Genomic DNA, 230,686 nt, shown 5'->3' on the forward strand with positions numbered 1-230,686 from the left:
GACATCGGCCAGGACCCCGAAGGCGGTGACGGTCAGCAGACCCTCAGCCGTGTTCTTGGGGTGGCCGTTCACATACTTGAACGCGTAGAGCCGACCATCGCTGGCGGGCATCAGTTCGATCACCCCGACGGACGAGTGCGTCGCGTGTCGCGGTGATTTCTCGAATTCAGGCCAGCGCCGGTAGTCGTCCTCGATCTCCGTCGCCAGCTCTTCAATGAAGCGGGCCGACCCGCGCCGATGAACGAGCTCGCGAACGCGCTCGATGCCGATGTAATCGACCATGGTTTCCGCCCCCAATCGCCATGCCCCCTGGAGTCGAGAGTGTTTAGCCCGGGGAAGGCAGAGTGAAGCCAGAAGACTGATCAGAAAGCGCGGTTACCTGAACAAAGTGCCAGGTCCGGCTGGCACTTTGGCTAGAATGAGGGCCGGCCAGCTGCCGAAATGAGGCTTCCGATGGACTCCGTCGACCGCCAGCTCATCAGTCTCCTGCGCGATGACGCGCGAACCCCGGTCGCCACTCTGGCCAAGCAACTAGGGGTCGCCAGGGGCACCGTCCAGAACCGGCTCGCCAAACTAGAGGCGGAAGGCATCATCGTCGGCTATACAGTTCGTCTCCGCCCGCAGGTCGAACAGCACCACATCCGGGCGTTCATGACGGTGGCGGTGGAGGGGAACCGGACGGAGGTCGTGCTGCGCGGATTGCGAGGCAATCCGAACGTCGTTGCGCTCCACACGACGAATGGTCGCTGGGACCTCGTTGCCGAACTGCGCACCGACAACCTGGAAGAATTCGATCGCGTGCTGCGCCAGATCGGCCTGATGGAAGGCATCGCGAGTACCGAGACCAGCTTGCTCCTGTCGACTCAGAAATAGCGACGGGGACCACTACGGGGAGGCTCGATGGCGGAAATGAAGACACAGCCGACGGGCGCGAGCGTCAACAAGTTCATCGCGGCTGTCGACAACGAACAGCGACGCAAGGATGCGAAAGTCGTCGTGAAGCTGATGCAGGAAGCGACGGGCGAGAAGGCGAAGATGTGGGGGCCGTCGATCGTCGGCTTCGGTCTTTCGAAACTCACTTACGCGGATGGTCGCGAAACGCAGTTCCTGCTCATAGGCTTCTCGCCGCGGAAGACCGATCTCGTGCTGTACATCGGCGCGCCGAAGTTCAGAACGCTGTTGAAGGGGCTCGGCAGGTTCAAGACAGGCAAGTCGTGCCTGTACATCAAGAAGCTCGAAGATGTCGATATCGATGTGCTGAAGGAGCTCATCGAGGCGGCGGTCGAGTCGCAGGCGAAGATGCGCGTTCGCGCGAGCTGATCTGCCTCAACCGCCCTTCGCCAGCTCAAACCCCTCATCGACCCACCCGGTCACGCCACCAATCATCAGCTTCACCGGTCGCCCGAGTCGCGCGAGCCGGACTGCGCCACGATGCGCGCCGTTGCAATGCGGGCCGGCGCAGTAGACGACGAAGACCGTTTCCGCCGGATACTTGTTCATCGTCGACTCGATGATCTTCCCGTGCGGCAGGTTGATCGCGCCGGGCACGTGGCCTTGTGCATAGAGCGTCGGACTGCGCACATCGAGGAGGACGAAGTCTGCGCGGCCGTTCGTCGTCGCGTCGTGGACGTCCCAGCAATCGGTTTCGAACCGGAAGGCCGACTCGAAATGGGCGAGTGCACTGGCGCTGTCCGCGGGGGCGATCTGGGTAACCGGGCTCATGGCGGCGAATCCTTGAAATGAGGGAACTGACGCGCATTTTCCGGGTTCGCATGCTTCCTGGCCCCTGGCGCGATCGTCATCCTGCGGTAATATCGCGCCATGAAGTCCCAAAACGCCAAACCGCACCTGGTTGTGGCGGTCGCCTACGATCGCTTGTGTACCTTCGAGTTCGGCTGCGTGGTCGAGCTGTTCGCGCTGCAGCGACCGGAACTGGGAGTGCAGTGGTACGACTTCGCGGTCTGCTCGGCGGAGCGAGGAAAGCTGAGGGCCGCAGGCGGCGTAACTGTTGCCGCGCCGCATTCGCTGCGAATCCTCGATCGCGCGGACACGATCGTCATTCCCGGCTGGCGCGACGCGGATGAACCACCGCCTCCCGCGTTGACGCGCAAGATCCGGGAAGCGTACGAGCGAGGTGCCCGGATCTGTTCGATCTGCTCAGGCGTGTTCGTGCTCGCGGCTGCCGGCATTCTGGACGGCAAAACAGTCACGACGCATTGGCGGTATTCGCAACGATTGGGAGAGCGGTTTCCAACGGTCAACGTGCAGCCGAATGCACTCTATGTGGATCAGGGGCAGGTAGTGACGTCAGCGGGCTCGGCTGCCGGTCTCGATATGCTCATTCACCTCGTGCGCCGCGACTACGGGCCGAAGGTTGCGAATCAGGTCGCGCAGCGACTGGTGATTCCGCCGCATCGCGATGGGGATCAAGCGCAGTACGTGCCTCGTCCCGTCGTCGAGGAAGACGCCAGCAGGCTCGCGCGATTGCTCGACTGGCTGCGCGCGCATCTCGATTCGCAACACTCGATCACGTCCCTGTCGAAGCGGGCGAGCATGAGCCCGCGAACACTGCTGCGACGATTTCAGGAATCGACGGGTCTTGCGCCGGGCGAATGGCTGGTGCGCGAGCGGGTCGCGCTCGCGCGGGAGATGCTGGAATCGGGCAAGGTGCCGATCGGGCGGATTTCGGAGCGGGCCGGATTCGGTTCGCAGGAATCGTTCCGGCGGCATTTCCGGCTGCGGGTGGGAGTGTCGCCCGCGGATTATCAAAGGAGGTTCAGCGCTAGGTCGTCCCCCAAACATCCCGCGCCACCTTCACAATCAACTCCATCTTCCGCTTCTGATCGTCTTCGGTGAGCGGATGCCCGGAGCCGGGCACTGAGCTGAAGCCGCACTGTGGCGAGAGTCCGAGCTGATCGATCGGGATGTGTTTCGCCGCATCGTCGATGCGGCGCTTCAGGTCGTCAGCGGATTCGAGCGTCGGGATCTTCGAGCTCACCAGTCCCAGCACGACGCGCTTTGACGGAGGAACGAAACGCAGCGGCCGGAAGTCGCCTGCGCGGTCCGTATCGAACTCGAGCAGGAAGGCATCGACGTTCAGTTCACCGAACACTTTCTCCGCGATCGCCTCGTAGCCGCCCTCGGCCATCCAGGCACCTTTCAGATTGCCGCGACACATATGGGTCGCCTTGGCCATGCCAGGTGGGCACGCAGAGAGCACTTCGTTGACCAGCTTCACGTACCGCGCCGTGAGTTGATCGGGATCTTCACCGCGCTGGCGAACGTCCGCACGCACGTGCTCATCGCAGTTGCAGGGCAGGGCGGTGTTGTCGAGCTGCAGGTACTCGCAGCCGATCGCTACCAGGTCGCGAATCTCGTCGTGATAGATCCGCACCAGATCCGCGTAGTAGGTCTCGGTATCCGGGTACGCCGCCGTATCGAAGCTCTGCGGACCCAGGAAGAAATGCATCACGTCGGGCGAAGGGATCGTCGTCTTGGCGATGCCGCTTTTCACCGTGCTTCTCAGGAAGCGGAACTCATCGGTCGCGATCCCGTGCTTGCGGCGCAATCGCTCCTTTGCATAAGGAGAGGGCAGGACGCCTTTCTCGCCCCGTTCGTCGCGAAAGCCGAGCGTGCCGTCACGCATGCCGAAACCTTGTACGGCATCGATGAAACCGGCCGACCATCCGCGCCGCCGGAACTCGCCGTCCGTAACACTGCTCATCCCGACGGATTCCTGCAGCGCGACCAGATCACGGATGCATTCGTCCTGCGTCTGATGCAACTGGTCGGGCGTGGTCGAGCCGCTCTTCAGGCCGCGGGCCGCCTGCAGGAGGCGCTCCGGCCGAAGAAAACTGCCGACGTGTTCGGCCCGGAAGGTCGGGCGTGTTCGGTTCGTCACGTGATCCCCCATCGCAAAGATTGCAAGTGTCCCTTACAATAACAGTTTCTCGCTGGTCATGCGGCGCGAAGGGCGTCTACCATTGCGCGATGCCAACATTGAACACGACGCCCGCCGCCGACGGCTTCCGCATGCCCGGCGAATTCGAACCCCATTCCGGCTGCTGGATGATCTGGCCCGAGCGCCCCGACAACTGGCGTCTCGGCGCGAAACCTGCGCAGCAAGCGTTTGCCGCTGTCGCGACCGCGATCGCGGTGGGCGAGCCCGTCACTGTTGCTGTCTCGCGTGCACAGTTCGTGAATGCGCGAACGATGCTTCCCGATGCGATTCGCGTCGTAGAGATGTCGACCAACGATGCCTGGGTGCGTGATACGGGGCCGACTTTTGTGGTCAACCGGCGCGGTGTCGTGCGGGGTGTCGACTGGGTCTTCAACGCCTGGGGTGGAATGAACGGCGGCTTGTTCTTTCCGTGGGACCAGGACGACCTCGTCGCCCGCAAGGTGCTCGAGATCGAAGGCTGCGATCGCTATCGCGCCCCGCTGATCCTCGAAGGCGGCGCGATCCACGTCGACGGCGAAGGCACGCTCATCACCACTGAAGAGTGCCTGCTGAATCCGAATCGCAACCCGCATCTCGACAAGGGCCAGATCGAAATCCTGCTGCACGAATATCTCGGGATCAGCAGCGTGATCTGGCTGACCAAGGGCGTCTTCGATGACGAGACCAACGGTCACGTCGACAATCTCTGCTGTTTCGCGCGGCCGGGCGAAGTGATCCTGACGTGGACCGACAACAAGCGCGATCCGCAGTACCGCATCTCGCAGGATGCTTTCGAGCGCCTGAGCGAAGCGCGCGATGCGAAGGGACGCAAGCTCAAGATCCACAAGCTGCAGCAGCCGGGGCCGCTGTATCGCACGCAGAAGGAGGCGGATGAGATCGATGCCATCGATGGCACCACGCATCGCAAGGTGCACGAACGCCTGGCAGGCTCCTACGTGAACTTCTATCTGGGCAACTCGGTCGTCGTCATGCCGTTGCTCGATGCGAAGCGCGATGCACAGGCTGCGCGACAATTGCAGAAGATTTTTCCGGAACGTCGGTTGATCGGAGTGCAGTCGCGAGAGATCCTGCTCGGCGGCGGCAATATTCACTGCATCACGCAACAAGTACCCGCAGGAAAGAAGAAGCGATGAGCACCCCCATGCTCGGCCGCAAGCCCATGACCAAGGAGCAGTACGAGCGTGTGCTGCCGCCGCTGCGCAATGCATTGCTCGCGGCCCAGAAGCGGATGCAGGACGAGAAATCGTTCGCGCTTGCGGTCGTCGTCACCGGCAGACCGACAGCAGGTCGCAGCGAAACGGTCAACGAATTCCTCGAATGGCTCGATCCGAAGCACATCCGCGTTCACGCGCTCGACAAGTTGCGCAAGGTGAGCCGGACCTGGCCGGTCATGTGGCGCTACTGGAATACGCTGCCGGCCCGGGGGCAGATCGCGTTCTATTTCATGGGCTGGTATGAGGACTACACTTCGCCTGCTCTGACCCAGCCGAAGAAATCACAGCGGCACTCCGAGCGAACGCTCGAACGCATCCGCCAGTTCGAGGCCCTGCTGACGCGCAACGGCGTTCGTGTGCTCAAGATGCATCTGACGATCGATGCGAAGCTCGAACGCGAGCGGATTCGCGAGCTGAGAAAGAGCAAGCTGACACGCTGGCGCGTAACGGGGGAGGAGCGTTGGCTCGCTCGACACCACGACCGCGCCACGAAAGTGACCCAGCAGGGGATCGAGGCGACCAGCCGGCCGGGCCTCGAATGGAATCTCATCGACGGCACCGACCCGCAAAGTCGCTCTTTCGCCGCAGGCACCGCACTGCTGGACGCGCTGGAAAAGGGAATCCGCAAATCGGCGGCGAACAAGGCCCCCAAGCCCAAGCCGGTCAGCTCCAAACGCAGGCCATTCCCGACCTCGCCGCCTGAGGGTCGGGTCGAGGACGATTTCTATGACGAAGAACTCGAACGGCTTCGTGGCCGATTCGCGTTGCTCGCACGACGCGGTAAGTTCGCGCGGCACGGCGCCGTGCTGGCTTTCGAAGGCATGGATGCGGCGGGCAAGGGCGGTGCGATCCGACGGCTGACGAGTGCACTCGATGCTCGCCAGTACAACGTCATACCAGTATCGGCACCGACACCCGAGGAGCTGTCTTATCCGTACCTATGGCGCTTCTGGCGTCACATTCCCCAGCGCGGCGAAATCTCGATCTTCGATCGCACCTGGTACGGCCGCGTGCTGGTGGAGCGTGTGCGTGGTTTCGCCGCCGCGGAAGACTGGCAGCGTGCGTACGGCGAGATCAACGAATTCGAGCAGGAGCTCACCGAGCACGGCCTCATCGTTCATAAGTTCTGGCTGAGCGTCAGCAAGGAAGAGCAGCTCAGGCGCTTCGAGGAGCGCGACAAGGACGAGCTCAAGAGCTACAAGGTGGATCCGCAGGATTGGGTCAATCGCAAGCTCTACGATCAGTATCAGCTCGCCGCGCATGAAATGATTGCGCGCACGGATACTGAGCATGCACCGTGGACCGTGGTCGAGGCGGATGACAAGAAGTATGCGAGGCTGAAAGTGCTGCGGACGGCGTGTGAGCAGATCGAGCAGAGGCTGGGCTAGCGCCCCGCCCGCCTGCTCATTCCCAGTACAAACACCACATCCGGCGACCCTTCCACCACGATGTCTTCGCTCACACCGAAGTCGAGCTGCCATCCGGACTGATACTTCCACGCGCCGCCGACAGTGAGAAGTACGGTGTCGCCAAGGTAGTCGAGCGTCGTGTCTTCGAACGCGGCGGAATGCGCATCGAACTGCACCTTCAGTTCGAGCCCGCGCCACACGTTCACGCCGAGGCCGGCGAGGCCGCTGATCACGAAGTCGCGCTGCTGCGCTGGGAGCAGATCGCCTTCGCCAAGCGCAGTGATCGAGAACTGGCCATAGGCTGACCAGACGTCACCGAATCGGCGTTCGCCCGCGAGCGTCAACGCGATGTCCGTTGCACCGCTGCCGGTCAGGTCGTCGCTGTCGCCTGTCGGCAGCTTGAGGCTCAGCCACGCAGCGACCGTGGCATCCGGCGTTGATATCCATCGGTAGCCCACATCGAGCGAGACGTCAGCAAGGCCTTCACGCGAGTCCGTGTAGTCGAACACGAGCGTCTCGTCGCGCTCGTAAGCGAGGCGGAACTGATCGCGAGGCATGTTGGGGCGCTCGCCTTCGGGCAGGCCGAAGAAGTCGTGCCAGCTGTCGATGAAGCTGTCGAGGTTGCCTGCGCCGGTGTAGCGATAGGGAAGCTGAAGCTGCACCGCCCAGCGATCGCTCACCGCGCGGCCGATCGTGACCCGCAGCTCGCGCGTCTCGGCATCGACGTACAGCGCTTCGTCGCTGGCCTCCTGGACGAAGGCAGAGTTACCCCAGTTGAATGCGCCGTCGATCCGCCACCGGCCGTCTGTTTCCCAGCCGGAAGCCATCGGCATGGGTATGCCGAAGCCGGCGAGCAACGGATTCTGATCGCGTGTGGGGAAGGGCGAGGCGAAGGCGGTGCCGCTCAGGAGTAGCAGGGCGGTTCCGCAAAGAGAAGATCGCTGGCGCGATGACGTCCGGCTAAAGCCGGACCCACAACCGGAAGAAGAGGTCAGAACCACACCGACACGAACGCCTGGATCACGTTCGCGCCGAACGAATAGAACGGTTCGGTGCCGGCGACCAGCGAGGTATCGCGGGCGTCGCGATAGTCTTCGTAGTCGAACTCCATGCGGTCGTAGTAGAGGTTCAGCGTGCCTTTCTTGATGAACTTCCAGCCGCCGCGGGCGAACTCGTAAGTCGCGCCGACGTGCAGGGTCTGGCTCGCGAACGTCGACAGTTCTTTGTCGCGACCCATGAAGTTCTGGTAGTCGACGCGGGGGAACAGGTCGGAGTAGAAGTCCGCGTTGCCCTGGTTGTAGTAGCGCAAGCTCGCTTCGAATGTCCAGCCCGTGCTCTTCCACGGATGGATGTAGCCGACCTCGTACGTGTTCGCGTCGATGCCCCACGTATCCGTGAAGAACCGGTAGCCGCCGAATACGGCTGCGCGCCACGGCAGGAAATAGCGTCCGTTGAGCGACGCCGCATTGCTCGTGCGCGTGCGGGGATAGATTTCCGTCGCGAGCCGGTAGTTCGTATCGTCTTCCGGATCGACGTAACGGAACGAGCGATACGGATTGTTGAGGTAACCCTCGTCCGTGATCACTTCGAGTCCGAGCGCCGCGATCGAATTGCGGGTGATGATCTGCGACACGCCGACGCGATAGCTCCAGCGATCGATGCCCTCGCGGAACGAAGGATCGACGATGCGAACGTCGGGATTGTCCGGATCCTCGATGGTGCGCTGGACGGTGTCGTCGCCCTTCGAGAATCCCATGCTGATCGTCGTCAGATCACCGAAGAGATCCTGGCTGATGTTGAAGCTCGCGGTGTTGGCTTCGTAATCGTTCTCTTCGCTGTTCGAGTAGTTGATGCTGTAGGTCGTCTTGCCGCGCAGGTAGTCGAAACCGAGCGTGTACTGATCGCGCTCTTCCTTGTATTCGCTGGCGCCGCTGACCTCGACGTCGATCGAGGCGCTCGTCACCATGTCCATGTAGTAGTTGGCGCTGACCGAATACTTCTCGGCCATCGTCTTGCGCACGAGCAGCGACGGCCCGTGAATCGTCACACCACCGCCTTCGTAGCGGTGATAGAGGAGGTCGGCGCGGTCTTCGGGTAGGACGCCGGCGAGGGAAGGTGCGGCGATCAGTGCAAGAAGCAGAAGGCCGAGGGCTCGGATCGCTGTGAACATCAGTTACATCCGCATCCGCCGCCACCGCCACCCAGCGCACCGCGCGCGCCCTCGCGGGCTTCGAACACGTGATCCATATACGAGGTGGAAATGGGATTGAGATCGAACGCCATCACCGGATCGGCGAGGTTCTGGCGCTCATACGGCTTCACCCACGGTTCGATGTTGCCGCAAGCGGAAAGGGCGAGCAGACACACAGCTGCGGCGATGAGCCGGATCGGTCGATTGCCGCAAGGCAGTTGTCTGTCGCCCATCGTCCTCACTCCTTCAGCAGAGCGCGAATCTGATTCAGATATTCCGCTTCGTCGCCGGGCTTGTAGCCGCGGTGCAGGTAACGCACGTTGCCCTTGCGATCGATGAACACGGTGCTCGGCATCGCGTTCACGTCATAGAGCTTGCTGACCTTGTTCTCCTTGTCGAACAGCACCGGGAACGTCACCGGCGTCTGGGCCAGCCACTTTTCCGCATCCTTGGTGTTCTCTTCGACGTTCACGCCGAGGAGCGTGAAGCCGAGCGAGCTGTAACGCTTGTGCATCTGATCGAGCAGCGGCATTTCCTGACGGCAGGGGCCGCACCAGCTCGCCCAGAAGTTGAGCATCACGACCTGACCTTTCAGCTTGTCGAGTGCCACGACGTCGCCAGTTCGCGACGGCAGGGCAAACGAAGGCGCGAGCGCCGAGCTTGCGCCGACGAGCGACGACACGGCGAGTGTCGCCGTAAGCGCTGTCGCGCGAATCCACGTGTTCAACTTGGAGCGCATGGTATCCGTAACCTCAAATGACACTGTCCCAGCGCTCATCCTCTCTCAGAAGAAGATCGACAAACCGAGATGCGCTTCCAGATTATTGACGATCTTTTTCTTGCCCAGCAGGTCGGTGTCGTAGACATGGTCCCGCACATCGAAATGCACGGCGATCCAGTCGGACGGCAGGATTCTGTAGCCGAAACCGCCGCTGACCGTAAATGCGTCATCACCTGCAAAGCGCGTGCTCCCGATGCCTGCGACCAGATAGAAGGCCGAGTTGTAAGCCCGATTCTTGCCGATGAAGACTTCGCCGGGCAAAGCGTTCCATCCTGCCGACAGTGCGTAGTAGGTGTAGTCGCGTTCGCTGTCCGTGAGGATCTCGGCTGCACCCGACAAAGTCTCGTAACTCGTGCGTCCCGCGCGTGACTGGCCGGCAGTGGCTTCCAGGAAGAAGTCCTCGGTCAGGTGATACGCGAAGCGGGCGCCGTACACCGCGTGACTCTCGAAGTCTTCGATGCTGAGAATGCCGCCGTAGAGACCGACTTCGAAGTCCTCGGTGTCGATCTGCGCACGCCGGATTTCGCGACGCTCGATCTGGGGATCGATGATCGGTTGTTCCGACGACGGACCGGTCTGCGCCTGCGGCGCAGCGACAGCTTCGGGCGCGGCATCGCCGCCGCGGCCGAACCACGCGCAGCCGGGCAGAACGCTCGCGAGCGCCAGCGTCAGAAAAAGAAGGCGAAGCCGATGTACTTCCATTCGTCCACTTCCTCGTTATCGTCGCGGCTCGTGAAGATGATGTCCTTGCGGTATTCCGAGCGCAGCATGAAACGGCGCGTGAGATAGAACTGCACGCCGCCGCCGACATAACCGATCTGGTCAGTGCGGTCCTCCGCCTGAACCAGCGTCGATTTGGGTTCAACATGAAGCACGCCCGTCCCGAGCGTGAAGTAAGGAGACACACGCCACTCGGGCACGAACACGTGCATCAGGCCGAGCGTGGCGCTGTAGCCGTTCGAGAATTCGCCGAGGATGTGGTTGACCGTGAGCTCGATCGAGAGGTTGTCGCTGAATGCGTAACCGCCGAAAGCCGAGATCAGGCTGGCGCCGCTGTAGTCGCCCGCCATGACGCCGCCCTGCCAGCGGCGACTCATATAGTTCTCCCGCGCCGGCTCCTGCAGATCGAGCGGTTCACCGGTGGGTTCGAGCGTCGCGATCATCTGCTCGCGCATGACCCAACCCTCGACGCCGCGTGATGTCCGGACCATGAACCAGTCCGTGCGACGCTTGACGATCTCCACTTCCTGGCCGCGCTCGGCGACGTGGAAAATGGGATAGCCGCGACCCGGACCCGTGTGCAGCTCGATGAACGGGTCGGCGATCAGGATCTTCGGGAGTGCCTCGTCTGCCTGCGCGACTGCTGCAAGAAACAGGACCGGAAGAATGAGCAGGCGCAACAGGCGGGGCATCAATCCTCCGGAGCGGCAAACGGATCGTTGTAGTACTGAGCGCCGATGTCGAGCCATTCGGACAGCAAGCGTAACTCACTTGGTGACATAAAGTCTTGATGGGTCGGCGTCCCCAAGGCGCTGAAGAAGCGTGTGGACGCACGGGCGCCACCTGCACTCATCGACGGATTCACAGTCACCGGCTCGAGGATCGGCAGGTTGGTCACGGGATCGATCCCTGTCTGGACCAGCCGCTCGACCAGGGCACCGCCGACGAGCTCCAACTCCGTATCGTTGAACAGCAGTTCGCGATACGACTTGAAGTGATCGGCCTCGTCATCCGACGGACCGTCGCTCAGGTCGAGCTGGCCGGCCGGAACCATGGCTGCCGCGGCTGCGTCGGCCAGCGAGTGACAGCTGTTGCACTTGTGATTGATGACGACACCGGCGCCATCGACGTCGGGCACGCCGTCTTCATCGGCATCGACGAAGCGGTCGACGCCCCACAGCGGATGAATGTGCCGCTCGTAGTTGATCGTCGTGCGACAGAGGCTGTTCCAGTTGGTCGTGCACTGCAGCGCCGTCGGCAGCGTAGTCGCGAGGGGTTCGCCTTCGCATGTGTGACGCTGCGTCGGATCGGCAGGATTCGACGGCACGTTCGTGCTGGTGCTGTAGCACATGCTGATCTTGCCCGGCGTGGTCATCGGGTCGAAGGTCGGCTGCCAGTAATCGTCGAATGCGATGTCGACGCTCGGGAAGCAAGCCTGCGTCGGGCCGCACATCGCGCGGCTGCGAGCCGTGGCCATCGTTTCGCCCGCATCGAACGCAGCGAGTGCCGGGTTCGTGCCGGGGAACGTGGCGCCTGTCGACGCTGCACCCGGGTTCGCGCTGTTCGTGAGGCCTTTGCGCCCGTGAACGGTCGGCGTCGCTGGAGGCGTGGCGGCCGGGTTGTGGCAGCCATTGCACTCGAGCGTTTCGCCCGGCATGACCTGCATCCAGTTCGAGTGACGCGCACCGAGCGCTCCACCCAGGCGACGGCCGTTCGCATCGAGCACGCTGACAGCGAACGCGACGTTGGCCGGGACTTTCACTTTGACCGAACCATCCGGCTCGATCGGCGCATAACCGAGGATCTCGCGCATGCCGAAGCGGCGACCGCTGGCGCCGAACGCGGTGTTAGGAACGTCGCGCGTGTCTTCATCCGGCTGCGATACGACCTTTTCGAGCCGCAGGAAGCGGGCAGGGCGATTCGCATATGCCGCGTTGCCCGGATTGCTCACGGCCGCGAGGCCGCCAGGAACACCGGGGACAGCGATCGTGCCGTCCATGTCATACACGCTGCGGATGTGCAGGATGCCCACGCCTTCGGCGAGGAGATCAGCGGGATAGTCGACGCCAGCGGTGCGATTCAGGATCACGGGCGGCAGCGCACGGGCCGAGCCAGCGACCACTTCCGTATAGATGAATCCTTCCTGGGGCGCGACGATCGGCTTCTGCGTGTTGTCGCGCACGTCATAGATGTAGATGCCGTAGAGCGGCGGCGCGTCTTCGATCAACGGGTCGTTGTTCTGGAAGCGCTCCAGGCGCGCTGACGTGCAAGGCACGATGCGGCCTTCTTCGAGCAGGCGGCACTGCGACCAGCTCACGAGCAGACGGTTCGTGCCGTCGAACAGCGGCGAAGCCGAGCGATAGCGACCGCCCGGCGACGGGCCCGGAATCGTGCGGACGTCGGTCGGCAGCGCGCGAGTCTGCGCAGGACCCGTCAGTCCGGCATTCGCAGGCGTCGAGCCGCGAGTGTTGTCGACGTAGTTCGCCGTATCGATGAGCACCAGGTCGCCGCCTTCCTGCGTGCCTTCGAACGGACGGACCAGCGAGAGCGTGCGGTTGTCCGCCATCGCGCGCGCCTGGAGGAACTGGATCACCGACGGCTGATTGGTCGTCGGATCGACCGTGCCGGTCGAGTGGCTGTGCGCGCCGTACAGGAGCTGGCGATCGCTGCCGTCAGGATTGACGGCGTACAGATCCATCTGGCTGCCGGCGAGCGCCTGTTCCCAATGCGTGTACAGGATGCGCCCGTCATTCATGACGGCCGGATCGAGATCGTGGCTCTGGTTGAACGTGATCTGGTTGATGTTCGCGCCGTCGGCGTCCATCACGTGCAGCGTGAACGCCGGCTGCTCTTCGCCCGCTTCGACCTGTGCGGCGAACTGCGGCTTGTTCTCGTCGAGCAGGATCGCGCGCGACTGACGCTGACGCGTCGAGGTGAACACGATACGACCGTCCGGCAGGTAGTGCGGCATGATGTCGTGGCCTTCTTCGGCCGTCGTGTCCGACGTGATGATGCGCCGCAGCTCTTTCAGCTTCGTGTCGTATTCCCAGATGTTCCAGGTCGGCTGGTCTTCCTCGTCCGCGTCCTCGATGAACTGCGCGCGCATCGAGAAGATGACCTTCGTGCCGTCGTAGTTGACGTCGACGTCGCGGATGTCGCCGAGGCCTTCGGTCTCAGCGGACGTCAGATTGATTTCGGGCGAAGAGGGCGACGCCTGATCGCGCATGTAGAGATCGGCGCCGATCTCGAAGCGGATCGGGAGGCGCGCGTCGTTCTCTTCGATATTGCCGTTTTCGTCAGGCTGCGGGACCGGACGCTTGACGTAGAACACCGGGAACTCGAGCGTCACCGGATCGCCGTTCTGGCCGTGGCCGATCGTGACGTCGTCGCCGCCGCTTCCACTGCTGCAAGCTGTCAGCACGGTCGCGACAACGGCAGCCAGCAGCGCGGCCGCGCCGCGCCGAAGTGAACCGCTTGCGTGCGATGCTTCAGTCATTGCCTCAAAACTCATTGGGCGTACCCCGCAATTCATCGAATCGTCCTTGGCCAGTAGGTTCTTTGGATTGCGGCGGTGGTGGTGAGAACAGCCGCAATCATCAACGCGACATATTCCGACGATCCGTTAACCGATTCACAGAAGGGATGCGGCATCGCCCGAATTGAAAAGCTTTCCGACACTGCAAGCATTCATTGCGTGACGTCGCTCACATTCGCACGTGTCATCGCAAAGGTTGAATGCGCCTCGAGCCGATTAACCAGGCGCGAGCGGATGCATTGTGGGTGGCGAGCCTACACGCGCGCGCGAAGCCCCCGGTACTGTCTCTGCCCCGCGACGTCTTGGCGTTGAGACAGTTACTTACGGTGTTTGACGGTGGATATAGTCCGCGCGCATGTCGGGGGACGGCCGACTTCTTGAGAGCAACGAGTCACTAATCAGGATCTGGCAAACGATCATGAACGCAACTCAGTGTGTGGATCGCAACGCGACGAAGCGCGGGCGTGCAACGCTCGCGAAAGCAGTCGCCTTCGCGCTCACTTTCGCATCGCTCATCGGTGTGCAGCACGAAGCTGCCGCGGGTGATCGCGAACAAGCGAAACGTATGTACGACCGCCTCACGGGCACACCGCCATCGCCGGCGCTGCTCGACACGCTCACGCAGCGCGTGACGAACGAGGGGCCCGTCGCAACGGCCATGTACATCATGGACAACACCCAGCCGCACTCGAGCCCGTTCTACAGCGTGACGCTGAAGAACTTCGCCACCCCGTGGACGAATCGCGATCAGACAGTGTTCGCAGCACTGAATGACTACACCGCGACTGTCATCGGCATGGTGCGCGACAACAAGGACTTCCGCGGCGTGCTCTCCGACGACATTCTTTATGTGGGCACCGGCACGTACTCGACGACCGACAACAACATGTACGCGAACATGGAGGCGAACAACGCTGACCTCCGTGTCGTGCTGCAGGAGCGCCAGCAGTCATCGCTGAACGGCCTGCCTACCACCGCGACCGCCGGCGTGATGACCTCACGCGCGGGCGCCGAAGCGTTTTTCATCGACGGCACGAACCGCGCGATGTTCCGCTTCACGATGATGAATCACCTCTGCCGTGACATGGAGCAGATCCATGACACGACACGTCCGCCGGATCGCATCCGCCAGGACGTGACGCGCAGCCCGGGCGGCGACAGCAGCGTCTTCCTCAACAACTGCGTCGGCTGCCACAACGTCATGGATTCGATGGCGCAGGCCTTCGCTTACTACGACTTCGATGAAAGCGTCAGCCGGCTCGTCTACACGCCGGGCCAGGTCCAGCCGAAGTACCTGATCAATTCAGACAACTTCAAGCCGGGCTACGTGACGCCGAACGACTCGTGGGAAAACCGCATGCGCCTGCCGGGTCAGAACACGCTGATCGGCTGGGCCGGGAGCCTCCCGGGTCGCGGCGAAGGCGCGAAGAGCATGGGCACGGAGCTCGCCTCCAGCGAAGCCTTCGCCCAGTGCCAGGTCGAGAAGGTCTTCCGCACGGTCTGCTTCCGCTCTCCGGTCGACGGGGCTGACCGCTCCAAGCGCGATCAGATCGTCGCCGCGTTCAAGGGCAATGGCTACAACATGAAGACAGTGTTCGCGGAAACCGCCGCGTACTGCGCCGGGAATTAAGGAGCGATGAGCATGAAGCGCGTTTTTAATACCGGCCTCGTCCGCTTCGCGGCGATCGCACTGCTCGGCGCATTTGCGCTCGGCGGTTGCAGCAGCGGCGCCGACACCGAACAGAACCCCGTGACCGACGGTCCGGGTTCGGGCCCCAACTACAACGGTCCGCCGCCGGCGACCGATGACATCCAGGCTTTCCGTATCGAGTTCTGGGAGAACATCCGCGGCACGAACCGCTGCGGCAACTGCCATACCGCGAACGGCCAGGCCCCGAGCTTCGCGCGCTCCGATGACGTCAACGCCGCCTACCAGGCAGCTCAGGCGATCGTCGATCGCACCACGCCGTCGCAGTCGCCTCTCGTATTGAAGGTGGCCGGCGGTCACAACTGCTGGCTCGCCGACGCGGGCTCGTGCGCCACGATTCTCACGCGCTGGATCACCGACTGGGTCGGCGCAACGGAAGGCGGCGGCAAGCAGATCGAGCTCGTTCCGCCGACGCCGAAGGATCCGGGCAGCAGCCGCCGGTTCCCGGCCAACGCCGCGGACGCCGGCTTCGGCCCGCTCCATGCGGTCCTGGTTCAGCACTGCGGCAACTGCCACACGTCTGAATCCGCAACGAAGCAGCAGCCGTACTTCGCCTCGTCGAACATCGAAGAGGCGTACATCGCCGCGATGCCGAAGATCAACCTCGATCGTCCGGCGGACTCGCGCTTCGTGATCCGCCTCGGCCGCGAGTCGCACAACTGCTGGGCCAGCGGCGGCTCGTGCCAGGACAACGCGAACACCGTGCAGGCGCTCATCCAGCAGATGGCGAATGCTGTGCAGCCCGCGCCGATCGATCCGAACCTCATCCTGAGCAAGGCGCTCACGTTGTACGAAGGCACGATCGCTGCCGGCGGCAACCGCTATGACAACAACGTCATCGCGATGTACGAGTTCAAGACCGGCTCGGGCAGCACCGTGTTCGACACCAGCGGTGTCGATCCCGCGGCCGACCTGACGCTCGCCGGTACCCGCGGCACCGACTTCGACTGGGTCGGCGGCTGGGGTGTCGTCTTCAAGTCGCCGATGGCGAAGGCCCAGGCCTCCACGACGACGAGCCGCAAGTTCCACCAGCTCATCAACGCGACGGGCGAGTACTCGATCGAAGCGTGGGTGATCCCGGGCAACGTGACCCAGGAAGATGCGCGCATCGTGACTTACTCGGGCAGCACGACGTCCCGTAACTTCACGATGGGCCAGACGCTCTATAACTACGACTTCTACGCCCGCAGCACGGCCACCGGTGCGAACGGCACCCCGCAGCTGTCGACGGACGACGCCGACGAGCGCCTGCAGGCAGCCCTGCAGCACGTCGTGCTGACGTTCGATCCGGTCGCGGGCCGCAAGATCTACGTGAACGGCGTGTTCACGGGCGACAACGACGGCGCCGGCGGCGGTACGCTCGGCGACTGGGACAACAGCTTCGCCTTCGCGCTCGGCAACGAAGTCAGCAACAACCGTCCGTGGGCCGGTGTGCTCCGCCTCGTCGCGGTTCACAACCGCGTCCTGACGCCTGCGCAGATCACGCAGAACTTCGAAGCCGGCGTCGGCGAGAAGTACTTCCTGCTCTTCGGCATCGAGCACATCACGAACATCCCGCGTTCGTACATCCTGTTTGAAGCCGCGCAGTACGACAGCTTCGGCTACCTCTTCACGAATCCGAAGTTCATCAGCCTCGACGCGAACGCCCGCCCGGGTGGCCTCGTGGTCAAGGGCATGCGCATCGGCGTGAATGCGGCTGAACCGCATGCGGGCCAGGCCTACCGCCTGCTCGACACCACTGTGCCCGATGCGGGCTACGATCCGGCCGCCGGCCACACGCTGTCCGCAGTCGGCACGATCATCGGTCTCGAACGCGGCCCGGCGCAGGACGAGTTCTACCTCTGCTTCGATCAGCTCGGCAGCCGACAGAACGTCTGCTCGAACTTTGCCGAAGCCGTCCCCCCGACGCTCGTGAACAGCGATCGTCCGTCGGACATCGGTGTGCGTACGTTCGACGGCATCAACGCCACGATGGCGGCGATGACCGGCGTCGATCCGAACACCGCCAGCGTGAAGGCAGCCTTCGACAGCGTCCGCCAGTCGCTGCCGGCAGTCGTCGACATCAACGCGTTCCTGTCCTCGCACCAGACGTCGATCGCGCAGCTCGCGATCACGTACTGCAGCGCGCTCGTCGACAACACTTCGGCCCGCAGCGCGTACTTCCCGGGCCTGAACTGGAGTGCCGACATCAGCGGCCAGCGTTCGCTGCTCATCAACCCGCTCGTGACCCGAGTGGTGGGCAACGCGGCAACGCAGCCGAACGCCGATACGGCGACGGAGCTGGATGCCCTGGTCACGAAGCTCTGCACGAGTGGCTCGTGCGGCAGCAACGCATCGACGCGTACACCCACCGTCGCCAAGGCAGTCTGCGGCGCCGCCGTCGGCAACGCCGCGATGCTGGTCCGCTAACCGAATCGAATGGAATGAAAGGTCGTTGAGGCAGCTATGTTCATCATCAAGTCTCAAAAGAAGCGCGCGCTGAAGCTGGATGAGCCGCTCAAGCACGGATCGCACAAGCGTCCCGTGACCCGGCGCGACTTCCTGGCGCAGGGATTCTTCACCGGTTCGGCAACTCTGCTCGCGCCGACGATGCTCGGCTCGGTGCTGAGCCAGCGTGCCCAGGCGGCACTCTCGCCGGACATGCAGAACGTCGCGACGCAGATCTGCCAGATCACGGCAGGCCGCGGCAAGATCCCCTTCATCTGCTTCGACCTCGCGGGCGGCGCCAACATCGTCGGCTCCAACGTGCTGGTCGGCAAGGAAGGAGGTCAGATGGACTTCCTGTCCACGCAGGGTTACGTGAAGCAGGGTCTCGCACCGACCATGCTGCCGAACAATGCGACGACCAACTTCGTCAACACCGAACTCGGCCTCGCTTTCCATTCGGACAGCGCGTTCCTGCGCGGCATTCTCGAGAAGACCTCGCCGGCCACTCGCGCCAACATCAACGGCGCCGTGATCGCAGCCCGTTCCGAGAACGACACCGGCAACAACCCGCACAACCCGATGTACGGCCTGGCGAAGGCCGGCCCGGGCAGCCTGGGCGTGAAGGGCGAACTGCTCACGCTGATCGGCTCGCAGAACTCGGAGTCGGGCGGCAACTCGATGGCCCCGGCCATGCTGATGGATCCGTCACTGCGTCCGACCAAGATCGACCGCACGAGCGACGTCACGGGCCTCGTCGACACCGGCGAACTCGCGAACCTCCTGAGCCCCGCCGACACGGTGGCGGTGATGGAATCGATGGCTCGCGTCAGCCAGTCGAAGCTCCAGCTCGTGAACACGCAGGTGACCGAAGACACCGAGATCAAGACCCGCGTGCGCTGCGGCTACGTGAAAACAGCCGACACGATCGACAAGTTCTCGAGCCCCGCCGCACTCAACCCCGCCGCCGACCCGGAAATCACCGGCGCGAACGGCGTGTTCGGCACCAGCTTCGCCAACGGCCGCTTCACCGACGGTGAGTTCGAAAAGACCGCCGCCGTCATGAAACTCGTCGTCGAAGGCTACGCCGGCGCCGGCACCATCTCGATGGGCGGCTTCGACTACCACACCGGCGAACGCGCCACCGGCGAAAACCGCGACCTCCGCGCCGGCCGCGCCATGGGCGCCGCCCTGGAATTCGCCGCCCGCCGCGGCAAGCCGCTGATGCTCTACGTGTTCAGCGACGGGTCGCTGTCATCGAACGGCCGGCTGGATATGTCGGCGGATGGGCGTGGCAAGGGTGAGTGGACGGGGGATAACCAGCAGGTGGCTGCGGCGTTCTTCCTGGTTTATAGCCCGGTGGGGAGGCCGACGTTGTTGAATGAGGCAGGCATCCCGCCGACACGTCGTCAGCAGCTAGGCTACTTCAACGCTAACGGGGATGTCGTCACTGCCAGCTCCCCTGCAGCCAACAACGTAAATCTTCTCGTGCAGACTGTGCTCCTCAATTACATGGCATTGCACGGTGAGAGAACGAGCTTCGCTAGCGCATTCCCGGGTCAGAGCTTGGGTGGTGCAGCTGACGCGATGATCGCGATGAATCCAATCGTGCAGGCGAATGGAAACGGAGGCTACACCCCCATTTAGCCGCTGAGTACTTGAGCCAAGCGTATCGAAAGGCCCGGTTCATCCGGGCCTTTCTTTTTTCGCGCTACATCGCGTGCGTTGACCATAATCCGTCTGCTGTTTGCGTGTCTGTCCGGAGCCGATAGACTTCGGCCGACCCGCGTTACAAACGTTCCTTTCGGGGACGTCAGGGAGAAGCAGAAATGTCGGACAAGGAGAGTACCGATCTTTTTTCGTTGGCCTACGGCGAACTGCGCAGGATTGCAGCAGCTCAGATTGCACGGATGCCCCCAGCAGGTTCAACGCTTCAACCGACCGCATTGGTGCATGAGGCATGGATACGTTTTGCCAACCAGGCATCTGACTGGGAGAGTCGCGCCCACCTTCTCTCAGCAGCAGCTGAAGCGATGCGTCATATCCTGATAGATCGAGCGCGCAAGCGACACTCCGCGCGTCATGGCGGCGGCCAGCAAAGAATCAGCGTCGATGAGATGGACATTCCGGTGAATCTGGACAATGACGATGCGGTTCTCGCGATCAACGACGCCATTGCCGATCTAGGAGTCGAGTACCCCGATGCGGCATTGCTTGCGAAGCTTCGGTGTTTTGGTGGCTTTGAAGTCAACGAGGCGGCCCAAGCGCTAGGCATCCCGAGGGCGACAGCCTTTAGACGATGGCGTTTCGCGCGCGCTTGGCTTCACGGGTATCTACGGAAGAGCACAGAAACTCCGCAAGAATAAAGAATAAGAGCCCTTCGCGAACCTCCAGGGAGTTGGAAGTGCAGAAGTCATCGGTTGTCATCGAGCAGGTTCTCGACGCGGCACAGATGCTGCCGCCGGCGGAACGTGACTCCTATCTAGGTCGTGTTTGCGCGGGAGATCGCGAGCTATCGACTACGGTCCGAAGACTGCTGAACTCCGTCGACGAGGTTGACCTGTTTCTAAGGGAAACATCGGAGTCGGCCCAGTTCCAGCAGTTCGTCGATGAGATCCCCGGCTTCAAAGTCGTTCGCCTCTTGGGAGAAGGAGGCGGCGGTTCTGTGCTGCTCGCTCAACAGTTGGTCCCCATCAAGAGGGACGTTGCGATCAAGGTCGTGAAGTTGGGCATGGATACGAAGGCGGTGGTGCGGCGCTTTGAAGCGGAACAACAGGCGCTGGGTCTGATGGATCACCCAAACATCGCCAGAGTTTTTGGTGCCGGTGCGACGGGAGATGGGCGACCGTACTTCGTCATGGAGTTAGTTAGAGGCATTCGCATTACGGATTACTGCAATCAATGTCGGCTGTCAGTGCCAGAGAGGCTGGCAGTGTTCTCGCAGGTCTGTCACGCGATCCAGCATGCACATCACAAGGGAATCATTCATCGCGACATCAAGCCTTCCAACGTGCTGGTGACTTTGCATGACGGTATGGCAGTGGCGAAAGTCATCGACTTCGGAATCGCAAAGGCGGTTCACGGCCGATTGCTGGAGGAGACTCTCCACACAAACGCGGAGCACGTTGTCGGGACGCCGGCATATATGAGCCCGGAGCAGCTAATTGCCGGAATTAGCCAGGTCGACACGCGCGCAGACGTCTACAGTTTGGGAGTCTTGCTGCACGAACTCCTTGTGGGATGCACTCCTCTTGATGAGGAGAGATTGGAATGCGCCGGCTCTGAGGTGATGCGACAGAGATTGCTTACTGAGGAGCCACTGACTCCATCGAAGCGCATCTTGGCCATGAGCTACGACGAGTCAGAGCGTGTTTGTCAGTGGAGGCAGACGGATGTCGCCCGGATCGTGCGCAGTCTGCGTGGCGATCTCGATTGGATCGTGATGCGCTGTCTCGAGAAGGAGCGCGCACGGCGCTATCAGTCGGCGAGCGAGTTGGTCCAAGACATTGACCGGTTCATTCTCAAGTCGCCCGTACTCGCTCGCCCGCCGAGTATGGGCTACGTGGTTTCAAAGTTTGTTCGTCGCCATAAGCTCGCTGTCGCGGCATCTTCATTCAGCATGTGTGCAGTGTTCGCAGGTGCGGCCTTGGCTTCTTATCACGCAATTCGTGCGGTTGAGGCACAGGGAGTTGCGCAGCAAGTTGTGGGCTTCCTACGGGATGATCTTCTCTCGCCGGCTTCGCCAGAGTTTGAGCCGGACAGAGACATCAAGATGAGAACTGTACTGGACCGCGCAGCCGCAAAGGTGGACACGCGATTCGTCGATCAACCGCTTGTGGAAGCGTTAGTTCGCAAGACACTCGGGCAGGCCTACGAAGCCTTGGGCGATGCAGGGCAGGCTGCTAGGCATTTGGAGCGATCGGTTGCACTCCGTGAGCAACTGTTTGGCCCTGACGATGCTTCATTGCTTGAGACGAAGAGTTTGTTGCTGGATGTGCTCGGCCAGCAGTCGAAGTATACAAGCGCTGCTGCACTGGGCTTGAGCGTGCTTGAAGCGCAGCGGCGAATCGTCGGACCAGACCATCCCGATGCGCTCCAGACTATGGTGCGACTGGGTCGGATCTACCGTCTAACTGCAAGATATGCAGAGGCCGAGGTTCTGCATCGAGAGGCGTATGCGTCGTACCGTCGCAGACTAGGAGAGGATAACCAGCAAACGATGGAAGCTCTACACGCCCTTGCGGCGACGCAGCTTTATCGGGGTAACTACAAAGAGGCCCAACCGTTGTTGGAGCGCGTCGTAGCATTCTCAGTTAGTTCGCTGGGTCGTCAGCATCCAGACACGATGAGTGCTCAAAGCAATTTGGCGGTTTCATACTCATATCAGGGAAAGCTTCCTCAGGCAGAAGCGATTCAACGAGAGCTGCTTGAAATACACGAGCGAGTTCTCGGAGTGGACCATCCGGAGACCCTCGTGACCCTGGAGAACTTAGCCAATACTTACGCAGAGCAAGGGAATCCGGAGGCCGCTTCATTGTTGCAACTCCGTGTGTTGGCCGCGTCGAGGAAAGTCAGGGGTGCAGAGCATCCATACACGCTGCTCACAATGGGTAGCCTGGCTGCCTCATACGAGGACATGGGACGTTTCAACGAAGCAGTGGCGCTTCGGAGCGAGGCAATATCCGTTGAGAGACGCACGCTCGGTGCTCGGCATCCGAGCACGCTGCTTTCGATGAACAACCTCGCATTCGACTATCGGATACTGGGGCGCCTACCTGAAGCCGAATCGCTACTCTTGCAAGCGACGCAGACTAGTCCCGAGGTTCTGGGGCCAGAGCACCCGGACACACTCGGCTTCCGACGAAGTCTCGCGGCCGTATACCAAGCTCAAGGCAGATTGTCAGAAGCGGCGGCGATTCTCTCAGACGTTGGTCCAACGACAAAACGAGTTCTGGGCATCAACCATCGCGATACGCTCGATTCCGCGCGAGAGCTTGCCGGCGTTTTGCTTTTGCAGCGAAAACCGAGCGAAGCAGAAGCGTTGCTCAGTGCTTCTATTCGAGAAACCCCTCTGACGGGATGGCGACTGGCTCTTGCTCGGAGTTACCTAGGTGAAGCCCTGCTGGATTTGAATCGTTTCGCAACTGCCGAGGAGCATTTATTGGCGGGGTATGCGGGTCTACTTGATTCCTCAAAGTTGATGCCGGCCCATCGGCGGCAGGAGATCGGCATGGCGGCTGCCCGTGTCGCGAGTCTATACAGACGCTGGAACAAGCCCGAAGCGGCTGCGCGATGGGAGCGGGCGATGAAAGACCACCCGATCGTCGCTTCTTCTTCGCAACCGTGAGACTCCCGACTCCCAAACTTCGTATCTAGTATCGGGAGCGCGAAAAGTCGGCACTCGCTGGCTGGGCCCGCGTTCCCAAGGCCAGTGCATGGCGAGAGATCGCTCATGAAATGGCTCCCAAGGATGGGTTTGGGGAGGGAGTTCCATGGACGGAACGGGGATCGGCCCGGCGCAAGTCGGGCCGTTCTTTCGCTCTGACGATGGGCCTACTCCGCCGCCGCCAGGTCATCTGGATCGAGGTACGGAATGCCACGTCGACGATGCCTTCGAGCCACTTGCGGAACCGATTGCCCGCCGCAGCGGCGATCGCGACGTAGAAGGCGATGTCGGCTTCGAGACCGCAGTCTTTGTCCGGAGCCAAGGCTTCCATGCACTCGATCGCGTTCCTGACAGCCGCGACTTCGAGAAACACTGCAACCACCCCCATTTCTCTCCGCACCCAGATCCAGCACGCACGTATACTGTTTATATCAACAGTATCGGGACAACCGCTCATGGACGCCGCCGTTTCCCTTGTTCCCACCGAACGCCCGCTCACCGACCTCGCCGCCGAAATCACCGAACTCACCGGCCACCTGAACGCCGCGAATCATCGCTGGCTCATGCTCATCGCCGAGTTCGATCGCCGCGAAGGATGGTCGGACTGGGCGACGCAGTCGTGTGCGCATTGGTTGAACTGGAAGTGCGGCGTCGATCTCGGCGCGGCGCGCGAGAAGGTTCGTGTGGCGCATGCGTTGCAGGAGTTGCCGAAGATTTCGGAGGCCATGCAGAAAGGTCAGCTCAGTTACTCGAAGGTCCGCGCGCTCACTCGCGTCGCAGACCGGAACACAGAGGAATACCTGCTGCAGATCGCCATGCACGGCACGGCAGGTCATGTCGAGAAACTGGTGCGGCATTTCCGTCGCGCCACCGAGGCGGAGGAACTGTCGCGTGAGGTTGCGCAACAGGTCAACCGATCCTGCACCTATCAGTGGGATGACGATGGCTCGCTGGTCTTGAAGGCACGTCTGCCGGCTGAGGCGGGTGCTCTGGTGCTGAAAGCGCTGGAAGCCGCGCTCGGCGAAATCCCGATCGAAGCAGATGATCCTGCTGCTGAGCCCGTGGACGTTTCCGCAGAAACGGAACGCTGCGCAGTCACGCCGGCTTTCAGGCTCTCACCGAGTGTTCGCCGTGCCGATGCGCTTGCGTTGGTTGCGGAAAGCTTCATCGCCAACGGACCGGCGGCCCTGACCGGCGGCGACAAGCATCAGATCGTCGTGCACGTTTCTGCGGAAACGTTGCGCGACAGGCAAGCTGGCCGATGTGAGATCGAAGACGGGGCCGGCGTTTCCGCTGAAACGTGTCGTCGCCTGGCCTGCGATTGCAGCCTCGTGCACATCCTTGAAGACGAGCGCGGATCCGTGCTCGATGTCGGCAGGAAGACACGATCCATTCCGCCCGCCTTGCGGCGCGCCCTGAATGCACGCGATCAGGGCTGCCGGTTCCCCGGCTGCTGCAACGGTAAGTATCTGGATGGCCATCACATCGAACATTGGGCCAACGGCGGCGCGACGAAGCTGAGCAACCTGGTCAGTCTCTGTCACTTCCATCACCGGCAGGTCCACGAAGGCGGCGTGCTTGTGCAGATTCTCGACGACGGTGCCCTGCGATTTTTCAAACCCGATGGCGAGTCGCTCGACAGCGTCGCGCCGGGTTACTCGCAGCCGTTAGGGGATTGGAGACAGCTGCCGGCTCATAACGAGCGCAGCCACATTCGTATCAACGCGAGTACTGCGGTGACGAAGTGGCAGGGCGAGTCGATGGACTATGGGCTGGGCGTGCAGGTGTTGATGGAGAGGGGGAGGCGGGAGCGGTTGAGGGATGGGCGAGGCGAAGCTTGCTGAACCGCGTCGGCAGCGGTGATACAGCGAATTACATGAAGCCCGTTCGCCTGTCCGACGTCCTCGAACTTCCCGTCGCCGGGCGACTGAAGCTCGTCGAGGCGTCAAAGAACGGATTCTGAAGACGACGTCCCCCCACTTTTCAGTAGCACGGTGATTTAGAGTCCGACCCCATGTGAGGAGGTTGGACGTGAAGAAGAAGCGATACACCGAGGAGCAGATCATCGGCTTTCTGCGCGAGGCCGATGCCGGCGTGCCGGTGAAGGATCTGTGCCGCAAGCACGGATTTTCGGAAGCCAGCTACTACCTGTGGCGCAGCAAGTTCGGCGGGATGGATGTGTCGGACGCGAAGCGGCTGAAGGCGCTGGAGGCGGAGAACGCGAAGCTGAAGAAGCTGCTGGCCGAGGCGATGCTGGAGAACGAGGTGCGCGTGAAGCGCTCCGAAAAAAGTGGTGAGCGCACCGGCCCGACGGGAGCTGGTGCGCTGGATGACACCGTGAACCACAAGCGGGTGGATCGGCTCTACGCGCTGGAGAAGCTGCAGATCAAGCGCCGGCGACGCAAGAAGGTGCCGGTGGCCGATCGCCAGCCGCTGATCCGACCCGAGGCGGCCAACGAAGTGTGGTCGATGGATTTCGTGTTCGATCGCGTCGCGGGTGGACGTGCCATCAAGAACCTGGTGATCGTGGACGATGCGACGCACGAAGCGGTGGCGATTGTGCCGGCCCACAGCATCAGCGGTCAGCAGGTCGTGCGCATTCTCGAACGGATCGGTGCCGATCGTGGTCTGCCGAGGATCATCCGCACAGACAATGGCAAGGAGTTCTGTGGCAAGGCGATGCTGACCTGGGCGCACGAGCGAGGCATCGCGCTACGACTCATCGAACCAGGCAAGCCGAATCAGAACGCGTATGTCGAATCGTTCAATGGCCGATTCCGCGACGAGTGCCTCAACGAACACTGGTTCACTTCTCTCGCGCACGCTCAGGTTGTGATCGAGACCTGGCGACGTGAGTACAACGAGGAACGACCGAAGAAGGCGCTCGGCGGGCTGACGCCGGCTGCCTACGCGAAGCAATTGGCAACGAAGACGGTTACAGTAACGCCGGACTCTAATTCAACCGCTACTGAAGGCGGGGGGACGTCGAAGAGGAGCTGATTTGCATCTCATCCTCCGCAAGGATGCGGAAGCCGATATCGCCGCTGCCTACGACTGGTACGAAGAGCGGCAGGAAGGCTCGGAAGGCAGTTCAGCCTTATTCTTCTCTCTAGCGTGCCTTAGCAGCTACCGCCGTCTTCTCCGCCTGCTCCGCCGCCACCAGATCAATCACTTCCTGAATCAGCTCCTGCATCCGCTTCCCGGCAAGCGATGCGTTCCCCTGTTCAATGGCTTCGAACACCGCGCGATGCGCGTCGACGTCGGCCTGTGGGACGCCCTTGGCACGGTTGGTCATCTGGATCGAGGTACGCAAGGCGGCATCGACGATGCCCTCGAGGCGCCTGTAGAAGCGGTTGCCGGTCGCATCGAGGATCGCGACGTGAAAGGCGATGTCGGCTTCGAGTGAATCCTCTTCACCGCGGGTCGAGGCTTCCATGCGCTCGATCGCGTGCCTGATGGGGGCGACGGTTTCCGGCGTGGCGCGCATTGCGGCGAGTCGTGAGGCTGTCGGTTCGATGGCGAGGCGGACTTCGCTGAACTGGGCCAGGAGCTCGAGCGAGAACTTGCGTTCGAGCAGCCAGCGCAGCACGTCGGGATCGAGGAGGTTCCACTGCGCTTCGGGCAGGATCGAGGTGCCGTGGCGCGGGCGGGAGGAGATCAGGCCCTTCGCCGTGAGCATCTTCACCGCTTCGCGCACGATGCTGCGGCTCGAGCCGAACTGCTTGCACAGTTCGGCTTCGATGGGGAAGGGATTGCGGGTGCTGTACTTGCCCGTGACGATGGCGACGCCAAGGCTGTTCACGATGCCCGTCGTGACATTGTGGCCCTGGCGGGTTTTCGTCATTACCAGAATCTCCAGTACAGGAAGGTCAGGATCACGATCACGAGGACGGCCGCGATATTGAAGCCTGTTGTCGTGGAGTAGTCGATGCCCTTCAGCTCGACGCGCAGCTCGGCCGTGCGGCGCGGGGAGGCGAGCGAGATGACGATGGCGAGGGCGAAGCAGATCAGGAACACGTAGCCGACGCGGTTCATGAACGGCATCAGCGGCATCGCGAGTTTGAAGACCAGCGACAGCACGGCCGAGGCGACGGCCGCGACGAGTGCGGCAGCGGCGGTGGTGCGTTCCCAGAACATGCCGAGCAGGAAGATCACGCAGATGCCTGGCGTGAAGAAGCCGGTGAACTCCTGGATGTACTGGAAGGCCTGGTCGAAGCTGCCGAGCAGCGGCCTCGCGCTCAGGATCGCGACGATGAGGCCGACGCTGGCGGCGATGCGGCCGATCTTGACCAGGTCGCGCTCGGAGGTCTGCGGCTTCATGGAGCGATACAGGTCCATCGTGAAGATCGTGGCGATCGAGTTGATCTTCGAACCGAGCGAGGCGATGACGGCGGCGACGAGTGCCGCGAACACGAGGCCGAGGATGCCGGTGGGCAGCAGGGCCATCAGGTGCGGATACGCTTCATCGGGACGGGCGAGATCCGGCGCGAGCACGAGGGCCGCGATGCCGGGGAGCACGATGATCACCGGCATGAGCAGCTTCAGGAACGCGGCAAGCACGATGCCCTTCTGCGCTTCCTGCACGCTCTTCGCCGCGAGTGCGCGCTGGATGATGTACTGGTTGAAGCCCCAGTAAGAGACGTTCATGACCCACAGGCCGCCGAGCAGCACCGACAGGCCTGGCAGGTCTTTGTAGTTCGGGTTGTCCTGCGACAGGATCATGTCGAACTTCTCGGGGAAGGTCGTGAACAGCGTGTTGAAGCCGGCCACGACACCCTGGCCTTCGGAGATGCGGTCGAGCGCGATGTAGCTGATCAGCAATCCACCCAGCACCAGCAGCGACACCTGGATCACGTCGGTGAGTGCGACGGCCTTCAATCCGCCGTACAGCGCGTATGCGCCGGCGAAGATGCCGATGGCGATGAGGGCGGTCTGAACGTCGATGCCCGTCACTGTGTGCACGGCCGTTGCGCCGAGCCAGAGGATCGAGGTGAGGTTCACGAAGACGTAGACGCCGAGCCAGAACACCGCCATCACGTTGCGTACGGCCGGGCTGTAACGTTTCTCGAGGAACTCGGGCATCGTGTAGATGCCGTTCTTCAGGAAGATCGGGAGGAAGTACTTGCCGACGATGATCAGCGTGAGCGCCGCCATCCATTCATAGGAAGCGATGCCGAGGCCGATGACGTAGCCGGAGCCCGACATGCCGATGATCTGTTCGGCGGAGATGTTTGCGGCGATCAGCGAGGTGCCGATGGCCCACCAGGGCAGCGAGCGGCTGGCGAGGAAGTAATCCTGCGCGTTCTTCTCGTGCGAGCCTTTCTCGCGCGAGACCCACTGGGCCAGGATGAAAATGCCCACCGCGTAAATGGCCACGATGGCGATGTCTAGCGTCGTCAGCGTCACGAACGTCCCCTCAAGTTATGGAGTTATGCGTTGCGGCCGGCGGCGGCGTTGTATCGTTCTACGACACGCCGGGCGCGCTGCGAGATCTCTTGCGTCGAATACGTCGGACGGAACAGCTCGGACCCGAATCCGAACCCTGCTGCCCCGGCCTGGAGCCACTCTGCGATGTCGTCGGCGCCAACCCCGCCGACAGGATAAACGCGAACGTGCTTCGGCAGCACGTCGTTCAATGCCTTGAGATGGCGAGCGCCATAAGTTGCCCCCGGAAAGAGCTTCAGGTGGCGGGCGCCGGCCTTGATCGCGCTGAAGGCCTCCGTTGCGGTGGCAATGCCGGGGAAGTCGACCATGCCGAGCTTCACAGCCGCGCGGATGACGTCCGGGTCGCTGTTGGGGGAGACGATCAGCCGGCCGCCGGCGTCATGCGTCTGTTGAACCTGTTCAATCGTGAGCACGGTTCCGGAGCCGCAAAGGCAGGTGTCGCGGAACTTGTCGCTCAGCAGCCGGATGCTCTCGAGCGGCTGCGGTGAGTTGAAGGGGACTTCGATCGCCCGGATACCGGCATCGAAGAGGGCGTTCCCGACTTCGATGGCGCGTTCAGGCTGCAATCCACGCAGGATCGCAACCAGTGGGACTTTCTCGAGCAGCGATTCAAGCGACATTGACCCGTCCCGTTCGCAGTGAGTGAAGCAGGGTGAGCCCCGCCAGCGATGCTTTCGATCCGTCGACCGCATTCATTGAGACGTTCAGCACGGCGCAGGCACGACGATAAAGTGCCGTCAGTTGCGCGCTTGCGAGGACGGTGATGCCGCCCACGTCCGCAAACGTGCGGCGTGCGGCGAGGATGTCCTGGCCGATGATCAATCCCGAGAGGAAGGCCGGCGCCTGCTCGCGAGTCAGTTCGCCGAGGACCTGGCGGCTGCGGCATTCGAACAGCAGTTGCGAGAGTGCGGCGTCGGGGAAGCGCTGCACGTGGGCGATCGCTGTTCCGAACGTTTCGCTTATATCGCCCGCCGGTGTGTCGGAGCGGACGAGGACGCTGTGATCGTTGATGACGGCGAAGAGCTCGCCGGTCACGGAGGTGAGGAACTCTTTCACCACGCCGTCCTCGAGCACGACCCACTTGGTATGAGTGCCTGGCAGGCAGAGCAGGTGATGGCCTTTCTGCAACTCTGGAGCCAGTCGCAGCGCGCCGAGAATCTGGGTCTCTTCGCCGCGCATGACATCGGGCGCATCGAAGCGATTGCGGCACGAGAGTCCGGGTGCGATGAAGATGTTGCGCGTGTTTACGCGAGTCATCGAGCCGGCGATTCGATCCGGTGGCGCGGGGCAGGGCACGTAAGGAACGTTGATCCAGCCGATGGTCGACCCGACCATGCCGCAGAGAATCGCAGGGAGCGATCCGTGTTCGCGGATCCACGGGGCCGTCAGCTCATCGAACACAGCTTCGAATCGCGACTGCGATTGCGCGGCGCCTGGCCCATTGGTCGTTGCCAGCGCGGTGCCATCGGCGTCGGCAAGCACGAGACGCAGGTTCGTCGTGCCCCAATCGCCGGCGATGAAAGCGGGTGCCCCCATGAGATCTCTTGGTTTGTCCGTCCGGAGTCGTGTTTCGTATAAATATGATAAATAGCCGGGCCGTGGCAAGCCAAGAGATGACCGACGCCCGCGGCTCGGGTTTTTCCCCATGCGTTCAGGGATTCCCTCATGACCTCCATTGTTATACCCAACATGGGAGGTTTCGGGCTAAATTGCTGCACCGGGCCACGTGCAAAACCTCAGCATTTTCAGGCTCGAACCCCGTTACCAGTCCAGGGAGTCTTCTGATGCGAGTCCTTTGTCTATTTGCGCTGGCGACCCTCGCCGCGTGTTCTTCGCAGTCGCCCAAAGATGCAGCGGCGCCTGCTGCCGTTCTCGCCGAATCCGCTGCTCCGGCTGCTACTGCCGCGCCGGCAGCTACGCCCGCCGCCGCGACTGCTGCAGTCAGCGATGACTTCGAAGAGTTCAAGCCACCCGCTGGTTACAAGCGCAAGGTCGAAGACGGTCGGATTCTTTACTGCACCAAGGTCGTGGTGCTCGGCTCGCGATTCCCGAAGGACGAATGCCGCACCCAGGCTGAACTGGAAGACATGGCAGTGCAGGGCGCCAGCATGCGCGGCGAGATGGGACAGAGAGGAGCGATTTGTTCGGGCGCCGCAGGCTGCGCGAGCAACTGATCGGCTATCGTCGTCATCCCCGCTTTCGCGGGGATGACCTCGCGCTTCTTCAGCGCATCATCACAGCGATCACGAGCAGGGCGAGCGTCAGGGCCTGGAAGCCCACGCGCGTCCACATCAACGGCGTGCTGAACTCGCGATCAGCAGAGCCGCCTCCCGACATCGCCAGCAGTCCCATGAACATCGTTGCGACCGTGGCACCGATCGCGAGGACGATGAGAATCGTCAGCATATCCATGATCGAAATCCCCCGAGCCGTTGTGTTGTCTACGGGCTGACTATAGCAACAAGCGCGGGACGGGGTGTGATCGATAATGATCGATAGTGATTGATAATGATCGTTGAAGCATGCTAAATCTCGGGCACCAGCCTGGGGGATACATGCAAAAAAAGCTTTCGCGCCGTCAGTTCATGGCGGTCAGCGCCTTGGCCGCCACCGCCGCCACCAGTCATTCCCGCGAAAGCGGGAATTCATCCTCATCTCTGACCCCCGCCAATCCCGGCCCCGGCGCCTGGTTCAACTGGCTGGACGGCGACGCGCCAAAAGTCGCGACCGGCCAGACCTGGGGCATGCCGTGGCCGCGCGGCAAACATCGCGCTTCAACCCGCTTCTCAGTACGCGACGCCTCAGGCTCGCGAGTCGCCGTTCAGACCTGGCCTATCGCGTACTGGCCTGATGGTTCACTCAAGTGGACTGCGCACGCGACTTCGGCAACAGCGTCGCTCGGCGCGGGGCCTTTCGAAGTTGTACCGCAGGCCGCGAAGAGCCCGGATTCCAGTTCGCTGAGTGTTCGTGAGACGGATGCTTCGATCGAGATCGATACCGGGGTGCTGCGTTGTCGATTGCGGCGCACGGGGAAGGTGTTCATCGAAACGATAGCGCGTGGCGATCGCAATGTTCTTCGCGATGCGCAGCTCGTGGTGCTGCGACAGGATCGTCCAGAGACTGATGCGCTCGGCGCCATCGCGCGCGAATCCTTCGATAGTGAGATCGAGCGCGTGACGGTCGAACAGCGCGGCCCGATTCGCGCTGTCGTGAAGATCGAAGGCAAGCACGCGAGCGCGAATGGTCGGCGCTGGCTGCCGTTTGTTGTCCGGCTCTACTTCTATGCGGGCAGCGACGCGGTGCGGGTCATTCATACGTTCATTTTCGATGGCGATGAGGCGAAGGACTTCATCAGCGGCGTCGGTCTGCGTTTCGCGGTGCCGATGAGCGACGTGCTGCACGATCGTCACGTTCGATTTGCCGGCGAAGGCGACGGCGTATTCGGTGAGGCAGTGCGCGGACTCACAGGTCTACGACGCGATCCCGGCGCTGCCGTGCGCGCGGCGCAGATTGCAGGGACCGCGACGCCAGCCGTCGAAGCATTTCCGCCCTACGTGGCGCAGCGTCTCGATCTGATTCCCTGTTTTGGTGACTGGACGCTGTTGCAGGCGAGCGCGGATTCCTTCTCGATTCGCAAGCGCACGGCGGAAGGTCATGCGTGGCTCGACAGCGATCGGGGTCGGCGCTCATCTGGACTTGGCTACGTCGGCGGTCCGAGCGGCGGCGTTGCCTTCGGCCTGCGCAATTTCTGGCAGAGTCATCCTGCACAGCTCGATATTCGTAACGCCGTGAGCGACGCAGCGCAGGTCACGATGTGGATGTGGGCGCCGCAGGCGGGCGCGATGGATTTGCGCTTCTATCACGACGGGCTTGGGCAGGACACATACGAGAAGCAGCTCGAAGCGCTGGAGATCACGTACGAAGACTACGAGCCCGGGTTCGGAACTGCGCAGGGCGTTGCGCGAACCAGCGAAGTCATGTTGTGGGCGCTCGCGGCAACGCCTGAGCGCAGGCGATTCGTCGAGTTGGCGGCAGCGCTTCGCCAGCCGGCCGCATTCGTCGCGAGTCCTCAGACGCTGTTCGAATCGGATGCGTTCGGCGGAACGTTCTCGCTGCCGGATCGCTCGACGCCGAAACGAGCGGTGATCGAGGAACGACTCGACTGGCAGTTCGACTTCTACGCGAAGCAGCAGGATCAGCACGGCTGGTACGGCTTCTGGAACTACGGCGATGTGATGCACACGTACGATGCCGATCGTCACGTATGGCGCTACGACATCGGCGGCTACGCGTGGGACAACTCCGAGCTGTCGACGGACATCTGGTTGTGGCTCTACTTCATGCGGACAGGTCGCGCGGATGTTTTCCGATTTGCCGAAGCGATGACGCGCCATACGGGCGAAGTCGACGTGCATCATCTCGGCCGCTTCGCGCCACTCGGTTCGCGTCACAACGTCATGCATTGGGGCTGCAGTGCGAAGCAGTTGCGCATCAGCACGGTGCTGAATCGCCGGTACTACTACTACCTCACGGCCGACGAGCGCGTCGGCGATCTCATGCGCGAGCAGATCGAGGCCGCGCAGGCATTGCGAGCGATTCAGCCCGGTCGCAAGTTGCCAGGCGAGCGTGCGAGCAAGCGGCCGCCGCCTGATGCAGATCATGCGTGGCTGGGTTTCGGGACGGACTGGGGCTCGATCGCGGGTGCATGGCTCACCGAATGGGAGCGCACCGGCGACGCGAAGATGAGCAACAGGCTTCTCGCCAGCATGCGCACGATCGGCGGTCAGCCGAAGGGATTCTTCACGGGCGCCCAGCGCCTGAATCTCAACACTGGCGCGTTCGACATCAGCAAGGAATCGAACGTGAGCATCTCGCATCTGAGTGCGGCATTCGGTTTGCCGGAAGTGTGCGCAGAGCTCGTGCAGCTACTCGATGTGCCCGAGTTCGAGCGAGCGTGGGTTCAGTACTGCGAGTTGTTCAATGCGCCTGCGGCAGAGAAGCAGAGGGCTCTCGGCGGAGGCGGCGATCCGCCGAATCTGGTGCAGGGCCATTCACGACTGACGGCGTTCGCTGCGCATCGCAGGAATGATCCTGCGTTGGCCCAACGTGCGTGGCGGGAGTTTCTCGGCGGATCGGCTGGCTATCCGGCTACACGCGAGTTTGAGTCGACTCGCATCGTAGGGCCTGCGGTGCTCAATCCGGTCGATGAAGCGGCATGGGTGTCGACGAATTCGACGGCGCAGTGGGGGCTCGCGGCGATCGAGTGTCTTGCGTTCGCGGGGGAGGGGCTCGAATAGCGCTTGCTCTGTCATCCTATGACCCGAACATCGTGCGCGCCAGCCGCGCGACCTGTTCTCCGATCGGAAAATACCAATCGCTGCGTCCGATCATGAGTCGCACCGGCCACGACGCGATGATCGCGATGCCGCCGACCACGTAGACAGGATGTACCACCCGGTGCCTGCGCCAGTCGTGCACGAGGCAGGCGGCGACGAACAGCCCTGCGCATAGCGGGATCAGAAGGTCCCGATGCGGCTGCAGGTCGACCATCCGCAGGATGCGCGCAGTCGCCGGGCTGATCGACGCGATGAAGCCCAGGATCATGAATCGCCGATGGAGCGCCGGCCGACGGCGGTAGGCGATACCGAGCGCGATGAACACCGCGAACAGCCCGATCGAGGTGAACCCGATGATGGAGAACTGCGGCGGCGCCAGTCCTGATGGACTGACGTGGTTCGAGATGGCCGTCTTGAAGACCGACAGCACGCCGACGGTCACGACGATGCCGGCAAACACCGCACTCGCGATTCCCAGCTTGCGGTGCAGGTCAACGCGATGGGCGGCGACCAGACCCACCTGTCCGAGAAAGAGTGCCATCCAGAGGGTGAACACGACGGCGTGTACATGCAGCAACGTCGTCAGCGGCGGCGGGGCGGTCAGGATGCGGAGGTAGTAGCTGGGTGCAAAGCCCACGACGACGAATGCTACGAGTGCCAGCACGATCAATAGGTGGAACCGGGGACGGCGGACGGCTGCCATGGAGCAACTCCTCTTGGGACGGACGTCCAAATTGGCCTTCGGAACACCCGTTAAGCCATTAGCGGGCGCTTGGATTGGCCTTACTTCTTTATTATTCGGCCAATGGAACGGGGAGCTCTGCAATTCGACGGCTGGACGGTGGATCGCGTCTCGGGCGAGATCTCGCGCGACGGCCACATGAATCGGCTGCCGCAGCAGCCCCTGCGCGTTCTGATCGAGCTCACCGACCGGGCGGGCGAGGTCGTCACGCGCGAACAACTCGTCAAAGCGCTGTGGCCGAACGGAGTCGTCGACTTCGACAACGGTCTCAATGTCGCAGTGCGCAAGTTGCGCGTCGCGCTCGGTGACGTCGGCGAAGAATCGCGGTACGTCGAGACTTTGCCGCGCGTCGGCTATCGGTTCATCGGCAAGCTGGGCGCGGCCGCGCCGCCAGTCGCGATCGAGTCGACGCAGGCTCGGTCCGGGCGCCGCATGTGGATTCTCGCGGCGTTCGCGTTGGTTGCGTTGACTGCATGTTTTCTCTGGTTTTTCTGGCGAAGCTCTGACGGAGCCCGCCACGTGCCGAGCGCCCGCGCGGAGGAGCTATACGTCGAGGGCATGCATCAACGCTCGCGGCGCGACGTCGACGCGACCGCGCTCGCACTTGCCAAGCTCGAAGAGGCGATCAAGGAAGATCCCGAATACGCTGAGGCGTGGGCGGGCTACAGTCGCACGCTCTCGGGCGCAGTCGTGCGCCAGCTGATGACGCCGATGGAGGGGCTGCCAAAGGCCCGCGCCGCCGCTGAGCGTGCGCTCACGCTCGATCCCGAGGTTGCAGATGCGCATGTGACCTTGCTTCACATCCATATGGACTTCGACAAGGACTTCGCCGCGGCGACAAAGGATCTGGAGCAGGCACGCCAGCTCGGCCTCAGCACCGCCAGCCTCTGGCACTACTCCGCGATGTGGCATGCCCAGCAAGGGCGGGTCGAGGAGGGGCTCGCGGACATGCGTCGTGCCCGGGGCATGGAACCGATGACCTTGCTGCTGTCATCCAATTACGCGCTGATCCTGTTCAACGCGCGCCGCTACGATGAGGTGATCGCACTACTTGCGCCGATTATCGAGGCCAATCCGGGGTTTGACACGGGTCGCAGCGTGCTCGCGCGAGCGTTCACGGCTACAGGTCGCTTTGACGAGGCACTTGCGCAGCTACAGGCACGCAAGGATATTGGTGCGTGGCAGGGCGATCTCGGCGTGCTCTACGCGAAGACGGGCCGGCGCGAAGATGCGCTGCGCGAAATCGCGCGGCTCGAGACGCTGCAGAGTCGCGGCTTCGGCGAGTCGTACGAACTGGCGACCATCTGGGCGACACTTGGGGAACTGGATTCGGGGTGTGAGTCGTTGGCACGCGCGCTGACCGACGGGTCGTTTCTCGTGAACTGGATGAGGCTCGACCCGCGCATGGATCCTCTGCGCGGGCGCAAGTGCTTCACGGATGTCGAGAAGAAGCTCTACGAATAGCCGGGCCCCCTCAGGCCGGCAGGCCAGATCGGAGAATTACGGACTTGCCTGCGCGAGGCGGCCGCTCTAGCTTCTGGCCACTTGCCCCGTGGGAGAAAAGCCATGAGCCAGAAGGCTGCTCATATTGCGCAAGTCATTCACCGAACTTGCGCCGGCTGCGGCCACGTAACTCACTACGACGGCTCCGCCCTGACACCGGAACAGCTTGGGGTGCTGCAATCGCTCAGCTGTGAAATGTGTGGCCATTCGGAAGCCGTCATCATGATGACGGATCACGAGCCAGCCGTATTGTTTACGTTTGCTCCGCTGCCTGCCGATTCGCGTTGACTGCTGGCCAAGGGGACGGGCGCCAGACACTGGCTCACATCCGCATGAGTGGTTGATGCGGTAGGTTTGTATCCCTACTTCAACGCATACACCCTGAACTTCTCCAGCCGCAGATGACTCTGTGTCGTGCGCAGCGCGAACCAGCCTTCGCGATAGGGTTCATCGTCGGTGAACTGAATCAGCCGTTCGTTGTTGCGCCAGTACTCGATCTGCGTCCCGCGCGCGATGACCGTGATCGTCTGCCAGCGATTCGCCTTGAGCAGTGTCTCGGGCGACGAGAGGTCGTGCTCGGGCAGCAGCGGGCGAGTCACCGGATCGCCGATGTAGCGGCGAAAGCGCGTCGTCGTGTTGCTGTTGCCGCCGAGGCCGACATAGTAGGTCAGCAGATTGTTGTAGTCGTCGAACTTGCCGCTGCGCTTGCGGGCGTACACGGGTGAGACGCCGTCGCGATTGCGCGCCATCCAGAAGCAGTTGAGATCGCTGACGCGATCGTTGCGGCCGCCGGCCGACACGGCCATGGCCTCGAAGACGATCGCCACCGGGCCGCGCAACGCAGGCTTGAACCACAACGTCGCGCCCGCGGGTACGTCGACGTTCAGCATGCCGATGTTCGCCGCAACGACGCCGGGCTTCTCGAGCTCGACATGCCACTGTCCCAGACCTTCGCGAAAATCATCCTTGAACAGCAACTGGCCGAACTGCGCCGAGGGGTGTTCCGGCGCGGATTCAGCCGCGACAGCCATTCGCGCGAAGCTCAGGACGATCGCCAGCAGTATTCGCGAAGCCATAGCCGATTCTAACGTCGGGCCGTAACATTCCTCCATGCCACGACGACCTGCCGCAAAACGTTCGACCCGTTCCCGCAAGCGCGGACGGCGTTGGGACAAGAAGTGGCTCAACCTGTGGCGCGGCGCTCCTTTCGAAGTGCAGCTCGTAACGGCCGTCGTCGCCATCGGCATCGTCTGGCTCGTGACGAACGTGTTGTATCAGGTCATCCGGAAGCCGTCAGAGCTCTTCTTCCCCGTCAGCGGCACGTTGTACAAGTCGCCTGGAGAAACCTGGGATTCGTATTCGACGATCTTCAAGCGTCATTCGACGGCGACGATCTCGGCGGAGTTTCTTGCCTCCCTGGCGCAGGTCGAAGGCTCGGGCAACCCGATCGTCCGCACTTACTGGCGCTGGTCGTGGACGCACAAGCCGTTCGAGGTCTACCGGCCCGCGTCGAGCGCGGTCGGGATGTACCAGATCACCGACGGAACGTTCGAGGAATCGCGCCAGTACTGCATTCATGACCATCGGGTCGTCGAGGACGGTCCCTGGAATGACTGGAAGTCCTGCTGGTTCAACTGGCTCTACATGCGCGTCGTTCCGAGCCACGCTGTCGAGTTGACATCGGCTTATCTCGATACGCGCGTCGCGATGGCTTTGCGGAAGGCGGGTATTCGCAACGCGACGGTGGCGCAGAAGCAGGATCTGGCAGCTGTGATTCACTTGTGCGGTGCTGGCGCAGGGGCCAGGCATGCAGCGCGTGGATTGCGCATCACGCCGGGTCAGCGCTGCGGCGATCACGATGTGCGCGGCTACGTATCGCGCGTGAATCGAATGAAGAGAGTCTTTGCCGGCTTCGGCTGAAGGGACAACAACAATGAGCAACTCGCCGCGGCAGATCCTGTTCGCCAGCCTGATCGGCACGACGATCGAGTACTTCGATTTCTATATCTACGCGACGGCGGCGGTGCTCGTCTTTCCGCACCTGTTCTTTCCCAACAGCGATCCCGCGTCGGCGACGCTGCAATCGTTCGGGACGTTCGCACTCGCGTTCTTTGCGCGTCCGATCGGTTCGGCGTTGTTCGGGCACTTCGGTGATCGCGTCGGGCGGAAGGCGACACTGGTCGCGGCGTTGCTGACGATGGGGCTCTCGACGGTCTTCATCGGCATGCTGCCGACGTACGAATCCATCGGGATCGCAGCGCCGCTGTTGTTGTCGCTGTGTCGTCTCGGACAGGGATTGGGTCTGGGTGGAGAGTGGGGCGGAGCTGTGCTGCTCGCGACCGAGAATGCGCCGCCGGGGAAGCGCGCCTGGTACGGCATGTTCCCGCAGCTCGGTGCACCGATCGGTTTCATCTGCTCGACAAGTGTGTTTCTGTTGCTCACGCATTTTCTCAGTGACGCAGAATTCTTCGCCTGGGGCTGGCGCGTGCCTTTCCTCGCGAGTGCGGTACTCGTCTTCGTCGGGCTGTATGTTCGTTTGCGTCTCACTGAGACGCCGGCGTTCCAGGCTGCCATCGATCGCAATGAACGAGTACGCCTGCCGATGCTGACGCTGCTGCAGCAACATCCGCGGGAACTGGTGCTGGGCACGTTCGCCGCAGCCGCGACGTTCGTCATCTTCTATCTGATGACCGTGTTCACGCTGAGCTGGGGAACGACAGCGCTCGGTTATTCGCGGCAGTCATTCCTGCTGCTGCAGATCGTCGGTGTGCTGTTCTTCGCGCTGACGATTCCGCTGTCGGCAGTGGTCGCCGACAGGGTCGGGCGGCGAACGATGCTCATCGCGGCGACGATCGGAATCATCCTGTTCGGGTTGACGTTCGAGCCGTTCTTCGGGCCGGGCAGCGCATGGCGCGTTGCGGCATTCCTTTCCATTGGCCTGGGATTGATGGGGTTGACGTACGGGCCGCTCGGCACAGCCCTGGCGGAGCGGTTTCCAACGTCGGTCCGCTATACCGGCGCGTCGGTCACCTTCAACCTGGCCGGCATCGTGGGCGCGTCGCTCGCTCCCTATGCCGCGACCTGGCTCGCGACGCATTACGGCCTGGCGTACGTCGGCTACTACCTCTCGGTCGCCGGGCTGGTCACGCTGGTGGCCCTGCTCCTGATGCGACCTGCCGCGCACGACTCGGGGATTCCCTGAGCCGGCGATTACGGCACACTCTGAAACTAATGGGTTTGGGCGCTCCTTTGGCACTTTGCTGCCGATGACAGAACAAGCGACGCGCACGCACCGTGCGGGCGCCGTCGCGGACAGGAGAATCAGATGTCGAAGATCATGAGAACGATGATGCTGGCCTTTGCGGTGCCCTTTGCGTTGCTTTGCGCAGCGCCTGGAGTGAACGCGGCTTCCGATCCGGACGCGCTGGCACGCGCGCTGGAGCAGGTGAACCGTCGCCTCGACCAGCTGGAACAGCAGAATCAGCAGCTGTCAGCCCGCGTGGACGAGCTGACGAAACAGAACGACTCGCTGCGGGCCGGGAATGCAAGCCAGCCAGCGGTCGCCCCGGCCGCCGCACCGGCACCTGCTGCTCAGGTCGCCAAGGCGGATCCGAAGGCCGTGCCCGCTGACGAATGGGCATCGCGCATCAGGTGGGGTGGCGACTTCCGCTTCCGCGAGGACTACACGGACAACAGTCTCAACCCGCACACCCGTGCTCGCGAAACGGTGCGTGCCCGCATGAGCGCGGCTATCACGATCAACGATCAGTTCAAGGGCGAAGTCGGTATCGGCACCGGCAATGATCCTCGTGGCGGCAGCCTGACGCTGGGCGAAGCTTCTTCGCGCAAGTACGTCGGTCTCGACCTGGCCTACATGAGCTGGCGTCCGATCGAAGAGGTCACGCTCACTGGCGGCAAGATGCGCGAACCCTATGTTCGCCCGGGCCGCAGCGCGTTCTTCGACAATGAAATCCGTCCGGAAGGCCTCGCGGTCAACTACCGCGACAGCCGCGGCATCTTCGGCAACGCGTTCAACTTCTGGCTCGAAGAGCGTGCCGCGATGGACGACTCGAAGCTGCGCGGCGGCCAGGTCGGCTGGGACGGTGCGCTCGGTGCCACCAAGGTCAAGTTCGGTGCGGGTTACTGGGATTATCACAACGTGCAGAACCGCTTCCCCGGTTTTGCGAACAGCCTCGTTTCCGAGTTCGGCAACACGATCTACGGGACGGGTGCGGGTGCGCGCTTCGCGTATGACTACGACATCGGCCAGCTCTTCGCCGAGGCGACGTTCCCGGTCGGCGGCATCCCGCTGAACCTGTTCGCTGACTACGGCCACAACTTCGAAGCCGACAACGGCCTCGACACCGCGTACTCGATCGGCTTCCTCCTCGGCAAGGCGAGCAGTCCCGGTAAGTGGGAAGCCGGCGTGTTCACGCAGAAGGTCGAGAAGGACGCGCTGTTCGCGCAGTGGACGGACTCCGATTACGGCAACGGCCTGACCGACAACGACGGCTACGCCTGGCGCGTCGCGTACATGGCCATGAAGAACGTGCTGCTCAACGTGACGTATTACGACACGCAGTTCGCCGTCGATGTGGGCAACGAAGCCGACTACGACCGCTGGCAGCTGGATTTCAACTTCACGTTCTGATTTGCACCGCCAAAAGGGGCCTCCGGGAGGCCCCGATTCCCCACTTCGGGCATACTTCGCCCCCCGACGAAGATGACCGAAGCAGGCCGATGAGTCAGGACAGTTCCCCCGTCAATACGCGCGAAGATCTGCGGCAGGCCGCGCTCGTCTATCACGAGACTCCAACCCCCGGAAAGCTGTCGGTCACCCCGACCAAGCAGATCACGAACCAGCGGGATCTGGCCCTGGCGTACTCGCCCGGAGTCGCGGCGGCGTGCGAGGAAATCGTCGCCGATCCGATCAATGCATTCCGTTACACCGCCCGCGGCAACCTCGTGGGAGTGATCACCAACGGCACGGCCGTCCTGGGTCTCGGTGCGATCGGTGGACTCGCCGCGAAGCCGGTGATGGAAGGCAAGGCGGTGCTGTTCAAGAAGTTCGCCGGCATCGACGTCTTCGACATCGAGATCAACGAGAACGATCCGGATCGTCTCGTCGACATCATCGCGGCGCTCGAGCCGACCTTCGGCGGCATCAATCTCGAAGACATCAAGGCGCCGGAATGCTTCACGGTCGAGCGCAAGCTGCGCGACCGGATGAAGATTCCGGTGTTCCATGACGACCAGCACGGCACGGCGATCATCGTGTCGGCGGCAGTGCTCAATGGTCTTGCCGTCGTCGGCAAACGCATCGACGAAGTGAAACTCGTCGTCAGCGGCGCCGGTGCAGCGGCACTCGCCTGCGTCGATCTGCTGGTCGATGTCGGATTGCCGGTTCGCAACATCTGGCTGACGGATCTCGCCGGCGTCGTCTATCAGGGCCGTGCCGAGCTGATGGACCCGGAGAAGGAACGCTTCGCACAGCCGACGCAGTTGCGCACGCTTTCAGAAGTCATTGCTGGCGCGGACGTATTCCTCGGGCTGTCGGCGGGCGGCGTGCTGAAGCCGGAAATGCTGACTCACATGAAGTCGCGTCCGCTGATCCTCGCGCTCGCGAATCCGACGCCGGAGATCCTGCCGGAGATCGCGAAGGCAGCGCGACCGGACGCGATCATCGCGACGGGTCGCAGCGACTATCCGAACCAGGTCAACAACGTTCTCTGCTTCCCTTACATCTTCCGCGGCGCGCTCGACGTCGGCGCGACGACGATTACACGCGCGATGGAAATCGCCGCCGTTCACGCGATCGCCGATCTCGCGCGTCAGGAACAGAGCGATATCGTTGCGAGCGCCTACGACACTGAAGAGCTGTCTTTCGGCCCTGACTACCTGATTCCGAAGCCGTTCGATCCGCGGCTCATCATCAAGATCGCGCCAGCGGTTGCGCGAGCGGCCGTGGAGAGCGGCGTGGCGACGCGTCCGATCACGGACATGGATGCGTACCTGTTGCGGCTGCAGCAATTTGTCTATCACAGCGGCACGTTCATGAAGCCCGTGTTCGCGGCCGCGCGCAAAGTGCCGCCGGAGCGCTCGCGCATCATCTATGCGGAAGGCGAAGAGGAGCGCGTGTTGCGCGCCGCGCAGATCGTGATCGATGAAGGCATCGCGCGACCGACGCTCATCGGTCGTCCCGCCATCATCGAGAACCGTATTCAGCGCTACGGCTTGCGCCTGAAGCCCGGCAAGGATTTCACGATCGTGAATCCCGAGCACGACGAGCGTTATCGCGAGTACTGGCAGGAGTACCGGCGCATCATGGCGCGTCGTGGCATCACGGCTCAGTACGCGAAGCTCGAGATGCGCCGTCGCACGACGCTGATCGCTTCGATGCTGCTGCGCATGGGCGAGGGCGACGGAATGATCTGCGGCACGATCAGCACGACCGTGCGCCATCTGCGTTACATCGACGATGTGATCGGTCGCGCGCCGGACGTCAGTGTGTATGCGGCGATGAACGCGCTGCTGCTGCCGAATCGGCAGATCTTCCTCGTCGACACGCACGTGAATCTCGATCCAACGGCTGAGCAGCTTGCCGAGATCACGCTGATGGCGGCAACGGCCGTTCGCCGCTTCGGCATCGAGCCCAAAGCAGCTCTGCTCTCGCATTCGAATTTCGGTACCAGCGATTCGCCCTCGGCGCAGAAGATGCGTCGCGTGCGTGAGTTGCTCGAAGCGCGCTCACCGGATTTCGAGTTTGACGGTGAAATGCACGGTGACAGCGCGCTGAACGAAACGCTGCGCAAGGCTGCATTGCCGGAGTCGACGCTGACCGGGTCGGCGAACCTGCTGGTCCTGCCGAATCTCGATTCCGCGAACATCGCCTACAACCTGCTCAAGACCGCGGCGGGCAACAACGTTGCGATTGGTCCGATCCTTTTGGGTTGCGCTGCGCCGGTGAACATCCTGACGGCATCGGCAACGGTACGCCGCATCGTGAACATGACGGCGCTGACCGTTGCGTCCGCCAACGCAGCTCGCGGATGAGCGAACAGAGTTTCTCGGAATCGATGGAACGCGGCCTCGCGGCACATCGCGAAGGCCGGATGGCTGATGCGCTCGTCGAGTATCGCGCCGCGCTCTCGATCAAGCCGCAGGATGCCGAAGCGCTGAGCCTGATGGGGCTGGCGCTGATGCATGGCGGACGAACCAACGAGGCACTGATCCTGCTCGGGCGTGCTGTCGATATCGAGCCGCGCACGGCGGGGTTCCGCGTGAATCTCGCCGAAGGTTTTGCGCGTGCGGGGCAGAACAGCCGGGCGTTGCAGGAGTTTCGTGCGGTTACCGAACTGCAACCCGACCACGTCCACGCATGGGATCGCAGCGGCGATCTTGCCGCTTTGCTCGGCGATCAGGCGGCAGCTGTCGACGGCTGGGGCCGGGCGTACCTGGTCGACTATCGCAGCATCGAGTCGGCTCTCAAGATTGCGCGTCTCGAGATTGCCCGCGGTCGCGTAGATGTGGCGTCGAACCTGATCGATTCCGTTCTGTCGCGCTCTCCCACGGAGCCGCGCACGCTCGCAATCAAGTGTCAGCTCCTCGAGAGCCGTCGGGATTGGCAGGCGCTCGCGGATGTCTCTGCGACCTGGACCCGGGCACGACCCGAAGACGCCGAGGGCTGGCGCAGCGCCGCGCGGGCGGCGTTCGAGCGCGGGCGTCATGTCGAAGCGGTCACGGCGTTCAAACGCTCGCTTGCGTTGAGTCAGCCGACGGCGGCCGACTGGTACGCGCTATCTGGCCTTTGCATGCACGCGATGGATCTGGCCTCTGCAGCGGAAGCGCTGGACAAGGCGGAAACGCTCGCGGCGCCCACGTCTGAAACGCTGGCCCGTCGGGCGATGCTGTTGATGTACGACGGCCAGTTCGCGAGGGCGGAGGAGCATTGTCGTCGCGCGCTGGCTCTCGATGCAGGCAACGTGTCGGCGATCACGACGCTGAGTCGCTTGCGCAGCGGGCGTATGTCCGATGCCGAACTGCAGATGGTGGCGAGCCTGAGCCGCCGGCCAGACCTGGATGCGGAGACGCGAATTGCGGCTTCGGTCGCCGTTGCGCACGCGCATGATGCGCGTGGTGAGATCGACGCGGCATTTCGCGCATACAGCGATACGCATGAGATCGCACTGAACCGGGACCAGGCTGTGGGACGCGCGTACGACCGTGTCTTCGTTGAGAAGCGCGCGGAGCGGATCATCGAACTGTCGAGAATCACGCTTCCATCCATGACGCCGCTCGACGGCGCGATGCGACCGATCTTCGTCGTGGGGATGCCGAGATCGGGCACGACGCTGATCGAAAGCGTCCTGTCCGTCCATTCGCGCGTCTTCGCAGTGGGCGAAAGATCGACGATGCAGCAGATCCTGCGTGCCTGTCTGGAGCTGGACGTCAGAGGTGCGGTGCCGGATGCGGAGATCCTGCGTTCCTGGATCCAGGCGTACCTCACCGGATTCCCGGTGACGGCGGCGAAGGATCATCTGACCGACAAGCATCCGCTCAACTTCGAGGCTGTCGGGATCATCGCCGCGCTTTTTCCGGAAGCGCGCATCGTTCACGTGCGTCGCAATCCGCTGGAGACAGGCCTGGCGATCTTCCGCCAGGAGTCAGAGAAGCCCTGGAGTTTCGCGCATCGCCTGGAAGACATTGGTCATTTCTACGGCGTCTATGCGCGGCTGGCCACGCACTGGGAGCAGCACCTGCCCGGGCGATTCGTGACCTTGCAGTACGAGCAGTTCGTCGCTGACTTCGAAACCGAGGCCCGGCGGCTCGTCGAAGGATGCGGGCTGGGATGGGAAACGGCTTGCCTGGATTTCCAGGATGTGTCCCGGCAGATCGCAACGGGCAGCGGCGTCGCGCGTTACGCTCAGTACCTCGATCCATTGGTTGGCGAGCTGAAGCGCGCCCGTGTGAATCTGGAAACAGGCGCGCTCGATCCTCTGCCTTAACTCGCCGGCTTCGAGAACTCCATCGTTCCATCGTCGACGCGCCCGAGTCGCAGCGCAAGGATGTCCAGCGCGTAGTTCTGATAGAGGCGCCACGGAGTCTTCGAGCCCTGCTTCGGAAACTTGTCGAGCGTTCGCTGCACGTAGCCCGAAGAGAAATCCACCCACGGCATCTCGGTGATCGACGGATCGTTGCGACGCGGCGTGCATTGGCGATAGCCGCGGCGATCCATGTAGTTCAGCAAGCGGCACACGTACAGGCAGGTGAGGTCGCACTTCAGCGTCCACGAGGCATTCGTGTACCCGAACGACGACGCCAGGTTCGGCAGGTCGCTGTACATCATTCCCTTGTAGCTCATCTTCTTCGACATATCGACGGCCGCGCCGTCGACCGTCATCTGCATGCCGCCGAGCACCACGAGATTCAGGCCAGTCGCGGTGACGATGACATCAGCGTCGAGATGCTTGCCGGATCGCAACTGGATGCCGTTCTCGGTGAACGACTCGATGTGATCGGTGACGACGGATGCGCTGCCGGCCTTGATGGACGCGAACAGATCGCTGTCGGGCACGAGACACAGGCGTTGATCCCACGGGTTGTAGCGCGGGGTGAAATGCGTCGCGATGTCGTACTCCGCTCCGAGCTCCTTCTCCACGCCTTTACGGATCAGCTTCTTCATCGCGTCCGGCGTGTGACGGGTCAGCTGATAGAACAGCATGCCCATCAGCACGTTCTTCCAGCGCACGAGTCCGTAGGCTATTTTCGACGGCAGGAAACGTCGCAGCCCATTCGCGATCGCATCTTCCGCCGGTCGCGCGATGACATAGGTGGGCGACCGTTGCAGCATCGTCACGTGCGCCGCCGTCTTTGCCATCTCAGGAACGAGCGTCACGGCTGTCGCGCCGCTGCCGATCACGATGACGCGCTTGCCCGCGTAGTCGATGTCCGGCGTCCACTTCTGCGGATGAACGATGCGGCCCTTGAAGCTGGCGGCGCCGGGAAAGTCAGGTGTGTAGCCGCTTGCGTAGCTGTAGTAGCCGCTGCACATGAACAGGAAGTTGCATGTGAAGCGCACGGTCTCGCCAGTCGCTTTCTCTGCTTCGACGGTCCATCGTGCATCCGGTGTCGACCAGGATGCGCGTTTGACCATGTGATTGAAGCGGATCTTGCTCTCGACGTCGTTCTCTCGCGCTGTCTCGCGGACGTAGCTCAGAATGGACGGTCCGTCGGCGATGGCCTTGGCGTGCGTCCACGGCTTGAACGAGTAGCCCAGCGTGTACATGTCCGAATCGGAGCGGATGCCGGGATAGCGGAACAGGTCCCATGTCCCGCCGATGCTGTCGCGTCCCTCGAGGATGACGTAGCTCTTGCCGGGAGATTCCGCGTGCAGGTGACAACCCGCACCGATCCCCGACAGGCCAGCGCCCACGATCACCACGTCAAAGTGTTCGATCGACATAAGCTGCGATTCCCCCGGTGCAGCATCTTACTGGTTCGAACGAGTGGGTGGCCAGCGACAGGGTGATTCGCGCATGATGGGTCATGCCGTCGATCGCCTTCCGCCGAACCCTCCTTGTCCTGGCCCTCTGCTTCAGTGCAGCGACGACCCTCCCGGTCCACGCAAAGCAGCCGCCACGCCCCGGCGATGAGGGTGTGTTCTACGGGCCGCTGATTTCAGTCGCGGACGGCGATTCATTCCGGGCCCGGATCCAGGGCGTCGGGATGGAGTTCCGGCTCTATGCCATCGATGCGCCTGAGCGCGATCAGGCCTACGCGAAGCAATCCAGGGAGGCGCTGCAATCGCTGCTCGGCAAGCACGAGCTGGTGATGGTGTTCATCGACATGGACCGCTACGGCCGCGTCATCGCCGACGTCTGGGCGAACGGAGTCCATGTGAATCGCGAGCTCGTTGCGCGCGGAGCAGCGCACTTCTATCCCGAGTACGCACGCGACAACACATTGTATGAAGTCGAGCAGGAAGCCCGCGACGCCAAGCGTGGTTTGTGGAGCCTTCCGCTCGCACAGCGCGAACCACCGTGGGTCTGGCGGGAAAGGAAGCGGAAATGACCCGCCCGCAACGAAATCTCCTGCTGATCCTGAGTCCACCCGCAGTGCTGTGGCTGGTGTTGCGCTCCATGCCGTGGGCCGTCGGGCGCTGGATAGGTGTCGCGTTCCTCGTCGTTGCGCTGGTGCTGATGTTCTTCGCGCGCGATTTCCTCATCGGACGCTATCGCATGAGGAAACGGAACTGGGAGCGCGCGATCGAGAGTTTCCAGCGCTTCGAGCGGCGACTCGAGTCGCCGACGTGGGCCACGCTGCTGCTGCCTTTCTACCTGAGCCTCTACTCATTCGACGGCATCGCTGTCGCCCGCAACAACGTCGCCGTCTCGCTCATGAACCTGCGGCGGCTGGAAGAAGCGGAAGGGTGGCTGCGATCCGCGTTGCGTCGCGATCCGCTGTACGCGCTCGCCTATGTGAATCTCGGGACGATCGCGGCATTGCGCAACGACGAACCCGGGGCGCGTCGCGAACTCAAGCGGGCAGTGGACCTCGGGTTCAGCGCTGCCGATGCCCAGCTGCTGATGCGCAAGGCGCTGGCCGAGGCGAACCAGGCCCCGGACAAGTAACCCGAGAAACGGCTCGAACAGATTTCTTCACCCTTCCGGCATGCAGATGCAGCCGGATGAGTTGTCCACGGTCGGGACAATTCCTCTATGCTCACGCCATTAGAACAACTTCATGTCAGGGGTCGACTTTGGCTACTACGACTGCTGCCTCGCCCATCGGCTCCGCGACCGAGGCTGTGAGCTACGGCACGCCGGCTTACCGGTTCTACGTGCTGTTCATGCTGACGCTGGTCTACACGCTCAATTTCATCGACCGGAATCTCGTGAACGTGATCGCGCAGCCGATCATCACCGAGTTCCATCTCTCCGACAGCCAGTACGGATTCCTGAACGGCCCGCCCTTCGCGATCTTCTATGCGGTGATGGGCATCCCCATCGCCATGGCGGCCGACCGGTACAACCGCGTCGTCATCATCGCGATCTGCATCTCGATCTGGTCCGTCATGACCGCGCTGTGCGGCTTCGCGACATCGTTCCTGTTCCTGCTCATGGCACGCATCGGCGTTGCAATCGGTGAGGCGGGCAGCACGCCGCCGTCGAACTCGATCCTGGCTGACTACTACAAGCCGCGCAACCGTGCGGCTGCACTCGCAGTCTTCGCGATGGGTGTGACGATCGGCTCGGCGCTCGCCAACTATTTCGGCGGACCGATTGCGCGCAACCTGAACGGGCCGGCATTGCAGAAGTTGTTCGAGGCGTGGGACTGGAGTTGGGCGCTCGGCGTCACTGACTGGTCGCAGGTCGCCGGCTGGCGCGCTGCTTTCGTCGTCATCGGTGCACCCGGCATCATCATCGGACTCATCACGCTGTTCACGGTGAAGGAGCCACCGCGCGGCTATTCGGATCCTCCAGGCACCGCGCCGCAGAAGCGGGCGGGCATGCTCGAAACACTGAAGGATCTCGCGGGCAAGCCCACGTTCTGGACGATGGCTCTCGGCGCGGCGACGGTCGGTCTCGTCGGATACGGGCTCGTCGGCTTTCAAGCGCCGATGGCTCAGCGCATTCACGGTGTCGATCCGGGCACGTTCGCGCTTCAGTTCGGCGGGCCGCTCGCGCTCGCGGCTGCCTTCGGTACTTTCATGGGCGGCATGATCGTCGACCGTGTGTCGCATAAATACCAGGCCGCCGTCGCTGTCGTGCCCGCGATTGGAATGATCGTCGCGATTCCTCTCTACTTCTACGCGTTCACGCGGCCGACGGAAGATCTTTACTCAGTCGCGCGTCCCGTGTGGTGTATCGCGATCCTCGCGCACTACATGTATCTCGGTTCGCAATACACGATCGGCCAGGGCGTAGTGCACCAGCGCTCACGCGCGTCGGCGATTGCGATCCTGCTGCTGCTCATCGCGCTGATCGGCAACGGCCTCGGACCGCAGATCGTCGGCTGGATGAGCGACATGTTCATGAGCATGGAGCTCGGCAAGGCCAGCTTCGGCGGCGTGCTGTCGACCGAGTTGTGCCGCAATGCCGCCGAAGTCGCGAAGCTGCCCCTGGAGCAGCAGGCTGTTTGCAAGGCGGCATACGGCGAAGGTCTGCGCACATCCATGATGGCCACCGTGCTGTTCCTGATCCCGGCAGCGGTGTTCTTCTATCTCTCGTCGCTGACGTTGAAGAAGGACATGGTCGCGAAGCACGTCTGAGGAGGAAGGGAGGAACGATGGCGAACGTGGAAGCGCTGGCTCAGTCCGGTGCATCGTCGAAGACGATTCCGGTTCAACAGAACTGGTCGCTGATCCGTCATGCGCTGGCGCTGCGTTATAACCTGCTGCCGCACGTCATCGAGCTCGAGAAGCGCTACGGCCGCGTCTGGTACACGCCAATGGGGCCGGCGGGAATGATCAGCCTGCTCGGGCCGGATGCGCTCGAGCTCGTCCTCAAGAATCGCGACGGCGCGTTTTCCAGTGCAAAGGGATGGGAGTTCTTCATCGGTCGCGTGTTTCCCGGCGCGATCATGGCGATGGATGGCGATCAGCATCGCTATCAGCGCCGCATCATGCAGGTTGCGTTCCGCCGCTCCGCGCTGCATGCGTACCTGCAACAGATGGCACCCGCCATCGATACCGGCATCGATGCCTGGCTCCCGCCGAACACTGAAGCGACACGACGTTTCTTCCCGCTGATCAAACAGCTGACGCTCGATCTTGCAGCTTCAGTGTTCATGGGCGTCGAATTGGGCGCGGATGCGACGCGGCTCAATCGCGCTTTCGTCGACACTGTCGCGGCTTCGATGGCGATCGTGCGCAAGCCGATCCCTGGTCTCGGTATGTGGCGCGGTGTGCGCGGCCGTCAGGTGCTGGTCGAACGCTTCCGTTCACTGATACCGGAGAAGCGCGCCCGGCACACCAGCGATTTCTTCAGCGAGTTCTGTCACGCCGAGAGCGAGCAGGGCGAGAAGTTCACGGACCAGGAAATCATCGATCACATGATCTTCCTGATGATGGCGGCGCACGACACGACGACCAGCACTCTGACGACGATGATGTATCTGCTGGCGCGTCATCCGCAGTGGCAGCATCGCCTGCGCGAGAGCGCGAAAGCGCTTGGCAAGGAGCATCTCGACTACGACGATCTCGACAAAGTCGATGAGCTCGGCTGGGTCATGCGCGAGGCGCTCAGGATGTATCCGCCGCTCACATCGATGCCGCGCGGTGTCGTTGCGGACGTGGAATTCCAGGGCTTCCGCATTCCCGCGGGCTCGATGGTCGGCATCTATCCGATCCACACGCACTACATGCCGGAGCTGTGGACCGATCCCTATCGGTTCGACCCGGAGCGCTTCAGTCCTTCGCGTCAGGAAGATCGTCGCCACTCATTTGCGTGGACGCCCTTCGGCGGTGGCGCGCACATGTGCATCGGTCAGCATTTCGCGACGCTGCAAGTGAAGGCGATCATGCATCGGCTCCTGCTCCGCTATCGCTGGAGTACGGCCGAAGGCTACGAGATGCCGTACCAGATGGTGCCGATCGCGAAGCCGCGAGATGGGCTGCCTCTGCGGTTCGGGCGTCTTTAACCGGCCCGCTGCAACCGCCGCTTGCTGAAGTCCGCGATCACCTCGCGAGCTGCATTGTGTCCCGGCGCGCCGGTCACTCCGCCTCCTGGGTGCGTTCCTGATCCGCACATGTACAAGCCGGGCAACGGGCCGCGATAGTTGCCGTGCCCGAGCGTCGGGCGTGCCGAGAACATTTGATCGAGGCTCAGCGCGCCGTGGAAGATATCGCCGCCGATGAGTCCGAACGTTCGTTCGAGATCGAGCGGGCTGTTGATCTGGCGACCCAGGACCGAGGCCTTGAAGTTCGGTGCGTGCGCGTTGACGGTGTCGATCATGAGGTCCGCGACGGTTTCGCGATGCGTGTCCCACGACTCGCCATTCGGCAACTGCGGCGCGACGTGCTGGCAGAAGAGGCTGGCGACGTGCTGGCCTTGCGGCGCAAGGCTGTCGTCGAGCGTCGAAGGAATGAGCACCTCGACGATAGGCTGCTTCGACCAGCCATGTGAGCGTGCATCGAAGTACGCGCGTTCCATATAAGCAAGGCTCGGAGCGATGATGATGCCCGCGGTGTGATGCGGCGCTCGCACTTTGCCAGGCAAGCAAGTGAAGTCAGGCAGTTCGGAGAGAGCGACATTCATCCGGAACGTTCCCGAACCGCAGCGGTAGCGCTCGATCTTGTCGCGGAACGGAGCGGGCAATACGGCCGGATCGATCAGCCGCTCATACAGCAGTTTGGGATTGAGATTCGAGACGACGGCGGAAGCATGGAAGGTTTCGCCCGATTCAGTGACGGCGCCGATCGCACGGCCTTCCTTCACGAGGATTTCCTTGACGCCTGAGCTGACGTGGATGTCGACGCCACGCGATGCGGCGCACTTTGCCATCGCCTGAGTGATGGCGCCCATGCCGCCGATCGCATGGCCCCACGCGCCCTTCTTGCCGTTCACTTCACCGAACACGTGATGCAGCAGAACGTACGCAGAGCCGGGCGAGTAGGGGCTCGCGTAGTTGCCGACGATGCCATCGAAACCGTACAGCGCCTTGATCGGGTCGCTCTCGAACCAGCGGTCGAGATAGTCGCCTGCTGAAGCCGAAAGCAGAGTGAGCAATTCCTGCCGCATCGACAGATCGAGCTTCTTCAGCCTCGCAGCGACATGTCCCGCGTGCATGATCTCCGGCAGCGCGGCGCCCCACGATCCAGACGTCACATTCGGCGGCGTCTCCAGAACCAGATCGCGCAGCACGTCAGCGATGACATCGAGATTCTCGCCGTAGGCATCCAGCTTCTGGGCATCGCGCCGCGAGAACTTCGCGACTTCGTCGAAGGTCCTGCCGCCACCGCTGCACAGGTAGCGACCGTCTTCGGTCGGCAGGAAGTTCGAGATTTCCCGTTCGACGACCTTCAGCCCGTGCTTGTGCAGTTCGAGATCGCGGATGACCTTCGGATTGAGCAGCGACACCGTGTAGGACGCCACGGAGTTGCGGAAGCCGGGATGGAATTCCTCCGTAACCGCTGCGCCGCCGACGACATGGCGCCGTTCGAGCACAGTGACTTTGAGACCTTTCGCCGCGAGGTAGGCGGAGCAGACCAGGCCATTGTGGCCGCCGCCGACGATCAGGACATCGCTAGATTGCGCCATGAGGCTTCCGGGGGTGACGACTTTCGGGAATGATGCTGTGCATGCGCCGCGTGAAGCTGCGCAGACACACTTCGGATTCGCTCAACGGCCCGACGGTGTAGCTGCTCGACGCCATGCCTGCCTGCACGCGTTCGATCAGCGCTTTGTCCTCGACGTTGACCTGGCGATTGATGCGCCAGTTGAGGTAGCGCGCCGCCCGCATTTCGCGGCGACTGTCGGGATGCACATACGCGATCTCGCGGATCATCGTCTCGGTCGGTGAGACGGGCAGGAACTGCATGAAGTCGATCTGATCGGGATAGATGTCGAAGGCGACATTCGGCCAGAGCTTGAAGTAAGTCCACAGCCGCTGGCGTTCGGGCGGCAGGAAATCCACATTCGGCAGCAACTTCTGATAACGCCGCTCCGACCAGTTGCGCGAAGGTTCATCGCGCAGCACGCCCCACATCTTGTCCGCCCAGTCCTGTGCTTCGATGCCGTAGCTCTTTCCGAACAGTCGCGTGAGCCCCGGGTGCGCGACGTTGATGTGCATCGCGTCCGAATAATTGTCCGCGACGTTCTTCCAGTTCACCGAGCGGGGACGCAGCGTCACGCGGCCTTGCGGGATCAGTTCCTCCATCCGGTAAGCGGCCATTTCATCGGCGTAGGGACCGAACTGCTCGCGCACGCCGGGCAGCCCGGGCTCGAAACGGATGAAGATGAAGCCGAGGAAAATGTCCTGTTCGAGCTGGACGAGGCCGTGTCTGTCCTGCTCGAAATCCCGGAAGGTATTGCGATGAGGGACAGCGACCAGGTGCCCATCGAGCGCGTATGTCCATGCGTGATAGGGACAGGTGATCCGGCCGGCGCAGTGACCCTTCGGTCCATCCAGCAACCGGGCGGCACGGTGCCGGCAAACGTTATGGAAACTGCGGATGCGATCGCCTTCGCCACGCACGACCACGACGGATTCGCCGAGCAGGTCGAGGCAGTGGTAGTCGCCGATTCGCGGGATGTCGCTGGTGTGGCAGACCAGCTGCCAGCTGGTGCGGAAGATCGTTCGCTTCTCCAGTTCGAAGAAGTCGCGATCCGAGTAGATCCATCCGGGCAGGCCGACGGCGGTGTCGTCCTGCGCGAACGAATGCGATGGCTGGGCGGCGGCGTTCATGGCGAGCCTCCTCCGGGCGGCGGGTCGCCCCGACGATAGCGCATCGGCTCAGCCCGGTGCGAGTTTCAGGCAGCGGGCCAGCAGGCGGGGATTGTCGAATTCGACTGTCAGAGCGCGGAACGCGTCGGTTGGGCCACGCCACCGCAGTTCCTCGACGTCAGCAAAAAGCGGGGCATCCGTCCGCAGGGTCGCAAGCTTCTTGAAGAGCAGGGCCTGTTCCTGGTTGTCGCCGAGCACGTTTGGAGGAAAGCTTTCAATCGGGCCGTACTTGCTGATCATCCGCGCCGCCCCGACCTTGCCGATGCCCTCGATGCCGGGATAGCCGTCCGCGGTGTCGCCGACGAGCCCGAGGAAGTCCGGGATCAGCCGCGGTTCGACGCCGAACTTCTTGACGACCCCGTCGGCGTTGCGGATCTCCTTCGCACGCCGGTCGACCTGCACGATGCGATCGCCATCGACGCACTGGGCGAGATCCTTGTCGGTCGTCCAGATGCTGATCTTTTCGACTCGCTTGTCTTTGCCCGCGAGATGCGCGGCTGACGCGAGCGCATCGTCCGCTTCGAGGTCCGTCATGGGCCACACCACGACGCCCATCGCAGCGATTGCGCGTTCGAGCGGATGAAACTGGGCGAGCAGGGCAGGCTCGATGCCTTCGCCCGTCTTGTAGCCCGGCCACATCGAGTTCCGGAACGATTCGATCACGTGGTCGGTCGCGACACCGATGTGCGTCGCGCCGCCTTCGATCATCTCGAGCAGCGTGTTGAGCACGCCGACGGTCGCGCCGAACGGGGCATCCTTGCCTTTGTTGAACCGTCGCAGTCCGTAGAAGTGCCGGAACAGCTCGTACGTGCCGTCGACGAGATGGACGATCATGGTTGGCTGGTCACTTCCCGCCCGCGTACATCTTCGTCAACCGGTGCAGGAACTCGCGTCCCTCGAGCAGCGACTGCTTGCGCATGCGCTCGTTCAGACCGTGGGCATTCGTCGTCGCGCCGTCGGAGAAGATGCCGGAGACGCCGTAGGTCGGAATGCCGATCGGTGTGAGGAAGCGGCCATCGGTCGCGCCCGATGCCTGCGCGGGAACGACCGGAACGCCAGGGAACATCTCAGCCGTGAGCTTCTCTATCGGCGCCATGATTTCCTTCGTCAGGGTCGGCGGCGGTCCGGCCTTCTCCGGTTCTGCCTGGAACTTCACTTTCACGCCCGGATCGTCGATCACCTTGATGAGTGCCTGGCGAATTTCTTCGGCCGGATGGCCGGGGAAGATGCGGCAATTCACGTTCGCGGTGACGTGCTGCGGCAACGCGTTGGGCGCGTGGCCGCCATCGATCATCGTGGCGACGCACGTGGTGTGCAGCATGCTGTTGATACTGGGGTCCTGCTTCAACCGGCCGATCGCTGCGGCATCGCCGTTCGCTGCTGCTTTCATGTCCGCGCCGCGCTCGCCGCCGACGATGGCGCCGAATTTCTGGAAGTAACCGCGCGTGGCGTCGTTGAACTCGATCGGGAATTCATGCGCCTGCACTTTCTCCATCGCCCGCATCATCTGGTAGATCGCGTTGTCCGATGTCGGACGCGAAGAGTGGCCGCCGGCGTTCACGGTCTCGATCGTGTAGTCCTGATAGAGCTTCTCGCCCGCCTGGATGCCGTTGTACAGGTAAGCGCCCGTCTTGCGGTCGAGACGGCCGCCGCCACCTTCGTTGAGAGCGAACGCAGCGTCGATCAGGTCGCGATGCTTTTCGACGAGATAGCTCACGCCGTTGAACGTGTTCGGGGATTCCTCGCCGCACGTCAACGCGAGCTTGATCGTGCGCTTGGGCTTGTAGCCTTCCTGTTTGAAACGAACCATCGAGTCGGTGAAGATCGCGGCCATCGCCTTGTCGTCAGAGGCGCCGCGTGCGTAAAAATAGCCGCCTTCCTCCGTCAGCTTGAACGGATCGCGTTCCCAGTCTTCCCGGTTCGCTTCGACGACGTCGATGTGCGCGAGGAGCATGATCGCCTTCAGGCTCGGGTCGCTGCCCGGCAGCACGGCGATCAGGTTGCCGTCCTTTGGACGATCGGGCGGGACAATGACGTGCAGATCGCCCGCCGGAAAGCCGGCCCGCACCAGATGTGCCTTCATTGCCTCGGAGGCCTGCGTGCACGAGCCGACGGACAGCGTCGTGTTGATCTCCACCAGTTCCTTGTAGAGATCGAGGAATGCAGGCTCGCCTTCGCGCGCCTGCTTGGACGCGCCCGACAGCTTGCTTCCAGTGATGTTCGCGGCGTGGCTCATGCCGGCCATCACGCACAGGCCGGCGAGTAGGGTGGTACGCAGGAGCATGGATCACCTGATGGGAGGAGGTGATCCGGAGGATAGACGGATCAGTGCTTCTTCGGAATCCTCACCGGCAGCGTCCGGTAGCCGCGCACGAACGTCGAATACACCCGCTCAGGTTCACCCGTAACCTCGATCACGGGGAAACGCTTCATGATCTCTTCCCAGATGATCTGCAGCTGCAGTTCGGCCAGTCGATTGCCGACGCAGCGATGGATGCCGTAGCCGAAGGAAATGTGCTGGCGCGGGCGGGCGCGGTCGATCAGATAACTCTCGGGATGCTCGATCATCGAGGCATCGCGATTGCCCGAGATGTACCACATGATCACTTTGTCGCCCTTGCGGATCGTCTTGCCGCCGAACTCGACGTCTTCAACCGCTGTGCGACGCATGTGCGCCAGCGGGGTCTGCCAGCGAATCGTCTCCGACACCATGCTCGGAATGAGATCCGGGCGTTCGCGCAGCTTGGCGTACTGGTCGGGATTCTGATTCAGCGCCAGCACGCTGCCGGTGATGGTGTTGCGCGTCGTGTCATTGCCGCCGACGATCAGCAGGATCACGTTGCCCTGGAATTCGAACGGCGGCATGTTTCGCGTCTCGGGTCCGTGCGCGAGCATCGATACGAGATCGTTGCCCGGCTCCCGCGCGCGTTCATGCCAGAGCGCCTGGAACGTCGTGAAGCATTCACCCATTTCCTCGACCCACTGTTCGGGTGTGTCGATCACGCCGCCGCCGGGTACCGCGGTTGCGACGTCCGACCAGCGTGTCAGCTTGCGCCGATGTTCCTGCGGAAACTCGAACAGCGTCGCAAGCGTCATCGCCGTCAGTTCCATCGAAACCTTGTCGACCCAGTCGAACTCCACGCCGATCGGCAGGCTGTCGAGGATCGCTGCCGCGCGAGTGCGGATCAGCGGCTCGAGTATCTTCAGATTGCCGGGCGCAACGATCGGCTGGACCGTCTTGCGCTGCACGTCGTGCTTCGGCGGATCCATCGCGATGAACATCGGCAGCGGCGCGCGATCCTGGCCGTTGCCGAACAGCGTGATCCCGCCCAGCGACGCTTCGGACGAGAACTGCTTGTGGTTCGTGTCGACCGCCATGATGTCGCTGTAGCGGGTGATCGACCAGTACGTGCCGTACATCGGGCTGTCGAAGCGATGCACCGGATCCTCGTTGCGCAGGCGCTCGAAGTACGGGCCGATGACGTCGTTGTGGAACAGCTTTGGATTCGCGACATCGATGTCCTCGATGCGCTTCGAATACGCGTCCGCGCGCGCTTCCTCGATGGTGCGCGGCGCTTCGGGGAATTGGCTCAGGTTATAGGAAACCGGAGGACCGGCTTTCGATGCCAGCGTCTCAGTCATTGGAACCCCCTTGAAGAAAGCTTCAGTGCTGCGCTTCGGGCAGATGAACGATCAGGCCGTCCAGTTCCTTGCGCATCCTAATCTGGCACGACAGGCGCGAGTCCTCCGCAACTTCCGCACTGAACTGCAGCATGTCGGCCTCCTCGGGCGAGATCGGACCGACGGCGGCGCGCCATTGCGGATCAACGTGCACGTGGCACGTTCCGCACGCCAGACATCCACCGCAATCCCCGTCGATGCCGGGAATTTCGTTGTTGATGGCGCCCTGCATGACGGTCGATCCGTCGTCGAGCTCGACCGTGTGCCTGTTGCCGTCGTGAGTGATGTACGTGACGCGTCCCATTCGATCGATCCGTTCTTTACTGACAGCAATGAAAGTAACGAATGCACCGCGCGATGACAAGCCAACGGAAGGAGTAAGTTCGGTCGCATTGTCGGACAGTTGTGCGATGCAGGCCTGTCTTTCCTCAGGGCCGCTCGCTGACTTTAGGCGCATCCGCGATCCGCCTCGGCTCCCTATGGTGGATTTCCATCCAATATTCGGAGTCATCATGAAGAGACGCGCCTTCCTGCAGGCATCGGCCGGTGTCGCTGCGCTTTGGCCGATGAAGATGGTGATGGCCGATGCGACGGGTGCTTCGCTGCCGGACATCATCGGTACGACGCTGATCGATGGGCAGGTGACACTGCGAAGTGCGGCGATCCGCGATCTGGCAAGCAGCCTGCGCGGCGCCGTTCTGGTGTCGGGCCACGCGGGATACGATCAGGCCAGGCAAGTGTGGAACGGCATGTTCGATCGCCATCCCGCTCTGATCGTGCAATGCGCATCCACATCCGACGTGATGCGGGCAGTGTCCTTCGCGCGCGAACACGAATTGCTCACCGCGATTCGCTGTGGCGGGCACAGCCTGTCCGGCAAATCCACTTGCGACGGGGGCATCGTCATCGACCTGTCTTCCATGCAATCGGTGCGCGTGGATCCGAACGCGCTCACTGCGCGGGTCGAAGGCGGCACGTTGCTGCGACACCTCGATCGCGAAACGCGTGCGTTCGGTCTCGTAACGACTGCGGGCACCGTCTCTCACACCGGCGTGGGCGGGCTCACGCTCGGCGGAGGTTTTGGGCGCGTAGCGAGGCGTTTCGGGCTGGCTTGCGACAACGTGCGTGCCGTCGATGTCGTCACGGCCGACGGCAAGTTGGTGACTGCGGACGCTGTCCAGAATCCCGACCTCCTCTGGGCGGTGCGCGGTGGCGGCGGAAACTTCGGCGTCGTCACATCGTTCGAATTCCAGTTGCACCCGATGGATGCGACGGTTCTCGGCGGCAGGATCGCGTGGCCTTATGCGCAGATCCGCGACGTGCTGGAGTTCTATGCGGAGTTCAGCGCACGTGCGCCCGATGAACTCAATTGCGATCCCGCGATCCTGCCTGGCGGCCCTGACGGCAAAGGAATGGTGGTCGTCGAGACCTGCTGGTCGGCCGACAAGAATGCCGGCGAGCGCGTGCTGCAGCCGTTGCGTGCGCTGGGCAAGCCGTTGTTCGATCAGATCGGTGCGAAGTCGTACGTGGCGCTGCAATCCCAGTCGGACGAGGCCAACGCGTTCGGGCGTCGCTTCTACGGCAAGTCGGGATTCCTCGGCGAACTGCGGCAGGCGGATATCGACACATTGATCGAGGTTTCCGCCTCGACGGTCCCGGCCGGCGTAGCTCTTGTCATGCAGCAGGGTGGGGGCGCCATTGGTCGCGCCCCGATCGATTCGGCAGCATTCGCGAATCGCAACGCCCGGTACTGGACCATGGTGGCGAAGGGCTGGACGGACCCATCAGAGGATGCCCGGCACATTGGCAATGTTCGTATGGCGTGGAAGCAAGTCGAGCCGCGGACCGACGGCTTCTACGTGAACGCGATGGCGGACGACGAGTTCAAGCGCGTCGCCGGCAACTACGGCAGCAACTATCCCCGGCTTGCGAAGATCAAGCGCCGTTACGATCCCGGGAATCTGTTCCGCTTGAACGCGAACATCCTCCCCGCGTGAGTTGCGGCTGCAGGAGGCGCTACAATGGCGCGGGTTTCTGACTATGCTGGAACCCGCTGGCACCATCATGCGTTGACGGGCTTGCGGGTTTCCATGCCTGGGGTGAGCCTGGGGGTGAAGATTTAGCAGGGCACCGGTCGGCGCATCAAGCGTCGACCGGCACGTATGAGAACGCAGCCTGTCGCTCTAACGCAGAATGTCCGAAAGGGATTCAACAGAGGATGATTCGCCGGATCACGGCGATGTTGCCCGATTGCGTGAGCAACTGGACGCGCAGGCGCGAAAGATCGATGAGCTTTCGCGACAGCTGAGCGAGCTGGACGAGTCCTTCGAACGGCGTCTCGATGAACGAACCGAAGCGATGCGTGGCAACGAGCTCCAGTTCCAGCAGCTCGTCGCCGGCGTGGCGGACTACGCCATCTACATGCTCGACCGCAATGGCTACGTCGCGAGCTGGAATCCAGGGGCCGAGCGCATCAAGGGTTATACGGCGGCCGAGATCATCGGCCAGCACTTTTCCGCGTTCTACACGGATGATGATCGCGAGATCAACAAGCCGCAGAAGGCACTGGCGATAGCGGCGAGCGAAGGCAAGTACGAAGCGGAAGCCTGGCGCGTCCGCAAGGACGGCACGCGCTTCTGGGCGAGCGTACTGATCGATGCCATCCGCAACAAAGCGGGCGACATCGTGGGTTTCGCGAAAGTCACGCGCGACATGACCGAGAAGCGCGCAATGCAGGAGCAGCTGCATCAGTCGCAGAAAATGGAAGCGATCGGTCAGCTGACCGGCGGCGTCGCCCACGACTTCAATAATCTCCTGACCGTCATTCTGGGAAATCTCGACACGATTTCGCGGCGAATGTCGGGCACGGATCAGCGCCTGCTGCGTGCGGTCGACCATGCGATGCAGGGTGCGGAGCGAGCTGCGACGCTGACCCGGCAACTGCTCGCATTCGCGCGGCGCCAGCCGCTCAATCCCAAGCCGACCGACCTCAACCGCTTGGTCATCAGCATGGGCGATCTTCTGCATCGCATGTTGCGCGAAGACATCGTCGTCGACAGGCAGCTGGACAAGGACTTGTGGTTCGTCGAAGTCGACACGCACCAGCTCGAGAGCGCGCTGCTGAACCTGGCGGTGAACGCGCGCGACGCCATGATTCAGGGCGGCAAGCTGACGATCGAGACGACGAACCTGCATCTCGCCGAGCGGCGTGGGGAGATCCCCGCGGGTGACTACGTGCTGATCTGTGTCACGGACACGGGCTGCGGCATGACGAGCGAAGTGATGGAGCGCGCATTCGACCCCTTCTTCACGACCAAGCCTATCGGCGAGGGCACCGGTCTCGGGCTCAGCCAGGTTTTTGGTTTCATGAGGCAGTCGGGCGGCCACGTGCGTCTCCATAGCGAAGCAGGACAGGGGACGACGGTCCGGCTGTATCTGCCGCGGCTGATGGGAGGCGCGCCTGTCGTGGATCCGCAGCCGGCGAACGTCGCCGTACCTGCACAGGCCAACGAGACAGTGCTTGTGGTGGAAGACGACGACGATGTGCGCACCTACAGCGCCGACACATTGCGTGAGCTTGGCTACAGGGTGCTCGAAGCACACGACGGTACCTCCGCGCTCAAGGTGCTCGAGCACCATCCGGAGATCCGCCTGCTGTTTACCGACGTCGGGTTGCCGGGGATCAACGGTCGCGAGCTCGTCAATGCGGCCAGGCGCAAGCGACCGGATCTGCGCGTGCTCTTCGCGAGCGGCTACGAACGCAGCACCCTGATGCACGACGGGCGGCTCGACCCCGGCGTCGAGCTGCTCACGAAGCCTTTCTCCCGTTCCCAGCTCGCGAGCCGGATCCGCGCCGTGCTCGATGCGCCGGTCATTCCGGTTTGAGCCGCAACTCCTGCACGCCACCGCCGTTCAGCAGAATCTTCAGCCACTCGCCGGATCGCTTCGTGTAAGGCGCCTGCTGTTCCGCCGTCGCCTCGTGATTGTGCGGCGAATCCGCCAGCGGAATGACTTCCTTGTAGCCGCGAATCCGGTTGAAGGCGGCGTAGATGCCGACCGGCGGCGAAACCGTGTCGAGAAATCCCATCGAGACCAGCGTCGGTGCGCGAATCCGTGCGGCGCAGTTCACCGTGTCGAAGTACAACGCCGTCTGATACATCCGCGGTGAAGTCGCGTTCCAGAACGGATAACCCGAGGCGCGGCCATGGAGCGGGCCATTCGAGTCGGCGCCCGACGGCACGTGCACGATCAGCGCTGTGACCTTCGGATTCAAAGCAGTCGCGCAGAGTCCCTGCTGGCCTCCCATGCTCGTGCCCATCACTACGAGCGTCTTTCCGTCCCAGTCCGGGCGGCTCGCGAGATACTCGATCGCGCGATAGTCGGCGAGATACATCTGCAGGAAATAATTCCGGTCGCGATCGTCGCGGCCGATGTTGCTGTACTCCTTCAGTTCCTTCGGCAGGGCGTCGTAGTACGACTGCGGCTGATCGGGCAGCACATCGTGCGGTTCGATGTTCACGGTCAGCCATCCTTGGGCCGCGCGATCCGTCACCCACGACTGCTGCAGCGGGTAGGGCGGGCTCGCCCATTGAAACAGCACGAGCCCGGGGAATTTGCCCTTGCGCGCAGGCTTCGCGACCTGCCCGTGAATGTGCCGGCCCTCGATGTGATCCATTCGCAGCAGCGCGTACTCGACGCCGGACTTGTCGCTCTCCTTCGGGGTCAGCACCGGGTTCGCGGGTGTTTTTTTCAGCAGCCGGAGCTTGCGTGCCCAGAACCTGTCGAAGTCACGCGGTTCGGGAACAGAGGGTTTCAGCAGCTGCGGTGCGATCGCGGCTCCGAGTGCGATGTCCTTTGTCGCGGGATCATCGTCCTCGATCCGGACATACAGCATTGCCGGTTCGTCGAGCGTCGCTTCGATGCGGGCGGGCTGGCGCGGATCGAGAGTGCCGCTGCCGATGACCGTGAGATTGTTCTTGAGAAGGGTGTAGCGGTATGCGGTTGCCACCGAATCCGCCTCGATGTCCCATCCGGCCTTCTCGCCGAGCGAGTAGATGCCGCTGGGTTTGAAGGGCTTGGCGGCGAGATCGGCGGCTGCCGCGAAGGGGATCAGCAGGCAGGCGAAGGCGATTCGTTCGATCATGGCCCAGCCTGATGCCCGGCGGTTGCAGCCGTCAAGGCGAATGGCCTATCGTTGGATTCGAAGCGGCTAGCGGGCATGCGCCAGATAAAGAAAAATCCGGCCGCCGGACAACAATGGAACAACACGAAACATTCCCGAATGTCTTCGAGGCGCTGCTGCTCGTCGGTGTGCTGATCATCATCCAGATGGTGGTCGGTGCCGCGGTCATCGAGAGCGATCTGCTCGGCGACGTGAACTTCGGTGATCTCGCCGGTGTGGTCACCGTGATGGGCAACGGTGTCCTGTTCGTGGGCCTGATGGCCTACAAGCAGATCGGCTACCGGACGCTTTTCCACCCGGCCCGCACTTCGGCGATCTCGACGATGAGCGTCGTGACGGTGCCGATCCTGCTGCTCGTGCCGGGGCTCATGATCTTCGCGGGCACGATCAACTCGATTGTGATCTGGCTGTTCCCGATGTCCCCGGATGAGCAGGCAATGTTCGCGGAGATGATGGCGCCGGGCTTCATTCCCGTGCTGTTCGCCTGCGTGGCCGCGCCGCTACTGGAGGAGATGCTGTTTCGCGGCGTGATCCTTCGCAGCTTCCTGCGCCAGTATTCGCGCACGAAGGCGATCCTCTGTTCGTCGCTCGTCTTCGGCATCGCGCATCTGAACGTCTATCAGCTCGCGTCGGCATTCGCGATCGGCATCGTCGCCGGGTGGTTGTACGAGCGTTGCCGTTCGCTGTGGCCGTGTATCCTCCTGCACGCCGCCTACAACGCGTTCGTGACCGCGTCCTACATCCGCGCCGTCGAGGGCGAGATCATCAACTCGACTTCGTACACTGCGATCGCCTTCGTCGCCGCAATCGCCGCCGGCCTGTTCCTGTTGCGCGTCCTGCACGGCGCTGCGCAACGGGCCGACGCAACGATCACGAAGAGGGATTGAGGTTTCGCGCGGAACAGAAGTCCGACGCCTGCAGTTCTGCCTTCGTGAACGCCGACCCCGATCCGACCCGCACCGATATCGACAGCACTCCAGGCGCTGTATTGCTGGAGTTCGGCGCGTGGTGGTGCGGTTACTGCCAGTCCGCGAAGCCCCTGATCGAAGCTGCCCTCCAACAGTTTCCGCAAGCCCGGCACATCAAGGTAGAGGACGGGAAGGGTCGGCCGCTCGGTCGGTCTTTTTCGGTCAAGTTGTGGCCGACACTGATTTTTCTCACCGACGGCGAGGAGAAATCCCGCCTGGTGCGCCCCTCGGACCGCACGCAGATCGAAGCGGGGTTGCGCTCGATTACCTGAAGGGGAACTGCCGCGGCGCGCGGGGGATTCCTCCAGCATCACTTCATGCGAGTGCTGCCGTCATGAATCGCATCGTTCCCTGTCTCACTGCCTGCGCTGTGTTTGCCTTTGCGGGTGCTGCCTGGACGCAGGCCCAGCAGAAAGAAGTCCCGGATCCGACGCCGCCGCCTCTGGGCACGGCGTCCTTCGTTCCGCCGCCGAAGACGCAGAACGAGCCTCTCACTTCCGAATCGTTCGTCGTCGACGCCGCCGTGGCGAGCATGACGGAGATCGAGATCGGCACGATCGCGATCGAGAAATCCGCGACGCCGGAAGTAAAGCAGCTGGCCCGTGAGATGGTGGCTGATCACAAGGCCGCGTTGGGCAAGCTCAAGGAGGTTGCCGCGGCCGCCAAGATCGCATTGCCCGGCACGCTGGATGTCGATCGTCAGAAGCAGAAGGATGAACTGGCGCGTCACAGCGGACCCGCGTTCGATCAGAAGTTCGTCGACTCGGTCAAGCAGGCGCACCACGAGACGGTTGCGCTCTTCGAGGCCGCGGAGAAGTCGTCGGAGCTGACGCCGGCGCTACGTGAGTACGCAGCAAGCTCCTTGCCGACGCTGCGTGAACACGAGCGGATGGCGAAATCGATCGAGACGGCGGGACGGTAGATTGCCGGCAGCTACTTGCCCTTCGAAGCCGCGGTTTTCTTCTCCGCTTCGCGCGCACCGGCCAGGATGCCGGGGAGGGCGTAGTTGCCTTCGTGGCAGGCGTATTCGTAGATCAGATCGTTGGTTTTGATGAAGGGCACTTCACCCTTCCACGGCTGCGTGTAGGTTTTCGCGTCTTCCACGGTGAACTGATAAAGGATCTGGTCGTCGGCCACCCGCGTGAAGCGCTCGACCACTTTCGCCGTCGGCGGCAGATAGAACCGCTGCTTGATGCCGTAGTGGGCCTTCTGTTCCGGGTTCAGCTTCGTCGTTTCGACGACGAGGGTGTCGCCGTCCCAGCGCCCGACCGAGTCGCCGAGCCACGGATAGATGTTGGCCGGCATCGGGGTGCCGTTCATGCGAACGATGCGCGCGTCGTGAACCATCTCGACGAGGATCACCACTGTGTCCTTCGACTGCACGATCTGATAGTTGTTGTTGTACACGTCGGGGAGCATCGGCGGACCGCCGGTCGATCCGAACCCCATGAGGCAGCGCTCGCCCAGCGGACGGCGTTCCGGTCCATCGAAATTCATCGAGGCACGCGCTGCACCGAATGCCTTCAGGCCGTCCGGTGTGTACGGCACTTTGCCGTTGGCCGGATCGACGATGAACGAGGTGCGCGCTTCACCCTTCACGACCGCAAGCCGGGTGCCGGGGTCCAGCCAGAATGCGTTGTAGCCGCCCGGGTCGGCGGCAGCCGTGGCCTTCTGATTCGGATCCGTGGGCTTCGCGTCGGCTTCGGCGAACTGCGCAAACAGGTTGGTCCGTTCGAACTCGGCCGCTTCGGCCGCGGTCATCGTCGCCTTGCCCTTGAACATGTCGTCGCGTTCGAGGGAAGTGAGGGACCCGTTGGTCCAGGTGCCCTGCAGATCCGGCGTTCCCCAGGCTGTCCGGGGTGCGCGGTACTCAGGTGCCGCCAGGGCGGAAGTCGCACAGGCAAGCGTCAGAAAGGCGAGCGTCGAGTATGTGCGCCGTTGCATCGTCAATCCCCCTTTATGAAGCCACGCCGATCAGGACGAGCAGCACCGAGAAGAACGTCAGCACGATGCACGTTGCGATCAGCAGCAGGAACAGCCGTACGAAAGCACCGAAGCGCGACAGGCCATAAGCGCCCCGCAGCTGCTTGTACATGTGAATGGGAGGGATGAAGGCGATCGCGCTTCCCCAGATCGCCGCGGGCAGGCCGAACGTGGCGACGATCGAGACGAGGATCAGCAGCATCATCATGAACGTCAGGGAGTACGTGACGAAGATGGCGTGGTCGTACATGTGCACGTTGCGACGCCAGAAGAACAGGATCCACATGAACGGCAGGCTCAGGGGAATCAGCGCCCACGAGTACTTGTAGCCCGCGGTCTTCAGCTTGTAGATCAGGAATCGGGGGTTCTCGTTGATGTCGCGCAGGGCCTGCGTCATCCGCTGATCGAACGCCGGCACACCGAAGTCGACCTTGGTGTTCTCCGCGGACGACTTGCGCTTCTGTTCGTCGGCGAAGTCGGCGAGCCCTTTGAAATTGCCTGCCGACAGCGACTCCATGACCCTGATCGACGCTTCCATGCCGGTGATCTCGTCCTGCAGGTCCTTGCGCTGGTCGTCACTCAGGTTCGGCTCGGCGAGCTGCCGCCGCAGTTGCTCGATCTGCTTGCGGCTCTCTTCGATGACGGACTGATTGCCCTCTTTGAAGTTGCTGGTGACGACATTGGCGTTCGTCACCTCGCCGGTGTTGAAGTTCGTGCTGGTGAAGGAGAACACCGCGAACATCAGGAACACGGTGAACAGGTACAGCGCCATCGGCGAGACGAACTTGGCGCGCTCGCCGTCGATGTAACGGCGTGTGAGTCGGCCCGGGCGGAAGAACAGCTCGGGCAGCGTGTGCCAGACCTTGCCTTCGAAATGGAAGACGCCGTGCAGGATGTCGTGGCCGATGGACAGCAGGCTGCGGTGCAAATGGGCTCTCTGGCCGCAGTTGCTGCAATAGGCACCGGTAACTGTTGCGCCGCAATTCAGGCATGCGCCTGATGCACCGGCATGCGCCTGCTTGCCGGCGGCATTCGTTGCGCCCTCGACCGTGCCTCCAATGACTGCCCCGGTAAGGACGTCACCCGCTGCTTCGCCTTCCGCTCCCATGCTGCCTCCGGCCTAGATCCGTTCCGCGATCAGGCGATGCAGCTTGCGCAGGTCGGCGGCGAACGACCGGATGCCCTCGCTCAGCTTCTCCGTTGCCATCGCATCTTCGTTCATGAGCCAGCGGAAGCTTTGCTCGTTGATATCAGGAAGTGTCGGCGGTGTACCGGGATTCTCGGGCGACAGCCGTCGGGCGAGCGTTCCCTGATCCTTCGCGAGCTCATCGAGCAGGGCCGGCGAGATCGTCAGGCGATCGCATCCCGCAAGCGCCTCGACTTCCCCGGCGGAGCGGAAGGAGGCGCCCATCACGATCGTCTTGACGCCTCGGGTCTTGTAAGCGGCGTAGATGCCGCGCACCGATCGAACGCCTGGATCTTCTTCGGGAGTGAAGGTCCGGCCCTCATTCTTCACGTGCCAGTCGAGAATGCGGCCGACGAAAGGTGAGATGAGGAATGCGCCGGCGTCGGCGCACGCCAGCGCCTGTACGAGCGAGAACAGCAGTGTGAGATTGCAGTCGATCGATTCCTTCTGCAGTTCACGCGCCGCCTGAATGCCCTCCCAGGTGGAAGCGATCTTGATGAGAATTCTTTCCCGGGAAATGCCACGGGCCTCGTAAGCAGCAATGATGGCCCGCGCTTTGGCCAGCGTCGCTCGCGTGTCGAACGACTCGCTGGCATCGACTTCCGTCGAAACGCGGCCCGGTACGAGCTTCGTGAGCTCGGTGCCGACGGAAACGGCCAGGCGGTCGGCAATCTGTGAAACGACCGCTTCGCGCGATCCGGTCTGCTGGCGTCCCCACGCGAGCGCTTCGTCCAGGATGTGCGACAGGCCCGGCAGCGCGACAGCCTTCAGCAGCAGCGTCGGATTCGTCGTGCAATCGACGGGTCGCAAGGCGCGAATCGCGTCGAGATCGCCTGTGTCCGCGACGACCACGGTCATCGCACGCAGTTGATCGAGTTTCGAGGTCATCGGGGCTCCGGCAGGGAAGGCGTTTCGGAAGGCGAGACATTAACATGCCCCAAGCCCCCCTTACCCGGGCGCTCCAGGGACTAGAATGCTTCTCATGAAGAAACTCATGTTCGGCGGCAACGTCCTCGGCTGGACGGCTGACGAGGCCACGTCCTTCGCGCTGCTCGACGATTTCGTCGGTGCGGGGTTCGACGCGATCGACACTGCCGACGTCTACAGCCGTTGGGCGCCGGGGCACGTCGGTGGCGAGTCCGAGGCGCTGATCGGTCGCTGGCTGCGTCGTCGTGGCCGCCGGGACGACGTCATCATCGCGACCAAATGCGGTATGGACATGGGAGACGATCGCAAGGGACTGTCGGCCCGCTGGATTCGCACCGCCGTGAACGATTCGCTGCGCCGCCTGCGGACGGACTACATCGATCTGTACCAGGCGCACCAGGACGATCCCGCGACGCCGCTCGAGGAAACGCTGCACGAGCTCGCAGCTCTCGTGCGCGAGGGTAAGGTTCGTGCGATCGGTGCATCCAACTATTCGGGAGCGCGATTGAGCGAGGCCTTGCGGCTGTCGCGTGAGCTGGGCTTGCCGCGATTCGAAACGTTGCAGCCACATTACAACCTGTACGAGCGTGCGGATTTCGAGCGCGATCTGCAGCCGGTGTGCGAACGAGAGAACCTGGCTGTCATCACGTACTACTCACTGGCCAGCGGCTTTCTTACCGGCAAGTACCGGTCGGAAGCGGATTTCGGCAAGAGTCCCCGCGGCCGGCGCATGTCGAGCTTCCTGAACGCTCGCGGCCTGAGAATTCTCGGCGCATTGGACCAGGTCGCGGCGAGTGTCGGCGCGACACCGTCACAAGTGGCGCTTGCCTGGCTGATGAGCCGGCCCACCGTGGCGGCGCCAATCGTCAGCGCGACTTCCTTGCCTCAGCTGCGCGAGATCATGAAATCCGCGACGCTGAAGCTCGATGCAGACTCGCTCTCGGCGCTCGACCGCGCCAGCGCGCCCTGAGCGGGTCGGGAAAAGCACGGGCGCGACTCCAACACTTGTCGAAAAACGAAAGCCGTTCCAGCGATTAGCGGGTGGTTCGGCCGCGACACGATCGTCCGGATCGACCGTTGCCGTGCTGTCGACTTCCTTGACGCTTTCTTCCGCAAGCGCCTCGCCGGTGCACGACGCTTCGTGCATGCGCATTGTTGCAGCACGCTATACGTATGGCTGGCTGGGAAAGCGCGCCGGAGAATGCTTTCGCCCACGACTGTTCGAGTCCACACGCGAACTTGTGCCGCTGGCCGATCTGGCGCGGTTGTTGCTTGTGCAATAGCAGGGCCGGAACACTTCGCGCCTGCCGACGTTTGTTCGATTGTCGGTGACGGTTGCGAAAGCGCATTGTCGGTCCAACGCAGGGACGCGGGTAAACAGACAGGCAGAAGTGATGTAGTGGCTATCGTCGCAGGCATGTCGATCTAGGGGGAGCTGCTGAACGAAGCGTGACCGATCCTGGAGTGACGCGAATGCGAAAAGGGTGGATAGCGATTGCAGCTCTGCTGTGCCCCTTTGTGGCTGCCGCCTGCAACTCGACCGATCGACATCGGTGCAAAGAACTCGTCGGGCAGCTCATCGCCTACCGCAGTGAAGCGATCGAGTACGCCTTCGGCGCCGTCTTCGGATCGCTGCCCTCGCGGGTGGAAGTGAAATTCGTCAGCTCCCGCGATCCCCAGTATGCGAAGTACTCCGGCCGCGTTGCCTACGACCAGGCGGAGCGCATGCTGATCGTGCCGCGCCGCTACATCGACGCCGAGATGCCGATGCCCCTGCGCTGGGCAGCATCGTACTGGCCCTACTATCGCAACCCGCAGTATCGCGAAACCTTTCCGCTCATCGCCGCCATCGACAGTGCTTTGTGGGGTGCCGTGTTGCAGGAGACCGCGCATGCGCGCGGCCTGTCGTGGCCGCACGCGGAGTGCGGATCGATCGACGTGCACAAGCGCTTGCCTTGCGAAATGCTGATCGCGGGCGTCGGTGCCATGCTCACCGAAGCGCAGACCTCGATCTTCAATGCCAATCGCGTCGACCGCCTGTGGCCCGAGAACTTCAATGTCTTCGAGCAGCGCTCGTGGCGCAGTGATCGCGAGTATGTCGAGGTGCAGCGCTACGGCGGCATCCTGCTGCTGAAGCCATTGTTCAGCGAGTTCGGCGTACCGTCGGCTCTTGCGTACGTCGCGCAGACACCGTTCCTCGTCGAGCAGGGCAACATGCGGGTCTCGGCATTGCGTTACCAGGAACGGGCGCGTGAAGTCCTGCAGAGCCGTCCGGTGATCATGACGACGGGCGAACCGCGCAACGATAACGATCCGATCCTGCTGCCCGGCAGCCGCGACCGCCGGTTCATTGCTTTCGGGAGCCGGGACGGCGCCTAATTGGGCGCATGAAGAGTTCTCTCCCGTTCTCCCGCCGCGCAATGCTGGCGGGGATGGCCGGCGCGGCTGGCGTTTCCGTTCTCACTCAATCAGGGGCCGCGGCCCAGTCGGGTGGCGCGCGTCCAGAGGTGATCGTCATCGGAGCCGGTGTATTCGGCGCATGGACGGCGTGGCACCTGCTCAAGAGCGGCAAGCGAGTTCTGCTGGTAGATGCGTGGGGCCCGGCTCACGCGCGTGCGTCATCCGGCGGCGAGTCGCGAATGACTCGGACTGCTTACGGTCGTGATGACGTCTACTCTCGCTTTGCCTGGGAATCACTCGAGGACTGGCGCTGGCTGTCGGAGCGCGCCGCGCTGCCGGTCTTTCATCCGATCGGTGTCCTGTTCTTCTTCCCGCGCATCGAGCCCTACGTCACGCAATCGATCGAAGTCCATCGCCAGCTGCGCATCCCCCTGGAGACGCTCGATCGCCCGGCGTTGCAGAAGCGCTTTCCGCAGTTCGAGTGGCAGGGCGTCGAGGTTGCGCTGTATGAACCTGATCGCGGTGCGTTGATGGCGCGTCGCGCTGTACAGACGCTGGTGAAGGAGTTCGTTGCGGCAGGCGGAGAGTACAAGCAGGTCGCCATTCAGCCGCCGCGCGCTGAGTCGACGCTGACCGGTATCGTCACATCGACTGGCGAAACGCTGAGGGCATCACAATACGTGTTTGCGTGCGGACCGTGGTTACCGAAACTGTTTCCGGAGTTGTTGGGTGGACGGATCGTGCCGACCCGCCAGGAAGTGTTCTTCTTCGCGACCGGACCCGGCGACGTGAGCTTCTCGCCGTCGCACCTGCCGGGATGGGCGGACTTCAACGAAGGCGATATCTACTACGGCTTTCCGGATCTCGAGTCACGCGGATTCAAGATCGCGCACGACCAGCATGGCGATGAGATGGATCCGGATGTCGGCGATCGCACGCCATCGGCCGAGGGATTGCGCGACGTCCGGGCGTTCATGCAGCGTCGCATTCCTGCGCTCGCATCGAGGCCTTTATCAGAGGCGCGCGTATGCCAGTACGAGAACAGCTCGAATGGCGATCTGCTGATCGATCGCCATCCCTCGTGGGAGAACGCGTGGCTGGTCGGTGCGGGCTCCGGCCATGGCTTCAAGCATGGCCCGGCGGTCGGTCGCTATGCAGCCGCCATCGTCACGGGATCCGCGGGTGTGAAAGTCGAGCCGCGGTTCAGCTTGCGGACGAAGTCGGTGCGCCAGCAGCGTGAGGTGCATTGATCGCCTGGTTCCTGCGCTTGAACCAGAACGCGATACGCAACCCGATCGCAATGATCAGCGCCAGCGCATAGGGCGTATACGACACATCCATCACCGCTCGCGAAACATAGCTGTTCAGAAAAATCAGCCAGATGTAGTACAAGCCCGTGGTGTGGAGGATCGACCAGCCGCGCTCGCCGATCAGGCGCCGCGGTCCGGCGAACGATGTGATCGTCATCAGCGTCAGGAAGACGTACGCAAGGCCGCCGCCGATCAGCGTGACAACGTTGAGATCATCCACGAAGGGATGCGGAAACCAGATGCCGAGCGTGAACAGCGCAGCCAGGTGAGTGAAGTGCGACAGTGCGAACGACACGCCGAGATAGCGGCGGTTTCCCCGCAACCATCGCGTCATGGCGGAAGGGAAGAGCGCATTCAGGCTCGCGGCGGTGAATGCGAGCAGAAACAGCACAACGGAAATTCTTGCCGTTGCACGAATGACGACGCGCACGAACTCTTCGCTGAATCCCCACAGGAGCAGGCCTGAGCCCGTCACCGCCAGCAGGATGATCGCGACGCATCCTGTGATCCGCCAGCCCTTGATCTGCATTCGGGTGCCCCTTGAGCTGTTCCTTGCGCTGCGGGATCGTAGCATCGAACGACTAAAGGTAAGAGGAGATCGGAAATGTTTGCCTACGTCTGCCTGGGTGCGAACGATCTGGCGAGAGCGGCTGCGTTCTACGATGCCACGCTCGCAACGCTCGGCCTGTCACGCTGCGATACGGGCGATGAGCCCAACTGGGAGGACTGGGCGGGATGGGGTACCTACGAAGACGGAGGCCGCAAGCAGGACGCCCTGTGGGTGTGCGTTCCCTTCGATCGCGCGCCCGCGACCGCCGGCAACGGCACGATGATCGCGCTCAAGGCGAAGTCGTGGAAACAGGTGGATGATTTCCATGCGGCGGCTCTCGCGCATGGCGGTGCATCGGAAGGTGCGCCGGGACTTCGCCTGCAATACAACCCGGACTTCTACGCTGCCTACGTGCGCGACCCGGATGGCAACAAGCTCGCGGTCGTTTGTCGCGGCTTCACATCGCCTCAGCTGCCGAAGTCGTAAGTGACGCTGTCTTCGTCGACCGTCACGTTTGCCGTGCTGACGAAGCTGACGTCTTCGTCGCTGCCGGGTTCATCGATTTCGCCATTGCAGGTGAGGGCGACGGTGTAGTCGCCCGGCGGAAGCAGTCGCAATGAATACGTCGCCTGGGTGCCGAAGTTGAAACTCACGGCTGTCGTGGCGAACGGCTGCGTGCCGCCGCTGCCGACGTCGTCGGGATCGATGTCTTCGCCCTGATAGAGATAGACCGCGCCGCCTTCCGCCAGCGAGGAGCCGAACGGGCACGTCGCCACCACCGTGCCGCTGATCTGTCCCGCTTCGGCTGTGCGCACCGCGCGCAGCGAGGGCGTCAGCGTGTACTCGTCGTCATCGTCATTGAAGGTGAGCGATCGACGCAGATCCATCATGAGCGAGATGCTTTCGTTCGTGCGGTCGTCTTCGGCGACCGTGAAATCCACATCCGCGAAATCACCCTCGGCGTAGAGCAGCGGGAACTCGCCGTCGGTCGCATGGAACACAGTCGCATCGATGTCTTCATCGAACAGCAGCCGGACACCCGTGTAGGTCCCGTCAGGCAGCGACTCGTCGGTGAAGAGGCGCAGGTCGTCCGTGTCGAGGACATCGATCAGGTCCGTCGGCAGGCTCGATGTGAACTCGAGCTTCTCCGTGCTGCCGTCGCTGCGTTCGAACTCGAGCCCGGCCACATCGACCGCAACACTCGTGATCTGCCGGTCGGCCGGCGCGGCGGCCGACATGTCCACAGTCACGGCGCCTTCGCACCCCGCAAGCAATGCGGCCGCGGACAGATAGATGGCTAATTTGAACAGCTGAAGCTTCATCGCCGGACATCCGTTGTTTGGGCGATTCTGCGCGATTCGCGGCTGGCAAGCTAGCCAGCTGGCTGGCTGTGGGGTTTTACCCCCTCCCCACATACGGCATCTTCGTCGCCGTGACCGTCATGAACTGCACGTTGGCTTCGAGCGGCAGGCTGGCCATATAGAGAACCGCATCCGCAACATGCCTGACATCGAAGGTCGGTTCGACTTTCACGCTCATGTCGGCCTGCAATGTTCCTGTCACCATCGCCGTGGCCATGTCGGTCGCCGTGTTGCCGATGTCGATCTGGCCGCAGGCGATGTCGTAACGGCGACCTTCGAGCGATGTCGATCTGGTCAATCCGCTGACCGCGTGTTTGGAGGCGGTGTAGGCGATCATCATCGGCCGGGGCACGTGCGCCGAGATCGAGCCGTTGTTGATGATGCGGCCGCCGCGGGGTGTCTGTTCTTTCATGATCCTGAACGCAGCCTGCGTGCACAGGAATACACCGGTCACGTTGGTGTCGATCACTTTGCGCCAGTGTTCGATCGGCATTTCTTCGAGCGACTGGGGCGGGGCGCCCGTGCCGGCATTGTTGAACAGCAGGTCGAGGCGGCCGAACTCCATTCCGATGCGCGCGAACAGGGTCGTGACGGAATGAGGGTCACAGACGTCCGCGGAAATGGCATGGCAGTCGCGTCCGCCTTCCTGAGCGACTTGGTCGAGGCGTTCCCGCCGCCGGCCGGTAAGAATGACCCGATACCCGTTCTGGGCGAGCTTCAGCGCAACGGCCCGGCCAATGCCTGAACCCGCGCCTGTAACCAGCGCAACCTTGCCGCCCATCTCTTCTCCGGAGTTCATTTGGGGAGTCTAACGGGTGTTATGACGCGCGCGGGGGCGAGAACGTTTGAATTGCTGTTCAACCGACAGGTGACTTGATGACTTTCGACAGATCGACGCTGGCCACGTACGGTTCGACGGCGTTGTTCGTGCTCCTCTGGAGCAGCGGTGCCATCTTTTCCCGACTTGGCCTCGATCACGCCACGGCGTTCGCATTCCTGCTGCTGAGGTTTGCGCTTGCACTCGGCGTGCTGCTTTTTCTATGTGGATGGCGACGCGTGTGGCTGCCGGTTCCCGGCACGCGCGTACGCGTGGCGATTGCCGGACTGCTGATGATCGGCGGCTATTCGAGCTGCTATTTCCTGGCGCTCGAGCAGGGCATCACACCGGGTGTGCTTGCGACCGTGCTGGGCGTCCAGCCGATCCTGACACTTCTGTTCGTGGAACGGCGTTTCTCTGCGATGCGACTCGCAGGCCTTGCCCTCGCGTTGTGCGGGCTGATCCTGATCGTCTATCGCGGTATCGCAGGTGCGCAGTTCTCGGTAGCAGGAATCACATTCGCGCTGGGTTCGCTTGCATGCGTGACTTCGGGAGCCATTCTGCAGAAGACGATCACACAGGCGCCGATCCACGTGCTGCCGCTGCAGTATGCGATCAGCCTGCTGCTGTGCGCGTGTTTCGTGCCGTTCCAGCCCATCGGGGCCGACTTCACGACGGAGTTCGTGATCGCGTGGTTGTGGCTGGGCCTGGTGATTTCGGTGGCGGCGCAGTTGCTGCTGTATCGACTGATCCGCGTCGGCAATCTCGTCAACGTCACGAGCCTGTTCTATCTGGTGCCCGTGGTCACGGCGCTGATGGACGAAGCGTTCCTCGGCAATCGGCTGCCGGCATCGGGCTGGGTCGGCATGGTCGGCATCATCGCCGGCCTCGTGCTGGTGTTCCGATCGTCTCGCTTGGTCATCGCCCGTAAGTGAACGTGAAGGTGGCTTTCGCCAGGGTGTTCGCGTTCACCATGAAGCCTGCGAGCGCTGCAGTGGCATCAGCGGGAACCTCCAGCTTCGGCACCTTCAGAGCGTGCACCGTCACGATGTATCGATGCGGCTTGTCGCCCTGCGGCGGGCACGGACCGCCGTAACCCTTCGCGCCGAAATCCGTGCGGATCTGCTGAGTACCCGCTGGCAGCTTGGAACCGTCCGCAACGCCAGCGCCCTGCGGAAGAGACGTGGTGGTCGCAGGCAAATTGATCACGACCCAATGCCACCACCCGCTGCCGGTCGGCGCGTCCGGATCGTAGATGTTGACGGCAAAGCTCTGCGTGCCGGCCGGCGCGCCGCTCCAGTGCAATTCGGGCGAGAGATTCTTACCGGTGCAGCCGAAGCCACCGAAGATGAAGTCCTGCGCCACGGTATTGCCGGGTGCCACGTCCTTACTCGCGACGGTGAAATCAGCGGCTCCCGCCGTGGAGCCGAGAACGAGCATCAGGGTGGCGGCGGCTGATCGATGGTTCATGCAGGATCTCCAGAGGACTGTTCGCGCCGAAGCGTATGCCATCAGCGGGACTAGGAGAAGAATTTCCACGGGGTACAGGGCATGGTTCTATGCCGTTATACCGGTGGCGGATTGCGACTCTTGAACCCGCGCTGATGCCAGTACGGGTACGCGAGCTGGGTGCTGCTCGCGGCATCGAGTCGCGCGATCTGTTGCGGAGTGAGTTTCCAGTCGACCGCGCCGAGGTTCTGGCGCAACTGCTCTTCATTGCGGGCGCCGATGATCACGCTCGTCACCGTCGGTCGCTGCAGCAGCCAGTTGAGCGCGATCTGGGGCACGGTCTTGCCGGTTTCCTTCGCGATTTCATCGATCGCATCGACCACTTTGTACAGGTGCTCCTCCGGCACCTGCGGTCCGCCTTCGACGGTCGCTTTGGATTGCAGGCGGCTCGTTTCCGGCAGCGGCTGGCCGCGGCGGATCTTGCCCGTGAGACGTCCCCAGCCGAGCGGACTCCATACGATCGTGCCGATGCCCTGGTCGAGGGCGAGCGGCATCAGTTCCCACTCGTAGTCGCGGCCGACGAGCGAGTAGTAAGCCTGGTGGGCGACATGGCGCGCCCAGCCGTAACGTTCGGAGATGCCGATCGATTTCATCACGTGCCAGCCGGAGAAATTCGAGGCGCCGATGTAGCGGATCTTGCCGGCGCGCACGAGATCATCGAGCGTGCTCAGCGTTTCCTCGATCGGCGTAGTCGCATCGAATCCGTGCAGTTGGTACAGGTCGATGTAGTCGGTGCCGAGCCGCCGCAGGCTCGCATCGACGGCGCGGATCAGTGCGAAGCGCGATGACCCCACATCGTTCGGGCCCGGACCGACGGTGAACGTGCCCTTCGTGGAAATGATGACTTTGTCGCGACGTCCGCGAATCGCGGCACCGAGAATTTCCTCGGCGACGCCCGCCGAGTAGACATCGGCCGAGTCGAACATGTTGAGTCCGGACTCGAGCGCGACGTCGACGAGCCGCGTCGCTTCCTTCACGTCGGTTTCGCCGAACCCGCGGAAGAAATCGCCGCGTCCGCCGAAAGTGCCGGTGCCAAGACTCAGTACGGGGACCTTGAATCCCGATCGACCCAGTTGTCTGAATTCCACGATCGTCTCCGCAGGGCATGCATTGAGGGCGGCGTCGCAGCGTAGCAGCGACTGCCGGTCCGGGCACGGGTTATGACACATTGACGGTAGGCCACCGAAGGCGCTTTGCAATCGCCGTCCTTCGCACGACAATCCCAGCATGCTGGCCACGGCCTCTTCGACCGAAATCGCGTTCCTGATGGTCGCGCTGATACAGGGAGTATTCGCAATCGTCTGGGGGATCGGTGCGTACGCGGTCGCTACCCAGCGCAACGCCGTACTCCACTGGGTCGCATGGTCGGCGCTCAGCGCCTTCACCTGGATCGTCCTGGCGAACCAGTTCCAGCAGCCGCCGTTCATTGCCGTCCTGGCGGGCGTCATTGCCGTGATGGCGCTGCAGAGAGGCATCCGCCTCTTCATCGGCGAGAAGCCGCCGCAGCGCGCGCACCTCGTTCTGCTGGTTGTGGAACTGCTCGCACTGTGGGTCGGCAACGCGCCTGAGAGCCGGCCGTTGCAGGCCGCGCTGAACTACAGCGTTCTCTCGTCGCTCTACTTCTATACGGCGTGGGACCTGTATCGCCACGCGAGGGATCGATTGCAGTTCCGATTGCCCGTGATCCTCGCGCTGCCAGTGCTGTTCGGCGGTCTTGCGTATGGATCGCGTGTCGTACGCGCCATCGTCGATCCGCAGTCTGTGCTTACGCAGATGGCAGCGGACAGCTCGCTCAACGTGCACGGTGCATTGATCTTCGTAGTACTGGTGCTGTCATTGCACGCGACACTGATGGTGCTCGTCGTGGCCCGCCTCGTGAACGAACTGCGACGCCTGTCGCGGCATGACGGCCTGACCGGCCTGCTCAATCGCCGTGCAATGGAGGAATTGCTCGATGCGCAGGTGGAACGCAGCCGGCGTGCGGAAGAGGCGTTCGCGGTGATGATGCTCGACCTCGATCACTTCAAGCGCATCAATGATCAGCACGGACACCCTGTCGGCGACTTGGCCCTCAAGCACGTTGCGTCACTGCTCGCAGAAGGAATGCCGACGAGCGCGTCGCTCGCACGATTCGGCGGTGAGGAATTCGTCGTGCTGCTGCGAGGCGCGAGCGCGTCGCAAGCGAGTCAGGTGGCGGAACGACTGCGTGAGTCGCTTGCGTCGCGTCCGCTTTCGCACCAGGGCAACCTGCTCGCTTTGTCCGTCAGCATCGGCGTTGCTCAATGGCGCGGTCGCACGGATGAGCTCGCGCAATTGTTTCTACGGGCGGACGGCGCGCTGTTCCAGGCCAAGGTGCAGGGTCGCAACCGCGTGGTGCTTTCGATCGAGACTCGGGCTCCGCAGCCGGCGATGGCCTAGGCGTCCGATCCCTCGCGACGGACTCTACTGCTCCCCGATCAGCGGAAACTCGATCGCTACGTGCTGCTCGTTGATGCTCAGGTTGCCTTCGAGCTGCAGCGACAGATTCTCGATGAGTTGCAGACCGAGCGCGCTCAGGTTGCTGCGGTCGAGGACGCTGGGTCCGTCGATCACGAGTCGCACGCGATTGTCGACGCTGCGAAGCGTCAGGTGCAGGTGGCACTGGTGGCCATTGCCTGACGCTTGCCGCACCACGTTCGCGATCAGTTCGTTGATCAGCAGTCCGCAGGAGATGGCTCGATCCACCGGGAGCCACACCGGATCGCTGTCGATCTGAAGTTCGATGTTGCAGCCGGAACCCGCGATCTGCAGCGTGTTGCTGGTGAGAATGCGCACGTAGTCCGAGAAGGGAACGCGTGCGTAGTTGCGGGATTGATAGAGCGTCTGGTGGATCAGGCTGATCGCCTCCACACGCTGCCGGCATTCCGCCAGTGCTTCACGTGGCCCGCCTGATTCGAGTCGCCGCATCTGCATGTTGATGAGACTGGAAATGAGCTGCAGGTTGTTCTTCACACGGTGATGGACTTCCTGCAGCAGCGCGTCGCGTTCCCGGACGCTCGCGGTCAGTTCGGCCGTTCGCTCCCGCAGTTGTTCGATCGTCCGGCGGCGTTCGCTGACATCGACGATCGCGCTCAGGACGAAATTGCCTTCGCGTGTGCGCACCGGTGTGAGGCCGATCTCGATCGATACTTCGCTGCCGTCCTTGCGCAGGCCGAAGAGCTCCCCGCTGCCCATCGATCGCGTCCGGGGCTCGCGGAAGAATTCGGCGCGGTGGCCGGGGTGCGCGGCGCGGAAACGCTCGGGAACCAGTATTTCGACCGACTGGCCGATGAGCTCGCTGCGGTCGTAGCCGAACAGTCGTTCGACCTGCGCGTTCACGAGCATGATGAAGCCGCTGCTGTCGATCATCAGCATGCCTGTGGGCGCGGCCTCGAGCGCAACGCGGAAGAGCTCATCGCCGTTGCCGGATGATGAGCCTTCAGGCAATGAAGGCGGCTCCTTGTTCACGGCTCAGTGCATGGCAGGCGGGAGCGTGAAGAAGAACGTGGCGCCGTGACCGAGCTGCGACGTCGCCCAGATCTTGCCGCCGTGGCGCGCCATGATCCGTTGCACGATCGCCAGTCCGATACCGGTGCCGGGAAACTCGCTTTCGGTGTGGAGCCGCTCGAAAGCGCCGAACAGCTTGTTCGAGTAGCTCGGATCGAAACCCGCGCCGTTGTCGCGGACGAAATACGTCAGCGCCGAGCCGGGCAGGGCACCGACCGCGACTTCCGCGGCGGGTTGATGCACGGTGAACTTCCAGGCGTTGTCGAGGAGATTGCCCAGAGCGATGCGCAGCATGCGCGGATCACCGCGCACCCGCATGCCCGGTTCGACGGTCACCCGGACCTTGCGGTCGGGGTGCGCATGGAGCAGATCGTCGACGAGCGTCTGCGCCAGCCGCGACAGGTCGATCTCCATGAGTTGCAGTTCGCTGCGCCCGACGCGCGCCAGGGCGAGCAAGGCATCGATGAGCTGAGACATGCGTTCGGCGGCGCTGCAGACGCGGCCGAGGTAGTGCATGCCTTCTTCATCGAGCCGGCCGGCGTAGCGTTCCAGGAGCAGACGGCTGAATCCGTCGATACCCCGCAGGGGGGCGCGCAGGTCGTGCGCGACGGAATAGCTGAAGGCTTCGAGCTCCTGGTTCGCGGCCTCGAGCTCCGCGGTGCGCTGGCGGACGCGTTGCTCGAGCTCCGCGTTCAGCTTGTGAATTTCCTGCAGCTGCTGGCGACGCTCGGTCACGTCGCGCAGAACGAGTACGCCGCCGAGGAGATTGCCGTAAGTGTCGACGATCGGTGCGGCGGACTCTTCCACCGCGACGGTCTGGCCGGTTCGCGAAACGAGCGTCGAGCCTTCCGTGATCGTGACGGGCTCGCGAAGTTCGAGCGCCTTGTTGAAGATGTTTTCCGCGGGTGTGCCGGTGCGCTCGTCGACGAGCGCCAGCACCTCATCCACGGTGTGGTCGGTTGCTTCAGCGCGCGGCCAGCCCGTCAGCTCTTCGGCTATGCGATTGAAGAATCGCACGCGGCCTTCCTGGTCGGTGGCGATTACGGCTTCTGCGATGGACTGCAGTGTCGTCGACAGCCATTGTTCGCTCTCGCGCAGCCGCATGTCGACCATGTGCTTGTGAAGCGCGATCTCGATTGCGCAGCGCAGCTCGGGAGAGCGGAACGGTTTGACGAGGTACCCGGAGGCTTCGGAATTCGCGGCGCGGCGCAGCGTATCGCTGTCGGCATGCGCGGTGAGGTAGACGACGGGCACGTCCTGCTGTTCGCGGATCGTCTGCGCGGCCTGGATGCCGTCGATTTTGCCGGCAAGCCGCACGTCCATGAGGATGAGGTGGGGATTGAGCTGTTGCGCCTTCTCGATCGCTTCTTCGCCACGGCTCGCCATGCCCGCGACGGAATAGCCCAGCTCCGTCAGCGTCCCGGCGAGGTCCATCGCAACGATGCGTTCGTCTTCGACGATCAATATCCGTGGTGCCGATTCGGCTGGCGCAGCACTCGACCCTTTCATTCCCACCTCCCTGGAGGGCAAAACAGGTCACGTGGCGGTATTGTTCCCATGGATTGCCGGTAAATGATGTCGGGGCGACCCTGACTGCGCCGTCCTTGCGATGAGGCCACAGTTCTTGCGCTGCAAAGAGATCCGGAGGGCAGAGGATGAAGAGGCAAGCCATCGCGGAAGACATCGACGGCTACATTGCCGCCTTCCCCACCGATGTTCGCGCATCGTTGCAGAAGCTGCGTCAGACGATCCACAAGGCCGCGCCGAGGGCCACGGAGAAAATCAGCTATCAGATCCCGACGTTCGCGCTCGAAGGGAACCTGGTGCATTTTGCGGCGTACCAGAAGCATCTCGGGTTCTACCCCGGTGCATCGGCTATCAAGGAGTTCGGGGACGAACTGGACGGGTACGAGGTTTCGAAAGGGACCGTGCAGTTTCCGCTGGGCAAACCGGTGCCGGCGGGCTTGGTCACGCGGATGGTGAAGTTCAGGGTTCGCGAGAATCTGGCGCGGGCCGAAACGAAGAAGCGTAAGTCATAAGAGGAGAGAGCTCATGCCGAAATACGTCGACGGATTTCTTCTGGCGGTGCCGAAGAAGAAGGTCGAGGCCTATCGCAAGATCGCGGCGAAGGCCGGAAAGATCTGGATGGAATACGGAGCGCTTCAGTACGTGGAATGCGCAGCCGACGATGTTCCGTCCGGCAAGACCACTTCGTTCCCCAAGAGCGTGAAGCTGAAACCGAACGAAGTCGTCTGCTTCTCCTTCATCGTCTACAAGTCGCGCAAGCACCGCGACACAGTGAACAAGAAGGTGATGAGCGACCCGCGCCTCGCGAAGATGGGGCCGGAGCAGATGCCGTTCGATATGAAGAGGATGATGTGGGGAGGGTTCAAGACGATCGTGGAGCTTTGAGGGGAGGCGACGAGCGGTGAGCCGCGAGCCGGGAGGTGAGAGGTCTCCCTCTGGCTCACAGCTCGTCGCTCGCGGCTCATGGCCTCTAATGTCCCCCTCCCGCGCTCACCAGCAACCACCCAATGCCCGCTGTCACCGCAATGCCGACTGACTTCTGCACCGTCGACCATCCAGCGATCGTTCCGTCCAGCAGCGCGATACCGATGATCGTCATGGCGAACCAGAACAGGGTCTGCAGCGTCGCTGAGTTGACGCCGAGCTTGTGCTGGATACCGATCGTGCCGATGTAGACCGACACGCCGCCGACGAAGTAGAGGAGCGCAAGGAGCGCGATCGAGAGACTCAGTGTTCCATCGCGCCAGGACTGGGCCGCGTAGACGAATCCCTTCGCATCAAAAAAGGCGGATAGCGCGGTGAGAATCACTAGCGCGCCGACCCACAGGGCTGAGGTCATGATGAGGCTCCGGCGATGAATCCCTTTGAACGGGATTCATCTTACCGCTGCCTGGAGTGCGCTACTGCTGCCAAAAGGTATGTGCCCGTTGGTGCAGTCACTTCTTCAGTGCGTCGTACGTCGCGGCTGCCGAAATTTCGCGGACGCGCGGCGTGCCGCCGGTCGGCGTCGATCCATTGAGGTTCTGGATCATGCCGACGAATACGAGATCGTTGGTGGGATCGATCCAGAACCAGGTGCCGAAAGCGCCGCCCCAGTAGAAGGAGTTCAGGCCCATCGGTGTCTTTGCAGCGGCGGTGTCCAGCACGACGGCGAAGTCCATGCCGAAGCCGATGCCTTCCTGGCTCGGGCCGTACAAGTCGACCTTGGCGCCCGGCTGAAGCACGTTGGTGCGCATCAGCTCGACCGTCTCTGGTTTCAGGATGCGCTTGCCTTCGAGTTCGCCGCCATTGAGCAGCGCTTGTGAGAAGCGCCAGTAGTCGCTCGCTGTCGACATCAGTCCGCCGCTCGCTGCGAGGAAAGAAGGCTTCGCTGTCGTGATCCGTTGCGGATTCTGCACGACGATCCTGCCGGCGGCGTCGTAGGTGTGAATCGAAACGACGCGGGTCGCTTTCTCAGGAGACACCCAGAAGCCCGTGTCCGTCATGCCCAGCGGCTTGAAGATGTGTTCATCGAGATAGACGTCGAGCGGCTGGCCCGAGAGCTTCTCGATGATGTAGCCCTGGATGTTGACGCTCGGGCCGTAGTCCCATGCCGTGCCGGGCTGCGTTTCCAGCGGCAAAGCCTTGAGCTTGTCGATCATGCCCTGCAGATCGGTCGCACCGAGATCGGCTTGCGCGTAGACAGAACTGACGCCGAAGCCGGCCGAATGGCTCATGAGTTGCGCCATCGTCATCGGCGATTTCTGTGCTTCAGTGCGGCCGTCGCCCGTTTTCACCCTCAGGTTCGCGAACTCCGGGATGTGCTTCGCAACGGGATCGTCGAGGCGCCACTTGCCGCGCTCATGGAGCTGCATCATCGCGACGCCGGCGATCGGCTTCGTCATCGAAGCGATGCGGAAGATGCTGTCGGACTTGAGCGGTGCGCCCGATGCAGCATCGGCCTTCCCGTAGGTGTCGAAGTGCACGACCTTGCCGTGACGCGCGATGAGCGTGACGACGCCGGCGAGCTTCTGCTGGTCGACCAGTGCGTGCATCTGCGAGTCGAGCGCCGCGAGTCCCTTGCGATCGAAACCGGCGGATTCCGGGCTCGCAGTCGGCATCGCGGGTGAATCGGCGTGAATCGGTGCGCTGACGCATAGCGCGAGCATCGATGCGATCGGCGCGAGCAGCGATCGGCCATGAGTCTTCATGGTGGTCCCCCTCATCTTTCTGATTTATGCACTGAAGCGTAACGCAGGTTCGTGCGAGCGGGGCCGCAGGGCGCGTCAAGAACTGTGGTCGGGATCCGGACAGGGTTTGCCCGATGTGCGGTGCGGCGGGAGGACACTAAACTTCGTGCGCTTGAAAGGGAGACGATGAAGGATGGCCGATCTGGCCCGATACTCACTGCTGGCTGCCGTATTGATTCTGAGTGCGTGCGCGAACGTCCCCGTGTCGCGCCCGGAAGCAGTCAACGTCAAGACGGGCACGCTGACACCCGAGTACTCGTCGTTCAACGCGAAGGTGTTGAGCGAAGCCGGCTCGATCGACACGAGCTTCGTGACATCGCTCAGGCCGGAGATCGAAACCGTCACGCGCCTCGAGTCCGCCTATACCTATAAGTTCGGCGAAGCGCGCGAGCAGCTTCGTGTCGGCGATGCCGTCAGCACATCCGGCATGTGGGGATCGTCGGTGCGCTACGGCGGCATGCAGTTCGGTACCCGCACCGAAACACGCTCGGACATCATCACCAATTCAGGACTCGCCGCGAGCGGACTTGCGGTGCTGCCGACAGTCGCCGATGCGTTGTTCGCTTCAGCGGGCGATCCGGGCGCTTCCCTGGCTCAACAGAATCTCTCTGTCGATCGCTCCTGGCGCACGGGCGGACTCACGGCGAGCGATGCGCTCGGTCGCTCCGTCGCCATCGAAGCGCCGATGATCGCCAGCACGCGACTCGTCGAAGAGGGCTGCTCGGATCTGTCGGTCGGTGCCGGCAAGGTGCGGCGCGACTACGCGATCGTCAGCAACGAGTATGGCCCGACGTTTGCGAACACGACCGTCACGTGCGGAGTGCCGCTCGGCTTCACGGTCGAAGGTCACGGCGAGTACATCGCGGATGAAACGGCCGCGGTCGGCATCGGCGTTGCGCGCCGGATCGGCCCCTTCGGCACCGCTTCCTTCTCTTACGCGTCCAGCCGGGCGGATGCGGGGACAGGCTGGCTGGCCGGCATGGGCTTCGAGCATCGCAACGACTGGTTCAGCGTCGCCCTGCGTTCTCGTATACAAAGTCGCGAATTTCGCGGCGCCGGCGCGACCGTGCTCGACGACCCGATCATGCAGCGCGACCTGGCCAGCGTGGGCGTCAACGTGACGAAAGACGCCAACCTGTCGCTGGCCTACGCGACGCAGACCACGTGGTCGCGCGAACGCATGAACGTGATTGCCCTGCGACAGAGCCTCGCCGTGGGCCGCGGTGCACTGTCGATGAGCGCCGGCCATTCGCTCGAAGAGAACATCGGCTCGTCGATTTTCGTGTCCTACAAGCTGCCGTTCGGCTTCGCCCGCCAGCACCGCTCGCTCGTTCAGGAATTCGAGCCGATCATTCTGAATCCGACGCTGATTCAGGATTACGAGTAGTGGAGAGCCGTTAGCCGGCTCTCCCGGTATGCATCTTGAATGCTCCCGCGAACCATCCGCAGATGACCGTTGACGCGCAGTAGGCCGGTCGTGCCATTCTGCTGCCGCCCGGACTGGCCGGATCTCTAATAATTACGGGGAGCGAATCGCGTGAGTGAACTGGTCCAATCTCTCGACGGGCTGATCTGGAGCGCGCCGCTGATCTATCTGTGCCTCGGCGCCGGGCTGTATTTCTCGATCCGCACGCGCTTCATGCAGGTGCGCGGCTTCAAGGAGATGCTGCGTCTGACGACGTCGGGCAAGACATCCGCAGCGGGCGTTTCGTCCTTTCAGGCGCTCGCGATGTCGCTCTCGGGCCGTATCGGCGTGGGCAACATTGCTGGTATCGCCACGGCGATCGCGGCGGGCGGTCCTGGCGCGATCTTCTGGATGTGGGCGATGGCGTTCCTCGGTGCATCGACCTCCTATATCGAGTGCACGCTGGCGCAGATCTACAAACAGAAGGACGATCACGGCCAGTATCGCGGCGGTCCCGCGTACTACATCGAGAAGGGCATGGGCCAGCGCTGGTATGCCATCGCGTTCGCCATTTCCACGATCGTTGGCACGGGTCTGCTGCTGCCGACGGTACAGTCGTACGAGATCGCAAGCAGCGTCGGGAACGCCTGGGGCGTTCCTTCCTGGATCAGCGGGCTCCTCGTCGTCATCGGGCTGGGCGTGATCATCGTCGGCGGCGTGCGGCGCATCGCCACCTTCGCCGAGATCGTCGTCCCCTTCATGGCCATGGGCTACATGATCATGGCGGCCATCGTGATGGCGCTCAACGCCGAGCAGGTGCCGGTGATGTTCGCGTTGATCATGGACAACGCGTTCAATCCGAATGCGGCGTTCGGGGCAATTCTCGGGCTCGCGGTGCAATGGGGCGTCAAGCGCGGCATCTACGCGAATGAGGCCGGGCAGGGCACAGGACCTCATGCTGCTGCAGCGGCGGAAGTCTCGCACCCGGCGAAGCAGGGCTACGTGCAGGCGTTCTCGATCTACTTCGATACCGCCATCGTCTGCACGTCCACCGCGTTCATGATTCTTTCGACCGGCAAGTACAACGTCATTCATCCGGAGACAGGTGCTGTGCTCGCCGAAAACCTGCCGCGCGTGACCAATGCTGCGGGTGAGCTGATTCCGGCGCCCGCAGGTTCGGGATACACACAGGCTGCGATCGAATCGGTGTTCTCGGGATTCGGCGCGAGCTTCGTTGCGCTCGCAATCCTCTTCTTCGCGTTCACGACCATCGTCGCGTACTACTACATGGCGGAGACGAATCTCGAGTACATCGCGCGCAACAAGGCGCCCGCCTGGTCGGTCAAGGTGCTGAAGGCCCTGATTATGGCCTCAGTCGGCTTCGGCGCGGTGTGGAGTTCCGAAGGTGTGTGGGCGTTGGGCAGCGTTGGTGTGGGCCTGATGGCCTGGATCAACGTCATCGCGATCATCATTCTGCAGAAGCCCGCACTGCTCGCACTCAAGGACTACGAGGCGCAGAAGAAGGCTGGTCTCGATCCGACGTTCGATCCCGACAAGGTCGGCATCCGCAACGCGGAGATCTGGAAGGAGATCGGGAAGGGCAGCGGCCCGGCACCGGCGGCAGTCGGGTCGCGGCCGGGGGTGGAAACGCCCTGATGGGATTTCGCGGTCATCCCCGCGCAAGCGGGGATCCATCTGGATCAAGGCATGGACTCCCGCTTGCGCGGGAGTGACGGGCTGCTGCACACCCCTGCCAGTCTCTTTTTCTGAACTAGCCACCCGCGTCCGCACTCTATCCGCTGTCGGAACAGGGAAATCCAGGCATCGCGCATCCACTGGGGTGGTGTCATGACGATCGGCGCTTCGACGTGGCCTTCTTTGTGGCTGTCCGTGTTGCTGCTGGCCGTGGCAGCTTCGCTTTCGAGCTACTTGCTCAGCCGCCTGGGCGCCCTGCGCGGAATGCGTCCCGCAGGAAGATTGGCCATTGCGGGCGCGACCAGTCTTTTCCTTGTTGCCGTGACCATCGCGGTGTTGTCGTCTTCGCGATGGGCATCGCTCGTGTCGTGGAGTGCGGATCCGCCGGTCGATGAAGGGATCGCAATTCCCGGACGAGTGCTGGCGATTCCCGGTGTGATTCCGCAGGAAGTTCCGCGCTCGGATCCCGCAGAGCCGACAAATACAGCGCGTCGTGCAATCTCGTCGCGCACCGACCCGCTGTCCATTTCCACGACTGCTGTCCGCAGTTCCATCGAGGAACCGCCCCACCAGCAATTGACCGCGAACCGTACGGACTACCGGGCCGTTCCCGCTTCCGTTTCACGAACCGACGCCGCCCCACCCGACATCTGGGGAGCGACCCGCTGTGTCCGGCTGTTCAGTCGCAACCCGGACAATGTGCTGCGCTGGACGATGGAGAACGAATGCGACCGGCCGGTGGGGATTGCCGTTACAGGTTGCAATGAGTCAGGAAGCCAGTGCGAGTACGCCGGCGTCGTGCTGCCCCTGAAAGCGCAGCGGTTCGTCCTTGACAGCGAAGAGACCGTGTATGGTGCGGTCATCCGCTTCGAGGCGTGTCTCATCACCAATCAACAGGCTTACAACCTGATCGGCGCTGCGCTGGAAGTCCGGTCGACGGATGAATGGCGGGCGCAATGGGCGGCCGTCCAATCGCGGGACGCATGTCTCTCGCGCGTGTTGCGCTGATTTCGCGAAACAGCGACGCGTCCTTGTCGGTCAATCCTGCGCAAAGCGCCGATTGCCCCGCCCGAGAGCGCTCGCCGACAATGGCGGCATGAGCAAGGAATCCGAAGTTCTCAGCCGCCTGGCCGGTGCCGCCGGCCTGACCGCCGAGATCTATTCGAACGGTGCGCTCGGCCGGCTCGAGTGCGCGGGCACGCTGCTGAATCTGTTCGTCGGCAACGCAGTCGAAGGAAGTCCCGCGAATCTTTATTTGCGCCGCTATTCGGACGGCAGCGGCATCGACTTCGTTCCTCTTCTGGGACCGACGAGTCCGACTCGCGGCCGCCGGGTCGCTCCGGGGCGTTGGGAAGGCTCGGGCAGCTGCCACGGCATCGACTACGGCATCGCGCTGTATCTGTCGCCTACCGCGCCCGCCTGGTTCTGGCAGGTCAGTGTGGAGAATCGCAGCGGCGCGACGTTCGAGATCGATCTCGTGTACTCGCAGGATGTCGGCCTGTCGTCCTATGGGATGGTTCGGACGAACGAGTACTACGTCAGCCAGTACATCGATCACTCGCCGCTCGATCACGAGCGCAAGGGTTGGGTCGTGGCGTCGCGCCAGAACCTCGCGGCGGGCGGGCGCAATCCGTGGTGTGTGATCGGTTCGCTCTGCAAAGGCACGGGGTTCGCGACGGATGCATTGCAGCTCCATGGGCTGGATACACGAGCTTCCCGTACACCTGGTGCGCTGTTGCACGATCTTCCGTCCGACCGGCTCCAGCACGAACACTCGATGGTGTCGGTGCAGGATGAGCGCGTGAAACTGCGGCCTGGAGTCGTCGTGACGCGCGGCTTTTTCGGCCTGTTCAGCAGCGATCATCCCGACGCCACGTCCGACGACGATCTCACTGCCGTCGATCAGGCGGTTTCGCTGTCGGAAGCGGCCGCGGCGCATGTGACGCGCTCGGACAGTGGAGAAGAGAGCGATGATCCGCGGACATGGTTCACGATGTCGCCGGCGCTTGTCTCGTCCACCCTGACGCCGACGCAGCTACGCGAGTTGTTTCCCGGCGAATGGCGGCATCGAGAGACAGACGCGTCCGGCGCAATACTCTCCTTCTTCCATGGCGACCACCGCCACGTCGTGCTGCGCGAGAAGGAATTGCGAGTCACGCGACCGCATGGCCATCTGCTTCGAACCGGTCAGCTCGCCGTGCCGGACGAAGCCGCGCTCACATCGACTGTATGGATGAACGGCGTGTTCCATTCGATGCTCACGCAAGGCCACGTGAGCATCAATCGCCTGTTGTCCACCGTGCGAAGCTACCTGGGATTGTTCCGGTCGCACGGCCTGCGGGTCTTCGTCGATGCGGGTGATGGCTGGCAATTGCTCGGGATGCCATCGGCGTTCGAGATGACGCCCGCGACTTGTCGCTGGATCTATCGGCATGCGCAGGGACTCATCGAGGTTCGCAGCGAGGCCCGCAGTAATCCGCACGAGCTGACGCTGTCGATAGATGTGCAGGTCGGGGCGCCCGTGCGTTGCTTGCTGAGCCAGCACATTGCCCTGAACGGAGATGACGGTAACGCAGGGTCCGCGCTGTCCTGGTCGTTCGACAACTCGGCAGTCAGCATTCGGCCCGCCGCGGGCAGTGAGCTCGCGCAGAGATTTCCACAGGGAAGTTTCGAGATCGTCGCTACGAAAGGGACGACGATCGAGAAGGCAGGTACTGACGAACTCCTGTTCGCCGATGGCCAATCGCGCGGGCAATCCTATCTCTGCATCATCACCGCGAAAGCGACGTCGGCGGAGTTCAGCTTCCGTGGCCACCTCGTCGCGGACAAGCCGGCTTCAACTGCGGCGCCGCGAGTGCAGGAAGCGGATGCTGCGCTGTCGATCTCCGTGCCGGCTCAAAGCGAACATGCCGAGGCTGTGACGCGGCTCGTCGAAATCCTGCCCTGGTACGCGCACAACGCATTGATCCACTACCTCTCGCCTCGCGGTCTCGAGCAATACTCAGGCGGCGGCTGGGGAACGCGCGATGTGACCCAGGGGCCGGTGGAAATGCTGCTGGCGCTCGGCCAGGCAGCGCCGGTGCGCGACTTGTTGTTGCGAGTGATGTCCGCGCAGAGCCCGGATGGCGACTGGCCGCAGTGGTTCATGTTCTTCGAGCGCGAGCGGAAGATTCGTGCCGGCGACTCGCACGGCGATATCGTGTTCTGGCCGGTATTGGCCCTGTCGCAGTATCTGCTGGCCAGCGGCGATGCGACGATCCTGGAGGAGCGCCTGCCGTTCTTTGCCGACGATCCGAAAGCAGCCGAGCAAGCGACGCTGTGGGAGCACGCGCAGCGCGCTCTGGCGGTGATTCACCGGCGCATCATCACTGGAACCGCGCTCGCCGCATATGGCCATGGTGATTGGAACGATTCGCTGCAGCCAGCCGATCCGTCGATGCGCGACGACATGTCGAGCGCATGGACGGTGACGTTGCACTATCAGACGTTGGCCACGCTGGCGAAGGCGTTGCGATTGCTTCGCCGGGCCGATGAGGCGGATCGACTCGAAGCGCAAGCAGCAGCGATACAGCGCGATTTTCAGCGGCTCCTGCTCGTCGATGGCGTGCTGACCGGCTATGCGATGTTCGAGCGCGCCGATCACGTGCGCTACCTGCTGCATCCTCGCGACGAGATCACCGGCGTGCGCTACAGCTCGCTGGCGATGATCCACGCAATCCTCGAAGGCATGTTCACGCAGGAGCAGGCGATCCGGCATCTGCAGCTCATCCGGACGCACCTGTCGGGACCGGATGGAGTCCGGCTCTTCGACCGGCCGATGAACTATCACGGCGGCCCGCAGCAATTCTTTCAGCGCGCGGAAAGCGCGACGTTCTTCGGCCGCGAAATCGGGCTCATGTACATGCATGCCCATCTGCGCTATGCGCAGGCGCTCGCGCATGTCGGCGATGCGGACGGCTTCTTTCACGCGCTCTGTCAGGCGAACCCGATTGCCATCGAATCGATCGTTCCGACCGCAACCGTGCGCCAGGCGAACTGTTACTACTCGAGCTCCGATGCGGCTTTCGCTGACCGGTACCAGGCGAGCGCCGAGTACGACTCGATCGTGAACGGGACTGTCGCTCTCGATGGCGGCTGGCGTGTCTATTCCAGTGGCGCCGGCATTGCGCTGAGCCTGATCTATCGGCGCTTCCTCGGGATCAGCCGGGAATCCGAGTCGCTGAGCATCGATCCGGTGATGCCGGCCTCGCTGGATGGCTTGCGCGTGCAGCGCAGGCTCGAAGACCGTGATGTCGAAGTCGTCTATCAGGTCGGTTCGCGCGGGCATGGGGTGAGTGCGGTGAGCCTCAACGGGCGATCGCTGCCGTTCACTACCGACGCCAATCCTTATCGGCAGGGAGCTGCGCGAGTCGCGGTGCAAGCGTTCGCTCAGCAACTGATGTCGGGACGCAACGTGATGGTGATCGCGTTGGGTTGAGGCCGGAACCTTGGGGCCGTCGGATCATTGGCTATGAGTGAACCTCCTCGAGCTCATTCAATGGCCGGCGATGGTAGTCACGCTGCTGGCCGCCTGGGCCGTGGCATCGCAGGATCGCCGGCGCCGCAAGGTGGGCTTCTGGCTCTTCATCGCGAGCAACATTCTGTGGGTCGTGTGGGGGGTGAACGAAGGCGCGTGGGCGCTCATACTTCTCCAGGTCGGACTCTTCATCCTCAACCTTCGCGGCGCCCGGAAGAACGAAACCTCCTGACCGCGGGTGGCTGCGTCGCGATGAAATCGCTAGAGTGCCGTCATTCTTCGCGGCAAGAGTTCCCTGGGGATGCTCGACGATCTGCGGCTTCACCGTCATCTGCTCGGAAAGACCGGCTCGCGCGCTGAACTGAATACGCCGGCGCTCGCGATCGATCGCGAGGCTCTCGCGAGAAACATAGAACGGATGGCGTCGTTCGCCCGCTCGACGGGGGTTTCGCTGCGTCCGCATTCCAAGACCCACAAGAGCGTGCACATTGCCCGGCTCCAGATCGCTGCCGGAGCCGTGGGCATCTGCTGCGCCAAGCTCGGTGAGGCAGAGGCGCTCGCCGATGGTGGAATCGAGTCCATTCTGATCACTTCGCCAGTCGTGACTGCCGCCGGCATCGCACGACTGATCGCACTCAATGCGAGGATGAGGGATCTCGCCGTCGTCGTCGACAATCCCGCCAACGTTGCTGCATTGGCTGCCGCCGCCGCGCGGGAAGAAACGCTGAAGGTCCTGATCGATATCGATCCCGGAGTCCGACGTACCGGCGCGCCATCGATCTCCGCCGCACTCGAGCTGCTCGAGAGTATCCGGAGCAGCCCGAAGCTCGAGTATCGCGGTATCCAGATGTACTGCGGCACGCAGCAGCACATTGCGAGCTACGCGGAGCGGGCGGACGCCATTGCGGATCGAACGCAGTATTTGCGGACGGTCATCGGAGCGCTCTCGGAGAGGGGGGCTGCGCCGACGATCGTCACCGGCTGCGGCACTGGGACACATTACATCGACGCATCGCTGCGGGTGTTCAACGAATGGCAGGTCGGCTCCTACATCTTCATGGATCGGCAGTACGCTGAGTGCGATCTCGCCAACCAGCCGACGGTGCCGTATGAATATTCGCTCTTCGTCGAGGCTACCGTCGTCAGCGCGAACACGCGCGGCATGGCCACAATCGATTCGGGCATCAAGGCGCTGTCGACGGATGGTGGATTGCCCGTCATCGTGTCCGGCGCTCCGGCCGGTGCGACGTATCGATTCATGGGCGACGAGCACGGCGCGATCGTCGATCCGGCCGGACGGCATACGTGGTCAATCGGCGATCGGGTGCGCCTCGCTGTGCCTCATTGCGATCCCACGGTGAACTTGTATGACGCTTACCACGTCACTACTGGGGAGACGCTCGTCGACATCTGGCCGGTGTCGGCGCGCGGGCGGTCTCGGTGACGAATATCCGTGCACTTGCGGACTTGTCAGTCCGGGGGCTTTGACGCCAACTACGACCATCTTCGCAACAGGAGCGCTCATCATGCCGATTCGTGTGTTCATGGCAGTGCTGCTTGCCGCAATCGGGTTCGCAGCGGCACCGGCTTTCGGTGACGAGTACGACGACACGATCTCCATCTTCAAGAACGCGGGGGAGAGTGGAGCCTTCTTCGGCAAGGCGTACGGTTATGCCGTGTTCCCCACGGTCGGTAAAGGTGGGCTCGGTGTCGGCGCGGCGCACGGCAAGGGCCGCGTGTATCGCCAGGGCCAGTACATAGGCGACACGTCGATGACCCAGCTCAGCGTCGGTTTCCAGGCCGGCGGCCAGGCTTTCAGCCAGATCATTTTCTTCGAGGACAAACGTGCGCTCGAAGAATTCACAGGTGGCAACTTCGAGTTCGCTGCGACCGCGCAGGCCGTGGCGATCACGGCTGGGGCATCCGCGAGCGCTGGTTCGACCGGCAGCGCCGTAGGCGCGAGTGGCGGCAAGAAGGACGCAACCACGCGCGGTGCGTATCACAAGGGAATGGCAGTGTTCACCGTCGCGAAGGGCGGCCTGATGTACGAAGCATCGGTGGCCGGCCAGAAGTTCTCGTACAAGCCGAAGACCTGATCCGCTTCGTCATCCCCGCGCAGGCGGGGATCCATGTCTTGGGTCCGTCTCAAGGCTTGGGAGCCGCCTGCCGCGCCGCGACCTCATCCCACGCGACTAGGCGCCACGGCCGCAGCTCATAGACGAAGAGGCCGCTGGTCACTGCCGGATCGGCGTCCGCGATGGCTTTCGCAGCCTCGATGCTGTCGACGTTGAGGACGGCGGCTCCCCCGGAGTCGTCGCTGAAGCCCCCGGCCATGCGCATGGCCCCGCGCTTGTACAGACCGAGCATGTACCGGCCATGCTCTCGCAGCGGCAGCTCTGCAAGCGTCTTGCCTTCTGGCCACGCGGGACCTGCGCGATAAATCACGAGGTATGCGGATGGCTGCGCCGCCGGCGTCGCAGGGGCTTCGCTGGCGCTCACCGACGTGGCGAACACCACTGCGCTCGATAGCCAGATCCGAAGAAGAGATCCGAAACCAGTCAGCGTCATATGCACCTCCGTTGATGGAGCCAATCTACTTCTGCCGGTGAATTGTGCCAGTGGCATACTCGACCTCGTCATGGCGAAATCGGACACGCGTATCAGAATTGCCATCGTGGCGTATCCGGGCTGTTCTTCCTGGATCAGTGCGGGCTTGCTCGAATTTTTCGCGATCGCGAAGGCGGTCGCGAGGATGCAGCGGTCGCCGGTAACGCTCGAGTGCCACGCCGTCAGTGAACAGGGGCGCACGGTGCGGGCATCGCACGGCGTACGACTGGAGACGGTTCGTCCCCGGGGGAAGTACGCAGCGCTCATCGTGCCGCCGTTCTGGTCGGAGACTCGTGAGGAGTTCGATCGGAACGTGGAGCGCGCGGCGCGCAGCAAGTCTTTTCTCACCGCGACTTCGCGACGTGCGTCGATCGTCGCGAGTGCCTGCAGCGGCGCCGTGATGCTGGCCGAAGCAGGGCTGCTCGAAGGTTATCGGGCCACGACGTGCTGGTGGCTCAGCGACTGGTTCGCGAAGCATCATCCGGAGCTGCGAATCGACACCAGGAAGCTCGTGATGAGCGATCGCAGCCGCTGGACTGCGGCTGCGGGCACGGCCTACCTGCATCTCTGTCTCGAGCTGACGAGGAAGCTGGCGGGCCCGAAGATCGCATCAGCAGCCGGACGACTTGCGCTCGTCGAGCCTCGGCGTGGATCTCAGTCGCCGTTCATAGCGGCGCCGATCGACGTGGATGTGGGTGATGCGGGGCCAGCGTCACGGGCAATTGCGCTCCTGCGGCGGCATCCCGAGTCGCCGGAAAGTGTCGCAAGAATTGCGAAACGATGCGGCACGACGGAAAGAACGTTGAATCGCCAGTTCCGGCGGACAGTGGGAATGACGCCGGTCGCCTATCGCCAATCGCAGCGCATCGCGATGGCAAAGCGCCTGCTCGAATCGGATCGCGCGCCGCTGGAGGATATCGTCGAACGTTGCGGTTACGTCGACGTCGCTTCCTTCCGGAAATTGTTCACGCGTGAAGTCGGCATGAGTCCGAAGGAATATCGGCTGCGATTCGCGCGTGAGGTTTAGCCCCTAAGGCCCATTCTCATGCGTGCGATGCGGGGCTATACGGAAAGGGCAAATGATGGAGATGCCAGTGTTCGCAGTCGATGCCAAAGCACGGAGGGCGGGAGTTCTGGTGGCAATCGCCAGCCTGGCGTTCAGCCCGATCGTCTCCGCGGAAGAGGGCGACGGCGCCTTCACGTTCCTCTGGGAGAACGACGCTATCGCAGGGACGGATCATCACTACACGAACGGCGTCGAGTTCTCGTACCTCTCCGTCGAAGACGGCCTCTGGGACTGGTTTCGCACGGGATCGAGCGTACTGCCCGGTGTGAGTACGAAGGATCATCTTCGCGTCGGCGTGTCTCTGGGCCAGAGCATCTTCACGCCTGACGACACTGAAGCAACTGAACCGCTGCCTGATCAGCGGCCGTACGCTGGCTGGTTGTATCTCGGCGTAGCGGTCATCGCGGACCACGGCAATCAGCTCGACACGTGGGTGTTGAATCTCGGTGTCGTCGGGCCGTCCGCGCAGGGCGAGGAAGTGCAGAACGGGTTCCACGAGCATGTGACGCACGACGATGACGCGATGGGCTGGGATAACCAGCTGGTCGAGACCTTCGGTTATCAACTGCTCTACGAACACCGCTGGCAGAACATTGCCGGCGACGGAAAGCAGCAGGTCGGTCCGTTGCAGCTCGATTTCAGTCCGCACGTGGGCTTCAGTCTCGGCAACATCGGTACCTACGCGAATGCAGGCATCACGCTGCGCATCGGCACCAATCTCAGCAATGATTTCGGCGTTCCGCGGATTCGTCCGAGCCTGCCCGGGTCCGCTTTCTTCGATCCCGCCGATGGCTTCGGCTGGTATGTCTTCGCCGGCGTCGATGCGCGAGCGGTCGCGTACAACATCTTTCTCGAAGGCGATGCCGCGACGTACGACGTGGATCTGGACAAGGAGACGTTCGTCTACGACGGGCAGGCCGGGCTCGCGGTCGTCTGGCGCAAGTTCCGTTTTGCGTATACGTACGTGATTCGCAGCAAGGAATATAAAGGGCAGGCGCAGCCCGACCGGTTCGGATCGGTGGGGATGACGTTCAGGTTTTAGCGCAAGCCGTCATTCCCGCGAACGCGGGAATCCGTCTTTTTGACTGGAGCGGACTCCCGCTTTCGCGGAAGTGACGATGGCTATTTTTTCGCCGCCGTCTTCTCCTGCTCACGCGCCCCCGCGAGAATCCCCGGCAATGCATAGTTGCCTTCGTGGCAGGCGTACTCGTAGATCTTCTCGTTCGTCGCATTGAACGCGAGCTGGCCAGAGAATGGTGCGGTGTAGTTGGCCGGATCTTCGATCGTGAAGCTGTAGACGATCTGGTTCGGGCTGACGCGGGTCAGTCGTTCGACGACCTTCATGTTCTCCGAGGAGCCGCGAAAACTCTGTTCCTTCTTGAAGTTCGTCGTCTCGATGACGAGCGTGTCGCCTTCCCAGCGGCCGATGGAATCGCCGAGCCATTTGCGCACTGACGAGGGGCCGTGCTGTGCGTTGAGCCTGACCATGCGGACATCGTGGACCATCTCGACATGAATCATGACGACATCGTCGGTCTGCACGATCTGGTAGTTGTTGTTGTAGAGCAGCGGCAGCATGGGCGGACCCGCGCTCGAATCGAAGGAAAGGATGCAACGCTCGCCGAGCGGGCGCACTTCCGGTCCGTCAGCGCCGTTCGGGCCGCGGAAGGCGGCGTACATCTGCATCAGGCGGGCCTGGCCCTGCGCCGTGAGAGCCGGAAAGCGCCCGTTCTTCGGCTCGACGATGATCGATGTGCGCTTCTCGCCGTTGATCGACATCAGGTGTGAGCCCGGATCGACCCAGAAGTTGTTGTAGCCGCAGTTCACGCCCGAGAAACCACCGCCGCAGTCCTTGGGCAGATCCTCGATGCCATGCGACGGATCGGTCGGCTTGTTCTGCTCGTCGCGGAAGTCCTGGTTCTCCTGTTCCAGCGCCTTTGCGTCCTTGTCGCCGATGACGAGCTGATCGCCGTATTTCGGATCACGTTCGACGGGCGTCAGCGTCGCGTTGGTCCAGTTGCCCTGCAGATCCGGCTGGCCGTATTCGGTGCGCGGCGCCTTGTAGCCTGGCTGCACTTTCGGCGTGACGTCCGCGAATGCGGATACGGTGAAGAAGGCGATCGCGCCGACGCCGATCCACTTCGATCTCGAAATCATGCTGCCCCCGGTGTTGACGTGCGGCCTGCATGCCCTCACGCCGAAGGCATACCAGCGGTTCTAGAATTTGGAAGCGGCGGCGGCGCGCCTGTTGCGCTGCATTCACCGCGTTTCCCTTCGGCGCTGGATATTGCCTTAAAAAACTCGAGGTGGCGACGGCCTCCCGGCGGCCAGTGGGGTGATATTGTGCTCCCGGAGGCCATCCCGACATTTCTAAACCCGGATCGGAGCCGTCGGGGCCTGACAATTCCTTGCTAGACACTCCCTGACCCTGAGGGGTAAGTAGCCTGCTGGCATCACCTTGAAGAAACATCACAAGCGAATGAGGACCTCATCGATGAATCACGCCGCGATGCATCTGCGGAGCGGGCGGTCGCTGATCGCCAGTGCGCTTCTGCTTTCGATCTGCGCGTTGTCCCATGCGGATTCCGCGAAGACCGGGGCCTGGCCAGTGCGTGCCGATGCGGTCGGCACTGAAGCGGGATTCTCCGCGGCGGGCTTAGAGGCTCTCGACGCACGCATGAAGGCGGCAGTGGAGAAGAAGGACATCGCCGGTGCGGTGACGCTCCTGTCGCACAAGGGGAAGGTCGCGGCCTTCAACACTTACGGCACGCAATCGCTCGATGCCGGCAGCGCGCCGATGAGCGACGACACGATCTTCCGTATCTATTCGATGACCAAGCCGATCACCGGCGTGGCGATCATGCAGCTGTACGAGAAGGGCCTGTGGAAGCTCGACGATCCGGTGACGAAGTATGTTCCCGAGCTCGCCGGCCTGAAAGTGGTGAAGGGCAAGGACGCGGAAGGCAAACCGATCCTCGTCGACCTCGCGCGTCCGGCGACCATGAAGGAGCTCATGACGCACACCGCGGGCTTCGGCTACGGCCTGCAGCCGGGCAATCCGGCGGATGATGGCTTCATCGCGAAGCAGCCGCTCGGCAAGCCGGATCTCAAGGCTTTGGTCGATACCGTTGCAGAGATCCCGCTGCTCGCCCAGCCGGGCGAGCGCTGGTCGTATTCGATCGCCGTGGACATCCAGGGCCTCATCGTCGAGCGGCTGTCGGGTGAGAAGTTCGGCGACTACCTGCGCAATCACATTTTCCAGCCGCTCAGCATGAGCGAAACGACGTTCGCGCTCGATGCGAAAGCCGAGCCACGTGTGGCGACGGTCTACCGCTGGGATGCGCCCACGTCAGCACTGGTGCCGACGGGTGACAAGTGGGGTCCGCGAGTGATGCCGCTCGATTCCGGTGGCGGCGGCTTGTATTCGACGATGCATGACTACGCGCGCTTCTGTCAGATGCTGCTCAATCAGGGCACGCTCGATGGCAAGCAGGTCCTGAAGTCCGAAACCGTCGCGCTCATGACCCAGAACCACATCGGCGAGCTGAAGCTGTTCGGCGGTCTGCCGGGCACGGGCTTCGGTCTCGATTTCGCAGTGATCACCGATCCGGCCGCGCTGAAGTCAGCGCAGGGCGAAGGCTCGTACTGGTGGTTCGGCATCGCCGGCACCTGGTTCTGGGTCGATCCGAAGAACGATCTCTTCTTCGTCGGCCTGATTCAGCGTCGTCTCGATGGCGGCACGACCGCGTTGCGCAACGAGTCGGTGAAGCTGGTTTACGAGGCGCTGCAGAAGTAAGGCCACGCCCGTCATCCCCGCTTTCGCGGGGATGACGATTCCCTAGAAGTTGCTCCGCAACACCACCCCCACATACCTGCGCGGCCCGATCCCGTCGTATCCCACGGGCGCGCTGTTGCTGAAGTCATTCACGCTCGTCGTGTAACGGGTGTCGAACACATTGTTCGCGACGACGTCCAGCTCGTACGTTGCGGTCGCTGCTTCATAGCGAATGCCCGCACCGACGTCAGTGAGCGAATAGCCCTCCTGCAGCCCGTACTCGGACAGAAGCTGTTCGAGATTGTGCTCCGAGCGATACACATAGTTGCCGAAGAAGTGAGCGGTGAAGCTCGCGCCGAACGGCACTTCGTAGTCGAAGCCGGCAATGCCCGTCCACCGCGGTGCGCCGACGATCTGCCGGCCGGTGTTGCTGCAGACGGCGACCGAGGACGGATACGAGCGAGGGCAGGTTGCCGTGGCCCAATCCGTGTACGTCGCATCGTTGTAGGCACCACTCAATGTGAGATGCAGCCGGTCAGTGATCCCGACGAGTGCATCGAACTCCGCGCCGATCGCGCGCAGTTCCGGAATGTTTCCGAGCCGTGAGCTGAATCCTGTTGGTGACGTCGGGTCGGGCTCGCTCGTGACGTTCTGATAGTCCCGGACCTGCGTGAAGTAAGTGTTGAGGTTCAATGTGACGCGGCGATCCCACAGATAGCTCTTGATGCCGACTTCATAGTTGAGGGACTTCTCGGGCTCGACGTTCGCGGGGCGACCGTTGTTGTCGAACGCGACAGCGCCGGATTTCTCGCCCGCGCTGGCGGATGCGTACAGAAGGACATCGTCGTTCAGCTGGTAGCTTGGGTTGACGAGCCACGCGATCGAGTCGTCCGTGATCTTCTCGCCTTCGAAGGGGCCGTAATCGGTGCCGGTCTGCGCGGCGCGAATCGCGTCGGCAGTCGCGTTGCCGGTCGATACGAGCGGCGAACCATCGAGCAGCGTGGCGCGGCGGGCGACGTCATTCGCCTTCCATTCCCAAGTCTGTCGCAAGCCGAGGGTGAGCCGTGCGCGATCGGTTGCCTGCCAGTTCACCTGACCGAATACGGCGACGCTGTCGGAAACCGGATTCTGGTGCGTTGTCACGAATACGTCCCGCAGTGATGCCTGCAGCAGCGGGCGACTCGTCGCGGTGTTGAGCGCGCGATACTGCGAGTCCGAAGCATAGAAGGCACCGGCATCCTCGCCGTACGTGTTGCGGCTCGTCGTGTCGGTGTCGATGTTGAAGAGATAGAGGCCGGTCTGGTAGTCGAGCCGTTCGTTCACATTGCCGGCGAGCCGGAATTCCTGTGAAAGCTGGCGGGTATCGACCAGGGTGCCGCTGCGGGCAACCGCGAACTTCGTCTGTTCCTGGTCGTTCTTCGCATCGAAGTGGAACCAGCGAGCGGCGCTGATGGAAGTCAGATCGACTGGTCCCGCGTTCCAGGTGACGACGGCGGATGCGCCGTAGTTGTCAGTGATGAGCGGCCGCGCCATGTCGACATCGATGCGATCCCAGGAGCCGATGATCGGTTGATAGCCGCCGAAGTAATCGCGGGCGAATCGAGTGCTGTACGTCGTCGAGCGTACCGAGCCGTCGTTCAGCGTTAGCGGATCCACCATGAACGGTTTGGTATTGCTGTTCTCGTCGGTGAAGGCGCCGTCGGCATTGATCTTCACGCTCAGGTCGTCGCTGGGTTCGATGAGCAACTGCAATCGGCCGCCATAGCGATCGCGTTCGTGCCAGTGTCCGCCGCTCGGGTTCACATTCTCCAGATCACCTTCCTGCTGGTCATAGAACGCCGACGCCCGATACGCGACCGTGTCTCCGATCAGTGCCTGCGAGTGTGAGCCGCGAGCCTTGAGGGACGGACGATTCACACCGCCTTCGAGTTCGAAGCCCGTCTCGGGCGTGAAGCTCGGCGCACGGCTGGTGTACTTGATTGCGCCGAGCGAAGTGTTCTTGCCGAGCAGCGTTCCCTGCGGCCCGCGAAGGATTTCGACACGCTCCAGATCCGTGAAGTCCTGGTAGGTCATGCCCACGTGACCGAGGAAGACGTCGTCGACGATGACGCCGACGGCCGGCTCCATATTGTCGTTGCCGCTGGTCTTGCCGATGCCGCGAATCGAGATGCCGGTGCGACGGGCGTTGGGCGTCGTTGCAGTCAGTCCGGGCGCGCGCTGCGTGAGATCGGCGACCGTGAAGACACGATCGCGTGCGAGCTGGTCGCCGCTGACGACAGAGATCGGGATCGGTACTTCCTGGGCGCGCTCCGAGCGGTTGCGAGCCGTCACGATCACTTCATCGACGAGTTCGTTCGACGCAGCCGGCGTGGCTTGCTGTGCATGCGCGATCGAAAGAAGGGCAGGCAGATTGCCGACCGCGGCGAGGATCGCGATCCGGGAGGTCGTGGGCGATCGGACGGTGCGCGGGGAGCTCATGATTGAATCCTTCGTGTGAGTTCTGGGAGCGTTCGATGACGCACCGCGCGGCCAGCGGGCCTCCATGCATCGGTGCGACGAACTGCGAACGTAATGACGCAGGCGCATCCGACGAAATCACGAATGACTATTTCGCGCACACCGAATGCCATGTGACCCGTGTGTCACGGGCAAGCGACCGCAATGCTGACCAAGGCGGTCGTTCGTGTGTAATGCGAGGTGACCGGGTAACGCTGTTGTTACCGCAAGGGAGCGCCTGACGTGGTCGCGACCACGCGGCGTATGAAGGAATCGGGAAGATTGCGCAAGGATCGCCCCGCCTCACGATGAGGCGGGGCGATCGAATCGATCACAGGCGGGTACCGGCTCCTTCCGCGTACAGAGTCTGCACATTCTCGTCGACCAGCACTTCGTTGAAGAGCTTCAGCTCATCGACGAGCCCGTTGTATGGCGTATCCCAGTAGTTCACGCCCAGGGCGAACTGCGTCGATGCGGCGGGCGTGAACACATCCGGGAAGCCCGTCATGGTGTTCGCGAGCTGACCGTTGAGATAGAGGCTCAACGTGCCGTTGTTCACGACCATCACGAGATGCGACCACAGGCCGACGGGGATGGCGGAGTTGAACGTGCCATCGAACCATGCAGTGCCCGACCACAGCATCGTGTTCTGCGCGCTGCCCGGGCCACGCGGAACGACGCTGATCCAGCTCGACCCGTTCGCCCAGCCGAAGAACGCCGTTGTGAACTGCGAGGCCACCGTCGGATTCAGCCACAGCGAAATCGAATAGCTGTGATCACGCAGGATGTTGTCGGGCAGTCTCACGCCGGAAGTACCATCCAGCACGAGCGCTCGTCCTGCGACGCCGTTCGTGAAGGATGCGTTGCCTCCCGGCTGATCGATGCGAGGACCAACGGCGACGCCCGCGCCGAACGAGCCCGCTGATGCATCGAGGCTGTCCTCGAATCCGTAGGCGGCGACGGGAGCGGGCGGGGCGAGCGATTTCACCGTGACGTCGAACTCCCGGACGATTTGCTGGCCACCCAGCGTGATCGTTGCCGTGAGAATTACCTGCGCATCCGGCGCATCGCGACCTGGGCGAGTCACCTTGCCGTTCGTGGCGATCACTGACGGATCCGACGACGTCCAGCTCACTGCGGATGCGTAAGGACCAGTGCGCGGCAACTGAAGGTCGCTGCGCACTGCCGTAACATCACCCGGATTCAGCAGCGATGCGGCGGAAGCGAGCAGATCCGCGGTCGGCAGCTGATCGATGTCGAGCGCGCGGATTTCCTCGCCGACGAGGCTTGCTTCGTACACCTTCAGTTCGTCGATCAGTCCGTTGAAGGGGAGATCCCAGTAGTTGACGCCGAGGGCGAACCGACCGGTGCTCTTCGTGAAGAAGTCGCCGATGTTGCCAGCGGAGAATCGTGGCACGCCGTTCAGATAGACAGTCACGACACCGCGTTTCACCGAGAACGCCATATGGGTCCAGGTGTTCGCGGCGATCCTCTGGCCGGCGCTACCGTCGAACCAGGCTTCGCTGCCGCTCCAGAGCATCGTATTGCCATCCCAGCTCTGCGGGAGGAAGCTGAGCCAGCGGGTCGAGAAGGGCGCGCCCGCAGGATCGACCTGCTCATTCACCGCACCGAAGAATGCCGTCGTGAACGCGGTGACGGCACGCGGATTGGCCCAGAACGAGACCGTGTACTCGTAGTTGGAGATGAGTCCATCGGGCAGTCGAACGCCCGATGCGCCGTTGAGATCCACGGCCTGGCCTTCCCGGCCGGCAGCGAAGCCCACAGCTCCCGCGTTCCAGATGCGATTGCCGGTCGCGGTCGCAGTGGGGAAGTTGCCGAGCGATTCGACGAGGGAGTTCTCGAAGCTGAACTGCGCGACGCGATTGAACGGCAGACGCTGCGGCACGGTGACCTGGAACGTCCGGCGGCTCGTGACGCCGTTGAGTCGCACGATCGCAGTCAATGTCACGACGCGATCGCCTTCGCCCACGTTGGGCCGTGTGACGCTGCCGTCGATGCCGAGGATGGAGGGATCGCTCGACTGCCAGGTGATCGTTGCACCGCGGGTGCCGATGGCTGGCAATGTGAGCGCCTCATCCTTGGCTGCATCCGGGAGCGCGATGCTGTCCGCGACGTCTTTCAGGACCTGTCGGGTCGTCCGGGTTTCGAGTCGGCTGCCCCAGATCGAGACGCCCTTGCTCGAGAGCGCGGTGAAGACCGGCACCAGCTTGCCCGCCGCTTCGTTCCACTGGAAGGCGAGTCGGCCTTCGAAAGGCTCGGCGATGCCGTCGAGCTGAATCGTGATGCGACTCGGATCGAGCAGGTAACGCTGGTACGTTCCTTTCACTGCGCCGCTGATCGTGTAGTCGGCGTTCAGCGATATGTAGACCGACTGCTTCGCCGTGCGATTGATGTCCTTGCCGAGATTGATGAACTTGTAGTCGCCCGGCAGATCCGTCGCGTCGACGACGTTCTTGCCCTTGATCGGCACGTAGCGATGCGGCGAGGCGACCAGCCAGCCGTCAGCGTTCACGAACATTTCGTGTACGCGGATCGAATGTCCTTCGCCGCGATTCGGAAAGCGTGTGTGCGTGATCAGCAGATGCCGGCCGTTCGCTGTATCGTAGTAAGCCGAGTTGTGGCCCGGCGCTAGGTAGCCACGCGACGTTTCGGGATCGCCTTGCGCGGAGTTGAAGTTGAAGCCGCCCATGAGCTTGACGCCGTAGGGCGCGATCGCATCCCAGTCGCCGCGCGCATTGACGAGATCGCGACCTTCCGCGTCGAGGTACGGACCGTCGGGATTCTTCGATCGCGCGATGCGCACGTTGTAGCCGTCGGTGGAGACGAAGCCGCCGAACGACATGAACATGTAGTAGTAGTCGCTGACCGGGCTGTACAGGATGTAGCTGCCTTCGATCGCGCTGTGATTGCCGCCCGCGAGGTGCTTGCCGTAACCCTGCGCGGGCAGTGGCTTGCCGGTCGTCTCATCCAGTTGCAGGATGAAGATGCCGCCGGAATACGAGCCGTACGTCATCCACAACTTGCCCTTCTTGTCGTAGAAGGTGTCGGGATCGATCGTGTTCGGATGAATGCGCGCGTCGTAGCTCGTGATGCCTTCAGGCCCGTAGCCCGCCGCGATCTCGGCGGCATTCATGCCCGAGCGCAGGAAGATTCCCTGGTCCGTGTAGGGACCTGCGATGTTGTCCGCGATGGCAACGCCCAGATAGGCACGCGGCCCGGTGCATTCGCCGTTCGGTGGAATGCCGCAGAAGCTGTAGTAGAAGCGGTACTTGCCGTCCTTCAGCTTGATGACATCAGCGGCCCACGAACCGGGCGCGCCAGTCCAGGTATTGCCGTCGGTCGGGATCGTGCTCCACAGCGGATTGGCTGCATCGACGCCGTTCGCGACGTACTGCCAGTTCATCAGATCCGTGGATCGTGCGGCCGCGAGATGCGAGCCGAACACGTAGTAGCTGCCGTCATCGGCGCGAACCACCGAAGGATCGTGAACGGCGAGATCGTTGAAGGTGATGCTGTTGGCGTCGACGGTCGGATCGGGTGCGTCCAGCAGGCATCCCGATGCCGTCAATACACCGCCCAGCATGAGAGCGGCCTTGAGCAGTTTCATTTCTTCTTCCCCCAGAAAATTAAGGACGCAGGGACCCGCCCCGCGATTGCTCGCGAGTTGAAAATGTGTGCGTGTTTTCCCCCTATGACGGCCAGACTTTATAACTCAGACAAATGAATGGCAATGGCTGCTGGCTAAAAAATCGCCATTCGCGGCTTATGTCCGGACGGCGGGGGAACCTGACGCCAGCAGCTTCGTTCGATAAGGGATGGACTCCCGCCTGCGCGGGAGTGATGAGCGCTGATTCACCAGGAGACCGCGATGTCCAACGAAGCCGAGATGGAAGAGAAATTCTGGAAAGCGCTGCGATCCGACATGACCATGATGCTGGGACTCGTCGGCGTGGAAGAAGGTCACAGTCAGCCGATGACGGCGCAGGTCGACAAAGATGCGGGCCCGATCTGGTTCTTCACGTCGAAGGATGTGGATCTCGTGAAGGCGATGGGCCGTGCGCACCGGGCCACGGCGACATTCACGTCGAAGGGCCACGACATCTTCGCATCGCTCGAAGGAACGCTGGTCGTCGACAACGATCGCGCGACGATCGACCGGCTATGGAATCGTTTCATCGCCGCGTGGTTCGAGGGCGGCAAGGATGATCCGAAGCTGCAGCTACTGCGCTTCGAGACGAGCCACGCTCAGCTGTGGCTGAACGAGAGCAGCGTGTTCGCCGGTATCAAACTGCTGATGGGTTCGGATCCGAAGAAGGATTACAAGGACAAGGTCGCCGAAGTGAACCTGCGGCAGTGAGTCCAGGAGTTTCACACGGAGTTCACGGAGTACACGGAGATCGATGCATGGAAGAATAAACTCTGCTTCTCCGTGCTCTCCGTGAACTCCGTGTGAAATCCGGGGCTTTCACGCCGCCGCAGCAATCGCATCAAACTCGCGGAACCACGTCGCAAGCGACTCGTGATAGTGATGCTTCTCGTAGCCCGGACCGTTGTAGTAACGCGCGACGGTCCGGAAGTCGGCTTCCTTCGGCTTGCTGCGGCTGACGACATCCGCAACGGCGCTGCTGCCGGCCAGGAAGCGGGCGATCTGCGCTACCTGTTCGGCGATCGGACTCAGATACATCCGTCGAGCTGAAGGTGCCCGTACTCGCTTGAAGTTGTCGCCGAGGATCTGGCCGACACCCATGCTCATCGAGCGGAAGCGCAGGTCCACGAAGTCTCCCTTGCGATCGCCGTTCGAGAGCCGCGTCAGCAGGTGCTGTTCGAAGCGCGGGCGGACGATGCCGCCGGTTTCCTGCTTGATGATGGCCAGCGGCCAGTTGCGCACGATGCGAATCCCTTCGGCTTCGACTCCGGCGATCCCCTGATCGACGAATGCACCATAGCGTGTCTCGATGGCCTTGCAGCTCAACAATCCTCCCCGGTGCAATGCGTTCAGATGAAAGATCGCTTCTTCGAAGTCGCCGCACATGACTTCGTTCCGCTCGATCATGGCGAGTGCTTCGTCGAGCATGCGCTCGAGCGTCGGGGGAGTGAGCTTTGCGTTTGGAATCCCGACGATATTCTGGCTCGCGGTCTGCCAGGTGCACGCATAGCACAGCGGGTCGCGGGTGATGGATCGCGTCAGTCCATGCTCGAACTGAAACTGGGCGACAGCGCGGTTGGTGCCGCGCCCGAAATTGCCGTCGATCGAGAATGCGCCGGTGCTGGACGTCGAATAGCCGAGGAAGATCAGCAATCGCTGTGCCGCCTTGATGGAAGCCTCGCCGGCGGATTGGCGCGTGAGCGTCAGGTCGCCGCGCTGAAACCGCTCGAGATCGGATTGCCATAGTGCTTCATCCTGCTCTGGCAGACGCAGGACGCGTTGTACGCGGGGATCGTCAATGGCAGTCACGGCGCATTCTCCTGCGGCGGGCGGCAGTTCCTCTGCGTGCGAAGAATACTGCGTCGGCGTCGGCGATCGTCGCGGCCAAAAGGGCAGGGGAACCGTTCGGGTGCGAGCGCATTAACCCATCATCCAAGCCATCATCGTGGCGCACTGAGAGGTCATTGCCGTGGCACGCACCGAAGAAGGCCGGGACGATCCGTCGGCGGGCAAGTCCGGCGCATCGCCGTCGGCACCGGGAACGGGAGTCAAGAGTCACACCGTGGACGCCGATCCGGATACCCGGATTCCTGCCGAAGAGTTGCCGCAGGCGAGCCCGGTGCCCGACGTGGTGAAGACGCTGAAGGAAGACCGGTCGAAGGAGAAGGACGGGAATCGTCACTGATCGCGGGAGAGCCGCACGATCGGAGCAGCGTGCTTGTTATCATGCTGCGATGACGCACATCGCTCTCGTCGGTCCCGGCGCCATCGGCGGCACCATTGCGACCTGGCTTTCGCAGGATTCATCGCACACCGTTTCTGTTGCAGCGCGTACGGCTTTCGACGGCCTCGAAGTGGCTACTCCTCAGGGAGTGATCCGCGCATCGCCGCGAGTCTTCACGAGATCCGAAGAGGCGCAGATCGCGCAGTGGGTGCTGGTCGCGACGAAAGCCTATGACAGCGCAGCAGCCGCGAAGTGGTTCGGCGCACTGTGCGATGACCGTACGCACATTGCGGTACTGCAGAACGGCGTCGAACACATCGAACGCTTCGAACCGTACTTTCCGCGGGAGCGCATCCTGCCCGTGATGATCGATTGCCCCGCGGAGCGCAGCGGTCCGGGCCGGATTCGTCAGCGCGGGGCGATTCATATGGTCGTTCCCGAAAGCGCTGCCGGCGCGGATTTCGTCGATCTGTTCCGCAATCTCCCGCTCGATGTTTCGCAGTCACCGGATTTCAGGACGGCAGCCTGGCGCAAGCTCTGTCTCAACAGTGCGGGTGCTGTTTCTGCTGTCACGCTGAAGCCGGCGGGAATCGTGCGCCACCAAGGCGTTGCCGCGCTGATGCGGGACATCATTCGCGAATGCATCGCGGTTGCATGCGCCGAGGGTGCCCGGCTCGATGACTCGGTGGCCGACACCATCATCGACAACATGCGCAAGGGTCCCGCCGATTCGATCAACTCCATTCACGCGGATCGCCTGGCGGGCAGGCCGATGGAGGTCGATGCGCGCAACGGAGTGATCGTGCGTCTCGGCCGCAAGCACGGCATCTCGACGCCAATGAACTCGCTGATGGTCTCGCTGCTGGAGTCCGTTCAGTAGAACCTGACGAATTTGTCAGGAACGACGTCACCAGCGGGGATGCAAGACGCAACTGTGCAAAGCATCCTGCGGGCATAGCATGTCTCTCGTTCGCGGCGCGTGTGCGCTGCGCTGGCGACGAGAGGTGGAGCATGTCGAGAGTCAGATGGCCTGGAATAGTGGCGGGTGTGCTGGCCGCATCGCCGGTCGTTGCCCAACAGGACGCGGCTTCCGAAGCACTGCTGGAACAGATCGACGCGCTGCGGGCCGAGCAGGCCCAGATCGCTCAGATGCAGCAGCGGGTCGACGAGCGACTCCGGGCGCTGGAGGAGCAATTGCGAACGACGGTTGCAGGCCCGGCACCCGCGTCGAGAGCGCCTCTCGTCATTTCCCCTGACATTGTGTCCGAGTCGTCGAAGCTGGTCGTTGCCGGCGACTTGCGCCTGCGATCGCAAGGCGACTATGCCGAAGGCGCTCGCGATCGATTCAGTGCTCAAGCTCGTGGGCGTATCGGCGCGACCTACAGCGTGAGCGACACGATCACGCTCGGCGCAAGACTGGTCACCGGCGATCCGGACGATCCGAACAGCACCGACGTCCAGCTCTCGAATTTCGATGACGATCTGCAGGTCAGCCTCGATCAGGCCTATGTGCAGGTGAACCTGGGCGATCTCAGGCTCTTCGGCGGCAAGATCCCGCAGCCGTTTACACGCACCGAACTCGTCTGGGACGGCGACGTGAACCCGCAAGGTGTGAGCGCTGTATATCGGCATCGCCTCGATGGTGGAGCCAGCCTGCGCGCCAATGGACTCTTCTTCATCGTCGACGAAGACGCGATCGGTGCGGACAGCACAATGGTCGGCGCCCAGATCGGCTATGACTCGCCGGCGATGGGACCGTTTCGATTCGACGTTTCCGCGGCCTACTACGACTACACGCTCGGCAGCGTCGTCGGCGGGGATGCTGGGGACTTTCGCACTAACCTGCGCAACGCGGACGGAAGCTATGTGTCGGACTTCGATCTCGGTGATGTGATCGTCGGCGCGACGTGGAGCGGAGCGGGGGATCGCTGGCCGATCCGGTTGACGGCCGACTACGTCCACAACTTCGGCGCGGAAACGTCGCAGGACACCGGCTACGGAATGGATCTGGCCTTCGGCCGTGCCAGCAAACAGCACGACTGGAGATTGACGTATGGATACTTCCTGGCCGAGACCGATGCCGTGCTCGCCGCGTTCTCGAACGACAACCTGGCGCTGGCGACGAACTACGAGCTGCACGCGCTGACGCTCGACTACGTTCCACTGCCCAAGACGCTGATCAGCGCGATCTGGTACCACTATCGCCCGCACGAGACCGTGAGCCCGGCGTTCACGGATGACTGGATCGAGCGGGTGCGTCTGGCGTTCCTGGTGAGTTTTTGAGCACCTTCACGAACGGCTGCGGCTTCCCTCTCGAGAGCGATCGCCACAGCCACTCGAGAGGACCGTACTCGAATTTCTCCAGCCACGGTTTCGACCACAACAGTATGAGTGCCCACACCGGCAGAACGATGAGGTAGCTCTGCCACCGTTCGAGATGACCGTAGAGTCCAAGGCCATAGCCGTTGAAGATCAGCGTGCAGACGATGCTCGTGCCGAGATAGTTGGTGAACGCGGCACGGCCCGCCGCGGTAAGGCGTTCGGCAAGCCAGCGCGCATGGTGGGATTGCATGAACAACACTACGACCGACGCATGCGCGAGCGTCAGCCACGGGCGCAGCAATGTCAGGTGAATCGCTTCCGTCAGGTGCAGCGTGATCGGCGAAAACCGATCGGCGTCGTTCATGAGGATCAACGGAATGTGCAGGGGCACGCAGATCACGAATCCCCACACTGCGATGCGCCGATAGGTCCTGGGTGACCACTCACCCGAGAAGAATCCGAGACGGAACAGCGCCATGCCGAAGAAGATGAGCGCCAGCGTATCGGGCATCGCCAGCGGATGCGCAGCAGTGAGGATGTACATCGTGAGCGGAATGCGCGCCTCTAGCGCATCCGCGTAACTGCCCCGATAGCCTGCGAGCTGGCTCTCCACGGACGGTAGCTCGATCTGCGCTTGAAGCTGCTCCCACTGCTCCCGGGCCTCGACGGTCGCGTCAGGCGATCTGCCTTCCTGGCGAATCTGTTCCATGGCGTCGTATGTGAAGATCGCCGCGACGAGTTTCAGGACGAGCAGCGCAACACCGACCCACACGAGTGTCTTCGTACGCCAGCGCCACGCGAAGTACGCGATCATTCCGGCGACGCTGTAGAGCACCAGGATGTCGCCGTACCAGATGAGCCACACGTGGATCATTCCGAAGACGAGCAGCCAGAACATGCGGGAGTAGTGCACGCGGGCGGGACTTTCGCCGGATTCGAAGGCGCGCTGCAGGATGAGCGCCATGCTGGCGCCGAACATCATCGTGAACAGGCCGCGCATCTTGCCGTCGAACAGCGCGTAGCTGATCGCCCAGGTCAGGAAATTCGCGCCCTCGGAGCCCCCGTAGTAGTAGGGGTTGTAGTAGGCATAACCCGGCATCGCCATGTCGACGATGTTCATGATGAGAATGCCCATGACGGCCGCGCCGCGGATGGCATCCAGGGTGTCGATTCGGGCGGAAGCGGACTGAGTCATTGCACGCCTCGTGGAACCTGTTGTTGTCGAGCCATCGTAATGGTGCGAGGGTGCTGAAGACGGAGCGTTATTCGGCGGCGCCGGTGCCCCGGGATCACCGTGCGACGGCGTCAGTTGCGGTGATCGAGGCTCACCGCGCTCCACCCGCTTGGCACCTTCGGCGACGGGCAATTCCGTCGATACTCGAATTCGCGCGACGCCGGTGGTGTCGCTCCAGGAGGAACCTTCCATGCGCCCACCGCTTCTGGCTCCCATCGCATTGCTCTCCCTGGCCATGGGCAGCGCCGTCGCCTGGGCCGATCAGCCGGCTTCGGGTACCGCGTTCCAGGACTGCAAACAATGTCCACGGATGAAGGTGATCGCAGCTGCCGCATTCGACATGGGCTCGGGCTCTGGCGATCCGCTGGCGAGCGTCGATGAACGGCCGCAGCACCGCGTAACGCTGGCACGAGCTTTCGCTATCGGCGTTCATGAAGTGACGCGCGAGGAGTTTGCGGCTTTTGTCTCGGCGACGCGCTACGACGCGGGCAATAGCTGCGGCGCGTTGGCCGGAGATCCGCAGAAATGGAAAGTCGAAACGGGCCGGACCTGGCGCAACCCGGGCTACTCGCAGACGGACCGCGATCCCGTGGTCTGCGTGAGCTGGAAGGACGCGCAAGCGTACGCTCGCTGGCTGTCCGAGAAGACCGGGCACGAGTATCGGCTACCGAGCGAAGCGGAATGGGAGTATGTGGCGCGGACTGGCCTCGCGAACGGGAGGATCGATCACGAGGGCGCGAACTATGGTGCCGAGGGTGATTCTTTCGCGCCGTTCACATCAGGCAAGGATCGCTGGCTGGAAACGGCACCCGCAGGCAGTTTCCCCGCGGACGCACTCGGGCTGCACGACATTCTCGGCAACGTGTGGGAATGGATCGAGGACTGCTATCGCGACACCTACGCAGGGGCACCGGCTGACGGAACGGCACGGGCCGATTGCTCGGCGAAGGATGTCCGTTCCGTGCGAGGCGGCGGCTGGGGCGATGCCGCTGTGTTGCTGAGGCCCGCCTATCGTCTGCGCAGCCCGCCCGAAGCTCGTTACTTCTCACTGGGCTTCCGCGTGGCACGGGATGCGGGATAGCGGCGCTGCCGGTGCTCGCAGATCACCGTCAAATCCGTAGAACGCTCCTTCTCAATGCGGAACCCGTCGGTGAATATCGACGCATCGATCCGGTCGGAGCCGCGGATGCACAAACGTTCGAGACGGGCTGTGGGGATTCTGGGGGCGATTCTGGTGGGGCAGGCGGCGCTCGCTGATTCCCCTCCTCATCGCGATGTCACGCTGCAGCTGAGCGAAGGCACCTGGATGAGCCTCGACGTCAGCCCCGACGGGCAGACGATCGCCTTCGATCTGCTGAACGACATCTACGTCATGCCGGCGAGCGGCGGCGAGGCGCGTGCGATTCACGCAGGGCCGGCAACGCAACGCAGCCCGCAGTTCAGTCCCGATGGTTCGCGCCTTCTCTATCTGAGCGATGAAACCGGTGCGGACAACGTCTGGACGTCCGCTCTCAACGGTTCCGACCCGAAGCAGGTCAGCAAGGAGACCCTTGCAATGGTCACCGGGCCGGCCTGGTCGCCGGAAGGCGATTCGATCATTGCAACGCGAACCAACGCGAGCGTGTTCGAGATGCGCACGTCCGCGATTCATCGTTTTTCGATGGCTGGCGGCACCGATGAGCTCATCGTCGAGTCGCCGAAGAACGGCAAGGATCTGCAGGAAGCGCGTCCCTCTCCGGATGGTCGATACCTTTATTACACGGAGCGTCGCGGCGGCGATCACTACGTCTACGTCAATACGGGGCTGGGCAACTTCGTCATCCGGCGCCGCGATCTGAAGACGGGCAACACGATCGATCTCATCAGCGGCTTCGGGAGTGCGACGACGCCGCAGGTTTCCTCGGACGGCAGGTTCATCGCGTTCATTCGCCGCGTGCAGGCGAAGACGGTGCTGTTCCGCTATGACGTCGAGACGCGAACGCAGCATCCGATCTACGAGGATCTCGATCGGGACCTGCAGGCCGACTACATCCCCCAGGAGCACTACTACCCGGCGTTCGACTGGTTTCCGGACAACCGTCATGTCGCGATCTGGGGCAAGGGCAAGCTGCTGAAGATCGATATGCAATCGGCGCAGGCGCAGCAGATTCCGTTCCAGGCCACTGCGCAGCATCGGATTCACACCGCGCCGCACGTGCGCCAGGAAGCAGCGCCGCCCCATGTCGATGTGAAGATCATCCGGCAACTCGTGTTCTCACCGCGCAACGACGAAGTCGTCTTCCGCGCACTCGGAAAGCTGTGGCGCCAGGATGCAGCAGGTCGGCGCGCGCCCAAGCGACTCACCAACTCAGTTCACGCGGAGAGCGACGCAGCCTGGTCGCCGGATGGTCGCTCGATCGCGTACGTCGAGTGGAATGACGAGCAGGGTTCGACGCTCTATCTGCGTGCGGCGAGCGGTAGTCGCAACACGGTGCTCGCCCGCAGCCGCGGTGTGATTCTGCAGCCGGTGTTCTCGCGTGACGGTCGGACGGTCGCGTATCGCATCATGGCCGGGGAATCATCGATGGGCGGCAACGCCGATCAGGCGGGTGTCTATCTCGTGGATATCGATGGCCGCAATGGTCGATTCCTCACCGCGGCGTCCGGCATTGCGCAATTCACGCCCGACGACAAGCGCGTCTACTTCTTCGGGGCGCCGGACTACTACGGCGGCAAAGCCGTGAAGTTGCAGAGCATTCCCGTCGAGGGCGGTGAGATCCGCGATCACGCCTACGGCGAAACCGCCGATACCGGCGACTTCACGCTCAGTCCCGATTTCCAGTGGATCGCGTTCAAGGAATTCAACCAGCTCCATGTCATGCCGTATCGCGAGGCAGCGGAGGCGAAGAAAATCACCGCGGTTGGCGAAAAGTCGGCCCGAAAGCTGACGCAGATCAGCGGATTCGAGCCTGCCTGGAGCGCGGATTCGTCGCGACTCACGTGGGTGCTCGGCAACGAGATCTTCTCGACGACGCCTCGTGATGCCGGTCTCGTCAAGACTGCGCTTCGCAGCGTAAAACTGCGTACACCGACGGACGTGCCGGAAGGCGCCGTCGCCTTTGTGAATGCACGCGTGATCACGATCAAGGATGACGGTGTGATCGAGAACGGCGTGGTCGTCGTCGAGCGCAATCGCATCAAGGCGGTGGGTCCGAAAGGGGATGTCGTCGTTCCCGCGGGCGCGAAGGTGATCGATCTCGCCGGCAAGACACTCATGCCGGGCCTGTTCGATGCTCACGGTCACATCGATTGCTGCTGGGGCGGTGCGATGCCCATCAAGCATCCGGCGCGTTACGCGGCGATGGCATACGGCGTGACGACGAATTTCGATCCGTACTCCTCCGAGCTCACCAACTACGAAAGCGCCGAGATGACGCTCGCGGGTGCGATGGTCGGCCCGCGCTGGCTCGGAACCGGTCATGTGATCTACGGCCGTTCGGGAAAGCCGGATCGCATGTTCGATCCCATCGGCAGTCTCGAGGACGCGCGCAACATCGTTCGACGCAAGCGCGCGCTGGGTGGCGCGATCCTCAAGAGCTACAAATTGACGACGCGCCTGCAGAAGCAGCAGCTGCTCCAGGCAGCTTCGGAGCAGGGGCTGATGGTCGACCTGGAAGGTGCCGGCCACTTCTACGACAACGTCAGCTCGATTCTCGACGGCTACACCAATCTCGAGCACAACCTGCCGGTCGCGACCTACTACGACGATCTGCTGCAGATGTTCCGGAACTCGGCGATGTCGAATACGCCGACGCTCATCGTCACGTTCGGCGAGCTGTTCGGCGAGAACTACATCTACCAGCACCAGGAGCCGTGGAAGGAATCCAAGGTGCGATCCTTCATTCCGGGCGTGAACAATGCCTACAACCCGATTCTCGGTGACGGCGATGCGCCGCTGCATGTGCGGGCGATGGAATCCATTCACTACGCCGATGAGCTCTACGACGTGGGCTTCCGCTCCGTCGGCCGATCGGTGAAGCGGCTCGATGACGCGGGAGTGACGATCAACGTCGGCTCGCACGGCCAGGTCTCCGGCATCGCGATGCATTGGGAAATGCAGTTGCTGGCGGAAGGCGGCATGGCTCCGATGCGCATCCTGCGCGCCGCAACGCTCAATGGTGCAAAGACCTGGGGCTTCGATCAGGAGCTCGGCTCCATCGAGCCCGGCAAGCTCGCCGACCTGATCGTGCTCGACCGCGATCCGCTCGCCGATATCCGCAATACCAACAGCGTGCGCTACACGATGGTCAACGGCCGCCTGTACGACGCCGAAACGATGAACGAGATCGGCAACTACGACCGGCCGCGCTCGAAATTCTGGTGGGAAATGACCGACCGCCATGGCATCGACTGGAATCCAGCCTGGGCGGATGGGGGACATTGAACGTGCAGAGCAAGAAGAAACTACAGACGATGATCGTTGCCGCCGGCGTGCTGGCTGCAGGTCCGGCTTTCGCCGCCGAGAAAGAGCCGGTCATGGTCACGGTGCCGGCCGGCACTTATCAGATGGGCAGGATGATCAACTACGGCTACGGGGACATGGATGGTCCGACGCACACGGTCACATTGACTTCGTTCGAGCTGGCGGCGAAGGAAGTGACACTCGGTGAGTACCGCGCTTTCATCCGCGCATCCGGATACGTGCCGGAACGCAAGTGCAACGTGTACAAGGCGGACGCCAAGTGGTTCATCGATCCGAAGCGCAGCTGGGATGATCCCGGCTTCAAGCAAGCGGATGAGCACCCGGTCGTGTGCGTCAGCTGGCGTGACACCCAGGCTTACATCAACTGGCTCAACGGCAAGACGGGGAAGCGGTATCGATTGCCTACCGAAGCCGAGTGGGAATACGTCGCGACGATTGCCGATCTGGGCGACTCGCGCAATGGCGGTGCGGTCACGCATGAGATTGCGAACATCGGCAAGGTCGAATGCTGCGGCGGCGAGACGGGTGGCAAGGATGTGTGGATGCACACCGCGCCAGTCGGCAGCTTCCCGGTCGACCGCTTCGGTCTGCACGACATTCGCGGCAATGTCTGGGAATGGCAGTCTGATTGCTATGAAGATAACTATCGCGATGCTGCCATCGACGGGAGCAATCGCGCGAAGTGCTCGAGTGATGGCTACCACGTAGTACGTGGCGCTTCGTACGGCGACGGCGGCGAATATCTGTCGGAGCGTTTGCGTCTTCGCGGTACGGAGGATCAGGGCTATTTCACGGTGGGTTTCCGCCTTGCGCAGTCGGTGAACGCTGCGCCGGCTTCGGGACCGACTCCCGCTTCGATCGCATTGCCAGTGACGCAGATGCTCGAGGCAACCCGCCAGCGGAACGTGGAGGGCATCGACAAGACGCTGTCGCGCTCGATCGATCCGGAGATCCTGTATTACTGGGGCGAAACGGTCACGGGTCGCCCCGCGATCTCGCAGTGGCATCGCGAATGGTTCGCCGAGGCCGGCTGGAGTCTCGAGCCCGAGAAGATCCTGCACGTCTTCAATGACGATCGACTCGCGCTCGTGAACTACACCATCGAATACATCAAGAGCGCGGACCGGAAGTTCAGGATCTTCATCGGCTGCACGCTGGTGCGCGAGGATGACGGCTGGAAAGTCGCTCGCATTCAGCAGACCCTGCTCGAAGGTCCGAAATGAGATTGGGGGCACTGGCACTCATGACGCTCAGCGCTGCAGGAATCACGAACGCCGACGTGGCGGACACGTTCAAGCCGACCGCCGAGGAGCAGGAACGCCTGACGGTGATGTCGCGGCCACCACAATGGATCATCGAGAACCTGCAGGGACCGCGTGAGTCGATCGACGGCCAACTGCTCGATCCGAAACTGCAGTACTACCTGGAGGCGCGTCGTCGCCGTACGCCCGAGATGGTGAAGCGCGGGCTCGAGTTGTTCGACAGTCCTGAGGGCCGCATCACGGCCCGCAATGCGCTCGCACGTGAATGGGCGCTGTTCTCGAAGCCGACCGCGCCGATGCGCAAGGTCGAGAATCGCGAGATTCCGGGACCGCGCGGTCCGATCCCGCTCCGGATCTATACGCCGAACACGACCGACAACAACCCGCTGCCGATTCTCATCTACTTCCACGGCGGCGGCTGGATGTACAGCGGGATCGAAGCGGTCGATCGCTGCGTGCGATTGATCGCGAATGAAGCTCAGGTCATCGTCGTCAACGTAGAGTACGGGCTCGCGCCCGAGAACCCCTGGCCCGCGGGCAACGATGATGGGGAGGCTGCGTTCCTCTGGGTTCGCAAGCATGCGGTGGAAATCGGTGGAAGCCCCGACATGATCGGCGTCGGCGGCGACAGCGCGGGCGGCAACATCTCGGTCACGATCTCGCATCGGCAGATCGAGGCGGGGCGGCCGACGCCGCTGATGCAACTTCTCTACTACACGGCAACCAGCTTCTCGCCGAACTATGAATCAGCGAAGCTGTTCGCGAATGGCTATGGGCTCGATTCGAATTTCAGGGACTTCATGCTGCCTCGCGTTTATCCGGGCGAGGGCACGGCTGAGCGCGCGACGAAGGAGCTCCGCGACGCGAAACTGGAGAAGATGCCTGCAACGATCGTGGTAACCGCCGGCTTCGATATGCTGCGTGACCCGGGCCGCGGCTTCGCGCGGCGACTGGAACAGAAAGGTGTCGCGGTGACGTACCTGAACTATCCGACGTTGATCCACGGCTTCCTGCAATGGTCCGGCGTCGTCGAAGATGCCGATCGGGCCGCAGTCGATACGGCCCGGCTGTTCGGCAGCGCGATCCGCAGCCGCCTGCCCATGGTTCAGCGTCCGATGGTCAACGACTGATCGCACGATGATTGCCGCACCGCGCACCGGTTTCGTTTTCGAGGAGCTGTACCTGTGGCATCACACCGGTGCTCCGGCCGGCGTGATGCCGCACGGCCTGACGGTCGAGCCGGGTGAGCATCTCGAGAGCCCGCAGAGCAAGCGCCGCATTCGCAACGTGCTCGAGGTCAGCGGACTGCTCGATTCGCTGGTTCGCGTCAGGGCGGAGTATGTCGATGAGGACTACCTCACCCGGTTTCACACCCGTGATCATGTAAGCCGCGTGCGCGAATTGTCGAAGGGGAACGGCGGCGATGCAGGCATCATGACGCCGTTCGGCAGAGGGGGTTTCGACATCGCGCGGCTCTCCGCAGGCGGCACCAAGTGTGCGGTGGAGTCAGTGCTGACGGGCACGGTCGATAACGCCTACGCCCTGGTGAGGCCGCCTGGCCATCATGCTGAGCGGGATCAGGGTCGCGGCTTCTGCCTGTTCGGCAACATCGCGCTTGCAGTGATGCATGCACGCGCCGCCCATGGAGTCGGGCGCGTCGCCGTCGTCGACTGGGACGTGCACCATGGCAACGGCACGGAGCAGGCCTTCTACGAAGAGCGCGATGTGCTCACGCTCTCGATTCACCAGGATGGCTTGTTTCCACGTGACACCGGAGGCCTCGCGAGCAACGGTGCCGGGGCGGGTAAGGGCAGCAATCTGAACTTGCCATTGCCTCCGGGCTCGGGCGAAGGTGCCTATCTCGCGGCGTTCGAGCGAGTAGTGATTCCCGCGCTGCATCGCTTCAAGCCTGAACTGATCGTGGTGGCGTCGGGGTTCGATGCAGCCGGCATGGACCCGCTCGGTCGCATGATGCTGCACAGCGACGTCTACCGTGCGATGACACGAATGTTGCTGATTGCTGCGCGAGAGCTCTGCAATGGAAGATTGGTGTTGTCGCATGAAGGCGGCTATTCACCGTGGCAGGCGCCGTACTGCGCTCTCGCTGTGATGGAAGAGCTGAGCGGCATTCGCACTGGCATGGACGACCCATTCCTGCCGATGGTGAGGGGCTGGGCACAGCAGGACCTGCAGCCGCATCAGGCGGCGGCGATTGACATGGCAGCGCGGCTTGTTGATTCGATTGCGAAGTAGGTAGCGGATAGTCAGAACGAAGAGATGATTCTGGAGAGGTGAAATGCGGTTGCGAATTTTCTGTGGACTATCGACTGTGCTCTGCTGCGCAGTGGCGACTGCCTGGGCTTCTGATCAGAGCACCCTGAAACCTGTCGTCAATGCGGCTGGAAAGACGCTGAGCTTCGACTGGCCGATGGTGCGGGTCGGAACGGCGGAGTACGAAGAAGGGCCGACAGGCGTCACTGTGTTTCACTTCGGCCGCAAGGTGCTCGGCGCGGTTGACGTGCGTGGCGGCGGGCCGGGAACGGTGAACACGGATTTCCTGCGACTGGGATACGACGCGCCGGAGCTCGATGCTGTCGTCTTCGCGGGTGGTTCCTGGTACGGGCTCGAAGCAACGACGGCCGTTGCGTCGGCGCTCAAGGACGATGGTATTCGCGACGGTGGCTGGATGACGCTCGCGCTGTCTGTCGGCGCGATCATCTATGACCTGGGCGATCGCCGGCTCAATGAAATCTATCCGGACAAGCAGTTGGCTCAGGCCGCGTTCCGAGGTGCACAGCCCGGCGTGTTTCCGCTCGGTCCCTACGGCGCGGGGAGGCTCGCGAAGAGTGGCGGCTACTTCGGATGCAATGCGCACTCAGGGCAGGGCGGTGCGTTCCGGCAGATCGGTGATCTCAAGATTGCTGCGTTCACCGTGGTGAATGCGCTCGGTGTAGTGACCAATCGCGACGGCAGCATTGCATCGTGTTATCGCGATCCAACCTGGCCGAAGAGCCTCAGCGCCGCCGAGTTGTCCGCGGGTCTGCCCGACAGTCGCAAGCCGGGCTGGAAAGGGCCGTCGATGCAGGCGGATGCCAAGCGCAACACGACGATCAGCCTCGTCGTGACGAATCAGGTCATGACACCGGCGGAGCTGCAGCGACTCGCTGTTCAAGTCCATACGTCGATGGCGCGCGGAATCCAGCCGTTTGCGACAGAGTTCGATGGTGATGTGCTGTACGCCGTATCGACCGGTGAGCTTCCCAAGTCGGAGCCGCTGCAGATCACCTCGGCCGACATTGGCATCATCGCATCGGATGTCATGTGGGATGCGATTCTCGCGTCGCAGCCAGAGCAGCCCGTCGCAGCGCAGCCGGACAAGCGCCTGAAGTTGAAGGGCGATCAGCTCGAGCCGCTGGCTGGGACCTACATCTTCAGTGAGTTCGCGAAGATCAGCGTGACGGCGCGTGAGAACAGGCTGTTCGCACAAGCGACGGGAGCCCGCGATGCGTTTGCGATTCGTCGTGCGGCGCCGGTCGAGTTGTTGCCGGTGTCCGCGACGGAATTCGCGGTGCCGGGACGGTATCCGCTGACTGTGAAGTTCGAGGAAGGGAAAGTGGTGTTGAATCCGGGAAGGTGGCAGCAGATCGGGAAGCGGGAATGACAGTGAGGTCGTACCTCCGGTCTATTTCTCGACTCCCAGTCCCGCCATCCACCTCGCCACCTCGTGGCTCCCTTCGTCGTTGCGCTCCAGCAGGCGCTCCATCACCCGAACGCGATCGCCGGGCGGGTGAGTCTGGCTGAGTTTCGTCACGCCTTCGATGCGCTCAACTTTCATCCGCACGGAGCGGATCATCGGCATGAGCGTATCGACACGGCCGGGCGGCGCCTGTTCGAGTGTCCATGGCGTCGCGTTGCCGCTTTCCATGATGCGTGCCGTGTGTCGCAGGATGGCGAGCTGGGTCGCCTCATCGTCGATCGGCTCGATCGTGCCGCGCACATGGGCAACCACGTAGTTCCACGTCGGCACAGTAGGGCGTTCCCTGTACCAGCTTGACGATATGTACGCATGCGGACCGGCAAAAATGGCCAGTGCGCTTTGCCCGGCTTCGAGCGAGGCTGCATGCGGATTCCGCCGCGCCATGTGGCCGATCATCGTCGACGTGTCGTCGTCCGATTCGAAGTACAGCGGGATCGCCGTGGCCAGCATCCCCGCCGCACTGGTGGTGATGAACTGGGCGAACGGATAGCGCCGGACGATGGCGGCGGGATCGGCGGCTGCGTAGGCCGGCGGGGCAAACAGAAGTCGTTCCGTATCCATAGCAGGTTGATCTGAGTCGCTGATTTTCCTCGGGGGACGCGGGCCAGCATCGCAGGGAACCGCGCCACCGGGAAGATGCGAAAGACAACGCAGACGGTGTCTCTCCGACACCGGCCGAACGTGCGGTGACTCTGGCTCACCGGCCCGCACGACATTCGCAACCGTCGGTGCGCAGGCGGACGCGTATATATGAACGCATCGCCACGTGGGCGGAGAGAGCATCTTGCGGGACGAGGGGTCGGTAGAAATGGCGAATCGCAGCCGCTTCGGAAGCGCAGGGCAGGTGCCGCAAGCGTCCGCACCGGAGCATTTCGCTGATGACGATGCGCGACTCGCCTACGCCGGCAAGATGCTGCCCGATCGGCAGCTGCGGCTGTTCAGGGATCCTGCGTGGGTCTTCTCGACGCGCAAGATCGCGAGAGGCGCGGATGTCTTCCCGCTGCCGCGCGCCGACCAGTCAATCGCTGAGCTGCCGGTACGCGCGGCCGGCAACGAGTACGACCTCGTCGACTACATTTCGCGCAACCGCGTCGTCGGGCTGCTCATTCTTCATCGCGGACGCATCGTCCTCGAACACTACGAAGCGGGTCTCGATCGCGACAGTCGCTGGATCTCGATGTCGATGGCGAAGTCGGTTGCGACTACGCTCGTCGGCGCAGCGATCCGCGACGGATTCATCCGCAGCGTCGATGATCCTCTGACGCGGTATCTGCCCGAGCTCGCGGGCGGCGGTTACGAAGGTGTCTCGGTCAAGCACCTGCTGCAGATGACATCGGGCGTCCGTTGGGACGATACGCACACCGATGCAGCCTCCGAACGCAGGCAGATGCTCGAGATGCAGATTGCGCAGCAGCCCGGCGCGATTCTTCGTTACGTAGGCAGTCAGCCTCGCATCGCTGAGCCGGGCAGTGCCTGGAACTACAGCACGGGCGAAACGCATGTCGTCGGTGCATTGTTGTACGCCGCGACGGGCCGCTGGGTCGCCGATTATCTGTCGGAGAAGATCTGGGCGCCGTTCGGCATGGAGCACGATGCGCTTTGGTGGCTCGAGTCGAAGCAGGGGCTCGAAGTGGCCGGCAGCGGCATCAGTGCGACGTTGCGCGATTACGGAAGATTCGGCCAGTTCGTTCTCGGTGGTGGGATCGCCGGCGGCAAGCAAGTCCTTCCTGACGGCTGGATTCCCGAGGCCACTGCGCCGCGCACGGTCGGCGGCAAGCAGGTCGACTACGGCTACATGTGGTGGGCCGTTCCAGGTCGCGACGGTCGTCACGATGATGGCGCATTCAGTGCCCGCGGCATCTTCGGCCAGTACATCTACATCAATCCCCGTCGCGACATCGTGGTGACCGTGCTGAGCGCGCGGGCGAAGCCGAAGGGAGCGGAAGTCATTCTCGACAATGACTTCTTCAACAGCACAGTCGAAGCGCTGCGTTAGGAACCCATGACGACCGCGATCGACACCCCGACGCAATCCAACCCGGCACGCGACGATCGCACGTTCCTCGGTCAGCCGCGCGGTCTCGCCTACATCGTCTTCACGGAGGCGTGGGAACGCTTCTCGTTCTATGGCATGCAGGCGCTGCTCGTGCTGTACATGACGGGCCACTTGCTGCAGCCGGGCAATGTCGAAAATGTCGCGGGGTTCGCGGCTTTCCGTTCCGGCATCGAAGCAGTGTTCGGCCAGCTCTCGCTCCAGGCGCTCGCTTCGCAGATCTTCGGTCTCTACATCGGCATGATCTATTTCATGCCCGTGCTCGGCGGACTGCTGGGCGATCGTGTTCTCGGTCGCAGGAAAGCAGTCACGGCGGGGGCCGCGCTGATGGCGGCAGGTCACTTCCTGATGGCCTTCGAGGCCGCATTCCTGCTCGCCTTGTTCTCACTGATCCTCGGATCGGGATTGCTCAAGGGCAATCTCGCTGCACAGGTCGGCGGGCTTTACGCGAAGAACGATCCGCGTCGCGACACGGCTTTTTCGCTGTACTGCATGTCGATCAACGTCGGTGCATTCATCGCGCCGCTCGTGTGCGGAACGCTCGGCGAGTTGTATGGCTGGCACTACGGTTTCGGTGCGGCGGGTGTCGGCATGCTCGTCGGCATCGTGATCTATCTGTCGGGTCGCAACCATCTTCCTGTCGACCGGGTGGCGGACCGCAGTGAGCGAGTGAAGCTCCAGCCCGGCGAAGGTCGCGTGATCGCCGCGCTGCTCGGCGTGCTCGCGATCACGGGCCTCTTCTGGACGGGCCAGACTCAGGTCTGGAACACGTATCCGATCTGGATTCGCGACCACGTCGATCGCGACCTGTTCGGTCTCTCTATCCCGGTGACGTGGTTCCAGTCGCTGGATTCGCTCGCCGTGCTGGTCTTTGCGCCCGTCGTGATCTGGTTCTGGCGCTGGCAGGCGAAGCGTCGTAGCGAACCGGGCGATCTCGTGAAGATCGCACTCGGATGCGCCTTCTTCGCCATTGCCTGCTTCCTTCTCAGCGTCGGAGAGTGGTTCGCCGGCGAAGGCAAGACCGCATTGTTGTGGCCGGCCGCTTTTCACTTCGTCTGCGCAGCCGGCTATCTCTACGCAGCGCCGATTGCACTCGCGCTCGTGTCTCGCGCAGCCCCCGTTTCCGTCAACGCCATGATGGTCGGCGCGTACTACCTCGCGCTGTTCGCAGGCGGCATCGTCAGCGGCTGGCTCGGAAGATTCTTCGAAGCGATGTCGCCGGCTTCGTTCTGGCTGATGCACGCTGCGATCGTCGGCAGCGGCGCCGTGCTGATCCTTCTGCTTCGGCCCTTGTTGATACGCGAGCTGCGGCTCGACACCGCCCGCGGAGAGTGATGATGAAACCGATGTTCGCGGCGGCGTTTGCCGCTCTCGTTGTTGCATGCGCTCCCGAGTGCACCTTCGCGGCCGAAGGTGCTCAGTACAAAGTCGTCGATACTTTTCGCGGTCCGGACGGCGGCTACGACTACGTATCTGTCGATAGCGCGGCGCAGCGCGTGTTCATCGCGCGCAAATACGGTGTGATGGCAATCGATCTGAAGGATCGGAAAGTCATTCCGGAACTGATCAAAGGCAACGACGTATCGGCCGTCCTGATCATTCCCGGCACCGACCTGCTGTTGACGACGAACTGGGGCGGGCACACGGCAACATTGCTGGACCGACGAACTGGCAAGGCGAAAGCCGAGATCGTTACAGGCAAACAACCGGATGCGGCGGTGTTCGATCCTTCCTCGCGTCGCGCTTTCGTGATGAACGGCGAGAGCAAGGACATCACGGTCGTCGACGTCGCGAAGGCGGTCGCGATTGCAACGATTCCTCTCGGCGGCAAGCCTGAAGCGGGTGCAGCTGATGGCAAGGGCCGCATCTACGTGAACATCGAGGACACGGCGCAAATCGCCGTCATCGATACCGCCAGGCTGAAGGTGCTCACGAAGTACAGCATCCCCGAATGCGAAGAGCCGACAGGGATTGCCTACGACGCAGTCACTGGCGTGCTGATCTCCGCCTGCCACAACGGCATCGCGAGACTGGTCGACGCGGCGACAGGCAAGGATCGCGGCTGGTTCAAAGTCGGCGCGGAGGCTGACGGCGCGATTTTCGACTCTGCGCGCCGGCTCGCGTACATCCCTTGTGACGACGGCACGATGACCATCGTGCACCTGGACGAGCGGGCCCAGACCAGGCCGGTCGCTGTAGTGAAGACTGCCAGAGGCGCACGCACTGCAGCACTCGACCCGCAAACGGGCCGGCTGTACTTGCCCTACGCAGATTTCACGACGGACAGCGCCGGCGAGGACGTTCAGACGCCCGGCACATTCGCCGTTCTCGTCGTCGCAGCGCAATGAAATCCAACCGCGCATCCGAACCTGTCGTGCTGGTGCTGTCGCGGCACCACTGCGTGCATGTTTGGCATCTATTCAAATCCGGTGCGCGGCCTCTATCGTCGATTACAAGTGGGCATCGATCCTACCTGGGGAGGTTCAGGCCATGATGAAGCATTCGAAACAGTTGCTGGTGCTGACGGCGGTTGCAGTGGCGCAACCGGCGTTGACGCTGGCCCAGGAAGTGACCCTGGAAGAAATCATCGTCACGGCGCAGAAGCGTGAACAGCGGTTGATCGAAGTCCCGGTGGCCATCACCGCGATTTCGGGATCGGAGCTGCAGCAGCGCGGCCTGAGCTCGGTGCAGGACATCTCGTTCGCGGTACCGGGTCTCACGATGCGTGAGGACGGTCCGGGCAGCTACACGATCTTCATGCGCGGCCTGAGCAATCAGTACGGCAGCGACGCGCTGGTCGGCGTGTACCTCGACGAAGCTCCGCTGTCGCTGACAGGATTCGATCAGCTCGATTCGCGCGTCATGGATCTGGAACGTGTCGAAGTGCTGAAAGGCCCGCAGGGCACGCTGTACGGCCAGGGTTCTGTGGCCGGCGCAATCCGGTACATCACCAAGAAGCCGGTGCTCGATGCGTTCGAAGGCAGCATCGAGGCGTCCGAGACGTTCATCGATGACGGCGATACGAAAGAGACGTTCACCGGCGTCATCAACATCCCGATCGTGAAGGACAAGTTCGCATTGCGTCTGGCCGGCACGATCGAGAACGGCGGCGGCTGGCAGGACCAGCCCCAGGCCGGCATCGAAGACGGCAACAACCAGGATCTCAAGAACTTCCGCGCGAAGGCGCTCTGGAAGATCACCGACAAGTTCTCCGCCGATGCGATGATCGTGATTCATCGCAACGAGAGCGAGCTGGGACTCGGCTTCGAAAACCCGGATCGCACCATCACTGTCGCGGTCGACCGTTCGCGCGTGCTGATCCCCAAGAAGTTCGAGTACAACCTCTACAACCTGAACCTGACGTACGACTTCGGCGGCGCAGAGCTGCTGAGTGCCTCGACGTACATCGACCATCACCACGAGTATCCGTTCTCGTACATCGGTGGTCCGGAGAGCTTCTACCAGGGTGCGCTCGAAGGTACGGACGCGCGCTACAGCCTCGCAAATCAGTTCAGCCAGGAGCTGCGCCTCGCTTCGACAGGAGAGGGCCCGCTGACCTGGACGCTGGGCGCGTTCTACAAGAAGCTCAACAATCAGCTCGAGGCGTACTACGACACGCTGTACGCGGGCGTCTACTTTCCGCCGGCCTACTACCTGAGCAAAGACGGCAACGAATCCTATGCGTTGTTCGCGGACCTCGCGTGGGCGATCACCGATCGCATCGAGGTCGGCGCGGGCGTGCGCTACTTCGAGGACGATCAGGACACGTTCGACGGTACGGAGTCGGAAAGCGATTCGTTCAATTCCACCGATCCGCGTGTGTACGCTTCGTTCAAGCTTGCGGAGAACATGAACCTCTACGCGAGTGCGGCGAAGGGCTTCCGCAGCGGCGGTTTCAATCGCGGTGACTTGCCGAACTACCAGCCGGAATCGCTGTGGAGCTACGAACTTGGCTTGAAGGGTCTGGTTGCCGATGGACTCCTGAGCTTCGAGCTCGCGGCTTACTACAGCGACTATTCCGACATGCTCCGTCGCGGACTCGTGCTGGTACCGGATGCGGAACCGCAGTTCCAGCAGCTGACCAGCAACGTCGGCGCCGTGGAAGTGAAGGGTATGGAAGCAGGCGTGACCTGGCGTGCGACCGACAACCTGACGTTGAACGCGACCGCTGCGTACAACGACAGCGAGATCACCGAAGTGAACGCACTGGATGCCACGAACTTGCCGGGCGATCGCGTCGACTACGTGCCTGAGCTGGCTTACACGCTCGGTGCGCACTTCAGCTTCGAGATGGGCTCGCTGCCCAGCTACTTCCGGGTCGATTACAGCTATCGCGATGCGATGAGCTACATCGATCGCACGAGCTTCCCGGCGGAGAACGTGCCGCAGTGGTCTGATGACATCGGCCTTCTGGATGCGCGTCTTGGCGTCACCTGGAACGCGGCCTGGTTCGAGCTGTACGGGATGAACCTCTCGAACCAGAACAAGTGGATCGACCCGTATCACGACTGGACGAACGCCAATCGCACGCGCCCGCGCGCGATCGGCATCAAGGTCGGCTACAACTTCAACTGATGTCCGAAGCGGCCGGCCCGTCAACCGACGGGTCGGCCGCACCCCACGCGAGCAATGAACCCTCGTCCACTGCGACTGAAACACGCTGCATTCATTCTGCTTGCCGGGCTCATGGCCGGTGCGGCGTGTGGCAAAACCCTCTCCGTTTGCCCTGCGGGTTCGAAGGCGAAGTGCGACTTCACCGGCAACCAGGCGCTGCAGTCGGCTGTCGACAAAGCGGCCGACGGCGACACCATCATGGTTCGCGCTGGCGCGTACACGTCCGCCGCATTCGTTGACGTCCCGTACAAGCAGTACGTCATTCGTGGCTCGCTTGCGATCCGTCACAAGCGCATCGAGATCGTCGGCGAAGACGGTGCGGTTCTCGACGGCACCGCAGGGCCACCGGTCTCCGCGATCGTGATCGAGGGCGGCGACGTGACGCTGCGCAACCTGACGATTCGTAATTTCCGGGCGGGAGATCCGGAGGATGATCTCTATGAAGGTCACGGCATCTTCGTCATCGACGCGGTCGTCGAGCTGGAAGATGTCACCATCGAAAAGTACGCAAAGATGGGATTCACGGGGCGAGGCAGTTCTTCGCTCACGGCATCGGGGCTGCGGATACTCGATGGACACGTGGCGATCTGGCTGGAGGAATCAGCTCATCTGCGCTTGTGCAATGCGCTCGTGCGCAACAACGACTCCGCCGGCATCGCCGCCTACATGAATGCAACTGCGCGCGTCTACAACTCCGTCTTCGACGGCAATCAGGACGACGGTCTTTACGCGGAGAACGAAGCGTCGATCTTCGCGACCAACACGCTGTTGCTGAACAACAAGCCATTCGCGGTGCGCGTCACCGACGACGCGCAGGCTCAGGTGCGCTACACGGCGCTTCACGGCAACGCCGCGAAAGGCAGTTCGCCCGATGGAAAGCAGAGCATCCGGTGGGGCGAAGGCGTGCAGGATCTTGTAACGAAGCCAGATGCAAACTACCGACTGGCGTCACCGCTGGCCGGCGATCCCGATGTGCGTACAGCAACGCTCGGCCGCATGAACATCGGACTGTCCGATGTCGCTGCCTGCGGCAGCGGTCAGGGTCGCTGACGGAGCGGTAACGGGATCGAACTTCAGGAGTCTCTATGTCCGCTCAATCCCGCAGCACGCTCGAGTGGCAACAGCTCGACAGCGCGCATCACGTTCATCCGTTCACTGATCCGAAGGCACTGACGAAGCGCGGCGTGCGTGTCATCACGCGCGCAGATGGCGCGTATGTGTGGGACAGCGATGGCAACAAAATTCTCGACGGGATGGCGGGCCTGTGGTGCGTGAACGTCGGCTATGGCCGGCAGGAGCTGGTGGACGCGGCAACGCGCCAGATGCAGGAGCTGCCGTACTACAACAGCTTCTTCCAGACGGCGACACCTTCGCAGATCGAGCTCGGCCAGGCGCTCGCTGAGGTCACGCCGCCCGGACTCGATCATTTCTTCTTCGCGAATTCAGGTTCGGAAGCGAACGACACGGTCATCCGGATCGCACGTCACTACTGGCATCTGAAGGGCAAGCCGAACAAGCGGACCTTCATCGCTCGCACGATGGGTTATCACGGCAGCACGCTTGCAGCCGTGAGTCTCGGCGGCATGCCGCACATGCATGCGCTCGACAAGGTGCTGTTGCCGGGCTTCGCTCACATCATGCATCCGCACTGGTACACGCTGGGCGGCACCCTGTCGCGCAGCGAGTTCGGCATCGTCGCGGCGCGTGCCCTCGAGGACAAGATTCTCGAGCTCGGTCCCGACAACGTTGCCGCCTTCATCGGTGAGCCGGTGCAGGGCGCGGGCGGCGTGATCGATCCTCCGGAGACTTACTGGCCCGAGATTCAACGCATCTGCCGCAAGTACGACATCCTGCTGGTCGCCGATGAAGTGATCTGCGGATTTGGCCGCACGGGGCAATGGTTCGGCTCGCAGACGTTCGGCATCGAGCCCGACCTCATGCCGATGGCCAAGGGACTTTCATCCGGCTATCTCCCGATCTCCGCGGTCGCGATGAACAAGCGGGTCTTCGAAGCCGTCAACGAAGGCGGCCTGCTCGCACACGGCTATACGTACTCGGGTCACCCGGCTGCGTGCGCAGTCGCGATTGCAAACATCCGGCTGATGCAGCGCGAGAAGCTCGTCGAACGAGTGCGGGAAGACATCGCTCCATACTTCCGCGCGCGTCTGCAGGAGCTCGCGGACGACCACCCGATCGTCGGCGAGTTGCGCGGCTCAGGATTGCTGGCCGGCCTGCAGCTCGTGAAGGACAAAGCGAAGCGTACGATCTTCACGACCGAGGACGACGCAGCGAACAAGTGCCGAGACCTGTGCCTCGATCATCACCTGATCATGCGGGCGGTCGGTCAGACGATGGTGCTGAGTCCGCCGCTCATCATCACGCGGGCGCAGGTCGACGAGCTTGTTTCGAAGGTAAAGATCGGACTCGATCTGACGGCGCGACACTTCGGGCTGGGATGAGAGAGAGGGGAGGGGATTTCACACGGTGTTCACGGAGATGGAAAGACAATAAGCCTTTCTCATTCTTGACCTCCGTGTACTCCGTGAACTCCGTGTGAAACTCCTTATTCCTGCTACTCCGCGTTCCCCGACCGCAGCTCCGGATGCTGCGTGGCGATCGTCGACACCAGCCACTGCCGGAAGCGGCGGATGAGCGTGGAATCCCATCGGTCTGCTTTCGCAATGAAGTAGTACGAGCCCATCGCCTTGGGTTGGAACGTCGGCAGATCCTGTCCGACTTCGACGAGTCGGCCTGCCGCGATGTCGTCGGCCACGATGAGTTGATTCGTGAGCGCTGCGCCGCGTCCGTGTCGCGCGGCATCAAGGGTCAGGTGCCCTTGCCACAAGCGCGGGCCCGTGAGGTCGACGTCGTCGACGACGCCGTGCGCGCCCAGCCAGTTGCGCCAGCGGTCGAAGTTCTCTTCGTGCAGAAGCTGGAGCTTCAACAGATCGCGCGGCTCGCGCACCGGTGGCGCACTGTTCATATAGCCTTTGCTGGCCGCGGCGATGATGGCGACAGTGGCAACTTCCGCCGCTTTCAGGTTCGACGGCAACTGGAAGGGTGTCGGGACATAGCTCGGCACGAGCCGGATCTCGATGTCGGTGTCCTGGGTGAGCAACTCAGGTGAGCGATCGGCCGGGCGCAGTTCGACGTCGATACCCGGATTGGCCCGCTCGAAATCGCCGAGTCGCGCCGACAACCAGTGCAGCGCGAAGCCGGGCATGCAGCGGATATGCAGGCAGCGATTGTCGCCGCGCTTCATGAGATCGATGGTCGCGTTGGCGATGAGGTCCATGGCCACGGCCACTTCGCGGTGATAGCGAACGCCTTCTTCCGTCAGCACGGCACCGCCCGGTGTTCGCTCGATCAGCTTGGCGCCAGTCCATTCTTCGATGGCGCGCAGGTGCCGGCTTACGACGGCATGGTCACGACAAAGGTACTGGGCAGCCTTGCGCACTCCGCCAAGACGGGCGATGGCATCGAATGCCCGCAATGCCTCGAATGGCGGCAGCGCCTTGCGCGACGGGAGGTGAGAACTCGGCAGTCGGGCGCGGAGGGTCTCTTCGGCAAGCATCGCGGCTCCTGAAAAACAGGTATCGGCGTCATGACGGAACCGGAGGGTCGGTCGACGTCCCTGTTCGTTTATATGTGCCGCGCCCGGGGTGAGCCCCGACGCTGCGCCAACCGCTCCCAGGGACAGATGGTGCCTATTGCGCACCGGGGCTGCAAACATTCTTTCACATTGGATATCAAGCAGTTCCGGGCGACGCAGGCAGTGGCGGATGACGCAGGGGAACCCTGAACGGTGCCGCTTCATGACGCGTTGCTTATAGTTCCGCGATGACCTCACGCGATCTGCTGGTGAAGCTCTTTGCGAGTGCCGTTGACGCTGCTCGCGGCGACAAGGTGCTGCGAACTTCCACGCACGTTCGCGGCGATGCTTTCGTGTACGAGGGCGAGGGCGGCTCGCTGGAGATTCCTCTTCCCGCCGGCTCCGGCAGGGTGATCGTCGCGGGTGCGGGCAAGGCTGCGGCATCGCTCGCGAGCGGTCTGCAGTACGCGCTCGGTGATCGCATCGGCGAAGGAAAGGTGATCGTGAAGCACGGCCACGGCGCACCGCTCGAGCGCATTGCCGTGCTCGAAGCGAGTCATCCCGTTCCTGACGAATCGTCCGTCGCCGCAACTCAATCGTTGCTGCGGCTCATCGACGGCACGAAGGAACAGGATGTCGTGTTCTTTCTTCTCACAGGCGGCGCTTCATCATTGCTGTGTCTTCCGGTCGAAGGGCTTTCGCTGGCCGACAAGGCAGCGGCGACGACGCTGCTGTTGAACAGCGGCGCCGACATCCATGAGATGAACACGGTCCGCAAACATCTTTCGGCGGTGAAAGGCGGGCGCCTGCGTTTGCGATCGCGAGCCAAGGCTTTCTGTACGCTCACGATCTCCGATGTCATTGGAGATGATCCGGCAGTGATCGGTTCGGGCCCGACGGTTGCTGACCGCTCGTCCGCGCTCGACGCACTATCGATCGTTGCTCGCTACGAACTCGAGTCGCGCATGCCGATGAGTGTGATCGAGCACCTTCGCACTGACGCGACATCGGGTGCCGCGCAGTGGCCATTTCCGCAGGACGTCTATCGCATCGTCGCCAGCAATCGCGCTTCACTGGATGCTTGTGTTCGAAGTGCAGGTGCCCGGCAGCTGGACGTCAGTGTGCTGCCGGACCCGATGGTCGGCGACACCGCAACGGCGGCGCGAGCATTCGCGGAGAAGCTGAAAGAGCTCGCAAAACTTTCCCGGGCGCGCCCGCACATCGTAATCACCGGCGGCGAAACGACGCTGAAAGTGAAGGGTAGCGGCAAGGGCGGCCGGAATCAGGAGTTCGCGTTGCATGCGGCATTCGCTGTCGACGGCGTTCGCAATGTCACCTTGTTGGCTGCAGGCACTGATGGCACTGACGGTCCGACCGATGTTGCAGGTGCGTTTGCAGATGGCAGCACCGTTGCACGTGCGCGCGCAGCTGGATTGGAGATCGATGCATATCTGCGGCGCAACGACGCGTACCCGTTGCTCGACGCGCTCGGCGACCTCTTCAAGACGGGACCGACGGGAACGAACGTCATGGATCTCGCGATTGGAATCGTCGGGTAGTCACAGCTCCTTTAATGCCCGGGGCTGCGCACCGGAACAGCAGCGGTACTGGAGTTGCTCGTTGAAATCCGGTCGACCGGCCGGCGTGAGATCGAACAAGTTCCACAGAGGTTCGAGCGTACCCGCGGCCCGAGGATCCTGACCCGGATCAGCCGGTGCGAACATCAGCTCCGAAGCCCAGAAGAATCGAATCGTTCCGTCGGGGTCCCGCCCGAAGACCGTCATGACCGGCAACTGCTGGCCGTGCTCGTCTTCCCCATGATAGTCGCGACGGAAGTTGTTGCCGGCGGAGGAGAGCAACCGCACATGCTGCCAGTTGCGATCGCGTGCGACGCCGAGCAGCCGCTCGAGCGGAGCTTTCGCAACCACGACGAAATTTCCGCCCGCGGCTTCGAAGTGCGGCGCAGCCGCGTCGAGCTGATCGATGAGTGCCGTGCACGATGGGCACGGTTGCTCGTCTCTCGGTAGTCGCGCGGTCTCGCCGCTCGAAGCTGCTTCGCGCGTATCGGTGCGATAGCGGGGGAACATGTAGTTGTAGACGACCAGGCTGTTCGTGCCATCGCGAAACAGTTGCGACAGTCGAATCCTGGCCGGTGTTCCGTCGGTGCCCATCCCGTCGAACTCGTAGTCGTCAGGAATCCTGCCGCCCGGCGGCAGCGCACGCCTCGCCACCGCAACGGCTTCCATCTGGCGTCGCAGTTCGATCTCCTGCGCCAGCAGCACGTCGCGAGCGTGCCTGTAGTCCGTCGATTCATTGGGGAATGTGACGCCCATGCCAGTCTCCTTGGTCGGTTTTCGTACCCTTCGAAGGACGGCGCGCATTGCATCGTTCCGACAAAACCCCGCGCGTCGATCTGGCGTCAGAATCCGCTGTCACGGGGCGCTGTACCAAAGGGCCGATCCCGGGACCTTGAGCCCTTCGGTCAATTCTGCCCGCGGGCCTGCCTGTCTAGAGTGAAAGGCATGGCTCTACTGTCGAAGTCTTTCCGCAATGACGACAAGCTGCAGGCCTGCGCAGTCAGCGATCCTGCGCACGTCGTGCAGGGGGCCGCGGGTGAGCACGTGGCGAAGATCCAGCTGGCGCTGTCGTTGCTCGATCGTGCCAGGATCGAGCCGGCGGAGCTTGCGGCCAGGCAGTACGGTCCGTCGACCGCGGCAGCGGTTCTCTCGTACAAAACCAAGCGCAACATCGTGAACTACTCGTACCAGAACAAGGCGGACAACATCGTCGGCAAGATGACGATCGCCGCGCTCGATCGCGGCATGCTCGCGCTCGAGCGCACCTCGGGTCCGGGCAACTGCTGCGCCGGCCGGCGTTTCGCACGATGAAAGCTGTTATCGTCCACAGCAACGCCGCCGCGATCGAGAAGGACTGGGCAAATCAGTTCGCCGGACTGGATGCGGCGGTCAAAGCAGATTTCGCGAGCGTCGTCGATTGGCAGGAGCGCGTGAACCGCGTCTTCACCATCGGCGCCATCACGTGGTCGGGCATCGTCGAAGCAGTCAGCAAGGCTGCTGCTGCGGCGGGCTCTGGCGGCGTAGTAGTTATCGCGAGCGGCCATGGAGGTTCGGTTCCCGGCGACGACTCCGCCGGTATCGTCAACTGGGACGCCAGCGATGGCGACGTCGCCAGGGACTGGAGCGCAGCGAAGGTGGCGAAAGGGCTGTTTTGGGATGAAGTGATCATGGGGTACACGGATCCCATTCCGAACGGCAATCCGCCGACCCGCAAAGCCGAGGACGAACAGGCGGTCAGGCAGAAGAAGTCCAACGCTGCGATGGCGCAGAAGCGGCTCGATGCATTCGATGCTCTGATGAAGATCAAGCAGGCGCTGACGAGCAACAGCGTGAAGCGCCTGACCTTCACGGTGTGCACAGCCGGGCGCGCCACGAAGTTCATGGATCGGATGGCGAAGCATCTGCAGACCGATGTCGCCTGCTTCAAGTCGAAGACGCTGGTATTCGACGATGCGACTTTCAAGTTCAAACCGGGCAAGGCGCGGCTCGTCATGGAGTCGGACAAGGCGAAAGATGGTGTCGGCACGAACACGCGCGAGGCGCGGGTCTTCTCGCCCAATCTCGACAACCCCGCGCTTGCTTACGTAGCGAAGAAACCCTGAGATCCCGACGATAACAATCCGATGCAGGCCGCCGCACAGCAGGCAGCGCCTGTGCGAGCAAGCATGCCAGCATGTGCGATCAGCCCCTGACCACCCAGTCCCGATGGGGACTTCTCCTCATGATGCTGTCGATCGTCGCGGCAGGCGTGACGCGTTCGACGGCGTCGCAGGAGGCTTCGCGAACTGAAGTCGTGTCCGCGATCGAAGCACGCCTGGAAGCAGCCGCCCGCAACGATCGCCACATGTGGTCCAGCTACGTTGCGGATGCGGCTGGCGATGGCGAGATGCTGGCCCTCGAAGGATGGCAGCTCGAAGCGGGTCGTCCGCGCGGCGCCATCGGGGACGTAGAAGTTCGCTTGTATGGACAGACCGCTGTTGCCAGCTATTTGCCGCCGGGCGCTGTCGTTCGATCGGATGACGTGGCCGGCCTGAAGCGCATCGAGACATTCGTGCGGCGCGATGGTCGATGGTTGCTGGTCGGCATCGCGCGCGATCAGCAGCTCGAAGGAAGCGCGAAGGAGAAGGATCTCAACGAACGAGTCTCAGTCGGGCGTCCGACGGTGCTTCACTGAGCGACGGCGGTCCGCGGCAAGCACCCGCTTGCCGCGCGGCGAGAGTTCGTAGCCGACCTCGAGACTGATCGTGAGCCCGAGCGTCTTCAGCTTGCGCACGTCGCGCTTGAATTCGTCGCGTTCGCGCCCGGTCTGCGCGGCGAGATCGGTTGCCCGTGTGCCGGGATGATCCGCGATGAGCTGCAGCACTTCTCTCGTCCAGGGCTTCGCCGATCGACGATCCATGCCGTCGAGTTTGAGGACCAGCTCATCCAGTTCATTCGCCGAAGGCGCGGTCCGGGGTGCGCGTTCGATCGGAGTATCGCGATAGCGGAAATCGATCAGGAACACGCGCTCTCCGGGGCCGTGCTTGGCGATCTTGAGCAGATCCACCAGCGATGAGAATCCGCAGCGTCGCGCGAGTGCTGGAGTCAGCGATTCGAAGCCGATTTCCTGGATGCGACCGACTTCGATCGATCCGGAGCCGAACGCGTAGCGACCGCCCGTGGTGACATGGGGCCGCTGCCAGATCCGGACCGTGCAGGTAATCTCGCCGCGCCGGATGGGTTCATGGAAGCGCGTCTTGAAGAGCATGCGGGCGCGATCACGTCACTTGTAGTCTTCGTATTGCAGCCGCACCGGGCCGAGCGGGATCGACACGTAGTTGTCGTCGAGCGGGCGTTCGAGCAGCGGCGATGCGACGGGGTCGCACGGGTGCGTACCGAAGGCCCCGTTGGCGCGGCCGTGAAGATACAGATTCGCTTCCGCCTGGTCTTTCGGCTTGAGCAGCAGGTAATCCATGCATCGCGACCCGGACTGCGAGGGCTTCGGCGTCGGGCGCGTGGAAGCTTCGGCGATTGCCTGCGCCACGGCAGGTTTGTCGCTATCGCTTCGAGCCGCGTCGCTGGCGTCAGCAACGAGAGCGACGAGGTCGTCGCGGATGCCATCGTTGTTGGCATCGATACCCTGCCACCGATCGGTCGCTGGCGATTTCGCGGCGACGCTGGTGTTCGTTGCCTTTGCGCTGTCGACGTCATCCTGCGCGAACGCGCCGGCGATGGCGAAGTGGGTCAGTGCCAGCAGTGTGACGGCAGTTGGACGCATGGCTCAGATGATCCTTGGGCAGGGACTGGAGCTCGGCCTGGAGTCCAGTCTACGGGAGTCACAGTCTAAACGCGGCAGCAGGTCTGAGGAACGGGCGCAACGGATCGCCGCAAGGCGCGCTTCGGCGGCCGCTCCTTGGGAGGCTCCTTCACCGGGGGATTCCGGGCGGGATCGTCTGGCGGCATCGGGGGCTTGTCGTCCGGATCCGGCTGATTCGGGTCCGATTCGGCTGCTGTGATGGATGGGTGCATACGGTCAGAACCACCTGCAACCCTGGTGTGTTCCCGGAGGTCTCAACGACTCTGATAGGCTGCGACACAAAAGGGCGGTGCCGGAATGACAGCGAAATCCTGGGCCTGGTTCGTCATGACGCTGCTCGCGTTCGGCGTTGCGCTGTACGCGATGAATGTCGCGCTCGTTCCGGATGCGCGTTCACCCGTCGTGACGTCGCTCATCGAGCGAATGCCGGCTGTGGCCTTCTCTCATTTCATCGGCGGCGCCGTAGCGATTGCAGTCGGCGCGCTCCAGTTCAGCACGCGAATCCGGACCAGGATCGTCACTGTGCATCGATGGCTCGGGCGGACTTACGTACTGGCGATCCTGATCAGTGGCAGCGCAGGCCTGTATCTCGCTATCAACTCGAGCGGCGGTGCCGCTGCGCGCTGGGGCTTCGGCTTGCTGGCAGGGGCCTGGCTCGCTGCCACGTTCACTGCCTATCGCAACATCCGGCACGGACGGGTCGCCGCGCATCGGCAATGGATGATCCGAAGCTATGCGATAACGCTGGCCGCACTGACGCTGCGTTTCTATCTGCCGGCGGCTCAGATGCTGGAGCTGCCGATGGGGACCGCGTATCAGACGATTGCGTGGTTGTGCTGGGTGCCGAATCTGATCGTCGCTGAATGGTTCATTCGCTCGGGAAAGCGAGAAGCGCGGGTGGGGCAGGCGGCTAGCCAGCTGGCTAACGGCTAGCCGGCTTCTTCAACAGCTCCCGCTGCGGCGAGTACGGCACCAGCGTCAGCGCTCGGTCCTCGATCGCCCCAACAAATTTTCCGTCCTTCTCGCTCGTTTCCCTTTTGATCCTCGCCCATTCCTCGTCCGCCATGAACTTCGCCCAGCGATCCGTCATCGTCGCTTCGTCGGGCCATTGCAGCAGGTAAACGAACTCGGTGCGGTTCTCGAACTTCGATTCCCACATGGCCACGATCTGGAAGTCGTATTTCGCCATGATGCGGGCCGCATGATCGCGAAACCGGTCGTGGAACGCGGTCTTGTTGTTGTCGAAGATCTCGTAGATGCGCAGCTGGTGGACTGGGGTCGACTCCGCCGCGAGCGTCGTGGCGGGCGCTGCAAACGCCGCGATCAGCGTCAGGGCTGAGAGGAATCTGCTGACCATCGGGCGCTCCTTCGGAAAACGGCATCGTCCTGATGACCGGTGGGCCCGCGGCGAGTTCCGCCGCATCCTAGAGGCGGATCACCACTTTGCCGAAGTGGCTGCCGCTGCGCAGGTACTCGAAGGCGGCCGGGGCTTCTTCGAACGAGAAGATCTTGTCGATGACAGGCTTGAGCTTGTGCCGCGCAACGAAGGTATTCAGGGCTTCGAAGTCTTCACGCGAGCCGACATAGATCGCGGTCATCGACCCCATGCGGCCGCTCAGCTGGCCGGTCGTGAGCGAAGCGTCGAATCCGGTCAGCCCGCCGATCAACGCGACGTGTCCCCCGATCGCAAGCGAACCGAGAGCCTTCGGCAGCGTGTCCTTGCCGCCGATCTCCAGAACATGGGAGACGCCCGCGCCGCCCGTGGCCTTGAGAACTTCCTTGTCCCAGTTGGGAAAGGTCTTGTAGTTGATGGTGCCGACCGCGCCGAGCGACTTCGCCCGGTCGAGCTTGGTATCGCTGGAGCTCGTGATGACGGGCTTCGCGCCCGCGGCCGAAGCAAGTTGCAGGCCGAAGATCGACACGCCGCCGGTGCCTTCCAGGAGCACGAACTGGCCGGCGTTCAGGTGGCCGTGCTTGAAGAGCGCGTTCCAGGCCGTGACGCCGGCGCAGGGCAGGGTGGCGGCCTCTTCGTAGGAAAGGTGATCCGGAATCCGGACGAGTCCGTCCTCGTGCGTCGTGATCATTTCCGCGAGCACACCAGCTCGATCGCCGCCGCGCGCGGATGTGATCCCTGCGACGGTCGGCGCGCCATCGTTCCAGTTTTCGAAGAACGTCGTCGCGACCCGGTCGCCGCGTTTGAATCGGGTAACGCCGGGGCCGACGTCGATCACTTCGCCCGCGCCATCGGAGACCGGAACCCGGCCGCTGGCGTCGCCCGGGAGCATGCCCTGCAGAACGTAAAGGTCGCGATGATTGAGGGATACGGCGCGGATGCGTACGAGCACCTCGCCCGCTGCAGGTACGGGCTTAAGAGTACTGCGCAGGGCAAGCTGGTAGCCTTTCTCCGCGCGCTCGAGCTCGAATCGACGGACTTGGGGTTCGGCGCCCCAGGACGGCTGCGCAGTGGCAACACAGAGCAGAGTGAGAAATGCGGAAGCTCGAAGCAGATGCATGGCGATCCCTCGTACGAATGAATCGCGACTTTCGGTCATGAGCCGTGGACGTGTCCACTGTCATGGCTGTGAGCTGATTCGGCCGCTGATCACGCGTTAAGAATATGGCGTCCTGAGCCTTTGCAAAGAATGAGATCACCAATGCGGAAGATGGTCGCGCTGCTCGGAGTTGCCCTGCTCGTGGCGGGAGCCTTCGCCTTGCCGCAAGCACTGGCCGAGGAAGATCTCGGCCTGTCCGGGCAGATCCGGCACGCCAGGGTGGTTCGCTATCACATCGAAGGTGTCTACAAGCGCTGGGTTGCGATCACGCCCAGGGACACTGCGAGCGAAGGCAATGTCAGCGACCGGGTGACGATCGATTTCGACTGGGACCTGCGGGCGTCGAAGTTCGTGGAGGCGCCCAAGATCGCCAACATCCGCACGCTCGTCAGCGGCTTTCGCAATCTGCATGCGCCCTGCAAGGCGCCGGTGCTGAAGGGAGAGTTCGAGTTCCTCGACGCGAAGGAAGTGATCGTGGAGGAGGGCCGGAGTCCGGCTGTTGTCGGCTTGCGGACCTATCCGCCCGCTGAGCTGGCGCTTCGCTGCCCGGAGAGTCTGGTGCTGAGTCCGGCCGAGGGAGCGCAGGAGGCGGTGAAGCTGACGCTCGCGGTGCCAAAGCGCGTGCTGCATGCGCTCGTCACACCGGATCCGTCGATGAGTGTCTCGGAGGATCGCAAGTCGATCACGCTCGTGTCGAACGACTGGGTGTGGACGTATACGCCGGTGGTGGTGAGGTAGAGCCGGTCACTCCCGCGAAAGCGGGAGTCCATCCTGGGCAAAGGCATGGATTCCCGCGTTCGCGGGAATGACGGATGACGTCCGACTGAAGCCGGACCCACAGCTACGCTGCGGACTTCTTCCCGCGATGCTTCGGCTTCGCGACCTGCGAAAGCCGGCCGGTGTCGGCGGGCATTTCGGGGCGCACGTCTTCGTCGCCGTGCAGTTCCATCAGCGATTCCATCAGGCCTTCATCCGCGCTCGAGCACACACCGAGCACACTCGCTTCATCGCAACCCTCGGCGGCGACGTACGCGTGTCCCATGTTGGAGTCGATGTAGATCGATTCGCCTTTCTCCAGCACGATCGGATCGTAGAACTCCGTGTGGATCTCCACGCGGCCTTCGAGGACGAAGATGTACTCCTCGCCGGAGTGATGCACGAGCTCGCCGAATTCGCCGACGCTCTTTGCACGGATCCGCGTGAGCACGGGGATCATCCGCTTGCGGCGCAATTCGGCGCACAGATAGTAGTAGTCGTAGTTCGGCGTGTTCACGCGGATGGCGCGATCCAGCCTGCCGATGCTGCGTCGTGCCGTCACCGACTGATTCGGTTCCTCGGCGGGCTCGGCGAAGAGATCGGACATGCGGATCTTCAGTCGCTCGCTCAGTTGCAGCAGCTTGTCGTATGTGAGAGTGAGCCGGTCGTGCTCGACCTTCGCGAGCGTGGAGAGCGGAATCCCCGTTCGCTTGCTCATCTCCTTCAACGTCCAGTCGTTGCGGTTGCGCAGCGAGCGCAGCAGTCGGCCCAGGGTGGGTTTGGCAGGCTGTTTCGATTTGTTGCTCATCGAGGCCGATTCTAGCGGTAACCCCAAGGAATATATGACGCAGTGCTCCAATCCGGACACGGTGCCGATTGTCACGTATGGGTTGACGATTCTCCAATCAGGACTATTATGGCCCACAGGGGATAAGCAATGCCGCCAGAGAGCGGCCCCTTCAGGTGAGGTGTCTCATGCTTGCTCGCGCGGCGATGACGATGGCGGCCCTGTTTTCCTTGATCGGCGGTGCGTTCGCCCAGGAGGGCCCGCCGCTGACGCCACCCACTCCGGCTGACGAAGCCACTGTCCCCCAGGCACGAGCAACGACCGGTGCGCCGCTCACACGCGCGGACGTCGAAGCCTGGCTCGACGGATTCATGCCGTACGCACTCGCAGCAGGCGACATCGCCGGCGCCGTAGTCGTCGTCGTGAAGGACGGCGAAGTGCTGGCCCAGAAGGGATTCGGCTATTCGGATATCGCCGAGCGCAAGGCTGTCGATCCCGCCACCACGCTGTTCCGTCCGGGCTCGGTGTCGAAGCTCTTCACGTGGACGGCCGTCATGCAGATGGTCGAGCAGGGCAAGCTCGATCTCGATGCGGACGTGAACCAGTATCTCGATTTCGAGATTCCGCCCCGCGACGGCAAGCCCGTCACGCTGCGCAACATCATGACGCACACGGCGGGCTTCGAAGAACAGGTGAAAGGCCTGATGGGCGTGGACGGCGAGCCGTTCGAGCCGTACGACGTGCACCTGAAGGAATGGGTGCCGACCCGCATTTTCGCCCCGGGCACGACGCCCGCGTATTCCAACTACGCCACCTCGCTCGCCGGCTATCTCGTTTCACGCGTCTCGGGCCAGTCGTTCGATGACTACATCGATCAGCACATCCTGAAGCCGCTCGGCATGGAGCACTCCACTTTCCGTCAGCCGCTCCCCGAGAACCTGAAGTCGTTGATGTCGAAGGGCTACGCGCGTGCCTCGCAGCCGGAAGCGAAGCCGTTCGAGATCGTCGGTCCGGCGCCGGCGGGGAGCCTCTCTGCTTCGGGCACGGACATGGCGCGCTTCATGATCGCGCACCTGAACAAGGGTGCCTTCGGCACCGAACGCATTCTTCAACCGGCAACCGCCGAGCAGATGCATGGCACTGCGCTTACCCTCCTGCCGCGCGTACATCGCATGCTGCTCGGCTTCTATGAGCAGAACTACAACGGTCAACGCATCATCGGTCACGGCGGCGACACGCAGTGGTTCCACAGCAATCTGCATCTGTTCCTCGATCAGAACGTCGGCCTGTTCGTCTCGGTGAACAGCTCCGGCAAGGACGGCTCGCCGGGACATATCCGCAACGCGCTGTTCGAGCAGTTTGCGGATCGCTACTTCCCGGCACCGGCGGCTGAAGGAAAGGTGGATCCGAAGGTTGCAGCCGAGCACGCAGCGCTGATGGTTGGCGTGTACGACAACTCGCGCCGCATGGACTCGAGCTTCCTCAGCCTGCTGAACCTCGCGGGCCCGATCAAAGTGATCGCGAACGCGGACGGCACGATCAGCGTGCCGCTTGCGACGAACCTTGCCGGCGCGCCGACCAAGTGGCGCGAAATCGAGCCGTTCGTGTGGCGTGACGTCGACGGCAAGAGCCTGCTGTCGGCGCAAGTCGAGAACGGCCGTGTCGTCCGCTTCAGCTTCGATGGGCTCTCGCCGTTCATGGTGTTCGAGCCATCGCCGGGCTGGCGCTCCGCGGGCTGGCTCGTGCCGAGCCTCGTCGCGGGGCTGGTCGCCATCCTGCTGACCGTGCTTGCCTGGCCGGTCTCGGCGCTCGTGCGCCGCCACTACGGTGTGCCGTATCGCCTCGCTGGAGAGGATGCGAAGGCGCATCGCTTCGTCCGCATCGGATCGACTGCAGCGCTCGTTCTCTTCATCGCCTGGGTGATCACGATCACGCAGATGATGGGCAACCTCGCCAACCTGGCGTCTGGCATGAACGGGTTGCTGTGGCTGTTGCAGCTGCTGTCGCTGGTCGTGTTCATCGGTGCGCTGGCGGCAGCGGCATGGAATGCGATCGTCGTCGTTCGCTCGCCTCGCAAGTGGTACGCGAAGCTCTGGGCTGTCGTGCTGGCGTTGTCGCTGTTCGTGCTCCTCTGGGTTGCGTTCGCGTTCAACCTGATCGCCTTCGACGTGAACTTCTAGAGCGTGAGCCATGAGCGCGAGTCCGCCAATCGAACTGCAAGTGGATATCGAACGGCTGACGTTGAAAGCGCCGTTCAGGATCTCCGGTTACACGTTTACTGAAGTACCCGTCGCGGTGGTGACGCTGCGCCGTGGCGACAAGGTCGGCCGGGGCGAAGCAGCAGGCGTGTACTACCTCGAAGATACGCCTGACCGCATCGTCCAGACGATCGAGGCGCAGCGCTCCCGGATCGAGCGCGGCATCGATCGCGAACAGCTCCTGCGGTTGCTGCCGGCCGGAGGTGCTCGCAACGCAGTCGACTGCGCGCTGTGGGATCTGGAAGCGCGGGAAGCAGGGCGCCCTGTCTGGGAGCTGGCTGGTCTCGATCACATCGCTCCCCGCATCACGACGTTCACGCTGAGCGCGGACGATCCGCCCGCCGTCGCACAGGCCGCCATGGCATTGGGCCAGGTGCGCGCCATCAAGATGAAGCTCAACGGCGACCTTGCAACCGACATCGAGCGTGTGCGCGCTGTTCGCGAGGCACGCGCGGATGTGTGGCTCGGTGTCGATGCGAATCAGGGCCATACCAGGCAGAGCCTCGACAAGCTGCTGCCGGTGCTCGTCGACGCCCGGGTGCAACTGCTCGAACAGCCGCTGCCTCGGGGCCAGGAAGCTCAGCTCGAGGGTTTCGACAGCCCGATTCCCGTCGCCGCGGATGAAAGCGTGCAGGGACTGACGGATGTCGCCGGTCTCGTGGGCCGCTTCGATGTCGTGAACATCAAGCTCGACAAGTGCGGCGGACTCACCGAGGCACTGCAGATCGTGAACGAGGCGCGCAGCGCCGGACTGCAGGTCATGGTCGGCAATATGGTCGGCACCAGCCTGGCAATGGCACCGGCATTCGTCGTCGCGCAGTTGTGCGACTACGTCGATCTCGATGGACCGACGTTCCTCGCTCAGGACTGCCGCCCGAGCGTCCGCTACGACAGCGGCAGCATTCATTGCTCCGAGAACGTCTGGGGTGGAGGCAGGGCATGACTCTCGAGAAAACGTCGCGACCGAATCGAACGCGCCGCCGCCTGCTGCAGGCCGGAGTCGCCGGAGCACTGACGACCGGTCTGCCGATGATCAATCTCGGCAGCTACCAGGCCTTCGCCGATTCCGACAAACGCTATTCGGCGCGCGCGGTGAAGCTCGTGGAGCGCTCCGTCGTGATCGACATGCTCGGGCCGCTCAAGATCGACTTTCGTCCGGAAGCCTACGCGGGCCGTATCAGCGAGGCTGACGAGAAGGCGTTCCGCGCGTGCGGGATCACAGCGTTCCACAACGCCATCGGCACCGGTGGCCCGACTGCTGTCGAAGACACACTCGATTTCATCGCGGGCTGGCAGGGCTTCGCGGCCCGCAACTCGCATCTGTTCCTGCTCGTGAATTCCGTCGACGATCTCGACCGCGCAAAGGCGCAGCGCAAGATCGCCGTGATCACGGGCGTGCAGAACGCGGAGCACTTCCGTAACGCGGCGGACGTCAAGCGCTTCTACCATCTCGGCCAGCGCTGCGCGCAGCTCACGTACAACAGTCAGAACCTTCTCGGCAGCGGCAGCACCGAGCGTGTCGACGGCGGCATCAGCGATTTCGGCGTCGAGATCATCAACGCGATGAACGAGACGGGAATGCTGATCGATGTGTCGCATTCCGGCGATCGCACCACGCTCGATGCGATCGAGCTCTCGCCGCGACCCATCGCCATCACGCATTCGAATTGTCGCGCCCTCAACAATCATCCGCGCCTGAAGACGGACGAGGCGATCAGGAAGCTGGCCGCGAAGGGCGGCGTGATGGGCATCACCGGCGTGCGCATGTTCGTACGCGACCGTGAGCCGACGAACATCGACAACATCGTCGATCACATCGATCACGTGGCGAAGCTGGCCGGCATCGAGCACGTCGGCATCGGCACCGATTCCGATCTCCAGGGCTACGACGACATGCCCGCGGACCAGCTCAAGATGCTGCGCGAGAGCTACAAGGCCAGCTACGCGTTCCGCGAAAAGATCGACACGGATGGATTCGATCACCCGCGGAAGATTTTCGATCTGACCGAGGCGCTGATCCGGCGGGGCTACTCGGACGACAACATTACAGCCGTTCTTGGGGGCAACTTCCGCCGTCTGCTCGCTGCTACCTGGAAATGATCCTGCGCAGCGTCGCGGCCACTTATTCGATTACAACAGGGGAGAGCGACTATGAACGAGTTCAAGAGACTGTCGCAGAGAATCGCTCTAGGCGGTTCTGCGAGTGCACTGGCAATGATGATGGGGACGACGAACGTCCTTGCGGCTGACAGCACGACGATCGCCGAGATCGTCGTGACAGCGCAAAAGCGCACCGAGGCGCTGATCGATATTCCACAATCCATCACGGCCATCGATGGCGGCATCCTCGAGCGGCAGCAGGCAGCGAACTTCCAGGATTATCTGAAGCTCGTTCCCGGTCTGCAGCTGACCCAGGACACTCCGGGAGTGGGGCGTCTCGTCATGCGTGGCATCAACACGGGCGGTGTCGCATCGACCGTTGGTGTGTACGTGGACGAAACGCCGTTCGGTTCCAGCAGCGGCCTCGTCAACGGCGCCATTCTCGCGGGCGACTTCGATACCTTCGACATGCAGCGTGTCGAAGTGCTGCGCGGTCCGCAGGGCACGCTGTACGGCGCGAGCTCGCTCGGCGGTGTGCTCAAGTTCGTCACCAATCCACCGCAGACCCAGAGCTTCGAGGCGCGCATGCGCGTCGGCGCGGAAACCGTGGAGGACGGCGACACGGGCTACTCCGGCACCGGCATGGTGAACATCCCGCTTTCGGATTCGTTCGCGGTGCGCGGCGTGGGCTATTACCGCGAGCTGGGCGGATTCGTCGATTCGATCGGAACGGCAGGCTCGGACGTTGCCGACGACATCAACGGCTCCGAGAGCTACGGCGGCCGTGTGTCGGCACTGTATGCCCCGAGCGATGCGTTCTCGCTGCAGTTGACGGCGATCATGCAGAACATCAGGACCGATGCGTCCAGCAGCGTCGAGAGCGATCCGGAAACGCTCGACACCTTGTATGGCAGACTGTCGCAGTCGCAGTACGTTCCGGAGTTCCGCGACGTCGACTATCGCCTCTACAACGCGACGTTGGACTGGGATCTCGGCTTTGCGACCCTCACGTCCTCGACCAGCTACAACGAGTTCGACTCACCGTTCCGCAGCGACGTCACGTTGCTGCTCAGTGCCGCGGTCGAACCCATCTTCGGACCGAACGAAGGCATACAGAACCAGACGACCAAGTACGACAAGGTCACGCAGGAGCTGCGCCTCGCCTCGAACGAGAGCGATTCGTTCGAGTGGCTGGCGGGCGTCTACTACACGGAGGAGAAGGGCGACATCATTCAGCATATCGGCGTCGTGACGCCCGGAACGCTCGATGAGATTCCCATGCCGCCGCCGTTCGTGCCGCTGTTTGGCGATACCGTGGGCGATCTGTTGCTGCAATCGGAGTATGAGGAGATCGCTGCTTTCGTCAGCGGCACGATTCACTTCGGATCGCGGTTCGACCTGACGCTGGGTGGGCGCTACAGCGAGAACGATCAGAACGCGAGGCAGGATGGTGTCGGGCTGCTCGCAGGCGGCGCCGCGGGAGTGTCCTTCCCCGCTGTCGACTCGTCAGAGGACGTCTTCACGTACTCGGTTGCGCCGAAATTCAAGATCAACGAACACGCTTCGTTGTATGCCCGCGCGGCGACGGGGTTCCGTCCAGGCGGACCGAACGTGCTGCCGCCCGGTGCGCCGCCCGATGTTCCGACGGCCTACGAGTCGGACGAGCTGACGAGCTACGAAGTCGGACTGAAAGTGGAATCCGACGATCGCGCATACAGCCTCGATGTCGCGGTGTTCCACATCGACTGGGAAGATATCCAGGTGCTCGGGCAGGTGAACGACTTCGGCGTGAATCTCAACGGCGGCGACGCAACGAGCGAAGGTCTCGAGTTCACGGCCGTGGCGCACCTGAGCGACGCATTCCGTGTGTCGCTGAACGGCGCGTATACGGACGCTCAGCTCGAGGACGATACGCCCGAGCTGTCGGGCGGCCTGGAGGGCGACGCTCTGCCGTTCACGCCGGAATGGAGCCTGGGCCTGAACGCCGACTACGAGTGGTCGATCGGTGCGCAGTCGACGGCTTATGTTGGTGGCGCGCTTCGCTATCTGTCGGATCAAATCGGCAGCTACGATCTCGACTACCGCCTCGCGAACGGCCGTCAGCGTGAGATTCCGTCGTACGAAGTCCTGGATCTGCAGACGGGCGTGGATTTCGGTCGCTTCTCGATCGAGCTGTATGCCAAGAACGTCACGGACAGCGATGGTCGCACGTCGACGGGCGCGGTCGGCTCGGCTCCGAACGGCGCGATCGGTACCGGCGTGATCCGGCCGCGGACGATCGGATTGATGTTCGGCGTGGACTTCTGACGAAGTCCTTCAAGAAGAGGCGAATGCAGAGGAAGGAACACTGGCAGCGGTCACAACGTCGCGCAATCGTCGATGTGCCGCTGCCCGGAGTCATCTTTCGAGTCGCCCCTTGTCCCTGTCTCACCTGAATCCCGGAGTCCGATCGTGACGCTCACCGCGCCAGTGACCGCAGATGCGGCGATCCTGCACTTTCCTCAGCCCTATCTGCTGTTTCTCGGCGATGTGACTGAGCCGGGCTACGCCAAGACCGCCTTCGGTCTGCGCGACTGGGCCCGCGACCAGTGCGTCGGCGAACTGTCGTGCTCGCCGGATGCCGTCTCCGTCGGTCTGCCCCGATTCACGCCTGCAGAAGCGAAGGCTCGCGGCGCTCGATCCATGCTCATCGGTGTTGCTAACCAGGGCGGGCGCATCCTTGACAGCTGGCTGCCCTCGCTGATCGAGGCGCTCGAAGTCGGACTCGACCTCGTCAGCGGAATGCACACCAAGTTGTCCTCGACGCCCGCGTTGGTCGCGACAGCCGAGCGCTACAACCGCCGATTGATCGACATACGCACACCGCCTCGCGACATTCCTATCGCGAGCGGCCGCAAACGCACCGGCAAGCGGCTGCTCGCCGTCGGTACTGATTGTGCGCTCGGCAAGAAGTACACCGCGCTGGCGATCGCGAAGGCCCTGCGTCAACGCGGCGTCGCTGCTGACTTCAGAGCCACCGGCCAGACGGGCATCATGATCGCGGGCAGCGGCATGCCGATGGATGCGGTGATTTCCGATTTCGAAGCCGGCGCCGCTGAACTGCTGTCACCCGATGCAGCGCCCGATCACTGGGACATCATCGAAGGGCAGGGTTCGCTGTTCCACCCGGCGTACGCCGCGGTTTCGCTTGGGCTGCTGCATGGCAGCCAGCCCGATGTCATCGTGGTGTGTCATGAGCCGGGCCGCACGCACATGCTGGGACATTCTCACTATGAAGTGCCGAGCATCGAGGACGCGATCGACCTGAACCTGCGGCTCGGTCGCAGGACGAACCCTGCAGTCCGATGCGCCGGTGTCAGCCTCAATACATCCAAGCTGTCGCCTCTCGAGGCGGAGCGCCTGATCGCTGCAGAGAGTGCCCGATTGGGACTGCCGGTTGCGGATCCGATCCGCGGCGGCGAGCCGTTCGAGCGGCTCCTCGACGCCTGTCTCGCGGAGAAATCGAGGTAACTGTCATGCGCAGATCGGTCCGGTTCGCTTCGTTCGTGATGTCCTGCGCGGCATCGTTGTCGATCTGCGCGCACGCGGATGACGCCACGAAGATCGATCTGCAGTGGGGCGTGAAGATCCCGCTGCGCGATGGCGTGAAGCTGAATGCTACGGTGTACACGCCGAAGGATCAGAAGGCGCCGGCACCCTGCATATTCACTCTCACGCCCTACATCTCGCAGAGCTATCACGATCGCGGTGTCTACTTCGCGGCACGCGGTCTTCCGTTTCTGACCGTGGACGTCCGCGGGCGCGGCAACTCCGAAGGTAAGTTCAGTCCGCTCTTGCAGGAAGCGAAGGACGGGCACGACGTTGTCGAGTGGCTCGCGAAACAGCCGTACTGCAACGGCAAGGTCAGCATGTGGGGAGGCTCGTACGCCGGCTACAACCAGTGGGCGACAGCGAAGGAATTTCCGCCGCATCTCGCCACGATCGTGCCGGTCGCCTCACCGTACGCGGGTGTCGACTTTCCGATGCGCGGCAATATCACCTATCCCTACGTGATCCAGTGGCTCACGCTTACGAGCGGCAACGCGGCGCAGGACCGGATCTTCGGTGATGCGAAGTTCTGGGCGGCGAAGAATCGCCAGTGGTTCGAGTCGGGCGTGCCGTTCTCCGATCTCGACACGATCGCCGGCAACACTTCGACTGTGTTCCGCGAGTGGCTGGCTCATCCCCAGGTCGATGCCTACTGGGACAGCTACAACCCGACTTCAGAGCAATACGCAAAGCTGTCGATGCCGATCCTGACGATCACGGGCAGCTATGACGGCGATCAGCCCGGAGCGCTCGCGCACTATCGAGAGCATATGAAGCATGCGTCAGCGGAGGCGCGCGAAAATCACTACCTCGTCATCGGTCCGTGGGATCACGCGGGTACACGTACTCCCCAGGCCGCCTTCGGCGGGCTGACGTTCGGCCCTGCGAGCATGGTCGATCTCCCGCAACTGCACATCGACTGGTACGGCTGGACGATGCAGGGCGGCGCGAAGCCTTCGTTCCTCCAGAAGAATGTCGCTTACTACGTGATGGGTGCGGAGAAATGGCGCTACGCGGACTCGCTCGATGGAGTGACCAGCGAGGCGCGTCCCTTCTTCCTCGATTCGAACGGCGGTGCGTCGGATGTGCTGGCGGCGGGAGCGCTGCGGCTCTCGAAATCCAGCGGCAAGCCCGATCAGTACGTCTACGACCCGCGCGATGTGAGTATTGCGGACCTCGAGACCAGGATCGATCCGGAGCTGCTGACGGATCAGAGCCTGCTCTACGCACAAACTGGCAAGCAGCTCATTTATCACACACCTGCTTTCGACAAGGACACCGAGATCAGCGGCAGCTTCAGGCTCTCCGCCTGGATCTCGATCGATCAGCCAGACACCGACTTCGCCGTCAGCATCTACGAGGTAAAGGCTGACGGTTCGAGCATCCTGCTGACGACCGATCAGATGCGGGCTCGCTATCGGGAAAACTGGCGCGAGGCGAAGCTCGTCACGACGAAGGAGCCGCTGCGCTACGACTTCAACGGCTTCATGTTCGTGTCGCGACAGGTCGCGAAGGGGAGCCGGCTGCGGTTGCGGATCTCGCCGATGAACTCGATCTACAGCCAGAAGAACTACAACAGCGGCAAGAACGTGAGCGACGAGCGCATGCAGGACGCACGCCCGGTCACCGTCAGGCTGTATCACGACTCGAAGTATCCGAGCGCGCTCTACGTGCCGATCGGCCAGGCCGATTGACGTGAACGATTTCTTCAAGCGCTACCTGCTGCCGGGGTTCGTCTTCGAATCCGCGGTCATCGCGGGCGGTTATGCAACCGGGCGCGAGCTGGTCGAGTTCTTCCTTCCCGCCGGGCCGTGGGGAGGGTTGCTGGGCATGTTCGTCAGCATGCTCGTGTGGAGCGCCGTGCTGATGATCAGCTTCGAACTGGCCCGCATCGCACACGCGTACGACTATCGATCCTTCTTCAAGCTGCTGCTCGGCCGCGGCTGGTTCCTGTTCGAGATCGCATACTTCCTGCTGATCATCATCATTCTCGCGGTGATGGGGGCCGCGGCGGGGGAGATCACGCACGACCTGCTGGGGTTGCCGAAGATCGTCGGCTCGCTCGGGATGATCGTCGCCACGGGCGCGCTGCTCTTCTACAGCAGCAACTTCATCGAGAAGTTCCTGACGCTGTCGGTCGGCTATCTCTATCTCGTCTACATCGTGTTCGTGATCTGGAGCATCTTCGCCTTCGGTGATCGCATCGAGGCGAACTTTGCGTCCGTGCCAGTGGGGGATAACTGGTTCAAGGCTGGTGTCACCTATGCGGGCTACAACGTCGCGACGATTCCCGCGGTCCTTTTCTGTATCCGCCATCTCACGTGCAGGCGAGAGGCTTTCATTGCCGGCGCGTTGGGCGGCCCGCTGGGGATGCTGCCGGCGGTCGTCTTCTACATCGCGATGATGGGCTACTACCACGAGATCGGATCGGAAGCGCTGCCGTCGGCGTTCCTGCTCGCGAAGCTGCATGCGCCGTGGTTCGAATGGGCGTTCCAGCTCGCCGTGATGCTGACGCTCGTCGATACAGGCGTCGCGCTGCTGCATGCGATCAATGAGCGTGTCGCGAAAGTCTACGAGGAGCGCAACGCGCAGATGCCCAGGATTCTGCGGCCCGCGATCGCGATCTTCATCATGGTGGTGTCGGTGTACGCGGCAGCATCGATCGGGCTCATCGACCTGATCGCGAAAGGGTATGGAATCCTGACGTATGCGTTCATCGTGCTGATGGTCGTGCCGGTGCTGACTGTCGGCATCTGGCAGTTGCGCCGTCGTCGGACCGCGGCGGCATGAGTACCATCGTCCACGAAGGGGCAAGCGCGCTGAAGATCGCGAGCGCACCACGCGCGGAGTGGTTCGGACATCCGCGCGGCCTCACCATCCTGTTCCTCACGGAGATGTGGGAGAAGTTCTCGTACTTCGGAATGCGGGCGCTGCTCGTCTACTACATGACGAAGTCGCTCGCGATGCCGCAGTCGCAGGCGTCGTGGGTCTACGGCATCTACACGGCATTCGCGTACTTCACGCCGATCGTCGGCGGTCTCATCGCGGATCGATTCCTCGGTCGCCGCAGTGCCGTGATTCTCGGCGGATCGATCATGGCGCTCGGTCACTTCATGATGGCCTTCGAGAGTCTCTTCTATCCCGCGCTGGCAACGATCGCACTGGGGAATGGACTGTTCCTGCCGAGTCTGCCGAGCCAGGTGCTGACGCTCTATGACGCAAACGACCCACGACGCACTACCGCGTACAACATCTACTACGTCGGCATCAATCTCGGGGCGGTGCTGGCACCGTTCGTGTGCGGGACCCTCGGTGAGCTGTATGGCTGGCATTGGGGCTTCGGGGCGGCTGGCATCGGTATGTGCCTCGGCCTGCTGATCTACATCGGCGGCAGCCAGTACCTTCCAGAGAGTGTCCGCCAGGTTCAGACGAGGGAAGCCGCGTCGCAAGCGGAGCGCGATACGTTCATGAAGCGTCTTGGTCTGCTGATCGGCGTGGTCGCGATGGTCGTCGTCTTTCGCGGTGCGTACGAACAGATCGGCAACACCGTTGCATTGTGGGCGGACTCGTCAGTCGATCGCTCGGTCGGTCCTGGCTGGACGATTCCGGGAAGCTGGTTCCAGGCGCTGAATCCGTTGCTCGTATTCATGCTCACTCCCGTGCTGCTCGCGATCTGGCGTAAGCGTGGCAGGCCCACTGCGCCGGTGCGACGCATGGCGATCGGCGCATTCATCGTCGCGGCGGCGTACGTGCTGCTGGCGCTGGTTTCGCAGGCAGCGGGCGGCCTTCAGGCGCACTGGGTGTGGCTCGTGCTGTTCCTGATCGTCTACACCACTGGCGAGTTGTTCATCCTGCCGACGGGCCTCGCGCTGTTCGGCCAGCTCGCGCCGGCGACGCTGGCTGCAACCAGCATCGCCTTGTGGTTCTCCGCAAGCTTCGGCGGCAACTTGCTTGCCGGCGCGCTGGGCTCATGGTGGAGCCGGATGGATCACGCGACTTTTTTCCTGTCGATGGCGGGAGTCGCCGCGCTCGCTGCGTCTCTCCTGCTGCTCGTCGACCGTCCCGCGCGCAACGTGTTGCGCACTGACGCGACCTGATGCGAGTCCACGATGGTTCGCGACGTTTACGCAGCAGATGACGCAAGTCCGGCGGTCGCCGGAAACGGGCCTGTTCGTGCGAAGTATCGGGTGCTGATCGATCTCGATCCGACGGGCGTGAGTCGCGTCGTGCATCAGTTCGCGCTGTCGAATCTCGCCCCCACGGAAGTGCATTGTGTCCGCGTCGACGCGGACAGCATCGAAGTCGTCGCGTCGATGGAGGGGCTCTCGGTCGCCGTCGCGGAGTTCATCCGCCGCAAACTCTTACAACTCACGTGTGTCTTCGAGGCCGATTGCAGGATCGAGCCGCTCGACGCCGCACCCCAGGAGGTCGCATGAGATTTCTGGCTCTGATCGTTCTCTCGGCAGTTTCATCGCAGCTGCTGGCGGCTCCGCCTACGGACTTCGACGCCCGCGTCGAGAGTCTGCGGAACCGCATAGGCGTTCCTGGGATGGCGGTAGCGATCGTGGAGAACGGGGCGACGACGCTGGCGCGCGGCTACGGCGTCAACAGGATGGATGCGCCGGCGCGGGTCGATGCGGATACGATTTTCCCGACCGGCTCGACGGGCAAGGCGTTCACCGCCGCGGCGCTGGCTACGCTCGTCGACTCCGGCAAGATCGGCTGGGACGACAAGGTGATCGATCGCCTTCCCGGTTTTCAGATGTACGACGCATGGGTCACGCGCGAGATGACGATCCGCGATCTGCTGGTTCATCGCAGCGGCCTCGGCCTGGGTGCTGGCGATCTGCTGTTCGTTCCCCGCAGCAATCTTTCGCGGGCCGAGGCGGTGAAGCGGCTGCGCTACATCAAGCCGGCGACCAGCTTTCGCAGCGGCTATGCCTACGACAACGTGCTCTACATGGTTGCGGGACAGCTGATCGAGGCGGTGACCGGACAGACATGGGAAGACTATGTGCGTCAGCACGTCCTTCAGCCGGCGGGAATGACGCAGTCCACGAGCGACAACGACCGTCGCTTCGCCATTCCCAATCGCTCGTATCCGCATGCACGGGCGAGCAGCCGGGTGCGTGGCGTCGGCCCGTTACAGGTGCTCGATGAGCGCGATGAGTTGGGTCGAGCGGCTGCGCCAGCGGGCGGTCTCGCCGTCAGCGCGAACGACATGGCGAAGTGGCTCGCGATCCAGCTGAACGGCGGCAAGCTGCCGAACGGCGAGCCCCTGTTCAGTGAAGCGGCCCATGCCGAGATGTGGAAGCCCGTCGTGCTCACGCCGATTTCACCGCTTCCGCAGTCCCTGAAGCTCGCCGAGCCGATGTTCCAGTCGTACGCGTTGGGCTGGGGAGTGCGGGACTATCGTGGCGCAAAGGTGATTTCGCACGGCGGCGCGGTGCTGGGTTTCCAGACGATCGTGGCGCTCATCCCGGACAAGAAGGTCGGGTTCGCGATCGAAATCAACAGCGAGGACGGCGAGATCCTGCTCGGGCTGATGTACGAGCTGCTGGATCATTACCTGGGCTTCGGCTCGAACGAGTGGCCCGAGAAATACATTACATACAAGCAGGAGCGACTGGCGGGCGCGATGAAGGCGCTCGACGCCACGATGGCCAAGCCTGCCAAAGTCGGACCGTCTCTGCCGCTCGAGAGATACGCGGGAACGTACACCGATCCCTGGTACGGCAACATCGAAGTGGCGGTCAGCGGCAAGTCGCTCACGATCGACTTCAAGTCGACGCCGCGAATGGGCGGCCGCCTCGAACACTGGCAGTACGACAGCTTCATCACACGCTTCGATGACAAGACCATCGAACCCGCATACGTGACGTTCGGCATCAACGCGGATGGTCGGGTGGATCGGGTGACGATGAAGGCGGTGTCGCCGCTCGCGGATTTCAGCTACGACTATGCGGATCTGCTCTTTGCGCCGGCAGCGGGGAAGTAGGCAGGCCTTCATTCCCGCGAAAGCGGGAATCCATCTTGCGCACCGGATGGACTCCCGCTTTCGCGGGAGTGACGAGGCCCCAGAAACAAAAAGACCTCCGCAACTTTCGTCGCGGAGGTCTGATTCGATCGCCACTCGCGCGGCGTGAGCCGCGCGATCAGGATCAGGCAGCGGCCGTCTTGGCCTTCGCTGCTTCGGCGATGACCGTGTCGGCCACCATCTTCGGCACTGGATCGTAGTGCGAGAACTCCATCGTGTACGAAGCACGACCGCTGGTCATGCCGCGCAGATGGCCGATGTAGCCGAACATTTCCGACAGCGGCACCGTGGCCACGACAGCGATGTTCGTGCCGCGCTCGAGCTGCTCCTGGATCATGCCGCGACGGCGGTTGATGTCGCCGATGACGTCGCCGAGGTAGTCGGCAGGCGTCACGGTTTCGACACGCATCACCGGCTCGAGCAGGATCGGGTTGGCCTTGCGGATCGCTTCACGGAAGCAGGCCTTCGCCGCGATTTCGAACGTCAGGGCGTTCGAGTCGACGTCGTGGTAGCTGCCGTCCGTGAGGCGGGCCTTGAAGTCCACCGTCGGATAGTGCGCGAGCACGCCGTCTTCCTTCTGCATCTTGAGGCCCTTCTCGACCGACGGCACGTACTCGCGCGGCACCGAGCCGCCGACCGTTTCGTCTTCGAAGATGAAGCCCGAGCCGCGCTCCAGCGGTTCGAACGTGATCCACACTTCGGCGAACTGGCCTGAACCGCCGGTCTGCTTCTTGTGGATGTACTGTTCGGAGATCGGCTTCGTGAAGGTCTCGCGGTACGCGACCTGCGGCTGACCCATGATGCCTTCGACGTTGAATTCCGTGCGCATGCGATCGAGCGTCACTTCGAGGTGGAGCTCGCCCATGCCGCGCAGAATCGTCTGGCCCGTTTCGCGATCCGTTTCGAGGTGCAGCGACGGATCGGCGCGAACCATCTTGCCGAGCGCTGCGCCGAACTTCTCCTGTTCAGCCTTGTTCTTGGGCTTCACGGAGACGCTGATGACGGGGTCCGGGAAGCGCATGCGCTCCAGGATCACCGGGTTTGCCGAGTCGCAAAGCGTATCGCCGGTTTCGGTTTCCGCGAGGGAGACCAGCGCGATGATGTCACCGGCGCGGGCTTCTTCGATCGCGTTCGCTTCCTTCGCGAACATTTCGACCATGCGGCCGATCTTCTCGCGCTTGCCGCGAGTCGTGTTCTGGACCGATGCGCCCTTGGTCAATACGCCGGAGTACACACGGCAGAACGTGAGTGCGCCGTACGCGTCGTTGATGACCTTGAATGCGAGCGCCGAGAACGGTTCGTCATCGGAGCAGATACGCTCGCCGACCGGGTTGCCGTCTTCGTCCATCGTCTTGATGGCAGCGACGTCGGTCGGGGCCGGCAGATAGTCGACGACGGCATCGAGAACCTGGGTGACGCCCTTGTTCTTGTACGAAGAGCCGCACAGCACCGGGTTGAATGCGCCCGAGATCGTGCCCTTGCGCAGGCACTTGCGCAGCACGTCAGCCGAAGGCTCGGTGCCGTCGTTCAGATAGGCTTCCATCGCGGCATCGTCCTGCTCGAGGCAGGTGTCGACGAGTTCCGAACGGTACTTCGCGATCTGCGCGAGGATGGCGCGATCGCTCGGCACCGTGATGTTGAGCTTGTCGGCGATGTCGGCAGTGATGTCGATCTTGGCCGGCTCGGCGTCCTTGTCATCCGAATCCCATACCAGGGCCTGCATCTCGACCAGGTCGATCATGCCCTTGAAGTTGTCTTCGGAGCCGATCGGCAGTTGCACCGGCAGCGGGCGCGAGCCGAGGCGCTTCTTGATCATGTCCACGCAGCGCAGGAAGTTCGCACCGCTGCGATCCATCTTGTTCACGTAGCACATACGCGGCACGCCGTAGTTGTCGGCGAGACGCCAGTTCGTTTCCGACTGCGGCTCCACGCCGGCCACGCCGTCGAACACGACGACAGCGCCGTCGAGGACGCGCAGCGAGCGGTTCACTTCGATCGTGAAGTCGACGTGTCCCGGAGTGTCGATGACGTTGATCTTCTTCTTGCGCCAGAACGTCGACACGGCGGCCGACTGAATCGTGATGCCGCGCTTCTGTTCCTGTTCGAGGTAGTCGGTCGTCGTCGAGGACTTCAGGTCCTTCGTGTCGTGCACGTCGACGATCGTGTGCTTGCGACCGGTGTAGTACAGGATGCGTTCCGTCGTCGTGGTCTTGCCGGCGTCGACGTGGGCGATGATGCCGATGTTGCGAATGTCAGATAGGGGTGTAGTACGGGGCATGGCGGTTTCCGTGGCGATTCCAAAACTAAAGCGAAGCCGTTCTCCGGCTCATAAATGGCCGGGGAGAATAGGGGCCAACCCTGTGAATACCAATGAGGTTTTTGCTGGAATTCTCAGGAAAAGCGGCCCGGGTCACACCTGCCGCTTCGGCAAAGGCGGCGCATTCTAGCGGAATTTGTATTGCAGTGAGGGTTTGCCTCGGAAATGGCCCATTTCGGGCCGGTTTCGGGGTCGTTCCGGCAGGTATTCCGCCACTCTGGGGGCCGGCGGCCGGGTCCGCCGACGGGGTCCGGGCCGCGGCGCTCAGCGAACCGAAACCTCCAGTGAATAGGTGCCCTTTTCCTCGCGCCTTGCCATGGCGCGAGGCTGAAAAGGGCGGATGAGGTACGTCGAATCCCGCGCTGCCACGAGGGAGGCCGTCGGCCCGTCCGTTTCGCCCCGGTGGACCGCCGTCCCGGTGGTATCGGCCGTGTCCTGGATATTCATATAGAGATTGCTGCTGGCGGGTTTGAACGTCACCGACAGGGTCTGGCCCTGGCCGACCATGACTGCCCAGGCGGTGGTCTTGTAGCCCACGACTTCGCCCGAGACCGTGGCTGGGTTGCCGTCGGCCAGCGCGATGGACTGCAGCGTCTCATCCGGGGTCAGCAGCGCCTGTGCGGCAGTTGTATCCAATACGGGCCCGGAAGCCGCTGGATCTGACGATGGCGGCGAGGCCGGGTTGACCGCCGGCGCCGTGGTCGCGGGCGGTTCGGCCGCCGGGGGAGGCGCGTCCGATTTGCCGCAACCGGTCAGGGTCATTCCAGCGAGTGCGAGTGCGAACAACCGTCGGTTCATGCCCAGTCTCCATTCGACTGCGGGTCGCGATGATAGCCGCACGACGGCGATGTGCCGTCCGTGAAAGCCGCCATCCGGGCTGCAAAGCGGAATGTGACTGAACGGCGATGGCGATTCGCTGCGTCGCTATCGGCAATCCCCGTCACGGGGCATATGCTCGACGGACAGGCGCTGTTGCACGAACAAAGGCGCTCACGATCGGGGGATTCGACTGCATGAACACCACGCGGGTCCTGACTGTCGGCGACAAAGTGTTCTACTCGATCGGCCAGCTCGCCGAGTCGATGAAGAACCTCGCACTCGCGGTCTTCATTCTCTTCTACTACAACAGCCTGCTCGGCATGAACCCGATGCTCGCGGGCCTCGCGATGCTCATTGCGCTCATCGTCGATTCCGCGACAGATCCGTTGATCGGGGCAATGTCGGACCGCTGGCGCTCGCGCTTCGGACGACGGCACTTCTTCATGTATCTGGCGATCGTGCCTTTCCTGATCACGTTCTATCTGTTGTTCGCGCCGCCCGGATCGTTGTTGCCGGCGCGCAATGCACCGCTCGCCGATCACATGCCGCTGTTCGCATGGCTCACGGGAATGGGAATTGCGGCGCGCGTCGTGCTGACATTCTTCACGGTGCCGCATCTGGCGCTCGGCGCCGAGCTTTCCTCGGACTACAAAGTACGAACGGTCGTCGCCTCGTGGCGCGAAGCGGTCACCGCAATCGGTTCGCTGCTCGTGTATGGCATTGCGTTCGGCTGGTACTTCGCGGGTCCGCGCGGTCAGCTCGAAGCGGACGCGTATCCGTCATTCGCACTGACGCTCGCGATCATCATGTCAGCGGCGATGCTGGTCTCCGCCGTCGGCACGCATCACTTGATCCCGTATCTGTATCAGCCGGCGCAGCGGGCCCGCATGTCGGCAATCGCGATCCTCGCCGAGACCCTGCAGGCGTTTCGCAATCTCAATTTCCGCTGGTACTTCACCGGCGCCGTGATGGTCTACATGGTCGTGGGCATCGACACCGCGCTGCTGCTCTACGTCAACACATATATATGGGAGATTTCCGGCCGGCCGCTGCTCTGGGTCTCCGTCGCGCTCTTCGTCGGCTACTTTCTCGGCTCGCCATTCACGCCGCGATTGCACGGCCGCTTCGACAAGAAGCCTGTGCTCATGTGGGGAACGACGTGGTTCGCGGTCCTGCAGATGCTGCCCGTCATACTCTGGCTGTTCGGCTGGATGCCGCCGGCTGCAACGGCCGCGCTCGTGATGACGCTGAGCGTGATGCGCATCGTGCAGGGCATCGGTACTGTGCAATCGCGTTCGAGCGGCAACTCGATGCTGGCCGACGTCGCCGACGAATACGAACTGCAATCCGGCAAGCGCCAGGAAGGGGTCTTCTTCGGTGCGCAGCTGGTTTGCTACAAGGCGACGTCGGGCCTGGGCAAGTTCGTGTCGGGTATTCTGCTCAGCCTGATCAGCTGGCCGACGGCGCAGCAGATTGCCGCTGAAGGCGTTCCGCACGACAAGCTGGTCTGGCTTGCGCTGATGTACGGGCCGTTCGTGGCAGTCCTGGCGGTGGTGTCGGTCTGGTGTTACTCGCGCTATGACCTCGATGCTGAGAGGCATCGGCGGATTGTCGAGGAGTTGCAGGAGAGGCGGCGCAATTCGTCATCCGTGGTGCAAGCGACTGTCATTCCCGCGAAAGCGGGAATCCATCTCCAGCAAGCAGATGGACTCCCGCTTTCGCGGGAGTGACGAGCAAGAGCCGGATGGACTCCCGCTTTCGCGGGAGTGACGGAGGTCTACTTCGCGTACGCGCGAACGATGCCTTCCAGGAAGGTGCGGCCGTCGTAGAGCGACTGCGTGCGGATCTTCTCGTTGAGGCCGTGCGCATTGGCTTCGCCCGGCTTCGCGAACATGCCGCTCATCCCGTAAGTCGGAATGCCCGCGTTCATCAGGAAGCGGCCATCGGTCGCGCCCGCACTCATCAGCGGAGCGATCGGAACGTCAGGCCACTGCTTCGCCGCCTGCTTTTTCACTGGTCCCATCACTTCATCTGTCAGTTGCGGCGGGGATGAGCCGTCGCGCCGGCGCACGATCGAGACCTTCACCTGTGGGTCTGCGATTGCTTTCTCGAGCGTTTCCTTGACCTGCTCCGGCGTCGTTCCCTGCATCACGCGGCACGACAGCGTCGTTGCCGCACGCTGCGGGAGGGCGTTGGGCGCATGTCCGCCGTCGATCTGTGTGGCTACGCAGGTGGTGTGCACGACTGCGTTGTAGCTCGGATCCTTCATCAGGGTTGCGAGCGCAGCCTGATCATCGGGGTTCTTTGCAACGGCGCTCATCGCGGCTCCGGTCTCTCCGCCGAGCATCGGCCCCGTCACGCGGAAGTACTCACGCACGACCGGATTCACCTGGATCGGGAAGGAGAGGGAGGCGACCTTCTGCGTCGCCGCGGCGAGTCGATAGATCGCGTTGTCCGGAACGGGTCGCGACGAATGGCCGCCCGGGTTCGTGACTTCGAGCGAGTAGACCTGGTGAATCTTCTCGCCGGCCTGTACCTGCAGTGCCAGCGGCTTGCCTTCGTCCGACAGCAATCCGCCCGCGCCCTCGTTGATGGCGAAGGCCGAATCGATCAGTTCCCGGCGGTTCTTCAGCAGGTGGTCGACGCCGTTCACGCGGTTCGACGTCTCTTCGCCGCAGGTGAGTGCCATGATCAGATCGCGGCCCGGTTTGAAATTGCGCTCCTGCTTGAGGCGGATCATGAGATCCAGGAACACTGCCGCCATCGCCTTGTCGTCGGCGGAACCGCGGCCATAGAAGTAGCCGTTCTCTTCGATCAGCTTGAACGGATCGCGCTCCCAGTCCTCGCGCTTCGCGTCGACGACATCGATGTGCGCCAGGAGCAGCACGCCTTTCTTCTTCGCGTTCTTCGCCCTGATACGTGCAACGATGTTGCCGTCGTCGGGGCGCCCCTCCGGGATGACGACGTGCACTTCCTCATCAGTGAAGCCAGCCGCGCGAAGCCGGGTTTCGGCGGCGCGAACGACCTTTGTGCACGAACCCGTGGTGGGTGATGAATCGATTTCCACCATCTCCTGGTAGATCGCGCGGAAAGCGGCCCTTCCGGGATCGGTATCGGCGCTGGAGAGCGAGGCGGTGGCGCAGGTGACGAGAGCGATGGAGTAGAGGAGGGCTTTCTTCATCCGCCGAGAATACAAGGCGGAAGGACTCGCGATCCAGGTGTACAACGTGGGAAGGCCGAAGCAGAGTGCCAGGAAGAAGATCACTTGTGACCTCAAGTTACCTACACCTCGCGCATCCGGAGAACCCGTGATTAGGTTAAATACCGCGCTGGTCCTGCTTCCAATCAGTATCGCCTGCGCCGCCGGAACGGCGTCCGATCGAACGCCCGCAAGCGAGTCGACGGATGCATCCACCACTGCATCCGCTTCGCGGGAAGAGATCGAAGTCTGGATCGTGCTGAGCGAACCCGCGTTGTCATCGCTGCCGCGCGATGCCGAGTCGCAGCGCGCTGAGCTCCGGCGACGGATTCTCGAAGAACAGGATCGTGTGATGCGCAGGCTCGCCGAGCTCGGTGCGGTCGAGTCGGCTCGCACGCAGCAGACTCGCAACGCAATCGCCGTCACGTTGCCCGCCGCCGCCATCGAAAGCGTAAAGAAGATCGACGGTGTGACGGCGGTGAAGACGGTTTCGCACCGCAATCGCGTCGGCCGTTAGCATTTTCTCTGTTGACGATTCCATGAAGTGACGCGCAGTATCGGTCGCATGAGTTGCTAAGTCGCATCGCGACTGCGGCTCACAAAAAACCAACTGGGGAGATTCTTCATGCGTCGAACCAAACGACTGCGAGTTCTATCGCTCGCAGTAACCGCAGTGATTGTTTCAGCCTGCGGCAGCGGCAGTAACGACTCGATGAGTCCGTCGGCAAAGGGGCCGGCGACAACTCTCGGGAAACCCAACACCACGGCAGCTCCAGCAGGCATCACGACCGAGAAGATCGATCGTCGCCTCGCTACCGCTTCGGGTCCGGTCGAAGTCTGGGTGTCGATGGACACGCCTTCGATCGCGGCACAGAAGAGCGCAATCGCGGCTTCGGCCGGCCTGCGCAAGGCAAAGCTGCTTCCCTCGACCAGCAAGGCTTCCGTCGCCGACGCGATGGAGAAAGGCCGCAGCACCCTGCGTTCGCAGCAGGAGAAGGTTGCGCTCAGCCTCGCGAGCGTCGGTGCCGAGGAGCTCGGTCGCGTGCAGGTCGCCCACAACGCGATTGCTGTCCGCGTCGATGCTTCGCAGCTGCCGCAGATCGCGAGCATCGCTGGCGTCGCAGCTGTCCGCCCTGTCATCAACTATGAGCTCGACCTCTCCGAGACGGTGCCGTACGTCGGTGCCACGGCGGTGCAGGCCACTGGCGTTGACGGCACAGGCGTGACGGTCGCCGTCCTCGACTCCGGTATCGACTACACCCACCGCAATCTCGGCGGTCCGGGCACGCTCGAAGCCTACGCTGCTGCGTACGGTGTGAACCCCGGCGACGCGGCCCAGACGACGCTCGATGGCCTGTTCCCGACCGCGAAGGTCGTCGGCGGCTTCGACTTCGTCGGTGAAGCATGGCCGAACGGCGCACGCAGTGAAGATCCGGACCCGATCGACTTCCAGGGCCACGGCACGCATGTAGCCGACATCATCGGTGGCAAGAGTCAGGACGGAACGCATGTGGGCGTTGCCCCTGGCTCCAAGCTGCTGGCCGTGAAGGTCTGCAGCGCCGTCGCCACGTCGTGCAACGGTGTCGCGCTCCTGCTGGCAGTCGATTTCGCACTCGATCCGAATCGTGACGGCGATCTCGACGATGCAGCCGACATCATTCACCTGTCCCTCGGTTCGGACTACGGCATGATCGAAGACGACCTCACGGCCGCTCTCGAAGATGCCGTCGACCTGGGCAGCATGGTCGTCGCCTCCGCGGGCAACGGCTCGAACAAGCCCTACGTCGTCGGTTCTCCGTCGATCGGTCCGGGCGTGCTGAGCGTGGCTCAGACGCAGGTTCCGAGCGCGCAGGCGATCCCGCTCGTCATCAACGCTCCGGCGTCGATCGCAGGCGTGTACGGCAACACGGCCACCGTCGAATGGGCGCCGGTCGGTGCCGGCGTCACTGGCGATGTCGTGTTCATCGGTCGTGGTTGCCCGGCAGGCAGCGTCGCTGCCGGATCGCCGGCCGATCCGATCCTTGCGAACCCGACCGGCAAGATTGCGCTCATCGACCGCGGCGGCTGCTCCGTCAGCCTCAAGGTCGACTACGCAGTCGATGCAGGTGCGACGGGCGTCATCATCGGTCTGGTCGCTGCTGGCGATGCCGTCAGCTTCTCCTTCGGCGGTGGCGACAGCTTCGCTCCGACGCTGGTGATCCAGCAGGTGTTGTCGAACGCCATCAAGGCGCGGCTGAACGCGGCTCAAGTGGTCAACGCTTCGATCTCGCCGGCTTCTTCGATCCCGCTGGTCGGCAGCATGGCGAGCACTTCGTCGCGCGGCCCGTCCGCGCTCCAGACGATCAAGCCTGAAATCGGCGCGCCTGGCGCATCGACGTCGGCGGAAGTCGGCACGGGCGATGGCGCAACGCCGTTCGGCGGTACTTCCGGTGCGGCACCGATGGTCTCGGGCGCAGCAGCTCTGTTGCTGCAGGCTTACCCGGATCGCTGCCCGTTCCAGGTCAAGGCGATGCTGATGAACAGCGCCGAGACGACGGTGTACACCAATCCGGCGCTGCTGCCGGGCGGGCTCGCGCCGATCACTCGCATCGGTGCAGGCGAGCTGCGCGTCAACAAAGCGATCGGCCTGAAGGCGATTGCATGGAACGACGAGACCGAATCGTCGGCACTGAGCTTCGGCTTCGTCGATGCGTCGGGCGACAACATCACCATCACCAAGCGGGTGGAAGTGCAGAACTTCAGCAACGCGACTCGTACCTACAGCATCGCGCGAAGCTTCCGTTACGCCGATGATGAAGCGTCGGGTGCGGTGACGGTCCATGCGCCGGGCTCGGTGACGGTTGGTCCGAAGGGCTACGCCTGGTTCAACGTGCAGGTCTCCATCAAGGGCAGCAAGCTGCCGGCGTGGGGTGCCATCAACGGCGGTGCCAATGGTGGCAACGGCGCGCTGCTCAACGGTCCGGAATTCGACGGCTACATCACGCTGACTTCGGGCAGCGAGAAGCTGTCGTTGCCGTGGCATGTGCTCCCGCGCAAGTCGTCGGCAATGGATGCGAAGAGCCTCACGACGAACAAGAACGGCACGTCGGTCGACATCCGCAACAACGGTGTGAACGACGGCGAGTTCGAGCTGTTCTCGCTGACGGGCACGAGCCCGAAGGTCCCGGCTTCGGAACTCCCGCAGCCTGGCGACAACTTCGCGGTCATCGACCTGAAGCAGGTCGGCGTGCGTCACCTGCCGGCAGCTGTGTATGGCGCGGACTATCTCGAGTTCGCGATCAGCACCTACGGCAAGCGCGTGCATCCGAACTATCCGGCAGAGTTCGACATCTACATCGATTCGAACAATGACGGCGTCGAAGACTACGTGGTCTACAACACGGAGAACGGCGGCTTCTCGGTCACCGGCCAGAACCTCGTGTACGTGGCGAATCTGACCACTGGTGTGGCGACGGCGGTGTTCTACACCGATGCGGATCTGGTCTCGGGCAACGTGATCTTCACGGTCCCGATGAACTCGACCGCCGGTGCAGTCAACGTCGGTGTGCAGCCGGGAACCACCTTCGGCTTCTCGGTCTACGCGTTCGACAACTACCTGACCGGAAACCTCACGGATCTGGTGGAAGGCATGTTGTTCACGCCGGCTACGCCGCGCTTCTCCTTCGGCGCTGAGCCGTGGGGTACGGCGCATGCTGGCACCATCACGAACGTGCCGGTCACGACGGCAACCGTGGCGGACGCCAACAGCACCGAGTCGGGTGTGCTCCTGATGTATCGCAGGAACGCATACAACGAATCGCAGGCTGTGAAAGCGAAGTAACAAACCTCGCTGATGCGATTGAACGGGCCGCCCAGTGCGGCCCGTTCTTTTTCTGGCGGCGCTTCGCGCCTCTTCCTTTCCTTCTGGCCAGTCGCCAGCAGTCAGCAGCCGTCTTTCTCCGTGTAGGCGCGCTGCGGCGGGGGCGGATTCAGGGTCTGCCTTAGCGGGCTCGCTCAACGGTCTGCGCTCGTACTTCACGAAATCGTTGACATGCTATACTGTAAGGGCTGCTTACAAATAAGCCGACCTGCGCAAGGGGCCCTGCATGTCATACGTCGTACCGCCGCCCGAGACGATTTCCGTCGAGGTGCAAGGCCGTAGCGAGCGCTTTCCCGTCAATCGCATCTACTGCGTCGGCCGCAACTATGCGGCGCATGCCCGGGAGATGGGCAAGGATCCGGAGCGGGAGCCGCCGTTCTTTTTCACCAAGCCCGCGAACGCGATCGTCCCGAACAATGCCACCGTCGCGTACCCGGCGCGGACGAGCAACGTTCATCACGAGATCGAACTGGTCGTCGCAATCGGCAAGGGCGGCAGGAACATTCCGCTCGCCAGTGCCGTCGATCATGTGTTCGGTTACGCAGTGGGTAACGACCTGACGCGCCGCGATCTGCAGTTCGAGGCCCGGGACAAGGGGCGACCGTGGGACACGGGCAAGGCCTTCGACCACTCCGCGCCGATTGCAGCCATCCAACCCGCGCCAGGCCAGGGCTTCACGCAGGGCAGGATCTGGCTGAAAGTCAACGGCGAAATCCGTCAGCAGGCCGATGTCGCGGATCTGATCTGGAGCGTGCCGGAGATCATCGCGGAGCTTTCTACATTGTTCGAGCTTGTACCTGGCGACCTCATCTACACGGGCACGCCTGCTGGCGTCGGTGCAGTGAAAGCCGGTGATCGGATCGAGGGCGGTATCGACGGCCTCGAAACGCTCGTTACGCTCATCGGCTGAGCCGCGCGATCGAATCCGTAGGACTCATCATGAATTCACTTCCAGTCATCGTCGTCGGCGCAGGACCAGTCGGGCTCACTTCCGCGCTCGCTCTGCGCGCACAGGGCTTGCCAGTCGTTGTGCTCGAAGCGGCATCGGCAGGGCGTCTGCGGCCCGGCAGCCGCGCGATCTTCTATCACAGGCAGACGATGCAACTGTGGGAAGACATCCGCGCCGGTCTCGGCTGGGAAATCGCGAACGCGGGGCTCGTCTGGTCCACCAAGCGCACGTTCTGGGGTGAGACGCAGGTCTATGAGCGAACCTATCCGTTCCCGCCCCCTGGCGTGATGCCCGCGTCGACGAATCTCGGCCAGGTCGATGCGGAAAAGATCCTGTTTCGCCACTGCACCGAGGCCGGCGTGCAGTTCGCGTGGGATCAGGAAGTCACGGACGCGAAGACGAGTCCCGAAGGCGTCATCGTGAAGACGAGCTCCGGGAAGGAGTGGCATTCGAAGTACCTGGTGGGTACGGACGGCGGCCGATCCGTAGTTCGCAAGCAAGTCGGGATCGAGCTCGAAGGCCCGCGCATCGAAGATGCCTTCGTCATCGTCGACGTCGCGGAAGACGTCGATGACCCGATTCGCCCCGAGCGTCTGTACTATTACGAGCACCCCGCGGTCGAGAAGCGCAACGTGCTGCTCGTGCCCTTCCGGAATGGAATCCGCGCCGACATTCAGCTGCGCCGCGGCGACGATCCGAAGCATTTCAGCGATCCGGAGGGCGTGAAGCGCTGGCTCGTCCGCGTGCTGCCGGAAAAATACGGCGATCGTGTCACCTGGGTTTCGACCTATCAGTTCCTGCAAGTGGTCGCGAAGTCGTTCACTGATGAGCATCGTCGCGTCGTGCTCGCCGGTGAGGCTGCGCATCTGTTCGCGCCATTCGGAGCGCGCGGCTTGAACTCAGGTGTTCCTGACGCAATTGCAGCCGCGACGGGAATCACGCAGGCGCTCAACGCTGCGAATCCGCAGCAAGCCGCTGCAGCGATCCAGGAAGCTGCTGACAGACGCCGGGACGCGGCTCTCTACAACCGCAATGCGTCCAATCTCGCCCTCGAACACATGCGCGCACATGACTGGCGTACGCGGTTGAAGCGCAAGGCGAGCGTCATGATCGCCAAATACGGCAGTCGCGCAGGCTCATATCTCGATTCCGCGCCCTTCGGCCCACGCGCCGCGGCACGCCAGGCCAGCGACGGAATCTACTGATATCCACGGCACCGGGACTGCGATCGTCTGACGTTGGTGCCGCCGTGTTTGTTTTCCGGCCACCGGGCCCCGACAATGGGTGAGGTACCTCGATGCCTCCCTCATGTCCCGTACGTCCTCGATTACACATTCTTCACGTGCTCCCGGGCCCAAGCTCACTGCCGAGCAGGAACGCTTTCGCTACCTGATCGGGCAGATCGAGGCCGTGCGCAAGACGCGCTCGGCGTGGGACAAGACTGTCGACAAGTTCCGGTTGGAACACTCGCAGCGCCTGCAGCCTCTGCGCATATCGCTGCGCGACCTGAGTCGCGGGACTGTTCTTGCGATCGACCGGCTGCTCGAAGACTCCAACTGGTCTCGTGCGGATCGCGCAGCGCTCAGGCAGATCCTGTGCGCAACTGCGGACGCTCTGCTGGCGGCGCAGCCTGACGATGCGGAGCTGCGGGCGCTTTTCGAGAAACACAGCGAAGCGAGCTTCGATGCGGTCAAGCAGGAGGAAATCCAGCTGCTCAGGGAGGAGGCGGAGGAACTGACGGGACTCGACCTCGGTGATGAAACCGACATTCGTACCGAAGAAGACCTGATCCAACGGATGTACGAAAAGATGGCGGAGCGGGACGCCGCCGAGGAAGAGCGGGCATCCGAGCGATCGCGCCAGCGCCAGGAATCCGCGTCGAACAAACGAACCGAAGCGGCGGCGCAGATGGTCAAGCAGTCGTTGCGCGAGATCTATCGAAAGCTCGCGAGTGCCGTGCATCCGGACCGCGAATCGGATCCGAAGCGGCGTGAAGAAAAGAACGCCTTGATGCAGCGGATCAATCAGGCTTACGCCGCCAATGATCTGCTGGGCCTGTTCGAGCTCCAGGTCGAGATCGGGCTGGCTGACGATCCGATCGGCAAAGTGAGCTCACAGCGCCTCAAGCAGTACAACAAGCTGCTTGCCCAGCAGCTCGAGGAAGCAAAGGCAATGCTCAGGGAGCTGCAGTCCGCCTTTCGCGCGGACTTCGGACTCGACGCGGGCACGGAGCTGAATGCGCAGCGATTCAATCTCGCGATCCAGCGCCAGGCCCGTGCGATCCGGGCCGAGATCGTCCGGCAGAAGGAATTCCTGGGCTTGCTGGCGAACAGAGCCGCGACGAAGCGGTGGCTGAAGGATCAGCGCCGGGATGATTACTAGATCGTCCTCAGGGCACCTTGATCTACTGTCGATGCCGGGGCGCAGCGCCCCGGCGTCGTACCTCTTGAGCTAACCTCGCGAACCGGGCAGCATTGGTATCGATAACATGCGCCGGCATGACCGCGCGTGCTGTTGGGGGAGCCAGAGACGACACGGGCAGCAGCCACTGCTGCGCGCGTCGCCGCGCCGTGCCGGATCGCAACAACGCCTGCGAGACCGACATGAACTATTCGAAAGCGCTGCTCACACTTTGCGTCATCGCAACTGCTTCCATTCCCAGGCCCGCTGAATCGCAGGATGTCGTGGCCGCGCCCGGCGAGTTTGAGGCGCACCAGGACGTGGGCGCGCCGAAACTCAAAGGCGATGCGACGTACAACGCCGCGTCGCAGACGTATCAGCTGTCGGCCGCTGGCGCCAACATGTGGGGAGCTCGCGATGAGTTTCACTTCGCGTGGAAGCGCCTGCGAGGCGACTTCATCGTGCAGGCCCGGGTCGACTTCGCAGGCAAGGGCGTTGATCCGCATCGCAAGGCCGGCCTGATCGTTCGCAGCAGTCTCGATGACGATGCGTCGTACGTCGACGGTGTTGTGCACGGCGACGGTCTCGTGTCTCTGCAATGGAGGCGCGCGAAGGCGGCTGCAACCGAGCAGATCGAAGCGGCGGTGAGAGCCGCTGATGTTCTGCAGTTGGAGCGCCGCGGCAACACATACATCTTTTCGGCGGCGAAACACGGCGAGCCCTTCAGGACGGTGCAGGTCGCCGATATCGACGTGGGCGACGTGCCTTACGTTGGCCTGGTTCTGTGTTCGCATGATTCTGGCGTCATCGAGCAGGCTGTCTTCAGGAATGTGCGCGTCATCAAGCCGGCGAAGCCGGATTTCGTGCCCTATCGCGACTACATCGGCAGTCACCTCGAGCTGCTGGATGTCGCTACGGGTCATCGGCAGCTGCTCTACAGCTCGAAGCAACCGTTCGAGGCGCCGAACTGGACGACCGACGGCGCAGCGCTGATCTACAACACCAGCGGGAGCGATCCACAGCATCGAGGCCGTCTGTACCGATTCGATCTGGTGACTCACAAGGCAGCGCTGATCGATACGGGCTTCGCCATCCGCAACAACAATGATCACGTACTCTCATTCGACGGGTCGATGCTGGGGATATCGGACCAGAGCACCGACAAGGGCGAATCGACGATCTACACGTTGCCGAGCTCAGGGGGAGCGCCGAAGCGAATCACTCCGCGCACGCCGTCGTACCTGCATGGCTGGTCTCCAGATGCCCGGTGGCTGGTCTACACGGGAATTCGCGATGGTGACGCTGACATCTACAGGATCGCTGCTGACGGCAGCGGGGAGGAAATCCGGCTGACCAGCGCAATGGGCGTCGACGATGGTCCTGAGTACAGCCCGGACGGCCGGTTCATCTATTTCAACTCGATGCGCAACGGGAAGATGCAGATCTTCCGCATGAAGCCGGACGGAACGGATCAGCAGGCGCTGACGAACGACGAGTACAACAACTGGTTTCCGCACGTGTCGCCGGATGGGAAGTGGCTGTCCATGATCAGTTACGTCGATGAGATCGCTCCGGGCGATCATCCGTACTACAAGCGCGTGTACCTGCGCCTGATGCCTGCAGAAGGTGGGCCGGCGAAGGTCATTGCCTATGTGTACGGAGGGCAGGGGACGATCAACGTTCCCTCCTGGTCGCCGGATGGGCGCAAGCTGGCATTCGTGAGCAACTCGGATATCGCCGACTGACGGGCGATGTCACATGGCTCAGGGAACCTGGCTCAGCGCGTGCACGAGAGGCTCGCGCAATACCTTCTGCGCATCCGGCTCATCGCGCAGCATAGTAAACACGGCGGTGAGGAAGGCCTGCGTATTGTGCCGCTTGGCGAGCCCGGTCTGGGATGAGAACGCGTCATCCCAGCTAGTCAGCGGAGAGGCCGCCGTGATCCGGGCCAGCCAGCTCTGCCAGTCCGAGGCCGACAGGAGTTGTCGTCGAGCCGCAAACACGATGGGTCGGGCAAGACGGGCACTCTCGCCATAGATGTAGAAGTGAGTCCTTGCCGGAGACACCTGTATCGCGACTGCGTCCAGGATCGCCCGCAGACCTTCTGCATCGACCCTCGGATTCAGCGCGAGTTGCATGAGCAGGTCGGCACCGTGAGCGACGCCGTGCCGCCAGCCCACCGCTTCGTCGTAGCCTCGATAGTCGTCGACCGAACCGACGTAGCTTGCGGCTGCCGCTACGAATGCCTTGCGTCCTGCGTCATCGAGAAAGGGTTCGATTCGGTCCATGCGCGCGATTTCGGCGAGCACCAGCGCGGAGAATGGTTTCGTGAAGCCCGGTCCTTCCGGATAGTCTTGCGCAATCTGCGGGAGGAGCTTTGCGAGCATGTCCCGTGCTGTCGAAGCCGCGAGCTGCTTGCCGCGCGCCCATGTCGCAATCGCTTCGTACGCAATTGCGTCGCGCAGTTGCGGGTCTTCGCTCGCGAGGCACGGCAGCAACGCCATCGCGAGTTCATTGGCTTTCTGGCTATCGTCGAGGTTGAACTGCTGCTCGCGCAGTTTCAGGAGGCGCTCGCGCGAGAACTCCGCCGGCGGGCAGGACTGCGCGACGACCGATTTGCAGCAGGCCAGCAAGGCGAGGGCGAGAACGAACTTCGAAGTGCTCACAGCGGCCGCTACGGTGAGGAAGGTGCGGCGCATTCTCCCGTAGCCAGCCCTCTTTGTCAGGTCGGTTCGGCGGACTGTGGCCCGACAGCGCCGAGCGGATGGACCGCGCGGTGATCAGGGTGCGGAGGTTTTCGGTACCAGCAACGATATACGCGCTGTCCTGTTCGGCTCGTACGAGTTCTGGCCCCAGCGCGAGTTGCGCAGCCATTGTTCGAGATCCGCGGCGGAGACGGGCCGGCTCATGAAGTAGCCCTGCGCATGATCGCAGCCCAGCGACACCAGGTGGTTGTAGCTCGCCTCGTCTTCCACGCCCTCGGCGACGACCTTCAGTCCCAGGCTGTGCCCGAGCTCGATCGTGGAACGGACGATCATCGACGTCGTCGTGTCGTTCATCATGCCAATGACGAAGCTCCGGTCGATCTTCAGCTCCTTCACCGGAAGCCGCGAGATGTAGTTCAGCGAGGAATAGCCCGTGCCGTAGTCGTCGATCGCGAGATGCACGCCGAGATCGTGCAGTCGCTCAAGCACTCGTTGTGCGTACGCCGGATCTTCCATGAAGCCGCTTTCGGTGATCTCCAGGCAGAGCATGTCGGCCGGCATCGCGTATCGAAGCAGCAGTCCTTCGACGATCTCCGGCAGATCGCGATTCATGAGGTCGCGCGCCGCGATATTGACGGAGATGCGCAGATGAATGCCTTTCTCCCGCCAGCGGCCGAACTGCTTGATCGACTCTTCCAGGACCCAGCGCGTGATGAGCCGGATATGGCCGGTCTGCTCGGCGAAGGGAACGAACTCGGAAGGAGGGACCACGCCTCGCGTCGGGTGCTGCCAGCGCACGAGCGCTTCGACGGCCGCGGCGGCGTGCGACGTCAGCGAGATTCGCGGCTGATAGAAGACACGCAGTTCGCTGCGGTCGATCGCACCGCGCAGGTCGCTGAGCAGCGAGAGGCGGCGTTCATTCCGGGACGCGTTCTGGGGGTCGTAGACTGCGTACCCGGTCTTTCCGGTCTTCGCCAGGTGCATTGCGATGTCGGCGTTGCGCAGGAGTGCCGATGCGTTGGCCCCGTGCTCGGGGAAGTGTGCGATGCCGATACTGGCGCCCACGTCGAGCGGCTGCTCGTCATAGGCGATCGGCTTCTCGAGCGAGCGCAGGATTCGCTGCGCGAAGCGCACGGCATCTTCGGATGCGACGTCCTCGATCAGGACAGCGAACTCATCGCCGCCGAGCCGCGCGACTACATCACCCGGACGAGCCAGTGCGCTGAGCCGGCCAGCGACTTCCCGCAGCATGTGATCGCCCACGCTGAAACCGAGCGTCTCATTGACTGTGCGGAACCGATCGATGTTCATTACGAGGACGCTGGGCGACATGCTTGCCGGGCGGGCGGCCGAGAGCGATTGCGCCAGCAGTTTGTTGAACAGCGCCCTGTTGGGGAGGTCGGTCAGCGCGTCGCGGTACGCGAGCTTCAGGATCTGATCTTCACGGGCCGCAATGCCCTCGCGCATGTGGTTCAGGCTGGTGGCCAGCACGCCAATCTCGTCCTTGGTCGTGGCGTTGACGCTGTCGGCGTAGTCACCGCGCTGGATCTTCTCGGCGGCATGCGAGAGGTCGCTGATGGGGCGGGTGATCGTGGCTGCAATGAAGACGCTGCCGACAATGGACAGCAGCAATGTTGCAACGCCGAGGGCGAGCAATGTGTTGCTGAGGCGATCGAACGCTGCGACGGCCTCCGCAACCGATCGCTGGAGAACGGCAGCCAGATTCGTGTCGCCCAGATGGTCGAGGGCAATGACGCGGACCTGTTGCTCGGCATTGTCGGTGCCGATGAGATGGACGTGCGCTGCTTCCGGCAGCGCGGGCAACTGCTCGGTCTGAGAGACGTCCTGGGCGTCCAGCGTCGAAGCGAGCACGCGCCAGCGTGGACCTACATTCGATTGGGCGAGAAACGAAACTTCCAGCGCCGTCAGCTGGCGCAGTTCGCGGGCGAGCTGATCGTCGACGACGAAGCCGAGCACGATCCACGAGATGGGCAGGGGCGCCATCACCGGAACGACCACGAGCTGGTACGCGTGACCGTTGATGAGCTCGATCGAGGAAGCGCTGCCTTCGCGAGCGGCTCGATCGATCAGCAGCGGAAATTCGAACTGATGCGGCTGCGAGTCGGGCGCGAGCGTATCGGCAATGACGCTGCGATCGAGGGAGACCAGCATTGCCATGCTGGCATTGATGCGGCCCGCATGATTGCGCAGCGCGGAAACGGCCGTGCCGGAATCGTTGGTGGCGATGGCCTCGCGCAGCCCGTAATCCGCTGCCATGACGCGTGCCGTTTGCGAGAGACGATCGCGATTCTGCTCGAGCAGCCGGGCGAAGATGCGCTCACCGACTTCGAGCTCCGATTCGATCTTCTGCCGTGCGTTGGTGGAGTTCGCGGAATCGACGAGAAGGAAGGCAGCGATCTGGACGAGCCCGATCAGCGCGACGAAGAAGACGATGATGCGGGTTCGCAGGTGCCGGAACATTACAGGCCTGGGTGATCGTGCCCTGCGTGTGAAGCAGTCTCGCCGGAGATCGTTGCGGCACCCAGGAGCGAACCGAGGGCGACGGTAACTGAGCGGTCGATCGTGCCGGAGCCGCTGCTGTCGATCCTGCCCTGTGACAGCGGTTGCTGCATGCCCGGATGCCAGACGACCATTTCATACGTGCCGTCGGGCAGGTTGCCCAGCTTCGCGCGTCCCTGGGCATCCGTGCGAACGAAGTAGGGCGTGTCGACCGCCAGCACCCAGGCGATCATGTGATCGTGGATGTTGCAGCCGAGGACCGCGACGCCGCTCTTGTCGAACATCACCGGTGCGCTCGGCTTTCCGGAGTAGAGCTTCAACTGAAACGTCTTCGCCGGCGAGAACGAGTAGACCTGGTGGCGGATGTTGTCGTTGTTCGGAAAGTCGATCGCCGTGCCGGTCTGGACGACGGTCACGCGCGGCACGAATTCCTTGTCGACCTGATCGATGATGACGTGCTTCCCGGAAGCGGGCGCGATCGTCTGCCCAGGCATGAAATAGACGATGGCATCGGCGACCGGCTTGCCCTTGTCGTCCACGATCGTCGTGTTGACGTTTGACGCGCCGGCGATAGCGCTGACCACCAGAGTCGTGGCGGCGACGACGAGGTGCAGGGAGTGAGTGCTCATTTCGTCACCACATCGCGCTTTGACGGGGCGAGCAGCGCAAGCAGTTCGTTTCGCTCGCGCAACGGCACTTCCTGGCTGACCATGATGTCGCGCAGGCTCTGGACCATCGCGAACATCTCAGCCTCGGTGATGTCGAGGCCGGCGTGGATGTCCTTCATGTTGTCGCCGTCGTATGTGCACGGGCCACCGGTGATCGAGCAGAGATAGACGGTGAGCATGCTCTTCACGCGATGCAGGGAAACCTTGCGCCAGGAGCGGCTCGTGCGCGGATCGCTCGACGACCGGTCGACGAGCTCGTTGGCGATCGCTCCCAGCCGATCGCTGCCGATGCGATCGTACAGAGTGGCTTCGGCGCGGGCGGTCGACAGGTGGAGGGCGCCCGCCAGGGCGATTGCGCCCAGAAAAGCAGCCTTCGGAGAGGCTTTGGAAACGGAAGCCATCGGTCGCTCGGCATGACGGAATATGCCGGCGATTCTGCGGGGACTGCCCGATCGGCCGTGTTAACTGGCTCACATCGGCCACATGAGGCAAACCCCCAATGGCCAACGGGTGTGCGACAGGTCGCGCTCCTGATCCGCTGTTCTCAAGGAACATGCGTCATTCACGCGATCCGGCAGGGATCGCGGTTCGGCAATCGAAGCGGAGTGGGAATGTCTGCGGCAAAGCGTGTCGGTTTTTTGGGGGCAGCGGTTGGCCTGGGTCTGCTCAGTGCCAGCGGGGCCGCCCTGGCGGGTGATCGCCTGCTGGCCACCGGCGGAGTGACGCAGATTGAGGGCGCCGCTGGCGGCGGTCTCTCGCCGTGGGCGTTGATCGCGGGTCTCGGAACGCGCGATCAGATCGGCGGGAGCGGCTTCTGCACGAGCGTCGAGCCGGATGACTTCGAGCTCATGAGCTGCGGTCTCAGCGTCGGCATCCACGACCGCGTCGAGCTGTCGTACGCGCGCCAGAAATTCGATCTGGGCACCACGGTGCCGGGCGAATCGATTCGCCAGGACGTGTTCGGTGTGAAGGTGAAAGTGTTCGGCGATGCCGTGTTCGCACAGGACTCGCCGTGGCCGCAGATTGCCGTGGGTGCGCAGTTCAAGCGCAACAAGGATTTCGATTTCGTCCCGACGCTGCTTGGGGCGCGTGACGGAGAGGACATCGACTACTACGTCGCGGCAACGAAGATCTGGCTCTCCGGCGCAGCGGGTCGCACCACGCTCCTGAACGGAACGCTTCGGGCGACGCGGGCGAATCAGTTCGGCATTCTCGGTTTTGGCGGCGATCTCGAGGACGGCTATACGCTGCAGCCTGAGCTCAGCACCGCGATCTTCCTGACCGACCATATCGTTGCCGGTGCCGAGTACCGCATGAAGCCGGACAACCTGAGTGTGTTCCGGGAGGACGACAGCTGGGATGCGTTCGTCGCCTTCATTCCCTTCAAGAACGTTTCATTGACCCTTGCGCACGTTGACCTCGGCAACATCGCCGACAAGGACGATCAGCGCGGTTGGTACGCGTCGCTCCAGGCCAGTTTCTAGCTTCCGGCGGATTTTCGTCGACTGCCGCTTCGTGCGATTGCAAGACGTAGTCGCCCGAAGCATCCTATCCGTCTCATTTTCAGCGAGCCGCTGTCGCGGGACTTCCCAAGGTGGATCCAGTCACGAGTCTGTGGGCCGCTCTTGCCAGCCGCGAATCCAGACTGCTGGCGCTGCTGCGAACCGCTGTCCAGATCATCTGGGTCACCGACGCGGACGGCAAGGCGCCGCCCCCGGACGCACATCCGCCCGACGATATCGCCGATCTGACGTGGAACGCCTTCACGGGCGTGCCGCAGGACAAGATTGCCGGCGAGGGTTGGCTGGCGAGCATTCATTCGAAAGATCTTCCCAACCTGATACGGGCGCGCGAGCAGGCACTGCGCGACGGACAGGATCTGCATACGGAGTTTCGTGTTAGGCATCGCAGCGGCGAATGGCGCTCGATGGCCTGCCATGGCGCGCCTGTCCGCAATCCGGCGGGAGAGGTGATCGCGTGGATAGGCACCTGCACCGACGTTTCCACGATCCGGCGCGCGGAAGCGGCGCATCGGGAAGCAGAGGACAGACTGCTTGCCGCGCTCGATGCCGGCGAGATGGCGACATGGATCTGGCAGGCGAATGATCAGAGGTTCTACTGGGATCCGACAGGCGGCCGGCTGTGGGGGCTCGATCCCGGTAGCTCGCAATCGGCAGACCTCGCGGGCTTGCGCCAATACATTCACCCTGACGACAGGCAGTCAACGATTCGCGCGGCGGAGCTGACTGCCGCGACCGGCGTTTTTCATACTGCTGAGTTTCGCGTCGCACGGGCTGACGGTCGGCTTCAATGGCTGCAGACCCGCGGCCGCGTGGAGAAGGATGCGAATGGAAACGTGCTGCGCGTGATCGGCGCGTTCGTCGACGTGACGAAGCTCAAGACCGCCGAAGAATCCCTGCGACAGAGCCAGAAGCTCCAGGCGCTGGGGACGCTGGCCGGCGGTATCGCGCACGACTTCAACAATCTCGTGCTCGTGATCAGCGGGAATGCCCAGCTCGCGTTGAGCGATCTCGATTCACACCATCCGGCGACGCCTTCGTTGCAGGAGATCTCGAAAGCGGCAACGCGCGCGGGAGATCTGGTTCGCCGCATTCTGACATTCGCCGCACGGCAGCCTCTTGTGCCGGCGGTGACACCCTTGCAGCCCGCCGTTCACGAGGCGCTGAAGCTGTTGACGTCGGCTGTGCCGCCGAACGTGAGCATCCATACCCGTCTCGATGACAACGGCGTTTCCTGCACGCTCGGTCAGACGGAGCTCGAACAGGTCATCGTGAATCTCGTCACCAACGCGATTCATGCCATCGGTGACAACCCGGGAACGATCGATGTCACTGCGGATCTGCCTGGGTCGCATGAACTGCCGTCGAGCCTGCGCGCGGACACGTCATATGTCCGCGTGTCGATCCGCGACAATGGCGCGGGGATGAGCGAAGAGACGCGATCGCGCATCTTCGAGCCGTTCTTCACGACCAAGCCGAAGGGCAAAGGCACAGGCCTCGGTCTGGCTGTCGTGCATGGCATCGTGACCGCGGGCGGCGGCACGATCATCGTCGAGAGCGAGCTGGGGCGGGGCACGACGTTTCAGTTGTGGCTGCCGCTCGCGGTGCAAGCCGCTGCAGCGGTGCAGTCAGAGCAGCAGAACGCGCAGGTGCCGAAGCGAACCGAGCACATCCTCTACGTGGACGACGACGAAGCGATCGCTTATCTCATCCAGCGAACGCTCGAGCGATCGGGCTATCGCGTGACGTGCAGCACCGATCCGCGCGACGCGCTGAAGATGTTCAAAGAGCAGGGAACAGCCTTCGACGTCGTCGTGACCGATCTGACGATGCCCGTCATGAATGGCTTCGACCTGATCGTTGCGCTGCGTGAGCTGCGACCCGATGTGCCGATCGTGATGACGTCCGGTTATGCGCGCGAAGATGATCAGCAGCGCGCCGCGCAACTGGGGATCGGCCGGATCATTCTGAAGCCCGATACGGTGGAGGAGCTCGGCGAGGAGCTGGATGCGCGCTGTGTGGATTTGCGGGCGCGACGAGCCGCTGGTCATTGACGTTCGCCCCGGCATCCGCCTGGACTAAACTCCGGTCACACCGGAGACCTTGTCATGAGCTTCGCATTGCCCGACGCAACCCTTCGGGTTGCCGCCTGCCTGCTGCTGGGACTGCTGACGACGCTCTTTCTGCGTTCGAGGCGCCGCGACGATGTGGCGCTGGTCGCTGCGCTCTTCTGCCTGAGCCTAATTGCCTTCGTCATTTCCTCCACGCGCGGGGCCACCGGCTGGCTCGGAATCGGCGTCTATGCGTTCACTGCCCTTTGTGTCTGCAAGGTCGTGTTGTTCTGGATGTGTTGCGAAGCGCTCTTCGCGGATCGCTTCCGCATTTCAGCTGTCCACAGCGCATCCCTGGCGGGAATGGCTGCACTTGGCGTTTGGCAGGCGTGGGCCGATGCTCCCGGGCACGCACTCAGCGGCAGCTGGATGGAGCTGGCTTCGACGCTGCTGCTGAACGCCGCCACGCTGGGGTTCATCGTCGCGGCTCCGCTGTCGATCCTCATCGGCAAGCGCGCCGATCTCGATGAGTCCCGCCGACGCATCCGCGGCATCGTGGTTCCGGCGCTCGCTGTCTATCTGGGCATCGTCGTGATCGTGCAGATGGCGGCTTTTCTGCTGCAGCAGCCGACGCCGCGGTCGCTCGTTCTGCTGAATCTCGCCGTCATCTGCCTGGGTGCGTTCGCGGCGTTGGCCAGCTTCGTGCGGATACGGATCGTCAATTGGTTCGATCGGCCGCCACCCGCTGCCATGACCGACTCGCTGTCGACGCTCGAGCGCCGGGTGCTCGAACAACTGCAACGTCGTCTCGTGCCTGAGCGTCTCTATGCCCGGGACGGCCTGACTATCGCGGAGCTGGCTGGTGTGCTCGGAACGCAGGAGCACATATTGCGGCGGGTCATCAACCAGGGACTCGGCTTCCGCAATTTCAGCGACTTCCTGCACCTGCACAGGTTGCGCGAGGCCGCGAGCCGCCTGAGAGATCCACAGCAGACTCGCGTACCTGTCCTCACCATCGCCCTGGACGCGGGCTTCGGCTCGATCGGCCCCTTCAACCGGGCCTTCAAGACCCACTTCAATGCGACGCCGACGCAGTATCGCAGAGAGGGCGCGGGTTGCGGGGCTCGGGGAGCGGGCAGGAGGGAGCTGGGGCATGTGCGGTAGCGCCCTCACTCATCGCTTTTCGGATTCGGCCAGCTTTTCCTGAGGAATCGGCGAGCCGCTCGGGCACCGCTGCCCTAGTTTTCCCTCTCGCATTCTCCGGGAGGGCCGTCATGTCGAAATCGTTTCATTGGCGTCGCTGGTGCGCATTCGTGGCCGCGATCGTTGCCGTCACAAGTCCGTCCGTTGCGGCCACGCGTATCGAAGGGGATCTGCCGCGCAAAGTGCAGCGCGCGCCGGATGAGTTTCCGGGTATCGACACGGTGTACGGGGAACTCGCCGCAGGGAGCGGGGTACGTCTGCGCACCATCATGACTCGGCCCCAGGGCGCGACCGGGCGGTTGCCCGCCATCCTGTTCGTCCAGTGGCTGTCGTGCAGCACCATCGAGCTTCCGCCGGCGGCCCAGGACGGTTGGTCGCAAATGCTGCGGCGGGTCATCACAGACTCCGGCGCAATGGTCCTGCGAGTGGAGAAAGCCGGGGTCGGCGATAGCGTCGGACTCGATTGCAGCGCGCTCGACTATGAAACCGAGCTGGCCCATCACCGGGCAGCCTTCGCGAAGCTGCGATCGATGCCGGGAGTGGATCCGGACCGGATCGCCATCTACGGCGCCAGCATGGGGGCGACGTACGCGCCATTGATTGCGCAGGGGCAATCCGTGCGCGGCATTGCCGTATGGGGAGGCGGTGCGCGGACGTGGTATGAGCGCATGCTCGCGTTCGACCGGCGAGCAATGGAGCTTTCGGGCCGCAAGCCCGATGAGATCCGTGCCGCGATGATGCAGCACGTGCGCTTTCATCTGGACTATCTCGATCGCGGGATGACACCGGCAGCGATCGCGCAGCGTGATCCCTCGCTGGCGGACGTCTGGTCCCAGATCGTTGGCGCGAAGGGGGATCTGCACTATGGCCGGCCGCTCGCGTTTCACCAGCAGGCGCAACGCCGGAATTGGGCAGGGGCATGGGGTGAGGTCGATGCACCCGTGCTGGCGCTGATCGGCGAGTACGACTGGTTCGAGGAGCAGCGGTCGGCCGAAGCGATCGCACTCATGGTGAATCGCCGGAAGGCGGGGGCGGCGCAGTTCCGCGTGATCCCAAAGATGGACCATCACTTCGCGATCTACGCTGATCCCGAGGCAGCCTTCGCCGAGCGTGACGGCCGCAACGATCCGGGGCCGGCGCTGGAAGTCCTGATGCCGTGGTTGCAACGCATACTGCAGTGAGCTGCGCAACCGCATCGAAGATGCAAACAAAGAGCAACATTGGATCGCTATAAAACCTGCGCGTCCCCTCAGCCGTGCAGGTTCATCATGAAGTCAGCAGTCGTGCTCGCATCCATCCTGTTGCTCGCTGGTCACGCGCAAGCAGTCTCCGCGCACGACGGTGCCGGCGAGTGGCGCAAGAAATTCCGCGACAACGAAACGACTCAGCTCTTTCGCCTGATCGGCAAGAACGCGATCTGGACGCAGGTGGGCACGGTCACGACGGACTTCGCGAACTTCCATACGCAAGGGCTCGTCAAGGTCGGCGACGTGTTCTACGTCTCCGCCGTGGAAGTGCTGGAAAGCACGGTGCGCAACGGTGCCGCGACCGATTCGCTCTATGATTTCACGATCGATCGGTCGACCGGTGCGGGCCGGGGCTGGCTGTTCAAGTTCGATGCGACCGGCCACCTGCTGGGCAAGGTCGAGCTGACGAACGGCACCAAGTACCATCCGGGCGGCATCGATTTCGACGGGCGTCACCTCTGGGTGTCGGTCGCGGAGTATCGGCCGAACAGCCAGACCGATATCTACCGCGTCGATCCGAGAACGCTCGAAGCACAGCGGATCTTCAGCGAGAAGGACCACATCGGCGGCATCGTTCACAACGTGCATGCGGGCACGCTGCATGGCGTGAGCTGGGGTTCGCGACGCCTGTACACGTGGGAAGTGGCGAAGCGGGGCGGCAGGGCGCCGCGCGTCGTGTCTTCCGACTGGATCCCGAACCCGCAGTTCTACGTCGACTATCAGGACTGTCACTACCAGGGCATCGAATACATGCTTTGCGGCGGTGTCGGTGGGTATTCCTCGCCGCTCGGCAACTTCGCCTTCGGCGGTATCGATCTCGTCGATCTGCGCACCGGCCGCATGGAGCATCAGGTACCCGTCAATCGGTTCATCGATGAGGGCAACGGTCCGAGTCCCGGCCTGTCGCTCAGCCACAATGCGTTCTGGCTGGAGCCGCTGGGCAACGGCAAGATGCGCGGCTACTTCATGACCGAGAGCGACAACCAGGCAGAGCTGCTGATCTACGACATCACGCCGTGGATCAATCGGCAGTAACGTCGCAGTCATTGCTCGTTTGAAGAAGGGGCGTACCCGGCCGGGTGCGCCCCTTCTTTTTGCGAATGCACTCACCGCCATCGATGCGACACACCCGCCGTTCGCGACAGGTCATCAGGGACGACGCGCTGACCAATGAATCGCATGCCCTGCGATTCGCTGCGGCAGTTTGTCGGGCAACGTGCACATGCGATGATGTGCGCACAAGAACGATAAGAGGTCAGGTATGGCCACGAAGCGGGCAGCGCCTCCGGGCGCCGGCGGATTTTTTTCGCTGTTTGATCTCTCACCGGCCGTTTTCGAAGAGGCGTCGCTGTCGGCACTGGGTGCCACTATGGCCCGGGCGCAGCGCCAGAACGCGATCCGAATGGGGTCGGGCTACGTGTATCTCGGGCAGTTCATCGCTCACGACATCAGCAAGTTGCAGCGCCCGGACGGACCGGTCACCGTGCCCGCAATGCGCCAGCTTCGAACCCCAACGCTGGATCTCGACTCTGTGTATGGCAAGGGTTTCGATGACAAGGAAAGTGCTGTCAACGAAGCGAGTGGCGAGATGCAGATCGGCGAGGTGCACGGGAGCAGCCCTGGATTGCCCGGCAACGGCGATTTGCCGCGCGACAAGGAAACAAGGAAAGCCAGAATTCCCGAAGTTCGGAACGATGAGAACCTCATCGTGGCGCAACTGCATGTGCAGTTCCTGAAGCTGCACAATCTCTTCGTCGCTGAACTGCGCCGCACCGGCAGCAGGAGCAGCGCCCAGGAATTGTTCGATGCAGCCCGCACTCAGGTCGTGCTTCACTATCAACAGGTCGTGCTCTACGACTTTCTCGACACGATCCTCGAGCGGCGCGTTTGGGAGTACGTCATCGGAGGAAACACCGGAACCCTGTGGAATCCCCCCGCATCAGAGATGCCGCGAATGCCAATCGAGTTTTCCGCGGCCGCGTTCAGGTTCGGGCACTCGATGGTTCGACCGGACTATCAGTTGAACCGCGATCAGGGTGTCGATCTGGCGGGCTTGTTCAAGATGACCGGCGATGGTGGATTCGGAGGGAAACCCTGCCTGCCGGCCAGTCATCTCGTCGACTGGCGTTTCTTCTTCCACTCCACAGCAGGCGAGACTCCGCTCAATGAAGCCCTGCATATCGACCCTGCGGTGCATGTGCGGTTGGCGGATGGGCCGCTCGCGACGAAGAACCTCCTCATCGGCAACCAGTCAGGGCTGCCCGACGGGCAGGCATTGGTCCGTCACGTGCAGCGGGCCCACCCGGCGCTCGCCAGCGTTGTGCATCTCAGGGAGCTGTCGCAGGACGAACTGAATCCCATGCTCACCTTCCGGCACGGCGCAACGTTCAAGTCGCGCCGCGTGTTCGAGGAGCTTGATTCTCCATCAGCCGCAGCGCACTTTCTTCGCAGCACGCCGCTCTGGTACTACTTGCTCGCCGAGGCGCAAGCGATGCACGGAGGCAGTCGCTTGGGAACGCTGGGAAGCCTGCTGGTTGCAGAGGTGCTCAGGGCGCTGGTCTGGCTGAGCTCACCATCGATTCTGCGTGAGCCGTTGCGTCTCCCCTATCTCAGGCCGCCTCATCTCAGGCCCACCAAGGACCTGCATGGGCAGCGGTATTTCCGAATGATCGATCTGTTGAACGCGGTTGCCAGCAAAGAAGCTGGCGCAGCGAAGCTTTGAGTGTTGCTCTGAATCAGGAGGTATGGCCATGAGTGACGACACGACGATCGAGAAATTTCTGGGCGACTACGTCAGCGGCGGCGAATGGTTTTCGAGTCTCAGCTCGCACAATGGGTGGTTTCCTCCCGCTGGGGTCGAACTGAAGTTCATCCTCGGCGACGATGACAAATCGGCGAAGGTCATCGTGACGGTTCAGGGCGACCTGTCCGACGCCGTCAAGGAAGCCATCGAGAGAGCGACCTACGTTCCCAAAGATGGCAAGCTGACAGCTCAGGTTGGGCACGGCTCCGTAGGGATTCTGGAGACGCTGCGAATGGAGGGGGAGCAGCAGTCCAAGACGATGCATCACATGCTGCAGTTCTCCGACGGCGAAGTCGGCTACTGGATCTGTCCCTCCAAGCCGAAGAGTTAGTTCACTACCGTCTATGAGTGGCGGGAATGGATTCCCGCCCTGACGCAGGAAGCTTCTCGCCCCATTCGCCGGTGCCGGGCGAACTCAACCTCGCGCTGGCTTTGCTCCTGCGCTTCGCGCATGCTCTCGCTCCGGGCGGCGCAAAAAACAAACTCAGCAATCAGCCTGGGCGATTCGCATGCGAATCGTCAGGCCTCGTAATGGTGCGTGCCGCGCGTGGAATGCACATCTGCGCGCCGCGAAGCAGCATTGCCGGCGAAGCTTCGGTATGTAGGCACCTGTGACCCTGCGATTCGTCAGCGTCCTTTTCGCCATTTCCTGCCATTCGATGGGAGCGCACGCCGCCGCCTGCGAATCGCCTCCCGGCCACGTGGTCCTGGGCACATACCAGCCGAAGAGCGACGGTAGCGCTCCCGTGATCCTCGAGATCCGGCCGAACGACATCGACATCGAAGTGCGGGTCGAGCGTGCCAGTGCGCAGGTGACGAGGTACAGCAGCCCGGGCGGTCGCAATGGTCCTCAATGGATTTACCTGCCCGCCGCGCCGTCGGCTGCGAAGGTCTGTATCTACGCGACGTATCAGCAGCGCACAGCTGACGCGTACTCCATCGCTCCTGTCGATGTGTCACGCAGGGACGTGCTTCAGATCAACGCGTTGAGGGTGCTGAGCGATGCGGCAGCACTCTGGGCGGCCGACACCCAGACCGCGCGGACGACCGCCGTCGATTTGTATCAGCAAGCTGCCAGGCAAGCGCTTCTCGACCGCTCTCTGTCCGAGCATGCACAGCTCTACGCCGCGCTCGCCCAGATGCAGCGGTATCAGTACGATTCGGCGTTGCAGGCGCTGCGCTCGCTGCTGCAAGGTCGTCCGGACTCAACGTATGTGCAGTATGCAGCTCATTGGGCGATCGGAAGCCTTCTGAACAGGAAGGCGGACTTTGCGGCGAGTGCTGCTGCACTCGAGACAGCTCTTGCGATCGCAGGAGAATCCAATGGGAAGGGAGGGCTCGCACCGCGTCGCGACATCGCGGAAATCACCAACCTGCTGGGAGAAGTGAAGCTGTCTGGCGGTGATATTGCGGGCGGGGAGAGGCTGATCCGGCAGTCGCTCGCGCAAAGCGGTGACGATGCCCAGTTGCTCGGCATGATCCACAACAATCTGGGCTACGTGTATCTGCTCCAGGCGAATGCCGCGACTGGAGCGCGACGCTCCGACCTGCTCGGGCGATCGATCGAACAGCACTTCCGTGCCCGCGACTACGCACAGCGCGCTGGCGATCTGCGCGAGCAATCCATTATCGAGAACAACCTGGGCACGCTGCTCGAACGGACCGGCGATTTGCGAAGAGCAAGAGAGCACTACGAGCGCGCTCTGCACCTGGTGGACAGCATGGACGATCCGCTGCGCCTCAAAATCCTCTATCGGGCTCTCGGTGCGGCGTACCTGACGCTCGGGGACTATGCGAAGTCAGAGCGTTTTCTTGCCGCTGCGATCCAGATAGCGGAGCGTTCCGAGCCCGGCGAAGCGACACGAATGCATTGCCAGCTGGGTACGGCGCAGCGACTCATGGGTCGCCTGCCGGACGCCGTTGCACAGCACGCCATCTGTCATTCTCGTGCGCAGAAGGCTGGGGATGACCGCGTTCAGGCAGAGGCATTGCACGAACTGACCATCGACTACCTGGAGCAGGGCAGGAACGATCAGGCATGGAAGGCGATCAGCGAAGCAGCCGCGTTGCTTCCTCAGGTGCGCGATGGAGATGCCCGCTCGAAGGTGCTCGTGCAACAAGCGCGGGTGCTGCAGAGCCGCGGCGATGATGCGGCTGCCCGCACGAGTGCGCGGGAAGCTGTCACCGCGGCGGCGAGCGCACGCTATCCGACGGCGCGTGTGGAAGCGCTGGCTGCATCAATGACGGTTCATGCCGCCCAGAATCGGACTGCGGAGGCGATCAGCTTCGGAGGGCAGGCGATCGAAGCCATCGAATCGATCCATGCGCAGCTCGATGCCGAGCGCCTGGGGCCGGCCTGGAGCGGGAGAACCGATGACGTATACGTCGGACTGGCTGAGTTGCTGATCGCTGACTACAACACGAAGCATGACGTGAAAAGTCTTCTCGCCGCGCTCGATGTTGTCGAGCGCTCACGTGCGATCAGCCTGCGGCAGCAGTTTGCGGCGCCGACTGCCGTCCTGCGCCAGGTCGAGAACAGTCCCGCTCTCGATACGCTCACGGAGATCGCGAACACGGAGGCGTTCTCTAACGATGCCGACGGGTTGCCGCTTTCCTACTATCACGAACACGACCTCCTGACATTGTCGAGGCTGGCGGGAGCCGGCGATCTTCCCGTCCCCCGACCCCTGGGTGGCGAGGAGATCCAGAAATCCCTGGCGGAGGGGCAGGTTGCGTTGTGCTACTTCGTTGCGACAGACCGGATCGTTCTGTTCGTGCTTTCGCGAACGAAGCTCGATTTCATCGACCTCGGCAGCAAGAAGGAGATTTACGAGCTCGCCGCGAGGTTCAGCGATGCCGTGACGAAGCGAAGCGATCGCCAGGTGCAGGCCCTGCGCGATCTCTCGATGCGATTGCTGCCACAGCGAGCGACCCGGCAGCGTGCGCATACCTGGATCGTTTCTCCCGGCGAGGGGCTTCACGGCATTCCCTTCAATGCGCTGCACGTCGGCAGCGCGGGCGGCGAGTATCAGCCAGCGATGAGTCTCTATGCGATCCGGAGAGTGCCGTCGCTCAGCGCCTATCTGATGCAGCGTTCGCGGCGATCCGTCGAGTACGCTGCCGACCTTGCATTGTTTGCCGATCCCGCATTTCGCGCGACTGAGGGAACCCGCTCCAGCGCCGCGCTCATGGTTTCGTCGCGACAGCAGCGCCTGCCATGGACGGCCAAGGAGGCGGAGCAACTGAGAGGCCTGTTCCCACCGCGGCGGACGCTCGTCTACGTCGGTTCGGAAGCGACACGCGACAATCTGCGGAGCCTGCCGGTCAGGAACTCACGCGTGCTTCACATCGCGTCGCACGGATACTTTCGCGCATCGAGTCCGGACAATGTGGGGTTCGCACTGGCCGCAGTGAGCCGGCCTCGCGTCGATTCCGGGTTCGTTACGCTCACCGAGCTCTTCACCTACCGCTTCAACAATGAGCTCGTCGTCATAAGCGGATGTGAAACGGCGATGGGAGAGGAGCGCGGAGGAGAAGGACTGATGAGCCTGACGCGCGGCTTCATTGCGCAGGGTGCGTCGCACGTCATGTCGACGCTGTGGCCGGTCTCGGACCGCGCGTCAGCAGACTTCATGGGGCTTTTCTACAAGGAACTCGTTTCCCGCGGATCTGTCGGGGAAGCGCTGCGAGCTGCACAGGTTGAACTCAGTCGTCGACCGCAATACTCGGATCCGTTCTTCTGGGCGCCCTACGTGCTGACGACAGTGGCGCCGGACGATCGGATGACGTTCTGATTGGCACCGCTATGCCAGCGTCCACCCGGAGGCGCTCAGCGGCAGACGGCGGATACGCTCACCTGTAGCTGCAAAGATCGCGTTAGTGAGCGCGGGCGCCAGCGGAGGAACGGGCGGTTCGCCGGCGCCGCCGACGCGCTCCTGCGGGCTGTCCACGATGACCACGTTCACCTCGGGCATCTGAGGGAAGCGCAACAAGGGATAGTCGTGGAAGTTGCTCTGCACGACGCGCCCGTCGCGAACGGAGATCGATTCGTACGCGGTCGCGGAGAGTCCGAGCGCGATGCCTCCTTCGGCTTGTGCGCGAACGGCGTCGGGATTCACGGCTGTGCCGCAGTCGATAGCGCACGTCACTCGTTCGACACGAACGGCACGAGCACGTACCGAGACCTGTACGATCTGTGCGCAGATGGAGCCGAACCCTCGCACCATCGCCATCCCGAAATGGACCGACGCGCCCGCGTTCTCGACACCAGCCGCTGCGACGGCGGCATTCAGCACGCGGAGCGAGCGGGGCTCATCCGTCAGCAAAGAGCGGCGCAGCTGCAGCGGGTTGGTTCCGCTCGCATGAGCGATCTCATCGACGAAGCTTTCGAGGAAGAATGTATTCTGGTTGGCGACGACCGCACGCCACGCGCCGAGCGGCAGGACAGTGGGTACGCTCGCATTGGTCAGCAGCACGTTGGGAATCGCGTAGACCGATCGCGAGATGCCCCAACCGTCGCTTTCGCGAATCCCGGATAGACGCACGCGCAATGCTGTTGCACGGCCGCTTTCGTCGAGTCCGGCTTCGAAGCGTGCCATTGCCGACTGTCGATAGAAGTCGTGCTGCAGGTCCTCGGCGCGCGACCACACGAGTTTGACGGGACGGCGGATTTCGCGAGCGATCAGGGCTGCCTGAACGGCGTAGTCCACTTCGAGTCGTCGTCCGAGTCCGCCTCCGAGTTGCGTCGTATTCACGGTGATATCCGACTCGGTCAGTCCCAGCGCCGCAGCGACTTCGCGACGAGTCTTGGTCTGAAACTGAGTCGGTACCCAAAGCGTCGCCTTGCCGCCGGCGACGTGCGCGGTGGCATTCATCGGCTCCATGCATGCATGAGCAAGCAGAGGCACTTCGTATGTGGCCGAGATGCGGCGGGCGCTCGAGCTCATGGCCGCTGCATGAGTGGACCGGATCGTTGCCTCCTGCTGATCACGCGGTACCTCGACAGTGCCAGGTTCCGACAACGCGCTGGTCAGTGCCGCTTGAGTCTGTTCATTGTTCGGCACTTTGCCGGTCGTCCACAGGGGCTCGAGTGCCTGCAGGCCGCGCTGAGCGCTCCAGGTGTCTTCAGCAACGACGGCAACCGCGTTGGGCAATCTGACGATTCGCACAACTCCCGGCATGCGTGCTGCCGAGCGTTCATCGACCGACTGCAGCGTGGCGCCGAACTGCGGCGCCTGCGCAATCGCTGCGATCAGCATGTCCGGAACGTTGACGTCGATGCCGTACTGCGCGCTGCCATCGATTTTCCCCGGCAGATCGAAGCGTGGCAGCGTCTTGCCGATCAGGCGCCACTGTTCACGCGGCGTGAGCGGTACTTTCGCGGGTGCAGGTTGCGCTACGGCGTCTGCAGCGAGCGACCCGAATCCCGCGCGACGAGTCGTAGTCGCGTCGACGACTGAGTGTCCCTCGATGCGACATTGCGCAGGGTCGACTTTCCATCGTGTTGCTGCCGCGGCGATCAGTAGCGTTCGGGCCAGAGCGCCCGCTTCGCGAAGCTTGTCGAACATGCCGCGCACCGAACCGCTGCCGCCGGTCTGGTATTCGTTCCACATCGAGTAGTACTCGGGTTCGATGGGCGCCGGGGCGATTCGTACATCCCGCCATTCGACGCCAAGCTCTTCGGCGAGCAGTTGTGCGAGCCCGGTGTTCGCGCCTTGCCCCATTTCCGTGGCGTTGGTGAGGAGCGTGACGCTGTCGTCGTGTCCGATCCGGATCCAGGCACCGAGCGTCGCATCGCGACCGGGACGCGGGCCTTCGCTGGCCGCGAACGGATGTGATCCGAAGCTGACGAGCAGGGCGCCGCCCACGAGTCCGTAGCGCAAGCAGTCGCGACGCGTGAGCATGAGCTCGGTCATGACTGACTGCCGGGCCGCGTCGTTTCCGACAGAGCCGCCGCGGCTTTTTTGATTGCACGGCGTATGCGCGGATACGTGCCGCATCGACAAAGATGCCCGGCCATCGCGGCATCGATGTCCGCGTCGGTTGGTTTCGGTGTCGCTTCCAGCAGCGCGGTGGCTGCGAGGATCTGGCCCGACTGGCAATAGCCACATTGAGGCACGGCTTCGGCGAGCCACGCACGCTGCACTTCTTTGCCGGCCCGGCTCGATGAGCCTGCAACGCCTTCGATCGTCGTGATGGCTCGGCCCGCAAGGCTTGCCGCTGGCGTGATGCAGGACCGGATGGGCTGGCCGTCGACCAGCACGGTGCACGCGCCGCACAAGCCCATTCCACAGCCGTACTTCGTGCCGGTGAGCTGGATGCGATCGCGCAGCACCCATAGCAGCGGCATGTCTTCGGGCACTTCCACGTTTCTGGAGGCGCCGTTGATTGTCAGTGTCGCGTTCCTCAGGGGTGCTGGAGCGGGTGCTTCATCCATCGTAGTTCGCCGGCTCATGAAACTGACCTATTAGAGCGCCGGGCGCCCGGGCGGTATCGTTACGCGTGACGAAACGCTTGGGGCAGGGACGAATGCAAGGAGTCTTTGCGTCCGGAATCAGCTGCCGCTAGCCTCCGTGCTTTCGGAAGGGGAGATGACATGAACGCACGAATTCTGTGGGTGCCGCTCGTTGCCTCGATGGCGCTGCTCGGCGGCTGCGAAAAGCAATCTTCGCTGGAACGCGCGGAAGACAAGGTCAACGACGCTCTCGATCGTCGGCCCGCGGAAGACATTCGCGATGCCGCCGAAGATGCTAAGGAAGCCGCCAAGGACTTCGGCGATGCGGTGAAGGACATGGCGCAGGAGGCATCGGATGACGCAAAGGCCGCGGCTTCCGAAGCGGCGGCTGAGGCGAAAGAAGCTGCGCGGGAAGTCGAGGAAGCGGCCAAGGATGCGGTGCACTGAACGGCCAGCTCGGCCTCCGCGTCCTACATATATATGTATGGCCCCCCAGCGGCCGCTCGCGTACTGTTGAAGCACAGACGGCGCCATTACAGTGAGACGTAGCTCTCACTTTGGGTGCGTGGATTTCGTTAGATTATGTCGCTTGGGCTCCGGGGCGGTATCGAATCGAATGCGAACTCTCGTCAATCTCCTCAATGACGACCGCGGGTACGTGCGCATATTCGCGGAACAATCCGGTTTCGGGTACGAAAAGTCTCCGCACGCGGCGACCCCCTACCAGGACCTCTTCGACCGGATGAGCGGCTACGACTCCGTCGAGAGCGCCATGGCCGCCGCTCAATTCCAGCTGCAGGCCGTTTCGGAAGGCCGACCCTCGCGGACCCGCCGACGCCGGGTTTCAGCGCGCTAAGACGCGTCCGTCACTCCCGCGAACCCCCACCAGATCGAACGACGTTCTCACGCGACGAGCCGAGGCTGTTCGCGGCGCGGCAGCGCATGCACCGATCGCGGTTGAATCTACAATGAGCCACCCTTCCACGAGGTCGCGCTCATGAAACACCATATTGTCGCCGGGATCGCGAGCCTGTTTCTGGCAACCGTGTTGCACGCTGCCGATAGCGCCGCTCCGTCACCGCCGTCTGTTTACGACCCGGCGCTCGCCGCGAAGGTCGGAGCCGACGACTATGGGATGCACAAGTACGTTCTCGTGATCCTGAAGACGGGGCCCAAGCCGATGGCCGACACTCCGGAACGCAAGGAAATGTTCAAGGGACATTTCGCAAACATGCAGCGACTGGCCAAAGAGGGCGTGCTCGCGTATGCCGGGCCGCTCGACGGCGTCGAGGGGCGGCGAGGCATCTTCATTCTGGCTGTCGACGGTATCGAAGCCGCCAAGCAGCAGGTCGCGACCGACCCCGTCATCATCAGCGGCGAGATGGTCGCCGAGTACCACGCCCACTATGGAAGCGCGGCGCTGATGCTGGTGAACGACCTGCACTCGCAGGTCGCGAAGAAGCAGATGTGAGAGAGGCGATGGGCGATGGGCTGTGAGCTGTGAGCCAGAAGGGAGCAGGATTCACTCCGTTCTGGCTCATCGCTCGTCGCTCACAGCTTAGTGGAAGAACGTATCCTCCGGGATCTCCTTCAGGATCGCTTCTGCTCCATGCCGCTTCAGGTCCTTCGAAACCTCTCCCGCCACCAGCGCTCGCGTCGGCGTCGACAGAGACTGACGCAGTAGTCCCAGCATCTTCGGTGGAGCGATGAGCAGCAGCTTGTCGAAGCTGTTCTTCATCCTGTCGGCATCGATGCGCTGTGCAACCGCCTTGGCGAACAGTTCGATGTCGTGCTGCTCCGTGCTGCGTTCGCCATCGACGCCGTGAGAATGACCGCGCGTGACGTTGGCGGAGCCATTGTGACGGCGTCCCGGCCGATCGGTTTCCAGGTCCGTGTCCTTGAGGCCGGCGGCGCCGTTCTGCACAGACCCACGTGCAGTGAGAGGGCCGACGAGCTTTGAGGTGTCGAAGAAGTTCGCCTCGCGTTCATCAGTGACGACGATTCTCAGGTTCATGGATTTCTCTACCTTCTGAAGCGATGGGAGCGATGCACCGCAGTTTGCAACGAGCGTTGTCGAAGTGCGGTTCCGGGCCCGACTCCACCTGACCCTGTTGGGATTATGGATCAGCCGTGACCGTCCTGCCGACGACATGAACGGCGGCATGGGACAGATGTTGCAGGGCAGCGGCAGGGGAGGGAATAAGGGAAAACGGCGCATAAAGTGAAGCCCCGTCGCGAAAGGCGGGGCTTCGTGCCAGATCACGTAGGTTCTCGTCTGAACAGATTTCAGGATACGAGACTGATCTGCGCCTGGAAGCGTTCCATCAGGGGTCGTTCGATTCCGGATCTCGTTGGTACAAGGTCTGTCGTCGATCAGGCCGATGACTTCGCTGCTTCCGGGGAACATGACGCATCGCGACCGGATGCAGTTCCGGTCATCCGGGTTTTTTGCCCGTGGGAATTCTCTGTCGGTTGCTTCTGCTACCGCGCGGTTATCCACAGTCCATCGCGCACGTACAGCTCACCTTCCTTCACGACTGTGCGCACACGCTCGACATCGAGCGTTCCCCGATCGATGCTGCCCCGGTACAAGATGAAGTCGGCGCGAGAGTCGAGCTTCAACTGGCCCGCTCGTGGATCGTCGAGCAAGCGGGCATTCAACGCGGTTGCTGCGCGAACGATCTCGAACGGTGAGATACCGAGTCGTCGCCAGGTCTCGAGCTCCTGCCAGATGGCATCGGCCTGCACATGCACCGGCGAGCCGCAGTCGGTGCCCGTAACGATCTGAAGACCCGCCGCGTGCAGTTGCTGGAATTTTGCAGGGAGCGCAGGGGGAATCTCGTTCCACGTGGGCGCGTAGCGAATCTCGCGCGTGCGATCTTCAAGCAAAGCATTCATCGCGAACGCGGCCACGTCCTGCGGCATGAACTCGGTCAATCGTGGATCGTCGACCGTCATTCGACCTTGTCGATACGCGGCAAAGCGGTGTGGGAATCCGATCGCGGGCACCATGAACAATCTGGTGCCGCGGTCGCGAAGTTTCGCGATGACGTCGTCGGGGTAGCGGAGCGAATCGCTGCGCTCCAGGTATTCGATCGATTCGGCGCCGATGCGGGTCGCGATTGCGATATCCTCGAGGACGTCCCCAGCCGCTGCCACTCGCAAACCCAGTCGCCGGCTCTCGGCGACGATCGCGTCCAGCTCCTTTTCGTCGAAGCGCCTCAGGTCGTGCAATGTGACCCACTGCATGCCGGCCTCGTGGAGGCGGCGTACTTTCGCAAGAGCATCGTCAACGCCCTTTACGCCCCAGACATTGCCTAGCTCAGAGTCCCAGCCCGCTCGTCCACCGAACAGCGCCGGTCCCCCGAACTGCAAGCGGGGCGACACGACAGCACCACTCGAAACATCGCGAGCGAATGCCGTTGCCGTCGGAAGGTCCCACAAGTGCACGCGACCCGACGTAACGCCGGAGCGAAGTAGCTGTTTCGCGGCGACGCGCGCACGGGCATTCGAATCGAAAGACTCGGGCAGCCGCACCCCGCTCACCAGATGAACGTGAGCATCGATCAGCCCGGGCAAAAGTGTGTCGCCCTTCGCGTCGATCACTCGCGCGTCGTTCGGCCGTCGCAGAGAGCCGCTTGAACCTACGGCCGTGATCAGGCCACCTTCGGCGATCAACTCCCGATCCTGCTCCAGGCCAGTCTCCGTCCAGAGCGTTGCTCGTGTGACGACGATCGGTGATGCTGGATGGGCCGAGGCGATGCCCAGGACAACGAGCACGATGCCAAGGAGGAGGCGAGGAGGAAGGTTCATCGAAAAGCCGCGCTCGGTGAGGCAGGTGACTGCATGGTTACCATGCGGGGACCGAGTCGTTGCAGCGGTGTGGGATGAAAACCGCCATGTGCGCGGTGAACGACAGGGAATGACCAGCGAAAGGCATGGATTCCCGCTTTTCGCGGGAACGACGAAGGGTGAATCGCCGCCTTCGGAGCAGCTCAGACACGACAATGAATCGTCGTCATCGCCGTATCGTTCGGGTTGTAGTCCGGATCGTCGGGCACGAAGTGTTCTACGAGCACGCGTACGTTGCGCATCTCCGGCACCGTCCACAACTTGCCGAAGCCAAATCCGCCCGACGCGCTTTCGCCCCGAATCTGCACGGCGCGCAGCACTTCGACGCCTCGTGTCGAAACACCATGACAGTACGGAGCTACGACACGCGACCGTCCGTGATAGGAAAACTCGAGCAGGTGCTTCTTGCGGATGGCCTCGCAAACAGCAGCGGCGACAGGCTGGATGGGCTTGTTGCTCTGCATCGTCAAAGACTGCCTCCCGCAGGGTGCCTGACCAGAGTGCCTGATTGAGACCTGCGTCTCAGTGGGCGGTCAAGTCGTGCCGCCGGCGGCCGATAGCCGATGTACGGCGACGAGGAAATCGCCGCAACCCCGCGAAAGCGGCCCAGAGTATTATGTCACTGACCCTCAACACCAACGTTGCCTCGCTCAATGCGCAGCGCAACCTCAATGTCTCCCAGCAGACGCTGGGCAAGGCATTGCAGCGGCTGTCGTCGGGACTGCGCATCAACAGCGCGGCCGACGATGCAGCGGGTCTTGCCATTTCCGAACGATTTACGACCCAGGTGCGCGGTCTCAACCAGGCCGTGCGCAATGCGAACGACGGTATCTCGATGCTGCAGACCGCGGACGGTGCGATGAGCACGGTCAGCGACAGCTTGCGGCGCATCCGCGAGCTCGCGGTCCAGGCCGCCAACTCGACGAACAGCGACGAGGATCGTGCAGCGCTGCAGCTCGAAGTGGCGCAGCTTGCGCAGGAAGTCGATCGCGTCGGTCGCGTCACGAGCTTCAACGGTCAGAAGGTTTTCGGCCAGAGCAATCAGAGCGTCGTCGGTGATCCCAACCAGCTCGGCGCACTCGATGGACTGCAGTCCGGCTGGTTGTCCGCGGCTGAAGACCTGATCTTCGAGAACTTCGGTATTCGCGCAAGCGGCAACGCTATCAGCATCGAGCTGACGACTTTCACCGATGGCGCAGGCAGCACGCTTGCGCGGGTCGTTGCGACGGTAGGCGGCAGCGGCCCTGCCTCCAACATCAGATTGCAGATCGACATGTCGGACTTCACGCCGCCGAATCCGCCGAACGGCGGCAGCGCGCCGTTCTACAACGATCGCGTCATTGCTCATGAAATGACGCATGCCGTCATGGATGCGACGATGAACGTCGGGTCGATGTTTGCAGGCAACCAGGAATGGTTCCTCGAAGGCACGGCGGAGTTCATTCACGGCGCGGACGAGCGCCTGCTGGCTGACATTCAGCGTCTCGGCGGCGGTGCAACTGGCGTCGCGGCCGTCGTCGACATGGCGGACGACTGGAACCTGAACTGGGACGGAAGCAGCGAAGCGTACTCCGCGGCCTACGCGGGTGCTCGCTACCTCGACCAGGAAATCAAAGCGGCGGGCGGTGGAGGCATTCGCGACGTCATGACGTATCTCGCCGCCGATTCGAGCCGTACGCTCGATCAGGCGATGCAGAACGCCACGAGCGGGAGATTCACTGGCCTCGCCAATTTCAAGGCGGACTTCCAGGCCAACGGCGATGCGTTCGTCAACGGCTTGCTGACTTCAGGCAGCCTGTCCGACAGCGATACGGGCGCGATCGGCGGCGCGAATGCGAGCGGCGGGGCCATCAGGACTGCAACATCCGTCATTCCGAACATCGCGTCGCGCAGCGGCGAAGACCAGCTTTCCGGATTCGCGGAAACGTGGGAATCGATCGCGCGCGGCGAGGGCTACACGGCAGGCAGAAAGACGTTGCAGATCGGTGCGGATGTCGGGCACGTCCTCGATATCGGTTCCTTCGCGATGAATGGTGAGGCGCTGGACATCATGGATGCCGACGTGGTCACCGATGCGAACCGGGTGATCGCGAAGATGGACCGCGCGCTCGACTACATCAATGCGCGTCGAGCGGACATCGGTGCGCAGCTCAATCGCCTCGATTCCGTCATCGCGAATCTGACCACGAACGCGGAGTCGCTCAGCGCCAGCCGCTCACGAATCCTGGATACGGACTTCGCCGTCGAAACTGCTTCGCTGACGCGAGCGCAGATCCTGCAGCAGGCAGGCATCGCGATGGTTGCCCAGGCGAACACCACGCCTCAGCAAGTTCTCTCGCTGTTGCGCTAACGCGCTGACCTTCGGACCCCACCTCGAACACCCTCGCTTTCAGCGCGGGATGATCGGCAGCGTCAACGCTGAACGCTTGTCGGCACCGCTGTGCACAGTGATTTTCGGCTCCGGCGTTTCGCGCGGTGTCGCACGGGCGTCCGCGAAGTTCAGCGTCAGCCGGATGCGATGACCCGCCTTGAAAAGATAAGAAATCGGGTACAGATCCAGGTCGAGTTGCACGGGCGTACCGGGCGCCAGCGGCGCCGCGGATTCCTGCGTGAATGGATGCCAGGGCAGTCCGAGGTTGTTGTAGGGCGCATCCGCGGTCTTCCGCAGCGATGCGCGCAACCGGCCTTCGACGTTGTAGTACTTCGAGGTCCCGTCCGGCGCCACATCATCGATGCGCGCAATGACGTCGGCATCTTTCGACGTGGAGGAAACCCAGAGTGTGAGCGTCGGGTGACCCGTCACCTCGGTGTCGGATGTCAGCGGCCCGGTCTGGAACTGCAACCCCTTGGTCCAGAAGTTGGTGTCCGAGACGTCATAGTCGACACCGCGCGTTTCGGAGGCGCCTGCACCCGCCTTCGGCGACAGTGAATCGGCGTTGAGGTAGAACGTCGTTCGCCTCTCGCCCGGCAGCGGCCACTGCGCAGCGGTTTTCCAGGCTTTAGCCGGCTCTTCGTTGTACGTGTAGTACGTGACCGCGTTCTCCCGCATCACGCCGTTGTCGATGCCCTTGAGCCAGAAGTCGAAGAAGCGGCGCTCCTCGATGAGGATGTCGAAACCCGTGAGCTGCTTCACCTCGGTCCAGTTGCAGTGAGTCGAGGGCCCGAGAATCAGTTTGCGGGGATTGGTGACGTTATTGAATGTGAATGGGGCGCCGTACTTCGTTGCGCCTTCGTCCCAGTTCGCCGCAAGGTACATGGCGATCCCGGATCTGTTGATGACTTCCCGATATGTGTGCGGGCTGCTCTTGAGCCACCACTGATTGGCGAAGCGCTCGGCGGTGCTGTCCCGGTAGGGTGTGAAGCCCGCCGTTTCGAGATTGCCTTCGTGCTGGGCGATAGCCTGTGCGAGTTCTTTGCGACCTGGATCTGAATCGACCGGTACGGCCTGCTTGTCGCGTTCGACGCGTGAGCCGCCGCGCATGATCTGCGTCGGAACGCCCTGAGGCGGCGCGAGTCCCCCGGCAGCCGCGAACGGATAGACATCCCACTCACAGCTCATGGGAAAGACGGCTTTCAGACTGGGCGGTGCAGTCGTGAGTGCCTGCATCTGGCTGCCGCCGGTGGCGGAGCATCCCCACATGCCTACTTTGCCGGAGCTCCATGGCTGAGCGGCCAGCCACTCCGTGATGTCGTAGGCATCCATGCGGGCGGCGTCCTGCCACTCGCCGCGATTGAAACCTGCGTTGTGCCCGAACGATGCGTAGAGGCCGCGGAAATCCGCGACTGCCACTGCGTAGCCATATGGCAGCAACTCGAGTGCTTTGCCGGGATAGGCGGCTGCGGTCAGTCCGTCCCGGTAGTTGCGCCGGTTGTACGGCGTGTGCATCCAGAGCACCGGCAGTTTCTCGGCGGCGACTTTTCCCTGCGACGTGGGAAGAAAGATGTCGATGGCGAGGCGGGTGCCATCGCGGACCGCGACGTACTGCGACGTCATCAGGTGCCCGTCATAGCGGGCTGCTCCGTAGCCGCGATACTCGCCGGGGCGGGACACCTTTTCACCGGACTCCGCGTAACCAGCCGCGGACAACGAGAGCGCAAAGAGGCAGCAGGTCAATCGCTCGAGAGTTCCAGCGGACATCGATCCCCCTTGCAAGCGAACCTTGTGAACGGCGCGTCCGTGCGTCATTGTAGGTGAATGGTTCGTAGTATCAACGATAACTAAAGTCAATGAATCGATGATCGGGGGATCAATGAAGAAACGTGCCGGGTTCATTGCGTTGATGTTCGTGGCGAGCGTGGCTTCTGCAGCGCAAGATGCCCCGCAGTCACGGCCGACCGCCAGCCTGGCACCGCCACCAGATGCGCCGCCCATCAGGACCACGCCGGCGGGTCCCTACGAAGTCGTGATCGAATCGGATCCAGCGCTGCCGACGCATACGATCTATCGTCCGAAGGATCTTTCCTCGTTCCAGGGGAAGTCGGCGCTGCCCGTCGTCAGCTGGGGCAACGGAGCGTGCGCGAATGCGGGGCTCCTCTTTCAGGTCTTTCTGACGCAGGTAGCGTCGCATGGCTACCTGGTGATTTCGATCGGCCCGAAGGATGCGCCACTGCCGGCGTTCGCCCGTCCTCGTGATGAGCAGCCACCGGGTGCGAGTGCGCCCCGGGCACCAGCGAATGCTCCGGCGAGCCGTGATCAGCAGCTGGTCGACGCCATCGACTGGGCGGTCAGGGAGAACGAACGTGAAGGAAGCGCCTATCGCCAGCGTCTGAATCCGCAGCGCATTGCCGTGATGGGCCAGTCCTGCGGCGGACTGCAGACGATTGCGGTGTCCGGCGACCCACGCATCACGACACTCGTTCTCTGGAACAGCGGCACATTTCCCGCTGGGGCCGATTCGATTGGTGCGCGGCTGAGCAACGCAAGGAAGGAGCAGCTCGCGCAGTTGAAGGCACCGATTGCCTACTTCATCGGCGGGCCGAGCGATATTGCGTACCCGAACGCCGAGGACGATTTCAAACGCATCGCGACTGTGGCGGCGTTCAAGGGAAATCTGAACGTCGGTCACGGAGGAACGTTCCGGCACCCCGGAGCGGGCTGGTTCGGCGAAGTCGGCGTCGCCTGGCTCGACTGGCAACTGAAGGGCGACCAGACCGCCGCGCGCTACTTCGTCGGTACGGATTGCACGCTGTGCACGAACCCGATCTGGGCGATCGAGAAGAAGGGCATCCAGTGAGCTCATCGGCGCGGCCTTGCCTGTGCGCCCCTTGACTATCCGCCGCCGAGCAGCGAACAATTAGTTCGTAGGCCAAACGATATGCAAGCCATACAGATCATGGCCGAGCGGGGGCGGTTCGAGGGGCGGGGTTCCTGTCGCACCGCGATGTCGTGCGTTGCATTGCGGCAGCGAGCGGATCCGAGTGAAGCGAAGCGACAACGACGTCTGGATTTACGCGGTCGGTGATGTCGGCCCGAGCCGGCCTGATCCCGATACGCTCTTCGATCTCGTCCGGCCGCGCATGCAGGAAGCCGACGTCGCGTTCATGCAGCTGGAGCTGCCCATCTCGACGCGTGGCTTTCGCCTGCCGCAGGTGCGACACACCGATCGTGCGCCGGCATCTTCCGCGGATGCGTTCCGGCGGGCCGGATTTCACGTCGTTTCGCTCGCCGGCAATCACTGCATGGATTGGGGCCCCGACGCGATGTTCGATACGGTGGCGGCACTCAGGGGCAGCGGGCTGCATGTCGTCGGCGTGGGCGCGGATATTCTCGAGGCGCGCAAGCCGGTCATCGTCGAATCGAAGGGTCGCCGTGTCGCGTTCCTCGCCTACAGCTCGATCTTGCCGATGGGCTACTGGGCGACGGAAACACGTGCAGGCTGCGCGCCGATGCGCGCGTGGACTCACTACGAGCAGATCGAACACGATCAGCCAGGCACGCCCTGTCGCGTCCATACATTCCCGAATCGCGAGGATCTGCAGGCGCTCATCGACGACGTTCTTGCGGCGAAAGCTCACGCCGACTACGTCGCGGTGTCGATTCACTGGGGTATCCACTTCGTTCCCGGCGTGATTGCCGACTATCAGCGCGACGTCGGTCGCGCAGCCATCGATGCGGGCGCCGACGTGATCCTTGGGCACCATGCGCACATCCTGAAAGGCGTCGACGTCTACCGCGGAAAGCCGATCATCTACAGTCTCTGCAACTTCGCGATGGATCTGCCGATGGATGAGAGACACGCGAAGAGCAAGGGCTTCCGTGAGATCCAGAAGCTGCATCCGGACTGGCAGCCGGACTACGACATCACTTACAACTTTCCGCCGGACTCGCGCTACACCGTCATTGTGAAGTGTGTCCTGAGCGGCGATCGCCCGGCGAGCGTGAGCTTGCTGCCCGCATTCATCGGGCCGATGTCGCAACCGGAGATCCTGTCCGCCGCCGATCCGCGCTTCGAGGAAGTTCAGGCGTACCTGGAGAGGTACACGGCGAGCCAGGGACTCAATGCGCGCTATGTCAGGAGCGCAGATGAGCTGTTCCTCGAAGCGGCGCATCAGTCCGGCTTATGACGGCAGATAGATATGGTGTTACCACCCGCAAGGATCGCCTTCCTAGAATCGGGCTGCATCGAAAATATGGGGGAGCAGCAATGAATACTCGAACGACGACTCTGTCGCGGCGGCGCATTGCCGCAATCGCTTCCGCAGTCGCGGCAGCACTGTCGCAGGGCGCGCAGGCGCAGAGTGACGAATCGAAGATGGTGCTGGAGGAGGTGGTCGTTTCAGCGGAACGCCGCGAGGTGAACCTGCAGGATGTACCGATCTCCGCAACGGTTCTCACGGGCGAGTCACTCGCTGCCCAGGGCATCGACAATATCGTCGAGATCCAGCAGGTCGCGCCGAGCGTCGCAATCAACACCTACAATCGATCGACCTTCATCAACATCCGCGGCGTCGGTATCGCGCAGTCGGCTCCGACATCGAACCCGGGCGTCGCGTACTACATCGATGGCGTGTTCATCCCTCATGAGCAGTTCATCGCGCAGTCGTTCTTCGACATCGAATCCCTCGAGGTGCTGCGTGGCCCGCAGGGCACGCTGACAGGACAGAACTCCACCGGCGGTGCCGTGTACGTTCGCACACCGGCGCCGACCTTCGATGAGTTTTCCGGCTACGTCGACCAGACGATCGCCGACTACGACTGGTATCGAACGGTCGGTGCGATCAACGTTCCCGTGTCGGACACGCTGGCGATTCGCCTTTCGGGCGTATACGACACGCGCGGCAGTTTCACCGAGAACATCGGGCCGAGCCCGAGCGAGCCGGGCAGCGGTGATGACACCGCCGTTCGCGCTGCAGTGCGCTGGCAGCCCACGGACGGTGCGACGTTCGACCTGCGTTACGAGTACTTCAAGCGCGAGACGGACTACAACGCCGTCAAGAATCGCAACGATCTCGTGACGGGTGATCCGTTCACGATCGAGGAGGACGCGCGCTCGTTCCTCAATCAGGATGGCTACCGGGCTTCGATCGAGGCCCGCATCGATCTGTCTTCCAGTATTCAGTTGCGGGCGCTCACGTCGTACTTCGACGCGGAGAACGAAGACCAGGCGGACGGCGACCGCACCGCGACCGCGTTGCCTGTGCCGCCAAATCGACCGACCAATGGCGCGAACACCGCGTTGTTTCCGGGTCGCGTTGGCCTGACGCGGCAGGGCCTCGAAACCTGGGTCAGCGAGCTGAACCTGCTCTCCACTGGCGACGGCCGCTTGCAGTGGGTCGTCGGCGCGTTCTACATGGACGAGGAGAGTCCCGTCGAGGTGTTGCGCGACAATCGCAACACGACCGACTTCGTGCAGTCGAACTCGACGATCGATGCCAAAGCCTTCAACACGTCAGCATCGGTGTTCGGGCAGATCGATTTTCGCCTGACTGATTCGTGGATGCTGGACGTCGGCGTCCGCTATTCCGATGACAAGCAGGAGTACACGCGATACCTGCTGCCGGGTGCGCCGCCACCAGGATGCTTCCCCTGCACGAATGTCGCCGAGTCGACTGAGACGACCGGCCGTGTCGGTGTGAAGTTCTTCGCGACCGATGATACGTTGCTCTATGCGACGGCATCGAAAGGCTACAAGGCCGGTGGCGTAAATCTCGACCCGCGACTCTCTTCCTACGGACCCGAAACCAACCAGGTCGCCGAGCTCGGGTTGAAGACGACGATTGCGGACGGGCGCCTGCGAATCAATACCGCGGTGTTCTACTCCGACTACGAGGGCATTCAGCTGTCCGCGTTGACGCCTGTGGGCACACCGCCGGCGCTTTTGCCGAACACGCAGAATGCAGCACCCGCTGAAATCTACGGCGCCGAGCTTGAGTTGACGGCGCAGTTCGACCGGCTCGGTCTGAATGTCGGCCTGAGCGCGCTGCACAGCGAGTTCACCGAAGATCAGACGCTCACGGACTCGCAGACGAACACCAACCGCCTCGTTCCGGAGGGATCGACGGTTCCGTTCGCGCCGGAGGTCACCGCGACGGCAGGTATTCAGTACGAATTCTCCCTGGGCAGCACCACGCTGACTCCGCGAATCCAGGTTTCCTACATGGACGAGCAGCTGGCAACGCCGTTTCCGTACGCTGCGACGACGGTTCCGTCGCGAACGGTCACCGATGTTCGTGTGACCTGGCTGCCCATGGAGAATCTGCGGCTCGAAGCATTCGCGACGAATGTCTTCGACGAGGAGTACATCGCAGTGCAGCTGCAGGACGCTTCGAGCGCGCAGGGCGGCATGATCTATGGTGCGCCGCTGCAGTACGGATTGCGCGCGAAGTTCGATTTCTAGGGCATTGGCGGATGGTGATGCGTGGTGTCGACGGCCGTTGCTGAATCCCCTGGAGCGGCGGTGTCGACGGCGGACCTCTCACCATCATCCGCCGTCTTTCCGCCCGGGGGCTTCAGGGCTGCGCGTCGTGCAGGCGCCGCAGCAAGGTGACGAGTTGCTTGCGCTCGCTCTCGCTGTAAAGCGCCGCGAATTTCTGCTCGTGCTCGAGCATCTCGCGCTTCAGCGTCCGGTACATCTTTTCGCCGGCCGGCGTCAGGGTGAGTCCCTGGCGACGTCGGTCTTCCTGAGAGCGCGTCCTGACGATCCAGCCGGCATCCTCGAGGCGGTCGATCAGTCCGACCATGCTCGCCTTGTCGATGGCCAGTTCCGTGGACAACTCCACCTGGGCGATGCCCGGGTTGGCTTTGACCAGTGCAATGGCGCTGAACATGCCGGGACGGATCTCGCCGTCGGCGACCGTCCGGGCGAAATCGCGCCACAGGACGATCTGGGCGCGACGGATGTTGTAGCCCAGCAAGGTCGGAAGGATATCCGCGTCGATGGATGCGGCCCGGCTCGCTGCCTTGCGGGTGAGGCTCTTTTTCGGGGGGCTTTTGCGTTTCATGGCGTAAACATCGTCGATTTGCGCCGCGGGAGTCAAATCCGCATCGGCCCCGCCGGGGCAGGCGGAATGGGAACGACCCTAGATAGTTTGTACAGCGAACTAATATCGCTAGAATGACGGCTGGCTGACCAACGATTTCGAGAATGGCCGGGAGCGCAATGGGGGAGTCCGCAGAACAACCTGCTCGTGAGCCCGTCGCGGAGCTGGAGAGCGCCGCTGCACGGTGGCTCGAGCGCGTGGCTTTCGTCATCGGCTCCATCGGCTTGCTGGGCGCGATGGCTGTGGATTCGCTGGCAGTCCTGGGCCGCCACCTCGGCTTGCCGATTCTGGGATCGATCGAGATCGTGCAGGCGTGTGTGGTGCTGCTCGCTTCGGCGTCCATGTTGGGTGCGACATTGCGCGCTGCGCATGCTCGCGTGCACATCCTGATCGATCGATTGCACGGTGCCGGCAAGCACGTGCTCCTGCGCTGCTCCGATCTTCTGAGTGCCATCGTTTTCCTGACATTCGCAATCGGCTCGATCTGGATCGCCCGCGAGCTTTGGGGCGGGCACGAGCACTCCGAACTGCTGCACATTCCACTCCGCTGGTTACGCGCTCTGTGGATCGTCACAGCCCTGACGATAGCTGCGGTGTTCGTAACCCGCGTAGTGCGCAAGGGCCGGTGACATGACTCCGGAACTCATCGGTCTCCTGGGGATACTGGCGCTGCTGTTCCTGCTGACGGTCGGCGTGCCGATCGGCGTTTCGCTGGCCGTAGTGGGCCTGGGCGGCCTATGTATTCTGATTGGTCCCGAAGCTGCTGTGATCAAGGCGGGCGTGGTCACCTTCGAAACCATCAGCCGCTACGAACTTGGAGTGCTGCCGCTTTTCCTGTTGATGGCACATTTCTGCTTTCAGGCCGGCGCGAGTCGCGACTTCTTCGAGGTCGCTGTCCGGTTCGTCGGTCATCGCCGGGGCGGGCTTGCGCTCGCGTCTATCGCGGGTTGCGCGGGCTTCGGTGCCGTGAGCGGATCGAGCCTCGCAACCGTCGCAACGGTGAGTTCGGTGGCATTGCCGGAGATGCGACGCCATGGCTATGCGCCCGGATTCGCAACAGGTGCGCTCGCGGCGGGCGGCACGCTGGGTTCGTTGATTCCACCGAGCGGCGCACTCATCGTCTTCGGCATCATTGCGGAACAGTCTATCGGCCGGCTGTTCGCGGCAGCGGTGATTCCCGGTATCAGTCAGGCGTTGTTCTACATGGGCGCGATCTTCGTGATGTGCCGCATCAACCCTGCGCTCGGGCCGGCGATTCTGCGTACGCCGTGGCGGGAGCGCTGGCCAGCTGTGCGACGCATCGCAGATATTTTCGTGCTGATCGTCTTCGTGGTCGGCGGGCTCATGATCGGCTGGTTCACGCCGACAGAGGCGGCCGCTGTTGGCTGTGTCGGCGCGCTTGGGCTTTGCGCGTGGCGTCGTCGCTTGAGCGGAGGAATGCTGAAGGAGGCACTGCAGACCACGCTGCGCACGACCGGCATGATCTATGTCGTCATTCTCGGTGCACTGCTTTTCAGCGTATTCGTGAGCGTGACCGGAATCACCGACCAGGTTTCGCAACTCGTTCGCGGTCTCGATGCCGGTCCGATTGCGGCGATCATCGTGATGGCGATCGCGCTGTTGCTGCTCGGCTCCGTTCTCGACGGACTGGCGTTGATGCTGTTGATGACGCCGATCTTCCTGCCCATCGTTCACGACCTGAACCTCAGCCCGATCTGGTTCGGTATCTTCCTCGTGCGCACGATGGAGATTGGCTTCGTGCATCCGCCGCTGGGTCTCAACGTCTACGTGTTGCACGAGATGGCGCGTGACATCCCGCTCGGAACGATCTTCCGCGGCATCGTGCCGTTCCTGGTCGCCGACTTCCTGCATCTGGCATTGCTGATCGCTGTCCCGGCGCTGTCGCTATGGCTGCCGAGCGTGGTATCGCCATGAAGTCGCGCATCGTCACGTTGCTCCTCGTGGTCGTGATGCTGAGCGGCTGCACGGGTCGAAACCAGAGCGCAAGTGAGTACGAGCTGACCTACGCGACACCGTATCCGCCTATGCATCCCTTCAGCCGCGCGGACCAGCGCTGGATGACGTTTGTCGAGGAACGATCCAGCGGCCGGCTGAGCATCCGGCCGTTCTGGGGCGGTGCCCTGTTGTCGGCTGATCAAAGTGTCATCGAAATCCGCCACGGCGTCGCCGACATCGGGCTGATCACGCCCATCTACATGAAGGGCGGCATGCATGCGTCACGGGCGCAGGCAGGCTTCTACGGCGGCGTGCGGACGATGGAGGACCAGGTGGCGATCCTCAAATGCGCTTCGCACGATTTCCCTGTGTTCTCGCAGGAGCTTCGGGGATTGCGTGTCCTGGCATTGCAGGGAGGCAACTTCCCCGGCGTGCTGACGCGATCGAAACCGGTTCGCTCTCTGGCCGATCTGCAGGGCATGCGGCTGAGGACCCAGAGCGAAACCATCGACGTGCTGCGCCGCCTCGGTGCCGACCCTGTCGACATGCCCATGAGCGAGGTGTACTCGGCGCTGGCGAAAGGCGTGATCGACGGCGTCGTTGCGCCCGCGGATACGCTGAAGGCGCTGCATCTCGCGGAAGTTGGCTCGTACTTCACCGAGCTGCGCATCAGTCGCGGCTCGTATCCGGCACGAGCGATGTCTCTCAGGGCGTGGGACAAGCTGCCTGCCGATCTTCAGGCCGTACTGATCGAAAGCCAGCCGGTATGGGAGCGCGCCTTGATGGACGAAGTCATGCGCGGCCAGGAAGCGGGCTATCAGTTTGGTCGCGAGAAGGGTGTCGAGCTGATCCCGATCAGCGCGGAAGACCAACGGCATTTCGATGAGGTGGCGCAGCAGAGTGCCGCGCATCGTGCGCAGTCGCTCAGCAAGTACGGGATCGACGGGGAAGCCATCCTTCATCGAATCCAGGAGCTCGTGCACGAGCGGGCAGACGGCAAAGTGCTGTCGTGCGACGGTGCTCTCGTCGGGGAGGGCGTCTGATGAAGCCGCTCGCCGGTGTCCGGATCGCGGATTTCAGCTGGGTCGGAGCGGGTCCGCGCGCGACGAAGGATCTCGCCGACTACGGCGCGACCGTCATCAAGGTCGAATCGCGCCAACGACTGGACCTCGGTCGCGTCAGTCCCCCATTCAAGAACGGCGTGCAGCATCCGGATGGATCGGCGTTCTTTGCGATCAGCAATACCAGCAAGCGCAGTGTGACGATCAATCTCGCCGACCCTCGCGGGGTCGCCGTTGCGAAGCGGCTGATCGAGTGGTCCGACGTCGTCGTCGAGAACTTCGGCAAGGGCTACATGGAACGCATTGGTCTGTCGTACGAGACGTTGCAAGGCATCCGTCCCGGCATCATTCAGGTCAGCGTCAGTGTCGCGGGTCGCACTGGGCCCAATGCGAATCTGCGCGGCTACGGAAATTCCGCGGCGGCGCTGTCAGGCCTCGCGGCGCTTTCAGGCTGGCCCGATCGTCCTCCGCACATGCCGCCGTTCGCCTATGGCGATGTCGTTGCGCCGATCTTCGCGACGATCGCGGTACTGGCCGCAATCGAGCATCGACGACAGACCGGGCACGGTCAGCATGTCGACGTTTCACAGGTCGAGCCGCTAGTTCATGTGCTGGCGGATCGATTCGTGGAGCGGCAGCTGACGGGCGAGGCACGCAAGCCGGGCAATCGCGCCTCAGGAATTGCGCCGCACGGCATTTATCCCTGTCGCGGAGACGATAAATGGTGCGCGATCGCCGTGCGCAGCGACGCCGAATGGTCGCGATTGTGCGAGGCGATGAACAGCCCGGGATCAGCGAGCGATCCTCGATTCAGCTCGATGGCCTCACGCAAGGCGAACGAAGATGAGCTTGATCGTGTCGTCGCGGCGTGGAGCTTGGATCGCGACAAGCACGAGCTCGCTGAGCTTCTCGCAAGCCAGGGAGTTCCCGCGGAGGCCGTCCAGAACGGTCGCGAAGTTTTCACCGATCCCGAACTCGCGGCCGTCGGTCACTACATCCGAACCCCACATGCTGTTCTCGGCGAATGCGAGATGCCCGGCCCGCCAGTGCGCTTTTCGAGCAGCGAAGTGGCTATGGGTCCCTCGCCGCTGCTTGGCGAGCACAATCGTGAAGTGTTCGTCGATCTCCTGGGGCTCAGCGAGCAGGAAGTCGCCGATCTCGTCACAGCGGGCGCGTTGAGTTGAGGGCCGCGTGATGCTGTCACATCTGAAGGTCATTGATCTGGCTGTCGGCCTCGGCGACTACACGGGCCGATTGCTAGCGGAGCTGGGGGCGCATGTCGTCAGAGTGGAGCAGCGTGCGTGCGCTGCCGAGCACGCAGTCGACATCGCGTGGAACATCAGCAAGACGCGCGTGACCCTCGACCTGGAATCAGCGAGCGGCCGGGAGCAGTTGCTCAGCATGGCGGCGGACGTCGACATCGTGATTCGCAACGCGGTCGACAAGCCAGTCGATCACGCAGCGCTCGAGCGACGCAATCCGCGCGTTGTCGATGTGGTTGTTGCGCCTTTCGATCCTGCGGGCCCCAACGCGGCTCGGCCCGCGACGGACCTGACGCTGATGGCGCGATCGGGTCTCGCGAATATCGTCGGCGATCCTGATCGCGCTCCGATGACGCTGCCTGGAGAGCAGGCCTATGCGCTGGCGGGCGCGCATGGCGTAGTTGCCGCACTTACAGCATTGCACGCGCGAGCTGCGACCGGGCGCGGTGAGTTGGTGACGATCTCTGCCTTTCAGGCTGCAGTGCTGGCCAATTACCGGGAGCCGGTAATGTGGCAGTTCGCGCAGCGGATCGGCAAGCGCACGGGGAATCTGCTGGTGCGCGGAAAATCGGGAGTGCGACAGGTCTGGCGATGCCGGGATGGTTACGTGACCTGGTCGTTCGTCGACAACCCCGCGATGATGCGATCACTCGTAAAAGTAATGAACGAGCAGGGCGTGAAGTCCTTGCTCGACGATATCGAATGGGCATCGACGCTCATCGCCGATTCGCCGCGCGAGACCGTGGAAGCCTGGGAAAGGATCGTCGAAGAGTTCTTCTCGCGGCATACCCGCAATGACCTCGCGCGATGGTCGGTCGAGCGGGGATTCGGTCTGTCGCAGATTGACGGGATCGACGACGTGCTCGCGAGCGAACAGCTCCGGGAGCGCTCCATGTGGCGGACGATCACCGATCCGCGCAGCGGCAAGGCACTGAAAATTCCCGGGCCGCTCTTCGTGACCTCCGGGTCGGGAAGGAATGCTTCATGAGCGCAGCGCTCGCGAATCTCAGGGTCGTCGATTTCTCCAAGTTCCTGCCCGGACCCTACTGCAGCTGGATGCTTGCGGATCTTGGTGCGCAAGTCGTTCGCATCGAGAACCCTCGTGAGCTGGCGAAGCAGGCACGTGTATTCGGCTGGGACAAACTGAGCGTCGAGCAGCGATCGGCGCTTCGGGCCAGCGATGTCTTCGCGCGAAACAAGCGCAGCGTCCTGATCGACCCCGGTGCGGTGGAAGCGCGGCAGGTCATCATCGATCTGGTTCGCAACGCGGATGTGCTACTCGAAGACTACCGGCCCGGCGTTCTGGCCGGGATGGGATTCGGATACGAGGAAATGGCGGCGGTGAATCCACGGCTGATCTACTGCTCGGTGACCCTTTGTGGACAGACCGGGCCTTACAGCAACAAGCCCGGTCACGATCCGATCGCGCTCGCTCTTTCGGGTGCGCTGTCGCGAATGGGGGATCGGCCCGAACGGCCAGCGTTCACCGGCACTCCGGTCGCGGATCTCCTGACCGGTTCAAACGCCGTGATTGGAATCCTTGCGGCACTTCAGGCGCGCGTCACTACGGGGCGTGGCCAGCATGTCGACATCGCGATGTCGGATTCCGCGATGACACTCATCGCATCGACCATGGCGCGCAATCCCGATCTCTCGCGGCTCAAGCCGCGAGGGGAGGGGCGAGTCGATTGTGGGCTCTGGAAGACCAGGGACGGCCGGTACCTGTGCACGACGGACATGGAGCCGCGCTATTGGGAGCGCTTTTGCCGGACGGTCGGGCGCGAGGATTTCATCCCGGCGCAACTCGATGTGTCGCGGCGCGATGAAATCGTCAACGCGTTGTCCGCGATCTTCGCCACGCGAACGCTCAATGAATGGCTGCAGATACTCGCTGAAGCCGACACGCAATTCGCACCGGTGTACGAGATCAGCGAAGCCCTGGAGGATCGGCACAATGTCGCTCGTGGAATGGTGCGCAATGTGCAATCGGCGAGCGGCACCGTTGTTCGGCAGATCGGTTCGCCGATCAAGCTGTCTGCTACTCCCGCGGCTGAGCCCGCCGCAGGCTGTCTGCCCGGGGCGGACACGAGAATCGTGCTCGAGGAGTTGGGCTATCACAAAGCAACGATCGATGCGCTGTTGCGCACAGGTGCCATCGCGGAAGCCGCGAATCAACGCGCCACGGATTCTTCAGGTGATGCATGAGAAATGAAGCCAATCAGATGCAGCGTCCATTGGAAGGACTGCGTGTCGTCGATCTGACGCGGGCGCTGGCGGGCCCGTATGCGACGCTGCTGCTGGCGGGACTGGGTGCTGAAGTCATCAAAGTCGAGGATCCCAAGGGCGGTGATCTGGCGCGTGAGAACAGTCCTTACGTCGGTCGCGATGGTCTGAGCGTGGGTCGCAAGTATCAGGATGATCTCTCCGTCTCCCATCTCACGCGATCGCGCGGCAAGCGAGGCGTGACTCTGAATCTGAAGCATCCCGAAGCCCGCAAGGTATTCGCCGATCTCGTGCGCAAGAGCGACATCGTCGTCGAGAATTTCACGAGCGGCACCGCGGAGCGGCTCGGCGTAGGCTACGAGGACGCGCGTGCGGCAAATCCCTCGGTCATCTACTGCTCGCTGAGCGGCTTCGGCGCCACGATCAAGGGGCAGGAAGGCAGTCGCGCGATGGATGTTCTGATCCAGGCGCTGAGCGGCGCGATGTACACGAGTGGTGCTGAAGATGAGCCGCCCGTGAGAATCGGATTGCCGATCGCCGATGTGCTTACTCCCATCTTCGCTGTCGTCGGCATTCTCGCGGCCGTTCATCACAGGGTGCGAACGGGCCAGGGTCAGCATGTCGATGTTTCGATGCTGGGCGCGCTGACGTCGCTGGTTGCCGTCGAGAACTGGGCCGCAATGCAAGCGGTCGGCATGCTCACTCGAACGGGGGCGACGTTGCAGCGCTTGTGCCCGTTCGGTCTGTTCGAGTGCGCCGATGGCTATATCGCGCTCGTTGCCGTGCAGGATCCGCTCGCTCATTCGCTGTATCGGGCGATGGGACAACCGGAGATGGTGGCCGATCCGCGCTTTGCGACGCGTAACGCCCGAGTGGCGAATGCGACGGTGCTCGAGGAGCGGATTCTCGCCTGGACCCGACGACATCCGATGAAAGAGGTGATTGCGCGGCTCGAGGCAGAGGACGTTCCAGTTGCCGAAGTCCGGCATCCTCAGGAGGCGCTCGCTGATTCACGTGTCGTGGATCGCAGCGAAACAGTAGTTGCGAGGCATCCGTCCTACGAGGAGGGACCGGAGCTGCGAACGACGGGAGTGCCCATCGTCTTCTCCGCGGCGCGCACGGGATTCGACCCGGTGTTCCCGACAAGTATCGGTGAGCACAACACCGACGTGTTCCCACGATTGCTGGGGTACACGGACGCGGAGATCGAGCGGCTGAAACAGGCCGGCGTGATCTGAGGCGCCGGCGACGTGGTTCAGGAGATTCTTCAGCGGTTCATCGATGCATATCGTCAGCCAGGCGAGGTCGCGGATGGTCAGCGACTCACCGGCCGCCGGATCGCAAGAGTTCTCGGCGTTGACGTTCCGCACGAAGTGATCGCTGCGGCGGGCTTCGTGCCCATCCGGTTGGCAGCGGATCGTGCGATGGCGACGCCGCGCGCCGATGCGCTGATGGGGACAACTGAGCTCAGTCCGCGCAGCCGATCGTTACTGGAAGCGTTGCTGCAAGTGCCCGCGTCGGATCTCATCGTGATCTCGCACGCGGAGGCTCAGTTTCCGCAGTTGTTCGCGATCCTGAGAGAGGCCGCCTCGCTGAACGAGGCCCCGATGGGGCCGGTGCAGTTCCTCGATCTCAAGCATCTGCCGCGGGCCTCGACTGAGCGATACAACAGATTGCGGCTCGGCGAATGGCGCACGTCGCTCGACAGGTTCTCGGGAAGTGCCAGTGGCGATGATGCGCTCCGGCAGGCGCTTTCCGAAGCCGACGAGCATCGGCAGCAACTGAAGCACGTGATGACGCTGCGTGCCGGCGAATGCCGGCTCAACGGCGCGGAAGCACTTGCGATCATCGGCAGTGCGGCGATCCTTCCAGAGGCGGAGCATCTGGAGCTCTTGCGTCAACTCATTTCGCGGTCGTCCGCGTTGAGTGTGAGAACCGGCCGTCGTGTTTTCGTCACCGGAAGCAGTCACGAAGACAGCTCGATCTACGAGCGACTGGAGTCCTGTGGGTTGCTCGTCGTCGGCGAGGATCACGACTGGGGAGACCCGTGGTACGTGCGCGACGTGACTCACACCGGCGATCCTCTGAGCACTCTCGTATCTCCGACCCGTCACGTTCCCATGGTCGGGCAATCAGTCACTCAGCGGACCCGATCGCTCTCGACAGGAATCGCTCGTGTGCGGCCAGAACTGGTTGTGCACGTCTGTATGCCAGGAGACGAGGCGGCACCGTGGGATACGAACACAGTTCGAAGCGCCTGCGACCGGGCTGGCGTCCCGTTGCTCGTGCTGGAGCCGTCGCATTTCGACGGTGAAGGTGCGCTGCAAGCGGAAGTTCGTCGGTTTCTCGAGCCGAAGCGCCAGGACGTGAAGCCGGGCCCGCACCTACAGTCCGCCTCGGCAAAGAAGTCTTCGCCCGCGACAGGCGAGCGGAGTCGAAAGTCCCTGCAGTCAGTCGCTGCTTTCGGGGACTATCAGCGGACCTGGTTCGCTGACCTGCGTCGCCGGGTCGATGCCGGCGAACCGCTTGCAGTCGTGAATGCGAATGCGCCGCAGGAGATCCTGCGTGCGCTGGATATTCCTTTCGTAGTGAATCAATGGTGGGCGTCCATCGTAGCAGCCAAGCAGCAGAGCAGGCGTTACCTCGACCTGTTGCGGGAAAGAGGCTTCCCGGTGGAAATCGACGCCTACAGTTCGCAAGGGCTCGCAGCCGTTTTCGACGCCGATCCCGAGGATGCGCCCTGGGGCGGTTTGCCGACGCCGACGTTCCTGCAGGCCATCAATGGCACGGACGGCGCGGCGAGGTTGTTCGAGGCGTGGGCGCAGGCATCTGGAGCGGAGCTGTTCCTGTTCGAGCGAACGATCGACGCGCGCTGGTCGCTGTTCCAGCGCTGGTGGGAGTCGTTGCCGACGCAGTGGAATGAGGTGCTGGAGCCGGAGCGACTCGACCTGCTCGTCGCCGAGATGCGGGAGCTGATCGCGAATCTGGAACGTCGTACAGGGCGCACGTTCTCGCACGGGAAGTTCGCCCACGTGATGACGCTGGTGAACGAGCAGGAGGAATACTACCGGCGTACTCGCGACCTGATCGCGCGGACTGTTCCGGCGCCGGCAGGAATCGCCGACACCATGCCCGCGACGATGACGCCGCAGTGGCATCGCGGCACGGAGTGGGCTCGCGATGCCGCCCGCGCCTTCTACGAAGAGGTGGCTGGACGCGTCCAGCGCGGAGAGGCAGCGTGCGCGAATGAACGCGTACGGCTCATGTGGGTGGGGCGTGGCATGTGGAGCGAGATGGGGTTCTATCAGCGTTGGGAAGCGTCGCACGGCGCAGTGTTCGTCTGGTCGATGTATCTGGCGTTGGCAGCGGACGGCTATATCCGAACGTTCGATGGAGGCCGGGATCCGTTGCGAGCGCTCGCTGCTCGTGTCGTGACGATGGGGGATGAGTTGCGCATGCCGACTTGGGCAGCCGCATGGCACGTCAACGAGGCGCGGACACACAGCGTCGATGGAGCGGTGGCGCTGGCGGATGCGGATCCTTTCGTCCTTCGCGCGCTCGAACAGTCCGGCATACCTGTGCTCGCCTTGCCGCTCGACAACTTCAACAAGGAAGGCGCCGATCGGGATGCGATCGAACGGTCGGTGACTCAGTTCATCGAGGGGCCGGTGGAGGCGAGGGCAAGAATGCGGGCTGCCGCCGGATAGGCCGGCCAGCTGCGTTAGGCCGAAAGGCCCGGATCGCTAACGCGATGACGTCCGGCTGAAGCCGGACCCACAATCCGATCGGACGATCTTACGCTCGCGTCATCCGCAGAGGAACGCAGATCGGCCCCAGTTCCGGCATGCCGCTCATGTGCAGATCGCCGCAGAGCTCGAAATGACTCGTCTGTCGCAGCAATTCTTCGAGTGCAACGTTGAGCTGCTGCCGCGCGAGCGGAATGCCCGCGCAGGTGTGTGGACCGCGCCCGAAAGCCAGATGCTGCTTGATGTTCGGTCGGCGCAACTGGAATTTATCCGGGTCGGGGAACACCGTTTCATCGCGATTCGCTGACGCATAGACCAGAGCGATGGCCTCGCCCGGGCATATCTTGCGGCCGTGAAGCTCGACTTCGTGTGCGGCGGAGCGTGCGAATCCGCGGTAGGGCGTGTAGAGACGCAGAAACTCCTCGATCGCATCCGGAATCAGCGACGGATCCGCGCGCAGTTGCTTCTGCAGTGCCGGATCGCGCGAGAGATGGACCGCGATACTTCCCATCACGATCGGTGGCGCGACGAGGCCGACTACCAGGACCTGTCGCACGCAGCCCGCGAGAAGTACATCGGGGAAGGGCTCGCCATTCGCGTCGCGTTCCGCCAGCAGTGAGCTCGTCGGGTCCATCATCGGATCACGCGGCTCGCGGCGTCGCTCCTCGATGACTTCGGCGGCCATGCGGGCGAGGTGCTCGGCAGCCACCGCAACGCTCGACTTGTCGAAAGCTTCCCAGGCTTTGACGTACGCCTTCGCTGTATTCCACAGGACGCTCGTCTGATCCTGCGTCAGGCCCATCCATTCGCCGAAGACATATGCGGGCAGCGGGCTGGCGAAGTGTTCGACCAGATCGCCTTCACCGCGAGCGACGAGATCGCGCATCAGTGTCGACGCAATCCGTCGCGTGGCGGGCTCGATCATCGCGACGCGCTTCGCGCTCAATGCGCGATCGATCGCGCGCCGGTAGGGTGTGTGCTCGGGCGGATTCAGATGCAACGGCGGCCGCCGGCCGGTCGTGGACGATCCGGGTACGACGTTGCGCACCGAGGTGATGTACGTCTGCGGTTCCATCAGGATGCGGTGGATGTCGTCGTATCGCGTTACGGCCCAGAAGCCATCGAAGGCTGTGCTGTGGGCCACCGGACAGCGCGAGCGCAGCTGCGCGAACTCCTGGTGCTCGCTGTCGAACGTCTCCGGCAGCGTCGGATCGTATTCGTTGAGCGATTTGTGGCTTTCGGGCGAGTTCGACATGAATGCTCCACTGCATCCGCATCGGCCGTCCGATGCAGTGCCGAAGAAATCATATGCGCTGGGCTGCGCGGCGGGTAACAGCCGTTCCATCTACCAGCGATAAGCCCGGCTGATGGCCACGGGCGAGGCCGCGTTCAGCGCAACAGAGGCATAAGTTCAGTGCCGACATCGGTCAGCTCCTCGAGGGACAGCGTTCTTTCGGCGAAGCGTCGTGCGGCGTCGGCACCGAGAGGGCGGGTGGCGAGGCCGGCGCATTCGGCGAACTTGTCGATCAGTGCCTGGCTGGACATTGGATGAGTCGGGCTTCCGAGCGGCGTCAGCACTTCCATTTCACGCTCGACCCCGCCGCGCGTGCGAATGCGAAGCCGGGCACCGATAGCGGTGCGAGGTGCAGCATCCGCACTGACGCTCGTTCTGGCAGCGAGCCTCAGGACTCGCTCATCCTCGAGACATTCGGATCGGAAACTCTGCAAGCCGACGTGGCCATGGACCAGCGCCGTCGCGATGGTGAATGGAAGGCTGAATTTGGCGTCAATTGCTGTCGCCGGCCGGATCTTGCTGGGTCGAGGCTCCGCGAGCATGCGAAGCATCGGGCCGCCGTGAATCGTCACGTTCTCGATGTCTTCGACACGGACTGCTTCGCGGCATTTCAGCGCTGCCTCTATAGCTGCGTGCGTGCCGCGGCAGGAAGGCCAGGGTTTGAAGCTGATGTTTGCGATCTCGAAGACCTGGCCGAGATCCCGGGTGAGTTTGTCGGCGTCGTATTGACCGCGCGCGAAGGCAGCGAAGAAGCCTGCACGACCTTCGAGAGGTTCATCGAAACCCCGAATACCTCGCTGGGCGAGCAGAGCCGCCGTTACGCCCGCGCGCGCCGCGAAGGCATCACGAACGGCGCGAATGACGGATTGCGGGCTGTAGATGATCTCGTTGCTGCAAGTGGCCTGGCAAAGCGCCAGTGACAGGGCATCACGGACCTGCTGTTCGTCGAGGCGAAGAATTTTCGCTGCAGCCGCAGTCGCGCCGAAGGCAGCGAGGATTGGCGGCGGATACCAGCCGAACTCTGCGATAGAGACCTTGAGCGCAAGTGAAAGCCGGACGGCGACGTCGCAGCCCACGGCAACAGCGGCGATGAGCTCCTTCCCGCTGACCGGGCCAAACGCTTCGGCCAGCGCGAGCGCTGCTGGCACAGTGGGCGCGTTCGGATGGACGAGCGCGATGTCATGTGAGTCTTCGTAGTCCAGCGCGTGTGCCAGGGCGCCGTTGACCAGCGCGGCCGCTTCGACTGGTACTTTGCGAGATTCGCCGAGGAGCGTGGATTGTTCGCGGCCGCCTTGCTCGGTCGCAAGATCGATGAAGGCACGACAGCCTTCACCGAGGCTGCTTGCCGCCAGCGAAACGCCCAGTGCATCCAGAATGCACTGCTTGGTCTTCTCGATCGCGTCCGGCGGCAGATCGTCGTAGCGCGTTCTCGCGGTGAAGGACGCGATCTGCGCCGACAGGCCGCTCACCGTGAAGCGGCCTCGGCGTCCGGTGTCAGTCCGCCGCGCTCGCCGCCTGATCGCTCACTGCGGGCAGCCATGCGGAAGCGGAGCAGAAGAACGGCGCATGCGCCGAGTACGAGAACGGCGGCGATCGCATAGACGGGCAGATCAAAAGAGCCGGTGCGTGCACGAACCCAGCCGACTGCGACGGGCACCACGAGTCCGGCGATGTTGCCGCACATGTTGATGATGCCCATGCCGGCAGCGAGCGTCATCGGGTTGAGGAACGTCGGTGGGATGGTCCAGAAGGTGCTCTGGGCGCCGCCGAGAAAGAATCCCGCAAGAATGAGCAGGGACAGTGCCGCAACACCATCCGGCAATGGCGTCAGCGCGAGCAACACGCCTGACGCCAGTGCGGCCAGCGCGACGTGCAGATACCGCTCCTGCTTGCGATCGGAGTGCCATGCATTGACCAGCATGCCGGCGCCGATCGCGACCCACGGAAGCGCACTCAGTACGCCGACTTCCAGATCGCTGCTGCCGCTGGAAAGATGACGAATGGCTTGCGGCAGCCAGTAAAGAAGGCCTTGCGCACCAGCCATGAGCGCGAACCAGCATGCGGTCGCGGCCCACAGTTGACCGCTGCCGATCAGCCGCCAGCCGCAAGCGTGCTGCTGTTGCTGTGGCATCTGTTCCTTCGAGATTTCTGTCTCGATCCAGTTGCGTTCGTCCGCAGTGAGCCACTGTGCATCGCGCGGACGATCCGTAAACAGCCACAGCACTGCGATGCCGAGCACGACCGTCGGCATGCCTTCGATCAGGAACATCCAGCGCCAGCCAGCCATATCGAGCGGGTTGTCGATGCTCATCAGCCATCCGGACAACGGACCACCGACGACGACGGAAATCGGCACTGCGAGCATCACGTTGGAAATGGCGCCAGCACGGTAGCGCTTCGGAATCCAGCTCGCGAGATAGAACATGAGACCCGGTGCGTAGCCACCTTCGGCGATGCCGAGTACCACGCGCAGTGCGTAGAACATCTCCTTCGAATGCACGAATGCCATTGCGGTCGCGGCCAGTCCCCACACGAGGGAGATCGTGAACAGCCATCGCCGCATGCCGATCCGCTGCAACAGCCACAGGCTCGGAAGCTGGATCAGGATGTAGCCGACGAAGAACAGACTGACGCCGAATCCGTAGGTCTCGGGCGTGAGACCGAGCGCCTCGTTCATCTGCAGCGCAGCGAAGCTGACGTTGGCGCGATCGATCGTGCTCAGGAACAGCAGCACGAGCAGCGGAACGACGAGTCGCACCCGGATCTTCCGGATGATCTGGTCATCCCGGACCCCAGCAGCGGTTTCGTTCATCGAGCGGATTCCCCCGGACTGCATCGAGCATTCACGCGTGTGTTCGGCAACGCGTTGTTGTCGTGCCGGGTGCGCCTGAGCGATAGTAGCGACCGTCCGGACGTTTCGGAAACACGTTTCTATGCCTGCCTGCATAAGCCTCTCTTATGACCGCTGCCCGGGCGCGATGGGAGCGGCCGAGGTTTCACATCGTGGATAGCCGCCGACTGCGCTATTTCGTCCAGATCGTGGACAGCGGCAGCATCACGCGCGCGGCAGCAGTGACCGGAGTTGCGCAGCCCGCGCTCAGCCAGCAGCTCGCCGTGCTGGAGAACGAACTCAAAGTGAAGCTGCTGGAGCGATCCGTTTCGGGCGTCACGCCGACACGCGCCGGGAGCATTCTTTACGCACGGGCACAGACGATCCTGCGGCAGTTCGACGAGCTTCGCGATGCGGTGCACCGAGAAGTTCAGCCTCTGTCCGGGGCGGTCAGTCTCGGGATGTCGCCGACGATGGTGCCGCGTTTTGCACTGCCGCTGATCGAGAAGGTATGTACGCAGCACCCGGAGATGCATCTGCAGATCCGTGAAGAAGGCAGCGCCATGCTGAACGACCTGCTCGTCAAGGGTCGCATCGAACTGTCGATCTCGCCGACACGCCCTGATGGGGAGGCGATCGTCGGTGAGGAAATCCTGTGCGAGCAGCTGATCCTGATGTATCCGGCAGCGTGGGTGATTCCAGATGACGCGTCGCTTGCCGACCTGGCGGCGCTGCCGTGGGTCGTCCCGCGGCAGCCGAATTCCATTCGCACCATCGTCGATGCGGTCTTTGCAGCCGCGAGCCTCGCGCCGCGCGTCGCGGTGGAGCTCGATTCACTGCAGAACGTGATGGAAACCGTCCGTCGCGGATTGGGGGTCGGTGCGATGGTGGCGGGTGTGATTGCCGAGGACCTGGCCGCCGGAACCCTCAAAGCGCGCAAGCTCGGCGATGCGCCGCCGATGCGGCCGATGTTCCTCTGTCACCGCCGCAGTCCGACCCTGACACCCGCTGCGCGCTTCGTCTACGACATCCTGCGCGAGATCGGAGCGGAGCTTCGCGGGGAGTAATCGCCCGCCCCCGTCGTCATTCCCGCGAAAGCGGGAATCCAAGTCTCTTCCGATGAAGATGGACTCCCGCTTTCGCGGGAGTGACGTGCGGCCGCTGGTCACGCTCCGCGAAATAGTTTACAAAGCGAACCATTCGCACTGATAACCGCGCGGCGTCGAGGGGGGGAACATGCGTCTGACGCGCATGCCGATCGAGATCACGACCCTGCTGTACCTGGCAACCTACGTGCCGTACATGATGATCACCAGGGCGTTGTCGACCACACCGAACGCCGGGCTCGGAAGGCCGTTGAGCGGCCTGGAGACGTTGCCGGCTACGCTCATCATCAGCACGGTGATGCTCGCGGCCTTCGTTTGGTTGTCAGGATGGTGGAAATCGGCGCACTACGTGACGGTTGGTGGTCTGCGGATTCCGTTCCCAACGCGGTGGACTGCCATTGCCGGTGTGGGCACGAGCCTGCTGCTCTTTACGGTGCCGCTGTCGCTGACGTTCGAAGGCGTCAGTATTCCTTTCATTCAGCTGGTGATGCGGGGTGATGTGCTGATCATTGCGCCGCTGGTGGATCTGATCGCGGGGCGCAGAGTGCGCTGGTATTCGTGGGTGGCGCTGGCGATGGTCTGTGTCGCGCTGGGCCTGACGTTGTGGGAGCGGGGCGGCCTGTACATGCCATCGCTCGCGATTCTCGCGGTCGTGCTCTATACGATCGGCTATTTCATGCGCCTCGCGGTCATGACCAAGGTGGCGAAGAACGATGACGAGAATGCGCTGAAAGGGTACTTCGTCGAAGAGAAGATCGTCGCAATGCCGCTGGCAATCCTGGGGCTGGCGCTGGTCACGATGACACCGTTCGCGAATCAGGGAGCGGAGCTGCGCTGGGGATTCGTGGATGTCTGGACCAGCGATGCGCTGCCGATCCTGGCGCTGCTGTCGTTCGTGTTTCTTGGTATCGCGATCTTCGCGGCGCTGATTCTGCTCGATCCCCGCGAGAACACGTTCTGCGTGCCGTTCGAGCGCGCCGCGAGCATCCTGTCGGGAACGATCGCGGCGTTCCTGCTTGCTTACCTGTTCGGCCAGCCGTTCCCGACACGGATGGAGCTGATCGGCATGGTGCTGCTCATCGCGGCGATCGCCCTGCTGTCACTGGCGCCGAGATGGGAGAGGGCAGAGCTGTTGAAAGCGGCGCCGGCACAGCGATAGCTCACGGCTCGATGCGGATCTCTACCCGGCGTCGAGCGGCTTCGGTGAGGCCATCGTCTGCGTGCGCCGTACCCGCGTCGCCTTTCCATTCGAGCTTGAGCGCACTCGTGGAAACGCCGAGACGCCGGAACGCCTCGGCGACCATTTCCGCGCGTGCACGGGCGATCGCGATGTCTTCGCGGATCGACTGGCCTGAGATCTCGATGGGATGCGTAGCGGCATAGCCGGAAATCAGCACTCGCCGCGGCTTGCTGGCCCTTGTGTAGAGCACTGCGCTTTCGATGATCGTCTCGGAGTACTGATAGACGAGAAAATCGCTGTTGAGCTCGAAGAGGATCGTGTACTCGCGGGGTTCGTAGGGAGGCGGAGGGAGAACGCGGGGTACGGAGCTGGGCTGCATCACGTTCGCGGGCAGTGCGAAGCGCCGACCGGGATGACCTTCGGCGGGAATCAGATACGGCTTGCAGGCCTGCGGCAATACCGACACGCTGACAGGCTCCAGAATCACACCGCCACAGAGCTTCGGGTCCTGCTGTGATACGGCGCCCTCGACGAGGATCATCTGGCCGAGAATCGGCTTGAGACGCCCTGCGGTCACGTCGTAGCGGGTACCGGTCGAGGGATCGTCCACGAGCCAGCAGCCAGACTTTCTTCCCGCGTCGGTGTCGCGGTAGACGGGGCAACCGATGAACCGCTCGACCTGCGGCTGCACAGCCTTGTTTTCATCCGCCATCGCGACGTTGCAGAGCACCAGCAGCGTGACGATGCGCAGTGGCGAGAATGACGGTCGGTTAGTCACAGCACACTCATGAGGTTCACGAGATCCTGCTTCTCCTGCTCGGAGTAGCCGATGTTGTAGCGACGGTCGTAGAAGTCGATGATCTCGCGCAGCGTTGCGGCGGAGCCGTTGGAGAAGTACGGCGCACGCGCGGCGAGTCCCCGCATCTGCTGGATCGTGATCTTGCCGATGTCCATGCAGCGGCCTGTCGTCAGCGCGAATCCCGGATCCTGCGTGTAGACGATGCGGCCTAGATGTGGATGTGGCCGATGGCCGTCTTTGCACGTCAGCTTGAACAACGGCAGGTCAGGGGCGGGATTCGCGAACGGTTCATTCGTCGTGCCGAGGTCGACCTGGCCGGGGGCCACGTCGAGGCCGGTGCGCTGCATGTTGTGACAGAACGCGCAGGTGTTGCGGACGGGATTACCGAAGCCCATCGACGTAATGCCGGCCGCATCCCAGATGAGAAAAGTCCTGGTGGCAAAGCTCTCGGCGCCGCGTGCCACTGACTTCCGGAACTCGCGTTGTGCTGGATCCTCAGCTGGAGCAGCTGGCAAATCGCGCCAGGCCCTGAACTCACTCCAGATCGGTTGCACGCCGCCCTGAAGCGCTCCGGCTTCGAACTGCGCGAGAAATTCCGGCCCGCCCTGGGCGCCAGCGACCGCGAGACTTCCGCCGAATCGATCGTGACTCTGTGCACTGAAGATCGTGGCCTCGAAATCCAGGATCTGGCGCACCTGGTCGCTCGACGGCGTGCCGCTCACTTCCAGGTGAGTCCGCATTGCCTCGAGCGCCTGGAGCTTGAGCGTGCCGTTGCGGCCGTCCGACATGAGATTGCCGCTCATCGGCAGCGACGTCTCCGCATCGACGGGCAGAGGAAGCCCGTTCTTGGGTTCGAAGGGAAAGCCGACGGCTGTCAGGTATTTCACATTGGCGACGGGGCGAGGGCGCCGATAGACGGAGATCGTGGGCGAGGGGCTCGCTAGACCGTAGCGCGGATGCGTGTTGCATCCGGTGGGGTCGCGAACGACTTCGATCGTGAACTGCGGCTCGATGACGGCTCCGTCCGCTGCCTGCGGCGGCCAGGGACGGAAAATCCGGAACAGGCCACGCTGCAGAAGGAGCGAGTGCGAAGCCTTGTCGCCCTGAGGCAGGTGGGGGCAATTCGAACCGTCGATCGCGGAGAACAGCGGATCCTTACCCTGGGTGGTCTCCCATTGGCGCCGGATCGTCTCGACGGAGATGCTCATGCCATCCGCGGGCTGATGGCAACTGACGCAGGCACGTCCGTTCACGCCGAGCGGCGTGAAGAACGCGTGTCCCCGCGTGTCGACCGGACCACCGAGGCTCAGCGTGGAGATCGAACCGAACTCATTCGCATGCGTCGCGCTTGCAGGGAATGGACGCCCATCCCCCGGCCGGACCCAGCGCTCATCGTCGTAGGCAGGTGCGTCCGCTGCGCGCGACTGGAGCCCGGCAAAGGCCGTACACGCGGCGATCGCGGTCGCGGCGAGGGTCGCATAGCGCGGGCCGGACAGCGCTCTGTTTCGTCGCCGTGAAGGCTGGCGCCGTTGCTTCATCACTGGTTCATTGATTCTATTCACGAATAGTTCGCATCGTCATCTATTTTGTATCGCGACTGCAAGAATTCCCGGTGTTCGCAGCCATCAGTTCTTATTATTACGGGCAGATACAGACTCTGTTACCCGCACTTGCAGCGTCTCCCCTACAGTCCGCTCAGGTGGCAGCGCAGCGGTCGCGGACCATCGATAAAGAGCGGCGGTGGTCACAGCTGCACGCGGATCAGGTCGAAGAAAAGGGGGATGGGTTCATGAAGTCGCATCGCTTGCGCAATCACGCGCGATTCGTTCGTACGGGTGCGGGGTCCTGTTCGGCAACACTACTCGGCGTCCTGCTCGCAGGCCAGAGCGCGAATGCGCAGGAGGCCGCAACACCCGCAGCCGGTGCGAGCGAGTTGACCGAGATCGTGGTCACTGGCAGCCGCATTCGCGGCACTGCCCCGGTGGGATCCGCGGTCGTGGCCGTCGGGCGGGCCGAGATCGACACTGCCGCCGTCGTCAATACGACGCAACTCATCCAGGAAGTGCCGCAGGTTTTCAACCTGGGCATTTCCGAGAACTCGCGCGGTCAGTCCGGCGGCAACAGCAACATCACCCTGGGGTCGACGATCAATCTGCGCGGCCTGGGGCCGTTCGCGACATTGACTCTGATCGACGGGCACCGTGGCGTGCCGCAGGGCACGAGCGGTCTCGCGGTCGATCCTTCCACGATCCCGATGCTCGCTCTGGAGCGTGTGGAAATCGTTGCCGATGGCGCTTCGGCAATCTACGGATCGGATGCGGTAGCAGGCGTCGCGAACCTGATCCTGCGGCGCAACTTCGAGGGGTTCGAGATCCGTGGCCGCTATGGTGTTGCGGACGAGGCCGATGAGAATCAGGTCGGCATGATCTATGGGCATACGTGGAGCAGCGGCCAGGTCACGATCGCCGCGGAGCACCAGTTTCGCTCGTCGCTGAATGGGGAGGATCGCGACTTCTTCCGGGCGGATCTGCGCGATGAGGGGGGACGCGACTATCGATCGCGTCTGTGCCAGCCCGGAAACATCGTCGTCGGCTCAGGGGCTACAGCAGCGAGCTACGCGATCCCTGCTGGCGGTGTGACTGCGGGGAACGCTGCAGCGCTCGTCCCGGGAACTTTCAACCTTTGCGACCCGAACACGTCGCAGGACCTGCTGCCGCAGCAGGAGCGCAACGGCTTCTCGCTGACGTTCGATCAGGACATCACCGAGAACTGGAGCCTGCATGCGAACGCATTCGGCACGAAGCGAGAATTCGAGAACCTGGTTGCATTCCAGACCGGCACACTGAGCGTCCCGACCACCAATGCGTTCTTCGTGGCGCCTCCCGGCGCGACCCTCGGGCTGTGCCCGGCGAGCGCGGGCGTTCCCGCGGGCACACGCTGCGAGACCGTGCAGTACTCGTTCCGCAACGATTCTCCGAAGCGGCTGAACACGGGCTTCTCCGAGTCCGCGCAGGCAACAGTCGGCACGACGATCGGGTTGCCGGCCGAGTGGCAGCTCAGCATCGACTACACCTACGGCCACAACGAAGACGAAGCGAACAATCCGCTGATTTCACAACCGCGGCTCGCAGCAGCGCTCGCGAGCAGCAACGCGTCGACGGCGTTGAATCCATTCGGGGGAGCGAACAGCGCTGCGGTTATTGACGATATTTTCTCGAACTTCCAGCTCGCGCAGGGTACGACGAACATGCACGTGATGGAGGCCGCTGTCGGCGGGCGCATTTTCGATCTGCCCGGCGGTGCCGTGCGCGTCGCCGCAGGCTACGAAGGCCAGCGCTACAACTACGCGACCGGGGTCAACAGCGTCTTCCGTCACTTCGAGCGGGATGTCGATTCGGGTTACCTCGAAGTCCTGTTGCCCATCGTCGGCTCGGGCAACGCAGTGACCGGAATCCGTTCTCTCACGCTCAATGTCGCTGGTCGCTACGACGACTACAGCGATGTGGGCGACACGACCAATCCGAAGTATGGCCTCGATTGGAAGCCGATCGATTCCCTGACGTTCCGCGCAAGTTACGGCGAGTCGTTCCGTGCGCCCGGCATCGCTCAGATCTACGGCAATACGAATCGACTGTTCGTGCAGAACTATGCGGACCCGACGCTCGGCGGGGCCCTGCGAATCGGCGCGACGCTGTCCGGCGGCAATACGAATCTGCAGCCGGAAACGTCCGCGGCAACGACCTTCGGCGTCGAGTACGAACCGGACTTTTTTCCTGGCTTCAAGGGCGCGCTGACTTACTTCGACATCGACTATGACGGCCAGGTCGTGCAGTTCCTCTCGGACCTGACGATCCTCAACCGTGAGGCGGACTTCGCCGGCACGGGGATCATCGTGCGCAATCCGGACCCGGCGTTCATCGCCAATCTCGCGACGACGCTCGGCGTCACCGGTGTGCTGCCGCCTGTCGTCACGCTCTTCGTCGACGGTCGCTCATTCAATCTCGGATCGTCGACGATGCAGGGCTTCGATGCCCAGCTGTCGTATGCATGGCAGACGGACTCCATCGGCGACTTCAACGCGGCAGTGAACGGCAGCTATCTGACGAAGTACGAGTACGCGATTGCGCCGAGCGCTCAGCCTCAGGACCTGCTGGACGTCATCTACAATCCGCTGCGATTCAAGGCTCGCGGCAGTCTGAACTGGCACATCGGGGGACTGAATTCGCAGATCACGGTCAGCCATATCGGCGCGTACACCAACAATCTCTCGCCGGTGAAGCGCAATGTGGACAGCTTCACGTCTCTCGACCTGTACGTGGGCTACAGCTTCGCGGACATGTTCGGTGGAACGTGGCTCGAGGATCTCACCGTCGCGCTGGATGTGACGAATGCGCTCGACGAGGAGCCGCCGTTCGTCGATGTGGCGCAGAGTCCGAACGGCGGCGGCGGTTTCGATCCGACGTTGGTCAATCCGCTGGGTCGCGTGATCGGATTCTCGGTCAGTGCACGATTCTGACCGGGAATCCCGGCGTCACGCGGTCCGACGGAAGAAGCTGAGAAAGAAGACGGCTACGCAGGCGACGGCTGCGACGGGTGCCATGTATTGCACGACGTTCGCAGCTGTTGCTCCTCCGCCAAGAAGGAAGCCCGCCAGCAGCGGGCCCGCGATCGATCCCACGCGTCCGACAGCGATGCTCGCTCCAGAGCCTGTGCCCCGCATGATCGTCGGGTAGTACTGAGCTGCGACTCCATAGAGCGCGTAGTTGGCGCCGAGAAGCAGAAAGCCCGCGGCGCCGCTGAGTGCGAGCAGCGGGCCAAGGGAATGAGCGCTGCTCATCGCAATCAGAACCACGATGAGCAAGGCATAGGAGCCCGCTAACGGCCACCGTGGACCAAACTGATCCACGAGTCTCGCGATCAGCAGCGCGCCCACCACACTGGCGAAATTGAACGCGAGCGCTGCCTGCGGAGCAACAGCGGGATCGAGGCCGGCTCCGATCACGAGTGTCGTGAGCCAGCCCAGGAACAGGTAGAGGATCAGGAGCGTCGGCAGGAACGCCAGCCACAGGAGCAGAGAAGGAAGGGCTCGTCCATCGCCGAAGAGGGCGTGCAGGATCGGCACGCGGTTGTCGGCTGTGCGTTCGCTGTGCCTAAGCGTCTCCTGCATGAGGAAATGCAGTGCAGCGGCGACGATCAATGGCAGCACGCCTCCGATGACGAAGATGATGCGCCAGTCGAAATCCGGCGCCAGCACCTGCGTGAGCAACGCCGACAAGCCTCCGCCCAACGGCATGCCGCAGAACATGGATGCCGCTGTCGATGCGCGTTTGTCAGGTGAGCTGATCTCCGCCGCGACCGCCATCATGTTGGGGAGCGCGGCGCCGAAGCCGAGACCCGCGGCCAGCCGTGCGCCGAGCAGTGTGGGAAAGCTCCAGGCAGCCGCAGTCAGCAGCGTGAATACGCTGAAGATGAGCACGGAGCAGATGAAGACAGGCTTTCGCCCCATACGATCCGCCAGCCAGCCGCCAAAGCTCGCGCCGATGACGAGACCGAAGTTGCTGATTCCCAGCGCCCATCCCAGCTGCGCCTTCGTCAATCCGAAGTACGGTGCGAGCTTCGGTGCGGCGACGCCCATCGCCTGGATGTCGAACCCTTCGAGGACGGCGACAGCGAAGCAAAGGCCGATGGTAAGTGCGGCGTTCGGACGTGCCGTCGCGGTTGACTCGCTCATGCATTCCCCCCGTGTCGTTGCGCATCAGTGTACGCAACTCGTTATGGTGGCTTCAGCGGATTCTATCGTTGCCGGATTCGAATGACTGTTGCCGGCGGATCGGCGTGATACATGAGCTCGACCGAAGCCGAGCGATGGCGCAGCAGTGCCTTCTGGTTGATCGAACCCTTGTCAGTGATCTCGCCGCCATCCAGCGATGGAGCGGAGGCGAGCAGCACGGCGCGCCGGATGTTCATGGAGCTGGCGGGAAAGCGCGTCGCATGGGCTTCGAGACGCTGCTGGAGCAGGTTGAGCAGCGGTGTGTGAGCCGCAAGCCAGTCGTACCCGGGCGAGTGCGACAGCGAGAGCTCGCGCGAGCAAGCCGCCAGGTCGGGAATCAGCAACGCAGTGAGGAACTCGCGGTCGAGCCCGGCGATGCCCACATCCTGGACCAGCGGCGAGAGCGCCGCGATCAACGTTGCTCGTAGCGGTCCGACACTCACCCACGTGCCGCTGGCGAGTTTGAAGTCCTCGGCAATGCGGCCATCGAAGAGAAGTCCCTTGCGCGGGTCTGTCGGATCGATCGGTCTCACGGCGTCGCCGAGCCTATAGAAGCCTTCCTCGTCAAACGCGGCAGCGGTCAGATCAGGGCGGCGCCAGTATCCCCGCGTCACGCTCGGGCTCTTCACACGAATCTCGAGCTTGCCGTCGATCGGCGTGAGTTTCACGAGATTGCCTCTTGCGGGCAGCCCGATCACGCCCGCGCGCGACATGGCGGGCGTCGTGAAGGTGACGGACGGACCGGTTTCCGTTGCGCCGAGTCCGGACAGCATCGGGATCCTGAAGCCGCGTTCAGCGATCGAGATCTCATCGAGCGTGTCGAGCGTGTGCTGGGACAGCGATGCGCCAGCGAAGAAGTAAGCCTGCAGGCGGCGGAAGAATTTTTTCCGCAGCGACGCGTCCTCCTTGAGCTGTACGGCAAGCGCGTCGAAGCCCTTCGGCACGTTGAAGTAGACAGTCGGCGATACCTCGCGCAGATTTCGAATCGTCGTCGCGAATCCGCCCGGCGTCGGCTTGCCGTCGTCGATGTAGAACGAGCCGCCGTTCAACAGCACGAGGCCAACATTGTGGCTGCCGCCGAACGTATGGTTCCACGGCAGCCAATCGACGATGACCGGTGGGTCGTTCGCGAGAAAGGGGAGCGCCTGGCGCACCATCACCGCGTTGCTGCAGAGCATGCGCTCGGTGATGATCACGGCCTTCGGCTCGCCGGTCGATCCCGAGGTCAGCAGGAATTTCACGACGCTGTCAGGGCCTGTCCTGGAATGCGCGTCTGCGAGTTCCTTGCCGGGCATTGTTTCGAGTGCCTCGAGCGTCAGCGCGTCGCGGTCGCCGATCTTGTCCGTATCGGCAAGCAACAATACGTCGGAAGGCGCCACCTGCGTTACCGCGCGGGCGAAAGTCGCACTGTCGAATGCGGCGACAAGGCCCGGTGTGAGCAGCCCGAAGACGTAGCGCAACTTGGCAAGTTCGCCCGAAGACAGCGAATAGGAGGGTGAGACGGCGCAACAGGGAATGCCGGCCCACGCTGCTGCAAATGCGAGAACGAGATGCTCGATGCTGTTTCCAGAGAGGATTGCGATCGGGCGTTCCGCGGATAGACCACGTCCGAGGAGTCCCGCGGCGACTCGCTGAACCCGACCGAGCATTTCCCGGTAAGTCAGCGCTTGCCAATCGCCGTCATTGAAACGACGAGCGATGAGGATGCGGTCTGGCGCCGTCTTTGCCCAGTGCCCGAGCATATCCATGGAGCGCGCGGGAGACGCATCGATCGGTTCGCGAGGCCGCAGCAGCATGGAACCATCCGCGCGATGCTCGACATCGGCATCGAACGGATCGGGTGTCCATGGGCTCGCGCTCATGTGCGTTCGGCCTGCCATTGCGCGATGGTCTTGCCTTCGCGCACGAGCTGGTCGAGCAGCGCGGCCGGCTGCCAGTGCATCGGGCCAAACTGCTTCTGATACTTCAGTATTCCGTCGCGCAGCCGCTCGAGGGTGATCGTGTCCGCGTAGAGGAGGGGGCCACCGCGATAGCGCGGAAACCCGTAGCCGGCGATCCAGACCACATCGACATCGGATGCACGCAGGGCGACTCCTTCTTCGAGAATCCGGATACCTTCATTCAGCAAGGGATAGAGACAGCGTTCGACGATTTCCTGGCTCGTATGCTGCCGCTGTTCGATGCCGAGCTTCGCGGCGCGCGCGCGCAGGATTGCGATCGCGTCGGGATCGTCGAACCTCGTGCGATTGCCCGCCTCGTAGCGATAGTAGCCTTTGCCGGTCTTCTGGCCGAGGCGTCCGGCCTCGTGGAGGGCAAAGTCAGCCTGGTAGTACGTCGGGTCCGGTGGATACTGGCTCGCATTCGCCGTGTGAACGTTCACGCCAACGTCGATGCCCGCCATGTCGAATACGCTGAGGATGCCCATGGCCATGCCCCATTCCTCGAGCGCGGTGTCGACCTGGCGCGGGGTTGCGCCTTCCAGCACGATGCGTTCAGCTTCACGTGCATAGCCTTCCATCATGCGATTTCCGATGAAGCCGTAGCAGACCTTCGCGAGCACCGGAGTCTTGCGAAGCGGCTTCGACAGATCCATGACAGTCCGGATCGTGCCCGGCGACGTCTTTGCCGTGCGCACCACTTCGAGCAGCGGCATCACATTCGCGGGCGAAAAGAAATGCATGCCGATCACGTCCTCAGGGCGTGATGTAGCGGCGGCGATCACGTCGATGTCGAGCGTTGACGTGTTGGTGGCCAGCACCGCGCCCGGTTTCGCGAGCTTGTCGAGAGTGGAGAAGATCTTCCTCTTGAGATCCATGTTCTCGAAGACGGCTTCGATGATCACGTCGGCATCGCGAAGGTCTTCGTAGGCGAGCGATCCGCGGATCAGGCCCAGGCGTTGTGCTTTCTCTTCCACCGTCAGTCGGCCACGCTGCACGAGGCCAGCGTACGTCTTGTCGAGTCCCTTGAGACCGCGATCGAGCGCCTCCTGCGTCGAATCCAGCAGCGTGACCGGGATACCGGCATTCGCGAAGCAGATGGCGATGCCGCTGCCCATCGTTCCCGCGCCGATGACGGCCGCGGACTTGATCGGGCGCGAGGACGCGTCGGCAAGCCCTGGAATCCGGCGAGTCTCGCGTTCCGCGAAGAAGGCATACACCGCGCCGCGCGACTCATCGGTCTGCTTGCAACCGTTCACGAGCCGGGTCTCGAGCTCCAGCCCATCCTTCAGCGACAGCTGCGCGGAGGCGCTGACCGCTTCGACTGCAACGAGGCCGGCGTTCCGATTCGGATACTTCTTCCTCGCTTCATCTTTCATGCGAGCGATGATCTCGGCCGTTGCGGTGGCTGCGTCGACTGCCATTTCGCCGGTCCGTCGAGGGCCGCGTCCGGCCGCCAGCAGATCCCGCGTGTACTCTATCGCGCCAGCCTGCAGGTCGCCGTCGATGACGGCATCGAGAAAGCCTATGGTTTGCGCCTGCGACGTATCAACTGGACGGGCAGAGAGAATGAAATCGAGCGCCTTCTCCACGCCGATCAATCTCGGCATGCGCTGTGTGCCGCCGGCGCCCGGAATGATGCCGAGCGTCACTTCGGGCATACCGAAGCGCGTTCCGGGTGCGGCGACACGATAGTGGCCGGCGAGAGCGATCTCGAGACCGCCGCCCATCACCGTGCCATGCATCGCAACGACGACGGGAATCGGCAGGTTCTCCCAGCCGTTGAACAGCTCCCTGTACTCCTCTTCCCGTGGCGGTCCGGAGAATTCCCCGATATCAGCGCCCGAGAAGAACGTCGAACCGTCGCAGCGAAGAAGTACGGCCTTGATCCCGGATATTGCGCGAATCTGCTCCAGCGCCTGCCGCAGGTCGGCGCGCACGGCGGCGGTGATCGTATTGACGGGGGGATTGTTGACAGTGACGACAGCGATGTCGCCATCCTGTCGCAGCGAAACGGTGCGGGTGCTCAAAGCGAAATCCTCTTCGTTAAACGGTTACGCCGACTGGAGCAGATCATTAGCGGCTGCGGCACTGAGTCGCGCTGCCTGGGCATTGGCAATACCCATGGCGCGAAGCAATCCGGCGGCCATGTTGGCGGCGACGGCGTGCGGCGGCGTAACGAGACGTTCTTCGAGAACGTGGCGCAGCACGATGACGATGACGCCCATCACGAGCAGGACACCGCTCTCCAGATCGACATGACGAAAGCGTTGGCTGCGGATGCCGTTATGCACGACATCGCGCAGGCCGCGGTTGATCGGAGCATCGACCATCGTTGCGCCTGAGTTCAGTCGCCACAGTACGCGCGCGCTGTCGGGATGCTCGATTGCAAAGTGCGCGAATACACACAGGGCGCGCGCCAGGTGTTCAGCGGGATCGTCGATGTCCTTGTTTGCATCGTTGACGGCCTGTTCGACTTGTCGGCGAACTGCAGCTGCGATCTCGCGCGCGAACACATCTTTGTCCGTGAAGTGGTTGTAGAAGCTGCCTTTCGCAACCTCCGCGGCTTCGACGATCTCGTCGACGCTCACGCCATCGACGTCGCGTGCCGCGAACAGCGCTCTGCCGGCACTCAGCAGTGCTTCGCGAGTGCGCGCGCGGCGGCGATCGGTGAGGCGGCGGGAGGGACCGGCCTTGGGCTGCGCCACGGTATGACTGCTCCAGTTCTGTCGAATTGACTACATCGTACAATAATGACTAAATGGTCATAAAGGTGTTTTTCGCCAGGACCGCATCCATGACTCGTTTCGCCGATGTCGAGATTCCATACGGGGCTTACTGGTCGACGCCGTTCGCGAAATGGCAGGGCGCATTGCAGCACCTGCACAGCGTGCGGCTCGCCGCGCACGTAGCCAAGTCGGAGCTGGCGAAGCGACAGATCGAAACCGCACAGTTCGATTTCGGCGTGCTCGGTATCACGCAGGTGCAATACCAGTCGTTCCAGGGCGCGATATGGCCCCTATATGAAATCGGTATGACTCACGTGGCCGGGCCGCAGTTGTCGCAGGTTTGTTCGACCGGTCCGCGCATCGTGCTGACTGCCGCCGCCGAGATTCAGTTGGGAATGGCGACTACTGCGCTGGTGCTGGGCGCGGATCGGACATCGAACGGTGCGCATATTTACTATCCGGCGCCGGCGGGATTCGGTGGAATGGGGCAGTCGGAAGACCAGGTGACTTACAATTTCTCGCACGACGTCAACGGCGGGCATTCGATGCTGCAGACGGCCGAGAATGTCGCGAAGAAGTACGGCGTCTCGACGCAGGAGCAGCACGATGTCGTCCTGCGGCGCTACGAGCAGTATCAGCAGGCACTGAAGGACGATCAGGCCTTCCAGCGGCGCTACATGACGCTGCCGTTCTCCGTGCCGAAGTACAACTTCAAAGGCGAGGCCGGCGTACTCACTGCGGATGAGGGCGTGTTTCCGACGAGCGTCGAGGGCCTGGCGCGGCTGAAGCCGGTCTTGCCGGGTGGCACCGTGACGTTCGGCAGTCAGACACATCCCGCCGACGGCAACTGCGGCATGGTGATAACGACGCCGGAGAAGGCGCGGCAGCTCAGCCGTGATCCGTCGATCCGCGTTCGTATTCTCGGGTTCGGCCAGGCTCGTGCCGATCTCGCGCACATGCCCGAAGCGCCCGTGCCCGCGACGAAGCGCGCTCTCGAGAACGCGGGCGTCTCGATCCGCGATATCAAGGCTGTCAAATCGCACAACCCGTTCGCAGTGAACGACATCGTGTTCGCGCGCGAGATGGGCTTCCCC

188 protein-coding genes and 1 pseudogene (2 of these 189 only partly in view) are annotated in these 230,686 nt (G+C 62.9%); 114 read left to right on the forward strand and 75 right to left on the reverse strand.

Going from position 1 to position 230,686, the window contains the following annotated elements; genetic code table 11:
• Window positions 1-282: the 5' portion of an ornithine cyclodeaminase gene (locus HNQ60_RS12420; RefSeq protein ID WP_184332218.1), read on the reverse strand. 780 nt of this gene lie to the left of the window's left edge; only the first 282 of its 1,062 coding nucleotides appear in the window; its start codon is at window positions 280-282; its stop codon lies beyond the left edge, outside the window.
• A gap of 171 nt (window positions 283-453) precedes the next feature.
• Between HNQ60_RS12420 and HNQ60_RS12425 the strand changes: the two genes are divergently transcribed.
• Together HNQ60_RS12425 and HNQ60_RS12430 are read left to right on the forward strand one after the other, a co-directional pair.
• Complete coding sequence (locus HNQ60_RS12425; RefSeq protein ID WP_184332220.1) at window positions 454-873, forward strand: Lrp/AsnC family transcriptional regulator; 420 nt, start codon at window positions 454-456, stop codon at window positions 871-873.
• Window positions 874-909: 36 nt separating this feature from the next.
• Complete coding sequence (locus HNQ60_RS12430; RefSeq protein WP_221304170.1) at window positions 910-1,320, forward strand: DUF1801 domain-containing protein; 411 nt, start codon at window positions 910-912, stop codon at window positions 1,318-1,320.
• Between the two features lie 6 nt (window positions 1,321-1,326).
• Here HNQ60_RS12430 and HNQ60_RS12435 read toward each other — a convergent pair whose 3' ends face one another.
• A complete protein-coding gene (locus HNQ60_RS12435; protein WP_184332223.1) occupies window positions 1,327-1,722 on the reverse strand; it encodes a rhodanese-like domain-containing protein in 396 nt (131 codons plus the stop codon).
• 99 nt (window positions 1,723-1,821) lie between these two features.
• Here HNQ60_RS12435 and ftrA point away from each other — a divergent pair, with 99 nt between their 5' ends.
• Window positions 1,822-2,856, forward strand: a complete 1,035-nt coding sequence (ftrA, locus tag HNQ60_RS12440) for a transcriptional regulator FtrA (RefSeq protein WP_184332225.1) — start codon at window positions 1,822-1,824, stop codon at window positions 2,854-2,856.
• On the opposite strand, the gene HNQ60_RS12445 is transcribed toward ftrA, so the two are convergent.
• Window positions 2,783-3,901, reverse strand: a complete 1,119-nt coding sequence (locus tag HNQ60_RS12445; protein ID WP_184332227.1) for a 5-methyltetrahydropteroyltriglutamate--homocysteine S-methyltransferase — start codon at window positions 3,899-3,901, stop codon at window positions 2,783-2,785. The two genes, ftrA and HNQ60_RS12445, sit on opposite strands and share 74 nt — an antisense overlap.
• An 89-nt stretch (window positions 3,902-3,990) precedes the next feature.
• On the opposite strand from HNQ60_RS12445, the gene aguA reads away from it, so the two are divergent.
• Both aguA and HNQ60_RS12455 read left to right on the forward strand, forming a co-directional pair.
• On the forward strand, window positions 3,991-5,094 hold the full coding sequence (gene aguA / locus HNQ60_RS12450) for an agmatine deiminase (protein ID WP_184332229.1): 1,104 nt from the start codon (window positions 3,991-3,993) through the stop codon (window positions 5,092-5,094).
• Window positions 5,091-6,563, forward strand: coding sequence for a polyphosphate:AMP phosphotransferase (locus tag HNQ60_RS12455; RefSeq protein WP_184332231.1), 1,473 nt, complete (start codon window positions 5,091-5,093; stop codon window positions 6,561-6,563). The genes aguA and HNQ60_RS12455 overlap by 4 nt, the downstream gene beginning before the upstream one ends.
• On the opposite strand, the gene HNQ60_RS12460 is transcribed toward HNQ60_RS12455, so the two are convergent.
• The 7 genes from HNQ60_RS12460 to HNQ60_RS12490 are packed head-to-tail and all read right to left on the reverse strand — an operon-like array spanning window position 6,560 to window position 13,772.
• Window positions 6,560-7,585, reverse strand: coding sequence for a DUF3187 family protein (locus tag HNQ60_RS12460; RefSeq protein ID WP_322096865.1), 1,026 nt, complete (start codon window positions 7,583-7,585; stop codon window positions 6,560-6,562). The two genes, HNQ60_RS12455 and HNQ60_RS12460, sit on opposite strands and share 4 nt — an antisense overlap.
• Window positions 7,576-8,754: a DUF3570 domain-containing protein gene (locus HNQ60_RS12465; protein ID WP_184332235.1), complete on the reverse strand. Its 1,179-nt coding sequence runs from the start codon at window positions 8,752-8,754 to the stop codon at window positions 7,576-7,578. The genes HNQ60_RS12460 and HNQ60_RS12465 overlap by 10 nt, the downstream gene beginning before the upstream one ends.
• On the reverse strand, window positions 8,754-9,008 hold the full coding sequence (locus HNQ60_RS12470; protein WP_184332237.1) for a DUF4266 domain-containing protein: 255 nt from the start codon (window positions 9,006-9,008) through the stop codon (window positions 8,754-8,756). The genes HNQ60_RS12465 and HNQ60_RS12470 overlap by 1 nt, the downstream gene beginning before the upstream one ends.
• A 5-nt stretch (window positions 9,009-9,013) precedes the next feature.
• Window positions 9,014-9,514 (reverse strand): TlpA family protein disulfide reductase, encoded by a 501-nt coding sequence (locus HNQ60_RS12475; RefSeq protein ID WP_184332239.1) that lies wholly within the window; start codon window positions 9,512-9,514, stop codon window positions 9,014-9,016.
• A 45-nt stretch (window positions 9,515-9,559) separates the two neighbouring features.
• The gene (locus tag HNQ60_RS12480) at window positions 9,560-10,258 is read right to left on the reverse strand and encodes an outer membrane beta-barrel domain-containing protein (RefSeq protein WP_184332241.1); all 699 of its coding nucleotides are present in this window, start codon (window positions 10,256-10,258) and stop codon (window positions 9,560-9,562) included.
• The gene (locus tag HNQ60_RS12485; RefSeq protein WP_184332243.1) at window positions 10,225-10,968 is read right to left on the reverse strand and encodes an outer membrane beta-barrel protein; all 744 of its coding nucleotides are present in this window, start codon (window positions 10,966-10,968) and stop codon (window positions 10,225-10,227) included. The genes HNQ60_RS12480 and HNQ60_RS12485 overlap by 34 nt, the downstream gene beginning before the upstream one ends.
• Window positions 10,968-13,772 carry an HzsA-related protein gene (locus HNQ60_RS12490; RefSeq protein ID WP_184332245.1) on the reverse strand — a complete coding sequence of 935 codons (2,805 nt, stop codon included), beginning with the start codon at window positions 13,770-13,772 and terminating at the stop codon, window positions 10,968-10,970. The genes HNQ60_RS12485 and HNQ60_RS12490 overlap by 1 nt, the downstream gene beginning before the upstream one ends.
• Before the next feature lie 457 nt (window positions 13,773-14,229).
• Between HNQ60_RS12490 and HNQ60_RS12495 the strand changes: the two genes are divergently transcribed.
• The 5 genes from HNQ60_RS12495 to HNQ60_RS12515 all read left to right on the forward strand — a co-directional run bounded on the left by HNQ60_RS12495 (window position 14,230) and on the right by HNQ60_RS12515 (window position 23,290).
• On the forward strand, window positions 14,230-15,441 hold the full coding sequence (locus HNQ60_RS12495; RefSeq protein WP_221304171.1) for a hypothetical protein: 1,212 nt from the start codon (window positions 14,230-14,232) through the stop codon (window positions 15,439-15,441).
• 12 nt (window positions 15,442-15,453) lie between these two features.
• Entirely contained in the window at window positions 15,454-17,928 is a 2,475-nt protein-coding gene (locus HNQ60_RS12500; RefSeq protein WP_184332247.1) for a LamG domain-containing protein, read from the forward strand.
• 36 nt (window positions 17,929-17,964) lie between these two features.
• Window positions 17,965-19,590, forward strand: a complete 1,626-nt coding sequence (locus tag HNQ60_RS12505; protein ID WP_184332249.1) for a general secretion pathway protein GspF — start codon at window positions 17,965-17,967, stop codon at window positions 19,588-19,590.
• A 182-nt stretch (window positions 19,591-19,772) separates the two neighbouring features.
• Window positions 19,773-20,309 carry an ECF-type sigma factor gene (locus HNQ60_RS12510; RefSeq protein WP_184332251.1) on the forward strand — a complete coding sequence of 179 codons (537 nt, stop codon included), beginning with the start codon at window positions 19,773-19,775 and terminating at the stop codon, window positions 20,307-20,309.
• 38 nt (window positions 20,310-20,347) lie between these two features.
• Window positions 20,348-23,290 (forward strand): tetratricopeptide repeat protein, encoded by a 2,943-nt coding sequence (locus tag HNQ60_RS12515; RefSeq protein WP_184332253.1) that lies wholly within the window; start codon window positions 20,348-20,350, stop codon window positions 23,288-23,290.
• Window positions 23,291-23,393: 103 nt separating this feature from the next.
• On the opposite strand, the gene HNQ60_RS12520 is transcribed toward HNQ60_RS12515, so the two are convergent.
• Window positions 23,394-23,702, reverse strand: a complete 309-nt coding sequence (locus HNQ60_RS12520) for an FCD domain-containing protein (protein WP_184332255.1) — start codon at window positions 23,700-23,702, stop codon at window positions 23,394-23,396.
• Between the two features lie 82 nt (window positions 23,703-23,784).
• Between HNQ60_RS12520 and HNQ60_RS12525 the strand changes: the two genes are divergently transcribed.
• The 3 genes and pseudogenes from HNQ60_RS12525 to HNQ60_RS12530 form a co-directional block, all read left to right on the forward strand.
• Window positions 23,785-25,173 (forward strand): HNH endonuclease signature motif containing protein, encoded by a 1,389-nt coding sequence (locus HNQ60_RS12525; RefSeq protein WP_184332257.1) that lies wholly within the window; start codon window positions 23,785-23,787, stop codon window positions 25,171-25,173.
• Window positions 25,167-25,292, forward strand: coding sequence for a hypothetical protein (locus HNQ60_RS27885; protein WP_281382738.1), 126 nt, complete (start codon window positions 25,167-25,169; stop codon window positions 25,290-25,292). The genes HNQ60_RS12525 and HNQ60_RS27885 overlap by 7 nt, the downstream gene beginning before the upstream one ends.
• Window positions 25,293-25,360: 68 nt before the next feature.
• Window positions 25,361-26,326, forward strand: a pseudogene (locus HNQ60_RS12530) (transposase); the annotation flags it as partial.
• Between the two features lie 112 nt (window positions 26,327-26,438).
• Here the strand turns inward: HNQ60_RS12530 and HNQ60_RS12535 are convergent.
• The 4 genes from HNQ60_RS12535 to HNQ60_RS12550 are packed head-to-tail and all read right to left on the reverse strand — an operon-like array spanning window position 26,439 to window position 30,310.
• The gene (locus HNQ60_RS12535; protein ID WP_184332258.1) at window positions 26,439-27,173 is read right to left on the reverse strand and encodes a FadR/GntR family transcriptional regulator; all 735 of its coding nucleotides are present in this window, start codon (window positions 27,171-27,173) and stop codon (window positions 26,439-26,441) included.
• Window positions 27,173-28,735 carry a sodium/sugar symporter gene (locus tag HNQ60_RS12540; RefSeq protein ID WP_184332260.1) on the reverse strand — a complete coding sequence of 521 codons (1,563 nt, stop codon included), beginning with the start codon at window positions 28,733-28,735 and terminating at the stop codon, window positions 27,173-27,175. The genes HNQ60_RS12535 and HNQ60_RS12540 overlap by 1 nt, the downstream gene beginning before the upstream one ends.
• Window positions 28,736-28,758: 23 nt before the next feature.
• Window positions 28,759-29,394 (reverse strand): 2-dehydro-3-deoxy-6-phosphogalactonate aldolase, encoded by a 636-nt coding sequence (locus HNQ60_RS12545; RefSeq protein ID WP_184332262.1) that lies wholly within the window; start codon window positions 29,392-29,394, stop codon window positions 28,759-28,761.
• A complete protein-coding gene (locus HNQ60_RS12550; RefSeq protein WP_184332264.1) occupies window positions 29,384-30,310 on the reverse strand; it encodes a 2-dehydro-3-deoxygalactonokinase in 927 nt (308 codons plus the stop codon). The genes HNQ60_RS12545 and HNQ60_RS12550 overlap by 11 nt, the downstream gene beginning before the upstream one ends.
• A 248-nt stretch (window positions 30,311-30,558) precedes the next feature.
• Between HNQ60_RS12550 and HNQ60_RS12555 the strand changes: the two genes are divergently transcribed.
• The gene (locus tag HNQ60_RS12555) at window positions 30,559-30,948 is read left to right on the forward strand and encodes a hypothetical protein (protein WP_184332266.1); all 390 of its coding nucleotides are present in this window, start codon (window positions 30,559-30,561) and stop codon (window positions 30,946-30,948) included.
• Between the two features lie 49 nt (window positions 30,949-30,997).
• Here the strand turns inward: HNQ60_RS12555 and HNQ60_RS12560 are convergent, their stop codons facing one another.
• Complete coding sequence (locus HNQ60_RS12560; RefSeq protein ID WP_184332268.1) at window positions 30,998-31,186, reverse strand: HIG1 domain-containing protein; 189 nt, start codon at window positions 31,184-31,186, stop codon at window positions 30,998-31,000.
• Window positions 31,187-31,329: 143 nt separating this feature from the next.
• On the opposite strand from HNQ60_RS12560, the gene HNQ60_RS12565 reads away from it, so the two are divergent.
• Entirely contained in the window at window positions 31,330-34,071 is a 2,742-nt protein-coding gene (locus tag HNQ60_RS12565) for an exo-rhamnogalacturonan lyase family protein (protein ID WP_184332270.1), read from the forward strand.
• A gap of 16 nt (window positions 34,072-34,087) precedes the next feature.
• Here HNQ60_RS12565 and HNQ60_RS12570 read toward each other — a convergent pair whose 3' ends face one another.
• Window positions 34,088-34,813 carry a hypothetical protein gene (locus HNQ60_RS12570; RefSeq protein WP_184332272.1) on the reverse strand — a complete coding sequence of 242 codons (726 nt, stop codon included), beginning with the start codon at window positions 34,811-34,813 and terminating at the stop codon, window positions 34,088-34,090.
• Between the two features lie 102 nt (window positions 34,814-34,915).
• On the opposite strand from HNQ60_RS12570, the gene HNQ60_RS12575 reads away from it, so the two are divergent.
• Together HNQ60_RS12575 and HNQ60_RS12580 are read left to right on the forward strand one after the other, a co-directional pair.
• On the forward strand, window positions 34,916-36,316 hold the full coding sequence (locus HNQ60_RS12575) for a winged helix-turn-helix domain-containing protein (RefSeq protein WP_184332274.1): 1,401 nt from the start codon (window positions 34,916-34,918) through the stop codon (window positions 36,314-36,316).
• A gap of 102 nt (window positions 36,317-36,418) precedes the next feature.
• Complete coding sequence (locus HNQ60_RS12580) at window positions 36,419-36,643, forward strand: hypothetical protein (protein WP_184332276.1); 225 nt, start codon at window positions 36,419-36,421, stop codon at window positions 36,641-36,643.
• A gap of 74 nt (window positions 36,644-36,717) precedes the next feature.
• Here HNQ60_RS12580 and HNQ60_RS12585 read toward each other — a convergent pair whose 3' ends face one another.
• Window positions 36,718-37,431: a DUF6250 domain-containing protein gene (locus tag HNQ60_RS12585; RefSeq protein WP_221304172.1), complete on the reverse strand. Its 714-nt coding sequence runs from the start codon at window positions 37,429-37,431 to the stop codon at window positions 36,718-36,720.
• Between the two features lie 34 nt (window positions 37,432-37,465).
• On the opposite strand from HNQ60_RS12585, the gene HNQ60_RS12590 reads away from it, so the two are divergent.
• The 5 genes from HNQ60_RS12590 to HNQ60_RS12610 all read left to right on the forward strand — a co-directional run bounded on the left by HNQ60_RS12590 (window position 37,466) and on the right by HNQ60_RS12610 (window position 45,360).
• The gene (locus tag HNQ60_RS12590; protein ID WP_184332277.1) at window positions 37,466-38,275 is read left to right on the forward strand and encodes a lytic transglycosylase domain-containing protein; all 810 of its coding nucleotides are present in this window, start codon (window positions 37,466-37,468) and stop codon (window positions 38,273-38,275) included.
• A gap of 13 nt (window positions 38,276-38,288) precedes the next feature.
• The gene (locus tag HNQ60_RS12595) at window positions 38,289-39,557 is read left to right on the forward strand and encodes an MFS transporter (protein ID WP_184332279.1); all 1,269 of its coding nucleotides are present in this window, start codon (window positions 38,289-38,291) and stop codon (window positions 39,555-39,557) included.
• A 123-nt stretch (window positions 39,558-39,680) separates the two neighbouring features.
• Complete coding sequence (locus HNQ60_RS12600; RefSeq protein ID WP_184332281.1) at window positions 39,681-41,006, forward strand: putative porin; 1,326 nt, start codon at window positions 39,681-39,683, stop codon at window positions 41,004-41,006.
• An 89-nt stretch (window positions 41,007-41,095) separates the two neighbouring features.
• On the forward strand, window positions 41,096-43,408 hold the full coding sequence (locus tag HNQ60_RS12605) for an NADP-dependent malic enzyme (RefSeq protein WP_184332283.1): 2,313 nt from the start codon (window positions 41,096-41,098) through the stop codon (window positions 43,406-43,408).
• The gene (locus tag HNQ60_RS12610; protein WP_184332285.1) at window positions 43,405-45,360 is read left to right on the forward strand and encodes a tetratricopeptide repeat-containing sulfotransferase family protein; all 1,956 of its coding nucleotides are present in this window, start codon (window positions 43,405-43,407) and stop codon (window positions 45,358-45,360) included. The genes HNQ60_RS12605 and HNQ60_RS12610 overlap by 4 nt, the downstream gene beginning before the upstream one ends.
• On the opposite strand, the gene HNQ60_RS12615 is transcribed toward HNQ60_RS12610, so the two are convergent.
• Entirely contained in the window at window positions 45,357-46,817 is a 1,461-nt protein-coding gene (locus HNQ60_RS12615; protein ID WP_184332287.1) for a flavin-containing monooxygenase, read from the reverse strand. The genes HNQ60_RS12610 and HNQ60_RS12615 overlap by 4 nt on opposite strands.
• Window positions 46,818-46,900: 83 nt before the next feature.
• On the opposite strand from HNQ60_RS12615, the gene HNQ60_RS12620 reads away from it, so the two are divergent.
• From HNQ60_RS12620 to HNQ60_RS12635, 4 genes are all read left to right on the forward strand, one after another.
• Complete coding sequence (locus HNQ60_RS12620; protein ID WP_184332289.1) at window positions 46,901-47,425, forward strand: thermonuclease family protein; 525 nt, start codon at window positions 46,901-46,903, stop codon at window positions 47,423-47,425.
• Window positions 47,422-47,985: a tetratricopeptide repeat protein gene (locus HNQ60_RS12625; protein ID WP_184332291.1), complete on the forward strand. Its 564-nt coding sequence runs from the start codon at window positions 47,422-47,424 to the stop codon at window positions 47,983-47,985. The genes HNQ60_RS12620 and HNQ60_RS12625 overlap by 4 nt, the downstream gene beginning before the upstream one ends.
• Window positions 47,986-48,113: 128 nt before the next feature.
• A complete protein-coding gene (locus HNQ60_RS12630) occupies window positions 48,114-49,625 on the forward strand; it encodes a spinster family MFS transporter (RefSeq protein WP_221304173.1) in 1,512 nt (503 codons plus the stop codon).
• Between the two features lie 17 nt (window positions 49,626-49,642).
• Window positions 49,643-50,995, forward strand: coding sequence for a cytochrome P450 (locus tag HNQ60_RS12635; RefSeq protein WP_184332295.1), 1,353 nt, complete (start codon window positions 49,643-49,645; stop codon window positions 50,993-50,995).
• On the opposite strand, the gene HNQ60_RS12640 is transcribed toward HNQ60_RS12635, so the two are convergent.
• Genes HNQ60_RS12640 through HNQ60_RS12665 form a run of 6 tightly spaced genes read right to left on the reverse strand, consistent with a single transcriptional unit; the run spans window position 50,992 to window position 57,785 of the window.
• Window positions 50,992-52,614, reverse strand: a complete 1,623-nt coding sequence (locus HNQ60_RS12640; protein ID WP_184332297.1) for a phytoene desaturase family protein — start codon at window positions 52,612-52,614, stop codon at window positions 50,992-50,994. The two genes, HNQ60_RS12635 and HNQ60_RS12640, sit on opposite strands and share 4 nt — an antisense overlap.
• Window positions 52,601-53,761 (reverse strand): aromatic ring-hydroxylating oxygenase subunit alpha, encoded by a 1,161-nt coding sequence (locus HNQ60_RS12645; RefSeq protein ID WP_184332299.1) that lies wholly within the window; start codon window positions 53,759-53,761, stop codon window positions 52,601-52,603. Before HNQ60_RS12645 ends, HNQ60_RS12640 begins: the two co-directional genes overlap by 14 nt.
• Before the next feature lie 48 nt (window positions 53,762-53,809).
• Window positions 53,810-54,634 (reverse strand): 5'-3' exonuclease, encoded by an 825-nt coding sequence (locus HNQ60_RS12650; RefSeq protein ID WP_184332301.1) that lies wholly within the window; start codon window positions 54,632-54,634, stop codon window positions 53,810-53,812.
• 10 nt (window positions 54,635-54,644) lie between these two features.
• The gene (locus HNQ60_RS12655) at window positions 54,645-56,084 is read right to left on the reverse strand and encodes a M20/M25/M40 family metallo-hydrolase (protein ID WP_184332303.1); all 1,440 of its coding nucleotides are present in this window, start codon (window positions 56,082-56,084) and stop codon (window positions 54,645-54,647) included.
• 41 nt (window positions 56,085-56,125) lie between these two features.
• Window positions 56,126-57,442, reverse strand: a complete 1,317-nt coding sequence (locus HNQ60_RS12660) for a cytochrome P450 (protein WP_184332305.1) — start codon at window positions 57,440-57,442, stop codon at window positions 56,126-56,128.
• A 22-nt stretch (window positions 57,443-57,464) separates the two neighbouring features.
• Window positions 57,465-57,785, reverse strand: a complete 321-nt coding sequence (locus HNQ60_RS12665) for a 2Fe-2S iron-sulfur cluster-binding protein (RefSeq protein ID WP_184332307.1) — start codon at window positions 57,783-57,785, stop codon at window positions 57,465-57,467.
• A 208-nt stretch (window positions 57,786-57,993) separates the two neighbouring features.
• Here HNQ60_RS12665 and HNQ60_RS12670 point away from each other — a divergent pair, with 208 nt between their 5' ends.
• Both HNQ60_RS12670 and HNQ60_RS12675 read left to right on the forward strand, forming a co-directional pair.
• A complete protein-coding gene (locus tag HNQ60_RS12670; protein WP_184332309.1) occupies window positions 57,994-59,478 on the forward strand; it encodes an FAD-binding oxidoreductase in 1,485 nt (494 codons plus the stop codon).
• 253 nt (window positions 59,479-59,731) lie between these two features.
• Window positions 59,732-61,366, forward strand: coding sequence for a PAS domain-containing sensor histidine kinase (locus HNQ60_RS12675; protein WP_184332311.1), 1,635 nt, complete (start codon window positions 59,732-59,734; stop codon window positions 61,364-61,366).
• Here the strand turns inward: HNQ60_RS12675 and HNQ60_RS12680 are convergent.
• On the reverse strand, window positions 61,353-62,624 hold the full coding sequence (locus HNQ60_RS12680; protein WP_184332313.1) for an acetylxylan esterase: 1,272 nt from the start codon (window positions 62,622-62,624) through the stop codon (window positions 61,353-61,355). The two genes, HNQ60_RS12675 and HNQ60_RS12680, sit on opposite strands and share 14 nt — an antisense overlap.
• Window positions 62,625-62,737: 113 nt before the next feature.
• Between HNQ60_RS12680 and HNQ60_RS12685 the strand changes: the two genes are divergently transcribed.
• From HNQ60_RS12685 to HNQ60_RS12695, 3 genes are all read left to right on the forward strand, one after another.
• Window positions 62,738-63,550, forward strand: a complete 813-nt coding sequence (locus HNQ60_RS12685) for a CPBP family intramembrane glutamic endopeptidase (protein ID WP_184332315.1) — start codon at window positions 62,738-62,740, stop codon at window positions 63,548-63,550.
• A 44-nt stretch (window positions 63,551-63,594) separates the two neighbouring features.
• Entirely contained in the window at window positions 63,595-63,903 is a 309-nt protein-coding gene (locus tag HNQ60_RS12690; protein ID WP_184332317.1) for a thioredoxin family protein, read from the forward strand.
• Window positions 63,904-63,965: 62 nt separating this feature from the next.
• Window positions 63,966-64,553: a DUF4142 domain-containing protein gene (locus tag HNQ60_RS12695; protein WP_184332319.1), complete on the forward strand. Its 588-nt coding sequence runs from the start codon at window positions 63,966-63,968 to the stop codon at window positions 64,551-64,553.
• A gap of 11 nt (window positions 64,554-64,564) precedes the next feature.
• On the opposite strand, the gene HNQ60_RS12700 is transcribed toward HNQ60_RS12695, so the two are convergent.
• From HNQ60_RS12700 to tal, 3 genes are read right to left on the reverse strand one after another with little or no spacing between them, the layout of a single operon-like run.
• Window positions 64,565-65,575 (reverse strand): hypothetical protein, encoded by a 1,011-nt coding sequence (locus HNQ60_RS12700; protein ID WP_221304174.1) that lies wholly within the window; start codon window positions 65,573-65,575, stop codon window positions 64,565-64,567.
• Between the two features lie 13 nt (window positions 65,576-65,588).
• Window positions 65,589-66,722 carry a DUF3667 domain-containing protein gene (locus HNQ60_RS12705; RefSeq protein WP_184332321.1) on the reverse strand — a complete coding sequence of 378 codons (1,134 nt, stop codon included), beginning with the start codon at window positions 66,720-66,722 and terminating at the stop codon, window positions 65,589-65,591.
• A 12-nt stretch (window positions 66,723-66,734) separates the two neighbouring features.
• On the reverse strand, window positions 66,735-67,688 hold the full coding sequence (tal, locus tag HNQ60_RS12710) for a transaldolase (RefSeq protein WP_184332323.1): 954 nt from the start codon (window positions 67,686-67,688) through the stop codon (window positions 66,735-66,737).
• A 94-nt stretch (window positions 67,689-67,782) separates the two neighbouring features.
• On the opposite strand from tal, the gene HNQ60_RS12715 reads away from it, so the two are divergent.
• The 3 genes from HNQ60_RS12715 (at window position 67,783) to HNQ60_RS12725 (ending at window position 71,377) form a co-directional block, all read left to right on the forward strand.
• Complete coding sequence (locus HNQ60_RS12715) at window positions 67,783-68,697, forward strand: aldo/keto reductase (protein WP_246433581.1); 915 nt, start codon at window positions 67,783-67,785, stop codon at window positions 68,695-68,697.
• A gap of 503 nt (window positions 68,698-69,200) precedes the next feature.
• Complete coding sequence (locus tag HNQ60_RS12720) at window positions 69,201-70,106, forward strand: hypothetical protein (RefSeq protein ID WP_184332327.1); 906 nt, start codon at window positions 69,201-69,203, stop codon at window positions 70,104-70,106.
• Between the two features lie 8 nt (window positions 70,107-70,114).
• A complete protein-coding gene (locus tag HNQ60_RS12725; RefSeq protein WP_184332329.1) occupies window positions 70,115-71,377 on the forward strand; it encodes an FAD-dependent oxidoreductase in 1,263 nt (420 codons plus the stop codon).
• Here HNQ60_RS12725 and HNQ60_RS12730 read toward each other — a convergent pair.
• Entirely contained in the window at window positions 71,331-71,966 is a 636-nt protein-coding gene (locus tag HNQ60_RS12730; protein ID WP_184332331.1) for a hypothetical protein, read from the reverse strand. The two genes, HNQ60_RS12725 and HNQ60_RS12730, sit on opposite strands and share 47 nt — an antisense overlap.
• Window positions 71,967-72,041: 75 nt before the next feature.
• Here HNQ60_RS12730 and HNQ60_RS12735 point away from each other — a divergent pair, with 75 nt between their 5' ends.
• Window positions 72,042-72,473, forward strand: a complete 432-nt coding sequence (locus tag HNQ60_RS12735) for a VOC family protein (RefSeq protein WP_184332334.1) — start codon at window positions 72,042-72,044, stop codon at window positions 72,471-72,473.
• On the opposite strand, the gene HNQ60_RS12740 is transcribed toward HNQ60_RS12735, so the two are convergent.
• Entirely contained in the window at window positions 72,455-73,309 is an 855-nt protein-coding gene (locus HNQ60_RS12740; protein WP_184332336.1) for a DUF4382 domain-containing protein, read from the reverse strand. The genes HNQ60_RS12735 and HNQ60_RS12740 overlap by 19 nt on opposite strands.
• Before the next feature lie 76 nt (window positions 73,310-73,385).
• Window positions 73,386-74,147: an SDR family oxidoreductase gene (locus HNQ60_RS12745; RefSeq protein WP_221304175.1), complete on the reverse strand. Its 762-nt coding sequence runs from the start codon at window positions 74,145-74,147 to the stop codon at window positions 73,386-73,388.
• A gap of 77 nt (window positions 74,148-74,224) precedes the next feature.
• Between HNQ60_RS12745 and HNQ60_RS12750 the strand changes: the two genes are divergently transcribed.
• On the forward strand, window positions 74,225-75,100 hold the full coding sequence (locus tag HNQ60_RS12750; RefSeq protein ID WP_184332338.1) for a DMT family transporter: 876 nt from the start codon (window positions 74,225-74,227) through the stop codon (window positions 75,098-75,100).
• On the opposite strand, the gene HNQ60_RS12755 is transcribed toward HNQ60_RS12750, so the two are convergent.
• Both HNQ60_RS12755 and HNQ60_RS12760 read right to left on the reverse strand, forming a co-directional pair.
• Window positions 75,084-75,605 carry a YbhB/YbcL family Raf kinase inhibitor-like protein gene (locus HNQ60_RS12755; protein ID WP_407676444.1) on the reverse strand — a complete coding sequence of 174 codons (522 nt, stop codon included), beginning with the start codon at window positions 75,603-75,605 and terminating at the stop codon, window positions 75,084-75,086. The two genes, HNQ60_RS12750 and HNQ60_RS12755, sit on opposite strands and share 17 nt — an antisense overlap.
• 125 nt (window positions 75,606-75,730) lie before the next feature.
• A complete protein-coding gene (locus HNQ60_RS12760; RefSeq protein WP_184332342.1) occupies window positions 75,731-76,762 on the reverse strand; it encodes an aldo/keto reductase in 1,032 nt (343 codons plus the stop codon).
• Window positions 76,763-76,901: 139 nt separating this feature from the next.
• Between HNQ60_RS12760 and HNQ60_RS12765 the strand changes: the two genes are divergently transcribed.
• Window positions 76,902-78,092: a GGDEF domain-containing protein gene (locus HNQ60_RS12765; RefSeq protein ID WP_184332343.1), complete on the forward strand. Its 1,191-nt coding sequence runs from the start codon at window positions 76,902-76,904 to the stop codon at window positions 78,090-78,092.
• A 24-nt stretch (window positions 78,093-78,116) separates the two neighbouring features.
• Here HNQ60_RS12765 and HNQ60_RS12770 read toward each other — a convergent pair whose 3' ends face one another.
• Both HNQ60_RS12770 and HNQ60_RS12775 read right to left on the reverse strand, forming a co-directional pair.
• Window positions 78,117-79,139 (reverse strand): sensor histidine kinase, encoded by a 1,023-nt coding sequence (locus HNQ60_RS12770; protein ID WP_184332345.1) that lies wholly within the window; start codon window positions 79,137-79,139, stop codon window positions 78,117-78,119.
• A gap of 24 nt (window positions 79,140-79,163) precedes the next feature.
• Window positions 79,164-80,708: a sensor histidine kinase gene (locus tag HNQ60_RS12775; protein WP_184332347.1), complete on the reverse strand. Its 1,545-nt coding sequence runs from the start codon at window positions 80,706-80,708 to the stop codon at window positions 79,164-79,166.
• 146 nt (window positions 80,709-80,854) lie between these two features.
• Between HNQ60_RS12775 and HNQ60_RS12780 the strand changes: the two genes are divergently transcribed.
• Both HNQ60_RS12780 and HNQ60_RS12785 read left to right on the forward strand, forming a co-directional pair.
• The gene (locus tag HNQ60_RS12780; protein WP_184332349.1) at window positions 80,855-81,238 is read left to right on the forward strand and encodes an iron chaperone; all 384 of its coding nucleotides are present in this window, start codon (window positions 80,855-80,857) and stop codon (window positions 81,236-81,238) included.
• 13 nt (window positions 81,239-81,251) lie between these two features.
• Window positions 81,252-81,611, forward strand: coding sequence for a DUF1428 domain-containing protein (locus HNQ60_RS12785; protein WP_184332351.1), 360 nt, complete (start codon window positions 81,252-81,254; stop codon window positions 81,609-81,611).
• A gap of 85 nt (window positions 81,612-81,696) precedes the next feature.
• Here HNQ60_RS12785 and HNQ60_RS12790 read toward each other — a convergent pair whose 3' ends face one another.
• On the reverse strand, window positions 81,697-82,065 hold the full coding sequence (locus tag HNQ60_RS12790) for a hypothetical protein (protein WP_184332353.1): 369 nt from the start codon (window positions 82,063-82,065) through the stop codon (window positions 81,697-81,699).
• Window positions 82,066-82,162: 97 nt separating this feature from the next.
• Window positions 82,163-83,416 (reverse strand): serine hydrolase domain-containing protein, encoded by a 1,254-nt coding sequence (locus HNQ60_RS12795; RefSeq protein ID WP_184332355.1) that lies wholly within the window; start codon window positions 83,414-83,416, stop codon window positions 82,163-82,165.
• A 172-nt stretch (window positions 83,417-83,588) separates the two neighbouring features.
• On the opposite strand from HNQ60_RS12795, the gene HNQ60_RS12800 reads away from it, so the two are divergent.
• The 7 genes from HNQ60_RS12800 (at window position 83,589) to HNQ60_RS12830 (ending at window position 93,167) form a co-directional block, all read left to right on the forward strand.
• Entirely contained in the window at window positions 83,589-84,842 is a 1,254-nt protein-coding gene (locus tag HNQ60_RS12800) for a fimbria/pilus outer membrane usher protein (protein WP_184332357.1), read from the forward strand.
• A 150-nt stretch (window positions 84,843-84,992) separates the two neighbouring features.
• Window positions 84,993-86,516, forward strand: a complete 1,524-nt coding sequence (locus HNQ60_RS12805) for an alanine/glycine:cation symporter family protein (RefSeq protein WP_184332358.1) — start codon at window positions 84,993-84,995, stop codon at window positions 86,514-86,516.
• A gap of 192 nt (window positions 86,517-86,708) precedes the next feature.
• Window positions 86,709-87,563, forward strand: a complete 855-nt coding sequence (locus HNQ60_RS12810; protein ID WP_184332360.1) for a hypothetical protein — start codon at window positions 86,709-86,711, stop codon at window positions 87,561-87,563.
• Between the two features lie 88 nt (window positions 87,564-87,651).
• Entirely contained in the window at window positions 87,652-91,032 is a 3,381-nt protein-coding gene (locus HNQ60_RS12815) for a GH36-type glycosyl hydrolase domain-containing protein (RefSeq protein WP_184332362.1), read from the forward strand.
• Window positions 91,033-91,102: 70 nt separating this feature from the next.
• Window positions 91,103-91,303 carry a hypothetical protein gene (locus tag HNQ60_RS12820; protein WP_184333731.1) on the forward strand — a complete coding sequence of 67 codons (201 nt, stop codon included), beginning with the start codon at window positions 91,103-91,105 and terminating at the stop codon, window positions 91,301-91,303.
• Between the two features lie 69 nt (window positions 91,304-91,372).
• The gene (locus HNQ60_RS12825) at window positions 91,373-92,515 is read left to right on the forward strand and encodes a DSD1 family PLP-dependent enzyme (RefSeq protein ID WP_184332364.1); all 1,143 of its coding nucleotides are present in this window, start codon (window positions 91,373-91,375) and stop codon (window positions 92,513-92,515) included.
• An 82-nt stretch (window positions 92,516-92,597) separates the two neighbouring features.
• Window positions 92,598-93,167 (forward strand): lipid-binding SYLF domain-containing protein, encoded by a 570-nt coding sequence (locus HNQ60_RS12830; RefSeq protein ID WP_184332366.1) that lies wholly within the window; start codon window positions 92,598-92,600, stop codon window positions 93,165-93,167.
• A 49-nt stretch (window positions 93,168-93,216) separates the two neighbouring features.
• Here HNQ60_RS12830 and HNQ60_RS12835 read toward each other — a convergent pair whose 3' ends face one another.
• Entirely contained in the window at window positions 93,217-93,639 is a 423-nt protein-coding gene (locus HNQ60_RS12835) for a YciI family protein (protein WP_184332367.1), read from the reverse strand.
• A 70-nt stretch (window positions 93,640-93,709) separates the two neighbouring features.
• Between HNQ60_RS12835 and HNQ60_RS12840 the strand changes: the two genes are divergently transcribed.
• Window positions 93,710-94,705: a GlxA family transcriptional regulator gene (locus HNQ60_RS12840; RefSeq protein ID WP_184332369.1), complete on the forward strand. Its 996-nt coding sequence runs from the start codon at window positions 93,710-93,712 to the stop codon at window positions 94,703-94,705.
• A 109-nt stretch (window positions 94,706-94,814) separates the two neighbouring features.
• Window positions 94,815-95,786 carry a lipid A deacylase LpxR family protein gene (locus HNQ60_RS12845; RefSeq protein WP_184332371.1) on the forward strand — a complete coding sequence of 324 codons (972 nt, stop codon included), beginning with the start codon at window positions 94,815-94,817 and terminating at the stop codon, window positions 95,784-95,786.
• Between the two features lie 80 nt (window positions 95,787-95,866).
• Here the strand turns inward: HNQ60_RS12845 and HNQ60_RS12850 are convergent, their stop codons facing one another.
• The gene (locus HNQ60_RS12850) at window positions 95,867-96,901 is read right to left on the reverse strand and encodes a hypothetical protein (RefSeq protein ID WP_184332373.1); all 1,035 of its coding nucleotides are present in this window, start codon (window positions 96,899-96,901) and stop codon (window positions 95,867-95,869) included.
• Between the two features lie 337 nt (window positions 96,902-97,238).
• Here HNQ60_RS12850 and HNQ60_RS12855 point away from each other — a divergent pair, with 337 nt between their 5' ends.
• Complete coding sequence (locus HNQ60_RS12855) at window positions 97,239-98,540, forward strand: serine hydrolase domain-containing protein (protein WP_221304177.1); 1,302 nt, start codon at window positions 97,239-97,241, stop codon at window positions 98,538-98,540.
• 42 nt (window positions 98,541-98,582) lie between these two features.
• Here the strand turns inward: HNQ60_RS12855 and HNQ60_RS12860 are convergent, their stop codons facing one another.
• Both HNQ60_RS12860 and HNQ60_RS12865 read right to left on the reverse strand, forming a co-directional pair.
• Window positions 98,583-100,997 carry a TonB-dependent receptor gene (locus HNQ60_RS12860; protein WP_184332375.1) on the reverse strand — a complete coding sequence of 805 codons (2,415 nt, stop codon included), beginning with the start codon at window positions 100,995-100,997 and terminating at the stop codon, window positions 98,583-98,585.
• 349 nt (window positions 100,998-101,346) lie between these two features.
• The gene (locus HNQ60_RS12865; protein WP_184332376.1) at window positions 101,347-104,643 is read right to left on the reverse strand and encodes a LamG-like jellyroll fold domain-containing protein; all 3,297 of its coding nucleotides are present in this window, start codon (window positions 104,641-104,643) and stop codon (window positions 101,347-101,349) included.
• 261 nt (window positions 104,644-104,904) lie between these two features.
• Between HNQ60_RS12865 and HNQ60_RS12870 the strand changes: the two genes are divergently transcribed.
• Window positions 104,905-105,393: a pyridoxamine 5'-phosphate oxidase family protein gene (locus tag HNQ60_RS12870; protein ID WP_184332379.1), complete on the forward strand. Its 489-nt coding sequence runs from the start codon at window positions 104,905-104,907 to the stop codon at window positions 105,391-105,393.
• A gap of 108 nt (window positions 105,394-105,501) precedes the next feature.
• Here the strand turns inward: HNQ60_RS12870 and HNQ60_RS12875 are convergent, their stop codons facing one another.
• Entirely contained in the window at window positions 105,502-106,491 is a 990-nt protein-coding gene (locus tag HNQ60_RS12875; protein ID WP_221304178.1) for an N-acetylmuramidase domain-containing protein, read from the reverse strand.
• A 160-nt stretch (window positions 106,492-106,651) separates the two neighbouring features.
• Here HNQ60_RS12875 and HNQ60_RS12880 point away from each other — a divergent pair, with 160 nt between their 5' ends.
• From HNQ60_RS12880 to HNQ60_RS12890, 3 genes are all read left to right on the forward strand, one after another.
• The gene (locus HNQ60_RS12880) at window positions 106,652-106,867 is read left to right on the forward strand and encodes a hypothetical protein (RefSeq protein ID WP_184332381.1); all 216 of its coding nucleotides are present in this window, start codon (window positions 106,652-106,654) and stop codon (window positions 106,865-106,867) included.
• 49 nt (window positions 106,868-106,916) lie between these two features.
• The gene (locus tag HNQ60_RS12885) at window positions 106,917-107,786 is read left to right on the forward strand and encodes a 2-dehydropantoate 2-reductase (RefSeq protein WP_184332383.1); all 870 of its coding nucleotides are present in this window, start codon (window positions 106,917-106,919) and stop codon (window positions 107,784-107,786) included.
• A gap of 131 nt (window positions 107,787-107,917) precedes the next feature.
• A complete protein-coding gene (locus tag HNQ60_RS12890; protein ID WP_184332385.1) occupies window positions 107,918-109,189 on the forward strand; it encodes a putative porin in 1,272 nt (423 codons plus the stop codon).
• On the opposite strand, the gene HNQ60_RS12895 is transcribed toward HNQ60_RS12890, so the two are convergent.
• Window positions 109,137-110,423 carry a DUF418 domain-containing protein gene (locus HNQ60_RS12895; RefSeq protein WP_184332387.1) on the reverse strand — a complete coding sequence of 429 codons (1,287 nt, stop codon included), beginning with the start codon at window positions 110,421-110,423 and terminating at the stop codon, window positions 109,137-109,139. The genes HNQ60_RS12890 and HNQ60_RS12895 overlap by 53 nt on opposite strands.
• Before the next feature lie 229 nt (window positions 110,424-110,652).
• Between HNQ60_RS12895 and HNQ60_RS12900 the strand changes: the two genes are divergently transcribed.
• From HNQ60_RS12900 to HNQ60_RS12925, 6 genes are all read left to right on the forward strand, one after another.
• A complete protein-coding gene (locus HNQ60_RS12900; protein WP_184332390.1) occupies window positions 110,653-111,543 on the forward strand; it encodes a formylglycine-generating enzyme family protein in 891 nt (296 codons plus the stop codon).
• A 105-nt stretch (window positions 111,544-111,648) separates the two neighbouring features.
• Window positions 111,649-114,885, forward strand: a complete 3,237-nt coding sequence (locus HNQ60_RS12905) for an amidohydrolase family protein (RefSeq protein WP_184332392.1) — start codon at window positions 111,649-111,651, stop codon at window positions 114,883-114,885.
• Window positions 114,886-114,887: 2 nt separating this feature from the next.
• On the forward strand, window positions 114,888-116,147 hold the full coding sequence (locus HNQ60_RS12910) for an SUMF1/EgtB/PvdO family nonheme iron enzyme (RefSeq protein ID WP_184332393.1): 1,260 nt from the start codon (window positions 114,888-114,890) through the stop codon (window positions 116,145-116,147).
• Window positions 116,144-117,316, forward strand: a complete 1,173-nt coding sequence (locus HNQ60_RS12915; protein WP_184332395.1) for an alpha/beta hydrolase — start codon at window positions 116,144-116,146, stop codon at window positions 117,314-117,316. The genes HNQ60_RS12910 and HNQ60_RS12915 overlap by 4 nt, the downstream gene beginning before the upstream one ends.
• A 7-nt stretch (window positions 117,317-117,323) precedes the next feature.
• Complete coding sequence (locus HNQ60_RS12920; protein WP_184332397.1) at window positions 117,324-118,439, forward strand: class II histone deacetylase; 1,116 nt, start codon at window positions 117,324-117,326, stop codon at window positions 118,437-118,439.
• 43 nt (window positions 118,440-118,482) lie between these two features.
• Complete coding sequence (locus HNQ60_RS12925) at window positions 118,483-119,847, forward strand: P1 family peptidase (protein ID WP_184332399.1); 1,365 nt, start codon at window positions 118,483-118,485, stop codon at window positions 119,845-119,847.
• Window positions 119,848-119,868: 21 nt separating this feature from the next.
• Here HNQ60_RS12925 and HNQ60_RS12930 read toward each other — a convergent pair whose 3' ends face one another.
• Entirely contained in the window at window positions 119,869-120,504 is a 636-nt protein-coding gene (locus HNQ60_RS12930; RefSeq protein WP_184332401.1) for an FMN-binding negative transcriptional regulator, read from the reverse strand.
• A gap of 247 nt (window positions 120,505-120,751) precedes the next feature.
• On the opposite strand from HNQ60_RS12930, the gene HNQ60_RS12935 reads away from it, so the two are divergent.
• The 6 genes from HNQ60_RS12935 to HNQ60_RS12960 all read left to right on the forward strand — a co-directional run bounded on the left by HNQ60_RS12935 (window position 120,752) and on the right by HNQ60_RS12960 (window position 129,069).
• Complete coding sequence (locus HNQ60_RS12935; protein ID WP_184332403.1) at window positions 120,752-121,939, forward strand: serine hydrolase domain-containing protein; 1,188 nt, start codon at window positions 120,752-120,754, stop codon at window positions 121,937-121,939.
• Window positions 121,940-121,945: 6 nt separating this feature from the next.
• Window positions 121,946-123,331: a peptide MFS transporter gene (locus tag HNQ60_RS12940; RefSeq protein WP_184332405.1), complete on the forward strand. Its 1,386-nt coding sequence runs from the start codon at window positions 121,946-121,948 to the stop codon at window positions 123,329-123,331.
• 2 nt (window positions 123,332-123,333) lie between these two features.
• Window positions 123,334-124,344 carry a YncE family protein gene (locus tag HNQ60_RS12945; protein ID WP_184332407.1) on the forward strand — a complete coding sequence of 337 codons (1,011 nt, stop codon included), beginning with the start codon at window positions 123,334-123,336 and terminating at the stop codon, window positions 124,342-124,344.
• A 142-nt stretch (window positions 124,345-124,486) separates the two neighbouring features.
• Window positions 124,487-126,571, forward strand: coding sequence for a TonB-dependent receptor (locus tag HNQ60_RS12950; protein ID WP_221304179.1), 2,085 nt, complete (start codon window positions 124,487-124,489; stop codon window positions 126,569-126,571).
• 54 nt (window positions 126,572-126,625) lie between these two features.
• Window positions 126,626-127,660, forward strand: coding sequence for a right-handed parallel beta-helix repeat-containing protein (locus HNQ60_RS12955; protein ID WP_184332408.1), 1,035 nt, complete (start codon window positions 126,626-126,628; stop codon window positions 127,658-127,660).
• 35 nt (window positions 127,661-127,695) lie between these two features.
• On the forward strand, window positions 127,696-129,069 hold the full coding sequence (locus tag HNQ60_RS12960; protein ID WP_184332410.1) for an aspartate aminotransferase family protein: 1,374 nt from the start codon (window positions 127,696-127,698) through the stop codon (window positions 129,067-129,069).
• Window positions 129,070-129,182: 113 nt separating this feature from the next.
• On the opposite strand, the gene HNQ60_RS12965 is transcribed toward HNQ60_RS12960, so the two are convergent.
• Window positions 129,183-130,184: a LysR substrate-binding domain-containing protein gene (locus HNQ60_RS12965; RefSeq protein WP_184332412.1), complete on the reverse strand. Its 1,002-nt coding sequence runs from the start codon at window positions 130,182-130,184 to the stop codon at window positions 129,183-129,185.
• A gap of 266 nt (window positions 130,185-130,450) precedes the next feature.
• Here HNQ60_RS12965 and HNQ60_RS12970 point away from each other — a divergent pair, with 266 nt between their 5' ends.
• Entirely contained in the window at window positions 130,451-131,761 is a 1,311-nt protein-coding gene (locus tag HNQ60_RS12970) for a glycerate kinase type-2 family protein (protein WP_184332414.1), read from the forward strand.
• Here the strand turns inward: HNQ60_RS12970 and HNQ60_RS12975 are convergent, their stop codons facing one another.
• Complete coding sequence (locus HNQ60_RS12975; protein ID WP_184332416.1) at window positions 131,762-132,535, reverse strand: DUF899 family protein; 774 nt, start codon at window positions 132,533-132,535, stop codon at window positions 131,762-131,764.
• A 189-nt stretch (window positions 132,536-132,724) separates the two neighbouring features.
• On the opposite strand from HNQ60_RS12975, the gene HNQ60_RS12980 reads away from it, so the two are divergent.
• From HNQ60_RS12980 to HNQ60_RS12990, 3 genes are all read left to right on the forward strand, one after another.
• Complete coding sequence (locus HNQ60_RS12980) at window positions 132,725-133,090, forward strand: peptidoglycan-binding domain-containing protein (protein WP_184332418.1); 366 nt, start codon at window positions 132,725-132,727, stop codon at window positions 133,088-133,090.
• Window positions 133,087-133,881, forward strand: coding sequence for a hypothetical protein (locus tag HNQ60_RS12985; RefSeq protein WP_184332420.1), 795 nt, complete (start codon window positions 133,087-133,089; stop codon window positions 133,879-133,881). The genes HNQ60_RS12980 and HNQ60_RS12985 overlap by 4 nt, the downstream gene beginning before the upstream one ends.
• A gap of 71 nt (window positions 133,882-133,952) precedes the next feature.
• The gene (locus HNQ60_RS12990) at window positions 133,953-134,453 is read left to right on the forward strand and encodes a hypothetical protein (RefSeq protein ID WP_184332421.1); all 501 of its coding nucleotides are present in this window, start codon (window positions 133,953-133,955) and stop codon (window positions 134,451-134,453) included.
• Here HNQ60_RS12990 and HNQ60_RS12995 read toward each other — a convergent pair.
• Both HNQ60_RS12995 and HNQ60_RS13000 read right to left on the reverse strand, forming a co-directional pair.
• Complete coding sequence (locus HNQ60_RS12995) at window positions 134,424-135,026, reverse strand: ASCH domain-containing protein (RefSeq protein ID WP_184332423.1); 603 nt, start codon at window positions 135,024-135,026, stop codon at window positions 134,424-134,426. The two genes, HNQ60_RS12990 and HNQ60_RS12995, sit on opposite strands and share 30 nt — an antisense overlap.
• A gap of 15 nt (window positions 135,027-135,041) precedes the next feature.
• On the reverse strand, window positions 135,042-135,536 hold the full coding sequence (locus HNQ60_RS13000; RefSeq protein WP_184332425.1) for a hypothetical protein: 495 nt from the start codon (window positions 135,534-135,536) through the stop codon (window positions 135,042-135,044).
• A gap of 336 nt (window positions 135,537-135,872) precedes the next feature.
• Here HNQ60_RS13000 and HNQ60_RS13005 point away from each other — a divergent pair, with 336 nt between their 5' ends.
• Window positions 135,873-136,508 (forward strand): DUF2306 domain-containing protein, encoded by a 636-nt coding sequence (locus HNQ60_RS13005; RefSeq protein ID WP_184332427.1) that lies wholly within the window; start codon window positions 135,873-135,875, stop codon window positions 136,506-136,508.
• On the opposite strand, the gene HNQ60_RS13010 is transcribed toward HNQ60_RS13005, so the two are convergent.
• Both HNQ60_RS13010 and HNQ60_RS13015 read right to left on the reverse strand, forming a co-directional pair.
• The gene (locus HNQ60_RS13010) at window positions 136,498-136,932 is read right to left on the reverse strand and encodes an NIPSNAP family protein (protein WP_184332429.1); all 435 of its coding nucleotides are present in this window, start codon (window positions 136,930-136,932) and stop codon (window positions 136,498-136,500) included. The two genes, HNQ60_RS13005 and HNQ60_RS13010, sit on opposite strands and share 11 nt — an antisense overlap.
• Window positions 136,933-136,999: 67 nt before the next feature.
• A complete protein-coding gene (locus HNQ60_RS13015) occupies window positions 137,000-138,088 on the reverse strand; it encodes a zinc-dependent alcohol dehydrogenase family protein (RefSeq protein ID WP_184332431.1) in 1,089 nt (362 codons plus the stop codon).
• Window positions 138,089-138,229: 141 nt separating this feature from the next.
• Here HNQ60_RS13015 and HNQ60_RS13020 point away from each other — a divergent pair, with 141 nt between their 5' ends.
• Window positions 138,230-138,865 carry a hypothetical protein gene (locus HNQ60_RS13020; protein WP_184332433.1) on the forward strand — a complete coding sequence of 212 codons (636 nt, stop codon included), beginning with the start codon at window positions 138,230-138,232 and terminating at the stop codon, window positions 138,863-138,865.
• A 103-nt stretch (window positions 138,866-138,968) separates the two neighbouring features.
• Here HNQ60_RS13020 and HNQ60_RS13025 read toward each other — a convergent pair whose 3' ends face one another.
• Window positions 138,969-139,691 carry a helix-turn-helix domain-containing protein gene (locus tag HNQ60_RS13025; RefSeq protein ID WP_184332435.1) on the reverse strand — a complete coding sequence of 241 codons (723 nt, stop codon included), beginning with the start codon at window positions 139,689-139,691 and terminating at the stop codon, window positions 138,969-138,971.
• Window positions 139,692-139,858: 167 nt separating this feature from the next.
• Between HNQ60_RS13025 and HNQ60_RS13030 the strand changes: the two genes are divergently transcribed.
• The 10 genes from HNQ60_RS13030 to HNQ60_RS13075 all read left to right on the forward strand — a co-directional run bounded on the left by HNQ60_RS13030 (window position 139,859) and on the right by HNQ60_RS13075 (window position 153,614).
• The gene (locus tag HNQ60_RS13030; protein ID WP_221304180.1) at window positions 139,859-141,850 is read left to right on the forward strand and encodes a serine hydrolase domain-containing protein; all 1,992 of its coding nucleotides are present in this window, start codon (window positions 139,859-139,861) and stop codon (window positions 141,848-141,850) included.
• A gap of 10 nt (window positions 141,851-141,860) precedes the next feature.
• Window positions 141,861-142,871: a dipeptide epimerase gene (locus HNQ60_RS13035; protein WP_184332437.1), complete on the forward strand. Its 1,011-nt coding sequence runs from the start codon at window positions 141,861-141,863 to the stop codon at window positions 142,869-142,871.
• The gene (locus HNQ60_RS13040; RefSeq protein ID WP_221304181.1) at window positions 142,868-144,028 is read left to right on the forward strand and encodes a dipeptidase; all 1,161 of its coding nucleotides are present in this window, start codon (window positions 142,868-142,870) and stop codon (window positions 144,026-144,028) included. Before HNQ60_RS13035 ends, HNQ60_RS13040 begins: the two co-directional genes overlap by 4 nt.
• A gap of 51 nt (window positions 144,029-144,079) precedes the next feature.
• Window positions 144,080-146,335, forward strand: coding sequence for a TonB-dependent receptor (locus HNQ60_RS13045; RefSeq protein WP_184332439.1), 2,256 nt, complete (start codon window positions 144,080-144,082; stop codon window positions 146,333-146,335).
• Between the two features lie 144 nt (window positions 146,336-146,479).
• A complete protein-coding gene (locus tag HNQ60_RS13050; protein ID WP_221304182.1) occupies window positions 146,480-147,538 on the forward strand; it encodes a DUF1611 domain-containing protein in 1,059 nt (352 codons plus the stop codon).
• A 5-nt stretch (window positions 147,539-147,543) separates the two neighbouring features.
• The gene (locus HNQ60_RS13055; RefSeq protein WP_184332443.1) at window positions 147,544-149,310 is read left to right on the forward strand and encodes a CocE/NonD family hydrolase; all 1,767 of its coding nucleotides are present in this window, start codon (window positions 147,544-147,546) and stop codon (window positions 149,308-149,310) included.
• A 1-nt stretch (window position 149,311) separates the two neighbouring features.
• Window positions 149,312-150,406 carry a YkvI family membrane protein gene (locus HNQ60_RS13060; protein WP_184332445.1) on the forward strand — a complete coding sequence of 365 codons (1,095 nt, stop codon included), beginning with the start codon at window positions 149,312-149,314 and terminating at the stop codon, window positions 150,404-150,406.
• Window positions 150,403-151,713: a peptide MFS transporter gene (locus HNQ60_RS13065; RefSeq protein WP_184332447.1), complete on the forward strand. Its 1,311-nt coding sequence runs from the start codon at window positions 150,403-150,405 to the stop codon at window positions 151,711-151,713. Before HNQ60_RS13060 ends, HNQ60_RS13065 begins: the two co-directional genes overlap by 4 nt.
• Before the next feature lie 12 nt (window positions 151,714-151,725).
• Window positions 151,726-152,052, forward strand: coding sequence for a hypothetical protein (locus HNQ60_RS13070; protein WP_184332449.1), 327 nt, complete (start codon window positions 151,726-151,728; stop codon window positions 152,050-152,052).
• Window positions 152,049-153,614, forward strand: coding sequence for a serine hydrolase (locus tag HNQ60_RS13075; RefSeq protein ID WP_184332451.1), 1,566 nt, complete (start codon window positions 152,049-152,051; stop codon window positions 153,612-153,614). The genes HNQ60_RS13070 and HNQ60_RS13075 overlap by 4 nt, the downstream gene beginning before the upstream one ends.
• A gap of 163 nt (window positions 153,615-153,777) precedes the next feature.
• Here HNQ60_RS13075 and fusA read toward each other — a convergent pair whose 3' ends face one another.
• Together fusA and HNQ60_RS13085 are read right to left on the reverse strand one after the other, a co-directional pair.
• Window positions 153,778-155,931 (reverse strand): elongation factor G, encoded by a 2,154-nt coding sequence (gene fusA / locus HNQ60_RS13080; protein ID WP_184332453.1) that lies wholly within the window; start codon window positions 155,929-155,931, stop codon window positions 153,778-153,780.
• A gap of 303 nt (window positions 155,932-156,234) precedes the next feature.
• A complete protein-coding gene (locus HNQ60_RS13085) occupies window positions 156,235-156,768 on the reverse strand; it encodes a hypothetical protein (protein ID WP_184332455.1) in 534 nt (177 codons plus the stop codon).
• A gap of 215 nt (window positions 156,769-156,983) precedes the next feature.
• Here HNQ60_RS13085 and HNQ60_RS13090 point away from each other — a divergent pair, with 215 nt between their 5' ends.
• Window positions 156,984-158,519 carry an MFS transporter gene (locus HNQ60_RS13090; protein WP_184332457.1) on the forward strand — a complete coding sequence of 512 codons (1,536 nt, stop codon included), beginning with the start codon at window positions 156,984-156,986 and terminating at the stop codon, window positions 158,517-158,519.
• A 47-nt stretch (window positions 158,520-158,566) separates the two neighbouring features.
• On the opposite strand, the gene HNQ60_RS13095 is transcribed toward HNQ60_RS13090, so the two are convergent.
• The gene (locus tag HNQ60_RS13095; RefSeq protein WP_184332459.1) at window positions 158,567-159,970 is read right to left on the reverse strand and encodes a M20/M25/M40 family metallo-hydrolase; all 1,404 of its coding nucleotides are present in this window, start codon (window positions 159,968-159,970) and stop codon (window positions 158,567-158,569) included.
• A gap of 127 nt (window positions 159,971-160,097) precedes the next feature.
• Between HNQ60_RS13095 and HNQ60_RS13100 the strand changes: the two genes are divergently transcribed.
• From HNQ60_RS13100 to HNQ60_RS13125, 6 genes are all read left to right on the forward strand, one after another.
• On the forward strand, window positions 160,098-160,505 hold the full coding sequence (locus tag HNQ60_RS13100) for a hypothetical protein (protein WP_184332461.1): 408 nt from the start codon (window positions 160,098-160,100) through the stop codon (window positions 160,503-160,505).
• 108 nt (window positions 160,506-160,613) lie between these two features.
• The gene (locus HNQ60_RS27890) at window positions 160,614-163,808 is read left to right on the forward strand and encodes a S8 family peptidase (RefSeq protein ID WP_281382740.1); all 3,195 of its coding nucleotides are present in this window, start codon (window positions 160,614-160,616) and stop codon (window positions 163,806-163,808) included.
• A gap of 265 nt (window positions 163,809-164,073) precedes the next feature.
• Entirely contained in the window at window positions 164,074-164,757 is a 684-nt protein-coding gene (locus HNQ60_RS13110) for a fumarylacetoacetate hydrolase family protein (protein ID WP_184332463.1), read from the forward strand.
• 29 nt (window positions 164,758-164,786) lie between these two features.
• Window positions 164,787-166,001, forward strand: a complete 1,215-nt coding sequence (locus HNQ60_RS13115) for an FAD-dependent monooxygenase (RefSeq protein ID WP_184332465.1) — start codon at window positions 164,787-164,789, stop codon at window positions 165,999-166,001.
• Between the two features lie 103 nt (window positions 166,002-166,104).
• A complete protein-coding gene (locus HNQ60_RS13120) occupies window positions 166,105-167,178 on the forward strand; it encodes a coiled-coil domain-containing protein (protein ID WP_184332467.1) in 1,074 nt (357 codons plus the stop codon).
• A gap of 221 nt (window positions 167,179-167,399) precedes the next feature.
• Entirely contained in the window at window positions 167,400-168,941 is a 1,542-nt protein-coding gene (locus HNQ60_RS13125; RefSeq protein WP_184332469.1) for a PD40 domain-containing protein, read from the forward strand.
• An 18-nt stretch (window positions 168,942-168,959) separates the two neighbouring features.
• Here the strand turns inward: HNQ60_RS13125 and HNQ60_RS13130 are convergent, their stop codons facing one another.
• The 4 genes from HNQ60_RS13130 to HNQ60_RS13145 form a co-directional block, all read right to left on the reverse strand.
• Window positions 168,960-169,895 carry a DUF2785 domain-containing protein gene (locus tag HNQ60_RS13130; RefSeq protein ID WP_184332471.1) on the reverse strand — a complete coding sequence of 312 codons (936 nt, stop codon included), beginning with the start codon at window positions 169,893-169,895 and terminating at the stop codon, window positions 168,960-168,962.
• An 81-nt stretch (window positions 169,896-169,976) separates the two neighbouring features.
• Entirely contained in the window at window positions 169,977-172,382 is a 2,406-nt protein-coding gene (locus HNQ60_RS13135) for a putative bifunctional diguanylate cyclase/phosphodiesterase (protein WP_184332473.1), read from the reverse strand.
• Window positions 172,382-173,050: a methylamine utilization protein gene (locus HNQ60_RS13140; protein WP_184332476.1), complete on the reverse strand. Its 669-nt coding sequence runs from the start codon at window positions 173,048-173,050 to the stop codon at window positions 172,382-172,384. Before HNQ60_RS13140 ends, HNQ60_RS13135 begins: the two co-directional genes overlap by 1 nt.
• Window positions 173,047-173,490, reverse strand: a complete 444-nt coding sequence (locus HNQ60_RS13145) for a group I truncated hemoglobin (protein ID WP_184332478.1) — start codon at window positions 173,488-173,490, stop codon at window positions 173,047-173,049. The genes HNQ60_RS13140 and HNQ60_RS13145 overlap by 4 nt, the downstream gene beginning before the upstream one ends.
• Window positions 173,491-173,700: 210 nt before the next feature.
• Here HNQ60_RS13145 and HNQ60_RS13150 point away from each other — a divergent pair, with 210 nt between their 5' ends.
• The 8 genes from HNQ60_RS13150 to HNQ60_RS13185 all read left to right on the forward strand — a co-directional run bounded on the left by HNQ60_RS13150 (window position 173,701) and on the right by HNQ60_RS13185 (window position 185,707).
• On the forward strand, window positions 173,701-174,573 hold the full coding sequence (locus tag HNQ60_RS13150) for a DUF3034 family protein (protein ID WP_184332480.1): 873 nt from the start codon (window positions 173,701-173,703) through the stop codon (window positions 174,571-174,573).
• Window positions 174,574-174,683: 110 nt separating this feature from the next.
• A complete protein-coding gene (locus HNQ60_RS13155) occupies window positions 174,684-176,663 on the forward strand; it encodes a hybrid sensor histidine kinase/response regulator (RefSeq protein WP_184332482.1) in 1,980 nt (659 codons plus the stop codon).
• A gap of 54 nt (window positions 176,664-176,717) precedes the next feature.
• A complete protein-coding gene (locus HNQ60_RS13160; protein ID WP_184332484.1) occupies window positions 176,718-177,824 on the forward strand; it encodes an AraC family transcriptional regulator in 1,107 nt (368 codons plus the stop codon).
• 110 nt (window positions 177,825-177,934) lie between these two features.
• Window positions 177,935-179,044 (forward strand): alpha/beta hydrolase, encoded by a 1,110-nt coding sequence (locus tag HNQ60_RS13165; protein ID WP_184332486.1) that lies wholly within the window; start codon window positions 177,935-177,937, stop codon window positions 179,042-179,044.
• A gap of 87 nt (window positions 179,045-179,131) precedes the next feature.
• The gene (locus HNQ60_RS13170) at window positions 179,132-180,145 is read left to right on the forward strand and encodes a DUF6454 family protein (RefSeq protein WP_184332488.1); all 1,014 of its coding nucleotides are present in this window, start codon (window positions 179,132-179,134) and stop codon (window positions 180,143-180,145) included.
• 226 nt (window positions 180,146-180,371) lie between these two features.
• Window positions 180,372-181,832, forward strand: coding sequence for a peroxidase family protein (locus HNQ60_RS13175; protein WP_184332490.1), 1,461 nt, complete (start codon window positions 180,372-180,374; stop codon window positions 181,830-181,832).
• A gap of 28 nt (window positions 181,833-181,860) precedes the next feature.
• Window positions 181,861-182,244 carry a hypothetical protein gene (locus HNQ60_RS13180; protein WP_184332492.1) on the forward strand — a complete coding sequence of 128 codons (384 nt, stop codon included), beginning with the start codon at window positions 181,861-181,863 and terminating at the stop codon, window positions 182,242-182,244.
• 280 nt (window positions 182,245-182,524) lie between these two features.
• The gene (locus HNQ60_RS13185) at window positions 182,525-185,707 is read left to right on the forward strand and encodes a CHAT domain-containing tetratricopeptide repeat protein (RefSeq protein WP_184332494.1); all 3,183 of its coding nucleotides are present in this window, start codon (window positions 182,525-182,527) and stop codon (window positions 185,705-185,707) included.
• Window positions 185,708-185,716: 9 nt separating this feature from the next.
• Here HNQ60_RS13185 and HNQ60_RS13190 read toward each other — a convergent pair whose 3' ends face one another.
• Both HNQ60_RS13190 and HNQ60_RS13195 read right to left on the reverse strand, forming a co-directional pair.
• A complete protein-coding gene (locus HNQ60_RS13190) occupies window positions 185,717-187,828 on the reverse strand; it encodes a xanthine dehydrogenase family protein molybdopterin-binding subunit (protein WP_184332496.1) in 2,112 nt (703 codons plus the stop codon).
• Window positions 187,825-188,367 carry a (2Fe-2S)-binding protein gene (locus HNQ60_RS13195; RefSeq protein ID WP_246433582.1) on the reverse strand — a complete coding sequence of 181 codons (543 nt, stop codon included), beginning with the start codon at window positions 188,365-188,367 and terminating at the stop codon, window positions 187,825-187,827. The genes HNQ60_RS13190 and HNQ60_RS13195 overlap by 4 nt, the downstream gene beginning before the upstream one ends.
• A gap of 141 nt (window positions 188,368-188,508) precedes the next feature.
• On the opposite strand from HNQ60_RS13195, the gene HNQ60_RS13200 reads away from it, so the two are divergent.
• Both HNQ60_RS13200 and HNQ60_RS13205 read left to right on the forward strand, forming a co-directional pair.
• On the forward strand, window positions 188,509-188,814 hold the full coding sequence (locus tag HNQ60_RS13200; protein ID WP_184332498.1) for a hypothetical protein: 306 nt from the start codon (window positions 188,509-188,511) through the stop codon (window positions 188,812-188,814).
• Between the two features lie 550 nt (window positions 188,815-189,364).
• Window positions 189,365-189,838 (forward strand): YciI family protein, encoded by a 474-nt coding sequence (locus HNQ60_RS13205; RefSeq protein WP_184332500.1) that lies wholly within the window; start codon window positions 189,365-189,367, stop codon window positions 189,836-189,838.
• 87 nt (window positions 189,839-189,925) lie between these two features.
• Here HNQ60_RS13205 and HNQ60_RS13210 read toward each other — a convergent pair whose 3' ends face one another.
• The 3 genes from HNQ60_RS13210 to HNQ60_RS13220 all read right to left on the reverse strand — a co-directional run bounded on the left by HNQ60_RS13210 (window position 189,926) and on the right by HNQ60_RS13220 (window position 192,683).
• On the reverse strand, window positions 189,926-190,381 hold the full coding sequence (locus tag HNQ60_RS13210) for a host attachment protein (protein ID WP_184332502.1): 456 nt from the start codon (window positions 190,379-190,381) through the stop codon (window positions 189,926-189,928).
• A gap of 467 nt (window positions 190,382-190,848) precedes the next feature.
• Window positions 190,849-192,180, reverse strand: coding sequence for an amidohydrolase family protein (locus HNQ60_RS13215; protein ID WP_184332504.1), 1,332 nt, complete (start codon window positions 192,178-192,180; stop codon window positions 190,849-190,851).
• A gap of 182 nt (window positions 192,181-192,362) precedes the next feature.
• A complete protein-coding gene (locus HNQ60_RS13220) occupies window positions 192,363-192,683 on the reverse strand; it encodes a hypothetical protein (protein WP_184332506.1) in 321 nt (106 codons plus the stop codon).
• 152 nt (window positions 192,684-192,835) lie between these two features.
• Between HNQ60_RS13220 and HNQ60_RS13225 the strand changes: the two genes are divergently transcribed.
• Complete coding sequence (locus tag HNQ60_RS13225) at window positions 192,836-194,569, forward strand: flagellinolysin (protein WP_184332508.1); 1,734 nt, start codon at window positions 192,836-192,838, stop codon at window positions 194,567-194,569.
• Window positions 194,570-194,608: 39 nt separating this feature from the next.
• Here the strand turns inward: HNQ60_RS13225 and HNQ60_RS13230 are convergent, their stop codons facing one another.
• A complete protein-coding gene (locus HNQ60_RS13230) occupies window positions 194,609-196,357 on the reverse strand; it encodes a CocE/NonD family hydrolase (protein ID WP_184332510.1) in 1,749 nt (582 codons plus the stop codon).
• A 112-nt stretch (window positions 196,358-196,469) separates the two neighbouring features.
• Here HNQ60_RS13230 and HNQ60_RS13235 point away from each other — a divergent pair, with 112 nt between their 5' ends.
• The 3 genes from HNQ60_RS13235 (at window position 196,470) to HNQ60_RS13245 (ending at window position 201,056) form a co-directional block, all read left to right on the forward strand.
• Entirely contained in the window at window positions 196,470-197,453 is a 984-nt protein-coding gene (locus HNQ60_RS13235; RefSeq protein WP_221304183.1) for an alpha/beta hydrolase, read from the forward strand.
• 184 nt (window positions 197,454-197,637) lie between these two features.
• The gene (locus tag HNQ60_RS13240) at window positions 197,638-198,783 is read left to right on the forward strand and encodes a CapA family protein (RefSeq protein ID WP_184332512.1); all 1,146 of its coding nucleotides are present in this window, start codon (window positions 197,638-197,640) and stop codon (window positions 198,781-198,783) included.
• An 80-nt stretch (window positions 198,784-198,863) separates the two neighbouring features.
• Window positions 198,864-201,056, forward strand: coding sequence for a TonB-dependent receptor (locus HNQ60_RS13245; RefSeq protein WP_184332514.1), 2,193 nt, complete (start codon window positions 198,864-198,866; stop codon window positions 201,054-201,056).
• A gap of 112 nt (window positions 201,057-201,168) precedes the next feature.
• Here HNQ60_RS13245 and HNQ60_RS13250 read toward each other — a convergent pair whose 3' ends face one another.
• Window positions 201,169-201,696: a MarR family winged helix-turn-helix transcriptional regulator gene (locus HNQ60_RS13250; protein ID WP_184332516.1), complete on the reverse strand. Its 528-nt coding sequence runs from the start codon at window positions 201,694-201,696 to the stop codon at window positions 201,169-201,171.
• A 122-nt stretch (window positions 201,697-201,818) separates the two neighbouring features.
• Between HNQ60_RS13250 and HNQ60_RS13255 the strand changes: the two genes are divergently transcribed.
• Genes HNQ60_RS13255 through HNQ60_RS28095 form a run of 8 tightly spaced genes read left to right on the forward strand, consistent with a single transcriptional unit; the run spans window position 201,819 to window position 211,908 of the window.
• Window positions 201,819-202,328: a TRAP transporter small permease gene (locus HNQ60_RS13255; RefSeq protein ID WP_184332517.1), complete on the forward strand. Its 510-nt coding sequence runs from the start codon at window positions 201,819-201,821 to the stop codon at window positions 202,326-202,328.
• Between the two features lies 1 nt (window position 202,329).
• A complete protein-coding gene (locus tag HNQ60_RS13260; protein ID WP_184332519.1) occupies window positions 202,330-203,634 on the forward strand; it encodes a TRAP transporter large permease in 1,305 nt (434 codons plus the stop codon).
• The gene (gene dctP, locus HNQ60_RS13265; protein WP_221304184.1) at window positions 203,631-204,698 is read left to right on the forward strand and encodes a TRAP transporter substrate-binding protein DctP; all 1,068 of its coding nucleotides are present in this window, start codon (window positions 203,631-203,633) and stop codon (window positions 204,696-204,698) included. The genes HNQ60_RS13260 and dctP overlap by 4 nt, the downstream gene beginning before the upstream one ends.
• Window positions 204,698-205,900 (forward strand): CaiB/BaiF CoA transferase family protein, encoded by a 1,203-nt coding sequence (locus HNQ60_RS13270; RefSeq protein WP_184332521.1) that lies wholly within the window; start codon window positions 204,698-204,700, stop codon window positions 205,898-205,900. The genes dctP and HNQ60_RS13270 overlap by 1 nt, the downstream gene beginning before the upstream one ends.
• A 10-nt stretch (window positions 205,901-205,910) precedes the next feature.
• Window positions 205,911-206,966 carry a CoA transferase gene (locus HNQ60_RS13275; RefSeq protein ID WP_184332523.1) on the forward strand — a complete coding sequence of 352 codons (1,056 nt, stop codon included), beginning with the start codon at window positions 205,911-205,913 and terminating at the stop codon, window positions 206,964-206,966.
• Window positions 206,963-208,183 carry a CaiB/BaiF CoA transferase family protein gene (locus tag HNQ60_RS13280; RefSeq protein ID WP_184332524.1) on the forward strand — a complete coding sequence of 407 codons (1,221 nt, stop codon included), beginning with the start codon at window positions 206,963-206,965 and terminating at the stop codon, window positions 208,181-208,183. Before HNQ60_RS13275 ends, HNQ60_RS13280 begins: the two co-directional genes overlap by 4 nt.
• Window positions 208,180-209,439, forward strand: coding sequence for a CaiB/BaiF CoA transferase family protein (locus HNQ60_RS13285; RefSeq protein WP_221304185.1), 1,260 nt, complete (start codon window positions 208,180-208,182; stop codon window positions 209,437-209,439). The genes HNQ60_RS13280 and HNQ60_RS13285 overlap by 4 nt, the downstream gene beginning before the upstream one ends.
• A gap of 12 nt (window positions 209,440-209,451) precedes the next feature.
• Window positions 209,452-211,908 (forward strand): 2-hydroxyacyl-CoA dehydratase, encoded by a 2,457-nt coding sequence (locus HNQ60_RS28095; RefSeq protein ID WP_221304186.1) that lies wholly within the window; start codon window positions 209,452-209,454, stop codon window positions 211,906-211,908.
• An 88-nt stretch (window positions 211,909-211,996) separates the two neighbouring features.
• Here HNQ60_RS28095 and HNQ60_RS13295 read toward each other — a convergent pair whose 3' ends face one another.
• From HNQ60_RS13295 to HNQ60_RS13305, 3 genes are all read right to left on the reverse strand, one after another.
• On the reverse strand, window positions 211,997-213,202 hold the full coding sequence (locus HNQ60_RS13295) for a cytochrome P450 (RefSeq protein ID WP_184332528.1): 1,206 nt from the start codon (window positions 213,200-213,202) through the stop codon (window positions 211,997-211,999).
• Window positions 213,203-213,336: 134 nt separating this feature from the next.
• Window positions 213,337-214,710: an MmgE/PrpD family protein gene (locus tag HNQ60_RS13300; protein WP_221304187.1), complete on the reverse strand. Its 1,374-nt coding sequence runs from the start codon at window positions 214,708-214,710 to the stop codon at window positions 213,337-213,339.
• A complete protein-coding gene (locus HNQ60_RS13305; RefSeq protein ID WP_184332530.1) occupies window positions 214,707-216,053 on the reverse strand; it encodes an MFS transporter in 1,347 nt (448 codons plus the stop codon). Before HNQ60_RS13305 ends, HNQ60_RS13300 begins: the two co-directional genes overlap by 4 nt.
• 191 nt (window positions 216,054-216,244) lie before the next feature.
• Here HNQ60_RS13305 and HNQ60_RS13310 point away from each other — a divergent pair, with 191 nt between their 5' ends.
• Together HNQ60_RS13310 and HNQ60_RS13315 are read left to right on the forward strand one after the other, a co-directional pair.
• Window positions 216,245-217,138, forward strand: coding sequence for a LysR substrate-binding domain-containing protein (locus tag HNQ60_RS13310; protein WP_184332532.1), 894 nt, complete (start codon window positions 216,245-216,247; stop codon window positions 217,136-217,138).
• Window positions 217,139-217,307: 169 nt separating this feature from the next.
• Window positions 217,308-218,336, forward strand: coding sequence for a hypothetical protein (locus tag HNQ60_RS13315; protein WP_184332534.1), 1,029 nt, complete (start codon window positions 217,308-217,310; stop codon window positions 218,334-218,336).
• A 1-nt stretch (window position 218,337) separates the two neighbouring features.
• Here HNQ60_RS13315 and HNQ60_RS13320 read toward each other — a convergent pair whose 3' ends face one another.
• Window positions 218,338-219,135, reverse strand: a complete 798-nt coding sequence (locus HNQ60_RS13320; protein ID WP_184332536.1) for an OmpA family protein — start codon at window positions 219,133-219,135, stop codon at window positions 218,338-218,340.
• Window positions 219,132-220,718 (reverse strand): hypothetical protein, encoded by a 1,587-nt coding sequence (locus HNQ60_RS13325; protein ID WP_184332538.1) that lies wholly within the window; start codon window positions 220,716-220,718, stop codon window positions 219,132-219,134. The genes HNQ60_RS13320 and HNQ60_RS13325 overlap by 4 nt, the downstream gene beginning before the upstream one ends.
• Window positions 220,719-220,945: 227 nt before the next feature.
• Between HNQ60_RS13325 and HNQ60_RS13330 the strand changes: the two genes are divergently transcribed.
• Window positions 220,946-223,672 carry a TonB-dependent receptor plug domain-containing protein gene (locus HNQ60_RS13330; protein ID WP_184332540.1) on the forward strand — a complete coding sequence of 909 codons (2,727 nt, stop codon included), beginning with the start codon at window positions 220,946-220,948 and terminating at the stop codon, window positions 223,670-223,672.
• Window positions 223,673-223,687: 15 nt separating this feature from the next.
• Here HNQ60_RS13330 and HNQ60_RS13335 read toward each other — a convergent pair whose 3' ends face one another.
• The 4 genes from HNQ60_RS13335 to HNQ60_RS13350 form a co-directional block, all read right to left on the reverse strand.
• Window positions 223,688-224,887: an MFS transporter gene (locus tag HNQ60_RS13335; RefSeq protein WP_184332542.1), complete on the reverse strand. Its 1,200-nt coding sequence runs from the start codon at window positions 224,885-224,887 to the stop codon at window positions 223,688-223,690.
• A 62-nt stretch (window positions 224,888-224,949) separates the two neighbouring features.
• Window positions 224,950-226,788 (reverse strand): feruloyl-CoA synthase, encoded by a 1,839-nt coding sequence (locus tag HNQ60_RS13340; protein WP_221304188.1) that lies wholly within the window; start codon window positions 226,786-226,788, stop codon window positions 224,950-224,952.
• Entirely contained in the window at window positions 226,785-228,893 is a 2,109-nt protein-coding gene (locus tag HNQ60_RS13345; protein ID WP_221304189.1) for a 3-hydroxyacyl-CoA dehydrogenase NAD-binding domain-containing protein, read from the reverse strand. The genes HNQ60_RS13340 and HNQ60_RS13345 overlap by 4 nt, the downstream gene beginning before the upstream one ends.
• A 24-nt stretch (window positions 228,894-228,917) precedes the next feature.
• Window positions 228,918-229,571: a TetR/AcrR family transcriptional regulator gene (locus HNQ60_RS13350; protein WP_184332546.1), complete on the reverse strand. Its 654-nt coding sequence runs from the start codon at window positions 229,569-229,571 to the stop codon at window positions 228,918-228,920.
• 89 nt (window positions 229,572-229,660) lie between these two features.
• On the opposite strand from HNQ60_RS13350, the gene HNQ60_RS13355 reads away from it, so the two are divergent.
• On the forward strand, window positions 229,661-230,686 hold the 5' portion of the coding sequence (locus HNQ60_RS13355) for a thiolase family protein (protein ID WP_184332548.1). 195 nt of this gene lie beyond the right edge of the window; only the first 1,026 of its 1,221 coding nucleotides appear in the window; it begins with the start codon at window positions 229,661-229,663; its stop codon lies off the right edge, out of view.

The sequence above is a fragment of the Povalibacter uvarum genome, assembly GCF_014202975.1.
Lineage (GTDB): Bacteria > Pseudomonadota > Gammaproteobacteria > Steroidobacterales > Steroidobacteraceae > Steroidobacter > Steroidobacter uvarum.

Bases quoted from the DNA above. Each gene is read 5' to 3' on its own strand.
- HNQ60_RS12425 (WP_184332220.1), top strand. From the start codon at position 454: ATGGACTCCGTCGACCGCCAGCTCATCAGTCTCCTGCGCGATGACGCG.
- HNQ60_RS12430 (WP_221304170.1), top strand. From the start codon at position 910: ATGAAGACACAGCCGACGGGCGCGAGCGTCAACAAGTTCATCGCGGCT.
- HNQ60_RS12435 (WP_184332223.1), bottom strand. From the start codon at position 1,722: ATGAGCCCGGTTACCCAGATCGCCCCCGCGGACAGCGCCAGTGCACTC.
- ftrA (WP_184332225.1), top strand. From the start codon at position 1,822: ATGAAGTCCCAAAACGCCAAACCGCACCTGGTTGTGGCGGTCGCCTAC.
- aguA (WP_184332229.1), top strand. From the start codon at position 3,991: ATGCCAACATTGAACACGACGCCCGCCGCCGACGGCTTCCGCATGCCC.
- HNQ60_RS12455 (WP_184332231.1), top strand. From the start codon at position 5,091: ATGAGCACCCCCATGCTCGGCCGCAAGCCCATGACCAAGGAGCAGTAC.
- HNQ60_RS12465 (WP_184332235.1), bottom strand. From the start codon at position 8,754: ATGTTCACAGCGATCCGAGCCCTCGGCCTTCTGCTTCTTGCACTGATC.
- HNQ60_RS12470 (WP_184332237.1), bottom strand. From the start codon at position 9,008: ATGGGCGACAGACAACTGCCTTGCGGCAATCGACCGATCCGGCTCATC.
- HNQ60_RS12475 (WP_184332239.1), bottom strand. From the start codon at position 9,514: ATGCGCTCCAAGTTGAACACGTGGATTCGCGCGACAGCGCTTACGGCG.
- HNQ60_RS12480 (WP_184332241.1), bottom strand. From the start codon at position 10,258: ATGGAAGTACATCGGCTTCGCCTTCTTTTTCTGACGCTGGCGCTCGCG.
- HNQ60_RS12485 (WP_184332243.1), bottom strand. From the start codon at position 10,968: ATGCCCCGCCTGTTGCGCCTGCTCATTCTTCCGGTCCTGTTTCTTGCA.
- HNQ60_RS12490 (WP_184332245.1), bottom strand. From the start codon at position 13,772: ATGACTGAAGCATCGCACGCAAGCGGTTCACTTCGGCGCGGCGCGGCC.
- HNQ60_RS12495 (WP_221304171.1), top strand. From the start codon at position 14,230: ATGAACGCAACTCAGTGTGTGGATCGCAACGCGACGAAGCGCGGGCGT.
- HNQ60_RS12500 (WP_184332247.1), top strand. From the start codon at position 15,454: ATGAAGCGCGTTTTTAATACCGGCCTCGTCCGCTTCGCGGCGATCGCA.
- HNQ60_RS12505 (WP_184332249.1), top strand. From the start codon at position 17,965: ATGTTCATCATCAAGTCTCAAAAGAAGCGCGCGCTGAAGCTGGATGAG.
- HNQ60_RS12510 (WP_184332251.1), top strand. From the start codon at position 19,773: ATGTCGGACAAGGAGAGTACCGATCTTTTTTCGTTGGCCTACGGCGAA.
- HNQ60_RS12525 (WP_184332257.1), top strand. From the start codon at position 23,785: ATGGACGCCGCCGTTTCCCTTGTTCCCACCGAACGCCCGCTCACCGAC.
- HNQ60_RS12535 (WP_184332258.1), bottom strand. From the start codon at position 27,173: ATGACGAAAACCCGCCAGGGCCACAATGTCACGACGGGCATCGTGAAC.
- HNQ60_RS12545 (WP_184332262.1), bottom strand. From the start codon at position 29,394: ATGTCGCTTGAATCGCTGCTCGAGAAAGTCCCACTGGTTGCGATCCTG.
- HNQ60_RS12550 (WP_184332264.1), bottom strand. From the start codon at position 30,310: ATGGGGGCACCCGCTTTCATCGCCGGCGATTGGGGCACGACGAACCTG.
- HNQ60_RS12555 (WP_184332266.1), top strand. From the start codon at position 30,559: ATGCGAGTCCTTTGTCTATTTGCGCTGGCGACCCTCGCCGCGTGTTCT.
- HNQ60_RS12560 (WP_184332268.1), bottom strand. From the start codon at position 31,186: ATGGATATGCTGACGATTCTCATCGTCCTCGCGATCGGTGCCACGGTC.
- HNQ60_RS12565 (WP_184332270.1), top strand. From the start codon at position 31,330: ATGCAAAAAAAGCTTTCGCGCCGTCAGTTCATGGCGGTCAGCGCCTTG.
- HNQ60_RS12570 (WP_184332272.1), bottom strand. From the start codon at position 34,813: ATGGCAGCCGTCCGCCGTCCCCGGTTCCACCTATTGATCGTGCTGGCA.
- HNQ60_RS12575 (WP_184332274.1), top strand. From the start codon at position 34,916: ATGGAACGGGGAGCTCTGCAATTCGACGGCTGGACGGTGGATCGCGTC.
- HNQ60_RS12580 (WP_184332276.1), top strand. From the start codon at position 36,419: ATGAGCCAGAAGGCTGCTCATATTGCGCAAGTCATTCACCGAACTTGC.
- HNQ60_RS12585 (WP_221304172.1), bottom strand. From the start codon at position 37,431: ATGGCTTCGCGAATACTGCTGGCGATCGTCCTGAGCTTCGCGCGAATG.
- HNQ60_RS12590 (WP_184332277.1), top strand. From the start codon at position 37,466: ATGCCACGACGACCTGCCGCAAAACGTTCGACCCGTTCCCGCAAGCGC.
- HNQ60_RS12595 (WP_184332279.1), top strand. From the start codon at position 38,289: ATGAGCAACTCGCCGCGGCAGATCCTGTTCGCCAGCCTGATCGGCACG.
- HNQ60_RS12600 (WP_184332281.1), top strand. From the start codon at position 39,681: ATGTCGAAGATCATGAGAACGATGATGCTGGCCTTTGCGGTGCCCTTT.
- HNQ60_RS12605 (WP_184332283.1), top strand. From the start codon at position 41,096: ATGAGTCAGGACAGTTCCCCCGTCAATACGCGCGAAGATCTGCGGCAG.
- HNQ60_RS12610 (WP_184332285.1), top strand. From the start codon at position 43,405: ATGAGCGAACAGAGTTTCTCGGAATCGATGGAACGCGGCCTCGCGGCA.
- HNQ60_RS12615 (WP_184332287.1), bottom strand. From the start codon at position 46,817: ATGTCGATCGAACACTTTGACGTGGTGATCGTGGGCGCTGGCCTGTCG.
- HNQ60_RS12620 (WP_184332289.1), top strand. From the start codon at position 46,901: ATGCCGTCGATCGCCTTCCGCCGAACCCTCCTTGTCCTGGCCCTCTGC.
- HNQ60_RS12625 (WP_184332291.1), top strand. From the start codon at position 47,422: ATGACCCGCCCGCAACGAAATCTCCTGCTGATCCTGAGTCCACCCGCA.
- HNQ60_RS12635 (WP_184332295.1), top strand. From the start codon at position 49,643: ATGGCGAACGTGGAAGCGCTGGCTCAGTCCGGTGCATCGTCGAAGACG.
- HNQ60_RS12640 (WP_184332297.1), bottom strand. From the start codon at position 52,614: ATGGCGCAATCTAGCGATGTCCTGATCGTCGGCGGCGGCCACAATGGC.
- HNQ60_RS12645 (WP_184332299.1), bottom strand. From the start codon at position 53,761: ATGAACGCCGCCGCCCAGCCATCGCATTCGTTCGCGCAGGACGACACC.
- HNQ60_RS12650 (WP_184332301.1), bottom strand. From the start codon at position 54,634: ATGATCGTCCATCTCGTCGACGGCACGTACGAGCTGTTCCGGCACTTC.
- HNQ60_RS12655 (WP_184332303.1), bottom strand. From the start codon at position 56,084: ATGCTCCTGCGTACCACCCTACTCGCCGGCCTGTGCGTGATGGCCGGC.
- HNQ60_RS12660 (WP_184332305.1), bottom strand. From the start codon at position 57,442: ATGACTGAGACGCTGGCATCGAAAGCCGGTCCTCCGGTTTCCTATAAC.
- HNQ60_RS12665 (WP_184332307.1), bottom strand. From the start codon at position 57,785: ATGGGACGCGTCACGTACATCACTCACGACGGCAACAGGCACACGGTC.
- HNQ60_RS12670 (WP_184332309.1), top strand. From the start codon at position 57,994: ATGAAGAGACGCGCCTTCCTGCAGGCATCGGCCGGTGTCGCTGCGCTT.
- HNQ60_RS12680 (WP_184332313.1), bottom strand. From the start codon at position 62,624: ATGATCGAACGAATCGCCTTCGCCTGCCTGCTGATCCCCTTCGCGGCA.
- HNQ60_RS12685 (WP_184332315.1), top strand. From the start codon at position 62,738: ATGGAACAACACGAAACATTCCCGAATGTCTTCGAGGCGCTGCTGCTC.
- HNQ60_RS12695 (WP_184332319.1), top strand. From the start codon at position 63,966: ATGAATCGCATCGTTCCCTGTCTCACTGCCTGCGCTGTGTTTGCCTTT.
- HNQ60_RS12700 (WP_221304174.1), bottom strand. From the start codon at position 65,575: ATGCAACGGCGCACATACTCGACGCTCGCCTTTCTGACGCTTGCCTGT.
- HNQ60_RS12705 (WP_184332321.1), bottom strand. From the start codon at position 66,722: ATGGGAGCGGAAGGCGAAGCAGCGGGTGACGTCCTTACCGGGGCAGTC.
- tal (WP_184332323.1), bottom strand. From the start codon at position 67,688: ATGACCTCGAAACTCGATCAACTGCGTGCGATGACCGTGGTCGTCGCG.
- HNQ60_RS12715 (WP_246433581.1), top strand. From the start codon at position 67,783: ATGAAGAAACTCATGTTCGGCGGCAACGTCCTCGGCTGGACGGCTGAC.
- HNQ60_RS12720 (WP_184332327.1), top strand. From the start codon at position 69,201: ATGCGAAAAGGGTGGATAGCGATTGCAGCTCTGCTGTGCCCCTTTGTG.
- HNQ60_RS12725 (WP_184332329.1), top strand. From the start codon at position 70,115: ATGAAGAGTTCTCTCCCGTTCTCCCGCCGCGCAATGCTGGCGGGGATG.
- HNQ60_RS12730 (WP_184332331.1), bottom strand. From the start codon at position 71,966: ATGCAGATCAAGGGCTGGCGGATCACAGGATGCGTCGCGATCATCCTG.
- HNQ60_RS12735 (WP_184332334.1), top strand. From the start codon at position 72,042: ATGTTTGCCTACGTCTGCCTGGGTGCGAACGATCTGGCGAGAGCGGCT.
- HNQ60_RS12740 (WP_184332336.1), bottom strand. From the start codon at position 73,309: ATGAAGCTTCAGCTGTTCAAATTAGCCATCTATCTGTCCGCGGCCGCA.
- HNQ60_RS12745 (WP_221304175.1), bottom strand. From the start codon at position 74,147: ATGAACTCCGGAGAAGAGATGGGCGGCAAGGTTGCGCTGGTTACAGGC.
- HNQ60_RS12750 (WP_184332338.1), top strand. From the start codon at position 74,225: ATGACTTTCGACAGATCGACGCTGGCCACGTACGGTTCGACGGCGTTG.
- HNQ60_RS12755 (WP_407676444.1), bottom strand. From the start codon at position 75,605: ATGCTCGTTCTCGGCTCCACGGCGGGAGCCGCTGATTTCACCGTCGCG.
- HNQ60_RS12765 (WP_184332343.1), top strand. From the start codon at position 76,902: ATGCTGGCCACGGCCTCTTCGACCGAAATCGCGTTCCTGATGGTCGCG.
- HNQ60_RS12775 (WP_184332347.1), bottom strand. From the start codon at position 80,708: ATGAAAGGGTCGAGTGCTGCGCCAGCCGAATCGGCACCACGGATATTG.
- HNQ60_RS12780 (WP_184332349.1), top strand. From the start codon at position 80,855: ATGAAGAGGCAAGCCATCGCGGAAGACATCGACGGCTACATTGCCGCC.
- HNQ60_RS12785 (WP_184332351.1), top strand. From the start codon at position 81,252: ATGCCGAAATACGTCGACGGATTTCTTCTGGCGGTGCCGAAGAAGAAG.
- HNQ60_RS12790 (WP_184332353.1), bottom strand. From the start codon at position 82,065: ATGACCTCAGCCCTGTGGGTCGGCGCGCTAGTGATTCTCACCGCGCTA.
- HNQ60_RS12795 (WP_184332355.1), bottom strand. From the start codon at position 83,416: ATGAAGACTCATGGCCGATCGCTGCTCGCGCCGATCGCATCGATGCTC.
- HNQ60_RS12800 (WP_184332357.1), top strand. From the start codon at position 83,589: ATGGCCGATCTGGCCCGATACTCACTGCTGGCTGCCGTATTGATTCTG.
- HNQ60_RS12810 (WP_184332360.1), top strand. From the start codon at position 86,709: ATGACGATCGGCGCTTCGACGTGGCCTTCTTTGTGGCTGTCCGTGTTG.
- HNQ60_RS12815 (WP_184332362.1), top strand. From the start codon at position 87,652: ATGAGCAAGGAATCCGAAGTTCTCAGCCGCCTGGCCGGTGCCGCCGGC.
- HNQ60_RS12820 (WP_184333731.1), top strand. From the start codon at position 91,103: ATGGTAGTCACGCTGCTGGCCGCCTGGGCCGTGGCATCGCAGGATCGC.
- HNQ60_RS12825 (WP_184332364.1), top strand. From the start codon at position 91,373: ATGCTCGACGATCTGCGGCTTCACCGTCATCTGCTCGGAAAGACCGGC.
- HNQ60_RS12830 (WP_184332366.1), top strand. From the start codon at position 92,598: ATGCCGATTCGTGTGTTCATGGCAGTGCTGCTTGCCGCAATCGGGTTC.
- HNQ60_RS12835 (WP_184332367.1), bottom strand. From the start codon at position 93,639: ATGACGCTGACTGGTTTCGGATCTCTTCTTCGGATCTGGCTATCGAGC.
- HNQ60_RS12840 (WP_184332369.1), top strand. From the start codon at position 93,710: ATGGCGAAATCGGACACGCGTATCAGAATTGCCATCGTGGCGTATCCG.
- HNQ60_RS12850 (WP_184332373.1), bottom strand. From the start codon at position 96,901: ATGATTTCGAGATCGAAGTGGATCGGCGTCGGCGCGATCGCCTTCTTC.
- HNQ60_RS12855 (WP_221304177.1), top strand. From the start codon at position 97,239: ATGAATCACGCCGCGATGCATCTGCGGAGCGGGCGGTCGCTGATCGCC.
- HNQ60_RS12860 (WP_184332375.1), bottom strand. From the start codon at position 100,997: ATGAGCTCCCCGCGCACCGTCCGATCGCCCACGACCTCCCGGATCGCG.
- HNQ60_RS12865 (WP_184332376.1), bottom strand. From the start codon at position 104,643: ATGAAACTGCTCAAGGCCGCTCTCATGCTGGGCGGTGTATTGACGGCA.
- HNQ60_RS12870 (WP_184332379.1), top strand. From the start codon at position 104,905: ATGTCCAACGAAGCCGAGATGGAAGAGAAATTCTGGAAAGCGCTGCGA.
- HNQ60_RS12885 (WP_184332383.1), top strand. From the start codon at position 106,917: ATGACGCACATCGCTCTCGTCGGTCCCGGCGCCATCGGCGGCACCATT.
- HNQ60_RS12890 (WP_184332385.1), top strand. From the start codon at position 107,918: ATGTCGAGAGTCAGATGGCCTGGAATAGTGGCGGGTGTGCTGGCCGCA.
- HNQ60_RS12895 (WP_184332387.1), bottom strand. From the start codon at position 110,423: ATGACTCAGTCCGCTTCCGCCCGAATCGACACCCTGGATGCCATCCGC.
- HNQ60_RS12900 (WP_184332390.1), top strand. From the start codon at position 110,653: ATGCGCCCACCGCTTCTGGCTCCCATCGCATTGCTCTCCCTGGCCATG.
- HNQ60_RS12905 (WP_184332392.1), top strand. From the start codon at position 111,649: ATGCACAAACGTTCGAGACGGGCTGTGGGGATTCTGGGGGCGATTCTG.
- HNQ60_RS12915 (WP_184332395.1), top strand. From the start codon at position 116,144: ATGAGATTGGGGGCACTGGCACTCATGACGCTCAGCGCTGCAGGAATC.
- HNQ60_RS12920 (WP_184332397.1), top strand. From the start codon at position 117,324: ATGATTGCCGCACCGCGCACCGGTTTCGTTTTCGAGGAGCTGTACCTG.
- HNQ60_RS12925 (WP_184332399.1), top strand. From the start codon at position 118,483: ATGCGGTTGCGAATTTTCTGTGGACTATCGACTGTGCTCTGCTGCGCA.
- HNQ60_RS12930 (WP_184332401.1), bottom strand. From the start codon at position 120,504: ATGGATACGGAACGACTTCTGTTTGCCCCGCCGGCCTACGCAGCCGCC.
- HNQ60_RS12935 (WP_184332403.1), top strand. From the start codon at position 120,752: ATGGCGAATCGCAGCCGCTTCGGAAGCGCAGGGCAGGTGCCGCAAGCG.
- HNQ60_RS12940 (WP_184332405.1), top strand. From the start codon at position 121,946: ATGACGACCGCGATCGACACCCCGACGCAATCCAACCCGGCACGCGAC.
- HNQ60_RS12945 (WP_184332407.1), top strand. From the start codon at position 123,334: ATGAAACCGATGTTCGCGGCGGCGTTTGCCGCTCTCGTTGTTGCATGC.
- HNQ60_RS12950 (WP_221304179.1), top strand. From the start codon at position 124,487: ATGATGAAGCATTCGAAACAGTTGCTGGTGCTGACGGCGGTTGCAGTG.
- HNQ60_RS12955 (WP_184332408.1), top strand. From the start codon at position 126,626: ATGAACCCTCGTCCACTGCGACTGAAACACGCTGCATTCATTCTGCTT.
- HNQ60_RS12960 (WP_184332410.1), top strand. From the start codon at position 127,696: ATGTCCGCTCAATCCCGCAGCACGCTCGAGTGGCAACAGCTCGACAGC.
- HNQ60_RS12965 (WP_184332412.1), bottom strand. From the start codon at position 130,184: ATGCTTGCCGAAGAGACCCTCCGCGCCCGACTGCCGAGTTCTCACCTC.
- HNQ60_RS12970 (WP_184332414.1), top strand. From the start codon at position 130,451: ATGACCTCACGCGATCTGCTGGTGAAGCTCTTTGCGAGTGCCGTTGAC.
- HNQ60_RS12975 (WP_184332416.1), bottom strand. From the start codon at position 132,535: ATGGGCGTCACATTCCCCAATGAATCGACGGACTACAGGCACGCTCGC.
- HNQ60_RS12980 (WP_184332418.1), top strand. From the start codon at position 132,725: ATGGCTCTACTGTCGAAGTCTTTCCGCAATGACGACAAGCTGCAGGCC.
- HNQ60_RS12985 (WP_184332420.1), top strand. From the start codon at position 133,087: ATGAAAGCTGTTATCGTCCACAGCAACGCCGCCGCGATCGAGAAGGAC.
- HNQ60_RS12990 (WP_184332421.1), top strand. From the start codon at position 133,953: ATGTGCGATCAGCCCCTGACCACCCAGTCCCGATGGGGACTTCTCCTC.
- HNQ60_RS12995 (WP_184332423.1), bottom strand. From the start codon at position 135,026: ATGCTCTTCAAGACGCGCTTCCATGAACCCATCCGGCGCGGCGAGATT.
- HNQ60_RS13000 (WP_184332425.1), bottom strand. From the start codon at position 135,536: ATGCGTCCAACTGCCGTCACACTGCTGGCACTGACCCACTTCGCCATC.
- HNQ60_RS13005 (WP_184332427.1), top strand. From the start codon at position 135,873: ATGACAGCGAAATCCTGGGCCTGGTTCGTCATGACGCTGCTCGCGTTC.
- HNQ60_RS13010 (WP_184332429.1), bottom strand. From the start codon at position 136,932: ATGGTCAGCAGATTCCTCTCAGCCCTGACGCTGATCGCGGCGTTTGCA.
- HNQ60_RS13015 (WP_184332431.1), bottom strand. From the start codon at position 138,088: ATGCATCTGCTTCGAGCTTCCGCATTTCTCACTCTGCTCTGTGTTGCC.
- HNQ60_RS13020 (WP_184332433.1), top strand. From the start codon at position 138,230: ATGCGGAAGATGGTCGCGCTGCTCGGAGTTGCCCTGCTCGTGGCGGGA.
- HNQ60_RS13025 (WP_184332435.1), bottom strand. From the start codon at position 139,691: ATGAGCAACAAATCGAAACAGCCTGCCAAACCCACCCTGGGCCGACTG.
- HNQ60_RS13030 (WP_221304180.1), top strand. From the start codon at position 139,859: ATGCTTGCTCGCGCGGCGATGACGATGGCGGCCCTGTTTTCCTTGATC.
- HNQ60_RS13035 (WP_184332437.1), top strand. From the start codon at position 141,861: ATGAGCGCGAGTCCGCCAATCGAACTGCAAGTGGATATCGAACGGCTG.
- HNQ60_RS13040 (WP_221304181.1), top strand. From the start codon at position 142,868: ATGACTCTCGAGAAAACGTCGCGACCGAATCGAACGCGCCGCCGCCTG.
- HNQ60_RS13045 (WP_184332439.1), top strand. From the start codon at position 144,080: ATGAACGAGTTCAAGAGACTGTCGCAGAGAATCGCTCTAGGCGGTTCT.
- HNQ60_RS13055 (WP_184332443.1), top strand. From the start codon at position 147,544: ATGCGCAGATCGGTCCGGTTCGCTTCGTTCGTGATGTCCTGCGCGGCA.
- HNQ60_RS13065 (WP_184332447.1), top strand. From the start codon at position 150,403: ATGAGTACCATCGTCCACGAAGGGGCAAGCGCGCTGAAGATCGCGAGC.
- HNQ60_RS13070 (WP_184332449.1), top strand. From the start codon at position 151,726: ATGGTTCGCGACGTTTACGCAGCAGATGACGCAAGTCCGGCGGTCGCC.
- HNQ60_RS13075 (WP_184332451.1), top strand. From the start codon at position 152,049: ATGAGATTTCTGGCTCTGATCGTTCTCTCGGCAGTTTCATCGCAGCTG.
- fusA (WP_184332453.1), bottom strand. From the start codon at position 155,931: ATGCCCCGTACTACACCCCTATCTGACATTCGCAACATCGGCATCATC.
- HNQ60_RS13085 (WP_184332455.1), bottom strand. From the start codon at position 156,768: ATGAACCGACGGTTGTTCGCACTCGCACTCGCTGGAATGACCCTGACC.
- HNQ60_RS13090 (WP_184332457.1), top strand. From the start codon at position 156,984: ATGAACACCACGCGGGTCCTGACTGTCGGCGACAAAGTGTTCTACTCG.
- HNQ60_RS13095 (WP_184332459.1), bottom strand. From the start codon at position 159,970: ATGAAGAAAGCCCTCCTCTACTCCATCGCTCTCGTCACCTGCGCCACC.
- HNQ60_RS27890 (WP_281382740.1), top strand. From the start codon at position 160,614: ATGCGTCGAACCAAACGACTGCGAGTTCTATCGCTCGCAGTAACCGCA.
- HNQ60_RS13110 (WP_184332463.1), top strand. From the start codon at position 164,074: ATGTCATACGTCGTACCGCCGCCCGAGACGATTTCCGTCGAGGTGCAA.
- HNQ60_RS13115 (WP_184332465.1), top strand. From the start codon at position 164,787: ATGAATTCACTTCCAGTCATCGTCGTCGGCGCAGGACCAGTCGGGCTC.
- HNQ60_RS13120 (WP_184332467.1), top strand. From the start codon at position 166,105: ATGTCCCGTACGTCCTCGATTACACATTCTTCACGTGCTCCCGGGCCC.
- HNQ60_RS13125 (WP_184332469.1), top strand. From the start codon at position 167,400: ATGAACTATTCGAAAGCGCTGCTCACACTTTGCGTCATCGCAACTGCT.
- HNQ60_RS13130 (WP_184332471.1), bottom strand. From the start codon at position 169,895: ATGCGCCGCACCTTCCTCACCGTAGCGGCCGCTGTGAGCACTTCGAAG.
- HNQ60_RS13135 (WP_184332473.1), bottom strand. From the start codon at position 172,382: ATGTTCCGGCACCTGCGAACCCGCATCATCGTCTTCTTCGTCGCGCTG.
- HNQ60_RS13140 (WP_184332476.1), bottom strand. From the start codon at position 173,050: ATGAGCACTCACTCCCTGCACCTCGTCGTCGCCGCCACGACTCTGGTG.
- HNQ60_RS13145 (WP_184332478.1), bottom strand. From the start codon at position 173,490: ATGGCTTCCGTTTCCAAAGCCTCTCCGAAGGCTGCTTTTCTGGGCGCA.
- HNQ60_RS13150 (WP_184332480.1), top strand. From the start codon at position 173,701: ATGTCTGCGGCAAAGCGTGTCGGTTTTTTGGGGGCAGCGGTTGGCCTG.
- HNQ60_RS13160 (WP_184332484.1), top strand. From the start codon at position 176,718: ATGAGCTTCGCATTGCCCGACGCAACCCTTCGGGTTGCCGCCTGCCTG.
- HNQ60_RS13165 (WP_184332486.1), top strand. From the start codon at position 177,935: ATGTCGAAATCGTTTCATTGGCGTCGCTGGTGCGCATTCGTGGCCGCG.
- HNQ60_RS13170 (WP_184332488.1), top strand. From the start codon at position 179,132: ATGAAGTCAGCAGTCGTGCTCGCATCCATCCTGTTGCTCGCTGGTCAC.
- HNQ60_RS13175 (WP_184332490.1), top strand. From the start codon at position 180,372: ATGGCCACGAAGCGGGCAGCGCCTCCGGGCGCCGGCGGATTTTTTTCG.
- HNQ60_RS13180 (WP_184332492.1), top strand. From the start codon at position 181,861: ATGAGTGACGACACGACGATCGAGAAATTTCTGGGCGACTACGTCAGC.
- HNQ60_RS13190 (WP_184332496.1), bottom strand. From the start codon at position 187,828: ATGACCGAGCTCATGCTCACGCGTCGCGACTGCTTGCGCTACGGACTC.
- HNQ60_RS13195 (WP_246433582.1), bottom strand. From the start codon at position 188,367: ATGAGCCGGCGAACTACGATGGATGAAGCACCCGCTCCAGCACCCCTG.
- HNQ60_RS13200 (WP_184332498.1), top strand. From the start codon at position 188,509: ATGAACGCACGAATTCTGTGGGTGCCGCTCGTTGCCTCGATGGCGCTG.
- HNQ60_RS13205 (WP_184332500.1), top strand. From the start codon at position 189,365: ATGAAACACCATATTGTCGCCGGGATCGCGAGCCTGTTTCTGGCAACC.
- HNQ60_RS13210 (WP_184332502.1), bottom strand. From the start codon at position 190,381: ATGAACCTGAGAATCGTCGTCACTGATGAACGCGAGGCGAACTTCTTC.
- HNQ60_RS13215 (WP_184332504.1), bottom strand. From the start codon at position 192,180: ATGAACCTTCCTCCTCGCCTCCTCCTTGGCATCGTGCTCGTTGTCCTG.
- HNQ60_RS13220 (WP_184332506.1), bottom strand. From the start codon at position 192,683: ATGCAGAGCAACAAGCCCATCCAGCCTGTCGCCGCTGCTGTTTGCGAG.
- HNQ60_RS13225 (WP_184332508.1), top strand. From the start codon at position 192,836: ATGTCACTGACCCTCAACACCAACGTTGCCTCGCTCAATGCGCAGCGC.
- HNQ60_RS13230 (WP_184332510.1), bottom strand. From the start codon at position 196,357: ATGTCCGCTGGAACTCTCGAGCGATTGACCTGCTGCCTCTTTGCGCTC.
- HNQ60_RS13235 (WP_221304183.1), top strand. From the start codon at position 196,470: ATGAAGAAACGTGCCGGGTTCATTGCGTTGATGTTCGTGGCGAGCGTG.
- HNQ60_RS13245 (WP_184332514.1), top strand. From the start codon at position 198,864: ATGAATACTCGAACGACGACTCTGTCGCGGCGGCGCATTGCCGCAATC.
- HNQ60_RS13255 (WP_184332517.1), top strand. From the start codon at position 201,819: ATGGGGGAGTCCGCAGAACAACCTGCTCGTGAGCCCGTCGCGGAGCTG.
- HNQ60_RS13260 (WP_184332519.1), top strand. From the start codon at position 202,330: ATGACTCCGGAACTCATCGGTCTCCTGGGGATACTGGCGCTGCTGTTC.
- dctP (WP_221304184.1), top strand. From the start codon at position 203,631: ATGAAGTCGCGCATCGTCACGTTGCTCCTCGTGGTCGTGATGCTGAGC.
- HNQ60_RS13270 (WP_184332521.1), top strand. From the start codon at position 204,698: ATGAAGCCGCTCGCCGGTGTCCGGATCGCGGATTTCAGCTGGGTCGGA.
- HNQ60_RS13275 (WP_184332523.1), top strand. From the start codon at position 205,911: ATGCTGTCACATCTGAAGGTCATTGATCTGGCTGTCGGCCTCGGCGAC.
- HNQ60_RS13280 (WP_184332524.1), top strand. From the start codon at position 206,963: ATGAGCGCAGCGCTCGCGAATCTCAGGGTCGTCGATTTCTCCAAGTTC.
- HNQ60_RS13285 (WP_221304185.1), top strand. From the start codon at position 208,180: ATGAGAAATGAAGCCAATCAGATGCAGCGTCCATTGGAAGGACTGCGT.
- HNQ60_RS13295 (WP_184332528.1), bottom strand. From the start codon at position 213,202: ATGTCGAACTCGCCCGAAAGCCACAAATCGCTCAACGAATACGATCCG.
- HNQ60_RS13305 (WP_184332530.1), bottom strand. From the start codon at position 216,053: ATGAACGAAACCGCTGCTGGGGTCCGGGATGACCAGATCATCCGGAAG.
- HNQ60_RS13315 (WP_184332534.1), top strand. From the start codon at position 217,308: ATGCGTCTGACGCGCATGCCGATCGAGATCACGACCCTGCTGTACCTG.
- HNQ60_RS13330 (WP_184332540.1), top strand. From the start codon at position 220,946: ATGAAGTCGCATCGCTTGCGCAATCACGCGCGATTCGTTCGTACGGGT.
- HNQ60_RS13335 (WP_184332542.1), bottom strand. From the start codon at position 224,887: ATGAGCGAGTCAACCGCGACGGCACGTCCGAACGCCGCACTTACCATC.
- HNQ60_RS13340 (WP_221304188.1), bottom strand. From the start codon at position 226,788: ATGAGCGCGAGCCCATGGACACCCGATCCGTTCGATGCCGATGTCGAG.